The following is a 230,686-nucleotide window of genomic DNA, read 5'->3' as shown; positions in this document are numbered from 1 at the left end:
CCACGCAACTCAACACCTTTAGCATCGTAATCTTTACGCAGACCAGGTAAGACCTCTTTGGCGACATCGGCGTGCACCAATAAGGTTTCCATCGCATTACACACTCCATAACGATGGGTTTTACTGTTAAGCGCAATATCGTGGGCTTTTTTCAGGTCGGCATCTTTATCAATAAAGACATGGCAAATACCATCAAGGTGCTTAATGACGCTGACTCGCGCATCGGCACTAATACGCTCAATCAAGCCGCGACCACCACGAGGCACAATCACGTCAACATATTCAGGCATGGTAATTAGGGCGCCAACGGCAGCGCGATCGGTTGTTTCGACAACCTGCACGGCGTCTTTAGGTAGGCCGGTTTTTTCCAAACCCAACTCAATGCACTTAGCGATCGCTTTATTACTATGAATGGCTTCTTTACCGCCACGTAAAATCGTTGCGTTACCCGCTTTTAAGCACAGGCTAGCTGCATCAACGGTGACATTAGGGCGGCTTTCATAAATGATGCCGATCACACCCAGTGGCACACGCTGCTTACCAACCTGAATGCCCGAAGGGCGGTTTTTCATATCGGTGATTTCACCACATGGATCAGGCAACGCAGCTACTTGGCTCAGACCTTCGATCATGCCGTCGATACGCGCATCGTTTAGCTCTAAACGATCAATCAGCGCAGCATCTAAACCTGCAGCACGACCAGCTTCTAGATCACGCTGGTTTTCAGCAACAATACTTGCTCGTTGGGCATCAAGTTCACTAGCAATCGCAAGTAAAGCACCGTTTTTGTCAGCGGTGCTTGCAGCTAGCATTTGGCGAGAAGCTTTACGAGCTTTTTTGCCAAGGTCGATCATGTAATCGGTAACGTTCATAAGAATGCTTTTAGGGGGCTACTTAAGGTCAATCCGGCATTATAGCCTGCCCTTGACGAACGGCACAGGGGCTAAATGGATAAAGCCCAAAGCGTGCTCTTATTCAGGCCCACGCTGCTATAAACGGGCCTTTAAAAGTGCTCTCGCGCATAAGCCAGCTTGGCTTCACGGCTCATCAATTCTGGTTTGTTTAGGGATTCAATTGCGCTTAGGCGGGGGATAAGCCCAGCATTATTAGCAATTTGTATAGACAGGCCAGGACGTGCATTCAATTCCAACAAGGTGGGGCCTTCATGTTGATCAATGACTAAATCCACCCCCAAATAGCCCAAGCCGCTGATTTCTTGGCAGGCCATAGAGAGCTCTAAGAGCTCATCCCAATGGGGTACAAACAAAGAGTTTAGCTCGATGTCCGTATCGGGATGAAGCTCTATACGATGATCATTTTGCACCGCATGCACCGCTTCACCACTGTGAATATCAAGACCGACACCAATCGCGCCTTGATGCAGATTAGCTTTACCATGTGACGCCGCGCAAGCCAAGCGCATCATCGCCATCACCGGAATCCCCCGGAACACAATCACTCGAATATCCGGCACCCCCTGAAAGCTAAATGCAGCAAGCTCTTTATTAGGTACTAACAAAGTCTCAACCATAGCGACATCGGTGGCCCCCCCTAAAGAAAAGAGCCCCGCCAAGATATTGGAAATGTGCCTTTGCACATAAGCCAAGCCAACCCATTCACCGCTAGGCTTACAAAACTGCAATTGCTGCCCATCATCCGCTAAACGACTTTCGGTAATAACTAAGATACCTTTGCCACCAGAGCCTTTAGCAGGCTTGATGCAAAAGCCTTTATGCTTGCCCAGAATGATTCCAACACGAGGAACATCGTGCTGATTATCAACCACCGCAATCAACTTCGGCGTGCTCACTCCAAATTCTAGAGCCAGCTGCTTAGTGTTTAACTTGTTATCCACTAAAGGGTAGAGTGAACGATCGTTATAACGGCCTATATAATGGTGGTTGCGCCGGTTCATACCCAGCACGCCCATGCCTTTTAACTGATGCCAGCGGTCCCACAAAAAAAAGCCCATTATTTACGCTTCACAAGGGCATAAAAACGATGCAGCTCCAACACTCGATAACCGGTATAACTGCCCAATAATAACACCACTGCCATAAGTACTAACTGCAGGCCAAGAAAGTTAAAGGTTAAGTGCTGCACATAGTGATTGGTCATCAAAAGGTAAGCCAAAACAGCCGTAAATAAAGAGCCCGACACCTGAAGTAGGACCTCTCTACCACCTTCTTCTTCCCACAAAATCGACATGCGTTCGATCGTCCAACTAAGAATAACCATAGGGAAAAAGCTTATTTTTAAACCTTCACTCCAACCAAGTTGGTAACTGATAACCGCAAGCACGGCGATTAAAATAATTACGGCAATAATGACCGTTGATATCCGCGCGACCAAAAGTAAATTTAGCTGGCTTAAATAGCCTCGGATTAATAAGCCTACGCCGACAATTAAAACAAAACCAACTAGGCCAGTGAGTAAGCTTGTTTGTATAAAGGCTATCGCAATTAATACCGGCATAAAGGTACCGGCTGTCTTAATGCCGATAACAATACGTAAAAGGCAAACAAGTAAAACCCCAATAGGGACTAACAAAATACCTTTAAACAAAGCCTGCTCTGAAAGAGGCAACTGGTGAATCGAAAAATCGTGCAAACTCGCAATACTCTGATGGCGTTGAGCCACAATATCTCGAACGGCTAACTTATTCTCAATCACAGAGAAAGAAACTCGCGAATAACGTCCACCTTCAACATCAAGTAAAGGCGCTGAACGATATTCCCACATCAACAAGTGATCTTCGTCTGCTGGTAAACCAGAATAAGGGTCAACAAGAAAGTAGTCGCTGTCACTGACAAAAACTTGTAAATACGGGCTTAGCTGCGAGCGACGCCGACCATCTTCTAGAGTTAAAACCGAAATAATTCGCGTAGCAACCGTCGCATCCATCAACAGGGCTTGTAGCCACTGCTCACGAGGCGCGGTATCACTTAATAAAGCAACCGCTTGCTCCTCGGCGTTAAATTCACGTACAAGCTCTCTAACTAAGGTCCGCTCATCGGCAGAACGCAAGCTTGCTTGGCTTAAAAGCTGCCGAGCAGCTGAACTTTGTGGCCCCGAGTGACTAAGCAGAGGACTGGCAACTAAAGCGGGCTTAGACTGGGCTAATTTAAGTTTGTTGTCGCTGGTAAATTCAGCGCGGTAATACAGTGTTTGAGGGCCTTCTGCGCGACTGATAGACCATTCAGCACGGCGTACGCCTTCACGTAAAACAAAGGCCAAGCCATAACCTGGGCTGGCGGTATATTCACTCAACAACTCTTTGCCACGCTGAGAATCAGGCAGTGCCAAGGACACCAAGGCGGGCTCACCAGAACCTAAAAATTCAAGCTTGGCTTCAACAGACCACACTTGTTGTTTTTCGCCTGGCAACCAAGGCACCTGATAAACATTGTGACGCTGCCAAGTAAGCGCAAGCCCAACAAGCACCAATAACAAAACAAGTAAATAAAGAGCCGTTTTATTGTGCTTCATTCGAGATACTCTGGGCTGCCTCTTGCTTGGACTGCTCCCTCAAGCTGTTCTCTTGCAAGGCCTGAGCCTCAAGAGTGAGATAGGCTGGTTTACGTTTAAGCACATGTTTTTGCGCAACATCAACCACAGCGATGTCGGTTAGAAAGTTGCGCCCTAGCACAACATGAGAGGCTTTATCTTTAGCTGATACCAACATGAACTTAATATTCTCTTGGACATCAGCCAGTTCAACCGGAATAAGCACGACGGGGACTTTTTTCTTTTTGCTAAATCCCAAGTGCTTGTATTTAACTGAGCCAAACTGGGCCAACTCAATACTACTAACTTTCTGATCGAACTCTAAGTCAAAGCGCAACCAAGGCTCGCCATTGCGTTCAAAGGAGGTCAAATTATCAACACATAAGAGGCTAAGCTCTGAGGCCGTATCCAGCTGAGCAGGGAAATAACGCCTAGCACCGCTTAACCACAACCACTCACTGCGCCCCAAAACCAGCTTTGAAAACTCAAGCTCAGTATCTACTTCCACGCTTGCGCTGGGTTCAGTGACGGCACTTTCAGCATCAGCCTGATTGGAGAGCTGCTTGCTGCTATTTAAAGACTCAAGGTTAAGGGCTAACTCGGTAATAAGCTGATTAAGTTCTAGCTGCCCCTGCTTTAGAGCCAATATCTCTGCACTCAACTCAGGTTCAAGCTCAGCGCTCGATTTAAGGGGCTCAGGCTCATGCACCTCTTTGACGCTTGGCCAAGAGCACGCAGCAAGCCCAAGCAAAAAGCCCCAAACGAGAAAAGACCTATAACGATAAGTGCCAGAGATTAGCAACAAAGACATACACCAAATAAACACGCCAATAAGAGAGGGCCCTGTTTTACCGAATCACGAAGCACAGTGCAATGAAACTAGGCCTAGTCGGCACCAAAAAGACAATAAAGCTAGACTCAGTTCCCCATTTGAGAAGCGCCAAAGAGAGAGTAAGGCTCAAGGCTTTTTGGCATCTGCGATTGCAATTGCCACCTTCAAGGCTTATAAAGACTGCTCATTGCCTTAAACAGCCCGCCTCAGTGATAAGAGAATATACAACACACTAGGCTTGTATCATATCGACTCTGCCGAGCCACAGATTTTTTTACATGCAAACCAAACTCGCTTTTTTTCACAGGCCAGCAATCAAGTTTATCCGACGTGCTCAGCTTGTTATCGCCACCCTCATCTACTGTGTACTGCTACTACTGCCCTCGCGGAGCCTACAAGAAACGGTAAGCCTTAATGACGCCCTGCTGCATGGTGTGGGTAACTTTCTCTTATTTTGCTCACTCTGGCTTGCCTTTGACGCCAAACCAAGCCGTTTGTTTTGGCTGGCTTTTACGATTGCCTTTTCAGGGTTTATGGAATTAATGCAAGGCTTAGGAAGCCGCAGCCCCTCGTGGAGTGATCTGGGAGCCAATGCCGCCGGTGCTTTTGTGGCCTTATTGGTCTGCACCGCATTAGATTATTACTTTAGTCACTTATCCAACAAGAAGTGCGCCTAAGCGCTACCTCTTCGATATGCTCAGCCTAGACTTGGAGAATAAAAAGGGCTTAGTTAGTAGCCCCTGCTTCCCCCCTCTGAACAAACCTAGTTCCCACCGGTAGGCCCATTAAAAAACTCAAGCGCCAACAGCCAAAAGCATGAGCTAAACACGCACTTACTTTGAAAAAATACTTAAAGAAAGCGCCTAAAGATCGGCATCATTAATAATCTAGGCAGTAACAACAATGAGCCGAGCAGGGAAACAAACATTGCAAAGCCCGTCAGTAAACCAAAATAAATCGTTGGGATAAAACGACTCAGCGCCATAATGCCAAAGCCAAAAATAATGATCACCGCCGTGTAATACATTGCCCGGCCGATGGAGGCGTGAGAGCGATGCATTGCTGCCACTACATCACCATCGCGACGCAATTCTGCGCGAAAACGGTGAATATAATGAATTGTATGATCGACACCGATACCAACCGTGATAGCCGCCACGGTAATGGTCATCATATCTAACGGAATAGCCAATAAACCCATACCACCAAGCACATAAAAAGCGGCAAAAATATTAGGAATGATCGCAATCGTAGCTACCACCAGAGATTTAAACAAAATAGCCAGCATTAAATAAATAGCTAAAAAGACAACTCCCAAAGTGAGTATTTGTGAGTTAAACAAACTCTGCAACATATTGTTATAAAGCACCAATAAACCGGTCATGCGGCTTTCACTCGCGACAAAAGGAGCCTCCTCTTCGATGTGTGTCTGAATTCGCTGAACCAACTCTGAACGAGAGAGGTCTGGGAAAGTATCAATCACTCGCAGAGTAATTCTTGCTTGCTTGCCATCATCAGATAGATAAGGAGAAATCAATACATCGCGTACATCTTTGCTAAGGGCCTTTTGCATTAAGGCCAATTCAAAGTCATTCAAACTGCCATTAATATCACGCCCTACCTCATACAAGGTGGCTAAGCTTTGCACTTTGCCAATTTCAGGCTGTTGCTCAAGGTACTGATGCAGCCATTCAATCTGCTTTAAGCCTCCTACCGTCATCCAATAACTAACGGCATTATCACTCGCTTCAGAAAACGGGTCATCGTCGGAAAGCTCATCAAAACCCTCATCAGCAAAACCATCGTCAGAAAACTCATCATCAAAATCACCACCAAATTCATCACCGGCAAAACTTAGCTGCTGCTCATCCAAAAACGAACTTTGCTCGGGCTGATTGATAATAATATCCAGACTAATGGTGCCGCCAAGTTGGTTATCTATCACGGTGAGGCCTTTGTATATTTCGGTACTCTCGTGAAAATAATCAACAAAACGATTTTCTACCTGCAGCTGTTTAGCCCCCCATAAGGCAAGCAAAAACAGAGCAATAAACGACAGGGTAATACGGCTCCCAAAACGTTCCACTAAAGCTGCTGCATATTCGGTATAGGGTTTACCCTGTGCAGTACTTGCTTTACGTTCCGATTTTGAAGGCAGAAGCACCAGCGCCGAAGGCAAGATCAAAAACGCCAAGGTTAAAGCAACCGCTAAACCTAAGGTCATCATCCAGCCAAAGTCGATTACCGGCCGAATGCCACTGACCACTAGTGAAGCAAAAGCCACGATTGTAGTAATAGCGGTATAAAAACAAGGTCGAGCCATAAAAATAAGCGTGGTTTTAACTAACGAGCGTGTTGACCACGACGGGTGTTGAGCCTCTAGCTCCCGATAGCGCACCACTAAATGGATAATAATCGACAGCGAGATAATCAATAAAAGAGCAACGAAGTTCGAGCTAATCACTGTTAAACGCCAATCTAACCAACTCACATAACCCAGCATCATCAATACAGCGGTTAAACAACACAGCATTGGAATAAATACAAATTTGGCACTGCGAAAGATAAGCGCTAATACCAACACCATAAACAAAACAACGGCTATGCCAAAGACCAGTAAATCACTCTGAATAAAGCTGATCATGTCGGCAGCGATCATCGCCACACCACCCACAAATATTTGCGCTTGATCTTGATAACTCAAAACGATTTCACGCACCTGCTGCACGCGCTTACGCGATATCAGATCTGCCTCGGTGCGCAACTGTAAATATTGCTGCTCAACCTCCAACAAACGGGCTGTCTGTTCAGACGACCAATCTGGGCTTTCTGAGCGCTGTTGCAGCAGCGCGTCACGCTCTCGAACAAGGGCAATGAGCTCGTGATCAACTTTCAAATTGAGCTGCAAGGCTGTGGTTTTACCGTCTGGGCCTAAGATTAGTTTTTTATAGATCGGGCTATACCAAAATTCGGCACGCGCATCTTTAAAATCAACCTCCACCGTAGCAAGAGTACGAGGGCTAGCAGCAAGCTCCGTTAAACTCTGTTTGGGGCTATATAAAAGAGGCACATTTAAGATGCTATTAATGCTTTCAACACCTTCAACCTGTTTTAAATCATCTTGCAGCTGAGCTAAAGTGGCTAGTGATGCCTTTGAAAAGAGTTCGTTTTTAGGCTTAAAAGTAACAACAAGAAAATCACCACTATCAAAGCTTCGCCTTGTTTCACGAAAGAAATCTAAATCGCTATCTTGCTCTAAAGTAAGGGAATCAGCAGAGGCATCTAATTTAAAGTTAGGCAGACCTGAGGCCAAAAACACAGCTAACACTAACAGCGTTAACAAAACGATTTTTGGGTAGTCCAGAACAGCTCGAAAATAGAGCCGGGAGAGATAAGTACTCAGGTCTTTGGTCATGGTGTCCAATCATTGGCTATATCCAAAACTCAAATACTCCATTTGAGCCTTTAGAAAGTGCGCCATTTTAGGAATTTTCGAGCCAAAGCGCCATGCGATTTCACTTATACACGCTAATAAAATGTAACAGCTTGTAACCACAGCCGCTAAATACGGCCTTACTCCCCCCAGCGAGGCAATAAATCCTGATCCAAACCTAATTGATCCAAGATGCGCGCTACAACAAAGTCGACTAAGGCTTCAATACTCTGGGGGCACTGATAAAAACCGGGGCTAGCCGGCAGCACAACCGCACCTAACTCACTTAAGGTGAGCATATTGCGCAAGTGCACCGTCGAATAAGGCGCCTCTCTTGGTACAACAATCAACTGCCTGCGCTCCTTTAAAGCCACATCGGCAGCTCGCTCAATAAGGTTATTGCTAGCTCCACATGCAATCGCCGATAACGTGCCGCCACTAGCAGGGCAAATCACCATAGCTCGGGGGGCAGACGATCCCGAAGCGACAGGGGCAAACCAATCATCGCGCGCATACAACGTTAACTGGCCAGCCTTAGCAGAGCTATAGACTTCCAGTTGAGCTTGCTGGGCTTCAAGCGTATCCGCAAGGCTCAGGTCTGTTTCTGTATTAATCACCACTTTGGCGGCATCAGAGATAAGCAAGGCGACTTCACAGTCGGCCGCCATCAGGGCTTGCAATAAACGCAAACCATATTGAGCCCCTGAAGCGCCACTCATCGCCAAACAAACTTTTTGCCTACTCATTTCCGCACCCCTTTATATTCTCACTTAGCTGCATAGCCTCTGTAATAGCATCAGCAATACGCCTTGGCACACCAGCAAAGCCACCGTTGCTCATCACCACTATATGTAAAGGCTGGCCCTTAGCCGCCTTAGTTAAACAGGCATCGATGAGAACGTCATGCTCACTAAAAATTACGGCACTACCATCCTCACGTGAGACTTTATCGGCTAAAGACCAAGGCATAGAAGCATCGTCAAACCAAAAACAGTCATCAGCTTCTTGGCTCGCCTCACCTAAAGCCTCGGCATGTACACCCAATTTCATTGTATTTGAGCGCGGTTCAATAACGGCTAAGATAGACTCCCCGCCAACCTTTCGCCGTAAACCTTCCAGAGTGAATTTGATCGCCGTTGGGTGGTGGGCAAAATCATCATAGACCCGACACCCCCCCACCTCAGCAAGCAATTGCATACGCCGCTTCACGTTTTTAAACGAAGATAAAGCTTCACAGGCCAACGCAGGTGCAATGCCAATATGGCGCGCAGCAGCAACGGCGTGCAGGGCATTCTGCAAATTATGCTCACCGCTTAAATGCCAAGTTAAGCTCGCAACGCTTTGCCCTTCGAACAAGATCTCTGCACTGTTACTCACCTTATCCAATAAACGGTATTGCCAAGCCGTCGGCTCACTCAAGTGCTGGGCTGCTGCATTTTCCTCACAGGCTTCTGCCATGCCACTATGCTGACACTGGGTCCAAGCCCCCATTGCTAAAACGTCATTTAGGGCCTTATCTGCTTTTGGCGAAATCAATAAGCCTTGGCCGCTAACCGTGCGCACCAAATGATGGAACTGCTTTTGAATATCCTTTAGTGAATCAAAGATATCTGCGTGATCAAATTCGAGATTATTAAGAATAAGAGTCTGAGGTCGATAGTGCACAAACTTACTGCGCTTATCAAAAAATGCAGTATCGTATTCATCGGCCTCAATAACAAAAAAGTCGCTCTTACCTAAACGCGCTGATAGACCAAAATTCTCAGGTACCCCGCCAATTAAAAAGCCAGGCTCAAACCCCGCGTATTCGAGTATCCACGCCAACATCGATGAAGTTGTGGTTTTACCGTGAGTCCCCGCTACCGCCAATACCCAACGACCCTGTAAAACATGATCGGCAAGCCACTGAGGGCCGCTGGTATAAGGTAAACCACTATTTAAGATGGCTTCCATCAGCTCATTGCCTCGGCTTACGACATTACCAATTACCCAAAGGTCGGGCTTAAGCGCCACTTGCTGCTCTGAAAACCCGTCTATTAGCTCAATACCAGCCTCTTCTAGCTGGGTGCTCATCGGCGGATAAACGCCCAAATCACAACCACTAACTTTATAACCAGCCTCTTTTGCCAAAAGCGCAAGCGAGCCCATAAAGGTACCGCAAATACCAACAATATGAATATGCTGCTTCACTGTTTTCCTACAATTCAGGTTTGATGCTTCAAAGAAGCCAAGAAAGAGGCCTAGCTTAGCATTTTCACCTAAGGGCTTCAGTAGATTAGGGCCGCCCCCTAGCACAGCGAGTTAATAAGTCGCTCAAGCCCAGAAATGAAATAAGAAAGAGAAACAAAACTAATACTAAATGCTCAAAAACCATCTTATTTGTTTTTTTTATAACCAAAAAACTTGCAAAACGAGACATAGATCACATAATTGCATGCTCAAGCAGTCTCGATCTTAGTAGCGGGCCCAACAAGCGGCTCATCTATCTCCGAGGACAAAGGCGCCAGAATAAAATATTAAACGCTCAAAGCTTGAACACGACAAACACATATGCTTACCCACGGAAGATTTAAGTAGGTAGTAAACTCTAGGATGAATTATGACCACAATGGAACTGAGAAAAGGCGAAGTAAACGAGCGTACCTACTTTCGCGCCGACCGTATATTCAGCGTTGCAGATGAGTACTTCTTTTACACCAGAGAAGGCAACACTATTGGCCCCTACCCTGGCCGCTCAAGCGCCTTAAAGGGTATAGAGCTCTACCTAGAGCACCTAGAACAAGGAGGTAGCCCAGCGAGCGCTGGGCAAACAGCAATACACGGTTTATGGGCAACTTCAAACTTCCAGTAAGTTGCATAAACACTCGCAACAAGCTCAGTTAAGTAGCTCGTAAAGAAACAAACAGCGGCCATGGTTGTAGCACGCCTCGCACATCAAGTTAGTGCATTTAAGACTGCACTCAACGGGCCGCGCTCTTCGTTAAGCAAAATAACTCACTGTAACAACTGATGAACACTGCAATTGTTATGGCCTGTGTTACAATTCTCGGCTTTAATTCCCCCGCTCAATTGCCTTGAGCACTGAAGTAACCAACTATTTTCTATAGGAAAAGTTTATGAGCCTGCACCTGGTTCCTACTGGCAAAAAAGCCCCAGAAGAAGTCAATGTTATTATCGAAATCCCTATGGGTGGCGAGCCGATCAAATACGAAATAGATAAAGACAGCGGTGCCTTATTTGTTGACCGTATCCTCGGCACTTCTATGCGCTACCCTTGCAACTATGGTTATGTGCCTAACACCCTTTGTGGTGATGGTGATCCGGTTGACGTATTGGTCTTTATGACCAGCCCTCTGCAAGCTGGCTCAGTCGTTCCTTGTCGCCCAATTGGTATCCTAAAAATGACTGATGACGGTGGTGAAGACGCAAAAATCCTAGCGGTTCCAGTAAGTAAAGTAACCCCCTTCTTTGACGGCATTAAAGAAGCAGCAGACCTACCTCCTATCTCACTTAAACAGATCACACACTTCTTTGAGCACTACAAAGACTTAGAAGAAGGCAAGTGGGTAAAAATTGAAGGCTGGGATGATGCAGCTGCAGCCAAAAAAGAAATCGAAGATTCTATAGCAAACTTCGAAGCAGAATCTTAAGCCACACAACTTAAGTGACTGCAAATTAGAAAACCGGGCTCAGCCCGGTTTTTTTACATATTAAGCTTACTATTCCAAATGAAGATGGCTTATATCAGGTACTTTCTCTTCTTTCTTTTCAGTTTCTTGCCCCAAATCCACACCAACTTCTGCCAAATCTAAAGTACTCACGTCGACCTCTAGCGGCTCAATATGTTCACGCTCAGACTCTTGCAAAAGCTGCTCTCCCACAGGGGCCAATGAAGCCTGCAAGCTGACTTCGCGCTCGACAAACACTGTTTTTTCATCCGCCTCAAGTAAATCGCCTCCAGCTTTGACACTCAAGCTACTGGTGTCAACGAGCACAGGCTCTACAGAGCGTTTTTCACTCTCTTTTAACAGGGCCTCACCGGCAGGAGCTAAATCGAAGCTTTCGACCTCTGGAACTGTCGAAACCGACGAACTGAATGATGACGCAGGTGAAGCTTCAGACATAGGGGCGGAAGTACTAGCGGCACTGGCTTGAGCTACGTGAGCCTTCGAAGCACTCTCGGGCTCTGCTGCTGGCACATTAAACACGGCTTTTGCAGCAGGCTTCACAACTTGCTGCTCTCTCAACTCAACAAGACAACCGGCTCGCTTAATGGCAACGCGATATTTCGTTGCAACATCAAAGCTAATGCCTTTTTTCAGTACAACTTCTTTACCAGAAAAAAGCTGCTCAACTTTCGCATCTGCAATCTTAAATAACTGGGCAATATTTCGCTTAGCTTCAGCAAGCTCTGCACCGCGAGCAAGCTGCCCACTAAACACTAGGTCATAAACGGCATCAGACATTATTTAACTCTCTTGGGCATCTATATTTATAAGCTCACCTTCTAACTGCCTTTCAGTATAGAAGGCCGCTGGCTTAGACTCGAAAAACGAACGCAACTCAAGCATAGAGTGAACAACTTTAACAGGCCTCAGATCGACTACAGCTTGAGGTGTGGGCTCTGCGGTTTCATTAAAGAAGACTAAATTCATAGCCGCTGCTTTGGCCGCCTGACAGCCCGCTAAACTATCTTCAACCACCCAACAAAAACGAGGCGGGACACCAATAGCCTCTGCTGCTTTTAAAAATAACTCAGGTGATGGCTTGCCCTGACTGACTTGCTCTGCAGAAAAGCGCACTGGAACAGGAAAGTACTGTGCCAAACCACAGACCGATAAGGAATTATCTATCTTTTTTAAACCGCCATTAGAAGCCACACAGAAACTGCGATTGCGCTTTTGAAGCTGCTGTAAAACAGACTCAACATCGTTAACAGCCTTTAACTCACGAGCAAACACCTCGCGTGTATTGGCTTTAATCGCTTCATCAAAACCATCGGGTAAAGCGCCTCCAAATTGAGGTACAAGCCATTGATAACAGGCCTCTAGCGTCCACCCCTTAAAACGAGATAAACACTCATCCGCACTCAAACAAAACTGGTAATCGGCCAAGGTATCACTAAACACCTTAGCGGCTAACTGCTCACTATCAACCAAGACGCCATCGCAGTCGAAGATAATCAACATAGGCTAACTCTCATAAAATAGCGCTCAATAAGCTCATCAAAATGCTTTAATAGGGGCTGCTTAAGAGCAATGTCGGTATTTTCTATTAGCTTCTTAAGGGCTTGAGGCTCAAACCCTTCAAAACACTGTTGTGCCAAAGGCTGATAACTTAAGTGCCACGGCTCAGGGGACACCCCTCCCTGATCCTCAGCATAAGGGCGATAGAAACACGGATGCTCACGTAGCAGTGCATCTAAGCACTGGTAGAATTCGCCAAAAAGCCCTCCGGGCTCACACTCTGAGCCCAGCAACTCAAAGCCCTGCCCAGGCTCCAGCGCTGCGGCATCATAGATATCAAAATCCGTACCCCAGTGATGGCGTGAGGCGCCTGGCAAAGCCGACCAGCGTAAAATCGCGTGCAGTAGCTCTTCAGGAGATAAATCCGCAATTGTAAGAGCTTGACCGCTCTCATCAAACACGGGCCTTAAGCCCTGAGCTTTAGCATTCCAAATAAGTAACTGCCTATCAAAGCTGCGATATGCGCTGGCTAAACGTAAGTCAAAGCCGTGTTGAGCTGCTGCCAATTGAACTTTTTCGAGAGCCGGCCACACGTCTGAAGCTAAGTATTGACCGTTACGCAAGACCAAGCCCTGCTGCGACAAGCCCATCAGATGAGTCTGAGTAAGATATAAGCAATTCAAAATAATTGCGCCGTTTGTAGATCTATGTATTATTGTTCAATCGCGGTATTTAACGCGAAGATGGAATAGCAACAATACCACCATGACGCCAATAATAATAAGTACGTGGGAGAAAGGATAATGACGGCTGAGCACAGCGAACTACTCGAGCTTAAAAACCTCGGTATGGCCTCTGTAAACATACTTCGAGCCATAGGCATCAACAGTCTCGATGACCTCAACAAAATGGGAGCAGTAGAAGCCTACTGCAGAATCAAACGACGCGGCATTCATGTAAGCAAGGTCATGCTTTATGCACTGCAAGGCGCCTTAATGAATGTTCACTGGAACGATTTAAGCCCCGAACTCAAAGACCAACTTGTCAAAGAAGCCGAGCAATTAGCTGAGGTAAGCTAAGATCAAGCATTTATGCTCATTGGACACGCTCCAGCAGACACAAAAACGCAGCCTCGCGTTTGACCTTGATGGACTGGCCCTTTTTCTTGTCAGCGAGGCTGACCATTGGCACGCCTACAAGAACAGCTGCCCACACCGAGGTATTCGACTCGACTGGGACAATGAGCAATTCTTAGACTACGACGAAGAGCTTATTCAATGTGCCTCTCACGGTGCACTGTTTCGTATAGATAACGGACTGTGCGTAGCGGGCCCATGTAGCAATGCAAAATTGCAAAAATACCCACTAATAATACAGAAGCAGCAAGTATATGTAGATTTGAGCGACTAAACTGATAAGCTAGAGTACGCACGAGCTAGAAATCACTAGCACTAGCTAAACATATCTGGTAGCGTGCTCCCCCTTTCTGACAGCCGCCTCTTAAAAGGCCTGCAGAAGACGTTGAAAAGCGACGAACAATCGTCATTTCGGCGCTGTTTAATATGGATCATAAACAAGAAGGGCCATCCAATGCCTGACGCAAATAATAGCTTCGCACTTCGCGACTTCACTCCTTACGAGGAAAAAGACGGCGAAGAGTATATGAACCCCGAACAAAAAGTTCATTTCCGAGCCCTATTAATGGCTTGGCGACGTGAACTAATGGAAGAGGTTGATCGCACTGTTACGCATATGAAAGACGAAGCAGCCAACTTTCCTGATCCAGCTGATAGAGCTAGTCAAGAAGAAGAGTTCAGTCTTGAGCTTCGCACTCGTGACCGCGAGCGCAAACTCATTAAAAAGATCGACAAAACCTTAGAGCTGCTCGAAACTGAAGATTACGGTTATTGTGACGCCTGTGGTGTAGAGATAGGCATTCGCCGCCTAGAAGCTCGCCCAACAGCGACCCTATGCGTGGACTGTAAGACTCTGGACGAGATCAAAGAAAAGCAGATCCTCGGTTAAGACCTGCAAGCACTTCAGCCAACAACTGAAGTGCTTCTAGTTACCCTTTCAGCTTATGCCCTGCGCTTATCGCGGCCGCTTCGCTCCATCTCCATCCGGCCCCCTACACTTTGGCTCCCTCGTTTGTGCACTTGCCTCGTGGCTAGATGCTCGAGCCCACCAGGGCCAATGGCTACTGCGCATAGAAGATATTGACCCTCCTCGCGAGCAAGCTGGCGCCGACCTATTAATCATCGACAGCCTCAAGCAACACGGTCTCGATTGGGACGAGAGCCACAGCTACCAAAGCCAACACCAGCACAGATATCAACAGCAGTTACAAAACCTCAAAGAACAAGGCCTAAGTTACCGTTGTAACTGCAACCGCAAGCGCCTTAAAGAGCTAACCGGCTGCTATGACGGACACTGCCGCCTTAGAACACTGCCAGTAAATACCCCCGCTGCCACTCGCCTAAACTGCGATCTCGCCTTTAGCAGGCAAAGCCTTTTTAGCTTTCAAGACCGAGCCCAAGGCTTACAAAAGGAAGACCTAGCCCAGAGTGGTGACTTTATTATTCATCGCAAAGATGGCTTATTTGCCTATCAGCTAGCGGTAAGCTGTGACGATAGCCATCAAGGTATCACCCATGTGGTCCGCGGTAGTGATCTCCTAGAAACCACCTGCAAGCAAGTGGCTCTGATGACACTATTTGGCGCATCAACACCCAACTATTTACACATCCCTGTCATAAGCAGCTCAGCAGGGCAAAAACTCAGCAAGCAAAACCACGCACCTGCACTTAACAACACAGAGGCACTTGAAAATGTAAAGCGAGCTTGCCGAGCGCTTGGCATGGATACCCACTCAGCCCCCAGAGAGCTTAGAGCACTATTAACATGGGCGACCGAGCGCTGGCCCCAGCTTAACCTTGATGACTGCCGCGAGCTTCTACTCTCAGATCTAAGCTGAGTATTACTGCACTTTAAGCTACACTAGAGCACCCTTAACAACTCGCTCTTGCTCATGCGCCAAAGCCCACTACTGCTTATTCTTCTTCTGCTATTTATCTTCTCCCCCAGCCTATTCAGCTGGTTACTTAGCACCACGGGGGGATGGTATCGCCCGTATATCATTTGGCTGGCCATTATTATTATTGCCTACTTTGTGCAGCGCTCACTGGTGAAAAAGCATGAGCTTTAGTTTTTTTGACGTTGCCTTAATCTGTCTTATTTACCTCAGCATCCTATTTTCTATTGCTTGGGCGACAGAACGAAACATTATCCCAAGCAAGGTTGCCTCACACCCAGTGATGTACATCCTCTCACTGGGTATCTTTGCGAGTGCGGTGAGCTATTACGGTGTTATCGAGTTTGCTGATGACTTTGGCTACGGCGCCTTAGCGTATTACATGGGCACAGGCATGCTTTTTCTATTTGCTCCTGTCGCTCTCAAACCCCTGATCGAACTGGCTCGGCGCTTTCAAATCACCTCGATGGCCGACTTGCTAACCTTTCGCTACCACAGCCACGAAGTCGGCGGCTTAGTGACGCTCTGCATGCTCCTATCTGTACTGCCACTTTTAAGCCTGCAGATTCAAGCGGTTGCCGACACCATCGTACTACTGACCAGCAGCAGCCACGATATTGAACGCGGCCTCGACAGCTTTGATACTCGCGATGCCCTAGCCTTGGTTTATTGTATTGTGATCGCTTGTTTTGCATTGGTATTTGGCGCTAACAGAGAACACCATAAAGGCCTAATTACAGCAATGGCTTTTGAATCCGTCGTTAAGTTATTTGGCATGCTTGCCGTTGGTGGTTTTTGCCTCTATGCCGTCTTTGGTGGTGTGAGCGGCCTCGACCAATGGCTGGTGGAAAACCCAGAAAAGCTCGATGAGCTCTACGCACCATTAAAGAACTCAGAAAGCCATACCCTGCTACTGATCTTCCTTTCAACTGCCGTAGCCATGCCTCACATTTTCCACATGGCCGTGGTTGAAAATCCCTTACGCCACTCAACGTACACCGTGACGTGGGCCTTCCCACTCTTTATGCTGTTAATGGCATTACCCATCTTCCCCATCCTCTGGGCCGGGCAGCAATTTGGCAGTAGCATTCCAAGCGAGTACTACTCACTCGCAGTGCCGCTACTAGCCGAAAGCCCTACCTTCACCATCATCAGTTTTGTCGCAGGCTTAAGTGCCGCTACTGGAGCGATTGTCTCGATCTGCCTAGCCATATCTACGATGGTGATGAATCAGTGGATTTTGCCTGCAGCCTCACTCAGCTCCAAAAGTGAACTCTACGGCCAGATCGTTACCATTCGTCGCGGCTTAGTTCTGGCCATTATTGCCCTAGCTTATGTTTTTTATAGCGCACTTGAACACCGCTACAGCTTAAGTGACCTTGCACTCATGGCCTTTATCGCAGCCCTGCAATTATTGCCCGGTATTATCTGCGTTACCCATTGGGCAGGCGCAAACCGCCAAGGTTTATTGACTGGCCTAGGCCTGGGCATGGGCATATGGGCCGCAGGTCTATTGCTGCCTATTTACATCGGTGAACACACGTTTGCTCTCGGCTTTGCTGACTTAAGTATCACTATAGGCATGAGTGCCTGGAGCGATATCGCCCTGTGGTCAACAGCACTGAATGTCGGCAGCTTTGTCATTATTTCGTTGCTCACAAAACAAAGTAATGAAGAGCGCTACTCAGCCGAACTCTGCTCTGAAGATGAGCTCAGCCACCCAGTAAGAATGGTGCTGGATATTCGCGACCCAGAAGAGATGGTTGAACGGCTCAGTGAGCGTATTGGCCAAAACACCGCCCGCATTGAAGTCCACCGAGCTCTAGGCGAATTGGGGCTCAACCCCAATGAAAGACGCCCTTATGCACTGCGCCGCCTTAGAGATGAAATTGAAGCCAACCTCAGCGGCTTATTAGGCATCTCTCTGGCCACCGAAATTATGGATACCCTGATTCCATTGCGCGTACCCGAAGTTGAAGGGGCAACCGATATTAACCTGATCGAAGAACGCCTACACCACTATCGCGACCACTTAAGCGGACTTACTGCAGAGCTAGATAGCTTGCGCCTGTACCACCGACGCACCTTAGAAAAGCTACCCATGGCCGGCCTCAGCGTCGGCAAAGACCGCGAAGTCCTTATGTGGAATCATGCTATGCAAAACCTAAGCGGCATTGCCAGCGAGCAGGTTAGAGGTTCACGCTTAGATGATGTATTAGAACCCTGGGGGCCCCTACTGGCGTCTTTTGCTGACTTAAGTGAAAACCACCAGCACAAACAGCTTATTGAAATTGCCGATAGCGAGCGCTGGCTCAACTTACATAAGGCCAGCATCCCATCATCTCTTGAGCACCAAGTCGATGGACAAGTCATATTGCTCGAAGATGTTACCGAACTACAAATGCTCGAAAACGAACTACTGCACAGTGAACGCCTAGCCTCCGTCGGCCGTCTTGCGGCAGGAGTAGCCCATGAAATCGGCAATCCGGTCACTGGCATCGACAGCCTTGCTCAAATCTTAAAATACGAAACCGATGATCCAGAGATCCTAGAAACCGCTGACCAAATTCTAAGCCAGACCAAGCGAGTCAGCCGCATTGTTCACTCACTAGTCAGCTTTAGCCACGCTGGCCACAATCGAGGCAGTGAACTAGAAGCCGTAAACCTTCGAGACTGCGCCCAAGAAGGCATCAATCTAATTGCCTTACAAAAAGAAAAAGCTCAAATGCAGTTTGTAAACGATGTGCCCGAATACGTTCGAGTTAGCGGTGACAGCCAGCGCCTTATACAAGTGTTTGTTAATCTACTTGGCAATGCACGCGACGCCTGCCCCGAGGGCACCAAGGTCAGTGTTGTTGTTGATCGTATCGATAAGGATGTTCAGTTTGCGGTTATTGATGAAGGTCCAGGTATTCCTGCAGAGATACAGGGTCGTATCTTAGAGCCCTTTTTTACCACCAAAGAGCCTGGAGAAGGCACAGGCCTTGGCCTTGCTATGGTCTACAGCATTATTGAAGACCACGGAGGACAAATGGAAATCATAAGCCCTACAGATAGGGTGTTACAGAAAGGCACAAAGTTTGTGATAAATTTGCCCAGCGCTCTTGCATCTACTGAGACCCTAAGTAACACTAGCACATCTAACTAAAGCCCTTTGGGCCTAATAATAAACTCCCGCTGCAGGTCAATTTGGCTTGCAGATACCGCCTCCGCTAGCGATAAGCTAAATGCGTGAGTTGTTAATGAGGAGATCTAGGTAACACGACTATGAGCAAGATTTTAATTGTTGAAGACGAAGTCATCATTCGTACCGCACTACGCAAACTATTAAGTCGCAATAAATATGAAGTCGTGGAAACCGGCTCAGTCGCAGAAGCGACCAAGCAAAAAATAGATACCTTTGACCTTATTATCAGTGATCTACGCCTGCCTGGCGCTCCCGGTACAGACCTAATTAAACTGGCCGGTGATGTACCCGTCCTTATCATGACCAGCTACGCCAGCCTACGCTCAGCCGTAGACTCTATGCGTATGGGCGCGGTTGATTATGTCGCCAAACCCTTTGATCACGAAGAGATGATTGCTGCGGTTAAACGTGTATTAGGCAAAAGCATCAAGTCAGCTGCAGCAGCAAACCGCAGACCAGCAGAAGAAAAAGACACTCCCATCGAGGGAATGATTGGCAGCAGCGCCATCATGCGCGAGGTCTACGGCAAAATTCACAAAGTCGCTCCAACCTCTGCAACAGTATTAGTCTTGGGTGAAACGGGCACAGGTAAAGAACTCGTTGCCAATGCCATCCACAGTGAAAGCCCACGCAAAGACAAAGCACTAATCAGCGTTAACTGCGCAGCAATCCCTGAAACCCTGATCGAGGCCGAACTCTTTGGCCATGAAAAAGGAGCCTTTACAGGGGCCGCATCAAACCGAGAAGGCTTAGTCGCTGCAGCAGATGGAGGTACACTGTTCTTAGATGAGATTGGCGAACTACCTCTTGAAGCGCAAGCTCGCTTGCTGCGAGTACTACAAGAAGGCGAAGTCAGGCCTATAGGCTCCACCGAAAGCCACAAAGTAGATGTTAGGCTCGTCGCCGCCACCCATCGCGACCTCGCAACCCTAGCTAGAGAAGGCAAGTTCCGCGAAGACTTATATTTCCGCATCAACGTTGTACAGCTGCGCTTACCGCCGCTACGCGAGCGCGGCAAAGACATCTTGTTACTTGCTGAAACTTTTATTAAACGCTTCTGTACCGAAATGCTTAGACCGCCTTTAAGCCTCACGCCTGAAGCTATTCAAGCCATTACCACCTACCCTTGGCCCGGTAACATCCGCGAGCTTGAAAATGCGATGCAACGCTCTGTCATTCTCTGTGACAACGAAAAGGCCATCGATCACACCCAGCTAGCTATTGAGCACGAACTTGTGCGCGTTGATTCAGGCGCTAGTGAAACAAACGCCAATCCAGCGCCAACGGCTGAAGCCCATGAAGACTTAAGCCTTGAAGACTATTTCCAGCGTTTTGTGCTTGAACATCAAGATCACATGAGTGAAACCGAACTTGCGAAAAAGTTAGGTGTTAGCCGCAAGTGCTTATGGGAACGACGCCAGCGCCTAGGCATCCCCCGCCAAAAACCAACACAAGGTAAAAAGGCTTAAGCCCCCCCTCTTAACCTCCTATACAAGCTTAAAGTAGCCAATTATCAAGCTTCTCACCCAAATGAAGTGGTGGGAGGCTCATACTTGCTACCCTAGTGCTCAAGCTTTTTCTCATACTGAGTGAACTTTTCCCAAAGCAAGCCCTCCAATAAGCAGTCCAAACATCAGAACCAGCTGAAAGTCCTTACAATTAGCGACTCTCACTCTAAATCCGAAGCCTACCCTTCGTGTTACCCCTGTGTAGCCCCAGTAACAAACCTCGGCACATATGGTAACGACCCACCATTCCAAAAGGGAATAAGAACAGCCCCCAAACAAGCTAACCAGTTGTTTTAATTGGCTTTTTATATATTGGCACGCCACATGCTCTTATTAGCGACATAATAAAAACAATAAAGAATAAAAACAAAAGACAACATAGCTAATAAGAACAATAAACAATAATAAGAAAAGACAAACTACTTACATAACAACAATAAATAATAAAAAAGACAAATAACTGACATAACAACAATAAATAATAAAAATATAGAAAACTGATTAACAACTAAAAATAACAATAAAGAACAAAAAACGACGTAGAACCGACTTGCGAACCTTTGGAAAGGTCAGGCTTGAAAAAGCAGCTATATCGGACATGGATGTTGAATATCTTTAAATAAGAATAAAAACCGAATTCGACGGGAAAGCCTATGCTTTCCCGTTTTCGTTTCCGACCTCAAACACTGTTAACGACACTCAAATGCCGCCTCCGCTCAAGCTGTGGTAGAATCCGCCAATTCACGAGCCCTACCAACTAGGATGGCCCCTCGTTACACTGCCTATGCTTAGAAAATTAAAAAACTTATTTCGCTCAGACAACGCTGCCACAGAACCCCGTCTAATCGGTGTGGATATTCACGGCATTAAGAAACGAGACCTCAGCTACAATGCTTTGCGAGTGATCGAACAGCTACAAGAGGCCGGCTGGGAAGCATACTTAGTTGGCGGCGGCGTAAGAGACACCTTACTCGGTGGCCACCCAAAAGACTTCGATGTAGCAACCAATGCCACGCCCGAACAAGTGCAACACGTCTTTAAACGCGCCCGCATTATTGGCCGCCGCTTTAAAATTGTACATGTGCGCATGGGCCGAGAAGTCCTTGAAGTCACCACCTTTCGCGGCTCGCACGATGACGCAGCGGGCAAGCGCCATGCCGTACAAAGCGATAAAGGCATATTATTACGCGACAACGTCTATGGGGATTTACGCTCCGACGCTTTTCGTCGAGATTTCAGCATCAACGCTCTGTATTACGACCCAAGCAGCGAAAGCATTATCGATTACTGCAACGGCCTTGAAGACTTGCAGCAGCGAAAGCTGAGCATCATTGGCGATCCAGATGCTCGCTATAAAGAAGATCCAGTGCGCATGTTGCGGGCCATACGCTTTAAGAGCAAACTCGGATTCGAACTCGACGAAGCAACTGAGCAGCCAATTAGAGAACACAGTAATTACCTGCTAGAAATTCCTTCCGCACGCCTATTTGAAGAGGTTCTAAAACTCTTTTTAAGTGGCAAAGCTGAAAGGATTCTTGAAGAGTTACATAACTTCCACCTTCTGGAACACTTATTCCCTGCTGCCTCCAAGGTACTCTGTGGCAACAATGAACAGGCTCAAAAACTCTTGCGCTGCGCAGCAGCGAATACAGATCAACGCCTTGCTCAAAACAAACGTGTCACTCCAGCATTTATCTACGCAGCATTCTTATGGCCTCAACTACAAGAACAAATGGAAGCCATGCGCACCCAACACCGAGGCGGAGAACAAGAGCTGATGAACCGTGCCGCGACCGGTGTCATCTCTGAACAGCTGCAACGAACGGCTATTCCGAAGCGTTTCTTGATACCCATGCGTGAAATTTGGACTTTACAATTACGCCTTCCAAAGCGCGATGAACGCCGCGCAACAAGCTTACTTGAGCACCCGCGCTTTCGCGCCGCTTACGACTTTGTTTTATTGCGTGAGCAAAGCGGCGAAGATCTAGCTCAACTCGGCCAGTGGTGGACGGAATTCCAATTTGGCAATGAAGAACAGCGCCAAGCTCTATTAGAACAAGCCAAAAACAGTGGCACACCTCGAAAACGACGCAAGCCACGCACACGCCGACGCAAAACCAATAAGCCTCAACATGACTAAACTTGCCTACTGTGGGCTAGGTGCGAACTTAAACCAGCCCCTTGAGCAATTGCAGTATGCCATAGAGCAACTCAAACAAAACCCCGATATTCAGTTTCTTCGGCGCTCGTCTTGGTACGGCAGCACCGCCGTAGGCCCAGGCGAACAACCCGACTACGTTAACGGCGTAGCTGAATTACAGACCGAACTCAGTGCAGAAGATCTATTGGCTTGCTTTCACAAGATCGAAGCCGACTGCGGGCGCAAGCGCATTATTCGCTGGGGGGCTCGCACCCTAGACCTAGACCTACTTTGGTTCGAAGGGCGCAACAGCAACCAAGCAGAATTAATGCTGCCGCACCCAAGAATTGCTGAACGAAATTTTGTATTATGGCCTTGGCGCGAGCTAAACCCAGAGCTTGAAATTGAGGGTTTAGGCCGTATAGAAACCTTGGCTTCCCAGCTTTCTGATGGCGGCCTTTGGCAATTAAAGGCAAGTGAGGAAAGCGAGTGAGTGACAGCCCCAACACGGATGAGCTAACAAACCAAAAACGCCCCTATATCGCTATCGAAGGCTGTATTGGTGTTGGCAAAACCTCACTCGCCAAACGCCTAGCTGAAACACTAAACTATGAAACCTTACTGGAACAAGTCGAGGACAACCCATTTTTAGAGCGCTTTTACAATAATGAAAGCAATAGCGCCCTACCTACCCAACTGTTTTTTTTGTTTCAGCGAGTACAGCAGCTCAATGAGCTGCACCGTGGCGAGCTGTTTGAGAGCGCCCATGTTGCCGACTTCCTCATCGATAAGGACCCTCTCTTTGCCGAGATCACCCTAGATAAAGACGAGCACGAACTCTATCAACAAGTGCATAAACAAATGCACATTGAAGCGCCGATACCCGATTTAGTTATCTACCTTCAAGCACCTATAGATGTGTTACAGAGCCGTATTGAAAGCCGTGGTGCTGCCAATGAACAAAAAATTAGCAACGACTACCTCAACGCATTAAATGATGCCTATGCACGCTTTTTCCATTTTTATGATCAAAGCCCTTTGCTAATCATTAATGCAACCGAAATAGACTGGACAAACAACGAGCAGGACTACCAAGACCTAGTCCAATATATGTTGAATATTCGCTCGGGCCGCCACTACTACAACCCAAAGTCGGCCATGTTTTAACTGCGAGACCCCATCATGAGTTACGCCTCTACCGCCTTAAGCAAAGCGACTACCCTGCTAACGCTTAAGAAAATGAAAGAAAACAAACAAAAGTTTGTCACTGTCGCCCTCTATGACGCCCCCATGGCCGCCATGGCTGAGCAAAGCGGTGTCGAAGTGATCCTTGTTGGTGACAGCCTCGGCATGACCGTTCTAGGTTTTGACAGTACGGTGCCCGTTACCATGGAGCACATGATCTACCACGTTGAAGCCGTCAGCCGCGGCACCAACAAGTGTTTGATCATGGGAGACATGCCTTTTATGAGCTATGCAACTATTGATCAAGCGATGCGCAATGCCGCCCGTTTAATGCAAGCAGGGGCTCACTTAGTCAAATTAGAAGGCGGTGAATGGGCAGCAGACACAGTAAAACAGCTTAGTGATCGCGGCATCCCAGTATGTGCACACATAGGTTTAACTCCGCAATCAGTAAATAAGTTTGGTGGTTTCAGAGTACAGGGCCGCGACAAAGACAGCGCACAACAGTTAATTAAAGACGCCCAAGTACTTGAAGCTGCAGGCGCCGATATACTGCTATTAGAATGTGTGCCCGATGAACTGGCCTGTGAAATCAGTGCGCAAATGCGTATTCCTACCATCGGCATTGGTGCCGGACGCGACTGTGATGCTCAGGTACTGGTTATCAATGACATTCTCGGCTTGACCGCTCAGCCACCCAAATTCTCGAAAAACTTCCTGCTCGAAAGTAAAGACATCCCCGATGCGATGGCTAACTATGTGCAAGATGTTAAAAACGGCGCTTTTCCCGCTGACGAACATATTTTTAAATAGAAAAGCGAAAGCAACCAGTTTGGCTCGTTAGCCAAACTGGTTAGCAAAAAATAATTAAAGAGCCTGATTATCTTGAAAATTACGCATCAAATAATTATTTTCGATGTAATCGGCAGATTCAGCACGGGCAAAGAAGTGGCCCTGCAATTGATTAATACCTAAATCACAACAGAGCTCAACCTGCTCAACGGTCTCAGTGCCAACCACGACGGTTTCAAACTCCAAGGCTTGAATCATTTTCACCACACTTTCAAACAAGGCCTTATCTTGCTTACTGCTTGTATCTGAAGGTAAAAAACTGCGTTCGATTTTTATTAGATCGAAAGGGAAATCGCGCAAATTAGCAATGGAAGATAAACCAGCACCAAAGTCACCCAAGGCCACCTTACAACCCAAGCCCCTTAGATGATCGATACAAGCTCTAACATCTTTTTCCACCCCCGCTAAAGCAAGTTCTGATATCTCAAAAATAAAATTATCTGCTGTCGTTTGGTAGCGCTCAAACAACTCAACCAATAAATCGGGCAGGCTTTTATCAGCTAATTGTACTGGGCTTAAATTAATAGACATAAAGGCTTTATGCCCATGCTCTATGGCCCACTTCGCTTGCTGAGCAATGGTTTTTTCAATCAGCCAACGGCCAAGCTGCAAAATCAGTCGAGACTCTTCAGCAATTGGTAAAAATTCTGACGGATCATGATAACCAAGTTCGTCTTGCCACTTCAAAAAAACTTCATAGCCACCTAACTCATGACTTAGAGCCGAATACACAGGCTGATAAGTTAAAACAAACTGCTCGTTATCTATAGCAAAACGCAAATCTTGCTCTACCTGATGGCGCGAGGCGAATTGCTGCTGCATTTCTTCTTCAAAAAAGCAGGCTTGATTTTTCCCTTTTTTCTTAGCCCTATACATAGCAATGTCGGCATTTTTCACCACATCTTCTGAGCTCAAACCGTTATCAGGGTGTAAGGCAATGCCAATACTTGCTCCAGAAGTAAAAGAGCGGCCATTAATTTCAAAAGGCTTTTCTAATACTAAAAGAATACGCTGCGCGACTCTGCTTGCATCATTGGCTGAAGACAGATTAGACAAACTAATAGCAAACTCATCTCCTCCCAAACGAGCAAATAACTCACTTCCACGCAAACAGGAATGGATACGCTTCACTACCCTCTGTAACAATAAATCACCAACATCGTGACCAAAACTATCATTTACATATTTAAAATTATCCAAATCAATCAACAATAAGGCAAGCTTGTGCTCTCCGCGTTTATTATTGGCAATACTTAACTTTAAGGACTCATCGAATAAATGGCGATTTGCAAGCCCCGTTAAAGCATCCCTTTCAGCTAGCTGTTTAAGCTTGGTATAACTCTCTTGCAACTGCTGCTCTAATTCAAAGCGAGTCTGTGCGTGTAAAATTGATCGGCGTAAACGAGAAGCTGAAATTTCGTTTTTAAGGATAAAATCTTGAGCTCCTGCACGAATAGCATCAAGTGCCACTTGTTCATCTTCGCTGTTGCTCATCATGACAATAGCAGAGCGTCGATCGCTATAGGTATCTCGAATAGTTAGTACCAGTTCAATACCGTCTTTGCCCGGCATACGAAAATCAATAAGCACAAGATCAAACTTGCCTTGCTCAAACTTGGCCAAACCCTCATCAACTGTCTCAGCCTCCACTAATTCATAAGACATGGAGCCCAAAGCCAAAGCTCGCTTAACAATTTGTCTATCGACCATGTCGTCATCAACTATCAGTATGCGCATACTATTTTCCTGCCGCTACCGACTCTAACTCAGGCCAATAGACCACCATCGTGGTTCCCCTCTGACCATCAGAATCAATTTCAAGAGATCCATTAAAATACTCAACTGTTTTTTTAACCAATGCCAAGCCCATGCCACTGCCTTCGGTGGTGTCACGTGGTTTTAAAGTTTGAAACATTTCCAAAGCTTTATTTTGTAATTCCGGTGCAATGCCCGGACCATTATCGGCAACTCGCAATACGTAAAACCCCCGCTGACGGCCCACGCTAATATGTAAACGACCGCCACTTCCCTCGTAATGCTTAATTGCGTTGCTCATTAAGTTTCGCAATACCAATTCAAATGGCACTCGGGGTACACAGAGCTCGAATTCTTCGACTTGTAAATCAAAGTCTTCTGGTTTGTCTAATATATCAAAGATGCTGCTGCATAATGTGTGTAACTCTACACATTCAGGCTCTCTCTCAAAGCGCCCCACTTTACTGTACAACAGTAAATCATTAAGTAGAGTCATCATTCGATCTGTTCGATTTTTCAGCAAGTGAATATTATCTAGACTGACCTCACTTAACTGCTCTTTGCCGTCTTCTTCAATCCAACTAACAATTTTCTTTATGGCATTTAAAGGTGACTTTAAGTCATGAGAAGCAATATACGCAAATTGATCTAGGTCGGAATTGCTGCGTTCTAATTCTTTATTGCGCTGCTCTAACTCTAAAGCAAGGCGTTTGCTTTCATCGATGTCTGTAATTTGTGCTACTAATAAAGCAACCGCACCTTGCTCATCTTGTACGGCAGTAGCCGACATGAGTCCCCATACTAAACACTCATCTCGCCTGATATATTGCTCTTCTCTAACGACGGTTGTTAATTCGCCGATCCGCATTTTTGATAAGCAAGAGTCATTCGCCACTCTATGCTTATCAGAAACAAGTTCAGGAAGACGCTGTAACATTAAATCTTCGAGTTCATAACCAAGCCAAGAGCACATTGCTTGATTCACCTCCATTAATTTCCCATCCGCACTCATAATAATAAAAGGCTGCGAGGAAGTATGAATTGCGGTATTAAATAAGCGTTCCTTTTCTGCCAGTTTTCGCTCTGTAGCCTGTTGTTCGCTTAAATCTCGTATCACGCTTGTATAAAACACATCACCATCTGTGCATACTCGTGTTACAGCAATAGAGACGGGAAATGTTTCACCTGTTTGTCGCTTGCCCTCTAGTTTTCGTTCTTTCCCCCATATGTTATGGCGATGATTAGGCTCTATATGTGAGTTTTTAACATAAGCGTCGTGTTTAACAGAGAACGTAAAAGGCATTAATAGATTAACGCTTTTACCAAGTATATCTTTTTCGGTGTAAGCAAAAATTCGCTCCGCAGAACGATTAAAAGACAAAATTTCACCATCAACATTAATCGAGATAATGGCATCATTCACGGAAGACAAAATGGCATGTAATCTTTCAACGGCTTGCTTAGCCTCTTGAGTTCTCACTTCGACCATTTTTTTAAGGTAGAGTTGAGCCTGGCTTATCTCCGCACACATGCCATTTAAGCTATAACCCAACTGAGCAATTTCATCATCACCTCGAGCTTTAACGCGACTATCATAATCTCCACTGGCATAAGCCTTGGCAACATCATTTAATTCATTGACTCTACGAATAAGAAAGTAATGAACAGCGCCAGCCAAGGCCACACACAGAAATAGCAATAAGGCGATCATCGCGGGAAAAATGGCAACGCGCTCCACTTTTAACAAGTCGCCATTAAAGTCCAACTTAAAAGGAAGGCCCCGTACTTCAAATTCTTGGCTTGAACTGATCTCCCCTCCTTCGCTCGCCAGACTATTAAAAACAATACCCGTCGAGCCAGAATACTGCATGCTAGCAGCACTTTCTGAATCAACGCTAACACCCCCGTCAGCATCCTTTTCAGGCACACCATAACCGCTGGCACGTAGCCGAAAACTAATCGGTTCATGCTGTTCAAACCACAGTGTTAATATCGAGCCAAGTTCGCTTAGGGATAACAGCCATGCAGTCTTCGAAATGGCTGAGGCTGCATGAAGCGGCCTTGGGGCTGAGAAGAAGGGCTGAAAAGGCACGCTCAATAACAGATAGGCTTTACCCTGTAGGAAAACCAGTTGTGGACGACCTAAAACAAGGGGCTGCGTTAAACCTTGCTGTAAATCCTTAAGTAAAGGATCAGCCTCCATACTCTCCAATAAACGGCCATTTACATCGGCAGTAAGGATAAAACTTGGCTTCAATAGCTGCCGATCTGTAGCCGCTTTTTTGTTATCGGCATGCAAAATATGTGAACTTGGAGGCTGCGCGCTAGCGTTGTTTTGATAGGTAAAGAAATCTCCTGTTTTATTTTTAGACAACAAGCCCTCTAATACCTGCTCTCGCAGCACTAACTCTCGCTCAAGCTCAGCAATGACCAACTCTGTAGCCATCTCCTTAAGCATCGCCTTATCACGCCCAAGCAAGCTCTGTTGCTCGTAGAACAATAGGCTAATTACCAACATTACCGGCAATACACAAAGCAGCGCCAACGCGATAATCTTAGTATTTAGACTCAAAGAATTCAGCATGCTCAACCGAAATTAATGGATGTAGGTCAATTGACACTACCTCCTTAGAGCATAGAAGAGCCATTAACTGCTCGCCAGAACTGACTTTGCTGCACTCAAGCGGTGGATGACGTACAATTACGCTCCCTTTTTCATAACGGAGTACCCATGCATCAGCTGCCCGAATCCCTACGTGATAATGTCCGTGTATTAGGAGAGCTTCTCGGCCAAACCATTAGTGAACACGAAGGCCCCGAACTCTTTAATGCCGTTGAAGAAATTCGCAACATCTCCAAGCAGCTCGCTGATGCACATGAAGTCGACTATCAACCTCTTGTCGACTCGCTTACTCAACTTAAAGATCAAGACATACTGCCACTGGCACGTGCCTTTACCCAGTTTTTGAATCTGACCAATATAGCCGAGCAACACTACAATTGCCGCGCCAAGATTCAGCCAGAAGATACGCTTCGTGGCATTATCAAAGAACTAGGTGACGACTACAGCAATGACGAGCTCACCAAGGCCATCTCAGAGCTAAAGATCAACCTTGTACTAACCGCTCACCCTACTGAAGTCAGCCGCCGTACATTAATTCGCAAGTTTAACGCTCTGCAGTCCAGTCTTGATGAACTCGATCGCAGCAACCTACCTGAGCCACTTCAACACAAGCACAAAAAGAATCTAGAGCGTTTGGTTGAAGAGATCTGGAACACCGACGAGATCCGCAACGAACGCCCAACAGCCATGGATGAAGCCCGTGGCGGCTTCTCAGTGATTGAGTTTAGCTTGTGGAAAGCCGTACCAGAGTTTATTCGCCACCTTAACCGTATCTGCCAAGATAAGCTGGGTAACTCGCTAGCAATGGATTCCACCCCCTTCACCTTCTGCTCGTGGATGGGAGGCGACCGTGACGGCAACCCCAACGTCACCCATGACGTCACACGTGAAGTTATACTCATAGGCCGCGCCCGCGCTACACGCCTATATTTAGCTGATATTGATGAGTTAGTAGCCAATATCAGCATGAGCGTCGCCAGCGCTGAATTGCGTCATCAGCTCGATGAGCCCAATTCTGTTACCCCTTATCGCGATCTCTTTGAACAACTACGAGACCGACTTGCCCGCAGCCGCAGCTGGCTTAAAGGCACTCTTAATGGCGAAACCCTATCGCGCCCAACAGACTTAATTGAAACGCGTGAAGATATACTCGAGCCGCTCTTACTCGCACACCGTTCTTTGTGTGAGAGTGGCTTCCAGCGTGTTGCCGATGGCCCACTTATCGACACCATTCGCCGTGTTTATGCTTTTGGCATCAACCTAAGCCCCGTTGATGTTCGTCAAGACGGCGACCGTCACGTACAAGCTCTAGATGAGCTTTGCCTGCACCTAGATCTAGGCTCGTATCGCGAGTGGGATGAAGAAAAGCGCATAGAGTTCCTCTTAGAACAACTTCAGAGTAAGCGCCCACTTCTCCCTAAACAGTGGCCAGCCACACCTGAAACCAAAGAAGTTCTAGACACCTGCCGCGTAATTGCCGAGCAACCTGAAGAGTGTTTAAGCCATTACGTTATCTCCATGGCCGAACAAGCATCAGACGTACTCGCAGTCGCCCTATTGCTTAAAGAAAGCGGGGTGAGCTGGGCTATGCCGGTTGTGCCTCTTTTTGAAACCTTGGACGATCTAAACCGTGCCGCCAAAGTGATGAACACCTTGTGGCAGATGCACTGGTACCAAAAATATACCGGCGGCAGCCAATGCGTCATGATTGGTTACAGCGACAGCGCTAAAGATGCAGGTAAGCTCGCAGCAACGTGGGCTCAATACCAAGCGCAAGAGAAACTGGTTGAGCTAGCCGAGCAATATCAAATCGACTTAACCCTCTTCCACGGCCGTGGTGGTACTGTAGGTCGCGGTGGCGGCCCTGTTGAAAAAGCCATGGCCTCTCAACCTCCAGGTTCTGTGCGCGGTCGCATCCGTGTTACTGAGCAAGGTGAGATGATCCGCTATAAATTTGGTATGCCACCGATTGCATTCCATAGCCTTCGCACCTATGTGGTGGCCACCTTACGCGCCAGCCTCAAACCAAGTCCAGCCCCTAAAGCTGAATGGCGTGAGCTTATTGAAGAGATGGCTCAGAGCAGCTTAGCTGCGTACCGAGGCATTGTCCGTGAGCACCCAAGCTTTGTACCTTATTTCCGCAGCCTAACCCCGGAGCAAGAGCTTGGTAAACTCGCTATAGGCTCACGTCCGGCCAAGCGCAAAGCAACAGGTGGCGTAGAAAGCCTGCGTGCGATTCCCTGGGTATTTGCCTGGATGCAAGTACGCTTAAACCTACCTAGCTGGTTGGGCGTGCATCAAGCGCTTGTATATGCAGAAGAAAAAGACCCAAGCCTGTTTAAAGACATGCTTGAAAACTGGTCTTTTTTCTCGAGTTTTATCGACTTACTCGAAATGGTGGTTGGCAAGGCCGACGTTAATATCTGCGCCCACTACGAGCAACAGCTGGTTAAACCCGAGCTGCACGAACTTGGAGAGCAGCTTCGCGCTGACTTAATCGCACTTGGCAACAAGCTCAACGAAATCAAAGAGCAAAAAGAAGTGCTTGATAGCGACCCGATGCTGCAACTCTCTATTAATGCACGCAAACCCTATGTCGACCCACTGAACTACCTTCAAGCCGAGTTACTTAAGCGTGAACGCCTTGCAGGAGAGATGAGTGAAGAGCTAGAGCGCGCCTTAAAAGTCACCATGGCGGGCATCAGTGCCGGCATGCGTAACACTGGCTAAGAGCAGGAATGACGGAGTTACCCGAACAGCGTCCTCCCACCCCCCTGCTCGATGCCATCGCTGAGCCGGCCGATTTGCGCCAACTCAGCGAAACTGAATTGCCAGAACTCGCGCGCCAATTGCGCGAGTTTTTACTTTTTAGTGTCTCTCAAACCGGCGGCCACTTTGGCGCAGGCTTGGGAGTGGTTGAACTAACGGTAGCCCTGCATTATGTGCTCAACACCCCCAAAGACGACCTTATCTGGGACGTAGGCCATCAGGCTTACCCTCATAAAATTCTGAGTGGCCGACGCGAACAGATGTTTAGCATGCGCCAACAAGGCGGTCTTGCACCGTTCCCCAGCCGCGACGAAAGTCCTTTTGACAGTTTTGGCACCGGCCACAGTTCAACTTCTATCTCTGCCGCACTGGGTATGGCTCTCGCCAAACAGGCACAAGCCAAACACAGCAATAAACCAAGCTCCCACAGTGTTGCCATCATCGGTGATGGCGCCATGACCGCCGGCATGGCTTTTGAAGCACTTAATCACGCTGCCCACTGCCAAGCCCCCATGCTTATTGTACTTAACGACAACACCATGTCGATTAGCGCCAATGAAGGTGGCTTTGCTTCTTATTTAGAGCGCGTTATTCACGGCCGACAGCAAAAGCAAGAAGCCGATGCTCCCGCCGTATGCAACGCAAATCTATTTGAAGATTTAGGCTTACGCTACAGCGGCCCGGTTGATGGTCACGACCTAAAAACGCTGGTACAAAAACTGCGGCGCCTACTCGCACAAAAGGGCCCTGCGCTCCTACATGTTCGAACGCAAAAAGGGCGCGGTTTTACACCAGCTATGGACGACCCAATTAGCTACCACGCGCTAACAAAAATCGAAACAAAACAAAAAACGCACACACCCGCACCAATACCGGCCCCCAAATATCAAGATATATTTGGCCGCTGGATATGCAAACAAGCAGAACTAGACCCCAAATTAATTGCCATCACCCCAGCTATGCGTGAAGGTTCAGGCCTAGTTGAATTTAGCCAGCGCTTTGCTGATCGCTACTACGATGTCGCCATTGCTGAGCAACACGCACTTACATTTGCTGCTGGGCTTGCCTGCCAACAGCAAAAGCCCGTTGTCGCCATTTATTCGACTTTTTTGCAGCGCGCTTATGATCAATTAATTCACGACATCGCCTTGCAAAAGTTAGATGTTCTTTTTGCTATTGATAGAGCGGGCCTAGTTGGCGAAGACGGTGCAAGCCATCACGGCAGCTTCGATATCAGCTTTTTAAATTGTGTGCCCAACATCATTATCGCCTGCCCAAGCAGCGCCAGTGAATGTGAACAACTGCTAAGCGCAGCTTATGCGCACCCCGGCCCTGCTGCAGTGCGTTATCCGCGCGGACGCTGCGCCAATGTACAAAGCCAAGCAAGCACCGAGAAGGCCATAGGTAAAGCGCACGAACTAAGACAAGGCCAAAACTGCTGTTTATTAAATTTCGGCAGCTTACTCGGTGAAAGCCAGCTACAAGAGCTTGCCCTAGAAAAAAACTGGGGCCTAGTGGATATGCGCTGGATTAAACCTTTTGATAAAGACTTATTAAAACGGCTCGCCCGATCTTATAAGCACTTTGTTAGCATCGAGGATGGTGCTCAACTAGGTGGCATTGGCTCAAGCGTAAACCAGTGGCTACAACAAGAAAAAATGAATGTCGCCATGTTAAACCTGGGTTATAAAGATCAGTTTGTGGAACACGGAAAACGCAAAGAATTACTCGCCAAACTAGGCTTAAGCCAAACACAAATATGCCAGCAAATTGAAACCTGGTTAGAGCCATAAGACTCTAAGATTCACTCAGTAAACTCAGTGAATAAGCCTTAGATAAAGACCTAAACACAAAGCGAATAGATCTTATTTCATCACACTTAAAGCTCACAGATAAGAGATGGATCAGGCCTTGAGATAATAGGCTTTTTATCGCTTAACTAACTTAAGGCCTTAAATACTATTTAGCTTGCTGAACCAGACTAAACCAATTACCAGAATTATCTTTGCCCATAGCTTCGACCCCATAAAGTTGATCGGTAGGTGGCTGAATAAACTCAACACCTTTACTTGCAAGTAACTCATATGTTTTTTGGCAGTTTTCCGTTTCGAAAACGCCCACTCCGAATGCCCCCTCCGCGACTAAGCTTCGTATTTTTTCAGCGGAATCTTTGGTAAACATCGGCCCTTCTTTTGGCTCCGCCAATACTAATTCAGGTTGCGGGCTGGATTTTGGATGCACCGTTAACCAGCGGAAACCACCCTCTACGGTCATATCATCACCAACCTCAAATCCGAGCTTGTTTTTATAAAAATCAAGCGCTTCGTCTTGGTTAAGTACATATACTGTTACGTGGGCTATGGATGTAATCATCTCTATACTCCTAATTTGTTTGATCGGCTTTATTTTATAGAAACAAGCCAAAACATATTTCTCCAATATTGCTCAACTAGCCGATTCCCCCCCAAAGTGGTAGGCATAACAAGCAGGTATAGATTGTTTTGGAAAACGAAATGCTTCAGAAGACAAAGCCCACAACTTACGGCGATACAAGGTAGGCGCCATGCCGACCTGCTTGAAAAACAGCGAGGAAAAACTACCAAGGCTTATATAGCCTACTCGCTCACAAACCTCTGAGACACTTAGATTCTCTGTAATAAGCATACTCTTAGCTTTTTCAATTCTAAGCCGAATCAAAAACTCGTTTGGCGTTTCGCCATAAACCCGTTTAAACACACGCAAAAAATGATATGGAGACATATTCGAATGCATTGCCACTTCAGACAAGTTAAACGGAATAAGGTAGTTATCAGCTATATAGTCCCTACTGACATTCAGTCTGGAAACTTTACAAGTTGCACTCATAACATACCTCAAAGCCAGACAAACCAAGCGACACAGTGACTAGCACAAGCTGCCTATTAACCATAGATTTTATTAACACTCACTTAACTTGCTCGACATCAACACCGGCCGTATTAGCGACAATAGCCATGCTTCTAACAATCACCTTGGCGTTATCGGGATAATCTTGGGCGTTGATTATTCGATAAGTATTGATCTTATATGGGTCTATATATTTATTTGCTTCAACCCAAGACTTACCAGCTTTCGTATTTTCCCCATTAACCTCAACATGGTTTTCATCAATTATTTTGAAGAGGATAGCTTGGCCACCCTCTTCATCCGGGGACAGAGAAAATACGCTAACTGAAATAAGCAAGCTATAGAGAAGGGTGATTATTCCTTTAATGATTTTCATTCATATTTCCTTTTTCTTCGAATATCAAAAACCCATGTAAACAAAACAGCACGCAACTGACCAAATCAGGATCAGCCTGATTCCAACCAAAGCTTTACTAGCTGTACTCATGCTATTAGGCCACTTATTAAAAGTTCTAACGATCCTTATCAAGAATAGTATTTAGCCCAATAAGTTTGACCTGTTAACAATGATTTACAGCAGTGTTTTCCTCATTTTACGCCCGCCAACAGGAGCTAAGCCATTTTTTTGGTAGAACTCTAATGTACGATCAAATTCAGGCAATGGTGGTGTACATAACTCAATACAAGACCAGTTTTGTTTCTTAGCATGATTTTGGACTTGCTCAATTAGCATTGAACCCAATCCAGAACTCCTGAATTCAGGAGAAACATAAAACTCTTGGATTACACCTATTTTACCGCCAGCATAAAGAGCATAAGTTTCCGTTATAGTTGCAACAGATACTGGAGTATTTTTACAAAGCCCAATAATGGCAAAGTAATGCCCGTCACGAATAAGCTCCCTACAGCGTTGAACTGTAGACTCAAGATCTATATCAAAATATTGAGCCTTCGTCAGATTACAAATTTCGGTTGTAAGATCTACAACCAAAGACCCTATTGTTTCACAATCATCAACTGTTGCTACTCTAAAATTGACTTCCATACGCACTCTTATTATTTCCAATACTCAAGCAAGCGACATAAAACCTTCACATTTAACACTAAAGATCGTAAAAGCAACCCTTACAAACCTTTGAGTATCAACAAAAAAAACATCCACCATGCCATGTATTACTCACTCCTGCGATGAAATTACGCAGCCTAACTGTAAACATTAATGCTATGAACCCACACAAATTATAAGCCCCTACAAACACCCCAAAAGATTAGGCCTCTTCTCTCCGACAATCTCATTCGATGCTGTAAGTATAATTACTTACTTTTTATACTCTATAAAACAATAGAATTACATATACCGTACGCATACAAGTAATTAAGACTCTTTCACAAAACTTGGCCAGCCCGCTCACACATATAATTAAAAACCACTATTAACGCAAATCCGTACTGACAATGTAAGCTTTATTTAGATGATGAGACTTCATTTACCAAAACGTTCCGAGAAGGAGTTAAGCACTACTAGCTATAAGAAAAGTTATTCTTACTTATCTAATAACGCCTGCATCCCTTCACCCATTTGATTTAAAACCAACATGGCTTCTGACATTTTAATATCCACTCTTTGAATATTAGCATGCTCTACCATGAGAATAGGTCCACTCATAGCGGCAGGAGCGAAAGGTAGCATAATGGTGCTGTAGTATTTACCCTCTTCAATTAAGTAAGCGAGCTGATAACGCCCTTTGGCCTCTTGGTATATGCAACACTTCATGGCACTCTCATTATTCGCACCAAGTACACCATAGGAAAGCCGCTTTAAGAGTTTATAAATCTGCAACCGGCCTAGGCTTTGCTTTTCTAAGTTAGAGAAGAACTTATTCAAAAGACCTGCTCGCGCACTTAAGCCCACAACAAATAGACAAGCAATGATTAAAAATATTGCTGCCAGCATACGTTCATAAATAGGAGGCAGAATGTCATAGGGCAAGCTGTCTGCAACAAAGCCTGCGAGACCATGGATCGCCTCAAACATTTCACCCAAAACAAGGGCAAGAAGGAGCACCGGAACAACCACTAAGATCCCAGTAAAACAACAATCACCTATAAAACGAATACTCTTGTTCATTCAGACACCTTTCTTACGGCCTATACCTATACTAAGGCTTATGAGACTCAGGCATTACCGAACGTTCAAGCCATTGAGTTTTTTGTGTAAATACGACAGAAAGCACTAAATTATCTGAGCTTATGTTTATACTTTGATCCCCCCCTAAGGCCAGCAGAGCTTCATAAAGCTCTTTCCGAATCCCGTCTTGCTCTACAATGCCGATATCTTGCTCTACAAGAAGGTATAGCTGTACATAAAAAGCACGCCCAGCATTAAGCATACGTAAACTTTTACTTTTTAGTGGTAGTGACTCAAAGATGGAATTCACACAGAGCTCAACCGCTCGGCTTCGCGGGCTGTTTGGGGTGCGCCCGATGACAGAATGCCATGAGCTACGCAATATTCGAACAGGAATAGCTAAAGTAAGTACAACCAATATTACCACAAGAGCAGGGTCGACATAGGGAATAAGGCTTTGCCACTGCGATTGCTCTAAGCACTTAACCAAAGTAAATGCTAAAGCAATGGCCCCACTTAAAACTGCATCTATGCGCCAGTTAGCGGCATCCACCTCAAGTAATGTCGATTGAGCTTTTTTAGCTGCACGCGAGAATATAAAACTGGCCAATAAACAGCCTACACTTGCAATCAGCGCATAGATAAGCGCCCAGCCAGCCTCCACACTGCGTCCACCATTAAATAGAGCAATACATGCCGAGGTCAAAGCAACACAGCTCAGCACTAAAATGATCGCGCTTTTTGCCAAATTTAAAAAACTTTCGTAATACCAATATCCAAAAGGGTATTTTGAGTCTGCTGGGCGCTGCACTAAACGCGAAACTGTCATAGTCACTAACGCAAGAACGACTCCAATAAGCGAGAATAAAGCGTCGAGTAAAATTGCTTCGGAGCCCGTCAGGAATGCAAACAATAAACCCAGAGCGACAAAAAAACAGCCAAGCCAAACACCTAGTCTTATCGTTTTCTTTTCAAGGTCACTTTGCTTCATTTTATTAACCCCTGTAGCTAGCCATCAACAACAAGCACAAACTCAATTTCAACTAAAAAATCTTTCAAGAATAACTGCTCTACCTGCAACCATGATGAACTTGGGTACTGATCATCACTGTAAAACGCCAACCTAATTGAATTAGCTTTTTTTAGCGCTTCTATATCTCTTGTATAAATCACCTCTTTTACAACACTGGCACTGCTAATCTTATAATCATCAAGCACTCGCTGTAAGCTCTTATATATTGCCCGCATTTGTGATTCAAGCGTCACCCCTTGAGCCGTCATACCTGAGACATAGAGCGTATTTCCGACTCTAACAACTTGGCTATAGCCTAAGTCTTTCTCCCATGAATTATAATGTTGGCGCTCAATCTTAGGTGCGTCTTTTTGCGTACCACCACAAGCAAGAAGGAGCAACACTGAAGTCCACATAAGTAATTTGTTAATATGCCTCATAAATCCTCCTTTTTATAGATCAAACCGGCTCAAAGCTCCCTGCTAGCACTTGCTTCCTTTTACAGCCAGAATATACTTCTTCTACCATCAAGCCCCCTAATACTTTTTAAGTTATTAGATAAAAGTAGACTCACCTCAGCACACGGAGTGCTCTGCCCCATGGCCAACTCTAAACGTATTGCCGCGATTGACTGGATGCGCGGATTTGTCATGATCATTATGGTCTTAGATCATGTCTCTATGGCTTATGATGCCAACCACCTAGTCGTCGACTCTGCCACAAGCTATAGCCCTGGCGACCCATTACCTGCCTTCGCTTTTTTTACCCGCTGGCTCAGCCATGTTTGCGCGCCCACCTTTGTCTTCTTAGCCGGTACAGCTTTAGCTATTTCTGTTGAACGCAAAGTTAGTAAAGGCATTGATCCATGGGGCATCGATAAAGATATCATACTGCGCGGTCTGGTGATTTTATTAATGGACTTAACCATCGTGTCTTTTTTTAGCGGCCGATTCACTATTCAAGTTTTATACGCCATCGGCGCTTCATTTATTTGCATGGCCATGCTACGCCGCCTATCAAGTGCTTGGCTGATTGGTATTGCGCTAGCTTGGATTGCCGGTGGAGAACTATTAACGGCTCAATTCTGGCCCCCTGGCCAAAATATCGAATCGGTAATTACGGCGCTTTTATTCAGTAAATATTCATCGGCTGATTTACGTATTATTTACCCACTATTCCCTTGGCTATCAATTATGATCTTGGGCTGGGTTTTTGGTCGCTATATCGTTCAATATAAAGAAGCAAAAACCAAACTAGATCCACAAAGCTTATTGATTGGCCTTGGTATTCTTGCCTTAATTGCGTTTTCCGTAGTGCGTTACCTTAATGGCTACGGCAATATGTTTTTGTACCGTGATGATACAAGCTGGCAGCATTGGTTGCACGTGAGTAAATATCCACCATCAGCAGCATATATATTGCTTGAGCTCGGCATTATGAGCTTACTCTTAGCGCTGATGATGAAAGTAGAAAAGTTAATAGGCGTACGCGACAAAGGCGTACTCTTGGTCTTTGGGCAAACAGCAATGATCTTTTATTTAGTTCACCGAGTAATTTTAACTGGTACAGCAACGTATGCGGGCATGAGCGGCTTTACCGATCTACAAACCTGTTACCTAATTACCTTTGTTATGCTACTTGCACTCTATCCTTTTTGCTTATGGTATCGAGGTTTTAAAGCCCGAAATCCTCAGTCGCTTATTTTAAAATACCTGTAGAAAAACATATAAAAACACCTGTCAGTGCTTAACGCGGGCTTATTGCAAGCCCGCTGCACACTTTAAAAGTCAAGGGCTGTTATTTAACAATATTCAGGTTATCCACCTTCACATCGTGCATCTTGCCATCACTACCAGCAAACGAGGCTCTTAACTGATAGAAGTGACCTTCTGGTAACTCTGCAGTTGGCGTCAGCCCATCTAAACTAATTGTCATTGAAGAGCTGCCAGCCTCTGTACCAAGCACAGTACTATCGATAAAGGTTCGATCTTTGGCTGGAATCCACTTATATTTAAAGTGGCGCAACCAATAACGTATGCCGCCTTCATCAGAAGCTATCACCTTGTTACCTGAACCCGCATGATAACGCACTTGAATATTAAGCTCGTCACCCACCTTAAAACTGCCATCTTTAAAAGCCTGCTCATTAAGCAGCTCAATACCACCTTCCACAAAAGCCTCAACCACAAGCTCAAGCGAATCACTTAATTGATTATTTGCCGCCGTAATAGCTTTGATCATGGTGCGCCCCGGAGTCAAAGCACTTACTTTGCCGTTGGCGTCCACAGTAGCCACTGCTTCATTCGAGCTAGACCAACTAAGCCCCTTATCGTCGGCATCTAGAGGCTTAAAGGTGCTTTGCACATCGATAGTTGTGCCCACATAAAATCTCTGCTCTGGAACCGTTAAACTCAACTCAGTGAGCGGCTTAGCAAACCAACCAACAACACTTAGCTCTTGTGAGGAAGAAAGTCCATTAGCTTCACTTTTTGCTGTAATAACGGCCTTTTCACCCTCATCCCCAAGTGCGGTAACCAAACCAGATTGGTCTACCTTAAGCACTTTATTGTCACTGGAAGACCACAACAAACGGCTATCCGCCTTCTCTGGTGTCAAACTCGCCTTAATCGGCATGGAAGCGCCTTTACGGATATCCTTGCTAAGCGCTGCAAGTTCAATGCTCTGCGGGTCGAGCTGATTACTATCAAAGAGCTGGTTGGCTTTTTTATTATTAAATTCTACTGTTTCACCGTTACGCCAACGTATCGTGATCTTTTTTATTGCCTGTGCTTCACCCAAACCAAAGTGAACGGTATTTAATAGACTTTGCGAGAATACTGCACCTGCAGAACCCACTCGCTTGCGATACTCTGCATTGGCTGTTTTCACAATCACTTCAGCAGAAATGGGGTCAATATTAGCCTTAGGTGAGTAATCAACTTTTACTAAAGCATAATTACCCTGACCGGGTTCAGCGTTTTCATATAGATACCATTCACCGTATTCACTGCCGCTTAATATGTCTAAGTCACCATCTAAATCAAAATCAAAAGCTTGGCCCATATCCCCATTACCTGGCCCGCCCACATCATTGGCGCCGTGCATAGTGACTGTATGGAATTGGCCCTGACCATTATTAAGCAACATAAAGTCAGATATACGAGAAGCCACACTGCCCCAACGATAAACAAATAAATCTTGATAAGAGTCGTTATTAAAATCGCCTCGGGTCACACCTAAAGAATTACCTCCGCTTGGGATAGACCACTCACGCGAGACATCCACAAATTGCTCGCCATCATTACGCAATAATACATCCGCTATATTTCTATTATCTGGGGTAAATAGCGGTTTGGCTTCACTTAAACCTGAAAGGTTAAAACGATAACTCCAAAAATTATTAGTGTTGCGTACTAGCTCAGCTTTCCAGCGTCCTTCACCAAGGTAACCAAAATATAAACCATCGGCACTGCGATCCTCTGGCCAACCTTGAGCTTGCTCTGCTTTAAAACTGAACTGCCCACCCGAGTCAACAACAGTCGCCGCCTTATCAGCACCTAAAAAGATTGGGTAGTCTTTATCTCTAAATGCCCCTTGAGTTAAAAAATAATAATTATGTAATTTGATTTCACCATGAGCGGTAAAATCAAAAGCATCAACACCTTTATAACCACGCGTTTTAATAGCAAATTCTTTAGCCTGCGGATCAAAATCTATTGAGGGGGCTTCTCCTTTTCCATGCTCAAATTCTTTGCCTCGAGCTAGATACAGATCTTGATCACCATCGTTATCGATATCAATATCGGTAACGGCCATCACACCGCGCAAACCAAGCACTTCTTCAGAAAAACGGTGGCTAATATCGGTAAACGTAAAATCACCATTGCCAAGCCAAACCGATAGGGGGCCGTAAAGCACCAAGTCATCGATGTTGTCATTATTGAGATCCGTCAACAGAGCTCGAGATTGATGCTGATCTTGCATTCCCGCAATGGGCCTATGTATAAAAGTGCCATCGCCCATATTTTCATGGAAATAGTGCTGGGGCTTGGGCACTGTGAGACTGGTTTCATTGATAAGCATTAAATCTAGATCGCCATCCAGATCCATATCTGTCCATTTAGCACCGCGCCCACGCCCACCACGGTCTATGCCAACATCGCCCGTGGTTAAAACAAAGGTGCCGTTATTATTGGTATAAAAATTGGCTTTTGAAGGAAACTGCCCATTACCTCCGCCTTGAGTAACAACCAAGTCAAGATCGCCATCGTTGTCGTAATCACCAGCGGCCGTACCGTGTAAATCGTGCATAAACCAACGAGCTAAGTCTTTATTGTGTTTAGTGACCGTGCCATCACCGTTGTTCCAATAAAGCTTACTGCTCGCATCATTGTGGTTGTTAACAATAAAATCGTAATCGCCGTCCCAATCAATATCCGCAATTGTAGGCCCAGCATATTTTAGAGAGCTAACTTTATCGATGCCCGCTTGAACCGAGATATCCTTATAGCTAGGAATATCCAAGCCAACCACGTCTTCAAAAACAAGGCTTTCGAGCTTTAAATCGGCGGCATTAGATTTAACGGTTAGTGTCACCGGCCCTTCGCCATCAAAGCGCAGCAAAGCATCTAGCTGCTGAGGCCCTGCTTTAGGGATATTGAGTGCATCAAGCACTAACTTACCATCAGCAATAATGCTTAAGCTGGCATAACTTGCAGGGTTGTCGACAAAGATTTGCACCTTCTTTTCTAGACTACCAGCAACGCTGTAATCAAGGCTAATAGGCAATGCCGGAATTAAAACCACATCTTCAAGCACAGTATAGGAAGCGCCCGTATTAGAGCTTTTTACATCATCTAGACTATCTTGCGAACAGCCCGATAGAGTAAGCCCTGCGGCGCACATCACCACAAAGGCCAAATTGCGCTTTATTTGTTTCATACCCTTACCTATTTATATCACTCAAGTTCAGAACAGCCAGAACAACACTCTCACTTGATCTAGCCCACACCACAACAGCCACGAATATGCTAAGGAAAACAAGCACTTAAGCTGGTATTCACGGCGCGTATTAAAGCATAAAACAAGCAGCTATACGGCTTTCAATTGAGTTATTAGGCAAATACAGAAGGGAAAACACAAATACCGCTGCTGTAGAGATTACTCAGCAGCAACACACTCTATGGTTTGTGTATAACTAAAATAAGAAGCACTCTGAGTACGACCGTCGATATAAATTTCATCCGTATACGATTCAAACTTATCGATCTTAACCTTCTTAGGTATCAACCTCACTGACAGGTGCTCAGCATCGGGCTCTTGCAAACCTGATGTTTGTGCAGCAGCCTCTATTGCTTGCTGCTCACACAGAGCCAAGGCTTTTTTAGCCACCTTATTTTTGAGGCTTTTAAGACTAGAGAACGAATTACCCAGTGCATTGACTTCAAATATACCGGGCTCAAGCTCTTGAGCCCTAGCGGGAAACCACTGCACACATGAGGACAAAAAGCCAAGTAAAAGAGTTATGATCACGGCTCTTGGCATCAAGATAAGCACTTAGGGTTTACGCTCGGAAAGCACAAAAATCACAGAATCTGCAGTTTTATCACTTACTATCGATGCGCTGTAGGTTTCACTTGATCGCGCCGCTACAGACATTGGTACAAGCTCCATGGCTAAACGCTCATCCCCTTTAATGCCACCAAAGGCACTGAGCTGAACACGCACACTGGCCTCAGCCCTAAAATCCGAATCATTCTTTACCGTAAAACTATAATCACAAGCGTTTGCAGAACACTCATAAGAAGACTCGCTAATACTCAAATCTTGCTGATTCAGCACAAGAAATCTAACTAAAAAGAACAACAGCAAGATAAACACAAAACCTAAAGAAAACTTAAGACCTAAAGACACAATACACCTTAAATATCACTTCTATAAAAGCATCCACTATAAAAAAAAGCTAAAAGAACGACGACACTAAGCTTAAGAAGCCTGCTGTAATTCTTTAAGTGCTGAGGAAAGCACACGAAACGCTGAGCGAAGCAATAAAACCACCAAACACATAGCCACAAAAATATCAGGCCAGCCCGAGCCGGTTAGCCACACTGCAGCCGCAGCAATAAATACCGACAAATTAGAGGCGATATCATTACGGGAGCATTCCCAAACAGAACTCATATTGACGTCTTCATTTCGATGGCGCCAAAGTAAAGCCAAACATGTAGAGTTTGCTACAAGCCCAAGTAGGCTAAACACTCCCATCAGCTCATAGGTCGGTACGCTAGGCACCCATATTCGATAAATAATTTGCCCAGCAACAAATAGGGCTGCCGCTAAGATTAAAGCCCCTTTAAAAAGGGCAACTTGAGCTTTTAAGCGAGCCCCACGACTAACCGCATACAGACTTAAACCATAAGTTAGGGCATCACCTAGGTTATCTAGGCTGTCGGCAAGCAATGCCGTTGACTTGCTTAATAAGGCCGCAGCAACAACCGCAACAAACATACAAGCATTGATAAGCAAAACGATTTTTAAGGTTCCGCACTGGCGCTTATCGCGCATTGCGTTAGCGGAACAGCCACCATCACAACAACCACTCATAGATTCATACTCATACAGGCTGTCTCCTATACAACCACGTCCAACACAAACCAGCTAGCTTGTTAAATATAAGGCAATTAAAAGCCCTCAGGGAAACCCGGGAAACTAGCTACACCTTCATAAGGCTCACACCATGAGGCTTTAGATTCTGTGTTGCAATGTGCAACCGCTGTAAAGTCAATGGGGCTATCGACACTTGCCAAGACTATAGATAAATAGGGCGTGCCTTCAGGACCATAATTCATTAAGCGTGAACCACATGCAGAGCAAAACGCGCGAAAACCACCAAGCGTGTTTTTATGTTCCGTCAAAAGTGAGCTGGGATCGGCTAAGGTTAAGCTCTCTTTATTCGCCAGCGCCATTGTTGCATATGCCGCACCATGTGCCTTCCGACAATACTGACAGTGACAATTAAAAACCATATTTGGCAATAACTCTACCTTGTAACTAATCTTGCCACATAAGCATGTTCCATCGACCATAGGCTCCCCCCTATATGTATGTAGTTTTACCCTCTTAGCTCTGATAGCACTAGCCTATTCAAGTTCTTCACCACTGAGCTGCCAACATCATGACGTAGCACTAAACGTCGGCACCAAGAAGAGTCAACAGGGTTTCAACAGAAGGTTTTGTCTTATAAGTGTTTTCACTGTCATCGACTTTACTCCAAGCAGCTTTCTCGCAACTAAAAATATTAATCACCACATCGATATTATCACTTTCCAATAAACCTACAGGCACCCAATAATAGGGCCGACCTCTAAACTTATTAGCTACCGACGAGCCACATGTGCTGCAAAAGTGGGAAGTAAAACCACTCTGCTTTTGCCACCTACTGATATTGTCCTGCCCGGACAACCACTTAAAATTTTGCTCTTTAATCACCGAGCCGCAACTAGAGGCCGTACCTGTTTGCTTTCTGCATTGCTCGCAGTGGCATTGATAAATCTTAAGGTCTGATATCGCCAACTGAAACGACACGCAGCCGCATAAACAAGCGCCCTTCATACACTTATTCCATTGAAGATATTGTTTGAATTGTTGATGAGCTTACTCTGAACTAGCTTTTCCGTCAGGGCTTAGTTTGTAGTCATCCAGTAATAGATAGGGGCGCTTACTGAACTCAATCGTATATATCCAACGCCCCCAAAGCCTGACTACATCACCAACTCTGACATCACCTCTTAACTTAGTCGCCAAATTTTCAGGAATATGGAAAGTAGCCACTACCTCATCTTTTGAATGCATTTCAACGCAGAAGTTAATGGCGGGTAAGTCATCAGTAGGGAAACCGGACATACTCATAAAACGCATTAACGTGTAATTAGCACAACGATAAGGCATGGTACTGAGTTCGCCCTCAACCGCAACTTCAGCAGCAGGGGAGACAAGCTGTGCACCACCAACTGCACCATCTCTGCCCACACTCTTTTTGGCTTGTTCAATCAACTCATCAACTGAGAGAGATTCATAAAAAGAGTAATCTTGGGCATGCGCCCCCATAGAAGACAGCGGCGCCGCACACAAGGCCATAGCTGCTATCAATAAAAACCTCATATTGATGTCACCTCCCTAATGGGCTATATAGTTTGCTAGATTCGAGGTAAAGACTATTAAAACATAAATCTAATCATAGGATACAGAACACAAAGGTGATAGCTAAAGTCCCTGCTGCTTAAACCTCTCAAAAAAGCCGGCCCCTAAGGGCCGGCACACAATAGGTCCACCAGCAGGACCAACGGGGCGCTGGCAGACCTTGATACAAGAACGGCCTAGCTTAAGTCTCGCGACCCAATAGCCTAGGCAGGCTCGGTTTGTTTGCTTATTTGCCTCTCAGGTTTTTTGATTGCAACTTTCCGGTTATTGGTTGCGTTAGCAAAAATAGAACCGATGACTGGAGCCAAGTTATTAAGTAGATCGTACTGATCTAGAGAGAACTGCTTATGCGCCCCTTTACCTACAATCAAGACTGCACGCCAGCTCTTGTCGTGATTGACCAAAGGCACAACCATAAACGAGCGTAACATCGTATTTTGTAGAAGCTCACGAAAGAACAAAGAACCCGAACTGCCTTTAGCTTCAGCAACAAGGTTATCGCACTGGTATACATCACCACTGTTTAATGTTGAAGCTACTTGCACTTCTAATTTCGACTCACTCATAACCTCAATACGACGGTGCTGCCATTTCTGCGTTGTTGCTACACCTTGCTGGTGAGTAAGCACCAAATGGCTTCCATCGCTACTTTGAATCATCAACCCCATCCAATCTGCATTTAAATAGTTAGCACTGTCTTTCCAAAACGCAGATAAGGCTTCACCTGGCTGACGAGCCGTATTTAACTTTGTAAGCAAGCCCAAAACCAAGCTCACTCTAGATGACAAAGAATTAAAGGCACGAGTCATTGAACCCAGTTCGTCACGTGCCCCCTCCTCTAACTGATAGCCAAAATCACCATTAGCGACTCGTTCACACGCAGCCGCTGTTCGACCTATACGCCAAACAATCCACTGCATAAAGGCCATGCCAAACAATAAGCTTAGAGCCGTAATAATAATGGCCCACTTAGCTAAGTTTTCATTCTGAACCGCTCGCTCTGCCAATAGAGAGCGATACGCATTAATCATTCCCACAAGCTGGCCACTTAAAGCATCTGCATTATCAACAATATATTGTGCGCCCCACTCTAGGCGAGGCTCAGCCTTGTTAGTACCTAAAGCCTCTGCTAACTTTTGCTTAAAGAGCCGCCAATGCTCTGATGAGCGGGAAACCTCTTGCTTAAGAAGCAACTCTCGTTTATTAGAAAATAGGCCTTGGATGGACTGAAAAATAAATCCCCCCTGATTCGCTTGCTCATTTAAAACGCGCTGTAATTTAAACTCAAAGGCTTGAATATCGTCTTGCATTTCACGGTGAAATACAGCAACGTCACGAAAATAACTTTCGTAATCACGCGGCGCATTAGCAAGATAGTATTCACCGCGTTGTTTGAAGTTCTTACTCGCATCATCTAATTGTGTCAGTTCCGCGAGAATTAAATAATGGCGCCCCTGACTGTCACCAACTTCATTGAGGTAACTCAGTGCAGAAAAAATGACAGCAAATAGAACTAAAAAGAGACTTAAGACAATACCGCGCAAACGGAAGGAGACGGAGCTACTCATAAAGCTTTCCTGCTTAAACAATAACAAACACCGGAAGCCGCGCTTTTTAACTAGCACTTAGAACTACCGATTAAACTCCATACTTCGTCGCTATTATTACGAAATCCTTACAGCCGGTTAACGCACATTATCTAGCTAAATATAAACCCCACAGCTAAGAACCATTTTTACAGGCAAAAAAAAGGCGGCTCTAAAATAGAGCCGCCTTTTAAGCAATCAGATTCTCTGCTTAAGATGCATACACAGGGAACTTCTCACATACGGCCAATACTTTCTCTTTGGTCGCAGCAATAACGTCTTCACTGGTGCCATTTTCTAGACTATCGAGCACATCAACAATCCAATTTGCTAAATCAGTGCTTTCTTTCTCACCAAAGCCACGAGTTGTAATAGCTGGCGTGCCAACACGTAAACCAGAAGTAACAAAGGGTGAGCGCGGGTCATTAGGCACTGAGTTTTTGTTTACGGTAATGTTGGCTTCACCAAGAGCGGCGTCTGCATCCTTACCGGAATACTCTTTACCAATTAGGTCAACCAACATAAGGTGGTTTTCAGTACCGCCACTAACTATGTTAATACCACGCTCAATAAAAACTTTGGCCATAGCTTTAGCGTTGACGACAACTTGCTTTTGGTAAGTCTTGTATTCATCACTCATGGCTTCTTTAAAGCTGACCGCTTTTGCAGCAATCACGTGCATCAATGGGCCACCTTGGCCACCTGGGAATACCGCAGAATTGAGTTTCTTTTCAATCTCTTCATTGGCCTTGGCCAAGATGATACCACCACGAGGGCCACGCAAAGTCTTATGAGTGGTAGATGTAGTCACGTCGGCAATTTGAACAGGTGACGGGTACTCGCCCGCAGCAACCAAACCTGCAACATGAGCCATATCAACCAATAGGTAGGCGCCTACTTCATCAGCGATATCACGGAATTTCTGCCAATCAAGAACTTGAGAGTAAGCAGAGAAACCAGCAACAATCATCTTAGGCTTGTGCTCTAGCGCCAGCTCGCGAATCTCGTTGTAATCAACTAAACCCGTTTCTGGGTTTAAGCCGTATTGAACTGAGTTGTAGATCTTACCTGAGAAGCTTACTTTCGCCCCGTGAGTCAAGTGACCACCGTGCGCCAAGCTCATACCCAAAACGGTATCACCGGGGTTACAAAGCGCCGCGTAAACCGCATTATTGGCCTGAGAACCACTGTGCGGCTGCACATTGGCATAATCAGCACCAAAAAGTTCTTTAGCGCGCTCAATAGCTAATGATTCAGCAGTATCAACATACTCACAACCACCATAATAACGCTTGCCAGGATAACCTTCGGCGTATTTATTGGTCAGTTTGGTGCCTTGGGCAACCATCACTGCTGGGCTGGTGTAGTTTTCAGAGGCAATCAATTCGATATGCTCTTCCTGACGGCGGCTTTCTTTTTGAATACTTTGCCAAATTTCAGGATCAAAGGCTTCGAGAGTTTGGTTAGGATCAAACATGGGCGTCCTCAAGTCTTAGGGGCAGAAAACAGGTGCGGCTAGGTGCCGAAGAGGCGCGCATTGTACACGAAACACGCATTGTTCGCAGCAGTTGAAATAGCAAAAGAGTAAAGCTTGTTTAAGCAAGCTAGGGGCAGGAGAATAGCTCTAAAACTGAGCCAAGTGACAGGGAACAGAAGACAGTTACATAGAGGTAAGGAAGCTTTAAAGCCAGCGTGCGAGTAAGCCCCACACACTGGCAACAGGCAGGTAACTTATTCGTCAGCGCCTAGCTTCCAATCACTCTCAACAACGTCGATAGCAACAGATTCAGACACAGACACCAACAACACATCGCCCACTTCGGTACGCTTAAGGTTCTCAGGATCTTCTGCTACGTATTCCTTCTCAATACCCTCAGCATTGGTCAACTTAAAGGTGCCCGCCTCAATATTAATATCTGATACTTTAAAGGCCTCAATACTTTCATCAACAATCGCAAGACCAGGCTTTTCACCTTCTTCAGAGCGAACAATAGCACCACCTTCAACAGCACCTAGCTTAGGAATATCTTCACCAGCAACCACTTCGAAAGTAATCGTAGTCTCGTATTCAGAAACAACCGTATCACCGATTTCAACCTGATCTAAATTACGAGCGTCTTCGCTGACAACAAAATCTAGCTCAGAACCATCTTCAGCCAACAAAACCACTTCACGAGTTTCAAGATTCAAAGACTTAACCGTGGCATTAACAGTAGAAGCAAAGCTACTGGTGATATAAGGCTTTTCTACGATTTCAGCTTCTACGGGCTCAACAACAGCAACTTCTTCAACAACCGCTGGAGCGGCTTCTTTTTCGCCACAACCGACTAATACGCCAGCAGATACAAGTAGTGCAAGTGAGGTTAAAGCAAACTTTGAGTTCATGGTTCATTCCTTATGAAGTAAGCAAAAGTTTATATTTTTAAAAGCGCGACGATCCAAATAAATAGCCGTTAGCACCGTAATTTAACCCCGCCAGAATAGCGTACTAACAAACTAAAGTTAACGCCCATTATTGCGACAAAGGCCCAATACATAAATTCAGGACCTGCAAAAGCCAAATAACGTATGGATTAAACAACCCTATTATCTAAAGTCAAGAAATCAGTGCTTATAAACTAGCGGCTTTAAGCACCAAGAAACCTAAAACCCCCCCCCTCCAAAGTGAAGGCGTCAAGAGGCTTAAATAAACCCGCGTTAAATACACATAATCAGCAATCTAGCAATGAGGAAAGGCACTTAGGGCAACAAAGGCCACACTGAACAAGAAGATGGCTGAACCTACGTCATACTTGCTAATCATGTACCGATGACAGGGAGCGCGAGATCAAACTAGTCCCTATTGACCTTATACTAACTCAAGTAGTACCTATCGCCGGTCAAATATTCAGCCTAGAACTTGGCGCTGCTATTAGGCTAAATAGCTACCCAATAGACCCCGAAGGCGCGGGTTTAAGGTTAGGTATCACCTAGGTAATGCCTAAATAAACAAAACAATGCGCAATAAAAAAGGCTGCTTGTGTTAACAGCAGCCTTTAACTAAACATAAACGCTGGTTTCAACGCTTAATTAGAGCCCTTTGCCTGTTTGGGTAAAGACCAATTTAAAACAAGATAACCCAGCACACCGGATAATAAAGAACCGATCAAAATCCCCAAACGCTCGTCATAAACCATGTCGACGCCTGTTTCCTGAAAAGCCAAGGAGCCAATAAACAAGCTCATTGTAAAACCGATACCACAGATACAGCTTACCCCCCACAAACCAAACTTAGTCATACCTTGAGGTAATTTAATCCAGCCCAGCATCACAGGAAGCATACAAAATAAAAGAATGCCTATTTGCTTACCGAGGAAAAGCCCCGCTGCAATACCTAAGGGCACGCCGTGCAATACCTGATCAAGCCCCACTTTAGAAAAGTTAATCCCCGCATTACAGAAAGCAAAAATAGGCAAGGTGATAAAAAACACCGTGCTATGTAAATCGTGCTCAAGCGACTTAAGCGGAGAGCGCTTAGGATTTTCTGGATCGCGCATAGGAATAAACAAGGCAATCACAACACCCGCTAAGGTTGCGTGAACACCCGATTTTAATAGAGCCACCCACATCACCAAACCAATAGCGACATAAGGTCCCAACTGAGTGATACCTGATCGATTAACGGTAAATAACATCGCGCTACAAACCGCGGCGATAATTAAGGCCTCGCTACTAATATTAGCGGTATAAAACATCGCAATAATAATGATGGCACCAACATCATCAAAAATGGCCAGCGAGGTTAAAAATACTTTTAAACTTAAAGGTACTCTTGAACCTAAAAGAGACAATACACCCAAGGCAAACGCGATATCAGTCGCCGCAGGAATAGCCCAACCAGCCAGCGCCTCTGGATTATCTTTATTGATAAAAGCATAAATTAAGGCCGGTGCAGCCATGCCACCAATAGCCCCTAAGCCAGGCAAAATGATATTTCGCTTATCGCTGAGCTCACCTTCTAAAAATTCTCGCTTTAACTCCAAACCTACTAACAAGAAGAAAAAGGCCATCAAACCATCATTCACCCAAAGCAATAAGGGCTTAGCGATTTCTAATGCACCAACTTTGACCTCAACGGGCGTGCTCAACAGTAACTTATAATAGGGTGTTAATAATGGTGCATTGGCAAACAACAGCGCGGCAAAAGTAGCTCCGAATAGCAAGAGCGGGCCAGCTAGCTGATGGTGGAAATACCGTTTAATTATGTTCATTTAATCCTCAAAAGTGATCACTTAAGACGTAATTACAAGCTATCAGTATACGTGTAAGTAAAATAAGACAGCAAAGCCTCTGGCAAGTTTATATGAAAGTTGCTTTAGGCTCCGACTTTCGCTACCTTGCGCCCATCTTATCGTTACTGAGGAAAGCCCGTGGCTCAATACGTTTACACAATGAATCGCGTGGGTAAGGTTGTACCGCCCAAACGTGAAATTTTAAAAGACATAAGCCTTTCATTTTTCCCCGGCGCCAAGATTGGTGTTCTCGGTTTAAACGGTGCAGGTAAGTCGACCCTGCTGCGTATTATGGCTGGCCTCGATACCGACATTAGCGGCGAAGCGCGACCAATGCCGGATATTAAAGTTGGGTATCTTCCTCAAGAACCCCAACTCAACAGCGACAAAGACGTTCGTGGCAATATTGAAGAAGGCGTGCAAGAAGCTATCGATGCGCTGAATGGCCTTAATGATGTCTATGCGGCTTACGCCGAACCCGATGCCGACTTTGATGCCCTGGCTAAAAAACAGGCGAGATTCGAAGATACTATTCAGGCTTGGGATGCACACAACCTAGAACACAAACTTGACGTTGCAGCCGACGCCTTACGTTTACCACCTTGGGATGCCAATGTAGACACCTTAAGTGGTGGTGAAAAACGCCGTGTTGCTTTGTGCCGCTTATTATTAAGTCGCCCAGATATGTTGTTACTTGATGAGCCAACCAACCACTTGGATGCTGAATCAGTATTTTGGCTGGAGCGCTTTTTACAAGAATTCACCGGCACCGTGGTCGCTATTACCCATGACCGCTACTTCCTAGATAACGCAGCTGGCTGGATTCTAGAACTCGATCGAGGCCATGGCATTCCTTATGAAGGCAATTACACCAACTGGCTGGAACAAAAAGAAGCTCGTTTAGCACAAGAATCACGCAGCGAAGCCGCACGTGAAAAAGCCGTAAAAGCCGAATTAGAATGGGTGCGCAAAAACCCGAAAGGCCGCCAAGCTAAAAACAAAGCGCGTTTAGCTCGCTTTGAAGAAATGCAAAGCCAAGACTTTCAGACCCGCAACGAGACCAACGAAATCTACATTCCACCCGGTGAGCGCTTAGGCGACAAAGTCATTGAATTCCACAATGTTTGCAAAGGGTTTGGCGATAGACAACTGATCGACAATCTCAACTTCACCGTACCGAAAGGTGCCATTGTGGGTATTGTTGGTGGTAACGGCGCAGGTAAATCGACCTTATTCCGTATGATCAAAGGCACCGAAACGCCTGACAGCGGTGAAGTCGTTATCGGCGATACCGTACAGCTCGCCTTTGTCGAACAAGGTCGCGAAGGCCTTAACGACGACGAAAGTGTTTGGCAAGCCATCAGTGGCGGCGCCGATATGCTCAAAATCGGTAACTACGAAGTCAGCTCACGCGCTTACGCCGGTCGCTTTAACTTTAAAGGCAGTGACCAGCAAAAACGTGTTGGCGACTTATCCGGTGGTGAGCGCGGCCGTCTGCACTTGGCCAATACGCTTAAGCAAGGCGCTAACGTATTATTACTCGATGAGCCATCAAATGACCTCGACGTTGAAACCCTGCGCGCATTAGAAGAAGCTATTTTAGCCTTCCCAGGTTCTGCCTTGGTTATCTCGCACGACCGCTGGTTCCTAGATCGCGTAGCTACTCACATACTCGCCTACGAAGGTGACAGTGAAGTTGTATTCTTTGAGGGTAACTACACCGAGTACCACGAGGACTTTGTTGAGCGTAAAGGCGAAAACGCCCAGCCTCAACGTATGAAATACAAGCCCATTAAGAGCTAAATCTGGCAGGTAGAAGAGACAAAGCGCCTGTGAATCAATCCAGGCGCTCGTTTCAAATATAAGCTCACATATCACAAGAAAAAGCTCCTGAGCTTTAAAGGCCCATGACTAAGCTAAGCTAATAAAATCACTTACTCGATTAGCTTTATTTAGTCATGCGACAGCCAGTAGTAACCCTTTTTCTTCTAAGCCTAATGCTCACTCTGAGCAGCTGCACCTTTAACTCAACACACACACCGGAAAATAAAGGCGCTGAAAATACCCCAAGTCCTACTCCAGCTGCCGCGCAAAGCTCAGTCACAAGAGCTCAAAAGAAAGCGACAAGAAGCCTGCAAGCAACACCAATAAAAACAAGTACACCCAAGAGCTCTATCGCCGCAATATATCTAAATCGAGCCTTACTGGGTTATATTCATAAGAGTGACACCGAGGGCTACCTACTCGTTTCCGAGCAGGGGCTCAAGCTCGCTCACATAGAACAATCAGCAAACAAGCAATACAGTATTCTTTTGTATCATAACAAACCCGATAACAGCGGGCTCGACTTCCACTATCGAGACCAATTTCCTCTACTACAAACGGCACAAGGCACGTGGTTGATCAACTGGCCGCTCGCTATTAATGACCATGCCTGGCAACTAAACACAACCAACACCGTCGCAGAGCAAAAGAAAGCTCACTTTTTAAGGCTCTTAAAGTACTCAAAACATAACCTGCAAGGCTTAAATTAGGGCTTTCAAGCCCCAAGTCAAAATATGCATAAACTGTTATTTGTTCATCGACTAGCAGGCCGCTACACTATAAACGTAGCCCATAAACGAGGCCTAACATGTCCGATGAAAGCGAACGCAGGCGCTATACTCGCGTCGATTTTGATACCGCAGCCACCTTGGTTCAGGCAGATACCGTCTTTCATACCAAAGTCATCGATATCAGCCTAAACGGGGTGCTATTAGAAACCCCTAATAATTATCAATTACGCACCGATATGAGTGCCGATATAAGCATATTTCTAAGTGAAGACACCGAAGTACAAATGAAGGTACAGATGGTTCATAGCGGCAGTGACTGCTTGGGCTTTCGTTGTACCAGCATTGATGTAGAAAGCGCTAGTCATTTACGCCGCTTGATCGAGCTTAATATTGACGATGCCAACGCCGCTGAGCGTGTCATCGATGAGCTGCTAAATAATCACTAAGGAAACCATGTGAACACAGAAAAAGACTTTGACGATATGCGTAGTACACCGCGGTTTCGACTTCGTAGCTACGTTAATTTAGAAGATAGTGAACAGGATCTCGATGCCCATCTGCTCAATATTAGTGAGGGAGGAGCGCTAATAGCCGTACTCGGCGACTTTGAACTTGAGCTAGGTGAGAAGCTGAACGTCAATATCGAGCTCGACTGCGCGGCCAAACTCGAACTCAGTGGCCATATCAGCCATATCAAAGAACACTATGTAGGTCTAACTTGCGAGGGGCGCCGCCACAGTGAACAGCGCCGCCTTAAACAACTACTCGAGCAACTTGAAGAAGCTCGCTAGTTTATCACTACATACCCGACCAAGCAGAACCGGCGGTGATATACCAAACTAAACCGTCGGGGCCTTCGGCAAAGTCCATGCCCATATCAAAACCATAACGCCGAGCGATTTGATAACGAAACCCAGCTCCGTAAGTATTTAACGCTTTACTATCAAATAGCTCTTCATCGCTTGTAGCTGCACGGCCAGAGCCACCAAAGAGCAAACCTCGCCAGCGAGGGGTAAAACCATAACCAAATTCAGCTTCTGTCATGGCAACTTTCATGCCCTGATAACGCATAGCTGGGATTCCACGCAAGCTTACCGAAGGCATTGCAAATGGAGGTAAAAAACCATCAGCATTAGCTTTTTCACCAGCGACTTTTAGGCCCACACGCATACGTTCGGATAAAGGCCAATAATTTAAGCCTTGTAAACTCATCAAGCTATAGTCGATGTCACTGCCAATCGCTTCGTCAAAACGCTTAGCATTAAACTGGTATTGATAACCTGAGGTAGGCGTAAAAATATTATCGCGGGAGTCGTATTCAAGCACAGCACCTAAAGCAGAGGTTGTTACATCAACAGTTAGCCATTTCTTAAGCTGCTCACTCCAAGCCGGTGGTAAATAATCTTCTATTGTACCTAACGTTACAGGTGATATTTCTGAATTGATGTATTGCTGAGTCGGCCCTAAGAACCAGTTTGATTTACCCAAACGGAACTTTAAATTCTGCATCACCACCGTTGCCTTGGTATTAATCTCAACAGGCTTTTGAAGCTGAATAGAGCCAGAGCCATAAAAGTCGAGGTTCACATCACCATAACCTCCACCACCGGTATAACGAATATCGCCGTGCTTAAAAAAGCCCATGTGGCCGCCACCCACAAACCAACTGTCATTACCTGTTTTCACACCAGCAACAGCACTGACACTTGGCGGCATCAAATACTTACCAGCATTACTTGTAGCACTTTGCATAGCTTTTAAACGTGCTTCTTTATCTTCTTCATTCTCATGAAAAAACAGCCCCATCATGCCCAAACCTCCATCAACAGAAGGGTCAGTAATAATGATAGGTACAGGTAAAAAGCCATAAGCATTTTCAGATAAAAACTGCGACATATCCAACTGCCCATCAATAGGGTCAAAAAAATCAGCCGCTTGAGTCGAAAGAGCAGCAGCTAAAAAAAGAGCTGATGTACAGAGACTACGCAAAGAGAATATGTTCATAAAAAGCTTCAATAGTGAAGAATATAAGGAAGGAAGTATGGGTATTTTACGTTATGTTCGAACAGAAAGGCAGGATAAGAGAAGACATAATAAACCCTTAAACTGTTAACTTTTCTTATATAAGAAAAGTTAACAGTACTCATTCGCCATTTTCTCTCCCGAATCAATTCAGCTAAACTGCCCCCCTCATCAGTATCGATAAGGATTATCGTGCACAAAGTCATTAGCCACCTACTTGTCACTTTTTTAATCATCGCCCTATCCAGCACCAGCCATAGTGAGACTAACCCCAAAGAAACAAGGTCAGGTACAGAGTCAAGCAATGAAGTGGCGATTCATGTTTATTACGAACAAGAGAGTGATTCTTGGAGGCTGCAGTATGAATTACCCTCTATGGTCCCCCAAATTGCTTTTAGTCGACCAAGCAAAGTAGACAGGCAAAACATCTTTCAAATTAATAAAACAAAATTCAACTGGCATACTGAAAACGGACAGCTACTTATAAAAAGCAAAGATGGAAGCTTGTTTGATTCCCTAGAATTGAGTTTTAACTCAAACTACCAAGTCCCCCAAGGCGACTATAACCTCAATGTACAGTTTAGCGACGGCAGCCTCTTGCTTTACAGCAACCACCTAAGTTTAGCCGCCAGCAGCCACGATAAAACTGAAAAAAAGCGCCCACTAAACCGCTACTATTTTAACGCCCCCAAACAACACATTGCTTTTATGGGACAGTATCAGAAGGGCTCCGCCCAATGGCTTGAGAGCGATAATGGAAGCTATATTTATTTTGGTAATATCAAACCCATTGAAGATAAAAACCTAGTCGCCTTTATCGACCCCAACCTACCGCCATGGGTACTTAAGCAAACAGAAGCCACACTGCCCCAACTTTTTAGCTTCTATCAAGAAAAAACCAAACAAAAGCTCAACTTCAAGCCAGTTATATTTTTTAACTACGCAGACCAAGAACAAAGCTTCTCAAATTACTCTGGCGGCGTACTATCAGGGCTTATGCAACTCACTCTCAACGGTCGAAACTGGCAACAAAAGACCCCACAGCTCGAACAACAGCTTTTTCAGTTCCTAACTCATGAAACGGCTCACTTCTGGAATGGCCAGATGTTCTATAACGTAAATCAAAAGCAAGCCTGGCTGGCAGAAGGGGCGGCGGATGCCTTTGCATTTTTTAGCATGTACGAGTTAGGTTTACTCAATGACAACGAATTACAAGCTAAGTTTGAGCTAGCTATTAACGAATGCGTGCTCAACAAAGGAAACGAAGCACTCAATCAGTCTATGCAAATTGGTCGCTATCGCAACTATTACACTTGTGGTGCAAGCATTGCCTTGGCTAGCCATGCGGCACTTCAAAAACACAATCCACATCGTTCGTTGTTTGATCTATGGGCGATTCTATTTAAGGAAAATATAAAAGATAAAAGCTATAACCAAGATGAATATTTTTCCGTGCTTAAGAAGCTAAGCGGTCAAACAAACACTGCCGACCTTATCAGTCAATTTGTAAACGAAGCTGAAACGAACAACCTTAACGCTGTCGTCAACTGGTTTGAAAACACAAATATCAAACTTCAAATAAGCGACAACAGTCTCGAACAGCCCAAATTCCGCCAACAATACTGGGGCAAACAAGCCATCATTGAGCTGATGAATATGCACTGCCTAGGACACAGCCTATATCAACAGCAAGACCATGTAAAAACAGCAGCAATGAGGCACTGTCATGTTTTCACAGAGGATATGAGTATTTATTATCTAAACAATAAACACTTAGTTAATGAGGGGATTGACGCTTATCGCATATTGCAATCCAGCTGTCAGACAAAACAAGCACTGCTATTAAAAGATCAGAATCAGACTCCTCTAATGGAGCTACCATGCACCCGCCCCATCGCCGAACTGCCCCCCTACCTTAAGCTCAAATTGACACAACCGCTTGTTCCGACCACAGCTCTGAGCGAATAAGAAAAAGGGGCTGACAAAGCCCCTCTATGATATTTTTCAAGCCTATTCAATCGCTTCCAAGGCTTCGGTTAAGGTTTTTACCGCTTTTACCTTCAACCCTTTAATGGCTTCTCTCGGTGCATTGGCGGCCGGAACAACAGCCTGTTTAAAACCATGCTTTGCGGCTTCTTTTAAACGCTCAAGACCACTAGGCACAGGACGAATCTCACCGGCTAAACCAATCTCACCAAAAACCACTAAATCACGCGGCAATGGGCGCTCTCTAAAACTTGAAACCAATGCAAGAATTAAAGCCAAGTCAGCACTGGTCTCAATAATCTTTACACCACCAACCGCATTTACAAAAACGTCTTGATCGCCAATCATCAAACCACCGTGTTTATGTAAAACAGCCAGCAGCATATTTAAACGATTCTGTTCAAGACCGACAGCAACACGCCGAGGATTACCAAAACTTGAAGCATCCACTAAAGATTGAATCTCAACTAAGAGCGGACGAGTTCCCTCCCAAACCACCATAACCACAGAGCCCGAGCTGACATCATCACTGCGCTGCAAAAATATAGCGGATGGATTACTCACCTCTTTAAGGCCAAGCTCACTCATCGCAAACACACCGAGTTCATTCACCGCACCAAAACGATTTTTATGCCCCCTCAAGGTTCTAAAACGGCTGTCGTGAGTGCCTTCAATCATGATTGAGCAATCAATAATATGCTCAAGTACCTTCGGCCCTGCTAAAGAACCGTCTTTAGTGACATGTCCAACTAAAATCAGCACTGCTCCACTTTGCTTGGCATAACGAGTTAATTGCGCAGCACTCTCTCGTACTTGAGTCACCGAACCCGGCGCAGAACTGACATCATCCAAGTGCACAACTTGAATCGAATCCACCACTAGTAACTTGGGTTTCGTTTGCTCGGCCTGAAATAGGATCTCTTCAACATTGGTTGCCGACAATAAATCCAATTTATCCATCGGCAACTTTAAACGCTGCGCCCTTAAAGCCACTTGCTGAGGGCTTTCTTCACCTGTTACATAAAGCGCGCTGTGGTTTTCAGCTAAAGCGCACAAGGTTTGCAAAAGCAGTGTCGACTTTCCGGCACCAGGGTGCCCCCCCAATAAGACCACCGAACCCGGCACAAAACCGCCACCAAGCACTCGATCAAACTCTTCCATTCCCGAACTAAAACGAGGTAGCGCTTCAAGTTTGATCTCGCTTAATTTGGATAAATTACTCTGCTGGCCACCGGCATAGCCCTGAAAAGAGCTTGTTTTTTTCTTGGCAGGCCCCAACCGCACTTCAACAACGGTATTCCAAGCTTGGCATTCTGAACACTGCCCTTGCCACTTACTGTAATCGGCACCGCAGTCGTTACAGACAAAGGCCGTTTTTGCTTTTGCCACTTTACGCGTCCTTAAGCTTGCTGCGAATATCCATCCACACTTTGCCCATCGTATTTAAGCCACGGCCATCGCGACCAACCCCCCAGTAATAATCATAGAGAGAGGTCTCTAGTAAAAGCTCGTCACCGGTCGCCAATAAGGCCTCTTTAACCTCATCGTACATTTGCACCTTGGTATAAAGAGCGCGGGTCATCAAGACAGCGCGCAGCTTTTTATAGTCGCGAATTTTAAAACGATACCAAGGTGCTGCAAGCTCTGCTGCAGCCAAAGCACTATGAGTGTTTTCTACTTTATGAGCCAATGAAGCAGAGCGAAGAATCTTGCTACTGAAATAGTGCTCACAGGTGAGCCAGTTTTTATCTTCGAGCACAATAGGATGGGCCGAACAACTTGAGAGAGGGCTTTCAGGGTCAAAACGGCTGAACTTAAACGCTTCTTCTTTACTTAAATCGGGTTGAAACACAAAAACTCACTTCTTAGAGGTGGGCCAACTAGAAATTGCAGTAAGCCTGACAATCAAAAAAGCCAGTTTATAACGGATAAGGCCAACACACTAACTCTATCCTACAGCTTGCTTAATAGCTCAAAGTTTGCACAATGTTAATAACCAAAACCAATAGAAATAAAAACCCACTAATTCCCTCAGGTTATTACATTTAACGATTGAACACGCCAGAAGCGTAACAAAACGATCTAGGCCAAGCGTTACCCAGGGTTACATTTGTATGTATTATGCGCAGCACGACTTCAACGAGAAGCCAAAAGATTACTATCGGTAACAAAACAACATTGCTACCGAAGACAAATTTAAAATTACATATGACTTACTTTGGGAATATTGATATGACATTTATTAAATCAGCTCTACTTCTTAGCGCCCTATTTAGCAGCAGCGTTTTTGCCGCCGTTCGTGTTGAAGGCACCATTGTTGCTATCGACAAAGAAGCTCAGACCTACAGCATCAAAGAAAAATCTACTGGCGAGCTACACAACTTTAAACTAGCCAATAACACTAAAGTGAGTGTGAATCGCAAACGCCACTCCGACTTAAGCAAAGTAGAGGTGGGCGACAAAGCTGTATTCAAACAACGCGCCAAAAAGCAAAAGACATCTACACGCGTATCTGCACTAGTGCAATCTGTCGACAAGACCAATAAAACCATCACCTTTGTAAACAATGACAGCGGCACAGTGCAAACGATGCGTTACTCACTGGGCCGCTCTGAAGACAAACTACAAGCAGGCAAGAAGTTTGTCTTTGAGCTGAGCGGTAAAAACGTAAAAACCCTCAGCAGCCTTTAAGCTCGCCGCGTGCGAAGCTAAAGCTCCGCACGCGGGCACACTACATATCGCTAGCCACTTGAGCCTTGCGAATCAGCTGTACAAACTCGGAGCGATAACCAAAGTTATCGTCTCCGCGATTTGCTTTAGCCAAAGCTAGAGCATCATCTAGAGCCCAGTCATTTACGTAACGCCCATCTTTTAGCAACTGAGCAAACCCTGCCACAGCCGTGGCGAACTCAAATTCCTGCTTAAGCTCTGCGCTAAGCTGCTCCTGAGCCTTGTTTATACCCTGCTCTATCAACTGAGATTTACTATCACTTGGCAGTTTGTAACGAACTTTAACAAATGCCCATTCGGCACTGTGATCTGTGGCCCTTTTAGCTTTATTGGCATAACGTAAAGGCTCGTGGCTCTGGCTCGCAGAAGCCGCCGGAGTGAGCTCATAAATCGCCGTCACTTTATGGCCTGCACCGATATCACCGGCATCGACCTTATCGTTATTAAAGTCTTCATTACTCAAGGCGCGAGTTTCATAACCAATAAGTCGATACTCACTGACTAGGGCCGGATTAAACTCGAGCTGGATTTTGACATCCTTAGCGATGGGAAAGAGGCTCGCGTGAGCTTCTTCAACCAAGACTTTTTTCGCCTCTCCCAAGGTATCAATATAAGCCGCCACGCCGTTGCCGTTTTGCGCCAGTTCCTGCATTAGCTGATCGTTATAGTTGCCGCGACCAAAACCAAGCACACTTAAGAAAACCCCCTTGTCGCGCTTGCGTTCAACAAAGTTTTTGAGTGTTTCTCTATCGCGAATGCCCACATTAAAGTCGCCATCGGTGGCCAAGATAATTCTATTCACCGCCTCTTTGTCGAAGTTGGCTTCAGCCAACTGATAGGCCAGCTCTATGCCCTGACCACCAGCAGTTGAACCACCCGCTTCTAGGCGATTTAGAGCACTGAGTATCTTTTGTTTATCGGCTACCTTAGTTGGCTCAAGCACCGTACCTGCGGCGCCGGCATAAACTACAATGGACACCGTATCGTCTTTCCTAAGCTTGCTGAGCAATAGATTCATGCTCTGCTTCACCAGCGGTAACTTATCCGCACTGCCCATGGAACCACTGACATCAAGTAAAAACACCAGGTTGCTCTTAGGTTGAGCTTCCAGCTCGTAACCTTTGATACCGATATGCAGTAGCTTTTTACCTTCATTCCAGGGACTGTCACTCAGCCAAGTCGAGACATTAAATGGCTCACTGCTATCAGTTGGTGCGGGGTAGTTGTAATCGAAGTAATTTAGCATTTCCTCTATACGCACACTGTCAGCCGGAGGCAGGCGGCCTTCATTTAAGGCGCGGCGCACATAACTATAAGAAGCGGTATCGACATCGACACTGAAGGTGGAAACGGGCTCTTTGCTAACGAGCTTAATGCCACTTAGCTCCGTGTGCTCAAATTGGTCGCGATGTTCTTGTTGAGACTGCGCTGGCATATCCGCCGAGGGAGCATAAAAAGCGGAGGCTTCCATTTTACGCTTAGCGGCAGTAGCCTGCGCCATCATAGGTTTGGCAGCGGGGGCAGCCCGCTCCATTTCTGGCGCTTCATCAAAACTGGCACGTATGCCTGTCACAATAAGCTCTTCTTCAAGGGCTTTATCGGCGGGTCTTGTTTTGGCCGAGCTTGTTAAGTCAGCAACAACAAAATCATCAGGGCTGGAACTTAAAGGCCGTTGGCTAACATCGAAGTCGACAAGCAACACCAAAAACAATAGGGAAAAAACGGTAGCAGCTCCGGCACCAAGACCGGGGATTAAATAACGATTCATGGATCTGTCCTCAGTTGAGCTATTTGCCCTACTAAGACGCAGCCACTTGCAAATTCCTTGGAAAAAAGTTGAATCTTTTTTCTCTGCCGCTTCAAACTCGGCCAGAGCAGCATCAATGGCCTGCCTCTTCGCCTCGGCTCGCGGCTCTTCAAAGCCTTCGCCTTCCTGCCTGGCTTTAAGAAACAGCTCTTTTAGTTGTTTATCGTTCATTGTTCGCCTCCAGCATTTGTAGCTGTTTACGAATTTCGTGCAAGCGCCAGCTCACCGTACTCTCTTTCACCCCGAGTATTTCAGCCGCTTCTTTGTGGCTGCAGCCCTCACCGTGAACCAAAATCAGGGTTTCTTTCATGCCTTTACCCATCTTATCGACCAGCGCCAATACTCGTTCGAGCTCCACTTGAGCCTCGCCCTTAGCCTTATCTGCAACAGCTGAGCTTTCATCGATAGCCTCAAGCTTGTGCCGCCCCTGCTTGCGCCGCCAATCGAGACTGAGGTTGTAAACCAGCTTGTAGAGCCAAGAGCTAAAAGCCGATTCAAAACGGAACTGCTTAATCACCTTCGCCAGCTTAATACAGGCCTGCTGAGTCAGATCCTCAGCATCTTCAACCTTGCCGAGTAGTTTCAGCGCAAAGCGGTAAATCAGGTCATAAATCACATGCAACAGGCGAGCAAAAGCGACACGATCCCCGCGCTGACTATCTCGTATTAATTGTTCGTCTATTTGTCGCATTTTTATTTGCTGCTTTATGCCCTCAAGCATTGTGCCATAGGGGCTTGCTGAAAAGGCATTCGGAAAACGCCGTAAATACCTCCATGTAGGCTGCGCCACCGCTTCCATGCGGTGGAGCTTCCCTCATACCTTTTTCACCAAACCCTCGATAGGCCCCTCACTATCTAAGCTCTTATTTTTAAACAGCTTACTTATAACCGAATAAATTCATCCACTAAAAGCCCTGCATACTTGAAAGCGGCTTTCAGCGCTCTCAAATTACGGTACTGCGCTAGGCAAGGAGTAGCTAAAAGGGGTTGAGGGAAGCGCTGCCGCATGGATGGGTCTACAGCATTTCCCGAGCGCCCCTTAGCTGCTCCCTGCCGAAGCAATGACACATAACTAAGACGTATTAGCCAGCAGATTCCTTGGAAAATAGTTCTTAGCAGGCAAAGCAAACTGATAGAATAGCGCCCATGCCAAGTTCCCTGATTCCTGAAAAGCCTCTACTTATTTACCCGTCTCTAGCCAGCACACTTGGCTTAGAGCAGGCCTGCATGCTCGCTGGCCTAAATGACCGCGTAATGAGCGAACAAGCCCAGATCAGCGGTGGTTTTCGTTGGTACCAATTAAACCTTAAGCAACTGCAGCAGATATTTCCTTTTTGGCAAAATCGAGATTTACAAAGACTGATTACTGACTTACGCGAAAAAGGCGTCATCGTTGTTAACTCACCGCCTTTAGAAAGCTGCCAACGGCTGCAATTTGCATTTAATGAGCAACAAGTAAATACAAACCAAACAACAAGCAGTGCGCAAAATCCTCTTAGCACCCACAGTATTCCTGTGGTCAATACCCAGCCCAGAGAACAAGGCTATACACAAGAGCAACAGCCACACTATGCCCAAGCGCAACGCCCCCAAGCTCAGGAAACTCCAGCGTCGGGGCAAATAAGCAATCAAGCCAATACACCACGCGGCGAACCTCACTCTCACTTTTTAAGTAAAAACATCATTGCGCCAAACTGGCGACCCGATGAGACCACACTCAGCCAACTCGCCCAGCATAATATCCAGCGTGACTTTGCCCTTCAGCAAGTGCCCGAGTTTGTAACCTACTGGCGTGAGCGCGGTGAGCGACACCACAGCTGGGGCAGTAAATTTATGCAGCAATGTATTCGCAAATGGCGCGATCACGAAAGCCTGCGCTTTCGCCAAGAGCAACAAAACCCTATCAGCCATGACTGGAAACCCAGCTTGGATGCCATGGAAATATTGGTCGAAAAAGCAGCTATCAAGCGCGCTTTTGTGGAAGATGCTATCCCCGAGTTTATTTTATATTGGCGTGAACGCGGTGAAAGTCACACCACTTGGAATACCAAGTTTGTGCAGCATGTTCGTATTCAATGGGCCAAATACACCTCGGCAATTGAACACAATACCGACCCTCGACCTATGCCTGCAAACTGGCAGCCATCCAGCGATGTGTTTGATGTATTGCGCTTAGCCAATATCGATTTAAACTTCGCTAAGAGTTTAATTGCAGAATTTGTAATATATTGGCGTGATCGAGGCCAGCTATGCGGCTCGTGGAATACCAAGTATTTACAGCATATAAAACGCATGTGGGCACAACGTCACGACTCAGCGACAGCAGATACTAACGCCAACAGCCGCTCAACAAGAGAGATTCGACTTGAAGAAGAACTTACAGACCGAAGCTGGGCAAACTAAAGCCTCGGGCCAAGCGCAAGCATCAGCTCAGCAATCGGTACAACACGCCTTGATCGATGCTTTAAATCAGGTTTTTGCTCTATTTAAACGCAACTATCACAACCAGTTCTTTAAGGCTTACGCTCAAGAAAGTGATGTTATTGCAGTAAAACGCTTATGGCTAGAAAACCTAAAAAGCTACGATGCTCAAACCATACTTGAAGCGTCCATGGCTGTGGTAAAAACCTCGGAGTTCTTACCCACCTTAAAAACCATGCTCAACCACTGCGAGAGAGTTAGCAAGCGAGCCCTGCCGGATGTTCGCACGGCCTATGCCGAAGCCTGTAATGCCTCTTCACCTAAAATCGAGCAAAACTGGAGCCACCCTGCAGTCTATTTAACGGGGCGTGATATTGGCTGGCATTTCTTGCAGAGCAACACTGAAAATGTCGCTTTTCCCGTATTTAAAGAGCGCTACTTAAGCATGGTTGAACGCGCTCGAGCTGGTGAACAGTTTGCTTTGCCGGAAGTACAAGTTGCAGGGCACATTGAACAACAGCCGGCCAGCCAAGAAACCACTCAAAAATACATGGATTCATTGCAGTCGTTGTTTGATGAGCAGAAATAAACAATAGATGGGAAAAAATGCTGCGCCAAGTCGGCGCAGCGGAATACACAAGTAGAACCGCTATATGTACGCTAAACCAGCACCCTCGCCTGTTACGCGTACAACTTTCATCTTGTGTGGAATTTCTTTTATGGTCGCGTCAACTTTATCTCCGACATTCAAATGATCTCGGAATTGATCACCACGTACAAATAAACCACTTTCACTCACATCCTGAGTCTCGGCTACGAGTTCGCCGATTGCTTCGTGTTCGAGCCTAATTGCTCCCACAGTGGGCTTCCTGCCGAAACGTCTAAAACCAGACATGACAACCCCTTCGATTTACACTGCTTTGCCAGAACAACAAAACCTCTGTGCTTCGATAAGCAAGGTTTTTCTAGACAGCCTTTTTTTCGTTTGCCAGATAGTAGCGCGGCGCTAACAATGAAGTAAGCGCCGATACCAAGCAAACAACAGAAATGTGAACTAGGACTTACTAACGCTCTAGAACTTCAGCTGAACTGACGTTCTGAAAACCACGAGGCAGTTTATTGCCCCGACGACCACGCTCACCAAGATAGTGCTCCAGATCTTTGAATTTCATACTCAAGTGACGTTTGCCACTATAAACCTGCAGAATCTGATCTGAGCTTATGACCTCAAGCGCAATAACAAGTTCCTCGCGTGAGGCCGCTCGTGCACTAGGAATACCAATAATTTTATTACCTTTACCACGACCGAGTTGAGGTAACTCAGAAACAGGGAAAAGCAACATTCGCCCTTCGTTGGTAATCGCCACCAACCAAGCATCTTCAACCTTTTCAAAGCAGCGAGGAGGTAAAACTCGCGCACCTTTAGGCAGCGTTAAACAAGCCTTACCCGCTTTATTTTTGCTATGCATATCAGCCAATGTAGTGATAAAGCCATAACCAGCATCCGAAGCCAATAAGACTCGCTGCTTTTCTTCACCGATTAACAGCCCTTCAAAGCTTGCACCACTTGCCGGGTTCAAGCGCCCCGTTACAGGTTCACCCTGCCCTCTTGCCGAAGGTAAGGTATGAGCCGGCAAGCTATAACTGCGGCCAAAACTATCTAATAAAATTGCGTTTTGGTTGCTCTTACCTTTGGCGGCAAAACGGAATTCATCACCGCTTTTATAATTCAGTGTTGTTGCATCGATGTCGTGGCCCTTGGCCGAGCGAATCCAACCGCGCTCAGATAGAACAACCGTAATCGGGTCCGAGCTCAGCAAATCAGTTTCACTGAATGCCTGGGACTCTTCACGCTCAACGATAGGCGAACGACGCTCATCACCATACTCCTTGCCAACTTCCACTAACTCTTTGCGAATCAGCGTTTTCATACGGCGCTCAGAACCCAGCGTTTGCTCAAGCTTATCTTTTTCTTGGTTTAACTCATCTTGCTCTGAGCGAATCTTCATTTCTTCAAGACGCGCTAATTGACGCAAGCGCGTATCGAGAATGTAGTTGGCTTGATCTTCGGTCAGATCAAAGCGCTTCATTAGCTCTTCTTTGGGTTTATCTTCTGTGCGGATGATGTGAATAACTTCATCCAAGTTAAGGAAGGCGATTAACAAGCCATCCAACATATGTAGACGTCTATCCACCCAATCCAAGCGATGCTGCAAACGTCGGCGCACGGTCTGCATGCGGAAGCTCAACCACTCGCCAAGTATCTTATCGATGGATTTCACCGCTGGACGCCCATCAATACCAATCAGGTTCATATTGACACGGTAGTTGTGCTCAAGGTCAGTGGTGGCAAACAAGTGAGCCATCAGCGCATCGACATCTATGCGATTGCTCTTAGGCACTATCACCAAGCGGGTCGGGTTTTCATGATCACTTTCATCGCGTAAATCCGTCACCATAGGCAGCTTTTTAGCCTGCATTTGCGCACTGATTTGCTCAAGAATTTTGGCGCCGCTGACCTGATGCGGCAAAGCCGTAATCACGATATCGCCATCTTCTTTCGTCCATAGCGCTCGCATCTTTAAGGAGCCACGACCGGTTTCATATAGCTTTTGAATGTCGGCTTTAGGCGTAATGATCTCGGCATCGGTCGGCATATCTGGGCCGAGGATAAATTCACACAGCTCAGGCACGGTCGCCTTAGGGTTTTCCAATAAGTGCACGGTAGCGGCGATCACTTCACGTAAATTGTGAGGCGGTATATCGGTTGCCATACCAACAGCAATGCCCGTTACACCATTTAACAAGACACTTGGCGCTCGCGCAGGTAGGACCTTGGGTTCATCTAAAGTGCCATCAAAGTTTGGCGACCACTCAACGGTGCCCTGACCCAACTCACTGAGATACACCTCAGTAAATTTACTCAAGCGGGCTTCGGTATAACGCATGGCCGCAAAAGATTTAGGGTCATCCTGAGACCCCCAGTTGCCCTGCCCATCAACTAAGGGGTAGCGATAACTAAAAGGCTGCGCCATCAAGACCATCGCTTCATAAGAAGCACTATCACCATGAGGGTGATATTTACCGATAACATCACCTACGGTACGGGCGGATTTTTTGTACTTTGCAGAAGCCTTTAAACCGAGTTCGCTCATCGCATAAATAATGCGGCGCTGCACGGGTTTTAAACCATCACCGACATGCGGCAGTGCGCGATCGAGGATCACGTACATGGAATAATCAAGGTAGGCTTTTTCGGTATAGGCTTTGAGCTCTATTTGCTCGTCGGCAAAAATCGTATCGCTGGACATCGCAGGTAATCGAATCTATGTGTTATTAGTCGCCAAGCGTTATAACAGATGCCATTGCTGGCATCAATCAGCAGCCGTTTATAAGCATGTGTGACAAGCGAGACCGTAAACAGAAAAGTAAAGGCGGGCTCTGTTACACTTGCGCCATAAATAAGCACAATAGAACTGGCTTAAATGTGAAGCACCGCGCTTCGTAGGCCGGCCTCACCCGCAGAGTGCCTTTCTCAAGACGCCGTGAACCCAATCCCTGGGGGCTGCGCAGCGACCTCGGTGTCGCTGAGCCTTGTTCAAAGCACCCTGAAGGCAAGGCCTAACTAGTCAGCAATATTTAGTGCCCTAACAATAAACGGACTTAAGGCTAAACCTGTGAGCAGCACTTCAGCACCTTCCATCTCCGCCCCTTCGTATAAAACCCTAGCTGGCCCTAAACGTCACTGGCTTAAAGGCAACCTAGGCCAGTTCGATAGCAAGTGTGTACACGACTTCTTTTATGGTGTGGCTCGCGAGTTTAACGGCTTTGCTCGTATTCGCTTCATGCATAAAAACATGGTCATTGTGCAAGATGCCGATACCGTTAAACACATTATGAAAAACCGTCCAGAGCGTTTTCGCCGCGCCAAAGTGATGGAAACCATGTTTAGTGAAATGGGCATTCACGGCGTCTTTAGTGCAGAAGCAAAAGAGTGGCGCAGTCAGCGCTTACTTATGAACCCAGCCTTTAAACCCAGTAAGATCAAAGCGTTCTACCCTAAGATTGAAGAAATCACACAGCGATTAATTGGCAGCTTAAATAAGCAAACACAAAACATCGATATCCAAGATATATTGATGGCCTACACCGTCGATGTCACCTCATCACTGGCCTTTGGTATAGACGTGAATACGCTTGCCAGTGACGAACACTACCTACAAGATCAACTCAACGTCATCTTCCCTATGCTCAGCTATCGACTGCGAGCACCTCTACCTTATTGGCGTTGGTTTAAATTAGAGCGAGACAAGAAACTCGACGCCGCTCTCAGTGAGGTTAGGCACGCAGTCAATGGTTTTATTGAGCAGGCCCGAATGAAACTAGAGAGCGAGCAAAGGCAAGATTTTGAGCAAGCCGAGAACCTGCTCGAAGCAATGATCTTGGCCGAAAACGAAGACGGCGAGCACTTCACTGATGAGCAGCTATTTGCCAATGTTGTTACGCTTTTACTTGCCGGTGAAGACACCACCGCCAACACACTTGCCTGGGCGATAGACTTCTTAGTTGAACGACCCGAGCTACAAGAACAGCTTTATCAAGAAGTGCAAACACACACCAATGGTAATGGCCCTATCAGCCTTGAACAGCTGGAAAGTTTTCCTCTGATTTCAGCGGTGCTTCACGAAACCATGCGTTTAAAACCGGTAGCACCACATCTTTATATCGAACCAATTAAAGACGAACAGATCAAAGGCCATCACTGTCCTGCGGGCACAACCCTTGTATGCCTTTTAAGTGGCGAAGCTTATAACGAGCAACTCTTCCCCGATTGCGAAGCATTTAAACCGGAGCGCTGGTTAAACATGGAAAACAGCCGCGCTACAGCCAGCCAATTAATGCCCTTTGGTTTTGGTGCACGCTTGTGTCCTGGGCGCCAGCTGTCTTTAGTGGAGATGCGCTTGGCACTTATCGAGCTGATTCGCCACTATCGCTTTGAACGCAACGCCGACAGTCATGCAGCTCAAGACAGTATTAAATTTACCTTACAACCTGAAGGGCTTAGAGTAGACCTATATCCGCGTTAATCACTGAGTCAAACCCATCACCTGCGGGTTTTGCGAGTACCTTAGTTTATGTCTATAAGTACGCCTATAATCTACCAGCCCTTTCAGCCAACGCTAAGTAAAGCTGGGCTTACGAAGTATGGATTAGACTATCAGCACACGAAACCGTGTGCTGTTTTACGCCCTTATATTCATAGCTACCTACAAATAAGCACCACTAAAGCCACCCCCTACCCTATTGCGGCTGATGCAACACAAGCGTTATTTTTCTCAAAAAATGGCGTGTTTTTTGGTGGTACACAATACGCTGCCAGCGAACTTTTATTGCCAGAAGCTGGCGCCTATCTCGGCGTGCATTTTTATCCAGGAGCACTGCGCCATTTTTTTAAAGTTAATCTACAAGAAGTCAGTGGTACTTACGTCGACGTGAACTTCTTAGGCTGCGCCAAACTAGCCCAATTGCACCATGAGCTGTTCTCACACAACAGCATCATTAAACGTTTTCACAGCCTTGAGCAAAACCTGTTAGCCCAATTCCAACCGCTTAAAACAGATGTTATCGACTTCTGCCTGCAACAAGTTTTTCGTTTTAGTAGTGAATTAAGAGTGCAGCAACTCGCTCAACAAGCCGGCCTCAGCAGCCGACATCTAAATCGCAAACTGACACAAGCTACTGGCTTAACAAGTAAGCGCCTATTACAAACAATAAAAACCCAAATCGCAGCCAAGCACTTCTTCCAACAAACCAGTAGTACTGCCGAGCTTGCAAACCAGCATGGTTTCTACGATCAGGCTCACTACATCAACGCCTTTAAGAGCAGCTTTGGTCTTAGCCCACACAACTTACGACACTCGCTGATGTCCGATTTTTCCAATCCTTAAACATATCAACAACGGCACACTCGTCTTTTCATCAGCAAGCGATAAACAAGCTGCCAACGAGAGACACAGAGACGAGAAAAACCTATGCACTTCAGCAAAGACGATATACACGCGATGAGCCAAAGCGACTTTTTTGGCCCTGGCAACGCCCAACTTCCCAGTGACAACATGTTAATGATCGACAAGATCACAGATATAAACCAAGAGGGCGGGCTATATCAGCGCGGCGAGCTCAAAGCGAGCTTTAAGATCCACAGCTCACAGTGGTTCTTTGCCTGTCACTTTAAAGGCGACCCTGTTATGCCAGGCTGCTTAGGCCTGGACGCACTCTGGCAATTACTGGGTGTGTATCTAGGCTGGCAAGGGCTTGCGGGTCGGGGGCGAGCGCTGGGGGTAGGACAAGTGAAATTTACAGGGCAAATCTACCCAGATTCAGAACAAATTGACTACCACATACATATCAAACGTGTATTTAGAAAGCCGATGCCAATGGGTATAGCAGATGGTTTTGTCTTTAAAGCAGGGGAAAAGATCTATGAAGCCAAGGATCTTCGAGTAGGTTTAATCAAAGCGGGACAATAGCAAGCAAAAAAGGCTCGAGTAGAGCCTTACGGGATAAAATGCGACTCGTGCGACTCTTGCTAGCCCTTGTGATCTTTACATATCGAGCACAAGGGACGCGTATCGGCACCCGCTACGGTTAAAGATCACCTCAGCTGGGCGAATGCATTAACATTCCCGTAAGGCTCTACTGGAGCCTTCTGCGTATAAATATAGCAGGTAGATTAAGACGCCGCCTCCCTATCTATCTCTTCTAATAGATCAAGTGGTTCTAGCTCTACCCCTTCCATATTCTCGTCCCAGTTCACACCAACAAATACAACATCACTGTGCATACCCGGCAGCCACTCATCTAATAGCTCTTCAAGTGCGATGGGCACTGGCTTATAAACAGACCACTCTTCTTTACAGTGCGCCTGAGCATATTCAGGTTGAGACCAAAGCGGCATAACGTCAATTTCTTCGTTTTCTACGGAAGGACAAAGCGCAAACCCCTCTTCTCCCTCTAAGGCCCATACACAACCAAGATCTATTGCTTCTGCAATAAACTGGTCGTAGTTCTGGTCAAAATCGTCACTTAATGGACTTGTCATTCTCTTCTCCTAGACCTAAAGGCCCTTAACCAAAACTGTGATCAGCAACAAAAGGGTTGGTTTGACGCTCTGCGCCAAAATTAGATTCAGGACCGTGCCCCGGTACAAAGGCAATATCATCCCCCAAAACAAAAAGCTTGTTACGAATGGAGTTTAACAAGGTCGTTAAATCACCTTGCGGGAAGTCAGTGCGGCCAATGGAACCTGCAAACAATACATCTCCCACAAAAGCGCGCTGAGCATCAGCCGAATAAAACACCACATGCCCTGGAGTATGCCCAGGGCAATGAATCACTGAAAGCTCACACTCTCCGATAGATATCGCCTCGCCATCTTTTAGCCAGCGCGTTGGAACCAGAGGCGGCTGGGCTTCAAAGCCCATCATCGATGCTTGACCATCCAATGCGTCCATCCAAAATTTATCTTCGATAGCCGGTCCAATAATCGGTAAATCTAGCTCTGCCGCTATTTGAGCGGCTCCACCAACATGATCCATATGCCCGTGAGTAAGAAGCACCTGTTTAAGCTCGACACCTAAGTCTTTGATTTTATTGAGCAAGCGAGAAACATCTCCACCAGGATCAATCACTGCAGCTTGACGAGTATTCTCACACCAAGCGATAGAACAGTTCTGTTGATAGTGCGTTACTGAAACCGTGCAATATTTCAAAGCCACTTAGACAACCTCGCATCAGCAAAAAACAGGCATTTTACCGTGTGGCGACTAAAATAGTTAGGAAACCTTTAGCAGATAGGCGGGCAAGGCCATTTTCACTCTCAGCGAAGACTACAGGGATTGTTTACAAGAAATCAGCAATGTGGCGATGGGCCAAGCTGGCGACAAGCTTGCGCGCTTATTAGATGCTTTTGTTGAACTGAGCATTCCGCATATAGAAATCATGGCACCATCAGATATTTTAATGGCACTGCACGCTATTGATACCAACCGCAGTGTCAGTGGTGTCTGCCAAGGCTTTATTGGTGGTGGTATAGCAGGTGAAGCCATGCTTTTGTTTAACGACACCAGTTTTGCAGACCTTGCCAGTATCATGCGTTACGAAGGTGAGCTAGATGAAAACAGCGAGTGTGAATTACTCATGGACACCACCAATGTGCTTTTTGGCGCATGCCTAAATGGCATCGCCGAGCAGATTGATATGGACTTTAGCTTTGGGCCCCCTATGGTGCTTGGCCAACACCAAAACATCAAAGATCTCTTTCAACTCGATAAAGCTAGGTGGAAGCATGCCCTCGTTACTGAAATCAGTTATTCAATTGAAGGCTACAATATAAATTGTGACCTACTAATAGTGATGACAGAAAACAGTCTCGAACTACTATTTAAGAAGCTAGACTACTTATTAAACTAACAGCCAAGCTACACAGCTATTGATGGCTAATAAACCGAGGCTCCTGGGCAACGCTTATAAATGGATAACAAACCGGCTCTGCTAGATGACTTTCACTGGTTGATGGATGTATTACAGTTCATCGACGTCGGCCTAGTCATCATAGACAGAAACTACAATATCCAGCTGTGTAATGCGTTTATGCAAAATCACAGCGCACGCGATTCTTCCGAGTTACTTGCCACCAACATCTTTGAAAGCTTCCCCGAGCTACCCGAAACTTGGTTTCGTCGCAAAGCCGAATCAGTTTTTAGCTTGCACAACAGTGCATTTACTACTTGGGAGCAACGTCAGTATTTGTTTAAATTCCCAAGTTATCGGCCCATCACCAGCATCGCCGAACACATGTACCAAAACAGTACGATGATCCCCCTTAAGAATATTCGTGGAGAGATCGACCACCTGTGCATCATTATTTACGACGTAACGGAAGCTGCGGTCAACCGCCAACAAAGCGACAGTTTAAACGCTGAACTGGAGCGCCTAAGCCGCACCGACGGGCTCACTGGGCTATTGAACCGTAAAGCATGGGAATTCGAGCTAGAACAAGAACTGCAGCGCTGTACTCGTTATGAAAACGCCAGTTCTATGCTGATGTTTGATATCGACCACTTTAAAAAAATTAACGACAATTACGGCCACCCAGCTGGCGACGAAGTTATTCGTCAGACTGCCAAGCTCACTCAGCAATGTGTACGCAGTGTCGATATTACTGGGCGTTATGGCGGTGAAGAATTTGCCATCATATTACCCGACACCAATGCTGACGCCGCTTTAATGCTGGCTGAACGTATCCGCAAGTGCATAGCCGACAGCACCGCCTTCTATGAGGGAACAAGTATTAATTATACGGTTAGCATTGGTATTAGCGAGTTTAGTGATCAGTTTAAAAACACAACCCAGTGGATAGACAACACCGATAAAGGCCTTTACCAAGCTAAAGAAAACGGCCGCAATAACTGCGTAATTCAAGCCACCTAAGCGAAACAGATCTAAAACAAGACCCCCTCCTTTTGCTTCGTTATACTGAAGCTCTGATCGCTATTATTTCTTCAAAGATAAATACAAGGAATGTCGCATGCCGCTGTCTCAGCTGCTTAACTCCGCGTCCTACTACACCGATTTACAACAAGCTGTCGAGCTCAAGCTCAGTAAAGAACAACAATTAGAGCTCAAACAAGCTTTAGAAAAAAGTGAGGCCAAACAGCTGGCCAAGCTCTTTGATGTTAGCCTTTACGCTCGCCGCGAGCTTGAACGCCGGCCCGAATTGCTCTTAGCGTTACTCAATCATATGCAACTTGGTGTAAAACTAGAGCGATACAGCTACAAAGAACTGATGCAAGTACAATTAATACACCTTGCTAGCATCTTTAAAAGCTCAGAGGATGACAGCATTCGCCTATGGCGCCACCTCGCCCAATTACGCATTATCTGGCGTGACAGCAATGGCCTAAGCTCACTGTTTGAAACGACCAAAGAGCTGAGCTTTCTTGCCGAACTCTGCATTCAGCACTGTGTCGACAGACATTACCACGAGCTTAGCCAGAGCTATGGTGTTCCACGCTGTGCAGAGGGAAAAAAGCAAGATTTCTACGTACTCGGCATGGGCAAATTAGGGGCTTGGGAACTCAACCTCAGCTCAGACATCGACCTTATTTTTGCCTATCCAGAAAAAGGGGAAACCGATGGCGATAAAAGCGTAGAAAACCAACAGTTTTTTACCCTTCTAGGTAAACGAGTCATTCAAAGCCTCGATGCGCAGACCACCGAAGGCCGCGCTTTTCGAGTGGACATGCGCTTGCGCCCTTGGGGTCAGAGCGGCGCGCTGGTCTCAAGTTTTGGAGCCTTAGAAACCTACTACCAAAGTCAGGGGCGCGAGTGGGAACGCTACGCCATGATCAAGGCTCGCATCGTCGCTCACTCAGGTGAGGGGGCTCGTAGTGATGAGATGATGAGTCTCTTACGCAGCTTTAGCTACCGCAAATATGTTGATTTCAGTGTCATCGATGCCTTGCGCCAACTTAAAGAAATGATCCGCCAAGAAGTGCGCCGTCGCAAACTCGATGATGACGTTAAACTCGGTGCTGGCGGAATTCGAGAAGTCGAGTTTATTGCTCAAGTATTCCAGCTTATTCGCGGTGGCCGAGAAACGGAGCTACAAGACAATCGCCTACGAAAAATCTTACCGCTGCTCGAAAAAGGTAATTATCTACCTGAGGGTAAAGCACAGCAATTATTAGAAGCGTATATTTTTTTGCGCAACTGCGAACATGCAATCCAAGCTTGGAATGACGAGCAGAGCCAAAAACTACCCCAAACACCAGAGGCCCAAAACGCATTACTGAGTTATCTCAACATAAATAGTTGGTCAGAGTTTGAAGAGCAGCTCGAACAATACCGCAGCTTAGTACGCCGTGAATTTGCCGAACTGATTGACGACAACCCCAGTGCAGAAAAAGAACAAAATATAAGTGAAGACGCCTCTGCTCTTTGGCAAGCAGCCAGCCAAGGGCTCTGCCATATCGACGGCGGTTTAAATTGCGAAGCCCTACACGAGTTCAGCCAAAGTACAGCTGTACTTCACTTAAATACCGATAGCCGTAGCCGTCTAGACAGCTTTATGCCCGTACTCTTAAGCGAGCTTGAGGCTTTTGAAAACGGCTCCGATATGCTCTTAAGGCTACTGCCTCTGGTACGAGCAGTGGTTAGGCGAAGTGCCTATCTTGTACTCTTAATGGAAAACCCAATAGCACTCAAACAGTTGTTGCAACTGGCTCAGGCGAGCACACAAATCTGCGAACAATTGGCCAAGCACCCAGCTTTGCTTGATGAGCTACTCGATATCGCCAGCCTCTATCACCTGCCAGCTAAAGAAGAACTGGCCGATGAATTACGCCGTGTCATGCTGCGCATAGAAGAGGATGACCTAGAGGCTCAGATGGAAGCCTTGCGCTACTTTAAACTGAGCCACTCTTTGCGTATTGCAGCCTGCGAAGTAACAGGTGTATTGCCATTGATGAAAGTGAGTGATTACTTAACATGGTTAGCAGAAGCCTTAGTTGAATACTGTTTAGGCCTAGCTTGGCATGCCATGACCGAACGGCACGGCTTTCCCGATGGTGAAAAAAATTGCGGCCCCTCGTTCTTAATTAGTGGCTATGGCAAGTTTGGCGGTATAGAGATGAACCACGGCTCCGATCTTGATCTGGTCTTTATTCACGATGCCAATATCCACGGTGAGACCAGCGGTCCACGTGTTATCGACAACGCTACTTTTTATATGCGCCTTGGGCAAAAACTGATTCACCTAATCGATACTCGTACACACAGCGGCCGCCTCTATGAAGTTGATATGAGACTGCGCCCATCTGGTGAGAGCGGCCCGCTAGTCACAACACTCAAAGCCTTTGAACGCTACCAAGAAAAAGAAGCCTGGACTTGGGAGCACCAAAGCTTGGTGCGTGCTCGGGCAATTTGTGGCAATGAACAGTTAAGAGAAAAGTTCAACGCCACCCGCAAGAAGATCCTGACCCAGCCGCGAGAGCTAGTCAAACTCGCCAAAGATATTGTTGATATGCGCCTTAAAATGCGCGGCCACTTAGGCACAAAGGACAGCGAAAGCGATCTTTTTCACATCAAACAGGATGCCGGCGGTATCGTCGATATTGAATTTATGGTTCAATATCTGGTTCTTGCTTGGTCGCATGCTAACCCGTCGCTCGCGACCTACACGGACAACATCCGAATTCTGGAAGCTCTCGCTCTCACTGACAAACTGTCGACCCAAGAGGTTGAACAGCTTAGTACAGCGTACAAAGCGCTGCGTGTCGTGATGCACCGACTGACTATTGAGCAGAAGTCCAATAAGATCAGTGTTAACGAACTTGTTGCAGAGCGAAATTCCGTTGTAGCAATCTGGCAGCGCCTATTTGGTACTGCTTAATTAAGGTTAAATGTCCGAGCCTAAGTTCGGACTACGTTGTAAATGGAGTCCCCTATGTCTTTTGCCGATCGCGACGGCGTTATTTGGTTTGATGGTGAGTTGGTTGATTGGCGCGATGCCAAAGTCCACGTACTTACCCACACTTTGCACTACGGCATGGGCGTTTTTGAAGGCGTCCGCGCCTATGAAGCAGGCGAACACGGCACCAGCATTTTCAAATTGCAGGAGCATACCGACCGCCTCTTCCGTTCCGCTCATATCATGGATATGGACATGCCTTACAGCAAGGAAGAGCTGAACGAAGCACATAAATTAGTGATTCGTGAAAACAATCTGCACGAAGCCTATCTACGCCCTATGGCCTTTTATGGTTCAGAAGGCATGGGTTTGCGCGCCGACAACTTAAAAACACACGTTATTGTTGCCGCCTGGAACTGGCCTAGCTATATGAGCCCTGAAGCTCGTGATGTTGGTATCAAGGTCCGCACCTCTAGCTATACCCGCCACCACGTGAATATCAGCATGTGTAAGGCAAAAGCAAATGGTCACTACATCAACTCCATGCTAGCTCTGAAAGAAGCCTTGCAATGCGGTTGTGAAGAAGCACTTTTGCTTGATAACGAAGGTTATGTTGCAGAAGGCAGTGGCGAGAATATCTTCTTGGTACGCAACGGCAAGCTCTACACCCCAGAGCTTACCTCATGCCTAGACGGTATTACCCGCGCCACTATTTTCCAGCTGGCCGCTGACTGTGGTTACGAAATTGAAGAGAAGCGTATTACCCGCGATGAGGTTTACGTTGCCGACGAAGCCTTCTTTACCGGCACTGCCGCTGAAGTGCTGCCAATTCGCGAGCTTGACGGCCGCAAAATTGGCGAAGGTAAACGTGGCCCGATTACCACCAAGCTTCAAGACTTGTACTTTAAATCAGTGCGCGGCGAACTAGCCGAGCACACCGACTGGTTGAGCCCGGTTAAAGCCTAAAGGCGATTTAGCAGCAAAATTTCCAGTTCAAAGGGCATTCATCTAGAATGCCCTTTTTTGTATGCCCTTACACAGCGGACTATCTATGAGCCCTCAGGAACAAAGCTCCGGCAAACTTTACGCTCGCCTGTTCTCTTATACCTCTAACTACAAGCGCTTTTTTCTAATCAGCTTTATTGGCTTTTTAATCTTTGCGATTAGTCAGGGCGCTTTAATTAAGTGTATCGAGCTGTTTTTAAATGAGCTCTCAGGAAAACCAACTGCATGGATTGAAAAGTGGGGTGACTATTTCCCTCCAGGCCTACTTGAAAGCATCTTTCTTTTACCCGTTATTGTGCTCGTATTAAGCCTATTCCGAGGCGTAGGCGCCTATCTTGGCTCCTACTTTATTAGCCGTGTAGGCCTTCATGTCGTCAACGATTTACGCAAGCAAGTTTTCGACAAACTTCTAAAATTGCCACAAAACTATTACGACAAAAACAGCAGTAGCAAACAAATCTCATTAGTTATCTACAACATCGAACAGGTCAGTAACTCGGTAACCAAAGCAGTAAAAACACTATTTGAAGAAGGTCTATTCTTACTGATCTTGCTGTACATGCTGTTTAGCCAAAACTGGCAGTTAACCTTAGTCTTTTTTGTCGCCGCCCCCGTCTTGATGGGTTTGGTATTTATTGCCGCTCGCTACTTTCGTAAAAGCAGCCGAAAAATCCAAGCCAGCGTTAGCAAAGTAACCCATGTAACCAGCGAAGCCATTCAAGGTATTCAAGTAGTTAAAAGCTATAACGCCGAAGACTTCGAAGCCAAGCGCTTTAAAGGTGCTGCCGATGAAAACCTGATATTCAAAACCAAATATGCTCGTGTCAGTGCCCTGCAAACGCCGATTATGCACTTTGTTATCGCTATTGCTCTGGCTTCCCTGTTTTATTTAGTATTAATTTTTTGGCCCGCCGGTGAGGCCGCCGCCGCTGTCACCTACCTGACGGCAGCAGGCGTCCTTGGTCGCCCGATTAAAGCCTTAAGCGGTATCGTATCCATGGTACAAACAGGTCTTGCCGCTGCTGAAACCATCTTTGATGTACTCGACGAAGAAGCCGAAAAAAACGATGGTACAAAAACACTACAAAAAGCGAATGGCGATATTCGCTTTCAGCAACTCAACTTTGCTTATAACGACGATCAACCCGTATTAGAGGAGCTGAATTTAGATATAAAAGCCGGCCAAACCGTTGCATTAGTAGGCCACAGCGGCAGCGGAAAAAGCACCATAGCATCACTGCTTATGCGCCTCTATCGTTGTAACAACAACAGTATTTTGATCGACGGTCACGACATTAATGATATCCAACTGGCAGAAGTGCGCCGAAACATTAGCTTTGTAAGCCAAAACCCAGTGATCTTCGAAGCCAGCGTGGAAGAAAATGTTTATTACGGTTCAGAAGAACGAGCCCCCAATAAACTGATTACAGCCTTAAAAAATGCCAACGCCTTTGATTTTGTTCAAGAGCTAGAAGAAGGTGTACACACTGATGTGGGTGAAAGTGGCGGTAAGCTCAGTGGCGGCCAGCGTCAACGCCTAGCTATTGCTCGCGCACTTTATAAAGACGCACCTATTTTAATACTGGATGAGGCGACCTCAGCATTAGATAATCACAGTGAAAAGCTGATCCAAGAAGCCTTAGACACCTTGAAACAAGGCCGTACCACACTCATTATTGCCCATAGGCTCAGCACCGTACGTGACGCCGATCAGATCATCGTGCTCGATCACGGTCATATTATTGAGCAAGGCTCTCACGATAGCTTGCTCGAGAAAAACGGCAGTTACGCAGCACTTTATAACAGCCAAAGTAAACAAAGCTAAGCCGCAGGTATGCGGCTGCTAACAATAATAAAAGGCCCCTGCTTTCAGAGATTGAACAAGGGCCTCTAGCCGCTATGCTTAAATAAGCTTTTACACTAGCCGCGACAAACCTGAGCGATACAACGCATGCGCTTTTTTTATTCCATACTTTTTTTTGTGCTACTTCCCTTAGCTTTTTGGCGTCTCTGGCAGCGCGGTAAAAAAGCGCCCGCTTATAGAGAGCGCTGGGCCGAACGTTTAGGCATAAGCTCAACAAAAGGGCGAGACCAAAGGCCCTTACTTTGGTTTCACACCGTCAGCGTTGGCGAATTTATTGCAGCCAAAAGTTTGATCCAACACTATGTCGATCAGGGCTCCCATCAACTATTGATCACCTGTATGACCCCCACCGGCTCAGAGCAAATACAAAAAAACTTTGGTAAAAACGTACTGCATTGCTACCTGCCTTATGACCTACAGCCTTGCATTAACGCCTTCTTAACACGCTATCAACCACAAGTCTTTGTATGCATAGAAACAGAACTGTGGCCCAACCTTATTCACGCCTGCCATAAAAGACACATTCCGAGTATCGTAGCCAATGCCCGTCTTTCACAAAAAAGCGCTCGAGGTTATGGTTTGGTTAAACGCATGAGCCGCTCTATGCTCAGCAAGATTACCTTGGCGGCCATTCAGAATACTGCCGATGCTGGCCGCTTTGTTAAATTAGGCCTAAAACCTGAGCGAGCCAAAATCATCGGCAACATTAAATACGATCTAAATATCCCCGAGCAGATTCAAAAAGCGGCGCAGGCCTTAAAGAAAGAGTTATGCCCTGAAGCGGAACCGGTATTTATTGCAGCCAGCACGCATTCAGGTGAAGACGAACCCGTACTTGACGCATTTTCAGCGTTAAAAAAACAATATCCAAGCTTGCGTTTAATTCTTGTGCCACGGCACCCCGAGCGCTTTAACGACGTTTACAAACTCTGCCAAGCAAGCGGATTTAATTGCTTGCGCCGCAGTGACAATAAAGAGCTAAAGAATTGCGATATCTTGCTGGGTGACACCATGGGTGAGCTGCTGCTGATGCTCGGTGCATCTGACTATGCGTTTATTGGGGGCTCATTAGTCGAAAATGGCGGCCACAATTACATTGAAGCTGCTGCATGGTCTTTACCAATTTTTGCAGGACCAAGTACCTTTAATTTCCAGCAAGTTGCCGATGAGCTGATTGAAAGTGGCGGGCTGCAGCTGGTTAAAAACAGCGTAGAATTAAGCGAGAAAGCTGAGCCATTGTTACTCGATAAAAGTGAAGCAAAAAAACGCGGTAGTGCAGCAAAAGCTGTAGCAGAAAAAAATCGCGGCGCTCAAGCCAGGCTGATTTCGCTTATTGACGAAAGGCTTTAAAACCAAAGAAAGACAAGGCAGCTCTGCAAAGAGCCGCCTTAAGATCGACCTTCCACTATTAAGTTAGCGGTTAATATCAAAAGGAAGATCGAAGGTATAAGTCTCACTGTTAAACTTGACGAGATATTCATTTACATCAGCAAGTTCTTCGTCGATACCCGGCGCAGTAAAAACTAAATTACCATTTGAGTCATATCCCACTCTAGAGGTCGCTAAATCATCAGCATCCGCGTAACGCCACATGCTACACCAACTAATTTCCGAATCTTCAGTATTTTGTTCTAGGTCACAATCCCCTGTACCGGGCTCCCACTCAGGCTCCTCAACGCTTGTCATCATATCGAGAGGGCTAGCTGAATAGCTTGCTAACGCTCCTCCCTGCTCATCGAGAATATAGCCCTTCACCATTGAGCGCCACATGACATCAATAAAACCAAATTCGGGATGATAGAGCTGTAAATCGACATACGCAGGAGTACTAGAAACAGGAAGGTCGTCACCGCCTTCACCTTCACTGCTGATATCTTCATCCCAAGTGCTAATATCCGTTCTCGATCTTAGACTTTGACTAGGATCCGTAGGTAAAAGCTCATCAACTGCAATTACGCCAAAAGGGGACAGGCTTCGATAATAAAACTGCTCACCAAAATTTAAATAGGATTTATATACACACCAGCCAGAACAGCGCTTTTCAAAAAACAGATCTTCTTGATTTAACTGCAGCTCGGAAACAAACGTTGACTCCAAATACTCATAATAACTACCGGTACTAAACCACCAACTCCCTCTTTGAGTTACTAGCTCAACACTACCCCAGGTGATATTAAGACGACCATCCAGCCTATCCCCTTCTTCTAATTGAAGCCCTTGAGCAAGAATACAGTTAGAAAACTCCAGCTCAACTTCACTACTGTCGACAGGAAGGTAAATTACGTCCGAGTCGGCAATTAAATCTAGCCTATCGTCTCTGGCTTCGAGTTCCGGTGCTTGCACTACATCCATAGAGCCTCCACCAGGGCAAGCTAGGGATTCATTACTTTCAACCAAGGACGAGATTAAAACTGGATGGGTCGTGGCAAGAATCATCTCTTTAAGTAATTCCACATCGCGATAAGCCAACATGGCAGCACTAGTTAGTAACTCGAGATTATCTTCTGTAAGTACAGCTCGCTTAGTGTTTCCCTCGTAGGGTTTAACAAGCAAACCTAAATCTGGAGAAGAGCTCACTTGCGGTGAAGGACTAGCCTCAACCAGTGCGGTTTCAGCTGTTTTTTCCTCACTCGAGCCGCCACAAGCCGTAAGAGCAATGAAAGTCCAGCTCAGCAAAACATTACGTAAATTCATGCAAGGACAATCCCTATCTTATTGTTATTACAATGTTTTTTAATATTTTCAACCAAGGTCGCAGTGTAAAATATGAGTAAAAACAATACAAACAAGCAGATCAATTAACGAACTCAGAAAACACTGATCGACCTGACAAAGCGTTTAAAAGGAATGAAATAAAACGGCGCTAAGCCGAGTATCAAGCAGCAATTGCTTCATAACATGGATACAGCAGGCTAAGCCTTTTTAGCCGCTGCACGTTTGCGGCGCACTTCTTTAGGGTCGGCAATTAAGGGACGATAGATTTCAATTCTGTCGCCTTCTTGCAATACGTATTCACGAGCAGCGGCTAAGCCTTTAGAGCCTAAAGCCTGGCCAAAGAGACCAAATTTCGCACTTTCCAAATCTATCTCTGGAAATTCCTCACAGACTTTCGACTTTAAAGCGGCGTCGTAAGCCGTGGTACCCGGCTCAACCATAACCGCGATGATCAATTGTTTTTCAGGTGTGGCGTAAGCCACTTCTACAGCGATCGGTTCTATATCTGTCATCTCGTACTCACTTAATTTAAATAGACCTGCTTAGCGCGGCGGCACAAAGCATCTACTTGTTCAGAAGCGCTAGCTTGCATTAACTTAGGCAAAGCTAAAGCAGCTAGGCCTTTTTTAACATCAAAATCTAAACGGAAGATCACTTTGCAGGCGTTTTCACCCAGCGCTTGAAACAACCACTCCCCCTCAAAACGCTGAAAAGGCCCTTCGAGCAGGCTTATGGTCATTGAGTGAGGCGCGTTTAAGATATTGCGGGTAGCAAAACTTTGCTTCACCCCCATGCGGCTTAAATGCAGCCTAGCTTCAAGCCAGTTCTCACCTTGGCCAAGTAACTCTGCGGCAACACAGCCAGGCATAAACTGCGGATAAGCTTCAAAATCGTTGACGAGATCAAACATCTGCTTACAACTAAAATTAACTAGCGCGCTGCGCTCTATCGTTGACAAAAAGAGGACCTTCAGAAAAAAGACGCCATTTTAACACTTCACGACACGAACGACAGGGGGACAAGTGCTCGGCAAGACCGTATAATCCGCGCCATGGCAAAAAAAGGTAAAAGCAAAACTCCCAGTAATAATATCGCGCAGAACAAAAAAGCGCGCTTTGATTACTTTTTGGTGGAGAAATTCGAAGCGGGCTTAGAGCTGCAAGGCTGGGAAGTTAAGAGCTGCCGTGCCGGCAAAGCTCAGCTAACCGATAGCTATGTGTTTTTCAAAAACGGCGAAGCCTTTTTACTGAATACACAAATCCAGCCGCTGCCAACCGCATCTACGCACTTTGTATGTGAGCCGACGCGCTATCGCAAACTGCTGATGCACCGCAAACAAATAGACAAACTTGCCTCTCACGCTGATCAAAAAGGCTATACCGTGGTTTGCACCGCGCTGTATTGGAAAGGCCATATGATCAAAGCCGAGATATGCATCGCCAAAGGTAAGCAGCAACACGATAAGCGCAATGTGGAAAAAGAGCGCGACTCTAATCGCGAGATGCAGCGCGCCATGCAGCGAGCGCGCTAAAGGCATCATGCTCTAAAGTAATCGTCACTTAAAACTGCAAGAACTCACTGTTACACTGCTGTAAACCCATTCAGCACGGAGAGCAGTATGAGTAGCATTAAGCATATCGACGCCCAGGAAATTCTTGACTCCCGCGGCAACCCCACAGTTCGAGTATATATTCAACTCAGTGATGGCAGTGAGAGCTTCGCCTCCGTCCCTTCCGGTGCTAGTACCGGCGCCAATGAAGCTGTAGAGCTCAGAGATGGAGGCATACGCTATGGCGGTCTCGGCGTACAAACTGCGGTTAACAATGTCAAAGGGGAGATAGCCTCAGCACTTATTGGCAACAGTGTATTCGATCAAGCCCTTCTCGATCGGAAGCTTATCGAACTAGACGGCACCGATAATAAAGCCCGACTTGGTGCCAACGCGATCCTTGGCTGCTCTATGGCTATAGCTCGTGCCGCAGCTCAGTCTTGCAATTTGCCCCTTTATCATTACTTAGGCGGCAGCGCAGCTGTGCGCTTACCTGTGCCTTGTATGAATATTGTCAATGGCGGGGAACATGCGGATAACAGCGTTGATTTTCAAGAATTTATGGCCATCCCTATTGGCGCCCCCACTTTTGCAGAAGGTTTACGTTATGTTGCTGAAACCTTTCATCAACTAAAAGCCCTACTTAAAGCTGACGGTTTAGCCACAAGTGTCGGGGACGAAGGCGGCTTTGCTCCAAATTTCAGCAGCAACGAAGCCGCCATTGAGATGATTATTCAAGCCATAGAGGCCGCAGGCTACAAGCCCGGCGAGGATATTGCCATCGGCCTAGATAGCGCAGCTAATTCTTTTTGCACCAACTTAGAAAGTAATTACGATTTACGCTGGTCTGGCCGTGGCCCAATGAGCAGTGAAGAACTTATTGCCTTAAGTGAAGAATGGGTAAATAAATACCCCATCATTCTTTGGGAAGACCCATTAGCAGAAAAAGACTGGAGTGGCTTTAAAAGCTTTACTGAGCGCTTAGGTGACAAAATTGAAGTTGTTGGTGATGATATTTTTGTGACAAATACCAAATACATTCAACGCGGTATTAATGAGGGCAGTGCGAACTCATCACTGATTAAACTTAACCAAATAGGCACCGTCAGTGAAGCCGCCAGCGCGGTTCGCTTGTGTAGAAATGCAGGTTGGCGAGCATTCCACTCCCACCGCTCAGGCGAAACCGAAGATAGTTTCTTAGCTGACTTTGCTGTAGCCATGGACAGTGGCCACTTAAAAACTGGCTCCGCCAGTCGAGGTGAGCGCTTGGTGAAATACAATCGTTTATTAGAAATCGAACGCAAACTTGGTGATGCTGCAGAATATTATTGGCAATAGATTTACAATTAAACGCTAGTTACGAATAAAGACATCTTTGCAGTTTTTCTAGGCTGCAAAGATTTTCTCAACTCAAAGCGCTACAATCCCTGCCCGTGGCACGCTCTATGTATAAAAAACATATAAGCTGGCACCTCAAATAAGAAGCTGTCACTCAGCCATAACTTTACCACGGGGAACTCATGTCTTATCTTATTCGTATTGCGCTTATTCTCGGCGCAAGCTTGCTATTTTCAAGTTCCAGCCTTGCCGAAACCAGCCAGAGCTTTAGCCAGTGTCTGGATGTTGAAGGCCAAGGCATAGACTACTGCGCTGACCAAGCTGTTGCGCCGATAAGTAACTGGATAGCCGGCAAAGTCTTTTACGAAATCCCTGTTACCGAGACGATAAAAATCCGCTGGATTGTTATTTGGTTAATTGCCGGTGCACTGTTTTTCACCTTTTATTTACGTTTTGTTAGTTTCTGGGGCTTTAAACACGCCATTGATCTTGTTCGTGGTAAATACGCCGACCCTCATAGCCCTGGTGAAGTCAGCCATTTCCAAGCTTTAACCACCGCGCTTTCCGGTACCGTTGGCCTAGGTAATATTGCCGGTGTCGCTGTCGCCATTTCTTTAGGCGGCCCCGGTGCAACCTTCTGGATGATACTCGCGGGCTTATTGGGCATGAGTTCAAAGTTTGCGGAGTGTACCTTGGGTGTTAAATACCGTATGTACCACAGCGATGGCTCTATTAGCGGCGGCCCCAAATATTATTTAACTACAGGCCTTGCCGAGCGCAACTTACCCAACTTAGGTAAAGTATTAGCCTTCTTTTTTGCCATTTGTTGTATAGGCGGCTCAATAGGGGCTGGCAATATGTTTCAATCGAACCAAGCCTTTGCCATGACCTTACAAGCCACAGGTGGTGAAACTAGTCCATTGGCAGGAAAAGGCTGGCTCTTTGGGCTGGTGATCGCAATCTTGGTGGGTTTTGTCATTATTGGTGGCATTCGCTCTATCGCCAAAGTTACTGCCAAACTCGTACCTTTAATGGCCAGTATCTACGTCATCACGGCCGTTGTGATTCTCTTAAGTAATTTCACTCATATCCCCGATGCATTTGCTTTGATCATTAAGGGCGCCTTTTCACCAGAAGGCGTTGTGGGTGGTTTTATTGGCGCGATGATTCAAGGCTTTCAGCGCGCAGGTTTTTCAAACGAAGCCGGTTTTGGTTCCGCGGCGATAGCTCACAGCGCTGTTAAAACCAAAGAACCGGCTACCGAAGGTTTTGTCGCCCTGCTTGAACCATTTATCGATACCGTCGTGATTTGCACCATGACGGCTTTGGTCATCATTATTACCGGCAGCCTTAATAACGCAAACGAGCTCAGCGGTGTTGCATTAACGGCTTCGGCTTTCTCCTCTGTCTTCCCTTGGTTCGAAGTCATTTTAGCAATTGCCGTGGTGCTCTTTGCCATCTCGACCATGCTGAGCTGGTCTTATTACGGCTCGATTAGCTGGGGTTTCCTATTTGGCCGTAGCGCTATCGCTACCTATAGCTTTAAGGTGCTGTTCTGTTTGTTCATCATCCTTGGGGCCATGGCCAGTCTTGGTAATGTCATCACCTTCTCTGACTCTATGGTGTTTTTAATGAGCCTCTTCAATATCGCAGGCCTCTATCTCTTAGCACCAGTTGTACGTAAAGAGGTGCAAGAATACAAACAGCGTATGGGGCAAAAGAACAGCGACTAAAACCCGCCAAGCCCCCCCCTACTGCAAGCGAATAAATTCCCCTATTTCATGGCAAATGGCTTCTATACTCATAGAAGCCACAGCGAAGCGATGGTTATTGACTTCACTTTATCCATGAGACACTGCCATGTACGGCTCTCTATCAGGCCCACTGCCCTCTTTAGTGATCACCGAGGTGTAAGTGAGCAGCGAGCTAGAAAAGCAACTCGCGCAGGCACTTAAAAGGTGCCAACAACTCGAAACCCAGTTGGAGCAGAATACGCTCGAATTGGGTAAGGCTAAGCTCGCCCAAGAGAAACTAGCCGACTCCTTAGAGGCTCAAGTACAAGCGCGCACTCAAGAGCTTGAAGAGACCCGTGACGAAGCCTTGGCCAGCGCCAAAACCAAAAGCCTGTTCCTAGCGAACATGAGCCACGAGATACGCACGCCAATGAACGGGGTGCTTGGCATGCTTCGAGCTCTACAAAACTGTCAGGACGAAACAAAAAGTAAGAAGTTAATTAATACCGCCATGGAAAGCGGCGAGTTACTTGTTTCTATCATCAACAATATTCTTGAGTTTTCTAAGCTCGATAGTATTGAACTAGAACTAGAGAACGCCGAGTTCAACCTCTATACATCACTGGAAGATGTCGTACACAGCTTTGCCTCCAATGCGCACGTCAAAGGCCTCGATATTATCTCCGCCTTGGACCCCAACCTGCCCATGCGAGTGAAAGGTGATGTCACACGCATTAAGCAAGTGGTAGGCAACCTAATCAATAACGCCATCAAATTTACTGAGCAAGGCGAAGTCACTATTGGTGCTCAACTCAATGATGACAAAAGCATCCGTATTTTTGTAAACGACACCGGCATTGGTCTAAATGAGCAGCAGCAACAACGTATTTTTAAAGCTTTTGGCCAAGCTGATAGTTCAACCACACGCCAATATGGCGGCACCGGCCTAGGTTTAAGCATCAGCGCTAAACTTGTACGCCAGTTCGGCTCACGCATAGAGATAAAATCCCAACCTAAGCAAGGCTCCACGTTTTATTTTGACCTCCCCATAGAGTTCATTGATAAAACCAGTTTTTGCTCACTGTATGGCAAATACCTACACAAGAGCATCATCGTTTTTGTCAGCCTCAGTGTCGGGCGCCGAGCCTTCTACCAACGCTGCTTTACCATGCTTGGCTGCCAAGACTTTATGGTACTGAATTCACTGGCAGAGCTTAAGCTACGGCCCGGACTTGTTGCACATCACCATCTAATATTACTCGATCATGATGATATGACGGCATTGGATAAATGCCTCGCTGAACTTAATAACATCAAGCTCACTAATATCAATGTCGTCAATATAAGCCGCTACCAAGACAATGAACAAAGTGACAAGCGCCAACTGAAACACCTCTGCAAGCCCGTTTGCCATAACGAGCTTTACCAGTGTTTAACCGGCAAGCAAATTGAATTCAAAGAGCAAGAAAAACTTCACTACAGTTTTATTGGAAAGCGCTTACTTGTGATTGACGATAATTACGTCAACCTGCAAGTCGCAAAAGAGCTGTTTGAAAGTGTTGGTTTTCAGGTAGAAATAGGTATTAGCGGCCTAGATGCATTAGAGATGGTTCAACACCTAGACGTTGATGTTGTGATGATGGACATTCAAATGCCACATATGGACGGTTTAAGCGCAGCCAAAGCCATTCGAGCTTTAGGCAGCGAATACCAACAATTGCCCATCGTCGCTATGACCGCCCACGTCATGCAAGAAGACCGCAAAAAAAGTTTTGACGCCGGCATGAACGCCCACCTCACCAAACCCATAGAGCCAGATAAAGCCATGAGTGAACTCGCCCAACTATTAAAGGTAGAAGCCATAGAACACAGTGAGCACGACCACAGTCACAATGAAAGCACAAGCCTACCGGAACTCGACGGTTTTAATTTAGAAGATGCCGTTAAGCGTTTACGAGGAAATTGGGACAGGCTTAAAAAACTGCTGATATCGTTCATTAACAACAACACCGATGCTGATGAGCGCATGCAAACCTTTCTTGAACAAGCGCAGTGGGAAGACGCCGAACGCTTAGCTCATCAACTTAAAGGCTCTGGAGCCAATTTAGGTGCCGACACACTCAGCCTATGTGCTGGCCATATAGAGCAAGATCTTAAGGATAAAAACCCAGAGGCGGCCAAACAACGACTCGACACATTCAGAGAAGAAATTCTAAAACTTAAACAAGCACAAACTATACTGCTTTATGACAGCATGAATGAAACTCAAGCGCCCTCGTGTCCACTAAACGACAATAGCGGCCCCATGATTAGGTTGCTTGAAGATATAGAGAAACACCTACAGTTTGATCTAGCCAAGGCCATGAGTGGTATAGAAACCTTAGTTGGACAATGTAAAAACACACCGTATCAGGGTTTTACAGAAGAGCTAAGCCGCGCTTTTGATAACTTCGACAATGACAAAGTCCTGCAATTAATTAAGGAAAAACGAGCTCAACTTCAGTGAGTGAACGATTATGAGCAAATTAAAAATAACCGTCATCGACGACAGCGCCGAAGATATACACCTTCTGCTCAGCATTCTTAAGGACGACTACCAAATTAACGCCGCTAAAAGTGCAAAACAGGCGTTTGAATTGTTTAAACAGCAAAAGCCCGATGTCGTTCTGCTGGATGTCAACATGCCCGACATGGATGGCTACGAGGCCTGCAAGATTATTAAGGAAGACCCCGAGCTTAACAGCATTGATGTGATCTTTTTATCGGCCAATGACAGCACCGATGAAATCATTCGCGGCTTAGAACTCGGCGCCCTCGACTACATAGTCAAGCCCTACGACAGTGAGCTTTTATTACAAAAAGTACGCAGCGCAACCTCACGCGTAAAAAGCACCCATCAACTTAAAGAACAAGCCGACCAAGCCAACCAAATTGTCTACACCATGCTCAGCGAGAGTGCGGGCCTGAGCACCACCATCAACTATTTTAGAAACTGTTTTTCTGCCAACGACCTAAATGACCTAATGAAAGCCACGCTCAGCGCTTTTAACGACATTAACCTCAATGCCGCTCTGTATTTTCATATAGGCAACCAGCGCCTAGCCTTCACCAGCAATGGCGACCCAACGATGTTGGAGCAAGAACTACTAGAGCGTTTTAGTGCTTATGAGCAGCCCTTCTTTGAGCAGGGCGAGCGCATGTTTGTTGTGCAAGAACACCTTGTACTACTTATTAAAAATATGCCTACAGACAATGAAAAACGCGGCTCACTCAAGGATCATTTAATGACTTTGTTAGAAGGCTGTCGAGCTAAATTGGAGCTTTTTAAAAAACTTAATGAAAGTTCCAGTAAAAAGCTCACACAAATTTATAAGGCCATAGACGAAGCCCAAAGCGTATTGGCCAATCTACAAAGTAAACAAGAAGAACATAAGAAAGTCAGCCTCAGCATCTTAGATGAGATGGTTGCAGAAGTAGAAAAAAGCTTTTTTAGCATGGGGCTTACCGATACCCAAGAACACACCTTATTAACTATCTTATCCGAAACCGGCACCCGCTCACTTGAACACATGGAAAGTGGCCTCAAGCTTGATGAACACATTAAACAGTGTGTGCTCAACCTATCAAAAGCAGCCGCCGACGCCTTGCGCTAAATCCTAAAGATCAGAATAAAGATCTCTTAATTATCATTTTATAAAAACCGAGAAGAAAGAAAACGTGGTCGACAGAAACATGCCTGCCGACCTTCGAACCAAACTAACCTTATATATTTATGGTATAGCCATCTCGAACATTTCAATCACACCTAATTGACGTATATCTCCCTTCAAGAAAGCCCTTGTTTGCGTAACTCGCTCAAGTTCAACAGAGCGACTATCTGGTACTTCGTAGAGTAAAGCTGTGTCACCTGTAGAGACGGAAACAGTATAGAACCCTTTTACACCATCGATTTCAGCAAACAGGAGTATGCGTGTGTCATCGATAAAGTGCGCTTCCGAACTAGAACCTGCGTCAATGAGCTTTCTAGTATCCCCCCCCTCCAAGCTCGCCACATAATAGTTATAACGATAATCCAAAGAGTCATAGGTAGTGTATAAGGCTGTAGATTCATCAGGAGAAAGTGAGTAGTCTTTTAGCTCTTCTGTACCACCTATGGAATGACTTAGTTTTATAGAGCCCTCTCCATTTATCTGGGATATAAACAACTCATACACACCTTCGCTACTGCTTCTTGCCATATATATAGCACGATCAGAGTTAGATAGAAGGGTAAATGCGGAACCAGAAGCTTGAGTAAACATTGGCCCCTGAGCGCCTTTATTTATTTTGATTCCTGCACCACTCGAAAATAGTGTTGTTACTTTCACTGGGGCTGCATCAGAATCTAAAACAGAAGAATATAACTGCGAAGTATTTTCCGAGTCTATCTGCATGTATACCACAAACTCTCCATTGTCAGTGATGGCCGTAGAAGTAAAATAATCGCTTTGAACAATTTCTGCTTGTACTTCACTATCAGCTACAAGTTCACCATTTATTTTTGTATTTTCACTACCATCAGGCTTTACTTTATAGAGTTCTAAATAATCATTATCTTGCACGGCCGCATAAACAATCCAGCTAGCATCTGAAGTAATCAATGGTTTAAAAGAGAAAGTAGAACCTCTCAAGCCCCCCATAGAAACCTGAACGGAATTTGAGCTATCAATCGGTGACGCATATAATTGATACCCTCCGTCTCCCGCTTCATTAGATAAGTATATTACATGGCTGGAACCCGCATTAATGGCCATTGCACCGACATTGGAACTCTGTACACCTCCACTAGTTCTGTCAAGGTTAAAACCTACCGGGTTGCCACCATCAGAATCAACACTGAAAATACCGCCATTTTTCCCCACGACAACTAGCTTTTCTCCATTTCGAGAAGGTTTAACTCTCATAGGAAGCTCAGGAAAATCTGCACTTATTACTTCAGAACTACAATCACTTAGTTTTACACGCGTAAGAATATCGGCAGCATCTCTTAACCAAGTAGTGTAATAGACGTACTCAGCATTTCCCCCCATAAAGAAGTTTGCTTTTAGATCTACAAGTGATCCACCTTCATCCACCTCAGTTCGACATGCGTTTTCTGGTGAGTGGGTAAGAACAGCCACCTCCTGATAAGCTGATCCTCCCGTATAGAACGCAGAGTTTAAACCGTCCTCACTCAATAAAAATGAGCCCGTTACATCTTCTGAAATATAATCGCCAAAATTATCGCTTACCTTCTCTAAGGTATCAGTAGCAATGGTGTACTCGTATAATTTATTACTATACCTTCCGTCAAAAGCATCAGAACTAAAAAACACTTTTTCATTACTTACACCTATTATTCTGTTAGTTGTGAAGGTCGATTCTGGATTATGAGGCCCTATCAAAGCCCTACCAGTTCCATCCAAATTTACTACATACACCCTCTGATCATGACTGATACTATCTTTAACATTAAATGCAGCAACATTGCCATGCTGACTTAAATAAAATAAAGGAAGGTAACTAGGGTCAGCACTAATTCTTTCGTTATCCGGCAAAACACCAGAAGCCTTTATAGTGCCGGCCCCATCTGTATTTGATGCAAAAATTCCGTATGAATGAGTTTCATCATAGCCTAAATATACTAATAGGCTTTCATCAAAGTTTAAGGTTTGATCTTTAATTATAGTAAGATCCACAGAGCCATTAAGTAAGACCCTTTCCCTTTCATCAATATTTGTAGCATAGAGAGATATAAACCCATTTTCATTTACAGCATAAAAAACGTTATTGCCCTCTGCAAGAATTGGCGCCTGATGTGTTACCGAAAAATTTGGATTAAGCTGGAAGCGATCTCCACCCGTAATAGAAACACTATATAAGTCTTCTCGATCAACGTCTTCCGCATTTGCCTTAAAAATCACATGAGCACTATTTGGGCTGATATCTGCTGTAAATTGCTCCCCACTTGAAACAGAACCCCCATCAACAATATCGCCGCTAATTTTCACATTACCGATACCGGTCGGTTGAATGGAATAGAGCTCCGCTTTATCCCCATCCCTTATCATATATACAACTCGAGAAGAATCCGGTGATACTTTAAAGACAAAAGTATGCTCCAACTCGTACCACCTAGAAACAGGCTCTGTTGAAAGGCTGGAATGCAATACGACACTTTCAGTACCATCAACATTGGCCGAACGTAGTTCAATACGCTGCTCATTCTCAATATATACGGCATAAATAACCCGTTGACCGTTGGGTAAAAATACCGGCCGAGTTTTATTTGGCTTCGGCCAGCTAAGCTCGCCATCTTTTAAGATTGTTTGACGAGCGTTATTAGGGCTTAACTGAGTAATGCTATATGCATCTAGGTCAAGCACATACAATATGCCCCCCCTATGTACGACACTTCCCTCCGGCGTATTAACTAATTCTGGTGACGACTGAGTTAAAAATAACAGTTTGCTATGATCATCAGAAAGCCAATATTCAACAACGCTATGCTCTTCGCTTATTCTTCTATGTTCTGTGGCAGTAGTTAGATAGAGCTCTCTATCTTCGCTTAGAGAAAAAACGCCCCTTAAACTATGAGCGTATTTCGGTTTAGTATTGGATATAAACGATTCTGGATAAAATTCCAGTTCATCTGACCCTGGATCCCAAAGCATGTATTGTCTAGCACTCTTTGCGCTATATATACCGCGCAAAGACAGTATGCCATCCGAATGAAGCTCCCCTGGAAAAAATCCATTAAACGCCTCACGAGAGACCAAAGGCTCATGCAAAGCAACTACAGGATCAGGTGAGCCGGAGCTAGAACTGGATGAGCTACTACTAGAGCCCGATGAACTTGAGCTAGAACTGGATGAGCTACTACTAGAACCCGATGAACTTGAGCTAGAACTGGATGAGCTACTACTAGAACCCGATGAACTTGAGCTAGAACTGGATGAGCTACTACTAGAACCCGATGAACTTGAGCTAGAACTGGATGAGCTACTACTAGAACCCGATGAACTTGAGCTAGAACTGGATGAGCTACTACTAGAACCCGATGAACTTGAGCTAGAACTGGATGAGCTACTACTAGAACCCGACGAACTGGAGCTTCCCCCCTCACCTTTAGCGCTACCTCCACCACAGGAGCCTACACACAAGCTAAACACTAAAAGTAAAACAAACTTCAGATGAATCACAGGTAACTTCATTTAAATAATATCCTATAAAACCTACGTAACAACAAAGTGGTCAATCCCAAAAAAAACAGACTAAAGGTGTGCAACAATACGGTCAAGAAATTTACTAGGAAGATCTCACGGATATAGCTATAACCGTACTCAGATAGCCCACCTCAGAGCTATTAAATAGCAGTTAGACTCAACGAAAAAAAAGTTCACTTTCCTAGCAGACCTCTACGTTTTTTATAGCTAGTATTCTAGATTGACCAGAGTCACTACCCTCCTTATTGGCTCGCCCTCAACCAACGATCTGCACTAGTAATTGTTTCACCGTCCAAGCACTAGTGAAGATGCTTAAAGTTGGCTAGCATCAAACTTTTAATAGTTAACGTGCTTAAAAGTAGACAGCAAGTACGGCCTCACCTTAGATTAAGTTTATGAAATTACTTTTTGAATCCTTTGTCAGCAGCTTGCGTGACTTAGCGCCAATTATTGCTGTCATTGTTTTTTTTCAGCTTGTTGTGCTGCAACAAATGCTGCCTGATGTCGCTTCCGTGCTCGGCGGCATTCTAATGGTTGCGATTGGCTTAAGCCTGTTTATTCGTGGCTTGGAGATGGGCTTATTCCCCATCGGTGAAAGCATGGCTTATGCCTTTGCGAAAAAAGGTAGCGCATTTTGGCTGTTAGCATTTGCCTTTTGCTTAGGCTTTGGCACCACGGTTGCCGAACCTGCGCTTATCGCTGTTGCGAAAGAGGCCTCTGAAGTTGCTGCCGCCGGAGGCGCTATTGCAACAAGCGCTGAAGCCAAGCGCGCTTATGCCCAAGGCCTGCGCTACACCGTCGCTTTTAGTGTGGGCCTAGCCATCGTTATTGGTGTTTGGCGTATTATTAAAGGCTGGCCAATTCAGTACTTTATTATTGGTGGTTATGTACTCGTTATTTGTCTCACTTTTTTTGCTCCGGCAGAAATTATCGGTATTGCTTATGACAGCGGCGGGGTTACCACCTCAACAATAACGGTACCACTTGTTACTGCGCTGGGTGTTGGTTTGGCTTCATCAATTAAAGGGCGCAACCCCATGGTTGATGGCTTTGGCCTAATCGCCTTCGCCTCATTAACACCAATGATGTTTGTCATGATTTACGGCATGGTATTACACTCATGATGGGATGGCTTACTCATTTATGTTCGACTCTGCTGACCACAGTGATCGATGTCTTACCTATCGCGGCGATCATTTTTGGTTTTCAACTTTTTGTTATTCGCAGACCCTTGCCCGCACCAGAGCGTATTCTTACAGGCTTTGCATTAGTAATAGTCGGTTTAAGCTTTTTTCTGCTCGGTTTAGAACAAGCCTTGTTTCCTGTTGGACGCTCGATGGCAACCCAACTGATAGAGCTGGGAGAACGTAGCGGTGGATTTTTATGGGTCTATTTATTTGCCTTTGCCATTGGTGCCAGCACCACTATTGCAGAACCTTCTTTAATTGCCGTAGCGATTAAAGCCAACCAAGTCAGTGGTGGTGCTATTGGTGTTTGGGGCCTGCGCCTTGCTGTGGCGTTAGGTGTTGCCATAGGTATTAGCCTAGGAGCTTGGCGTATTGTCTCAGGCTACCCCATACATTGGTTTATTATTGCCGGTTACATTGTGGTAGTGATACAAACCACGCTCGCTCCCAAGCTGATTATTCCACTTGCTTATGACAGTGGCGGTGTGACTACATCAACCGTAACAGTTCCCTTAGTAGCGGCTCTCGGCCTCGGTCTTGCGGAAAACATTGAAGGCCGCAGCGCTCTGATTGATGGCTTTGGTCTAATTGCCTTCGCCTCGTTATTTCCAATGATCACCGTTATGGCTTACGCACAAATTGCCCAATGGCGCGGCCAACATAAATCTGATTCAACACAAGAGGACCAAGACGATGCGCTTTAAACTAATCATTGCTTTTGTTGAAGATGACCGCACCGATGCGGTCCTCGAAGCAGCACGTGATGCAGGTGCAACCGGATCCACTATTATCAACAACGCACGTGGAGAAGGTTTAAACAAGAAACGTACCTTCTTTGGTTTAAGCCTTGAAACCCAGCGTGACGTGTTGCTGTTCTTAGTAGAGGAACACTTAAGCAGACACATACTTGAAACCATCGAACAAGCAGGCGGTTTTGAGGCAAATTCAAGCGCCGGCATTGCGATTCAAATTGACGTAGAAGATGCCGTTGGGGTTAGTCATCAGATAGAGGAACTCTCAAGCAAAATTGAGGACGAGCTATGAAAAAACACATCATTACCTGCCGTGACGTCATGAACCAACGCTTTGAATTGGTTGATGGTTTGATGACTGTCGCCGACGCACTGGCGATTATGAAGGCCAATAACTATAAAAAAGTCATCATTAAAAAGCGCAACAGTCACGATGAATTCGGTCAGGTTCAGCTCAGTGATATAGCCAAAGAAGTCATTGCCGTAGACCGCAACCCAGACCGCGTGAATCTTTACGAGATTATGGCCAAACCCGTTATTAGCGTACGCCCCGAGATGGATATTAAATACTGCGCACGTTTATTTAATCGCTTTGGTTTGAGCTCAGCTCCGGTCATAGAGAATGAAGAAGTCATTGGTGTGTGCAGTTATAACGACATTGTACTTAGCTGGTTAGATTACCTTGAATCAGCCGATGACTAAGTAGCCCAAGCTTTACTCTAGTGCGCACTCTCAGACTAAAGCCTGAGCTAACAAAGTCTAAGCTGCGCACTCCACCCTCCTATTTTCCATCTTGCTAAGTTATAAGTGGTGAGTAAAATGTTGGTCTTTCTAAGACTGGCAACTTCATGCCAGCTCAGCAGCACTGGACCTTAGCTATGGCTTCAATTAAAGACGTTGCACGACTTGCAGAAGTATCAACTGCGACGGTATCTCGTTATATCAATGACCCAGAGCTTGTCAAAAAAGGCACACGAGAGAAAGTCCAAGCAGCCATTAAAGCAACAGGCTATTCATTAAACACCCTTGCCCGGAATTTTCGCCGAGGCAAATCTGGCATTATCTTTGTTGTTTTACCTTCTATTGGCGACCCATTTTTTTCAGGGGTGATGTCTGGGTTAATGAAAGCAGCCAAGCAGCACAAGTACAGTATTGTCATCCGCGAAGCAAAGCTAGATTCTCTTAGCGCTGAGCAATATAACGATATGATTATCTCTAAACAGGCCGATGGTATTATCCTACTTGCCAGTGTCTATCCCTTTAGTGATAACTTTGCTAAAGAACAAGCCTGCGACCAACCCATTGTCTTAGGGTGTGAAAGTGTTAGCTCTGAACTCAATAGCTTTCCTAATGTTCGTATTGACAACTACGCTGCCGCTAAAGACGCAACCGAACACTTAATAACACTAGGACACAAAAGAGTTGCATTTATCTATGGTGATAAATCATCAACGCTGACTCAGGATAGAGAGCGCGGTTTTAGAGACGCAATGCAAGAAGCTGGCCTTCAGGTGCCCAATTACTATCTGGAAGAAGGTGGGCTAAGCATAGGCGGTGCACGCTTAGCGACAACTCGATTATTAGCCCAAGTTGAAAAACCCACTGCTATTTTTTGTGCAAATGATGAAATGGCCATTGGCTGTATGCATGAAGTCAAAACAGCAAAACTGCGTATCCCTGAAGATATTTCTATCATCGGCTTTGATGATATCCGCTATGCCGAAGTGCAAGATCCGCCCCTAACCACCATTGCTCAACCGACTGAATTGATAGGTAAACGAGTGCTTTTGCGCTTAATTGATGCCATTGAAGGTAAAGATACGGCGGCTAAAACTGAGATTATTCCCCACCAGCTAATTATGCGGAAGTCGACAGCCAAAGCGACTTCTTAAACTATCCGCTTCTTAAAAAACGGATTAGTAAAAAAATTAAAAAAAGGGGGAAGTCCCCTCACTTTGGGCAGTACTCTATTCCCAGAAAACTCATAGCTTAGGCACCCAAAAACATATGTAATGGGTGCCGCTAAGCACCTTTCCCTTAAGGGATTTATTTTAATAAATATTGATTTATTAAATTTTCAAACCACTCTTGTTTACCGCTAAGAGCTTTAGGCTCACCGTATTCAATAGCCAAGTCGCGAAGCTGATTTAGGTTTAATTTACCGGCGCTAAAATCAGCGCCCGCTCCTTGAGCATAGGTGTGATAACGCTCTTGCTTACGCTGTAAATATGAACTGTCATGTAAAATAGAGTGAGCAACCTCTAAGCCTTTTGCAAAGGCATCCATACCGCCTATATGACCAAGGAGAATATCTTCCATATCTACAGATTCACGGCGAACTTTAGCATCAAAATTCAGGCCACCACTACTAAAACCGCCACTTTCAAGCACAACCATCATACCGTGTACTGCATCGTACATATCAACCGGAAACTGATCGGTATCCCAACCGTTTTGTGCATCACCGCGGTTAGCATCGATGCTACCGAGCATTCCAGCATTCGCACACATTTGCAGCTCGTGTGCAAAGGTATGGCCTGCCAAGGTAGCGTGATTAGCCTCAATATTTAATTTAAAATCCTTATCTAAGCCGTGCTCTCGCAAAAAGCCAATCACCGTTTGCGCATCAAAATCATATTGATGTTTTGTCGGTTCCATTGGTTTAGGCTCAATTAAAAAAGTACCTTTAAAGCCTTGCTGGCGAGCATAGTCTCGTGCCGTTTGTAAAAAACGAGCCATGTTCTCAGTTTCTTGTTTTGTATTGCTGTTCAACAAAGAAATATAACCTTCACGCCCACCCCAAAATACATAGTTCTCACCGCCGAGTTCAATGGTGGCATCTATAGCTGCTTTCACTTGTGCCGCTGCGTGAGTCAGGACTTGGAAGTTCGGATTCGTTGAAGCACCGTTCATATAACGCGGATGGCTAAATACGTTTGCTGTACCCCATAACAGCTTTAAACCGCTTTCTTGTTGACGAATTTTAGCTTCAGAAACTAAGCGCTGTAAGTTAGCTTCAGATTCCAGCACATTGGCACCTTCTGGCGCTAAATCTCTATCGTGAAAACAATAATAAGGCACCCCCAATTTGGAGAATAATTCAAAGGCTGCGTCTACTTTTTGTAACGCTGCAGACATAGGGTCGGCAGCCACATCCCAAGCAAAGTGTTGGGTATCACCACCAAAGGGGTCCGTACCCTTGCCACAGAAAGTATGCCAATAACACACAGCAAAACGTAAATGCTCTGCCATGGTCTTTGAGCCAATAACTTTATTAGCGTCGTAGTATTTAAACGCTAAGGGGTTATCCGACTCTGGACCTTCATATTGAATTGCGCTTATTTCTGGGAAATATTCTTTGCCACCGATAAAAATTTTAGACATTGCCTGTTCCTTTATAAAACACGTAGTAACTATTTTTATTTCTGATTTTTTGAGGCTTTAATCGCATCGTCATAAAGCATCTAACTATGAACATTCACGCACTAAATAGCGGTGCCATATGCGCCACTAAAGCTTGGTAAGACTGATATACCTCTGCATAGGCTTTAACTGCATCAGGCTTAGGCTCACAAGCTTTGCTGGGGTTTTCACTTATATGTTCATCGGCCAAAGTCTGTAGCTTTATTGGCCGGCCTTGAGCGTGCTCAAAACACCAAAGCGCTTGTAACACGGCACCCAAAGCTGCGTTTTCTTCTTCGTTGAGAACCGTAACCGGCAGAGCAAAAACATCAGCCACAATTTGTCGCCACAGCGTATTTTTACTACCTCCACCTGTCAGCCTTACTTCATTAAAATGCATGCCCATACGCTCAAAGGCTTGCAAGCCACTTTTTAAAGCAAAGGCGGCCGCTTCCATTGCCGAGCGAATCATGTGTGCTTGAGAAGTGTTGTTGTGATTCAAACCATAAATAAGTGCTTTTGCATGAGGCAGATTGGGGCTGCGCTCACCACCGTAATAAGGCAGAGTTAGAACGCCATCGGCACCTATCGCTACCGTCGCTGCAAGCTGCTCCAAATCGCCGCTTGTGCAATCAAACAGCTGTTTCATTTGTTCAGTTGCCACTGTGCAATTCATGGTGCAGAGCAAAGGCAGCCAAGCCCCATCAGATGAACAAAAAGCAGCGAGCTCATCGGTTTCATCGATAACAGGCTTAGATGAATACGCAAATAAAGTGCCCGAGGTGCCCATGCTTGCGCTCAAACGCCCCTCACAAACATTTCCCGTTCCTATTGCAGCCATCATATTGTCGCCACCACCTGCTGAAACAATAAGTTGCTTGTTTAAACCAAGTTGCTCTGCAAGCTCAGGGCGGATAGAGCCACAACTTTGTTCAGCCTTGATAAGCTCAGGCAGCAGAGGCCGTAGATCACGCTCACTATCAAGTGCATCAAGCATGGCTCGGCTCCAGCTTCGCTGGCGCACATCCAACAACCCAGTACCCGAAGCATCGCCATGCTCCATGCACGCTTTGCCAGTTAGATAATAATTAAGGTAATCATGGGGCAACAAAATTAAATCGAGTGCCGCGTATTTTTTAGGCTCAGCTTCTTTTAACCAACGAATTTTAGAAGCCGTAAAACCGACACTCAGCACATTGCCGCTTAGCTCTCGACAGCGCGAACGACCACCGGCATCGCTAATGATGCTTTCAGCTTGCGTGCTGGTAGAGGTATCACACCACAACTTCGCAGGCACCAGCACCTGTCCGCCTTTATCTAAAGCGACAAAGCCATGTTGTTGCCCCGATACCCCCAAAGCAACAATGCTTTGTTTAATATCAGCGGGGCACTCGGCCAAGCAGGTATGAAACGCATCTAGCCACCACTGTGGGTCTTGCTCGGCAGAGCCGTCATCACGGGTTATTAAATCGTAAGCACTGGACGCACTAAACACACTCGCCTTAGAGTCTGCATCGTAAACCAGTACTTTTAGGCTCTGCGTGCCTAAATCAACACCCATGATTGTTTTCATCTGACCTCCAAGCTATTCCACAATCTACACGCTGGCCTTATAGTAGCCATGTGAGGAACTGTAACCCATAATGTAATCGTTTACAAATGGATGGTCATCACTTAATGTAGTGGCAGAAGCCTCAATTAAAATAACAACACGAGACCCAAGCATGGCCCAGAATCAAGGCACAAATACCGCCGAACAAAACTTGCCCTTTATCGCATTTGTCACACTAGTAGCGACCTTAGGCGGTTTTCTTTTTGGTTTTGATAGCGGCGTGATCAACGGCACGGTTGATGGACTAAGAACAAGCTTCAACTCCGACTCTGTGGGTACCGGGCTCAATGTCGCCTCCATGCTACTAGGCTGCGCCATCGGTGCTTTTTTTGCTGGGCGCCTAGCCGACACCTATGGCCGCAAAACCATGCTGTTAGTTGCTTCTGTACTTTTTCTTATAAGTGCTTGGGGGTCGGGCATATCCACCCAATCGGCTGAATTTGTTTTCTATCGAATCTTAGGCGGCTTAGCTGTAGGGGCGGCCAGTGTTATTGCCCCAGCCTATATCAGTGAAATTGCGCCTACCCACATTCGCGGCCGGCTCACCTCAGTGCAGCAAATTGCGATTATCTCCGGTCTATTTTTTGCGTTTCTAAGCAACTTTTTCCTTGCTGAGCTCTCAGGTGGCTCGGTATCTGAATTATGGCTGGGTTATGAATCTTGGCGCTGGATGTTCTGGGTAGAGCTTATTCCTGCCTTGCTCTTCCTAATTGCGCTTATCTTTATTCCAGAAAGCCCTCGCTACGAAGTGATACGCGGCCGTTCAGAGCGCGCTCAAGCGACCCTAAGCAAACTCTTTAATGCTCAACAAGCAGCAACCATGGTAGAAGACATTCAAGCCAGTATCGATACCAGCCACCGTCCACGCTTTAGCGATTTAATCGATAAGCAAAGTAAAAAGATTAAAGCCATTGTTTGGGTGGGCATCGGCCTTGCCACCTTCCAACAACTTGTAGGCATTAACGTGGTGTTTTATTACGGCGCCGTTCTTTGGCAAGCGGTCGGCTTTAATGAAAGCGACGCCCTGCTTATTAATGTTATCTCCGGCGCAATCAGTATTGCAGCCTGCTTCATTACCTTTGCACGTATCGATCACTGGGGCCGAAAGCCTTTCTTAATTGTCGGCTCTATTGGCATGGCTTTAACCTTGGCGCTTGTTGCTCTGGCTTTTTCCCAAGGCGAGCTATTAAGCAACGGCCAATTAAAGCTCAGTGAAACCAGCGGCCTGATCGCCTTAGTCTCCGCCAATCTCTACGTGTTTTTCTTTAACATCTCTTGGGGGCCTGTTATGTGGATCGCCCTTGGCGAAATGTTCCCCAATCAAATTCGCGGCACCGGTTTAGCCATAGCAGGCTTGGCACAGTGGAGCTCCAACTTCTTGATCACCGTCAGCTTCCCAATTCTGTTGACCGGTATAGGCCTGTCAGCCGCTTACGCTATCTACGCTTTTTGCGCCCTTGTATCCATCGCTTTTGTAATCAAATTTGTTCACGAAACCAAGGGCATTGACCTTGAAGAAATGGAAGCACTAAGCCAAAGCCCGACTTAAAACGACATCTAAATTCGATTTCTAAGGCGTCAACTTCGTATGGGAGAGGTTGGCGCCTTTTTTTATATACAAACATCCTCCTTTGTTTACTTCCAGAGCTCGCCCCTCCCTTTTTAGAAACACAGCAATCCGCCTATGTTTGCCTATGCTTAATAGTGCCTTCCCCTAACCATTGCTGACGATAAACAGGGACTTAATATGCAAAGCGCCAAAGCACATCCACGAGAACAGCAGCGCCTAACCAAACTTGCCTATTACGAAGTACTGGATACTGAAGCCGAACGTGCCTTTGACGAACTAACAGAACTCGCCGCCGCCATTTGCGAAACCCCTATTTCACTTATCAGCCTTGTCGACGACCACCGCCAATGGTTCAAATCACGGGTAGGTTTGGATGCTCTAGAAACCCCTAAAAGCATCGCCTTTTGCTCGCACGCTATCTTAGAAGATCACATCTTTGAAGTGAGTAATGCCACCGAAGACGAACGCTTTGCCGACAACCCCCTTGTCACAGGTGCCCCCGATATTCGCTTTTACGCAGGCGCTCCACTTGTATCCCCCGATGGCTGCCCGATTGGCACCCTCTGCGTGATAGATAGAGAACCCAAACAACTGAGCGACAATCAACGACTCTCGCTAGAGATCCTTTCAAAACAAGTGATTAGCCAACTAGAACTCCGTAAACACGCCTTAGATGCCGAACGCAATTATCGACAACAGCAAAGCATGCTGACCTCCATCGCCCACGACCTACGCACCCCCTTTAACGGCATACTGGGCTTATCGCAGCAGCTCTCCGAACGAGCCGAGAAAATGGAACAAGGGCGCATCGTGCGTAACGCCCACTTGATACTCGACTCCTCCTTGCGCGTTTATCAACTGCTCGACGAAATGCTGCAATGGTCAACCCAACGCATAGGCGCCAATAAAATAGAACTCAAAGCGCAAAGCCTCTTACCACTGCTAAGCTCCAGCTTCGACCTACTGGCTGAATCACTCGCACTAAAAGACATCAAGTACAAATGCGAAGTAAGTGCCAACACACAAGTGCTTGGCGACACCACCTTATGCAAAGCCATCATTCGCAACCTGCTCAACAACGCCATCAAGTTCACACCTAAAGAAGGCATCATTCGTATTAGCAGCCGCACTACCGACAACGAAGTAGAAATACTTGTCTTCAACGAGGGCACAGCTATGCCCGAACCCATAGCCAGCCAACTGATGCAAAACCAACACAACGGCCACACCAGCACCGAAGGCACTGAAGGCGAAAGCGGCACCGGCCTAGGCCTAAACCTATGCCAAGAATTCACCCAAGCCCAAGGCGGCCGCATGTGGCTTGAACAAAACGACCAGCAAGGCATTTGCTTTGGCTTCAGTCTAGCGAAAGCCAACTAGCCACAAACCCAGCAACACCATCTGTAATAACAGCCCCCGAATACAAAGCTAGCACCAGCGAGCGCCAAAACACCAAAACCTGCAACACTCATAGCCTATAAGCAACTAAGCGAGTATACTGTCGAGCTGGCCTGCGGATTCGGCAACTCACTTGTGAATCGAAAACGCACCCATATATACAAAATATGGGTAAAGCCACCGGGGGCGATTAGGATTCGACGCCGGTTACAAAACCTGATGTGCATGTCGTGAGGGTAGCGAATCACGTAAATCCAAAGCTGCATTTTTACAGTTGCCAATGATGACAACTACGGTGCTCAACTAGCTGCGTAAGTAGCTTTTTGTAGTACTTTTAGCGGTTCGCCGCTATCGGTCCTTAGCAAGGTGCCAGTACCGCGCTACTGACTGTCAACTAGAACTGGATCGCAGTGAAGCCTGCCTGGGGTGGATCAGCTAAAACTTAACAGGCCAGCGTTTAACACCCCGCCCGCTGGGTCGTTATTCGTTAAATCAATAAGCGGATCTAAACATGTAGAGCTGAAGGCCGAGTGCTGACGGACGGGGGTTCAAATCCCCCCGCCTCCACCAAAGACAAACCGCCAACCTTTTGATATATATACACATTTTGGGGTTGGCGGTGTTTTTACACGCAAAATGACCACAAAGAGTCCAGTGGTTCAGGTAAGATAAATAAATTAGAAGGCTAGGACAGGTAGTGTTAGCCACAAAGCCAGTCTGATCAGTAAAAGGTTGTTTTATGGTAGAAACTTCCAAACAAACGCTCCTCTTCAATCTAATACGGGAAGCTGCGACACTCCCAGAAGCAAGAGAGTTTCTAGCTCAAAATGGGCTACCTCGATCAGCTTCCACATGGAATACCTTTTTTCAAGAAAGGGTCGTACCAGCCCTAGAGGGCGGAAACCTTAAACTAAGCGACCTGCACCAATTTCTTAGAGAAACTGAAGAACACGGGCGCCAGCACGTCTTTTTATATAAGTGCTCTCCAACAACAGCAAATGATCTTGTAACTACCAAGCACCTAACCGAAGCGCTCAAGACAATAGGAAAGGAAGGGCTATTAGAATCCCCGGCCATCTTGGAGCTGCCCGAATCACCGGAGCTGGTAGACGCCCGCATTGACTCCAGAGAAAGCAAAGACTTCTTGGTACTTAAAATTGCTGAGACACGCATCACAAGGAAAGAAGCTGAGACTTCATCGGAAAACGGGAGGGTGACAAAGATCTATGACGAGGTCAAAACTCGCGCTACCAATATCGTCCGACTTAGCCAAAATGGCTTACTTGAATTACGTATTGCGTCACATTCGACCAATGACGCTTATAAAGCCGCACATGACCACACTCTTTCAATAATCTCAGATATAATTAACTTTGACAGCTTCAACGAAGTTTCATTAAGCGCAATAAAAAACCGAATAACTTTGGCTGACGAGGGAGAGCTTGACGATATACTTATAGAGTCCAAAAGTTCAATTCGAAACGGGCAAGGAAATTGCCTAACGGCAGCGACAGGGAACCCAACAGCAACATTAAAGTCAGATAAGAACATAAAGGGTGCTATTGACTCGTTTAGCACAGATGACAGCTATTGCGAGCATAGTAATTTTTGGTTTATCGAGAGGGACGGCGAAAGCACCCCTAACTCCCCGATTAACGTGGTTATTAGTGGGCACCCCAATGAATTTCGCTTGGGGAGAAAAGTTACGATGGAAAACTATGAATATACTCTCGCAACAATTTGGAAACTTAATACAAAAGTATCCAAATGAAGAACATACAATTGAGCGTATTTTCAACCTTTTTTCTGAAGAAAAGAGGGAGTACCCTCTATTCGGCTTATATGAATTAACAACTCCATCGTCAACTTATGCGTTAACCCATATTTTAAACACCTTGGTGAGCATCGGGTTTCTTCAGAAGCATTATCGCGTAATATCTAAAGCCGATAACGGAGGAATCAAGGACTATCCTTACTTAACCGAAATCCCTGAAGACATCTATGACTGGAGAAGCGAGCAAGACATACACGTAACTCCAGACATAATCAAAGTCATTTATAAAACAGCTGCAGGTTAAGATGTCAGCAACTGAGGCTTACAAAAAATTTTTAGAGCTATACAAACACGTTTCAGACTCTGAAAAATTTGCCTTCACCAAGACTTACCTAAGTCAAATACCGTCGCAAAGTGAAAGAGAAGAGCTATCTCAACTCATCGATCTTGCCCTTGCAGGGCTGCCCGCTCCCCCCAAAAAAATAGTAGTTCTAATTCATGGAATTAGAACTCAAGGGAAGTGGTTTAACCTCCTTGAAAACGAGATTAATAAAACGGGAGATTTTGAAGTAAGGCATTGCAAATACGGATTTTTCGACGGAATTAGATTCTGGATACCAATCCCATGGCTTTTCAGAAACTCACCAGTTCGTAAGGTCCAGCGAGCAATAAACACCATTATTGGTACTCATCCAGGTGCCGAATTATGCGCAGTCGCACATAGCAACGGGACTTACATACTCAGTAAAATTATTAAACATAATCCGCAATTCAATTTCAAAAAAATTATACTTTGCGGATCAATTGTAGACGAAAACCATGACTGGCCAGCATTAAAAAGCCAAGATAAAAACCTTTTCATAAACGATTGCGGAACAAAGGACATATGGCCCGTTCTGGCTAAATCTTCAACATTTGGCTACGGAGCATCAGGTCGTTTTGGGTTTAATCATCCAGAAATCACAGACCGCCATCATAATTTTGGCCACGACGGTTTTTTCAGTAAAGAGTTTATTTCTCAATATTGGCTTCCGTTTCTTACCGAAGGAAAGATTGAGCCTAGCCAATGGGACATTCAAAGGCCGGATGAAAAGTGGCACATTCAGGCTATAGGACTCTTCCCTGGTTTTTTACTCTGCCTCGTACTAACTACCACTTTAGTAATATCGTATTTTACAGGGCTGTTACAACCAATTTTCAATTGGATTCAATGATACAGCTTCATACAAATGGTCGGGAGACAAGTGCGCATATCTCATTGTCATATTGATCGTAGAGTGCCCAAGAATTTTTTGCAACGTCAATATATTTCCTCCGTTCATAATAAAATGACTAGCAAAAGTGTGCCGCAATACATGTGCCGCCTGCCCTTTCGGCAATTGAATCTTTGACCTAACAAGAGCACGCCTAAACGCACTAATGGATGAGCCAAATACATCGAATTCCTCCAAGTGCTCAACCAATTCATCATTCAATTCTTTTGATATCGGAACGACCCGAACCTTGCCACTCTTAGTTTGAGAAAAAGTAAGCTTATATTGCGATAATTTACGAAGAGTAATTGCTTCTGCCTCACCCCACCTAGCCCCAGTTGCCAAGCAGATCTTTGTCAGCAGCAGTACATGTGGGTTTTCAGAAAAGCTGGATATCGTCCCTAGCAGATGTTGAATTTCGTCACTCGACAACCATGATAATTCACGCTCATCCAATTTGAGCATTTTCATTTCACCCAAGGGGTTTGAGTAACTAACCTCTCCGGACGCCTTTAACCCGTTATACATGCTGTTTAGATAGCAAAGCTCATTATTAAGGGTTTTACCGGAAATACCCGCTTCCGTCCTGACGAATCGATAGTTGAGAAACATCTTTGGCGTAAGCTTTTCTGCTCGAGGATCACCCAACCCCTCGCAAGTGTGAATCATCTTGTTTTTTCGACGAAGCCCATCTTTCAGCTGATAACCAAGAAGCTTGTACCAAATCTCAATTAATTCAGAGAGCAATCTACGATCAGCTTTACTCTCATTCCATTCTTTGTCAGAGCTAGCTTTTGCTAACAGGTACTTTTCAAATCGAATGGCTTCAGACTTAGTATCAAATTTCTTTCTAACCCGTCGCCCCACTACGCCATTCGGGCGAATATCAACAAGCCATTTATCGCCATCCTTGCGAATTGCCAATTTCAATACTCCCCAGACAACCAAACATCCATATTCGCTTTAATCTCAGTAACAGACATTAGAAGTCCATATCACGCCAAGAATACGTCGGTTCATATCTAGCACCATCCATCCTCCATTTAGAAAAATTAAGGTGTACATACATTTTCCACTTTGCAGTCCCTAGGTCAGGCTCGGCAAGCTGTTCACCAGCAATTTCTGAGCTGCTGATAAGCTTTTCAAGGTCTGAACTAAACACATGCTTCATATGGCTGGATTTCACCAAGTCCTCGCGCCCGATCCTCTCAATAAATTCTGCAAACTTGGCCAATCCGAGAGCGCCCTTATCATCACTACAAAAATTCATATTTCCACTAACAAGAACACACTGCTTGGTCTGACTCGCTGTATACGCCTTAGCTTCAATTAAGCAATAAAGATCATTTGGCTCATCAATACACTGTAAAAATATTAACTGCGTAAGGAACTCAGGCTTCACCATTAGCTCAGATACAACTGGCTCGGGATTATTCGCGGAATCAAAAACACGATATATAAGTTGATCTGCTTGCAATGGAGATACGTGCGACGGTGACATAGTCTGCCCCGTCAATAACCAATAAGCGTATTGCGGCCAACGTCTAGCGATCTGCTCTACGACCTCAAACCGTGGTGAACTCCCCCTCTTAACAATAGCTTTGAGCGTATTGACAGAAAGACCAACAAGCTCGGCAAAGTCGGCCTGCGATAGCCCCACAGCGGCTCTTATTCTCTCAATTTTTTCATGAATGGGTATTGACATATCAATCCTAGACAGTGTAGCTTTGCACCTCAACAGGATGCAATTGCACCCACAGAGAATACTGATGCAGTAAATATGGCAGATGCCACACAACAAGTCAAAACCTGAAGAAACCAGAAGGAGAATGGGAAGTGGATTCAAAACCCTTAGAAGTATCCAAGACTTTAACTAACGCCGTCGGTGCTGCAATCACAAAAGAGATGTTCAGCGATATAACTGGACTACGCGTCGATGTAGTTCGCGGAATGATGTATTCGGGGCAGCTTCCAACATTGAAGGTTGGTAAGCGTCGTTTGATCAATTACGCATTATTCAACAAAGAGTGCTTAGAAGAAGAATTTGAATTTTAGAAGGTAAGCCATACCAGTTGGCGCTGGTATGGCTTGGAGGGGTATTGGCGTACCCCTGATTTGTCCCCGCTTCGCTAAAAGAGGAACCCGCGTATGGTAGCTTATGCCACCAAGGCTGGCCAATTCGTTGATTTTGACGGCCGCCTTCATTTAAACACTACATTAGAGCAGTTTGGCACTAATGAGTGCTCCCCGTTTCGCAAACGTATTATTGAACGTTGCGGGATGCTGGCTAATGCCGTTCGCGCAGAATATCTTCACCTTGCCAAGTCTAAATCGCATGCTTCAGCCAATCTTCGTTTACTGGAGCTAGAAGCCTACCTTACAGTAAGCGATCTTTGGTTGTTAACCAGCCTTTCAGAGCTAATAGCATTTGCAGACGATAAAGCTGAATTCTGCCAATCCATTTCAAAAAAATATGACATAGAAATAGAGTGTTACGACGAGCTTTGTAGCATTGCAGATTCATATCAAATTGATCCACCCTTCGTTGAAAAGGGAGCGACATATAAGTCATGTATAAACCGACTTTGTTGCTCAAGATGGTGGAGAAGAAAGCTAAAGAACCTGCAAAACGAACGCATAGAAATACTAGCCAGGGACTTAAGGCAGGTAAATGCAAAATCATCACCTTATTGCTCCCCAATCACGTTAGCAACGAGAACATCACAAAGACAAGCAAGTAGAAGCTACCTAGAAAATACTATTGTAGTTAATGAGAAAAATGACGAATTCACACTGGCTCAACTCTCCGACAAGTCTGTCTCCAATCCTGCGATAAGACGGTTTGAATTATTGGCTCGCTGTAAAGGTTTTGAGCTTATTGCAAAAGCATACAAACATAATGCAGCCTTCATTACTCTAACCACCCCTTCACGATTTCACAAAATGACAAAAATCATTCGTAACGGACGAATGATTAAAGTTATTCCAAACAAGAAATATGAAAATCTAAGCCCAAGAGACGCGCAAAAATACCTATCTAATGTTTGGGCAAGAATACAAGCTAAATTGTCCCGCCTATCTATTAAACCTTATGGCTTCCGAATTGCAGAGCCACACCATGACGGAACTCCCCACTGGCATTTCATGCTATTCGCCACAAAAGAAAACTTAGAACAAGTTGAAGAAATATTTCGTCATTATGCCCTACAAGATTCACCAGATGAAAATGGAGCAAAAAAACGGCGATTAAAAGTGGAAGAAATTAAAAGCGGTACCAATCCAACCACAGGGAAAGAGTACTCAGCTACAGGCTATCTAATTAAATACGTCTGTAAAAACATTGACGGGCACGGCGTAAACAACTGCAACGAATCAGACTCTAAAGATTGGTCTGGCCGAAACGCCACAGATATAGCCATGAGTATTGAGGCATGGGCAAGAACCCATCGAATTAGACAATTCCAACAGATTGGAGGTGCCAGCGTGACCGTTTGGAGAGAATTACGACGCCTGTCAGAACAAGAGGGAGAATTAGAAAAGCTACGTATTGCTGCTCGATCTAACGATTGGGCCGCTTTTACTGAAGCTATGGGCGGGCCGATAGTCTCAAGAACAGACCAGTCTATTAGGCCTGCATACGGAGCTAGCGAAAACCTAGACAAAGAAACGGGCGAGCTTAAGAAGAAACTATTTACTAAATATGGTGACACTGCGTCTGAACGTGTAATCGGCCTTCTAGTCGGAGGAATGACAGTAATTAGTCGAATTCACTACTGGGAAGTTAAAGACACTCCAAACCTTAAATCGGCACAACAGAAAATAATGAGTGGGATCGTTGAGGTAATTGATGAAATCAAGTTTCAAAACTCCCCTTTTATAAATTCAATAGATCAAAGCGATCCGCGAAAGCGGGTCGCCTTGGATTCATATCAATAACTCTACGCAGATATAGAAACACTGAATTAAATTTCAACCCAAAGAAATAACACATCTTCCAAACTCAACGAAAGAGATAAACAAAATGGTAAAAATCAGCATTATTGACGGTCACCACCAAGCAAAATCACGAAACACCAAAAACGGTGTGCGGTATTTTCAAGACGCATATGTGCATCTAGGTGGCGCATTCCCTCATCAAATTGAAATCCCACTTAAGGCGCCCACTGATGCAAACCCAGTAGGAGAATATGAACTCTCACTGAACAACTTCCAGGTTGGTCGATTTAAAAACTTAGAGCTCAACCCTTTTGAAGTTGGGCTTATTCCACTATCCAAAACACTATCAAAAGCCAGCTAATGGCTTCTGTTATTGCTTGCGAAGGAATCATCACAGAATTGAGTGATGGCTCCACATCGTGTTCGACGGGGTGGATTACGCAACTAGCCCCCATCCCGTTTGACCTTAGCCAAATCGACCCAACGGTTGCCACGGCTATGTTCGGAGCAGGCTTCGGCCTGTTTATAACCCCTTGGGCTACAGCTTGGGGGCTATCTCAATTAATGAAACTTTTAAGGTAAAACTATGGATGCAGCAACAGTATCAACAATCACTAGCGCAGTCGACTACACAGTAATTATCACCGGCATCGGTACAGTAGCGGCTGCAATAGTTGCAGTTTTAGTCTCGGTGAAAGGTGCCAAGATGCTACTTGCAATGATTCGCGGCGGTTAGAACCGATTAACTATAGCGGGGATTACTCCCCGCTAATTAATGGAGAAATGATGTTAGACCTTTACTACTGGACTTTTTTCTTGTTTGGATTTTGCACATCAGCGATGTGCTTTCGATTGTTTTAATTGGGAGAGGGGCAACATGAGAAAAATAATTTCCATATTAATTTTTGTTTCTTATTCATCATACTGTCTGTCCGAATGCGAATATGTATCTCCAACAATTGAAAATCCGAACTCGGAACTACCAGATCTAGAAGAGTTTTTGACGAGCTATGCTGATGGGCTATATGAGTTCGAAGGCAGACCACCAATAAATGGCGGGGCTATCCTTCAATACTGGCACGCAGAAAAAGTTACTTTTCCAGAACTGGCCAGATACAGATCAGAATCTAGCGGATCAACTGTTGGTTATTCACTAAATGGGTGTCTTGCTATTAACGAATCAGGCCCTGGTGTTCATTGCATGTATCTAGAGTCATTCACAAAAACCTGTCCGATTGGCTACGAATTACAAGGAGCCTCGGGAGACTGTGAACTAGTGGACTTACAGGCCTGTATGAATGCGACACCTGAATTTTGCGAAGACGGCTTCCCTCCAAACCTCAATGGCTACTACGGATGTGATCGACCAGACCTAATGCTCTGCTCTGATGGTACATATGCTCGACAGGATATTGGCATATGCCCGACATCTTGTACTGACTATCTATCATGTTTTGAAGAGGCAGTACTTTCTTCAAATTGTGAAGCGGATCAATTGTCCAATTTTGAATATATAAATCCAGGAAACTGGACCCTACAGTGCAATTCAATTTCACCCGAATCACCAGACCACCCAGACCTTGGAGGAAATGGTGATGGAAACCCATTTAATGACCCCTCCACTCCAGATGAAGGCAGCGGGTCAACACTGGATACTGCACATATAGACCCATACAGCTTGGCCGGCATGATTAGAGATGAGCTTACTCCAGAATTTAGTAACGTTGAGCGAGCAATCCGAGATGACATAGACCAAAGCAAGATAAATACAGGAGCTATAGAAAGTGCGATTAATGAAGTACAGGAATCTTTAGATAACAATCGGCAGTTCGATGAAAACAATGCATCGACCATTATCGGAACCATTAATCAGGTCGGAGCAAAGATTGATAGCATTAATGAGGCCCTCAATTCAGGCCCTTGCGACCCGAACCTTACTAACTACATCGAGTGTATTTCTCCACCACCCAAAGATCTCCCTCCTAATATTTCAGCAGGAGTTGGAAGTTATGAGGAAGCTATGACCAACTTTAGATCTCGAATAACCTCATCAAATGTTGTTCAGGCATTCTCTGATATGACAACAATAATTTCGTTGGATAATGCTATTTGCCCAGGTTTCAGCATTAATCTAGAAAGCACAATTATTAACAAAAACATATCAACAACAATTCACTGCGACTTAATGGAATCAGTTAAACCTATTCTTAGCGCAGTTATGTTGATTATTTATACATGGATTGCATTCCGTATTTTTGCGAGCTCCTAGTCATGAGTGAAATTAATAGTAACTGCAGCTGGTATGACATCTCTTGCTCATTGGAGTGGATAAGCATCGAATTGCAGGGCCTAGCACTAGACACTTGGGATTCAATTCTTTCGGGTTGTGCAGGACTTTTTGAATCTATTCCGGTACCGGACTTCATGACCAACCTAGGCACACATACCTTACCATCCGGAGTTAGCTGGGCGGCGAGCGCTTTTCAACTAGATATCGGTCTAGGCATTATCGTCAGCGCCTATGTCGCACGATTTATATTACGAAGGATACCTATAATAGGATAACCAATGACTATATCTGCTTATACTGGGCTGCCTGGGCACGGAAAAACCTATGGCGTAGTCGAACATGTCATAGCCCCAGCCTTAGAAGCTTCTCGAGTTGTGTTCACCAATATCCCGATGATTGATGAAGAGTGCCAATCAAGATTTGGCATGACCGTAAAACAATTCCGAATTGAAGACATTGTTGAAAACCCAAACTGGTGGGAAGATGTATTTATCGCCGGATCGGTAATTATCATCGACGAACTATGGAGGCTTTGGCCGTCCGGATTAAACGCAAAAAACGTAAGACAGGAGGATAAGTCATTTTTAGCTGAGCACCGACATATGGTTGGTGAAAATGGATATTCAACAGAAATTGTTTTGGTCACGCAAGATCTTGGACAGATTGCAAACTTCGCAAGAAGCTTAGTTGAAACCACATACCGAACAATAAAACAGTCAAAGTTAGGGTTTAGCTCTAGATATAGAGTAGATGTATATTATGGCCCAGTTACCGGAGCGTCACCTCCTGTATCAAAACGTGAAAGGGAGATACACGGGTCCTTCAAAAAGGAAATATTTCAGCTATACCAAAGTCATACAAAGAGTAAATCAGGAGAAGCAGGCAATGAATCAAGAATAGATAATCGATTCTCAGTACTTGGTCGGCTATCTATAAAAATTGGATTTGCACTTGCCATCCTCAGTTTGACCGCCTTGTATTATGGCGTACAGCACTTAATTGGGCATTATTCATCGCCCCCCACAAAATATGCTGTTACACCTTCGCTACCAATTCAACCTCAAGTCACTCCGCCATCAGATCAGTCCCAGATATCGACTAAACCCCAAGTTAGGGAGAAAAGAAAAAAGGAAAATCGCTTTCTATCAGATGCCGACTCTGTGTTTATTACAGGGCGATTTAGCACTAGATACCCAAACGGAAAAACAAAGATCGAGTACATATTTGAAATTAACTTCACGAATTCAATAGTTCACCTAAACCAAGAAGAATTGACATTCTTGGGGTATGAATTTGAAATCGTTAACGACTGCATGGTTAAGCTTGGCGGCCAAGACTATCAGGGCTACGCACTATGCCGAACTCACGAAGAACCGAAGGGCTTTATTGAAGGGTTAGTAAGCGCTGATCCTGCATGACATAAGAAGCGACAACACAGAGCATCGAGCGTAGCGAGAGCTTGGGTTGACGCTTCTTATGCAAGAACCAAACTAAACATCCCACTTTACAACCCCAAATTTCCCACAGGAAATTCCCAAAAGGAAATACGATGAAGCTACAAATAGATGAAATAACTAAAATGGATTTTGAAATTGGAGCAAGAACGCTTAAAAAGTCCTCACGCAAAATGGAAGTATCGCTATTAGACGCCGCATATCTATCTAGCTCACTTATATCTTTGATAACGCAAAGCGTCACTCTAGACGAATCCGATACGGCTGTACTTGACGCAACTATCGGAGTACTAATGCGAATCCCCAACCAGCACGAATAAGCCCTCCTCCAGCATACTCAGCCCTACAAGTGTCAAGGGGTTGGTGCGGCCCGCAGCGGCGCGAAAGCGCGTATTTAGCGAGGACTCGGCCCCTTTACAGCACTCCCCCTTCAAGCCTAGAAATAGGGTTTCAGCTCGCTGGAACCCTTGCCCAGCGGCGAGCGACATCTTTTCTTCAGTTTTTTACTCAACTACCAGTGGAAATTAAGAGCTACTTAAAAAATTGTTTTCACTTGAAATCAAATTATCCACACCCATAGTACTGTATATAACAACAGTTACCAATGATGGTACTGAGAAAAGCAAGTAAAATCTCATCAGGATGAACTTATGGATATCACAGCTCTACCAAATTTCGGCGTTCTTAACGCTATTTTCACTACCAATAACATGTCAGTTCTTGCTATAGGACTACTCTATCTAGTTCTTTCAATGTATAGGCACTTCCAACTTAAGAAGAATAGAAAAGTAGACTTTACAAAAGAGAAGATGGAATTTATATCAACCTTCTTTTCCACCAAGGATAATATGGGTAATGAGTCCTTTAAGGAAACGGCGTACAGCTATTTATACGATTGCGATTTGGCATCATACGAAATTGACTATTTTGACCGTTATCCAAATTCCATTCATATGTATAGAGATTATATTACAAGCCGTCGCTACATCTACTTCCCCCCAAATGCTGACCATCCAGAGCTGAAGACAAATATGCCCCCCCTAGAGAAACAAATTAATTCACGAAAACGTCTAACCTTTTTCTTTATTGCAATGATGGCATTGCCATTGACCATTTATACCTCCCCTCTTGATTTTGATGCAGCCAAAAACATTCGATTTTTATTTGCATCCTCAGCCATCATCACCGTATCTATTATTGGCATATTTATCACCTTTATAGACACGCTTCAGCTTGACGCAGCCAAGAGACTAGAAAATGCGATATCAGTATTTAAGAAAAACGGAGAAGGGAAAGAAACAGAACCGGAGTTTGTCACAAACATGGTACAAACCAGCGAGCAAAATTGACCATAACCTGTCCATAAATACTGTACATATACTGACAAACTCAGTTTCACTGACAAGATAATTCCGCATGAAATCAAACAACTAGATAAATCAGGACAAAACCATACCCCACTATATCGGGTTCAAATCCCCCCGCCTCCACCAAACCAATAAAAAACCCCAGTCCGAAAGGCCTGGGGTTTTTTATTGGCTGCTGAAAGCAGTGGTTTCGAATTGCATACGCCGGGGTTCACAAAACGGCAGGAAAGCCGTTTTAGACGACCTCATAGGTCGCCCCGAAGGGGTGAGCGCCATGGATGGCGCGAATCAAATCCCCCCCTAATTCCCAGGGTAAGTTATTGGCTGCTGAAAGTAGTGGAATTGAATTGCATACGCGGGGTTCATAAAAATGCAGGAAAGCATTTTTACACAGCCAAAGGCTGCTCGAAGAGTGAGGCACATGGATGTGCCGAATGAAATCCCCCCAATTCCTGGGGTAAGTTATTGGCTGCTGAAAGCAGTGGAATTGAATTGCATACGCGGGGTTCATAAAAATGCAGGAAGGCATTTTTACACAGCCAAAGGCTGCTCGAAGAATGAGGAACATGGATAGCGCGAATCAAATCCCCCCAGCCTACTTTTATCTTAAGTACAGTTTATTCGATACTTAACGCTTCACAGTCAAGAATAAGCCTTCCTGAAATACGCATGTTTTCGTTTAAACTATGAACGGTCAGCTCTGCACGCTTTGGCGGAACTTGGGTGCTGGACGCTTCAGACATTAGACGAGAATGCTTATCTAATAGAACAACAGAATAACCGGTAACATTAAAGGTATCCTCCTGCCTCACATAGGCATGGGTTTTTAACCATAGCTCATATTGATCCGTCTGCTGTAATAAATGGCGCCCACCCACCCTTGTTGCGGGTGCACTTAGACTATAGCTTTCCGTATAACGGTCGACCTCACCATCACTAAGGAAATCACTAGACTGTATACGACAGCGAACATCTGTTGCTGCACTAGATAAAGGTGACAGAAAAAAAATAACAACGGTTGCTCCGATACTAACAAGCGTCTTTTTTATAGATTGATTTAACATATCGCCTTTCCACTTCGACGAAGCATTCAACATAACTTTCAGCTGAAAGCTTTTTTTCGACAACAGACTGAGTGAGAAACTTACTTAGAATAATTAAAACTGCTAGACCGGTAATAGCTATGTGTTGAAAACGAGGAAACCACGCCACACGCCCAAGCTTACTCGAACGACAAAGCGCCAAAAAATGAAAGCAAGGCATAATTAACAGCAGCAGCAAATACAGTAATGAACTTTCAAAAGACACTTCAGGTTTTGACGCTTCAATAGCGACAAACACATCAGCAACGGAGCAAAATACCCAGTAACTTGCTCCAATGCTCAACACATCAAAAATCGTGAGGATTAAATGTGCCTCTGCTTTAGATCTAAGCATATTTAATAGAAGATACCTTCCCCAACAGGTAAACCATTTCTGGATTGATAATCCATAAGCGCTTCAACACGCCGAATTTCTCGTTTAAATTCACCGATTGTACGCTCATATAAAGTATTCATTTCTTCTTCAATAGCTTTTACTAATTTATCGGTGATACCAAATCGCTGATCCAAACTCTCAAGCGCCACCCCGACTGCAACACCAACAAATATTGCGGCAATTAGTGGGCCCGCAGCAACCGTTGTTACGGCCCCTACAGCCAAAGCAGCCAAGCTCGCAGCTCCCGAACTAATAAGTACCTTTGTAATATCAGTAGCTAAAGTGCCAAATAAACGCCCCATAGTAAAATCATCCTTTAAGCATACATCAGCGATGCTTAAAGGAACGGTAATAATTAACGTAACGAGCGAACCCTTAACTATCGATCGGCTAACGGCCTTTGTGCCTATTGCCATTTTAATAATTTGGGGGTTATTGCTTAAATAGCGAGTGCCTCTAAGGAGGTTACGGTTTCCTGGAGTCCCTTTTAAAATAACGTAGGATTTCCCCCGTACGTTCTTCATGACTATTTCTCCCGTAATACCTAGCTCTTTCATAATCTCGAGCACCACTCGAGAGTCCTGAATTGGCACATAGTACGCACCTAAGCTTTTAGCATCACTAAAATCAAAATCATCTAGATTTTTACCTAGCTTGTAAGAAACTTCCTTGGCAAGAGCCTCGAGAGAGAATATATATGCGTCTTTCTGATTGGCTTCGAGTGCTGGCTTTAGGTTTGATGACATTATTTTCAACCTGATCCCTAGATTTTTTCCCGATGTTAACACCTTTATCGATATGAAGGCACCAACCACATAAAGGGGGCAGAGTACTTTTTCAAAAGTAAGCTACACGGCAGCATTTGGCTACATCTCCTGTAAAATCGACCATTGCCCCTAACCAAAGCTAACCATAAGTTTTGCCCCCCCGCATCCACACTGGTGCATGATCAGCTCTTATCAACAAGGCAGCCTTAGGAAAAAACACCTCCCACAAAACATGCTCTTAAGAGCACACCTTGGTAAGATTCCCCCTTAATCGCGCCGCACCTCATTAAAGGACCTGACCATGCACTACCGCAAACTTGGCCAAACCGACCTCAACATCAGCCTTATTGGCTTAGGGACCATGACGTGGGGCTGGCAAAATACGCAAGACGAAGGTTTTGAGCAGATGGATTATGCCCTTGAGCGTGGCATTAACTTTTTTGATACCGCCGAGATGTATGCAATCCCGCCCACAGCGGAGCGCTTTGGTTCTACTGAAACCATTATTGGCAATTGGTTTGCCGCCCGCAAAAACCGCGAGAAGGTCATCCTCGCCTCTAAAATTACTGGGCCGAGTTTTGAGTGGTTACGCAATGGGGACAACCAGATTAATGCTAAAAATATCAAACTCGCCCTAGAGGGCAGCCTCAAGCGTTTGCAAACGGATTATATCGACCTCTACCAATTACATTGGCCCAATCGCGGCTCATACGCCTTTGGTAAAACCTGGGATTTTAATCCTGAGTTTGATGCCGAGGCCGTGCGCGCAAACTTTATTGAAGTACTCAACACACTGCAGCAACTTATGGACGAAGGCAAAATTCGCCACTTTGGTTTATCCAACGAAACGGCTTGGGGTATGAGTCAATGGTTAAATATTGCTGAGCGAGAACAACTACCGCGCGCAGCTTCAATTCAAAATGAATACTCCTTATTATGCCGCCACTTTGAGCCCGACTTAGCCGAGTTCAGCCTCGCCGAAAATTGTGGTTTGCTAGCGTGGTCACCACTAGCCCGTGGTATTTTGAGCGGTAAGTACCTGAATGGCCAAAAGCCTGCAGGCGCAAGGCTCACCCTAGAAACACGGCCCGAGCACCGGGTAGGCGCCATTGTCGATGCCGCCACTCAAGCCTATATCGACATCGCACAACGCCACGGTTTAGATCCTTGCCAAATGGCGCTAGCGTTTGTAAACCAACAGCGTTTTGTCAGCTCAAATCTGATTGGCGCAACCACGATGAAGCAGCTGAAAAGTAATATTGATTCCATCGATATTTCACTGGATCAGCAAGTATTGGAAGACATCCAAGCTGTACGACGCCAATACCCTGCACCGTATTAATCCTTCATTACCCCTCTATTACCCATTGATAAGCTGCTACCACCCTTCGATTAAAAACCGCTGGACGCATAACTTTGGAAACGCAATGAATTTTGTTTTATTGATTTTTAATATTCAAAGCAATACCAATATTGGCCAGCTTATACGCACCGCCAATGCCTTTGGCGTATTAGAGATTTGTGTGATCGGACGCAAAAAGTTCTCGACCTTCGGCAATCAACGCACCACCAGTACCACGAAATTTCGGCACTTTTTTGATATCAAAGACGCCATCACCCACTATCGCCAGAAAGACTTTGAAGTTGTCGCTGTAGAAATCACCACCGATGCAGAATCAATCAACGCAAAAACCTTCGATAAAAACGCACTGTTTATTCTCGGCAACGAAGGCGCCGGTATTCAGCCCAGCATTCTTGAACAATGTGACAGCTGCGTCTTTATTCCACAATTTGGTGCAGGTGCATCGATTAACGTGAATGTCGCCAGCGGTATTATTTTTAATGCCTTTACTCAGCAGCGGCAGGATTACAATACGATTGAGGGGTTTAAGTTTAGGAAGGGTGCTACTGAATAGAGAGCTAACTAAAGCCCCCCCTTCAGTTTTAAGACTGAAGGGGGGGCTGAAGCTGTAGGACCTCGGCCTGTACGGTAGGTGAGTACAAAGCCAAGGGGGCCTTTGAGCACCATCGTTCCAGTGTCACTGCGGCCAAGCCAGCCAACATACATTGCATTCCATTATCTGCGTCTCAATGAAACCGTCAGGACTCCATATAAAAATTCTTTAACTCGAGGCGCTCAATAGAATTTCCGAAACGGATATGGCTTTAAACTATTAAAAACAGACAACACCGATCGAGTTCTTCGATTTGTAGCTCGTTGTCTCTCAACTGTTCGCCATCTAGCTGTCCGTTTTTAATATCAGGCTGCCCGAAGGGTGTCCGTCGTTTCCTATCGAAACCCAAAGCCGGACAGTTTTTAAAAAAAACATGCCTTACATTTCGTGTGACTAGTAGTCGTGGTAGCGTGTTTATTAATTATTCAAATAACTGACAGCACTGCGTTAGCAAGTAAAACGGATTTTGCTGCTCCTTAGGATTAGCGAAGATCATTCCGAAGGAGATGGTACACAAAGCACTCGCTGTTTGATTTTTAAGTACGTCTAAAAAAGCAGGTGCAAATGAAAAAACACAGCTTCCTCTATGCCTTTCTGAGTCGAAATAGTCTTTTGTCGTTATCCGTCACTCTGGCGCTAAGCGCCTGTGGCGGATCCGAAGGTGACACCAGCCCGGAATCCCCCTCTGCTTCGCCTGAGCCCACAACTCAACCGACTGTGACACCAAGCCCTGAGCCCACAACAACTCCACCAACGGCGTCACCAAGTCCTGAGCCCAGTGTTACAGCGACTCCCACACCAACAGCTAGCCCAGAGCTTGATAGTGTCGCGCCGGTCATTACCTTGGTCGGTGATGCAGCTATTCAGCATGAATTTGGCTTGGCCTTTGTTGACCCCGGCGCGACCGCGGTTGACGACGTCGACGGTTCTGTACCGGTTACGAGCGATGCCGATTCCGTCGTGATCGTCGATAACATTGGTAACTACACGATTACCTATCGCGCTGAAGACAGCGCTGGCAATGAAAGTACTTTGACGCGCAGTGTTGAAGTCATTGATCCAGGTCCGGCGGCTAGCCAGGACTGGGATGGCTTGGAAGTTCCTGCTGAGAGTGGCAACACTGAATTCAGCTGGCAGTTGATCGACGAGCTTTCAGACAGCTTCAATTATGAAACCCCATGGGGCTCAAGCAAAGGCGAGGCATTTAATGAGCGCTGGGAAGACGGTTATATAAATACATGGCCCGGCTTCGGAAATACGACTTGGACGCCAGACAATTCTCGTGTATTCGATGGTAGCCTGCAGTTGAAAGCAACCTCCAAAGACGCCGCTCAAAACACTAACTATTTCAGCGCAATTCATGCGCGCCAGTCTATTAGTTATCCTGCTTTCATCGAAACACGCGTCAAAGTCATGAATTCTGTCATGGCCAATGCGGTCTGGATGCTCAGCGATAACAGTGCCGAGGAAATCGATATTGTCGAGGCGTACGGCTCCAGTTGGTCGGAAAGCTCGGTCTCAAGTCGCGAGTGGTACGCGAAGCGTATGCACTTGTCGCACCACACCTTCGATCGTGATGCCACGCCGATAACAGATTATCAACCAAAAGATGCTGGTAGCTGGCACGTACATACCGACAACATTTATTGGAGAGATGGTTTTCATCGTGTTGGCGTTTACTGGCGAGACCCTTTCCACCTGGAGTATTACGTTGATGGTGTATTGGTACGCACGGTCACTGGGCCTGAGATGATTGATCCAAATGAGCACTTGGATGGCAATGGGCTTAGTCGGCCAGAAACAATATTATTCTCCGGCGCAGCTCAGGGCTGGCAGGTAAACGGAGGAGTTTGGCCAACGGTAAATGAGCTATCTATAGAAGCCGATAATATTTTCGAGATTGATTGGATTCGCAGTTATCAGCGTGTAGATCTTGCTCCCTGACTATAGATAAATGCGAGAATCGAGATCCGCCATTTTTGTTAACGGCGGATCTTTTGCTTTACAGCGCATATCGTTTCGCTTACTTGTCGCTCGAACACTGTTCAGAGAATACACGCAGAACGCTTGGCTAGTTAGATATTACGCGCACCTTAGGTGAGCTTGGTTTAGTTGGTTTGGGAGAGCTATGGCTTCGTAACTTCGATCAGTAAGCGTCCGAAAAATTGCCTTTGATTAGCACTAAAGGCAATAGTCTGGTGCTGGGCTGTTTACTTGGTGAGGAAGTCGCAATACCGAAGTCTATCTACAGTGGCATGGCGCCCCCTGGTACTTTGAAGGCAGGCTTTAAGCTCAGTTACCCCTCAGTGCTTTATATCCGTACAGTTCTCCACAGTTGCTATACTAAAATTCACTATAACGATATTGCAATAGAGCTATGATCGCATAGCTCGTTGTCGTGTCTAAAGCTCACGGTGTTTAAGCTGCATTGATCTAATCCGTCCTAAAGATAAAAACATACGTTTCCTCCAAGGTAAAAAAATGAAAAAAGTGCTTTTCCTCATACTCGCGTCCTTGTCCATATCGTGTACTCAAACAGAGAACGCGCATATTCCTGTCGATACAGATGAAACGCTTGAAATACTTTACGATTTTGAAGACGGTGTTATTGCCCCAGAGATGGCTTTTCCCGCCTCAAAAGGAGCGTTAGTAGAGACCGGTTCAACCGCTTTAAATGTTAAGTTTAACTCTGAAAACAATGCATGGTCAGCGTTTGTATTGAAGCCAGAGACACCATACGACTGGAGCGCATACGATGATTTCAATATCGCTTTCGATATCAGCAACCAAGGTGAGCACTCAGTTCACATATATTTAGACGTAGGTGACGCAAAAGGTGCAAATTATACGCGTGCAGTAAATGTGCCCGTGGGTCCGAGTCGAACCTATTACGCGAAGATTGCGGGGCACGATCTAGCTACGCCTGATGGCCGTGGTGATATAGAGCTGAATTTTTTATCGGGCCTGCGTAACAATCCAGTTACCTGGGAGTCTGATGATGAGCAATTTATTTCGTTTTGGGGAAAGAAAAATATTAATACAAGTGCGATCAAGCATATACGGTTCAGCGTGCAATCCGCTTTATTTAACAAAGAGATTACTATCGACAATATTCGACTGCGAAAGAACCCACCTAAAAATCCTGACTATCTAACAGATATTGTCGATAAGTTTGGTCAAAACGCCAAGTTAGACTATCCCGGTAAAATCCACTCGGAAAAGGAACTGATTAAACGGCGCGAAAAGGAAGCGGAAACGTTAACCGGCGAGTTAATGCACGATCGAAGTCGTTTTGGCGGTTGGAAAAATGGCCCCAAAAGTAAAGCCACTGGTTATTTTCGTGCGGAAAAAGTTAAAGGCAAGTGGATGCTAATCGACCCAGAGGGCTATGCATATTTCGCAACGGGCCTCGATATCATACGTTTAGGCGATGCAGCAACAATGACAGGTTATGACTACGAATCGGTCCAAGACCGAACCGGTCGCCACGTCGAACTAGCTCTTCGTGCAGACATGTTTGAGTGGTTGCCAAAAAAAGGTGAGCCGCTCGCAAAGCACTTTGGTTACATGCCAAATACACACTCAGGTGCACTCAAGAAAGGCGAGTCGTTTAATTTTCAAAGGGCAAATTTGGAAAGAAAATACGGAAAAAACTATGAGCAGAAATGGCTCGATGTAACCGTTGATCGAATGATCAGCTGGGGATTCACGTCGTTAGGTAATTGGACGTCTCCTAAATTGTATCAAAACAATAAAATACCCTATTTTGCTAACGGATGGATTCGAGGTAAGTACAAAACAGTATCGAGTGGGCAGGATTTTTGGGGGGCATTACCGGACGTATTTGACCCTGCATTTGCCGAAGCTACTGAAAAAACGGCTATGAAAGTCGCTAGGGAAGTGCAAGATAGCCCATGGTGTGTTGGTGTATTTATCGATAATGAAAAGAGTTTCGGTCGACCAAATTCCAAATCAACACTGTACGGCATTGTGATAAACACTCTAAGAAGGGACGGTGCAGAAGTACCTACAAAGGCTCATTTCACAAAAATGATGAAAGCTCGCTATGCATCAATAGCCGAGCTAAATGAAGCTTGGAAGAAGAATATATCGAGCTGGTCTGAGTTCGATAAAGGTATTGATTCTTCGCTCACAACCGAGGCTCAGGAAAAAGATTATGGTGATATGCTCGGTGCGTATGGGGAACAATATTTCAGCATTGTAAATACGATGATGAAAAAGTATATGCCCAACCACCTCTATTTGGGTGCACGTTTCCCAGACTGGGGCATGCCTATTGAAGTTGTAAAAGCTTCTGCGAAACATGTTGATGTGATTAGCTTTAATGTTTACAAAGAAGGCCTGATTAAGAAAAAATGGGATTTTATGGAAGAAATTGATATGCCCGCAATTATTGGCGAATTCCATATGGGAGCGACTGATAGGGGTATGTATCACCCAGGCTTAATTGTGGCGGCTGACCAGAAAGACCGAGCTAAAATGCTTAAAGACTATATGTACTCTGTTATTGATAACCCCTATTTTGTGGGTGCGCACTACTTTCAATATGCAGATGGACCACTTACCGGCCGAGCTTATGATGGTGAAAACTATAATATTGGCTTTATTTCGGTGACTGATGAGCCGTATGCTGAGATGGTTGAAGCATCAAAAGAGCTGAATGCTGCACTCTATACCCGTCGATTCTCAGATTAGTGATGTGCCATTTTTAATGGTTTATATACGTGGCGGATTTATCCGCCACAATGTGTGCTCATTGCGGAGGGGCGTGTTCACGATGGAAGGTGTCAAATCAAGGTATGATTTTTAAGAGCGCTTGATACTCTGACGGATGTGTCGCAGGCACAGTAGTACCAGCCGGTGAGCTACTACAAACAATCTATATAGCGATCCAAATCTATATCATACTCACAGCCAATGTAAACCTCGAAATACATCCATCTTCCAGATTTAAGACTCAAGTAAACTCACCTGCAGTACTGGAAAGATCTTCATTAAAAACAACACCCGATAAGCCTGAAGAGACGACCGCATTCTTAAATGCGCTCACTACAATATAAGTTCATACAAGCATCAAAGTCCTTTTTGAATAAAGGCTAAGCCTGCTCCAACTTTACCCACAGCATCTGTGGATAAAATCCTGAATAAGTGCGTACAGCCCTTGGAGCATCGCCCACAGACCATGTATAGCAAGGGCTTTAGCTAATTGGCGCGTATTTGATCACTATTCACTTTATTCATACGGCTTGTTTAAAAAATGCCTGAATATGCTCATTTCAACTGGCTTCTTGTTGGTCTCGCGGCGCAAACTCAAAAGCATCGGAATAACAATTAGCCTCTTGTAGACCAAGGTGTTTAAGCTTATCAATGGTGCCATAGACCATTTGTGGCGAACCACATAAGTACAGTTTTGTGGCTTCAAGTTGCTCAAAGTCATCGTCAATCACTTTGTAGATATAGCCCGAGCGCCCCAACCAAGCGACTTCATCCGTTTCTAAAATTGGGGTAAATCTCAGCTTATCGTGCTGAGACCGCCAAGCTTGGAAAAGCTCAAGCAGATAAAAGTCGCCAATATTTTTATTCGACCAGTAGATGCTGATATCGGCATCTGGCTTTTGCTTTAAGATTTCTTCTGCGATGCATTTAATTTTAGAAATACCAGAACCTGCCGCAATTAATACATGAGTCGCATCTAAACCTGTTTGCAAATAGGCTTGGCCCATCGGCAAGTTCACGGTAACTTCGGCATTAACCTGACTTAATTCAAGAAGCCGTGTAATGATCTTTTCTGAAAATTCACTGCTGTTTTGAATAAATAATTCTAAGCGTTGAGGCTGCTCAGGATTAAATGCGTTAGTAATCGAATAAAATAACGAGTGTGTTTTTCCATCACCGTTTACATCTAACTCAAGTGCTAAATATTGGCCCGCATGATAGTGCAGCGCCAAAGACGATTGCAGTTCGACCTTAACCGTAGCCGTGTTTAAAGGCATGACATCAACGACCCGACAGGTATGTGTCACACGCGTATACCTTGGCGCAGCAGTAAGTTCATCCATATCGAAGCCCACGTTAATAATTCAACACTTAAGAGCTAAACAGCTTAGAGCCCTTCTAAAGTGAATAAAAATGGTATATTTTCACCCATCCATTAATTTTACTCATACACATAATGATTGAACGCATCCATCTTAAGATTGTTCACGCTGTTGAACAGCACGGTTCCCTAACCGCTGCAGCCAAAAAGCTGTGTGTAACCCAATCTGCGCTGAGCCACAGCATACGAAAACTCGAAGACCAGCTGGGCACCGAGATCTGGATACGTGAGGGACGCAGCCTACGACCCACGCAGGCAGGCCGCTATCTACTTAATATCGCTAGCCGTGTGCTGCCCATGCTCGATAATGCCGATAGCAAGCTCAAACAAATCGCTCAGGGTGAGCGTGGCACCTTGCGTATTGGTATGGAGTGCCACCCTTGTTATCAGTGGTTATTAAGGGTTGTTTCACCGTTTTTAGATATGTGGCCAGACGTCGATGTCGATGTAAAACAAAAGTTTCAATTTGGCGGTGTACGCGCTTTACTGGATTACGAAATCGATTTATTGGTAACACCAGATCCGTTCTATAAGAGCGGCCTATGCTTTAAACCGGTGTTTGATTACGAGCAGGTGTTAGTGGTGCCCAAGCAGCACCACTTAGCAACTTGTGAATACGCACAAGCTGAAGATTTACGTGAGCAAGTTTTGCTTACCTACCCAGTCGCTACCGACAGGCTCGATATTTACACTCAATTTCTTAACCCAGCGGCAGTGGTGCCCAAACACCACAAAACCAGTGAGACCACCGAAATCATGCTGCAAATGGTGGCTTGTGGGCGCGGTGTGGCGGCTCTACCTCGCTGGCTAGCTGAAGAATACTGCACTAAGTTACCACTGGCTGTGGTGCGCTTGGGTGAAAGCGGCATAGACAAGCAGATTTTTTTAGGCACCCGTGAAAGTGACGCCAACATTGAATATCTTGAAGCCTTTATAGAACTCGCCCGCACTCAAAAACAAGCAGCGGAAGCAAGCAAGAGCTAGGACCTACCACATGCCGCCGATTTAAGGGCATGTAGAAAAAACAAGGCAAACCAACAAGCCCCCAATAGACTCACACATGGCTAACTCACCTACCCATTACACTCAACCATAAAGCTAAATACTAAACGACTAACCAATACCACCTAAGCAAAAGCCCCGCCCAGCCTTGCCTGCACACAAGCATGAGCAAAACTCACAGTTCCATTAAATAAAATCAATTTTATTCATCAAGTGCTATGCGTATAACGTGCAGCCTGCTTTTGCTGATCACAAGATGAGATCTAAAAAAGCCATGGGGACACAGGAAAAATCAGAGTTGGATACTAGATACGATGAGCAACGATTTCGCATACACAATCAAACGCATTAGTTTTGATGAAAACTATTGCCCCTCAGACAGTACACGCATCACTACCAATTTCGCTAATTTAGCTCGGGGCGAGAGTCGCCAAGCGAATTTGCGTAACGCCCTACGCATGGTGAACAGCCGCTTTAATGCGCTCGCCCATTGGGATAACCCTAAGGGTGATCGTTACTCCGTTGAGTTGGAAATTATTTCCGTTGATATTGATATCGAAGGGAATGGACAGCACTTCCCATCGATTGAAATTCTTAAGACTCATATTCTCGACCACCAAAGCAACAAAAGGTTTGAAGGCATAGTAGGCAATAATTTTTCTTCTTATGTTCGTGATTATGACTTTAGCGTGCTATTGCCTAATCACAATAAAGATCAAACCCAGTTTAGTATTCCAGAGGATTTTGGTGACTTGCACGGCAAGCTTTTCCAAGACTTTATAAGATCGAGCACGTACAAAGAAAACTTTAATAAAGCACCAGTCATATGCCTAAGTGTTTCGGATAACAAGATCTATCGCCGCACTGAAAATCAACACCCAGTATTAGGTATTGAATACCTACCAAATGAGTCGTCTTTGACAGAGCAGTATTTTAAAAAGATGGGGTTTGAAGTTAGGTACTTTATGCCAGAAAACAGTGTTGCGCCTTTGGCATTTTACTTCTTTGGTGATTTGCTATGCGATTACAGCAACCTAGAACTCATCAGCACTATTAGCACGATGGAGACCTTCCAAAAGATCTATCGCCCTGAAATTTATAACGCCAACGCGACAGCAGGAAAGTTTTACCAACCTAACTTAAAGCATTCAGATCACTCATTAACTCAAATCGTTTATGACAGAGAAGAGCGCAGCCAGTTGGCGATTAAACAGGGTAGATTTGCAGAAGAAAAGCTATTAAAGCCATACCAGAATATTCTTGATCAATGGTCCGCAAGCTATCAACTATAGAATTTTATTGAAGTGTTATTATGAAAACATTATTGCCTACATCAACGGCCGGTAGCTTACCTAAACCCTCTTGGCTTGCAGAACCCGAAGCGCTTTGGTCGCCTTGGAAATTACAAGATGACGAATTAGTAAGCGGCAAACAAGATGCTTTGCGTATTGCACTGCAAGAACAATCCCAGTCGGGCATTGATATTGTGAGTGATGGCGAACAAACGCGCCAACACTTTGTAACCACGTTTATCGAGCACCTAGAGGGCGTTGATTTTAATAGGCGTAAAACCGTAAAAATACGTGATCGATACGATGCCAGCGTACCGACGGTGATAGGCCCAGTAAGTCGCCCAAGGTCTGTATTTACTGAAGATGCTAAGTTCTTGCGCCAACAAACTGATCAACCGATCAAGTGGGCTTTACCCGGCCCAATGACAATGATTGATACGCTTTACGATGAGTATTATCAAAGCCGTGAAAAACTGGCTTGGGAATTCGCTCTTATACTGAATCAAGAAGCAAAAGAATTAGAGGCCGCAGGTGTTGATATCATCCAGTTTGATGAACCTGCTTTTAATGTGTTTTTTGATGATGTGAATGATTGGGGTATTGCCTGCTTAGAAAAAGCCATAGAAGGTTTAAAATGCGAAACTGCTGTGCATATTTGTTACGGTTACGGTATTAAAGCCAACACTGACTGGAAGCTCAGCTTAGGCTCTGCATGGCGGCAATATGAACAAATATTCCCTAAACTACAGCAATCCAATATCGACATCATTTCGCTTGAGTGTCATAACTCACATGTGCCAATTGACTTACTTGAGCTGATTCGAGGCAAAAAAGTAATGGTTGGCGCCATTGATGTGGCCAGTAATACGATCGAGACGCCGGAAGAAGTCGCAGCCACCTTACGTAAAGCACTTAACTATGTAGATGCTGATAAACTCTACCCCTGTACTAACTGTGGTATGGCACCACTGCCACGAGGGGTTGCCAAAGCCAAACTTGATGCCCTAAACGCAGGTGCAGCCATTGTGAGAGAAGAACTTTCAGTCTAACGCCTGGGTCGATCTAGAAGCGATGCTTAAAAAGCAAAACCAGTGCCTTGGTTATAAACCTATAACCAAGGCAGTAAATGATCATAGTAAGTAGTAGTGAATGAGCAGCATTGAATTTTTAACACAACATGGACCTAGCTTTTTAGCACTGGTCGCTACCGGTGCATTTGCCGGTATCTTAGCTGGCCTCTTAGGTGTAGGCGGTGGCATTGTTATTGTGCCGGTATTATTTTTTTTGTTTCAAAGCTTTGGGGTATCAGCAGACACCGCCATGGTCGTAGCAACAGCTACCTCGCTGGCAACCATCGTGCCGACTTCTATTAGCTCTATTCGAGCACACAACCAAAAAGGTAATGTCGATTTTGCGTTATTAAAACGCTGGGCCGCATTTATTTTTATTGGCGTATTAGCAGGTAGCTGGCTGGTAACTCGGGTTAACGGCACTTGGTTTACAATCTTGTTTGGTCTAATAGCGACCTTATCAGCGTTGAATATGTTATTCAGAACCGGTAAGTCGTCAATATTTCAACAACTGCCAGGTCAGTTAGGCCAAAGTGCAATGGGCTCATGCATTGGTTTTTTTAGCTCAATGATCGGTATCGGTGGGGGTACCCTTTCTGTACCTATGCTTACCTTATGCAACTATCCTGCTCATAAAGCCGTTGGTACTGCGGCCGCCATTGGCTTACTTATTTCATTGCCCGGAGCACTAACCATGTTGCTACTCGGCAATACTCCTGTCGATGCACCAGCAGGTACTTTGGGTTTAGTTAACCTGCTCGCTTTTTTATGTATTGTGCCTTTAACCGTGGTGTTCGCACCAGTAGGTGCTTCACTAGCGGCAAAGCTGGATGCGGCAAAACTTAAAAAAGTGTTTGCGGTGATTTTACTTGTGACGGGTTTACGAATGCTACTGCAAATCGCTTTGTAGATTTGTTTAAAGAAACAGCCGACCAATAACGAGGGCGAGCGATAAGGTCCTACCCGCCCTCTCTTGGTAATTTAGCCTTAGCAATCTTTGCTCTAGTATTAACCCCATTGGTTAAGAAGAACAGCGACAGTGAGGCCTAGCTACGGAATCGTTAGCGCTTAGAATCTTCTTCTAAAAAAGCCAAGGTGTTTTGAGCTATTTTTCGAGTGTCGTAATGCTCTTCGGCTAATTCTCGCCCTCGCTGGCCCATGGCTTGGCGAAGCCCTTCATCATTCAGCAAGGTCAGAATCGAATCTCTCCACTGTTCTAAACTATCAGCCAAAAAGCCAGATTGCCCTTGCTCAACCACGTCACAATTTGCACCAACAGGAGAGCCAATACAAGCTATGCCTGCGGCCATATACTGCAGTAATTTAAAAGCGCACTTTGCCTCTGAATACTCATCATGAGCGAGTGGCATTAGGCCCATATCAGCGCGAGCAATCTCGGCCTTCTCACCATTTAAGCTCCAGACAACTTTTTCTATTGGCACATCATCCCAATCAGGGAACTCTGAAGAGATCACAACCAACTTAAATCTAGGCTCTTGCTCAGCAACCTTAACCAAAGCAGGGCGTATGGCGTCTAGATAACGTATGTTGGCCGGCATTCCAACCCATACAGCACGAAACGAATTCGCATCTAATGCTCGTGCTTGATAATTTTGTACATCGATACCTGTTGGCGCTTGCTGCGGTTTACCCTTTGCTTCAATGACTTTTTTAGCTAAAAACTCATTGCCAACAATAACTGTACGGCATTGCTGAGCCATATATTCAAAGTTTCTTTTGCGAACCCAGCTAGGTCGGCGAACATGGCCCACATACTTAGGCTGCTGCATATAAATGGCGTCATCGATGTCAAAATAAAAGTGACGATTCAAAGAGAAAAGAAATGCAGCCTCTAACCTAGGCATCCGTACTTTATGAAGTAAAACAAAAGGCGCTTGCTCTATAAGTTTTTTATAAGCTAAAAACCGTAAACCATAATTTTTCTTAACGAGAGGAATTACCGTACACGGCAGCCCCTTTTCTGTTAAAAGTTCAACAAGAGGCTGTATACGATAACGAAACGCCGCGCCATTAGGGCGGTGTGAAATAATTACAATAGGCTGAGGCTGTTTACTAGCTAGGTTAGTCAACTCAAAGTTCCAAGCGTCGATACAAATATCTAAAACGCCCATTGTAGCAAAGACGGACCATAAGCATGATTAATCTCTACACGCTTCAGTTCAACAGCATCATTCTTAAAGTCATGCCCAAGACCTTAACCTCAAACATTAATTTAACGAACTAAAAGGTCCATATATTCCTACTTACCTCCTCTTTAGCCTGTAGATAAAAGCGGGCTTATTACGATCTAAAAAAGCCTCTTTTTCAAAGTGTGTATGCGTTCACAATACCTTGCTCCATTCAGCACAGGCGCGATTTAAGGCGCCATCAGCGTCTTTTAATGCACATATTTCGTTTTTTTACACGTATTCTGCTTATTTTTAGACGTTTGAACTCCTGCAATGCACCAATTTAGGCGAAGCATTCATAACTGCTCACTAGATTAACAGCGTTTTATCGAACTGCGACTTCGTTATGAAAACGAGGGGCAGAGCCAATATTTAGCAAGGAGTTGTTAATGAAAAAATCACTATTAGCCGCTACGCTGACGAGCTTAATTGCCTCAGCTGGGGCCAGTGCAGCGACAGTCAACATGTCTTCAAATGGCGACTGGGGCGCAGCCTTTCAGGGCACCACTATTATTGAAAATGACGAGTCTACAAACGTAAGCGGTTGGACCGTAGAGTTTGAAGCCGACTTTGACATCGACCAAATCTGGAATGCCAAAATTATTTCTCATGTAGGCTCTACCTATGTACTGGGTGATATGGGTTACAACAGCGATATCCGCAGTGGCCAGCAAGTGAACTTCGGTTTTATTGCATCTCCGGGTGGCTCAACGATTCCTACCAACTTTATATTTAATGGCAAAGACGGCAGTCAACCATCTCCGTCACCTTCACCCATGCCAACGATAATACCTACTATGGAGCCATCACCAGAGCCTTCAATGATGCCGTCTATGGAACCATCACCAGAACCTTCAATGATGCCGTCTATGGAACCATCACCAGAACCTTCAATGATGCCGTCAATGGAGCCATCACCAGAACCTTCAATGATGCCGTCTATGGAACCATCACCAGAACCTTCAATGATGCCGTCTATGGAGCCATCACCAGAACCTTCAATGATGCCTTCAATGGAGCCATCACCAACGCCTTCAGTCTCTCCAGTTACCGGCACGTACCGCGTAGACGCAACAGGTAATATCACCAAGAACGGTGACATTATGCCTATGCAATGTGGCAACTGGTTTGGTTTAGAAGGTCGTCATGAGCCGTCTAACGACAGCGTCAACCCAAGCGGCGCACCGATGGAGCTTTATGTAGGTAACACCTTCTGGACTAATGGCAGCGCCGGTTCTGGCCGTGACATGCAGCAAACTTTTGACGAGATTACCGAGCAAGGTATTAACGTTATCCGTGTACCAATTGCTCCTCAAACTCTAGATCCTACCGATCCACAAGGTAAAGGTGTGGTTCTTAAAAACCACCCATCTGTTCGCGGCGAAAATGCGCGTAAGTCTTTGGAAGAATTTATCCAACTTGCTGATGCCAATGACGTGGGCGTGATCCTTGATATTCACTCATGCTCAAACTACCTCGGCTGGCGTGCAGGTCGTTTAGATGCAGTGCCTCCTTATGTTGATGCTGATCGTGAAGATTACGACTACACCCGTGAAACTTACTCTTGTGGCACCGACGTAGGCCCAGGCGTTACCGTACACGAATACAACGAAGAACTATGGCTTGACGATCTGCGTGAACTTGCTGGCATGCAAGAGCTACTTGGCGTAGACAACATCGTTGGTATTGATATCTTTAACGAGCCTTATGACTACACATGGTCTGAATGGAAAACGCTTTCTGAGAACGCTTACCAAGCGATCAATGAAGTTAACACGGACGTTCTTGTCTTTGTTGAAGGTGTATCAGGTGGCACACGCGCCACTGGCGACGAGCCTCACGGTGACGAGTCATCAGTACCAAACTGGGGTGAAAACCTTGTTGGTCAAGGCGTAGATCCATTAAACATTCCTAAAGAGCGCCTAGTACTTTCTCCACACGCTTACGGCCCTTCAGTTTATGTTAAGAGTGCCTTTATGGATCAAAACGATCCAGAATGTGCGAGCTTAGAAGGCGACGAAGCCGGTGATGCGAAGTGTGACATTGTGATCGAGCCAGAAGTACTTTACGCAGGCTGGGACGAGCACTTTGGTTACCTACGTGAGCAAGGTTTCGCCATGGTTGTCGGTGAGTTTGGTGGACACCTAGATTGGCCAAATGGTTCTAGCGTTCGCGACATCAACCGTTGGGGCCACGTGACTCCAGGTGTTGATGAGCAATGGCAGAATGTCTTTGTTGACTACATGGCCGAAAAAGAAATCCAAGGTTGTTACTGGGGTATTAACCCTGAGTCAGGTGACACCGGTGGTTTGTACAAGCATGCTTACGATCCAATCTCGAACACTGCAGGTTGGGGCGAGTGGCAAGGCTTTGATGAAACCAAGTGGAACTTGTTGAAGCGCCTTTGGAATCAATAAGCCGTAAGGTCGAAGCTTAGGCCAGATTATCTTGTTGTAAGATGGCCTAACAGAAAACCTTAAAAGGGAGCGCAAGCTCCCTTTTTTTATTACCAACAAGTAGCTATTAACTTACCTAAAGCCTCATATTTACGGCAAATTCTGTGCTCTATAAGCAGAAGGGGAGCAGCCACACACACGAGCAAACTCTTTATTAAAAGTAGACTTGGTAACAAAACCCGAATCGAACATAAGTTCAGTGATGTTTTTTTCAGGTTCGGCAAGCAACAAACGCTTAACCTCTTCAACTCGATAGGTATTCAAATAACTAGAAAAATTCATAGCACACCGCCTATTCACCACCTCGGAAAGCACACGCGGGTTAAGTTCTAGCAGCTTAGCAACATCTCCTAGTTTTAAGCGGCCATCTTTATAGGGCTTATTGGAGTTAAGGAGTCGCTCTAGTTTTTTGAAATACTGCTTACAGTCCTCATCCGTTAGTTTAGAGCTTGCATACTTTTGCCTGCGAGCCTCACCTAGAACATACACCCACTCAAATAAGCTCGAGCGCCGCAAAAAACACAACAAAACAAAAGCGCTAAAAAGTAGAAATAGCGTCGAACCGAACGCAAGCCAGACAGACTCCGCCAAGGGTTTATTCGTAAGCATGAGTTCGATAAGGATAGCGATATCAACCACGACCGAAATCAGCATCATGCCTGATACCAACCACAACCATAGATACACTTCTTTTTTATACTCGCGCTTATCCTCAGCCTCATTGTTTAAGTTTTCATCACTCGTAAGGCGTTGTACTGAAGATAGGTTCAGCATAATAAAAAGCGTATAGCTGCTCATACTTATCAGGATAAAAGCATCAATCAAAAAATAAGCTTTAGTAAGATCGGCAAACAAAAGAAAAGTGAGTACTAACAAAGGTAGAAGGTGTATGAACTGGTGCGCCCGAAATTGAAAATGAGGCCTTGTAGAAACAAGATAATAAAAATACAAACTAGGCCCAAGTAACATAGCTAGAATAGGACGAAGCAAAACTAGCTGTTGGGGAGCACCTAATAAATTGCAAGCCAGTAAGGTATTTTGAATAGCCCATAAAAAACAATTAAGAGCCAATAAGCTCGGGGCGAGCCTGGCAGAAATACGACCAGTGGCACCACTCGGGGCACTTATAGAAATAAGATGTAGACCTAACAGAAACCACAGCGTGGCAACAACAAAGGATGTGTGAATAGTAACTGACTGCATGTTTCGTTTAACAATAAGGTAAGAATAATGGTGGGCGGGCTTTACCCAAAGGGTCTCAAGGAGCAGAACTGTACAAAATAGAGGCGTTAATTTCGACCTAAAACGCGTTTTAGGTCTCTAAGCGGCACAGATTAGGTAAAAAATAGCTTTCGTCTAACTATAAAACCTTATTCGCATGAAATTCTTACGCCTTAGCTACACCTTTCTTATCTATGTATTTTTCTGCTTGAATACTCAGGCTCACGCCCAACGTATCGCTATTAACAACATACAACTTATAGATTCGAATAATAATGGGGCTCTCGGCCCGCAAAACATACTGCTTGAAAATGGCTATATCAAAGCCATCTCCAAACAAGCCTTTAAAGCCGAGAAGGTAATTAACGGTGAAGGTAAGTACCTTATTCCAGGTTTGATCGACAGCCATGTGCATCTAGAGGGCATTCCCGGAATGAAAGACGAGCACATCAATAAGCATCCCGCTATTGCAGAGCAAGCCAAAGCACAAATTCCACGTAGCTATCTGTATTTTGGTTTTACTACGGTGCTCGATCTATTAGCAAACAAAAAGAGCATTGATGAATGGAATAAGCAAGCACTTCGCCCCGATGCTTACTTTTGTTTAGCCGCGCCTATTGCCAATGGCTATCCGCTTTCATGGCTACCCAGGCACGAGCGCTTTAACAGCGATATGGCACCTTATATCGTCTACGATGAAAAACAAAAAGACACTATCCCTAAACATATAAATGCAAAAGACAATAGCCCCAGTGCCGTTGTAAAAAAAATCAAACAAGCCGGTGCACAGTGTGTAAAAACCTTCTACGAAGAGGGCTTTGGTGGCCAAAGTAATTTGCCTAACCCCAGCAAAGCAATGATGCAGGAGCTCATCAGCAGTGCACATCAATACGCTATGCCAGTCTTCGTTCACGGTAACAGCCAAGCATCACAGATCTTTGCTGTTAATGCCGGTGCCGATGTGATCGCTCACGGTATGTGGCGCTGGGGCAATAAAAGTACATTAAAACCCAGCCCCAAGATCCTTAAATTAATAGACCAAATAGCTGAACAGCAAATTGGCTACCAAGCAACCATACAAGTTATTTACGGTGAACAAGAACTGTTTAACGATGCCTATTTCGATATGCCATCGCTAGCACATGCCATGCCTAAGGAGTTAAGCCGTTGGTACCAATCTTCCGAAGGTCGGTGGATGCGCAGCGTAATGGCCAAAAACATGGGGCTTAAACTGAGTGATGTGCGCTACCAAGATCTCAAAGAGGAGTACAGCGCCCCAATTAAAAGAGCCAGCGTAGTAGTACAGCAGCTAGCCCAGCATGATGCGCGCTTATTATTTGGCAGCGATACGCCCAGTGGCCCCTTTTATACCCAATTCCCTGGCCTAAATGGCTATTTAGAGATTCAGCGCCTAGCTGAGGCAGGCGTGCCACTACCAGCTATTTTACATGCCTTAACACTGGCCAATGCCAAAGCACTCGGTTTAGAAGAACAACTCGGTAGCATTGACGTCGGAAAACGAGCCAATTTATTAGTACTCAATGACAATCCTCTTACTAGTGCCCAAGCCTACAACAGTATAGAGACTGTCATTTTGCATGGCGAAGTGCATCAACGGCATACGTTGTCAGCTAAAAATATAAACCTGTAATACCCCCCGCTGTCTTCAAATCTCACGTCCTGCATTGCAAAAAAATCAGCACTATCAATTGCCAAAACTGTGAGCGCCCAATGCATGACGTGCTTATGTAAAAAGGAAGGGAGAGCATTCTTAACAAGCGCAGACCGTTGAAATAGCCCACTAAAAATATACGTAAATAATGTATCATCATTAGATGTTGACGGTTCAGTGACTCAGGAACTCACATGCAACTATTAGAAATACGAGATCACTTATTACATAACACAGCCCCTCTCGGAACCTGCCTCATTTGTTTATTAATAGCGCTGCCATCCATTGCTGGCAATACAGAAAGGATATATCGATGAAGACTAGCTTAGGTAAGATGGCTGGCGTTTTTTTAAGCTTCAGTGTGTTATTAGGCCAGAGCGCTTTGGCAAGTGACGTGGCAGATACCATTTATACCAACGGTAAAATTTATACCGTTAATCAACAACAGGTTTGGGCTGAAGCCGTTGCGATACGCGATGCTAAATTTATTGAAGTTGGCTCCAACAAAGAGGTTAATAAATTTAAAGGTCCCAATACCAAACTTATCGACCTTCGTGGAAAGTTTGTCATGCCGGGCATCATTGATGAACATATTCACCCAGATATGGGGGCGGATAATTATTTAAATATATTTATTAGCGCATCGGATGATTGGCAAAGTATTACGAAGACCATCCGCGAGTTTCGCAAAAACAACCCCGATAAAAAGTGGCTCTATGGCGGCACCCTCAACTGGCTTGCTGATAATAACGGTTTAATTGCAGGCACAACGCTTCCCTCAAATAAAAGCAGCTTAGATGCCATCGTTGCCGATCGCCCAGTTGCTCTTTGGGATCAAGGAGCGCACGCCATGCTTCTAAATAGCATGGCATTAAAAGAGCTAGGCATCACTAAGGACATCACGCCACCAGCTGGCGGGATCTTTGTAAAAGATGACAAAGGAGAGTTAACAGGAGTCTTTCGAGAAACCGCAGCAACCCTCGTTACCAACGCCCTCGACCAATACCCTGACGACATATGGGCCAGCAAAGGCATGCAAGCATTTCTTAATGAAATGTCTTCTTATGGGGTCACCGGTATCAATGACGCTTATGGCGTAAAAAGAAATCTCGACGCCTATACGGCCCTCGAAAAACAGAGCAGTTTGAAGCACTGGGTACATATCAGCTTAGCCACACCACTCGAATTTAATGACCCCAAACAAAAAACAGCCCAAGACGCATTAATTCGCAATGCAGCACACTACCGCACGGAACGTATTCGCCCCAATGCCGTGAAGTATATTCTGGATGGTTCTGCTGCCGGTCAAACTGCCGCTATGCTAGATCCTTTCCACGGTACCGACTTTAGGGGTGATTTACGCTACAGCTTTAACGATGTAAAAAAAGACATGGCTGTTTATGTTGAACAAGGTTTTGCCACAAAGGTACACGGCATTGGAGACCGAGCCATTCGCGGTGCCCTCGACATATACGCAAATTTACCCAAAGCAACTTTAGGCACGTCTCACTCCATCGCTCACGGCACCTTTATTGCGCCTGAAGACATCAAACGCTTCCATAAATTGGGGGTCGTTTACGAAGCCTCTCCGGCACTTTGGTTCCCCAATGATGGTGAGGATATTATCCGTAAAGATATTGGTGATAGAACCGACCGCTCGTGGCCCATTAAAGCCTTAGTAGAAAACGGAGCCAAAGTCTCTTATGGGTCCGACTGGACCGTATCATTAACTCCCAGCCCATGGCCCGGCTTAGAATCCATGATTACCCGCGAGGCGCCGGGAGGCTCCGACAGAAAACTAGGAGCTCAGTTTGCCGTAGATTTAGCAACAGGCATTAAAATCTTAACCCTTAACGGTGCACAAGCGATCGGCCTAGGCCAGAAAACGGGCTCGATAGAGACAGGTAAGCAAGCCGATATGATCATTCTCGGACACAATCTTTTTGAGATAGATGTTCATAAAATTCATCAAACCCAAGTCGAAAAAACCATTTATGCAGGCCAAGAGGTCTACGCAAAATAAACACCGCTATGTAAGCGCCTACATAGGCGCTTAAGAACCTTTTAAAGGGACGGCTTTGGGTGCTTGCTTAAGCGATTATCCAAACTAGCTCCCACTCACCCGCATCCCGCTTTCAAAGCTGAACATAAAGTCTTAAACTGGACAGCTATCATCTTCGTTAAGCCGCAGGGAAGGACTCTCCATGGGCCAACTGTTAAAACTCTTTAAATTACTTAATGCTGACGTCAGTCCGACACAGATTGCAGCCGGCATTGCTATGGGCATGGTGCTGGGTTTTACCCCACTATTCAGTCTGCATAATATCCTCACCCTGTTTTTGATTTGCCTATTGCGTATCAATATATCGGCAGTCTTAGTCAGCATGGTTGTTTGCTCCGGCCTTGCTTACCTGCTTGACTCCGTTTTTCTCAATATTGGCGAAGGCCTACTTCACAACGAGTCATTAAACGGCACTTGGACAGCGATGTACCAAAGTGAAATTTGGCGTTTAGCGCATTTTAATCACACCTTAGTACTCGGCTCAGTCGTATTTTCAATCTTAGCGTTTTTGCCTTGTTTACTTATTTCTCGATTCATCATCGTTAAGTACCGTGAACGTATTCTTGCTTGGGTGATGAAAACCCACCTAGTAAAAGCCATCAAAGCATCTAAGTGGTTCAACCTAGCGCAAGACGCGGTTGACCTAACTAACGCAGTGAAATAAGAGGGAGAAGTAAAATGAAAGCATTGCGTTGGCAAGGACTATTAGCCTTTATCGCCATTGTTGGAGGCCTAGCGCTGGCCTTTTACTTGTTTGCAGGCACCTTAATCAAGTGGGGGATGGAAGCTGGCGGTGAAGAAATTTTTAACGCTAAAGTAAATGTAAATAAAGTTGAGCTACAGTATTCACCTGCAGGCATCACCGTGCACGGCGTAAGTGTTGGTGATGAAAACGCGGCGATGCGCAACTTATTTGAATTTGAACAGGCAACCATGCAGCTTCGCTTATTGCGCTTATTAATGGGCCAAGTAATTATTGAGGACATGAGTCTAACGGGTCTGGCCTTTGATACGGAACGCAGTAAATCAGGGCTTCTTAAGAAAAAACCACTTAGCCCTGAAGAAGTCAAAGCCCAAGCCGAAGAAGAGACTCTCAAAGAAGAAATTAGCAAAGGCTTAAAAGATGCTGCCGCCGCAGCCCCAGACGCAAAAACACTGCTAGCTAGAGAGCCGCTTAAAACCGATGCTGCTTATAAAACACTAGCCACTTCCATTGATGAAAAAAAGAAAAGCTGGGAAAACTTAGAAAAACGCTTGCCTAACAGCAACAAACTGAAAAGCTATGAACAAGACATCAAAAAACTAACATCTGGCGAGCTTAAATCCGTAGCCGACTTTAATGCGCGCAAACGCAAATTTGATGACATCAAAAAAGCCATGCGAGCCGACAAAAAGGCGATCGATGAAGCAAAGACCTTGATCAAGCGCAGTCAAAAAGAACTTAAAGGTGAACTCAGTAACTTAAAGAACGCACCTAAAGCGGATTACGAACACCTCAAAAACAAATACGGTTTAAATGCTGGAGGCGTAGCCAACCTAAGCGGTTTACTTTTTGGCTCTGAGGTCGGTGAATACAGCAATACCTTCTTATATTGGTACAATAAGGCTCAGCCTTATATCGCACGTATTAACGAAATCAAAAGTGAAGCTGAAGCCGAAGAACCAATACGCCTTGAAGGCCGCTTTATTCGCTTCCCTGAACAAGAGCCTCTACCTGACTTCCTAATCAAGCGCGGTAAATTAAGCATGCTTGATGATATGGGTGAAATACTTATTCTAGCCAACAACCTAACTCACCAGCAGGAAATCACCGGCAAGCCATCAACACTGACCCTAAGCAGTAAGCAGTGGGGCCAAATGAGCGGCTTAAATGCGGACGCCATACTCGACTATCGCCAAACTCCCGCCGTCAACACTGCCAACTTTAGCGTTGCCAGTTTAGGCCTAAGCAAGCAGAAGCTAAGTGAATCAAACAAGCTGGCTGTTACGATGGATAAAGCAAACGGTCGTTTAAGTGGCAGCGCAAAACTGATTGATGGCAAGCTTGATGGCGACGCCAAAGCCCTGTTTAGTAAAGCTAAGTTCTCCAGCGACGGTAAAACCCAGTTTGCCAAGGAAGTGGGCGCTGCGCTCGAAAAAATCCACAGCTTTGATTTAGATATTGGCTTTACCGGCGCGGTGGATGAGCTCGACTTACGTATTGGCTCCAACCTAGATAGCCAGCTACAAAAAGCCTTTAACCAACGCTTTAAAGAGAAACAAACTGAGTGGCGTGCCAAGCTCGACACAGCCCTAAACGAACGTCTAAATGCTTATTTAAAAGACCTTGATCCCAATCTTGGCCTACCAGCTGACACCAACCTACTCAGTAAAAATGGCACCAAGCTAGATGATCTATTAAAGACTCAACTGCAAGATTACGCCAAACAGCAACAAGACAAAGCCGAAGCTCAAGCTAAAAAAGAGCTAGAGAAGCAAAAAGCCAAGGCTGAAGCTGAACGTAAAAAGCAAGAAGAAAAACTTAAGAAACAAGCGGAAGAAAAGTTAAAGAACTTATTTAACTAAAGAGCCTACTTAACCAAGGGCTCTCTTTACTAAAAAGGCTGCATCAGCAATGTTGATGCAGCCTTTTTAATACCAATAATTAATCCGCAGCTACGGCCTTTGCATGAGGTCTTCTCGGATCAGCATAGCCAAAGAACACATCTTCTTGATACATCACACTCTGTAAACTACCAAGGCTTTTGGATTGCTCTACTTTGTAGCCCATAGACAGTAATTTATCGCGTGTGTCTGGATTTAAAGATTTCTCAACATAGACGACATCCGGCATCCACTGATGATGAACTCTCGGCCTTATAGTGGCTTCAGCCAAATTAACATCATAAGCCAATATATAGGTCAGCTGCTGAAAAACACTAGAGATAATTTTACTGCCACCTGGTGTGCCTGTAGCTAAAAACGGCTTGCCTTGCTTAAGTACAATGGTTGGAGTCATAGAGCTTAGAGGGTGTTTACCCGCATGAATAGCATTCGCTTCGCCACCGATCAAACCATAGCTATTCGGTGAGCCTGGCTTAATAGAAAAGTCATCCATCGTGTTATTCATAAGTATTCCCGTGCCAGGAATCGTAATACCACTACCAAAGGAATGATTCAAAGTATACGTATTGCTAACCACATTACCTTGTTTATCCATTACCGAGATATGAGTGGTGTCAGGGCTTTCATAACTTGGCACTTTACCCGCTTTAATCGCTGATGAAGGAGTCACCACATCGGCTTTAATATTCTTAACTAGCTGCTTGGCATAAGCTGGGTCCGTTAAACCTTTAACGGGTACATGAACAAAATCGGTATCACCTAAATACTTACTTCTATCGGCATAAGCACGTTTAAAAATTTCTATTTGATAATGCAAAAGTAAAGCGCTGCCTACCTCAATCGTTTTAAGTGGCAAAGCATCAAGCATATTAAACATTTGAACTAAGTGTATTCCGCCTGAACTTGGCGGTGGCATGGTAACAATTTGATAATCGCGAAACTGACCGTAAATAGGCGTCAGCTCTTCAACATGATAATTAGCTAGATCTTCAGCCGTGATAAGACCGCCGCCTTTTTTCATCGCTTTAACAATTTTTTCCGCTATTTCACCGTGATAAAATACTTCTGCACCGCCCTTTCTTAAAGCAGAAAGGCTATTGGCTAAATCAGTTTGCTTTAAACGTTCACCTGGCTTATAAGTGACGCAGTCTTTTTTAAAATACACACGGCACGACTCTGCATCATCTTTTAGTGCTGGGCTGACATTAATATTTCGTACAATGTCATCATTGATCACGATACCTTCACGGGCCAACTTTTCTGCAGGGGCAATCACTTGTGACCATGTCATCGTGCCATACTTAGTCAATGCATGGTGCATACCAGCCACCGTACCTGGCACACCTGCTGCAGCTAAAGTATGAAGTGACTTTTCAGAAATTGGCTCACCTTGCTTATCAAGAAACATAGTTTCATAGGCGGCCTCAGGTGCCAGCTCTCGATAATTCAGAGCAATATTTTTATTCTCTTGAGCTAGGTGGATCATCATCATGCCGCCACCACCTAGATTTCCAGCCCTAGGCAAGGTAACCGCAAGAGCAAAAGCGGTAGCAACTGCCGCATCAATGGCATTCCCCCCCTCTCGTAATATTTGTGCTCCTACCTCACTAGCGATATCATTTTGGCTAACCACCATGCCTGAACGACTTATAATCGGGTGCACCAAGTCGTAATAGCTCACAAGACTATCCGGCTCCTTGTCACTTGCAGAACTAACAAGTGGGCCATAAAAACCCAAACAGCAGGATACAAGTAACGACGCCGTATACTGTATTTTCTTTTTCACAAACAACATAAGAGTGCCCTTAGCTTATGGCTTGAGTTAGATTGACAGGCTAAGCTAGAAGGCCAAAAGCACATATTTAGATAATATGCTTAGGCCTAGCTCGATTGAGCATATAAAGATACGCCTTAATTTATACAATAATAAGGCGCAGACAAGTAACACCACAAGCAATTACGCGATTAAAAACTAAAGCCTATATAATGATGAGCCTCGTTTAAAAAACGATCTCAAGCAAGTTAAGACCGTTCACTCGACTAGAAGTAAATACGTGACAAAAACCGCGCCCAACACTAAGGATAAAATCTTTATTATCAGCCTGCCGCGAAGCGGCACCACCAGCGCCTGCCTATATTTATTAGACTGCGGCCTAAAAGTAGCGCATACCGCTTACAACCACGCAGCAATAGAAGCCGCCGATGTTATTGCCGATACCCCAGTTTTTGTAGACTATGCCGAACTAGCTTTGCGCTACCCTAATGCTAGGTTTGTGTATTTAGAACGCCCCTTAGATGAATGGACAGCATCCATAAAGCGCTTGCTTGGCAGTATGCGTAAACAGTGGCATAAGCCTGATGGTATCCTTAACCCAGTTTTGAAACGCTGCTTTCAAAACTGCTTCCCTAAATTTGAAAGTAATATGCCGCACAGCCACACCTACCTTCAACAATGCTACTTAGAGCACAGGGAAAAACTCGAGGTATTCGTTAATGCAAACCGGAAAGAAATTTTATTCTTACCGATTAAAGATGAAGATGCTGGCTCTCGCTTAGCCCAGTTTTGCGATACCACTCATATAAACAACGACCACGCACTGCCCCACGTTAACAAAGGACGACGAATCAGCTACTGGCAAGCGGTAGAACACAACAATAAAATAGAAGTTGATTTTAAACCTTAAAGAAACTCAAGTAAGCATGCGACCTAAAACGGGCACTCACATTGAATTGATAATAGTTTATGTGTAACCGGGTGAACAAACTCTAACTGACTAGCATGCAGTAGTAACCGATCTGCGCCCTGATGACTTGTTGCACTACTATAAAGATCACAACCCAGGATGGGATAGCCTAAAGCCAAACTGTGAATGCGCAGCTGATGAGTACGGCCTGTATGCGGGATGAATTCCACACGAGTACGACGAGGCTCGTCTTCTCGCATCAATACTCTGTATTCTGTCTTTGCCACTTTCCCGCTAATGTCACATATTTTTAGCCTAGGAAAAAGAGTTGGATCTTTCGCAATCGGAGCCTCAATAAAACCATGATTTTTTTCAGTCCAACCCTCTAATATAGCTATATAACGCTTGCTTATACGCCGCTCTTGAAACTGCTTAGTTAAAAGCCCATTCACCTCTTTATTTAAAGCCACAAGCATCAGCCCCGATGTCGAAAAGTCCAAACGGTGAAGCAAGGTTGCCTTAGGAAAACTTTGAACCAAACGCCAGTGAACAGAATCTTTGTTTAATGGATTTTTACCCGACAAACTCAATAAACCGCTTGGTTTATTAATGAGCAATAGATGCTCATCTTGATAAACAACCGTTATCTCTTCTGCGCAGAGAGGCGCAATAAAATCATCAACGATATCTGTTTTACTAAACACCTAAAGCAGCCTTTTGACTTGAACTAACAGCACTACACAGACTTTATACATACATAAACTGAGTTCGTAGCCTCTACTGTTTGAAAGGGGTTATAAAATGACACCACGTGCGAATTCACCTCGGAAAACACCGTCAACAACAACGCTTCAAAATCCGCATCGGGAAGATTCTGAGACCACATAGCAAACACCCCGCCAGGCTTAAGCTGCTCGGCCATTAAACTTAAGTTGTCACTTGTATAAAAACTGGCATTAGCTTCGTTTAAATACTCCGTTGGTGAGTGGTCTATATCAAGTAAAATAGCGTCGATAGGCTCAGCACGGACAGAAGGCTCGGCTAGAACTGCCGGATCAAAACCACTTTTTGGCTCTACAGCCAAATCAAAAAAACTACCGTGCACATAACGGTTTCGGCTGTCAGCATTAAGAATTTTACCAAGTGGTACTAATTCATCTTGATGCCAGCCAATCACTGTATCGAGCGCATCCACAACAAGCAGTTCTTTAATACGCTCATCTTTAAGTGCTGCAACAGCGGTATAACCAAGCCCTAAGCCACCCACAACAACCTTAAGATCACAGCCCTTAACTGCCGCTAAGCCAAGCGTAGATAAAGCCTCTTCAGCCTCAACAAACATACTCGACATAAGAAATTCTTCACCAAGTTTTACCTCATAGATGTCTCTATCACCAAAAACAGGCATCTTGCGTTTGCGCAGAGAGATCTCACCTAAAGGTGAGGCTTGGCTATCAATTTCTTCAAATAGAGGCATGTTAGAGCTGCTTGCAGAGGGGGTAAGTGAAGGCATCATAACATGCTCAGCTTAAGGGCGGCTGCAGCTACTTTGGGAGGGCCGTATGCATCCTGTTGATATCAGCCCAGCAACTTGTAATACCCAGCCAATAAGACAACCCAAGCACAAGCCATACTAGCGAGCTAAAAAACCAAAAGCTCAAACCTAAGCTGGCAACATATTCTGACTTATTAATAAAAGGCACAAAAAAGCCATATAGCCCCCTCAATGTGCACACACTTGCTATAGCCACTAGTGCAAATTTTAAAAACGGTAAGCGAGCAATAAAGCCAGCGCCAGAAAGAGCGTATAAAGACCAGGCAATAAAGATAAAAACCAGCACTGAACCTAAAAATGTCGGATACCAAGACCCCGATGCTGCCATAGCAGCTAATTGCTCACCGGCACCAGAGGCAAGATACCAAGTAGGGCCACCAATAATAATCGCGATATGCAGCAATGCCGCCAACAAACTTAATACTGCTGCCAAACTAAAACCGACTTTCCCTTTCACAGGCCCTCCCCTTTAATTACGAACAATGAAACTAGTAGTTGGCTGTCACAATCGCTAAAGACTCGACAAAAACTAACTCACAGGCTCCGCCTCCGGTATCATTTCGAGTTAATGAACTTTTCCAGTACCAAGAACCATCATTCGAAACAACATTGACCAAGTAGCCAGACATTTCTATAAGATCGCCTTTTCTAACACGGCTAATTGCATCCCTAACTAGAGTGTCGGCAGGGATAAGGTGCATATTCGCACTCTGAGTTTCAATGTCTTTTCTTGGGATTGGAAATGAATCTACTCGCCAGCGATAGAATCGCCCTGATTGCGAAATATCTATTTGCTCAAGAATCGATTCATCAGACATAGTGCCCCACCCTAAAGCAAGATCTGTAGGCGACAGATCAGCTTCGCGGCCAAGGTAATAGTTTTCTTTTGACAGTACTTTTGCTTTAAGCTCAAAACGCGCCAAAGGGCTAAGGTTATAAGTTTCAAATTCAAAGGTTACAGGCGAATCTATAACCCTCTGCAGCGGCGGTTCAGCAGCACTTACGCCGGGTCCAAGAGTCACGTGCCTTGAATGGTCGTACAAGTAAAAAGCAAGCGCAAACAAAACAACAACAAGAAATTTTTTCATAACTAATTGGGTTTAATAAAAAAGGCCTAATGAAAATATAAGAGCGTAAATTTCAAGCACATAACAAGCCTTAACGGTCAGCTCAAATAACACACAACTTCCTGCCAACTACACATACGCTCATACCCCTTTTGATGTTTATTGTGCATAGCATCAAATAATAAACCCTGGCCCTCAAAGACGTCTAAATGCCGAGAGCTATCATCAATAAGATAATCGCAATTGAGCATACCTTTAAACCCACAAAAGATATAATTCATATCACTAACAAATGGAAAGTTCTGCTTTAACCACTGATATTTAGCAGTAAAAGAATTGGGGTGCTCCATCGCGGCACTCACAAAAAACACTTCATAATTAGAGCTCAGTGTCTTAATTGCCTCGACTGCGCCATCAATAACTGGTAAATCTTTAAAAAAATCTGGATGATCAGGAAACGCCTTTACTTCAACCAGATGCGCCTTGGGCACCACGTCATATATCTTCTTGCCATATAAGTCTGCGCGCTCCAACTTTACTGAAAAGGTGCGCTCATACCACTGCAACTGACGCGACAGCATATCTGCTACTGTTTCATCCATATCTATTGCAATACTTTTTTTAATACGCTTTTTCATACTCTTGCCTAATTCCCTATAAACATATCTACAAGCAGCCCAACCTTAGCATTATTAAGAAGAAATCGCTTGTGCTTATATAGGTACTTATACCTAGTAGTTGTAAGGAACCTACGCTCGAAGCACTGTATCGGGGTCTATACTTTAGAGATAAAGATCGATAACAGTTCAAAATAAATGACGGTGCTCATCATATGAAATTCGGCCTTATCTGGCTTTTGGTTTACAGCGTGGTATTTATAGCCGCTAAGGCTTATGCAGAGCCACCAACGCTACGCTTTGGCATGCCGGTTGAATACCACTCCATGCTGGCTACTTGGATAGAAGGGAATGCCGTATCAGCATTTGAAAAAGGCTCTGTTAGGTTGATAGACCGTACCATGGCAGAGCAGCTTATCGTTATACGAGCATTAAAAGTTGCGGGCTTTAAGCATAAAAGCGAATTGATCTCCATCCCCAGCATTCAACGTGCAGCGGCAATGGCAAAGCAAGGAAGAATTGACTTACTTGGCACCAGCTATTGGAGTACTGACCCTAATATTGACGACATTTTTATACGCACTGATACTTACATCAAACAGGGGGAAGCACTGGTCGGATTTTTTACGGCCAGTAACAATAAATATGCTTTGGCATCAAAGAGCAAAGATGAACTAAGTAAACTGAGCTATGTCGTTGTTAAAGATTGGCATATTGATATTAAAACCTTAAAAAAATATAAACATCTAGATATTCATCAGGCGGAGGAATTTCGTTATTTGATGCGCGCACTTGAAGCCCACCATGCGGATGTCGCTTTATTAGAATTTCAACGTAAAGGTGGCTTAGGACGATTTCACTGGGATATGAAAAACAAAGACAAACCCGAGTGGGTATTTCCAATCGCTAATTTTAAAACCTATTTAGATGGCGAACGCTTGTTTTTAATTTCTAAAAAAAGCCCATGGGCCGATGAACTGCTAGAGGCGATGAATGAGGGCCTCGCACTTATGCGAGAAAGCGGTGAACTTCGACAGCTATTGGTCAGAGCTGGCTATTACCCTGAAGAGGTAGACAATTGGAAGGAAGTGGATCTTAGCCACTAAAAACGAGGGAGCTTACAGGCCCCCTTCTTAGTCCCAGAACTTAAAACACAGCTAAGGTTTATTACTATCCGACCTTGTATAAAGATACACATCACCCTCGTAGCTATGGAATTCGCTCGCAACAAACAAATCACCACGAATATCGAACTGTGCAAACGCATGCTCGTCGCTAAAAAATAACTCTCTTTCTCCCGCTTGTTTTTGTTTATAAATCTGATAAGCGTAGGCTTCACTTAAATCGATATAATAAAGTATACCATCTCTATATAACCAAGATCGAAACATTGCCTTATCAGCGATCGCGAGTTTTTCAGCTCTTAAATTTGTCGCGCTAACAGTGCCCATATCTGAAACATCAATAGACCAAAGACCGGGTTCAGCGTAACGCGAAAATAAAATACGCTCACCATCACGCTGCAATAGGCCACCGGCACGCTGCAGTACCAATTCAGCTTTAGCCTGATCACGCTGATAAACCCACATTTGCCAACTAGGTGCACTGGGTACAGAATAATATATCCGCTCACCACGCGGCCCCCAAACCGGGCTAAAAGCATCTTGCTCCACTGGTGTACTTAAGCGATACCAATTTTGGTTCTCAAACTCATAAACATATAGAGAGCTACCGCCTTCTTGTAATACCTGTAACACAAGGGCCTTATCATCAGGTGACCAAGTGATATTAGAAATATAGGCATTGGGTATTTTCTTTAATAAAGCCGAACCTGCGATGCGCAAGCCAAACTCACTTTTATCTAAGTCGCTAAGCCATAGTTCCGTGCGCTCACCCAACTGACGGGCAAATGCTAAACGTTTACCGCCGTTAGAAATCGTAACAGCGTGTTCATTTTGACTGGAAGAAAAGCTCGGATGACTGATCAGTTTCTTATTAGCAAGTGTACGTAAACGAATATTACTGTCGATTTCGATTTCGGAAATCAACATGCTTTGACTGCGATAATCGTAATCAACATGGGCCACGTCGTGACCACCAAGCCCTAACCAACTCAGCTCTTCAGAATCAATATTAAACAGCCACGTTTCGGCACGGCCACTTAAATCTGAGACCAAGATAATCTCGTTATGAGTCATCCAATCTAAACCAAGTACTTTGGCAAAGCTTCGCTCAAACATGCGCTCTTTACCTGTTACAAGATCTATTAATCCTAGTTGATCTTGCCCTGTTGCCGAGCTACGAGTAAACGCTACTAAGCGGGTATCTGGGGAAACACGTGGATTGGCATCGCCATGTAAATCATCGGCTGGAAAGCTGAGCTGAATAGAGTCTCCCGTCTCTATATTTAGCATATACAGGGCGGGCACGGCTGTACCCTCAGCTAGCTGCGGAATAAGCAGGTGTTTACCGCTAGGCAACCAATCCATCGAGGTTCTTAAGGTTCCGAGTAGGGCCGGCGAACACAGGGCTAGCTCACGGCTTGGGCCGCCACTACTGCTAACAAGGCGCACACTACAGCGAGCACCTTCAAAACTAAAATAAGCGATTTGCTCATCATCAGGAGACCAAACAGGGTTTGAATACAAGCCAGGCTTATCATTTACAACTCGTTCTTCACCGCTGCTTAAATCTTTTACCACAATCCGTACATTACTTAAGTTCTTATCAGCACGAATAAAAGCCGCCTTATCATTTTTATGTGAGAGTGCCGGAAAGGCCTCACCCTGCTCCTCCGCGGCAACAATAGATGCTTGATAGACGGGCCGAGCTAAAGAATTGGGCGGCTCCTTAAACGGCGAAAGCACCAACACAAGTATCAGCAGTACGACCAACAGCAGGAAAAAGCCAGCAAACGATGCGAGTAAGGCTGGGCTCATTAGCCGCTTGCCGGCACTTCTTTTCAGCGAGGCAGCCCCGCTGCTAATAGCCCGCTCCGGTTCAGTTTGTGTTTCTTGTTCGCTTGGCTTTTGCTCAAAATGCACTGGCGCCAATAAGCGATAACCTTTTTTCGGAATAGTTTCTATGTACTTCGGTACTAAGTCATCAGCCACCAAGACTTTACGCAACTTGGCGATGGTGCTGTTAAGTGTGTCATCGGTTGCTGACGTTTCAGGCCACACGGCGCTAATTAGCTCATCTCGCGCAATCACCTCAGCTGGATGACTAGCCATATAAAGCAACAAATCCATGGCCTTTAAACGCAGAGACTCTTGCTGCTGCCCCTTCGTCAAAGACAGTGCTTCAGGGTCTATATGCCACAAACCCACGCTTAATTTTTGTACTTTTTTCTCACTCACACACATCTCTTTAGCCAAACGCACTCGGCTTATTAGCTTTTTTCTTATCTTGTTTTACGCGTTTTTTCATAGCCTTTAGAGGCCATCATGAACGTATTTGGCTTCATCTGCTTCACTTTTTGGCGCTTTGCCAAAGCCCCAGCTTCTACAAGCCCATTAAAACCACCAAGCTAAGCCATTGATTTAATTAAGGAAAGATTTATTTCAGATAAATACTGGCTTTATTTCATCAACTTTTTTAGCGCCTCACTTATAAATCTTAAGCGTCAGCAACGACATGAGCCTAACAAGCCAAGCCGCTTCTTAAGCAAGTGAGCCTAGAACAGATTTTATACATATACAGACACAGGAAGAAACCATGATTAAGTCCAAAATAATTAAAGCCCTTACCTTTAGCAGCGCCCTTTTATTTAGCTCTTTTACTATGGCAGAGCTAAGTGACGCGCCTATTGATAAGCGCGACAACCAAGCCATCGCCCGCCAGGTTATTAATGCTCCAGCCAACAAAGTGTGGAAAGAAATCGGCCGTGTTGATGGCATCGAAAACTTTGTACCTGAAGTGTTTGCAAGCACCTCGGTTGAAGGCGAAGGCGAAGGCGCTATCCGAACCTGCGTGCATCATGATGGCCGCAAACTGGTCGAGCAAGTTGTGGCATTTGATGAAGTATCAATGACCCTCACTTACACCCTGGTCGATGGCAGTGAGCTACCTATGATCAATATGTACAACACCGTGCAAGTTCATCCTATAAACGAAACTCAGTCACTGCTTGTTTGGGAAGCCAAATACGACGTCACTGAAGAAGCTGAGAACCCAGAGCTTGTTCACCAATATATGCAAGGTGGCTTATCGGTTGTATCAGCCGGTGCCAAGCGTTACATCGAAGCTGCCATGTAACAAAACTAAGCAGTAAAAGCATCGTTAACATCCCCGCTTAGCTTTATAGGGGCTAGTTCAGACGACAACACTAGAGCGACACACCTGCCAGTCAGAGCACTAGTAACTGAATTTAGTCCTTATAAAGCCTTTTTTCTTACAGGCTCGGCAATAAAAACACGCAACGGCTGCCTTTAAGTTATCCAAACACGCAAAGCAGGTTCATTTCAATAGGAGGAGGGCAAATGCGCTCTTTATTTAAAGCACTCGCACTTACTTTTCTAAGCTCAATATCCAGCACTTTTGTTACAGCGGAGACAAACACGGGCCACTTAGATGTGCCAATGTTTGCCGATGGTAAACTCAGTAGCTTAGCAGAGCTCTCTCAAGGCCAAGCAAGTTTACTGTTTTTTTGGTCGGTCAACTGCAGTTTTTGTAAAAAAGAAATGCCTGCCTTAAACAGCCTCTACGATAGCTACCATCAAGACCTAAGGTTTTTGGCTATTAACCAAGACCAAGATTACAAGTCACTAACACAAATAAAAAACTATATTGAAGAATACCATCTACAAGCCAAAGTGATTAATGACCCTAAGCTGTATCTAAGTAGTTACTTTAAAGTACCCGGAACACCCACAGTTATTCTCTTAAATAAAGAAGGCTATATAGTTAAAAAAACCCATTCTCAACTCAATAAATTAGCAGTAGAGATAGAGCAAGTGATTAAAGATAAACAAGACTGAACTTACGTACAGAATTAACAAACCAAGGAATTGTACATAGCACCTCAAACAAGAGCTTTAGCTTGAGAGCGTAAATCACACGAAAAATGATGAGAGCTTAGAATAAAACCTTTATTTAAATAGACTTTATGAGCGGCATTCCTTGCATAACCACTATCAAGGTGTACGGCATCACAATGTTGATTTTGGGCAAGTTCAATAATCCAATCAAGTAAAGCAGGTGCAAAGCCTTGGCCACGATGACCACTGATAGTGGCTAAATCATCAATATAGATAATTTTTCCCCAAGCCAAGTTTTCGATAAAACGAAAACCCAATACACTAGGATAAGATGCCTCCGTACTATGTGTCTCTTCCTCTAATTCTTCAATCGCAACAACACAATAGCCCTGCTGGTACTGACGCTGCACTTGCTTAACAAAAGCCTCTTTTTCTAACTTGGGCCTTAACTCTTTAAACGCAGGAAAACAACGCCTTAGGCCCTGTTCATCTTTAATTTCAACAACGGTAAAGCTCACATTCACTCCCTTGTTTAACAACATTTAGCTCCTCAATACGGACATTGGCGTGACTTTAATGACCTTGCGGGTCGATAGCCAACCAGCCAAAGCGATTAGCACGGCACCAAGCACGGGTAAAAACGGCCACAACCAATAAAAAGGCACATAGTCCATATTAAATATACGTAATTGCAAAAAGTACAGCGCAAGCTCACTACCTACAGCCGCAAGAATACCCGCACTCAGACCTAAAGCACCAAATTCAATCAGTAGAGTTCGCCTAACCAAAGCTTTATCGGCTCCAAGGGTTCTCAAGATAGCACTTTCTTTAAAGCGCATATCCAAAGTAGCTTGAATAGAAGCAACTAAAACCAAGAAGCCAGAAGCGAATATCAAGACAAGAATAAATTCCACCGCCGCACTGATTTTTTCAATAATACTTTGCAGCTGATTAATAGTCTGATCAAGCTCAATCAGACTCAAGGTAGGAAAACTTCGCGCCAACTTGTTAAGCTTGTCTTTATCCTCGCTAGCCAAATAAAAACTAGTCAGCCAATTGGCTCCATAAGAGTCCGCTAAGGGCTGGTTAAATAAGATATAAAAATTAGGATTCATTGAATCCCACTTGACTGTTCGTATATTACTTAACTTGGCTTTAAGCTCCTGCCCAGCAACACTAAAGATAATGATATCGCCGATGCTAAGGTTAAGACCTTTGGCATAACTTTCTTCGACAGATGCCAGTAGAAGCGGCTCTTCATTAGAGGAGAGCTGACCAAGCTCTAATTCGCCACCCCACCACTGCCCCTGAACAATGACATTGTCTTCACCCAGAACCAAAGCCGAACTTAAATTAACTTCACGCTCATAGTCAATACGCCCTGTTGCGTACTGTTCAACCAATGCCTTTAAAGGGACACCATTAACGGTCGTAATACGCCCGCGTGTCATAGGGTAAAAAGGGCTGTGATCAATATCGGCCTGTTTTAAATGAGACTTAACGGCATCGGCCTCATAGCTTTGAATATTAAAAGCAAAATGATTGGCTGCATCTTCCGGCAATTGATTTTGCCACTGTGACACAAGCTCGGTTCTAACACTAAAAATCAAGGCTACCAACATTAACAGAGTAGAGAAAATAACAATTTGCATGGCATTACTCTGCCTGTGCCGCTGCAAATTATTTAAGCCTAAACGCCAACCAGCGCCAACTAAGGGCACTAAGTGATGTACTAATTTAATGCTCAACCACGAAAGTGCATAAACTCCAATTAAAGTCGCCAAGGCTGCAGAAAACAAAATAAAGGTTAAGCTTAGGCTCGAACTGTATAAAAACAATAACAACAGCACAGCAACAACGCCAACAGCATTACTTTTCCAAGATGAAAAACTCTGACTATAACTGCGCTTGAGTGCGACCGCAGGCGTCACTTGCTTGAGCTGCAGTAAAGGCGGAACGGCAAAGGCCAAAAGAGAGATAAAACCCGTCATCACACCCGTAAAATAAGCCGAAAAGCTTGCTGCAGCCGGCTCGGCTACAAACAAGCCCTGTACAGCAAGTAAGATCAAATAATGCCCAAACCAGCCCAATAAACTTCCCAGTAACACCGAGATAAGAGCAATAAGAAATAGGGCAAAAAAGAAAATCTGCATGACTTCGTTTGGCTTGCAGCCCATGGTCTTAAGCAAGGCAACGGTACGCACATGCTGTAAAGCATAACGCCGAGCAGCAAGAGCAATCGCAGCACCACCTAAAATCACCCCAAGGCTACCGGCGAGTAATAAGAAATTTTCAGCTCGCTCTAAAGCCCCAACCACACTTTGATTAGCATCTTTTGCACTGCTCCAATAATGATGCTGACCTAACAGTGGTTCGAGCCACTGCTTGTAATTAGTAAGCTGCTCACTCTCACCAGTAAGCATAAGTTTATAACTTATACGACTACCTAACTGTATCGCATTGGTTTTATCCACATCATCAATGTGAATCATCACTCTAGGAGCAAAACCAAAAAAACTTTGGCCTTGATCTGGCTCGCGATTAATAATCTTAGCCAGCTTAAATTCGGCATCACCTAGAGCAACTGTATCGCCTATATTAAGTTGTAAATAATCAAACAGTCTTGGGGCAATCCATAACTCACCAACAGCAGGCCCATAACGAACATCGTCGCCGGAACTAAAGAGCTTGTCACCAACCTCTATCGAACCCAATAAAGGATAACTGGATGACACCGCTTTTACCTGCCCTAGTGCCATGTGCTCAGCACTAAAAACCATGGCCGAAAAAGATACGGTTTCAGCTATTTTTAAGCCCTGCTCACGCGCCTGTTCAGACCACGTCGCTTCAATGGCCTGAGTACCGCCAACCGATGCATCAGCAGCCATAAATTGTGCCGCTTCATCATAAATTGAATTATGGATACGAGAGCTAAATAAACTAATACTGGTAACCGTTGCTACCCCTAACAATAAGGACAAAGCAAGCACACTTAAGTTACCACTGCGTAAATCTCGTTTAAGCAGCTTGGTCGCAAGGCCGAATAAATGAGGAAACGGAGACTTATTCAAGGAGCGCCCCCGCATGCAAACGCAACTGACGCGAACAGCGCTCAGCAAGCTCATTTGAATGTGTCACCATCACCAAGGTCGTTCCATTCTCTTGATTTAGCTCAAACAACAAATCTGTAATATGCTCGCCAGTTTCCGCATCTAAATTGCCCGTTGGTTCATCAGCAAAAATAATCGGTGCCTCACAGGCAAAGGCCCTAGCGAGAGCCACGCGCTGCTGCTCGCCACCGGAAAGCTGCTGTGGATAGTGACTGGCACGCTGCTCTAAACCAACACGCTTTAAGTAATTTAGGGCTTTTTCACGCGCGGCGGGGTCGGCCTTTACCTCTAAGGGCAACATAATGTTTTCAAGGGCACTTAAGCTATCTAATAATTGAAAGTTCTGAAAAACAAAAGAGACACACTCTCGACGCCTTTGAGCACGCTGCTCTTCATCGAGCTGAGTTATTTCAATCTGTTGAAGCTCTATCTCACCAGAACTAGGGGTATCAAGCCCTGCAAGCATGCCTAGCAGAGTTGTTTTACCTGAACCTGAGGCACCAACAATCGCCACACTTTCGCCCGCATCGATATGCAGGTTAATATCTTTGAGTATATGCAGTTCACCATTATAAACTGGCACTGTTTGACACACTTTATGAGCGCTAATCATGTATAGAAGCCCGACCCCGTGGAAAATTAGAAATAGCTTACCATTAGTAAAAGTAAGTGCACGGCTTTGCACCTTAGTTTTACTGCTATTGAGCGCCTTTAGTTCACTTGCTGCCAATACAGTTCCCACAAAAGACCAAAGCAGCAGGCAAATCTTAGTGCTAGGTGATAGCTTAAGTGCTGCTTACCAACTAGATAAAGACCAAGGCTGGGTGACTTTGCTTGAAAACAAGCTAAAAAGTGAAGGCTATCTAGTTGATATCAATAACGCATCGGTCAGTGGCCTGACAATAGCAGGCGGTGAACAAATTCTATTTGCGCATATAGAATCAGCACAGAAACCTGAACTCATTATTATTGAATTAGGTGCTAACGATGGCTTACAGGGCCGCCCTATCCCTTATATTCAGCAATCACTGACAAGGCTCGTTAAACAGGCAAAAAACTCAGGTGCAGATGTGTTATTGCTTGGTATACAACTACCGCCAAACCGAGGTAAACGCTACACAGAACCCTTTTTTGGCTTGTATGAAAAAATAGCCACAAGTGAAAAAGCCATGTTAATGCCCTTTCTCTTAGAGGGCGTAGCAGGCAACAGTGAACTTATGAAAAAAGACGGTCTTCATCCCAACGCCGAAGGCCAAAAACACGTACTTAACAACATATATCCGCTGATAAGTAAGTGGCTTAAACAGCAAGATAAGCAAAGATCGAAATAACTAAGGGGCCCAGACTATGCTCTGGGCTGCAATACAACATGAAAAAAAGTGAGTTAGTTCAACTAAGTGCTTGGCTATTTATCATCAACGCCAGCCTTTCACTTGCGCTTTTATACAAATCTCACTCATTCTATTTTTCAGGAGAAGAGCGTTTATTTGGCCTAGCGCTGTTATATAACGGACTCTGCTTAGTAGCAGGCATTAGCTTGCTACAAAAATACTCTTTCTCTACCCACCTTGCCTTAGCAGCCAGTTTGCTGGCTTTACTCTCTTTTCCTTTAGGCAGCGCTATTGCTGGCCTTTATCTGTATGCACGCTTTATTGCAAAAGAATAAAAGCCAATGACGCTAACCATCAACAAGCTAATAGCGAAAGTCTGCCCACTTCGCTCTTAACCACAACCCCGGGTAGGAACTGAGGCCAGAGGTATATTCGACCACCTCTCCATTTTTTATCATCACAATAAAAGGGGTCACCCCTACTTTCCAGCTCTGCGAAATAGCTTGAGAGTCGTCATTGACCACAACAAAGCTGTAATCTCTTTTAGCTTGATAGCGCTTTAGATCTTCATCCGATCCTGACGCCATGGCAATACTGACAACATTGACATCTTTCGCAAGCCTCTCTATCGCCGGCGAAGTCACTTTACAATAGCCACACCAAGTCGCCCAAAAATACAAAACCGTTATAGACTCTTGGCTCATAGCATTCACATCTAAACTGGCGCCATCAATACTCTGATAGCGCAATTCAGGTAGTGCTTCTTTAGGAAGGTCTCGCGCACGCCAGAAATCTAACAACTGGAAGACAATAATAAATAGCGCCAGATACAGTGCCGCACTTTTTAGCCAAGAAAATACCCTTGATAATTGGCTACTGTGCTTATCTTGTGGATTAGACATAAGACCTTATTAAAACTGAGAAAAAAGAATTCTAAATTAGTCGCAAGCGACGTTAATTTATTACAAGCAAGCGCATTGATAAAGCTATGCTTCTGATTCACTCGTAGTGACGCCTCATCTATGGCTGACTATTCACTAACAGAGTGTTTATAATCAACTAAAGCCACATTAAGCTAAACAAGCACTACATATACTCAGCCTCAATAACAATCAAGGATTGAAGAATGAACACATTAAAATTTGCCTTAGCTCTGATGCTCTCATGCCTGTTTTCAGCGACTAGCTTTGCCGATGATGACAAATACGCAGAGAGCCTAGCTAAATTTAAAGCCAACCCCGCTGTCGGCAGTAAGTTAAACTCGGCATATGCATACGCACTATTCCCCACCATAGGAAAAGGAGGCTTTGGTATTGGTGGTGCTCACGGCAAGGGCAAGGTGTATAAATCAGGAGCGGTCACTGGCACAAGCAAAATGAGCCAGTTAACTATTGGCTTACAACTAGGTGGACAAGCCTATAGCCAGATCATTTTGTTTCAAAATAAAAAGGCCTACGATCAATTCACATCTGGCAAGTTTGAATTTGGAGCACAGGCCACGGCTGTCGCCATTACCGCTTCAGCCAATGCCTCTGCCGGCACGACGGGCAATGCAGCAGGCGCTAGCTCTAAAGCCGATGCAGGAGTACAAAACGCGGAATGGGTAAACGGTATGTTGGTGTTCACCTACGCTAAAGGCGGCTTAATGTACGAAGCGTCCATAGGCGGGCAAAAATTCAGTTATAAAAAAGGGCAGTAATCACTCGCCCAAATAAAAAGGATTAAACTGCCCCTTATAAGCTTGGGATGAATAAGCGCTGTATTAGCTATTCACCCCAGCTTTAGATGATTAACTGAGCTGGTTATCACCACCATTCTCAGCTTGATAAATAGTCACTGGCCAACCAGGAAACTGATTACTGGCACTGCCATCAGTCGCATCAATTAAGAAACGATACGCCTGCATCGTATAACTGAGCTTCTCTGTATCAAAGGTGATAAAGCCAAAACCACTGCCCTTCTCATGAGCTTTGATATAACGATTACCCGACTTACCTACTTCAGGATTACCAACCGCATATACATAAATGAGGTTGCCAAAAGTATCTTTGTACTCCCCAGTTTGAGCTAAGCCATGCTCCGGGCGATTTTGATAAGGGAAGTTCATTTGGTCGGGCAGCCACCAGCGTGGCCAACCTGCAGAAATTGCCGGTGTACAAAAAGCCCAGTTACTATCTCGCTGTTGATTGACACCGTATTGCGACAGTGTGCCCAAATGGGTATCACCACAAATATGTAAGGCTTTAGATGCACGCATAATATCGATAGCACGGTTACGAGCAGAAGCAGGCCAGCCGCTACTATCAAAATCATATTTTAGGAAACGATCCGGACGCGGTTGATGAGTAGAAATACCAGCAAATACGGTCTGACTGAGTACCGCTTTAAGTTTATGCCCTCGCCAATCTTGCCCCCATTGCTCTAAAAAATCTTCTTGCCGCTGTCCCAATAAACTTAGACCGTCACGGTCGAGCTTAGGATTAAAGGAAGTCGGATCTTCATCTTGCCCGGTTTCCCCAACAATAGCTCCCACCGTCTCTGGTGCACTCTTCCACTGCCTATCCGCTAAAATGGCAAAACTCACATTGCCATAAACCATGTCGCAGTAATAAGCGCCAATACCGTTAGTCGGTGTTGGATCATAAGCATCTGGATGATGATTTAAGGTGGTGCGGTGCACCATATTAACTATGCGTGGAGATTGAATATAACCAGCTAATACCGAAGCAGTTGGGTCGTTTTCAATGTTTTTCATTGACTGCCCACCTTGACCCCACAAATTCCCCTGAAGTACATCGTGATCATCAGGAAGACAAACCGTAGGCTGATTACGCATAGCCTCACGGAAGGCCCAACCAAACTGATAAAATTTTCTCAAATAATTCAGCATGGCTCTCTCATCCGGCGAGCGCACAATACCGTAACCACCGTGGCTTTCGTAAATTTGATCGCCAGAAAAGAACACTAAATCAGGTTGTAGCTTAACAACATTGTTAGCCACAGGCTCATAAGGGAAGCCGTAATCATTCTGACAGGTGAGCGCAGCCATTTTCACTTGAGCGCCTTGTGGGTTTGCCTTGATAGAACCAAGCCAGGTATCTGGCGTTTCGCTACCGTCACTATGCTGCTCGTTATAAACCACCCGAAAAGGCCAAGTTTGTGACTCATCCCATTGCGGTACCCTAAAAGTGGCAAGCCAACCATCAGTATTAATTTTTTCTTTAGCGACTGTCTGCCACTTACCCAACTTTTTAATTTGCAGCTCTAATTCTTGGCTATCTTGTTCACCAATAGGCCCAACATAGGCGCTCAGCTTCAAAACAAAACCTTCGTCATTGCGGTTGTCACTTAAGGAATACATTGTCCATAAAATAGGACCAAAACGCCTATCATCGTTAACAACAAAGGCCTGACCTTGCATCTGCCACTGATTAAAACGATAACGACAACCTGGGCCATCTTTTTTATCTTCACTGCTACCAGTCTCAGCCAAGGAAAAATTACTGGTCAAAGCCACATTACCACGCAGCTGATCCGCTGGCAGTAAGTGATCCAACTCGGCTATAACGGTACCGGTATCAACCAATGTTGCACTTAAATGTAAAGCGACAGCCCCTGACTGGGGCTTAGCATTTAATAACAATTGAATTTCTTTATCTGCAGATGCTGTTGATAAAGCAATACTTTTATCCCCTAATACCAGAAGATCTTCTTTAATGCCAAGATCAAAACCCTTATGAACAAAGCAATTACTACGATATTCGTTCAAGTCGCTGCTAATACCTAAGCGTATGCCTGCGCCGCCATCAACTGGATTTTTCTCGACACGCTGTATACGAACCGACATGAAAAATGGCTGGCTAAGGTCCCTTAATTCATGAGTTAAGGAGTGCACACTGCGATTACCACCACGCCCGACACTTTCTATGCCACCAGACTTTACCGCCCAGTCCTCCATCGGATTCGCCCAATAGGACCCACCGAGCCATACGCGATCGTAAGTACGTGACCAAGGGTCACTGCTTAGTTCAGTCGCTGTTTTCTCATTGTTTGCTTCTTGCTTCGTACCACTTTGCGCACAGCTAACCAAGCTACCGGCGACGACACCACCAGTGACAAACTTAAACGCTGAACGTCTAGAGATTTTCTTATCCATACAAACTCCTTAAACAAAATTTGAACCATGAGCTCGGTGTAAAAACCATATAGTCTTTTACATACTCAAACACCTAGCTTGTACCCTTTTAACCTAGATATGTGTTATTAAGCATGCCTTTCATAGACCAACAAACAGCCATATAGACCACATCATAGGGTGCATATTAATCCCTGAACAATAAAATATATACCCTATTAACAACCACTATTATTGCAGTTTTTATCTAAAACAATCTAATTCACTACAGCCAAATTAAACATAAAAAAACCAATTAATCATAATAAAAAATCGGACAGTCATGCGGACACTCAGACAAAAGCAAGATCAAGCAAGAGAAGAAAAGGACAAAAATAAAACAAGGAAGGAAAGGGGAGAGGGAGGACACCTACTTTCTTATACAACAAGCAATAGCATAAAATGCCCTTCAAACATTCACACAAACCAAAACTTCTAGAAGTTAAGCATATAAATAAACAACACCGAATTAGCGATCTCTCAAAAACTACAACTTAAAATCAATGGGAGGTAAATCACCAGAAATCTGGTCCTTTTCTTTTGCGCTGTTTTCCATAGAAGATGCGACTTCATCCATGCTATCAAGCGCTAATTCATCACCTGCCCTAGCCCGAATAGACTCCTCTAAGGACTCCGCTCTTACTTTATTCTTAGGGGGAAGCCTGCGCTTTTTAGGTTTCTTTTCTTCCTCCTGGCTTTCTGGGCTAAACATTACAACAAGCTTCTTACAGGCTTGTATATGTTGACTTTTTGCACCGCTAAATTCTAGAGCCTGAAGCATAAGCTTATACGCTTCGGCTAAAAATCGATATTTTGGATATTGTTTATGTAGGCCATTGATCAACCTGATTGTTGCTGGGAAATCACCACTCTCTAAGGTTTTTTCGGCAATGGCATGACGAACAACCGCGGTATCAGGCAAATACTTTGGAGAAAGTAAAACGCAACGACGATATTCACTGTAGAGCAGCGCATCCTGCTTTTGACTGTGCAATAAAGAAAAATACACATTTGATAACTTCACCAAGCTGCCAATATCTTTTGTTGCACATACATAGTTAAAAAACTCACTATGCAAAGAGCGGTCTGTTGGCTGCTGTTGAATCAAGCGAATAAACTCATCGAGAACAAATTTCTGATCACCTTCTTTCAGCATCACATCCATCTTGGCTCGAACGCGATCGTAGTCACTGCGAATAACGACATCTCCATCCATACGTGCGGCAAAACCCAACTGCTCTTGATACTGAAAAATCATATAACCCATAATGTGGAAAATGACGATGGTGTAATAATTAGCAATTGAAGCTTGCAGGATTGATCCCAATACCGGCACATACTCACCAGCTAAAGTGCCGACAAACTCCATTGATGCAAACATCAGCATAATAAAACCCAAGAGCAAACCATAAGAAAGGCCAATGGCTTTAATCAACTGAATGGCTTTAACTGGGTCTAAAGCAGCGATAATGGTGTCATGCATAGCAAAGTTAATAATCATTGCCGGAGAAGCCGCTACTATCAATACCGCAATAAACATTCCCGCACCGGGGCCAAGATAAGCATAGGCAAGAGAAACAACAGCACCTAGAACAATACTTAAAAAGAACAACTGCAGTAGTAATACTAAACCACCACTATAAGCCTCTGTAATACTGGGTGCCTTACTCCCTCCTTCAGCAGTGCTTTTTAAACAAGAAAAGCAGTATTTCATAAAGACGCCAAATAGCATCAATATCCAGATAAAACCAAGGGGCGCATAGGCCAACAAACTTGTTAATACCGCACAGCCGATAATTAAAATAATGGCGTCTGTACTGGCAGGGTAATGCAAACTTTCTTTAAGTCGACGCCAAAAAGGCAGGGCTGTGTGGCTCGCACCTAGTGATTGCACTTTGCGAGAACAAGTAAAGCACGTCGCTCCTTCACCAAGGCCTTTTTTATCATCAACACAGGCATCGCAGCTATGCAGTTCACAACGACTACAATAATGTGTTGCGGCTACGCTAGGGTGATATTTACAGTAATTCATAATAACTCTCTGAAAAGACTCTAGGACTCTGCTAGCAAATTATCAGCATATGATAAGTAAACTTGCCGCTTCTTTTCATTATTCACCTCTGCAAACGCTTTGGCTAAATGGCGAGCCAATAAGGGCAACTGATTAGCCACAGAGCGATCACTCTGGCTCTTCTGTTTGTTAAGTGCATCATTAAACAGGGATTCAGCATAGTTAATTTTATCCATAGCTGCTTCACCATCCACAAACTGCATACCTAATTGAGCAAGTTCTTGAATACTTAAATGTTTACGTAACACCGGATATGCATCAAGCAAGCGACATATTTTATTTAGGTACTTAGCCTCTATACTTCTGGACTTCAATATTGCCAAGGCTGTTTTAGCTGCCTGCTTGGGATTCTCTTTAATGAGTAAATTGAAATACATATAGTCCAGCTCAATATCTGAACCATAGCTTTGCATATGTTCGGGCAACAATTTGAGTGCACGTACAAATTGATAGTTCTCTAAAGCTGCATATATTTCCGCTAATGAAAGCTGCTCCGCCGAGATGCTTTGGTCTTCTTCTACGTAGTCCATATCAATGGCCGCAGGCTTCAGGTATTGGCTAATAGTGATTAATACTCCCCCCAAAACAAAACCACCAACATGGGCCATAAATGCGGTTGAGCTATTGTCCTCCATAAAATATTGCACAAGCTCATTAGCAATATATACAGGTAAAATAAATAAAGCCGGAGCACGAAAATAACCAACAAAAGCAAAAAACCAATAAAAGAACTCAATCTTCCTAAGTTTAAAAACCGCTAAATACATTGCCATAACACCAGACACAGCACCGGAGGCACCAACCAAGGGAACATAACTATCTAGACTGAAAGCAAAGTGCAATAAACCACCAGCTGTACCACTGGCCAAATAAAATAATAAAAACTTCAAATGACCGATGGCAGCTTCAACAGCAAAACCGCAGATTATCAAAAAAAATAAATTGCCCATCAGATGCATAATGCCACCATGCAAAAACTGATAAGTAACTAAACTTGTTACAGACAGCACACTGTCGAACAGATCGGCAGGAATCAAGCCAAACTTAAGGTTACTGGTTGTGCGAATTATCTGATGGGCCTGCTGACGAGTCTTTAACCAATTGTCTGTCAATAATAGCGACTCTTCACGCAGGGCTAACTCATTAAAGTCCATCTCATCGGCACCGCTATAAGCGTGTGAATACGACGTATCGTAATTTAGATCCTGAGGAATCTGGCCAAGTTCCCAAGCCCCTTGTCTAGTAGCATTTAACAGTTGAGGCTTAATGTAATTGGTATCGGCATAGGTTTCTTGCAAAAACACCTGAAAGCCTTTATCTGCAAGCAGCAAATAGCTTAAGTGAAAAAGATCCCCTTTTTCATAAACTTTTTGTACTTGCTCAAGCTTGACTAAGCGTTGGGTCGAAGGTTTAAACGAACTAGCTGCCTGAGGGGCTGGCTCACCTTCAACTGGCGGCTCTTCAACCTTAATAATGGCTTGGGTGCTGTAATGAATAAATGCAGGCCAGTCCGCAGCCAAATAAACATCGGGCGCATAGCTTTCAAAGGCTTTTTCGAACTTGCTATCATCCCCCGACTGGTAGGCAAAAAACACCACCACATTGAGAATAACCAGACAAAACAAAACGATTGGCGCACGCGATAAATCGAAGCGTTTTTCTGTAGGAATAATGATCATCTCACTTCCTTGTAACTGTTAACTGGAACTATCAACTATATAGCCTTATGCACTACCAGCCTTATACACAGGACAAACTAAAACTTCTGAATCAATTAACTAGAGCCTTGTTCACAGCCATTGCGGAACGCCCAATGCACATAAAACAAACAGTTAGTCTCGATAAATCGTTTCGATAAGATGATAACCAAATTGGGTCTTAATTGGACCGTGTACAGTCAAAATAGGCTTATTAAATACAACGCTGTCAAAGGCCTTAACCATTTGCCCAGGCGAGAACTCACCTAGGTTGCCATCTTCTCTTTTTGATGGACACTGAGAGTGTTTCCTAGCCAATGTGCCAAAATCGGCGCCTTGAGCAAGTTGCTGCTTTAGTTTTTCGGCTTCGCTTTTCGTTTTTACTAGGATATGACGGGCACTCGCTCGCTTCATAAGACACTCTCTACGTATTTCTTTGTGCTTATCATCTCATATTTACTCTCGCTCTGCGCCACAGCAACTACACTTAAGCTTACCTTTCTTCCCACTAAGTTCAGCACAGGAAAGCCCATGACTCTGGCGCTCAATAGCATCAACAAGAAGGTTATGCTCGGCTACATAGCCGTATTAGTTTTACTTACCTGCTCTGCATTACTACTATTCCAACGAGCAGTGAGTATTACCGAACAAAATCAGGCCTTTCTTGAGAGACAACTCCCCAAGCTAAATGCCAGTGCTGCCCTTGAGTCTCAGCTCTCTAAACTACAGCTTGCAGCTTATGCGCTCTATGGTACAACGATAGACAGCAATGCTTTTCGTGAAACTCAGCAACAACTACAGCAAGCGGTCAAAGCGGAGCTAAAACAGATAACTAAGCTAGGTACAGACAGCCACGCTATAAGTCTAGGTCTAGAAACGCTCAATCAAGATTTAAACGCTCTAAATACAACTATGTCAGCCAGTAGTATTGACTGGGATCTTGCACGCAATCAGTTGGCGCAACTGTCACAAACAAGCACTCAAATTGAAAGCGAGCTGGGCAGGCTTAACAGCAACATTACTAACGAGGCAACACAAGGCGGCCAGCAAATATCGAATAAAATTGACGGTATGCGCAGCCTTATTCTACTGACTCTATTCCTGTGTATTGCTATCACCATAGTGGCCTACATTGCCAGTCAACGCAGCATCGCTTACCCAGTCAAAAAGCTCGCGGAGCAAATATCTAAGATTACCCACAGCCGAGACCTGCGCTTAAGTATCGATAGTGAAAGCAGTGATGAAATAGGTGTGACAGCCAACAGTGTAAATCAGTTGTTAAATGCATTTTTACAAGAGAATCGTAAGCTGCAAAGCTCAATTCACATTCTTGGCGAAAAGGCTCAAGGCGTTGAGAATAGCAGCACCCAAACCGATCAGCAGGCCGCCGAACTCTCTTCATGTGTCGATAGCCTCTTAAACAATATTGATACTGTTGAACAAGGTATCGATAACTGCGCCCTGCGTGCTAAAGACGCCTCCAACATGGCTCAAACCGGCGCCAACCAAGTAGCCAAAGGCGCACAAGAACTTGGTAGTACAACCCAACACCTAAGCAGCCTGGCAAAAGAGATTGAACACGCCGCTAGCCTTTTAACAGAACTCAAAGGCGCCGGAGATAGCGTCAGCACCGTGGTCAAATCCATTGATGAAATAGCCGGGCAGACCAATTTACTCGCATTAAACGCAGCCATTGAGGCCGCACGCGCAGGTGAATCAGGTCGTGGCTTTGCCGTCGTGGCAGATGAAGTACGCACTCTGGCCTCACGCACACAGGAATCAACCCTAGAAATCAGCACTATTCTCGATACCATCGTCAACTCCATTGCCGACACCGTTGGCACCATGGAAAAAAATCGCGAACAAGCAAATACAACCGTAGAGCTGGCTGCAGGCACTGTTGACTCACTACAAGAAATCCAACAAACAATTGAAGCGCTCAGCGAAGAGAATAGTGCATTGGCAAACTATGCCAACATTACCGCCAAACAAACCATTGACATGCGCAGTGATGTCGATGCGATTAGTGCAAGCCGTGAATCACTAATTAGCAACAGCCACTCTTCAAAAGCCATATCCAGCTCACTCAGTGAACTCGCCTATGAGCTTAAAGACACGGTTGATCAATTTAAGGTTTAACATCGGGTGAAACCAAAAGAATTAAAAAACGACTAAACATTAAACTTATTTTAGCTTTACAGAGAGGGGCTTAAGTTAATATGCTCAAGCTTAACCACCACTTATGTAGGTTATGAAAGAGCTCAACAAACAGCAAATTATCTGGCAAGTTATCGCCAGCATCCCCAAGGGTAAAGTCTGCTCTTATGGCCAAGTTGCAAGCCTTGCCGGCCTTGCAAATCACGCCCGCTATGTTGGCAGTACCTTAAAGAAACTCCCCTCAGGCACTCAACTACCTTGGCACAGAGTAGTAAACGCCAAAGGTGAATTATCCTTTCCCCCAAATAGCCCAGCCTACCAAGAACAAAAAAAGCGGCTGGAAACTGAAGGTATATGCTTCATTAAAGAGAAAATAGCACTAGCAACTTATGCTTGGAAACCCTGAGCCAAAGCTTATACAAACTGCAATTGCCCTGCCTAACAACACCTAGCCATATATCAATGCCTGCACAGGCCTTGTTTTCACTGTAAAGGGCACCACTAAGCTTTAGTAAGATTCTTAAGCTCAAGCAAGACTAAGCGCTAATATCACAATGAACTGCAGGTATTAAGCAAGTTCGATAATACCAAGGAGCAAGTAAATGCCAGATATAACTGAAACCGATATGGACGCGGAACAAGCCTACCAGCCAGAACGAATCTGGACTTGGAAAAAAGCCAACGGTGGTGAATTTGCCAATATAAATCGCCCCATAGCAGGGCCGACTCACGATCAAGAACTCCCCAGAGGCAAACACCCCTTCCAGCTTTATTCTATGGCCACCCCCAATGGGGTAAAGGTCACCATTATGTTTGAAGAACTACTTGCGCTGGGCATGACGGAGGCCGAATACGATGCTTGGCTTATTCGCATTACTGAAGGCGAACAATTTAGCAGTGGTTTTGTCGATATGAATCCAAATTCTAAAATCCCAGCTTTAATTGATTACAGCTCTGATCGCCCTGTGCGGGTATTTGAATCAGGTTCTATCTTGCTCTATCTGGCCGACAAGTTTTCAGCGTTTATCCCTGAAACAGGCTCCGAACGAGCAGAGGTTCTTAATTGGCTATTTTGGCAAATGGGCAGTGCACCTTATCTTGGTGGCGGTTTTGGTCATTTTTACGCTTACGCACCAGAGAAAATGGAATACCCCATTGAACGCTTTACCATGGAGGTTAAACGTCAGCTTGATGTGTTAAACCGCGAGCTTGAACATAAGCCCTACATTGCTGGAGACACATATAGCATTGCCGATATCGCTATCTACGCTTGGTATGGAAGCCTGATATTAGATAATCAATATGATGCTGCTGAGTTTTTAGCTGTTCATGAATATAAGCACGTATTACGCTGGGCAAAGCAAATCAGTCTGCGGCCAGCAGTGATTCGCGGACGTAAAGTGAATCGTTATTGGGGCGAGGAATCAGAGCAGGTGATAGAGCGGCACAGCACTCACGATATTGACTAAAGGTCTCTATAAAGAAAAAACCCGCAGGAAAACTGCGGGCTTTTTAAATACGAAAAAGTAAGTACTAGGCTTAAAAGGTAATAAAATAGCCTGCCGTAGCGGTTAAGAATTCATTTTCTTCGCCAGCAGGAACCACTTCGTTATTCCAAGTTTCAACACCTACTTTAAAACTTGAATAGTCGTTCAATAAATAACTGACCCCCAAACGTGCACTGCTAAAACTACCAGCATCGTTATCACCGTTACTGCTCCACTGCTCGTAACCTGCCCAAGGCTGCCATTTCTCGCCAAGCTGATATGCGGCCTGTAAATAATAACCAGTACCTTCCGCTTCTTTACCACGCGCTTTATTTGCCCCTAACAAACTGCCATCTTGGAAGGTCAATTGATCTGCGCCACCAAGATCAAGATTAATCAAAGCAGCTTCAAAGGTGACTTTAGCTTTAGCAACAAATAAATCGACACTGCTAAGCGCATAGTCAACTTCATGGCCGCTAGTTACATCCTTGGCCACACTGCCTTGTTGGTCGTAGCTTACTCCCAAACCAATGGTGTCTTTTTTACCTAGGTAATTTGCCGCATTAAAATAGCCATTTTCAGCATCACCAAAGTTTACTTGGCCACGTAAGGTGTAGCGCTTATCACCTGAAGCACTTTGCGCACCTTCGTAGGTACCCGCGTAATAGCTAAAGTGCATCTTCTCACTGTAATCTGCAGCACCAAAGAACGTGGCACCCGTATCTCGAACATCAACATCACCGCGTAAGCCTGCGTCAGTTTCTGGCTGAGTCTTACGGGAAAAACCCGCAAGAGCTCGGGTTCCCCAAGTTAAGCTCTTATAAGTTAACGAGGGGCGGTCAATAGCAAGCAAGGCTCCTGAAGAGGTCACGTTTTGGCGCAAGGCTGGCGACATGTGCTGCCCAATAACTACCTGCGCTTCTTGTTTAGGTTTAAATTGAACAAAGGCATCAATCAGAGCAACGCCAGAACCTGATTTATCTTGCTGACCGACCATATCGGTTTGTAAAAAGAAGGTAATCCAATCATCAACCGTGCTTGAGAAACGAATACGGGCACGGCGAACTTGATATTCAGTTTCATCCTTTTCAGCTAAAGAGCTATCATCGGAGTGGCTGGCCAGTACATGCAAGCGGCCACCTAATTTCATATCAATATTGTCAGGTAGCTTGAGCGTACCAGGTTCGGCTATAGCCGCTGATGAAGCAATAGATAAGGCTAAGGCCGCAGGCAGTGCCGCCATTTTAAACATTGTTCGCATGGATTTTCCCCGTTTTCTTTTAGCCGCCATTGTCCAGTAGCCAAGTACCATTACATTTGATACTAGTCAGTAGAGAAGAGATTTATAAACAATTTCAAAGTATTCATCTTATTCAAAGCAACGGCACTCTAAGCTATGATGCTGCTGCACATATAATAAGGATATAAACCATGCAATGCGTACTATGCAAAGAACAGTTCAAGCGAACAGAGGTCGAACACCGCCACAGCAGCCCGTTTAAAACAGAGATAGAATGCCCTCGCTGTAAAAAGTGGCTTAAGAAAAGCCCCAAAACTGCAGCCTGTCAAACATATGGTGTACTTGTTTGGCTGCTTTGGCTTGCCGCTGGCCTAAATGTTATACAGCTCAGCCAAACTCAATTCTTGCTATCGCTGTTTGTTGCTATCACTCTTTTTTGCTTCAGCGTGCCGCTGGCCAAATGGCAAGCCAAAACAGAGGGCCCACACAATTAAAAAGACACCCCTTAAGTGGCATATACGCCCAGCCCAAGTCAGTGATGTTGAACAGGTAAGCATATGCATGCAAGAAGCCTACGAGCCTTATAAAGCTCGACTACAAGGAGCATTCTTACCACCACTTACAGCAGACTATCAAAGTGAGATTCGAAACTACCCTGCTTGGGTGCTAGAACAGCAGCTAGAACAGCCACCGAAAAAACAAGAGGGAAAACAAACAGACCTGCTTGGCGCCTTATTTATGGATTTCCACAAGCAGGCCTTTATTGCCAATATCGCGCTGAGGCCCAGCAGCCAAGGTTTGGGTATGGGCTCAGCACTGATTAAGTTTGCCGAGCAAGAAACACGTAAACGCGGCTTTAACGAACTGTATTTAGCCACTCACCACCTACTTAATGAAAACCTAAGCTTGTATCAATATCTTGGTTGGCAAGAAATTGAACGCAACAAGCAAAAAGTGGTGATGAAAAAAGTACTGCCGCTATCTAATTAAAGGCACCAAGTCAGCACTTAAACAACAAGCTTGCGCCCCTAAAGACACAAGCTTGTGCACGCCCTAGCTGATAAAAATCAAAACCTTAAAAAACATCCCAATGCTCAACAATTCGATTGATATTATTATCTACCCGCCACAAGTCGGCCACCAATAAACTACCGTTCGGCTGACGACGGAAAGTCCAAACAATATCGCCTTCGGCTAAAGCTAAGAAAACATCGATACCACCGGTTCTACCGTCTGCTATCCAGCCCCTTAGTTCTGCAGAGCCGTTACCTATACCACGGTTGTGTTGAATATAATCAAGTGAAATTGAAGCATCAAATAGTTCTAAATCGTGATTATTGAAGGTGTTTTCATAAAATTCGACCACAAAGATTTTATTTTGCTCTTCGATCTCGATATCACTATTAGCTAAGTTTGATCCGTAGTCATATAAATCACTAAACATCGAGTTGCGACTTTCAGTTTCACCACTTGAGTTCTGGCTTACGCTCCAGCGCTCCACCACAAGACCATTATCTAAACGGTACAAGTCTACATAAGCGTTACCTGTTTTTTCATCACTAGGCGCTGTGCTGTAATGCCAATGCACGGCGACATAATCACCATCGGCAACAATATGTTTAATCGTGGCCGTTTTATCTGGGTTATCTAAAAGCAATAACTCATAAGCATCGCGCTGTGCCTGCAAGCCATTTGCCACAGGACTTCTATCAATAACATTGACGGCAAAAATATCATCAAGTAACTCCGTGAAATGACCATTGATCACATGCTCATATACTTGCTCAACAATCTGCTTATTATTGTTTTCACACTCTAGGGCACTGCAATTTAAATCCGGTTGCACAGCAACTGGAGCGCCCGATGCACTAGGTGAAGATGAAACCAAAGGCGATGGCGATGGCGATGGCGATGGCGATGGTAAAACAGAAGCTTGCGGAGATGGAGAGGCTACAACTGTAGCAACCGGGGAAGGCGAAATACTGCCTGTTGGTACTGAAGGTTTATCCGAGCCACCGCAGGCACTTAATATAAAGACTGCCCCCACTAAGCCAACTCCATTGAATAACGACAACAAGCCCTTAATACGACCGCGATTTAACAGTGTTTGATTCATCTCTATCCTTCCTCACAATAAGTATTTGAATTGCGCACGGCGTGCGTGGCACGTATAGTTCCGTTCAGCATTCTGTGAGCCAATGAAGGGCTTATGATGTTTCCATTTTTTTATTATCCCCTTTATTTTCAATAGGTTAGAAGTGTCTCTAGAGTGTCATTTTAAATCGGAGTTTGTTTTTGATGGCATTAAAGTAACGCCTCAAACCAATAGCCTTACGCGCAATGGCCGAGAGAAACGCCTTGAACCCAAGCTCATCGAGCTTTTATGCCTGTTTGCCCAGCACCCCAAACAGGTGCTCACTCGAGATCAGCTAAACCAAGCAATTTGGCATGAACAAGTTGTGGGCGATGACGCACTTAATCGTGCAATTTTTGCTTTGCGCGGTGCTTTGGGTGACGACGCAAAAAAGCCCCGCTATATCGAAACCATTCCTAAGCGCGGTTATCGTTTTTTAAGCGTGGTTAAGGTTGAGCACAGCAGAAAGCAACAGCGCCCCTTGCTTGTACTGATCATCGCTCTTTTCTTGACCCTTGCTGGTGGCTTGACTTTATTTTTTACCACATCAGAACCACGCACCTTAGAAATTGACAGCATTAAACCTGTGACCTATCACGAGGGGGCTGAACGTTTTATGACAATTGACGCCTCAGGTCAGCAAATGCTCTATGTACGCTTTGCTCCAGAAGGTAATCGCATCTACCTAAAACAACTCAATAACCAAGATGAGCAAGCTGTCAGTGAGTTCAGCGACAGCTACTTTTCTCTACAGTGGATAGACAACAGCAGTTGGTTCTACGTTAAATACGACGGTACTCAATGGCAGGTGTTTAAGCAACGTACGGGGCAAGCTCCAGAGCTTATCTATAGCAGCGACCGCTTTATCACTGGAATCGCCTATACCCCTCAAGACAGTGATAACTTGCTGCTAACAGAAAGTATTAACCCCGAGAACACCCACCTATATAAACTGGATATACAAAGTGGGGAGCTAGAAGACCTACACCAGAATAGCAAGCTGCCCAATAGAATTGGTTTTATGCACTATAGCCGCGACGGTAAAGCTTTGTATTTTGTTGCTCAAACGAAAGAGGGTGTAGATATTTACGAGCTGCAATTAAAGTCCTCGACAAACCCAAATCAAGAGTTAGGTACACTCACAATACTGAGTTCCGAATTCGATCGCATAGACAGTTTTAACTTATCTACTCGCAATTCAGAACTTATCGTCAGCGGACAAAAACATAAGGCTCAGGGGCTCTGGTTATTAAACATAGACCAACGCGATTCGAGCTTATTATTGCGCAGCTCCGATGCTCCCGCTATTTACCATGTGGCCGCCAGTCCACAGCGACAAGCTATTTATTATGAAAACACGCGCTACGACTTCGATTTATTACATTATTCCACTCAGAATAAAGAGTTAAAAGCCTTAGATAAACTTAACAACTTAGCAAGAGATGGCTTAATCAAACGCCACCCTCTTAATCAAGATTTGTATTTTGTCTCCAACCGCAGTGAATCCGTCGAGTTATGGCGCTACGATGCCAGCACTCAAAACCTTAGCCCGCTGAGTCAGCTTGGCGCAATCAATATCAGCAGTTATGTATTTTCAAATAACGGTAACTATATTGCCATTGGCTACCAACAGGCCGACAAGCATCAACTTGCTGTATTAGAAACCAAATCAGGCAAGATAGTACACAGAAAAACAACCGACATTCCGATGTTTCCACTGCGCTGGAGCCAAGATCAGCAGCACATTTATATCAGTGAACATCAAAGCAAGGTGGTTTTATATCGCTTTAATATCGAGCTTAACGAACAACAGATCATCAAAGAGAGCGCTGGTTTGTTTACTCAAGAAAGTGACGATGGCAAGAGCCTATATTTTATTGATTACTCTGAGCAAGCCCTTGTGCAGCGCAAAGATAACAAAGACCAAGTTATTAGCCGTAAAATACGCAATCTCAAATGGTTGAGACCAGGCCAAGCCGCCGTATTTGATAAAGAGCTTCGAGTCTATTATCCCTATAAAGGCCGGCTTTATAGCGATAACTACCAACTAAGCACAGAACCTGAACAACAAAACGATCAACAAGGCCTGGTCATACATCAGTACGCCCCTGAGAACTCATGGGTTAGCTGGATAGACCCTAGCAACGCTGATATTTATCTTAATGTTCAGCGCATGCCCCAGGGTTCTATTCAGGAAATCAGGCTAAAGTCTCACTAACACATCTTTCCCCCCTATAAAGATAAAACCCTACTTTTTGTGTGTTTGAACTAATACTGACTACGAACTAGCGTTAGTACAAATACACGGAGAGTTCTATGTCTTTAAGCGCCCAGCAAGTCCAATTGATTCAAGATAGTTTCGCAAAAGTTGAAGCCATTTCCGAAACAGCAGCAGAACTCTTCTACGCCCAACTTTTTGAATACGACCCTAAATTAAAAATGCTGTTTAAAGGCAATATGAAAGACCAGGGCAAGAAGCTGATGAGCACACTTAAAGTCGCCATAGCCAGATTAAACGACCTGAACTCCCTCATCCCTGTTTTAGAAAAATTGGCTGCAAAACATGTCGACTACGGTGTGAGGGCCTGTCAACACTAATTAAATACTCTCTGTTGCATCCCAGATTCAGCTATCAAGGCGTTTCGAATGTAGTTTGGTTGCTCCAAATGAATGAGAAACAACGCTGAGAGCGGGATCTGGGGGGCAACCCGAAGGGCTGGGCCTGAATTTTCACGCTACTGCGTTACTTTTCGCTCATTTAGCTCGCTAAACTACGCTCAAAGTGCCTTACCGCCTGAAAATGCAGGCTCCAGCAGAGCGCATTTAATTAGTGTTGACAGGCCCTAGGCCCCAGCGATTACACAACCGTTGGCAACGCCCTCTTAAAAACACTTAAAAAAAAGGCCTGGGCTCAGACTTTAGCGACGAGACTCGCCAAGCTTGGATAGCTATGTACAGAACCGTAGCCAGCGTTATGAAAGGCCACGCCTATAAGGGCATGTTTAGAGCTAACTATCCACATATAGCTTATCGATAAGCGCTAACAGCCTTATATCAAAGCAACATAAGCAGCCTGAAGCAGCCCTACTAGCTCTAACTATACTGATTTAGAACTCGTTTTTTAGAATAAGTGCTCAGCGAGCATAAGGGTCAGTCTATGAACTATCGTCTAGCCTTAAGCCTAGCCTCCGGCCTCTTGCTCAGCAGCAGTATTAGCATGAACAGTCGAGCCCAGAGCAATGGTCCCGAACCCTTAGAATCCGAATTCGACCAACTCTTAAATATGAGTTTGGAAGACCTAATCAACTTTAAAGTTAGCATTGCATCCAGTCGTGAACGCGACGAAAGAAGCGTTTTTGGCTCAGTTCATAAAATGGATGCCAGCGAATGGGACGCCAGCAGCGGCCGCCTTATTTTTGATGCCTTAGATGTCTTACCCGGTGTCGATACCCAGCACTCTTTAGGTGGTACACGTATGGTCAGTATCAGAGGCTATAGTCACACCACCCAATCAGCTCGTGGCAAGGCTGTATTATTTGATGGTGTACCTGTCAACGGTTTTGCTTTTGGTTCAGCCCTTTATTCAAAAAGCACCTTACCGGCCAATATTGTCAGTTCTTTGGAATTAGTCAAAGGCCCCTCCTCTGCATTTTATGGCCCCGATGCCTTTCACGGCGCCATTCAACTTAACCCTTGGGGCGGTGCCGATTTAAAACAAAGTGTGTTTTCTCTTTCTGCGGGCACCCGTCAAGATTACGAAGCCAATGCACGCTCTAGCTATGGCATCCATGCCAATGTAAGTGGCTCTACCAATATCAATGTCATCAAACAATTTGACGCCGCTTTAGAAGCACCCAATCTAGGGCAAGAATTTAAGAACTATATTCAGGCTTATACCATCAACCAAAATATATACAGTGATATCGGCCAATTCAGCCTCTTATACCACGATGCCGAAACCGACGATTTTCATCAAATGTTCCAAGGCAAGGGAGATTTTGCTCGTATAGATTCAGCCGAGACCTTATTACTTTATTACAAACACGATATTAAATTAGCAGATCAATGGCGCTTATTACCCTACGTTTGGGCCCATGATTCCGACTTCGCTTTATATGAAGATTTTAACGCATTAGAGCCCGACCCTGGCCAATACGAAACATGGCATGACAGACAATACGGAGCCAAAGCGCACTTAGACTGGATGTTTAGCGACAGGCAGGAATATACGTTTGGTACAGAATTAATTCACTCTAAAGATGTAAAATCGCAATCATATCGTGGCGCTCAGCCACCCACCGAAAATGAGCACAGCGATCATCAGAAAAATATTTACGCGGTATTTATAGATTATCGAGCCACCCTTATTCCCGACACGCTCTTACTAAACCTAGGCTTACGTTACGATTATTTTAGTAATTCTAAGGTAGGTGAAAACTCACCTAAGTTGGGTTTAATTTGGCTATTAAACGATGAAAACTCACTGAAATTTATTTACTCCGAAGGTTATCGAGCTCCAGCATCGGGTGAATACTATGGTGCGGGTGCTTGGCTAGGCAATGAGGAGCTAAATGGCGAGCGTCTAAAAAGCCTTGAAGTCATCCATCAATATATTTCAAATAACTTCAAGTGGACAAACAGCGCCTATAGCAACGACTGGCAAGATGGCATCATCACCCTGCCAACAGAGCTCGCTTTAGAAGCCGGTAAAAGTGGTGAGTATTTAAATCAGGGTGAAAATAATGCGATAGGTTTTGAGACTGACGCCAACTATCTATATGAGCCATTGAGCACTTTATTTTATATTAACGGTAGCTACAACTACGCCAAAAATGAAACCTTAAACACGCTCTACGATATGTACCCACGCTTTAAAGCCTCTCTCGGTGGCCGCTACGAAAAAGAGCAATGGAAACTCGACGTGCGCCACATTGCTAAATTCAACCGTAAAGAGGGCCGTCTGCCGGGCGCTGAAAAACTTAAAGACTGGCATGAACTTAATGTTAGCCTAGGTTACGCCATCAATAACATCACTATTACAGCTGCAGTGTTTAACCTGCTCGATCATGAAAACATAGAACCATCCATCTGGTTTGTTGATGGCGGTATTTATGCTAATGGCCGAGAATTTCGCTTAAGCACCAGCTATACAATTCAATAATAGTAATACCAATAAAGGGAACGCAAACTTACAAGAGCCTTCCCTTTATACTCTGCTTTATAAACACTGTTTTATAAACGTCCTTCTATAAAAACACTCCTAGCTTTTACTACAGATTCAAGACATCTAAGTAAAAAAACAAAACCATAATAAATGTGACCTAGTTCGCTTTTGCCGCTTTGTGATAATTCTGTGATAAGTATGTGATCTTGTGCGGATCTTTTTTATTTAACTTAGTTAGCGCTGTATTAAACCTCATTCAAAACCCTGTTCTAACAACAAGGAAAGCGCTATGACAAAACAACTATCACCAGCCAAAAAATCCAGTTTAAAACTAAAGTCTTGCCTGCTTGGTCTAGCTCTCAGCGCCACTGGCGCAAGTGTTAACGCAGAAATCACGGACATCACTATTAGTAACCTAAGCCATGGTTTGCACTTTACGCCTATTCTTGTTGCCGCCCATAACGACGACACCCAACTTTATCAGCTTGGCCAAACTGCCAGTGACGCTCTCGCAACCATGGCTGAAGGTGGCAACATTACCCCTCTTGCAGAGTACGTAACCGGCATGAGCGGTATAACAGTAGAAAATCCCGCTGGCGGCTTATTGGCACCTGCAGGCATGGTAAGCACCGATATCAACAGTGATGGCTACAGCCACTTGAGTTTAACGGCAATGATTTTGCCAAGTAACGATGGTTTTGTTGGTTTAGATAGCTGGCCAATTCCTACAGAAGCAGGCACTTATACCTTGTACTTAAATGCCTACGATGCCGGCAGTGAAGCAAATGATGAAATTATTAACGGTGGCGGTGCATTAGGTGCCCCTGGCATTCCAATGGCTCCTAATGGCGACGGCGGCACTGGCGCAATGGGTGTAACCGACGTGGAAACAAATGAAACCGTACATGTTCACCGTGGCACTCTAGGCGATAGCGATCCTGCAGGCGGTTATAGCGATCTTGATTCTAGTATACATCGCTGGTTGAACCCAGTAGCTAAAGTTGTGATCACCGTAGAATAAGGAGCCAGATATGAACTTAACAAGACTTTCAATACGAGCTAGCGCGCTGCTTATTGTCGCCGCTACCTTAACGGCCTGCGGTGGTGATTCGGATTCAGACCCCAAAGACATGGTCAGCCCCAGCCCTGATACAAGCATGAGCCCTGAGCCCGAAATGAGCCCAGAGCCAAGTATGAGCCCGGAGCCTAGCCCCTCACCCAGTGCGATGCCTACGTATAACTACACGGTGACCTTAACGAATGTCACCGCAAATCAACCCATTGCTCCAGCAGCGCTTATATTGCACAACGACAGTTATTACGCATGGGATTTAGGCGCGCCAGCGTCTGTTGCCCTAGAAAACCTTGCGGAATCGGGTTCACCAGCCATGCTCGTAGAGGCGGCTGAAAGCGCATATGACGCCAAGGCCAGCGAAGGTGTTTTAATGCCAGGTGTAAGTACTAGCGTAGAACTTGAGACTAACTACAGTGGTGATTTATATCTCACTGCAGCGGCAATGCCAGTCAATACTAACGACGCATTTGCAGGCCTCAATGCCATGGCAATAGGGCATCTTGACGTGGGTATGCAATACTCAACACTTTTACGTGTTTATGATGCCGGTACCGAGTCCAATAGCGAAACCGCAGCGACCATTCCAGGGCCTGCAGGCGGCGGAGAAGGCTTTAATGCCGAGCGTGATGATGTTGATGTAGTTAGCATCCATACCGGTGTCGTGACCAGTGCTGATGGTCTTGCTGACTCAACCCTTAACGAAAGCCACCGCTTTCAACAAGGTGTATTGTATTTGATGGTGGAAAGAACGCAGTAACATTACTGCAAACAATAAGAGAGACAAGGAGGCCTTCGGGCCTCCAACTATTATGGATGCCAAAAAGCATATTCTGATTATTGAAGATCAGCCTGACATTAACGAGCTGATTGCCCTCAACCTCGAAAGCCTAAATTTTGAGGTCACCAGCTGCCTAAGCGGTAGTGAAGGCTGGGCCCTCACCCAGCAACACACCTTTGATGCTATTGTGCTTGATATTATGCTGCCCGACATGAACGGATTAGATATCTGCCAGCAGCTCAGGCAACAAAATAATCACACCCCTATATTAATGCTGACGGCCAGAAAATCCGAAGCCGATCGAGTTGTCGGGTTAGAAGTAGGCGCCGATGATTACCTAACCAAGCCCTTTAGCGTTCGTGAATTACAAGCACGTATTAAAGCTTTATTACGCCGTGTTTCATTTTCGCAACAAGACTCAAATACACATTCTCAAGCTGAGAACGACACTAAAGATGACGACAGCAACGACAAACTAGCCTTTGATGACTTAGTACTTGATATTCAAAAGCGTCATGTTGAACTACAAAACAAAGCCATTTCATTAACAGCTAAAGAGTTTGATCTGCTTTTATATATGGCAAACTACCCCGGCAAGGTATTTACTCGCGAGCAATTACTCAATGCCGTATGGGGCTACCAACACAACGGTTTTGAACACACAGTCAACTCGCACATCAACCGTTTACGTGCGAAATTAGAAATCGATTCATCCAAACCCAAATATGTTCTAACTGTTTGGGGCGTAGGTTATAAATTCTATGATCAATAGCTTAAGTACACGCATCACCCTCAGCTTGCTTGCCTTGCTTCTTGTTTTTGGTAGCTTAAGCGCTGCCCTGTTTGTTTATAACTCAAAGCAAAGTGAACGGCAAAGCACTCAAGAGATCCATCGAGACCTTGCTCAGCATGTCGTTGATCACTACTTATTATTTAAAGACGGTAAGCCAGATAGAAAAGCAGCTAAAAGCACCTTTCGTGATTTAATGATATTAGGCCCCAACTTTGAATTTTACTTATTAGATAAAACAGGAAGTATCGTTTCTTTTGACGCTGCTCCTGAGCAAGTCAAGCTAGATAAGATAAAGCTTGAACCGATACAAGCTTTTCTTGCTGCAGAGAAAGGCAGCATTGTTCTGGGGCCAGACCCCAAAAATATAAATAAAGAAAAAGTTTTTTCTGTAGCTCCTATTTATCAAATGGGCGAAGTTTATGGTTATTTATATATCATCATAGGCAGCCAGGCTAAAGAGGCTCTGCAGAATGCCCACTGGTATAAAAACATATTGCAATCTGGTTTAGGCCTATTGCTACTTGTCGTCGTATTTTCGGCATTTGCCATCACTATGCTTATCGCTTGTATTACTCGCCCACTCAACAAGCTAATCAAACAAGCTCAAAATGTAAAAATGCTTGGTTTTGATAAAAGCTTAACGTCTGACAACAATGAACTTCTGACAGAGTTGAGTAAATGGCAAGCCGAAAGTGATAATGACATTCAAATTCTTGGCCACGCATTTTATGATGCCTTATTACGCCTTCAGCAACAGTACGATAAGGTTGTTTCTATCGATGAATTACGTAAAGAGTTATTGTCTCACGTAAGCCACGATTTACGTACACCACTGGCTTCTTTACTTGGTTACCTAGAAACTTGGGAATTACAACAAGATTCAATGACGGCAGAACAAAGCAAACAGTTTATTGCTACAGCCCGAAATAGCGCCAAGAAAATATCTCGTCTTATTGAACAATTGTTTGAGCTTGCCTACTTAGATGGCAGCAACGTCAATGTAAGAAAAGAAAGCGTTGCTATCGCCGAACTTGTCCAAGATGTCTTACAGAAATTTCAACTAAGCTCCGCAGAAAAGAATATCAGCTTAAGTGTTGACCCAAGAGACAGTGGCATCGTTGTAAGAGCTGATATCGAAAAATTAGAGCGCGTATTTACCAACTTAATTGAAAATGCGCTAAGGCATACGCCCGATGGTGGCCACATCAAAGTCAACATTAAAGAAGGTTCGGGCCTTGTGTCTATCAATGTCAGTGATAATGGCATCGGTATTCCTGAGCAAGATTTACAACACATCTTTGAACCCCACTTTAAAGCAGGCAATAGCGTAAGAGAAAACACCGCCCACGGTGGCTTAGGATTGGCCATTACAAGAAAGCTATTAGAGCTTCACGAATCGGCTATTGAAGTGCAAAGTCAATTAAATACAGGCACAACTTTCTCTTTTGCTTTGCCGCAAGCTTAAAGCTAAATAAATATCTTATTGCGTTGAAGTACTGATTTCAAAAGTACTTCATCTTGCTCGGCAGACGCCCCCGAAGCCCCCATAGCTCCTATTAGCGCCCCCTTATATCGTAACAGCAGACCACCCGAGTTAGGATTAAAACGGCCATTAGCTGCGGCTGTTAAAGATGCGCTAAAGGCCTCACTCAATACCCCCTGTTTTAATAAGTGGTCAAACTGAGAGCTATTCATGCCCATAGCTAACGCAGCATTCGCCTTACCCTCTGCAATACTATGCCGCAATGTAGAGGCCCCATCTTCTGTCACTGAGGCCTTAACATAACCACCCGAATCTAAAATTACGACGGCCATTGCAGGTAAAGCTAAATGCCTCGCGTGCTCAATAGATTGATCCAAAAGTAAACGAGCCTGTTTCAAATTAATACCTCTCAACACATCAACACTCGTAATATCTTCACGCATAGCATCTCCACAACAAGCCATATCACTCATTAAAAGTACTATTATTCTTTCGTCACAAATATCTAACAATACTTGCATTGGCTAACTCACTATTACATATTAGTTAACTATCGAAACCTAAGAAAAGCGACGGTTAATTATGGATAAACTCTATTGCATGAGAACCTATTGCAGCGTAGTTAAAATGGGCAGCTTTTCATCAGCAGCTCGCAGCCTAGGCTGTTCAAAAGTAATGGTTAGCCGCAATATAAGTGCCCTTGAACATGACTTAGGGCTGAGATTATTACAACGTACCACTCGCAAAATGAGCACCACCGCCGATGGCCAAGCCTATTACGAACGCTGTCTAAGCTTACTTGAGGAATTTGACTCTTTAGAGGACTCCATCAAAGATAGAACTAAAGAAGCCAGCGGCAAGCTACGCCTCGCAGTTCCTTCCGAGGCTTTCACTGGACGACATCTACTACCATTTATTAGTGACTTTGCTCGTCAGCATCAGCAACTTGAGCTCGATGTCGTATTAGCTGATCGCTATGTTGATATTGTCGATGAAGGTTTTGATGCAGCCATCCGTATTGGTGCACTTGAAGACTCCAGTTTAATCGCTAAAAAGCTAGCAAATATGGAGCTTATACTGTGTGCAAACCCTTACTACCTTGATCAAGTCAGCCCACCCAAACACCCCGAAGATCTACTAAAACATGATCTGGTTATAGACAGTAATTATCGTGGAGGGCAGAGCTGTAGTTTTTCACGTGGCACAGAAAAGCTACATATTAAGTTACATGGCCGAATTCGTATTAACAGCTCGCAAGCCAGCAGCAGTCTGATCAAACAGGGCTTAGGCATAGGCTTTTGCCCATCGTTTATGATTAGGCATGAACTCGAAAGCGGTGAACTAATACGCCTCCTGCCTGAGTGGCAATTAATGAGGGGAGGCATCTACCTGGTCTATAGCCATCGTAAGCACCTCAGTGCAAAAGTATCCATCCTGCAGACAGCCATGCAAACATATTTCGATCAACGCCTGCTTTAACCGACAACACCAGCTAAATAGCTCGCAGAGCTTCCAGCCTAAGCAAGAAAAATCTCAACCCCACAATACTATCGATACGGCCCTAACATTACAAAAACACCAATTAATTCAATTTGGTTAACAATAATTTTCATTAAATAGCAATTGTTAACACTATCAACTAGGACGATTATTAACACCTGAGAGAGTGTTAACACACCCTAGGAGGCTCGATGTTAGTAAATGGCAAGTGGACAAAAAAATGGGACCCATATCAAGCAAGCGATCAACAAGGTACCTTTATTCGTCAGGTATCAAACTTTCGAAACTGGGTCACAAAAGACGGTACAGCCGGCCCCACTGGCAAGGCTGGCTTTCATATTGAAGCTGGACGCTACCATCTTTATGTAGCGCTAATTTGCCCGTGGGCAAGCCGCTGCTTAATGGCCCGCAGCCTATTAGGCTTAAAAGACCTTATCAGCCTAAGTGTTGTAGAGCCCACACTAACAGAGCAAGGCTGGCGCTTTGGCGACTTTCCCGGTGCTACAGAGGATCACATACATAATTACAACTTTCTACACGAGCTCTATAGCCACAGCCTTAATACAGTAAACGGGCGAGCTACAGTACCGGTATTATGGGATAAGAAAAATCAATGTATCGTCAATAATGAAAGCGCCGACATCCTTATTATGATGAATGAAGTTTTTTTGGATTTTGCAAATGGAAAACACTCAAAGGATAGAAATTCAAAACAGGGGTCAAGACACGACGAGCAAGAAAAAAACAGCTGTCCAGATACAATAAATTTACGCCCCAAAGCATTAATCAAACAAATAAACGATCTTAATTTATTTTTATATGAAAACATCAACAATGAGGTATACAAAGCAGGTTTTGCACAAACTCAAATAGCTTATGAAAAGTCCTTATTTAATTTATTTGGAAGCTTAGACAAGTTAGAGAAAAGGCTAAGCACTAGCCAATACTTACTAGGCTCACATTTCACAGAAAGTGATATTCGCTTATTTGTAACTCTTATCCGTTTCGATTTGGCATATTATGGTTTGTTTAAATGCAATCTAAAACGAATAGAAGATTACCCGCATCTCTATCGCTACATTCAAAACATCTATGACATTAAAGACGTAGCTGAAACTGTCAATGTAGCCCATATCAAACAGGGTTATTACTCTATTTCAGATCTAAATCCAAATTCTATTGTGCCTTCTGGGCCAGATAGTGATTTTTATAAAAAGATAAATCAAAATAACATAGAACAATGCAATCAAGGCGGTAAGTTATGATAGCTTCAAGCTTTATTTCTCATGGGCCTCCTGACCGCCTACTTTATAACTCACCAGCAAAACAGTTCTTAGAAAAGTTTCCCAACCTATTAACTAAAAAGGCTAAAGCAATTGTTGTTATTTCTGCACACTGGCAAAGCCGAGAGCTCTGCATAAGCCAAACTGGAAAACTAGATAGCCAACATGACTTCTGGGGGTTTCCTAAGGATTTATACAACTTTTCTTATCAGTCAGAACAACCTGCATGGTTAAGTGACGCAATAAACAAAAGCCTAAACACACACTCACTTAAAGCCAAACCCGTTTCGTATAAGCTCGATCACGGAATATGGTCGGTACTGAAATTAGCCTACCCCAACCAACAAATTCCTTTAGCCGCACTTAGCCTGCCCCAAGTCAACGACTTAAAAAAACTATATGAATTAGGCCAAGCCCTATCCGATCTGCGCCAGCAAGGTGTATTGATTTTAGCTTCAGGCAGCGCCACCCATAATTTACGGGCCTTAAGCCTAAGTGGCCAAACACCTCTGTGGGCTAAACATTTTGTTACATGGTTACAGCGCTGTGTGGCCGAATGGGATATAGACCAACTTTGTCAGCCTTATAAATACTGCGAACACGCCCAGCTTGCTCATCCAAGCTTAGAGCACTATGCTCCATTGCTTATTGCCATGGGTGCCGCGAAAAAATCCTCAACAAGGCTTATCCATGAAAGTTGGGAATACGGCTCGCTAAATAATTCATCATGGTTGTTTGAGTAATTTCTATAACCAAAAGACAGTAGCGATCTACCTAATGCTACGTCAACGCATAGTTGATTTTGTAAAACCTGAAACTTCATTTAATAAAATTCTTTAGAAGGCACTGCTCTTCTATAAGCTACCTCGCTATAAATAACTTCCAAATCAAAGAAGGTGTGTTTTGAGTGGCAAGGGTGGTCTATGCCCCTGAACATAAAAAATCAACTTCTGAGATGAATACTGTCATAAAGCTTTAACCCATCTGATTTACCGTTCTTTGTTCTCGCTTTAAGTTAACCGCCCTTAGGACACCTTTACGATGATGAACAAAAGCTATCAGCTACGCCGCATGCTATCCGTTGGTGTAGTCGCCACTTCATTTATACTAACCGCGTGTGGCGGTGATGATACGAAAAAAGGCCTTAAGTCACTAACTACAGAGACCAACATCAGTACAGGTAGCGCATGTACCTTCGGTGGTGTTCAAGTCGATAGTGGTATGGATAAGAACCGCAACGGTACATTAGACCCAGACGAAATAAACACAACGGACTACAGCTGCGAGGATGGCTTTTGGCTGCAATTACTGCACTTTGCCGATGTTGACGGTAATGAAGCAACAGCCCTAGATAGCGTTGATGAATTCTCAGCCTTAGTAGATGGCTTTAGCAATAATCAACGCTACGCAGAAAATACTTTAGTTGTTTCTTCTGGTGATAACGTCATCCCTGGGCCACGCTGGTTTGCAGCCGAAAATAGCGCAGTGCGCGCGATTACTGGTAGTAACGAGCCCGGACACGTTGACCACCTTTGGATGAATTCATTCGGTGTAGTAGCTTCAGCTGTGGGCAATCATGAACTTGATCAGGGTCCTGGTGAACTGGCCGATGCTATCTCAAGTGAGTCACGTGACGGTGTAGAATTCCCCGGAGCACAATTCCCTTATCTTGCCGCAAATATCGACTTTAGCGATGACGGAGACTTCACCTCTCTTATCGGCATGGACGGTGAGGAGGTTCAAACAATGACTGGCCAAGTTGCTGGTAGCGCCGTTGCTCGAGTTGGCGATGAGCTTGTTGGTCTAGTTGGCGCCTCGACACCCGAGCTAGCCAACATAACGTCCACCGGCGCCCTTAGCATTTCAGGCAGCACAGTTATTACAGAACTTGCTGCCGCACTACAGCCAACAATTGATGAGCTTACTGCAAACGGTGTAAATAAGATTATTGTTCTTGCTCACATGCAGCAAATTAGCATAGAAAAAGAACTTGCTGCCGCACTCAATGGTGTCGATATTATTGTTGCTGGCGGCTCAAATACCCGCATGGGCGATTCAACAGACACTCTATTCCCTGGTGATTCCGTTTTTGCCGAAGCCTACCCTTTTCAAACCAAAGATGCTGACGGCAAACCAACATTAATCGTTAATGTCGATGGTGATTATAAATACCTTGGCCGCCTAGTTGTTGCCTTTGACGAGGCTGGCTATATCATTCCTGAAAGCCTTGACGAAAGCATTAGTGGCGCCTGGGCCAGCACCTCAGAAAATGTGGCCCTTGCAGGGGGCACCGCTAATGAGCAAGTTGTTCAAACTCGTGACGCCGTACAGACCGTCATTGAGACTCAGTTTGAAAATATAGTTGGACACAGTGATGTCTTTCTTGAAGGCCGACGCAGCCAAGTTCGCACACAAGAAACAAATCTTGGTAACCTCACCGCCGATTCCATGCTCGCTTATGCAGAAAGCTGTAATGAATTAAACAATGTTTTAGCCTTAAAAAATGGCGGCGGCATTCGTGCTGAAATTGGCAATGCTGTAACAACAGGTATAACAACCGAATTCTTCCCTCCATTTAATGATGGCTTAAGCGTTGACGCAGGAGATGTGAGTGAGGGGCACTTCCGTGGCACACTTCGTTTTGATAACGGCCTTGTTGTTTTAGATGTAACAGGTAGTGAATTAAAAACATTGCTTGAACATGGGGTAGCAGAAAGTGAGACTGGTGCAACACCGGGTCGCTTCCCTCAAGTTGCAGGTATCTCCTTCGGCTTTGACCCTGCGTTGGATGCTGGATCACGTATCACCGACCTTTGGGTTGATACCGATACCGACAACATTCCTGATACCGCACTTTATAGCGCTGGTACTGCTCAAGCCGCTGCCTCGGAAGTATTTCAAATCGTGACATTAAACTTCTTGGCTAACGGTGGTGACGATTATCCATTTGCACAGTTAAGCGCACCTGAGCGACGTCAACTCTACAACTCCGTTGGTTTTGGCGACCCTGATGTGGATGAAAACGAGATGCCAGACTTCCCTGTTTTGACCGCATGCGATGCAGGCTTGCAGTCTAGCTTCAGTTATAGCGGTGGTGAGCAGGATGCACTTGCAGAGTACTTTTTAGCGAATTATCCTGATTCATCAAACCCTTTTAATATTGCCGAAACTATTCCTGCAGAAGACCGTAGAATTCAAAACTTAAGTGTTATCAATAACTTTATTGCCCCTTAAAGCCTTAAAACCCCGCTGCGTTAGAGACGTAGCGGGGTTTTCATAAAAATCACCGTTAATAAAAACTACGTTATTAACGTCCATGCCTTTCTACGCAATAGAAGCCTCCCCTAAATAAAATAGACCTCGAATAAGATCTAAGTACGCGCTAATTTTCTTTTTTCATATATCCCCAAAAAAAGATCTTGCTCATCAAAAAACCAGCAAGCACACCCGCACCAGTAAATTAATTCAGTAAACTAGCGAAGAGCCACTTCATGCATTACCTCAGCATTTAGGCTGCCTCTAAAGCATGACAGAAACTAATCAAACAATGAAAATATACCATTATTATTCATAGAGTATTTTCTCTACATTAATGCCATCTTTGACCTATTTGAATTAATTCAAACTAAAAGGAACAACAGCATGGCAACTCTTCATTGTCTAGGCCTACCACGTATAGGCCCTAAACGAGAACTTAAATTTGCACTAGAGCGCTATTGGCGCGCCGAGGATTCAGCAGCCAAGCTAGAGCAACAAGCCTTTGAAATCCGCCAATACAACTGGCAACTACAAAAATCATTTGACTTTGTAAGTGTTGGTGATTTTTCACTTTACGACCAAGTGCTTGATATGAGTCAACTACTTGGCAACCTACCTAAACGAGCCATAAAAGAAAACAGTAGCGATCTTGATAATTATTTTCGTGCAGCTCGAGGACGCTCAGCGTCTGACAGCGCCTGCAACTGCAGCCATGCAGCAGAAATGACTAAGTGGTTTGACACAAATTACCACTACATCGTGCCTGAGTTTTCAAACGAGACCGACTTTAAACTCAACAGCAAAAAATTAATTAAACAAATAAGTGAAGCTCAAGCTCTTGGAAACAGTGTAAAGGCCGTTATCATTGGCCCCTTAAGTTATTTGTGGCTAGGTAAAAGCAAAGATGCGAGCAACAAACTCGATTTATTAGAGCGCTTATTACCACTGTATCGTGCGTTACTTGATGATATTGCCAACAGTGGTGTTGAGTGGGTGCAGATAGATGAGCCAGCACTCGTTTGTAATTTAGATGAGCAATGGCAACAAGCCTATGAACGAGCTTATCACTATCTTCAACATAAAAAGCTCAAATTATTGCTGAGCACCTATTTTGGAGAACTAAAAGAAAACTTAAAGTTAGCTTGCCAACTGCCTGTGGCCGGTTTGCATATCGATGCTGTCAGAGCACGCTCGGAATTAAACAAAATAATAGATTGGCTACCCAACTATAAAGTCTTATCACTTGGCGTGATCGATGGGCGAAACATCTGGAAAAGCGATTTAAGTAGCCTTATTGAATTACTAAAACCCTTACATTCAAAACTGGGTGACAGACTGTGGTTGAGTCACTCATGCTCACTTCTACACGTACCTGTTGACCTTGAAAGTGAATCCCCTTCAAAACTTGATATCTATCATTGGCTCGCTTTTGCCAAACAAAAAATTGAAGAGTTAAGTATCTTAGGCCGGGCCCTTAATGAAGGAATAAGCTCTGTAGAAGACGAATTACAACACAATCGTGCTTGTATCGAGCAGCGTCAAAGCTCCTCTCAGGTCCATAAAGATGAGGTTAAAAAGGCCGTAGCGGCCATAAACCCAAGCCTCGGTGAACGCCAACATAGCTTTGAACGTCGATCTAAACTTCAACAAGAAAAATTGAAGCTGCCGGCTTATCCAACAACGAGCATTGGCTCTTTCCCACAAACAACCACTATCCGCGCGGCACGCCGTGCATTTAAAAACGGTGAGCTAAAACAAGCCGAATACGAAGAAGCGATGAAGCAAGAGATTCGCGACTGTATTAGCAAGCAGGAAAAGCTAGGGCTCGATGTTCTTGTACACGGTGAAGCCGAACGCAATGACATGGTTGAATACTTTGGTGAGCAACTTCAGGGGTTTGCTTTTACTCAACTTGCATGGGTACAAAGCTATGGTTCTCGCTGTGTGAAACCACCCATTTTATTTGGTGATGTACAACGTAAAAAAGCCATAAGCATTGATTGGACTTGCTATGCCCAAGCACAAACCTTGCGACCAATGAAAGGCATGCTAACAGGCCCAGTAACGATTCTTAACTGGTCTTTTGTGCGCGATGATCAACCAAGAAAAGACAGCTGCTTGCAAATCGCTTTGGCCATTCGTGAAGAGGTTTTAGACCTTGAAAAAGCAGGCGTGAATATCATTCAAATTGATGAAGCCGCTTTGCGTGAAGGCCTACCTCTACGCCAAGAGCAATGGCAGGAGTACTTAGCCTGGGCTGTAGAAAGTTATCGCATTTGTGCTAACGGCGTAAAAGATGAAACGCAAATTCATACCCATATGTGTTATAGCGAATTTAATGACATCCTGCCCTCTATTGCCCATATGGATGCGGATGTCATTACCATTGAGTGTTCACGCTCGGATATGGAGCTACTCGATGCTTTTGAGCAATTTGCTTACCCTAACGCTATCGGGCCAGGTGTTTACGACATTCATTCCCCCAACATCCCAAGCGTAGATGCCGTTGTTAAGTTGATCCGCAAGGCGGAAAACTATATTCAACCTGAACGACTGTGGTTAAACCCAGATTGCGGCCTTAAAACAAGACAGTGGGATGAGGTTTTGCCCGCACTGGAAAATATGGTTAAAGCCAGTAAACAACTGCGCAAAGAGGCATCAAACAAAGGCAGTAGAACCGCCGAGCTTAAGCTTTTTTAAATCAGTAAGACCGAGGGCGCTAGTTTATACCCGCTCTCGATCTGCACGCGAAGCGCTGCCCGACAGTATTATTCAGGGCAGCAACTTATCCCCCCCCCAAACACAGACTACCCAGGCAGCCTCCTACCTACCTGTCCGTCCAGCTTATGACAAATGTCACCTGAATAGCTGACAAAGCTCCATTACTAAAAAGTCGAATTACAACGACACTGAGTTCATGCCACGACAACAAGCCCTCTAGCGCTAGAAAAGCGTAAAAAGGCTTACTAGGCATATCATATTAAAGAACACGGACGCATTCGGAGCCCACCATGAACAAGCTAGTAAAAATAGTAATTAACACCAGTACTGCCGCTCTATTTAGCCTAAGCAGCTTAAGTTTTGCTTCAACGACAACAGACATTGATGAAGCTTTTATGCGAGCAGATACAGCCGGAATCATTCAACTAGCCAAACAAGCCGATGACTATGACCAAGCTTTTGCAGCTTATCGCCTTAGCACGATTTATAACTACAGCGGCAACGCTGAACAGCGCAACAAGAGTATTCTTACTGCACAAAGCGAACTGGAGCAGCTATTAGAAAAAGAGCCAAAGAACGCAGAAGCGCTTGCCTTATTAGCCAATATTTACGGTTTGCAAAGCCATATGTTTCCTGAGAAAGCTGCTTTTCTGGGGCCTCAGGCAGGCCAAGCAATGCATAAAGCATTGAGTATTGATGCAACAAATCCGCGTGTACAATTGATTGCAGGTATAGGAGAGTATTACACTCCCACGGAATACGGTGGATCCAAAGAGAAAGCCATAGCGCGCTTTAATACCGCTATTGAACTATTTGAAAGCAACGATAGCAGCTGGGGGCATGCGGATGCTCAAGTTTGGATAGGCTTAGCTCTATTAGAAACAGGGCATAAAAATAAGGCTTTAGAGCATTGGCAGCAAGCTTTGCGTATTGCACCCGACTATGCTTGGCCAGCCTTTTTATTAGAACAAAACCAATAAGTAGAGCAACAAAAGGAGCCATGGCTTGAGTGTCACAAGCAAGAGAAATGCGATACCAAGCCACCTACATATATGAAAGACTTTTTTTCTAGTTTTATTGAACAGCCTTTTGACGGCTTAAAAAGCTGGCTTTTTTTCTCGCCAATGCTCTATTCAGCCTTCTACTTTCTGGCTTTCTTTTTCGAAGACTTTAGCGGCGAAAAAACTGCCTTAATACTCGCAGCCTATGCGCTTTACCTATTTTTATATACGGCTATCTACCTCGATCATAAGCGTGCCCTCATCTATATAGCGGGAATCATACTTTTATGTATTGGCATCAGCAGCATACTTTTTTCTAGTTACGCTCTTTTATGGTCTTCATCTTATTTTTGCGGCTATTTATATAAACGCAAGGCGGCCATTGCTCTGTTAGCCGTTAACATTGTCAGTGCTGTTGTTGCATCACAAATACTAAGCCATGGTAATGTCTTATTTTTCTTACTCAGCTCCATTCTACCGCTAGTATCTACTTGGTTTTTTGGTTCGGTTGGTCAGTATTTCAAATTAGACAACATCATTAAAAAGCAAAAAGACCAACAAATTGAGTCTCTTGCCCAAATTGCAGAGCGCGAAAGAATAGCCCGCGATATGCACGACCTACTAGGCCATAGCCTAACCTGTATTGCCTTAAAATCTGAACTGGCAGCTAAGCTACTCAACACAGATAATATTGAAAAAGCTAAAACAGAGATAGAGGAAGTTTCTGAGCTCAGTCGCACAGCTTTACAAGAAGTCCGTGAAGCCATAGGGAATTATAAAAAACGAAGTTTTAATGAGCAGATTAAAAGCCTTGTTGCCAAACTGCATAGCGCTGACATACAAGTAAGTACAGATCTTGCCAACCTTAAACTTAATGCTGAAACTGAAACAGCCCTAACGCTTGTTGCCACTGAGGCCGTAACAAATATATTACGCCATAGCCGAGCCGATAAGGTGCATATTTCATTAATAGATAAGTACAATAAGCTTGTATTTACTATCAGTGATAACGGCCAAATTAAAAAGCTTGTAGAAGGCAACGGCATTCAAGGTATGCGTGAGCGCATCGAAAAACTAGGTGGTAAGATCCAATTCCAAATAAAAAACGGCATGACTACGGAGATCAGCCTAGATGAAAGTATTGCTTGTTGAAGACCAAGCTATGGTACGTGGCGCCTTAAGTGCTCTTCTCAATATGGAGCTTAATATTGAGGTTGCCTACCAATGTGCAAATGGTCAGGAAGCTGTCGACTTACTAAGCAAACACAAGGATATTGAGCTTGTACTTAGCGACATAGAAATGCCAGAGATGACGGGTATAGAGCTAGTGGAGTGGATTGCCAAGCATCAGCCCCAACTAAAGACCGTTATTATCACTACTTTCGGTCGCGCCGGTTATATCAAACGAGCCATCGATGCTGGCGTCGATGGTTTCTTATTAAAAGAAGCACCAACACAAGAGCTTGTTGATGCCTTGCATGAGGTAAAAAATGGCAGGCGCATTATCAACAGTGAGCTAGCTTTATTAGCCATCGGAGATAAAGACCCACTTAACGATAAAGAGCGTCAGGCTTTACGCCTTGCAGCTGAAGGATTTAAAACCAAAGAGATAGCAGGCAAGCTTTTCTTATCGGAAGGCACCGTGCGCAACTATTTATCAGAAGCGATATCAAAGCTGCATGCCACCAATCGCATAGACGCAGCTCGCCTGGCCCAGCAACAGGGATGGCTTTAAAGACATAACTGCCCATAGTTTATATTGGGATAGTGTTTTATTTTCAGTAGGCTGTAGCTACTTAAGCGCTCTCTTCAAGCCCGCCTTCAAACTTCTCTTCAAATGAGTGCCGTTCTACCGGAGCCACTCGTTCAACACTTAATAAATCTGGAGTGGCCAGATTTAAACCTTCAAAAATAGAAGCCTCGTACACAGCTTCATTCACTTTATAGGTACTAGCAATTAAGTGGCGACGAATCGTGCCTGTAAGCCGGGTATTGGGAAGTCGCTCCAAATAAAACCAAAGTGTAAACTCCAAGGCGTAATCACCTGCATTAGTCATAGACCAGCTAAAATCACGCGAACGGTTGATCTTAATATCGGCATCTTTAGAGGCCCCTTCTTCAGCTCGCTTAAACATACGATCAACTCGATTCATAAACGAGCGATGCTGAACAACTCGCTCTTTTGAGCTTGCGGCATCAAAACTGGGGTAACCGATCTTATAGCTTAACTTCTGCCTTATACCATCAGAACCAGCAACACGGCTAATATTATCCAATTTACTATTAGTGAAGCGGCTATTACGAATAAGTGTTCTATGGTTATTTCTTACATCAAATAAGACAACATAGATCAGACTAACACGGCTAATGATATATTCATCAGGATACGCATCCACTAAAACGACATCACCGTCTTCAAGCATTTTTGTATTAAGAATAATCAAACCACTGATAATATCAGGCGCCCAGATTGAACTGGTAAATGCAAGAAATGCGACAAAAATACCAAAGATCCCTGTTGTTTCTAGCATGCTGTCGGCATGCCATATTTTAATTAGTACATAAACTGTCGTAATTAAAGTAATACACAGAATCACTAAATCAATAAGGCGAGAACTATAGGTGTCTAAATAAACCGCCTTCCCATCTATCTCCTTCTCCTTACCAAAGCGTTTTTTTGAGAAGAAACAAAATAGGCTATAGATAAACAATGCGGCATAAACCACCATCAAACTGAGACCAACATTGATAAAGTAGTTTTGATAGGCGGGGTTTATCTTCAACATAAAGATATCAAAACCATGCAGGCCTAGAACTAGAATATTAAGATAGCGCAACAAATGAACGCGGGCACGTAAATCACCGCCATTTTCAAGTAAGCGCAATATAAACGGGGCAAAGATCAGTAGAATGATATTTAATGCAAAGACAGCAACATGAGCTATCCACTCGGTATGACTTAAATTTGGCAAGGCCTGCAACAATAACGCATCCATGTCTCTTACTACTCCTACTAAGCACCTACAAATAAGATAGCAAGAGCATAACATAGAGACTTGCAATACAAGCAACACTAGCTAACAATCCATCAATGGCTAAGTTTAAATAACTCTTAGCCGCAAGTATTCAACCAACCAGCTCACCGCCTATGCTTCAGTTTATTCTCAGCTCTTATCATATGCACCGCGTCTTAAACCTTCGCAGCCTTGCTATCGCCGTTCAAGTTGCGCTTTTAGCATTAGCCCTAGGTCTGGATGACTACCCTATCGAGAAAGCCCAGGTGCTGATCGTACTAACATTAGAGTTGGTCTTTCATATTTTCAGCCTGACTTACTACAAAAAACGCTTGCATGCTAAGAACTGGGAATTGAGTTTGCAACTTTTGGCCGACCTTGGCTTTCTCAGCTTACTGCTTTTATTTACCGGCGGAGCCACCAATGCCTTTGTTTCTTTGCTTTTATTACCCGTCGCAATCGCAGCCGTCAGTGTTAACGCTCGCTGGCTTGCGCTCATTAGCATAGCTGCTGTAAGCAGTTACAGTTTATTGTTATTTGCCCTACCCTCCCCTCATATGCATCACGGTAGTATGCAAGAGCACTACATTGGCATGTGGTTAAATTTTTTATTTTCGTGCGCAGTTATTTCATTGCTGGTTGGCAAGCTCGCCCACGAAGTCAATAAACGCAATAACTCTATTGCCCGATTTCGTGAAGAACAGCTGAAGCAGGAGCAGGTACTTAGCCTTGGTTTAGCCTCGGCCCAAGTGACGCACCAGCTCGCAACACCACTTGCTAGCATTCAACTACTTATAGATGAACTTGAAGAAGAGTACCCCAACGAAGTATTACTCTCTCAAATACAAGAACAAATGCAGCGCTGTTCAAACAACCTTGAGCACTTTCGCCAACTGGCTGTAGACTCAAAAGAACAAAGCATAAAACACATCAGCGTGAAGGAATTACTTTGTGAGCTAGAAGAACATCTACAACTTAATTTCTCAGATGCCAATATTTCACTCACCCTTGCAGGTGATAGCAGCCCGCTTATAGCGAGTGAAAGCGGTCTCGTTAGCGCAATTATTAACTTGCTACAAAACGCACTTAGGGCAAGCTTGAGAAATAATAATTCAAAGGTCGATATAAGCTTAATATCAAAGAAAGAAAGCTCAGATAAAAATGCAAATCCTATAAAACACCTTATAATTCAAGTTCAAGACTACGGCACAGGCTTTACAGATGAACGTTTAAGCGAACTAGGTGAGGCACCTGTTGAGAGTAAAGACGGCCTAGGCCTTGCCGTTTTTTTAAGCCATACAACTATTGAGCGATTAGGCGGCAAACTCATTCTTAAGAACAACAAAGACCACCATGGCCTAGCTGAAATTCATATCCCATTTATATAACTATATTATTTACTCAAACCTAGAATGAAAGCAAAGTTGTTAATAATAGAAGACGACGAATGTTATGCGACGGCCTTACAACGACGCATGATCAAACATGGCTTTAATTGTATTTGGGCCAAGCATGCCAGCGACGCTCTTTTATTAGCCCGCCAACACCTACCAAGCTTTGTATTATTAGATATGAAGCTTGAACACGAGAGTGGCATGCAACTTATTCGTCCGCTAAGGAATGTACTTCCTCAAAGTCGAATTGTATTACTAACGGGCTTTGCAAGTATCGCTACCGCTGTTGATGCCATTAAACTAGGAGCTGATGATTACCTAAGTAAACCTGCTGATACAAACACCTTATTACGTGCACTTGGCAAAGTTGAGCAGAGTAAAAGCGAAGAAGATGACGTAAGCAGCCTTTCAGCAAGACAAGCTGAGTGGGAACATATACAGCAGGCCTTAAAATTCAATAAAGGCAATATATCAGCTACGGCTCGGCAGCTTAATATGCACCGCCGCACTCTACAGAGAAAACTCAATAAAAAACCAGGAAACTAAAACAGACGAATAAGAACATTAAAAAGAGCAGGAACACCCTGCCCTAATTTACTTTATAGACGCTAAAAGCTTATGTATGAGTACATTTAAAAATAAGTTTAGAAACGATAATCTAACTCAGCCCAAGCACTTATACCTTCACCAGGCAGCCTCTCAGCAAGCGCCAAATCACCAACGTGTACACGATTATATCCACCCAAATGATCTTGATACTGTTTATTCAGAAGATTATCCACACCTAAACGCACTTCCATTGAATTCAATATAGAGATGCTCAAAGCAGCATTTAACAATGCATAACCAGCTGTTGCCTGCTCACCATTAATATCACTCACCTTATTCTGAGCAGCAACCAAACGGCTACCTAGCATGGCATCCACTTTTTGGTTTTGGTAATGCAAATTAATACTGGCATTAGCAGGGGCAATACGATAGAGATTGTCATTAACGTCATCTCGCTCACCTCGAACATAGGCAGCAATACCGTCGACATACCATTGCGACGAAATAAGATAACTGTAATTTAAATCTAATCCGTAAAGAGTGGCATCAACATTGGCAAACTTTAAAGGTAAAGCGCCAGACATCATTTGAGCCGCCATATTAACCTGCATGTCTACACTGGCAACACCTTGAATGTAGTCCTCTACTTTATGCATATAAACATGAGGACTCACGCGTAAGGCCTCACCTACATACGCAAAACCAAGGTCTATTTGCTTCGCTTTTTCAGACTTTAAATTAATATCACCCACATACGTTTTACCATCAGCCAAACCACCAGTTGCCTGCATAGGTAGCCATAAATAGCGCTGCTGATAAGAAGCCGCTCGCTCTTTATAAGCTAAACCCGCATATAAGGACCACTGCTGATTAAGTTCATGAGTCAAATTAAGACTTACATCTTGGCCCATGTCACTAACGTCGCGATCGGCATTATTAAAACGATCTTGTAACGCAGTAATAATCGGGTTCATACCGTACATATGATGGCTGACTTTACCGGCACTGGCCTTACTTTGCTTTATACGCCCCCCCAATTCTATTTCTGTCTGCTCACTTAAATTATGCGTGTACTGCGCAAAAGCACCTAAGCGCTGATCAGCAACAGCGTTGAAGTTTTTCACTTCAAACATAGGGTTATCAGGGCTAGTCACTGTTGCATTATGATTAGCTCGAACACCATCTAAACCAAACAACCAAGCGCCACTACCAAGTTGAATTGAAAAATTCTCACTACTTGAATCAGCGTAAGTAGAGCGCGTCATCATTGGATTCATAGTTAAGCGCTGACTGTAATTATCCATTTCATGTTGGGCACTCATACCTGCTAACAACCAGCTTAATTGCCAAGCTCCGAATTGATGTTCAGCATCAATTTTTCCACGCTTGCCTTCTATATAGGCAATATCCATAGGCAAGGCTGGTGTACCTGCATTTCTGGTATTCAGCTTTTGAAAACTTGCGCCTAGATCATGCTCTTGATGTGTATAGCGGAAATCGGCACCAGCTTGCCATTTTTCATATCCTGTAGGACTAACTTCAGTGCCATTAGCGCTTTCATAGTTGTCGCCGCTTAGTGCATTGCCATAAATTATCAGGGCACTTTTTTCTGAACCGACATTGGCAAGCCCCGAAACCTGCTTGGCATTGTTATTACTGCGCAGCCCTGCCGATAACAAGCCAGAACCTGCCAGCTCGTCAGATTCACTAAGCTGCGCTTCCTTTGCAATAACTTGAATAACACCACCTAAACTATCTACCGCAGAAGAAACAGGCTCAATACCTCTATGCATAGTGAGCTTTTCAATATGAACCGGCGCCGCATAACTCAAAGGGGTATCCATAGCATTAGGGCCAGCACCAACAACAGCCTGGCCGTCTAACTTCACAGAAACTCTATCCCCATAATGGCCTCGGTATTGCGCAATACCCGTAGTTGGGCCATTGCGATTCACATTAGCGCCGGGCACAAGATCTAACCACTGAGCCACATCAGGCTTTGTATAAGATCCTTCACTTACCTGAACATCAGAATTATTGTGTTGAGGAGCAAAAACTGTCACAGTTTCAACAGCAACTAGATGCTGGTCAGAGAAACTCCACGAAGAGGCCGTGCAAGTAAGTACTAAACAAACTTGCCTTAAGGAAAAGCAGCGCATAAAACAGTCCAAAGTAATTAAGCGCGCCATTTTTGAACGGAACTAAAAATAGAAACAGAAAAAGCATTCAAACTGCGACATTTTGTCGCAGGGCCATGTAACAAACACCACGTTTAAGGCCATCAAACAGCTAATCCATTATTTTTTAAGTAATGGGCCAAATATCTCTTTTCGTAAAGACTCCAAGTCTTTAGCTGTTTTATCAACATCTCGATGTTGCATAAAATCGACCAGAATCGCAGGAGTCTTATTTGCAAAACGAATATCCGTATCACGATCCAAATACTGAATTCCACCGGGAGAGCTTGCAATAGCTTGAAATGTTTCTTGAGCCAAAACATCACTTCCTCTATCTGCAGTAATCAGGGCTGCTGGACGAGAGATAGGCGCATTAAAGCTAGCTTGGAACTCTGGGCTTGCTAAAAACATCAGCATCTTTTCAAGCTCTGGTCTCATCCTAGTATAAGCGGGCACCATAAAAACATTAACCGGTGCCACTGTATAACGCGGCATAGCTTCTGTAATTTCAGGAAAATATGCCATACGAATATCATCACGAATTTCTCGTGGCATGTCGATTTGCGGTACACCATCGGCCAAAGTCATAGCCGAGAGGCCATGTAAGACTCGGGGAAAAGCCTGCCAAACCGTGTAAGAAGAATAATTTGCATTAAAGCACTCATTATCCAATAGCTGACGCCAATACCTTAAGGCTAATTTCACTCTGTCATCAGTATATGCAATACGACCGGCCAATAAATCCCGATAAAACGACAGACCATTTAAGCGCAAGTTAATATAGTCGAACCAAGCATGTGAAGCCCAAGCAGTTTTACTACCAAAGGCAAACAAGTCTATACCGTTCTCACGAAATTTTTTACAAGCGTGTAGCGTTTCCGCCCATGTTGTAGGTACAGCAAGACCTAAACGTTTAAAGCTATGCTCCCGGTAATATAGCGCCCATAAGAAATAGGTAACAGGAATCGCCCAAGCTTTGTTATCAATTTTTATGGAATCCACAACAGCCTTGGGAAAGGCTTGATCAAGCTTGTTTTTACTCCAAAAAGCACTGATATCTTGCAACTGCCCCATATCTTGAAAGTGCTTTATACGCTGCCCGGCATACCAATAAATAATGTCAGGCCCTTCCCCCTTGGCTAACCACTCTTCCACCATTAAAGGGTAACGCTGAACATCTCTTAAAACTATCAGCTCATAAGCAATATTGGGGTAGCGGCGTTCAAACTCACCAAGCACCTGCTTGATAAAGACCCGATGTTTGCCATCACCAACTTGAATCGCGACCTTTACTGATTTTTCTACAGGCTCATCATTAGCGTATGCAGCATTGCTGAGCGCTAGAATGAGAGTAAACACCTGAGCAGCCAGTGTAATAGCTGTACACATAGCACTAAGCAAAAGAGAGTAACGGGAATTCAACTTGGCATTATCCTTATCCTTGTTAGATTCCTTACAGCAGAGGCAAACAAACCTCTATAGGATAGGCGAAGTATAGTGCCTTTCTGGCTAACCCAGAACAAGTCAGCGCAATAAGAAAAATGCCTTAAGTATCAACGTTCACTTAAGGCATTGAGTACAGCTTAAGCGATGTGAGCTAGTGTCTGCTTAGCGCAGTCAGTAATTGCCGCCCAGTCTTCTGCTTGTACGTGCTTTTTCTCAGCCAGCCAAGATCCGCCAACACACATAACATTGCTCAGAGCCAAATAATCACGAACATTATTCATGCTAATGCCACCTGTTGGACAGAAGCTGATGTCAGGGAAAGGGCCACCAAAGGATTTCAACATTGGGATACCACCTGCAGCTTCAGCAGGGAAGAACTTAAAGCAGTCTAAACCATTTTCCATACCCAAAATCAGCTCTGAAGGTGTCGCAACACCAGGCAAGAATGCAATTTCAAGGTCTTTGCTCGCCGCTAATAAATTCTGAGTTAAGCCCGGAGAAATAGCAAAATCCAACTCTAATTTAGCCGCTCTAGCTAACTGCTCAGGGGTGCTAATAGTCCCAACACCGATGGCAATACCTTCTACTTCATTTTTGATGGTTTCAATTGCTTGCCATGCACAGTCAGATCGAAGTGTGATTTCTAATGCTTTAATACCACCAGCTTGTAAAGCGCGAGCCAAAGGTACGGCCTGCTCAATTGTTTCAATCACCATGACGGGCATCACACCCAAACCTTGATAATCCGCTTTTGTCATCATAATAAACACCTATATGTCATTTGAACGGCCACAGCCATCCAAGTAATAAAACTTAATAAACGCTCGTATTTTATTGCTATATGGCAATGTATGTTCTTGTTCTATCGCTAAAATTGTTAACGATATACAATTAACAAATTACCACGCTCAGCGAAGCGTCATAACTATTTAATAATTTGGTAAGGCCGCATGCGAGAAAAAAAGATCACACCAATACGCGAACAAATCGCTGATCAGCTCCGATCTGACATCATAAGTGGCGACCTGCAACCAAATACCAAGTTGAATGAGCAGAGTCTAGCTGACCGTTTTGGTGTTAGCCGCGGCCCTGTTCGCGATGTACTTATACAACTAACCAAAGAAGGTTTATTGGTTAGCAAGAGTAATTGCGGCGTTAGCGTTAACAGTAAGCTTGACCCTGAACTGCAAAAGCTCATGGTCGATATTCGTCGAACCATCGAAACATACGCAATTAAAAAACTCACGAGTGAGCTTAGCGATAACGATTTTACCAAGCTCGAAACAATACTTACTGAACTCGAACAAGCTTTTGCCAACGAAGATTTCCAACAAGTTACTCAAGTCGACATCGACTTCCATCACTTCTTGGTAAAACGCGCCGGTGGCGAAGAGCTTAGCAACCTCTGGTCACCCATTGTTATGCGTATGCGCATGGACTACAAACGCGTAAGCTCTTCACATGCCTGTGTGAGTGAACACCGAGCTATTTTGAACGCACTTAAAGAACAAGATAGCCGCGCTGCCGTCAACGCACTAAAAGCCAATATTAAATAGCCAAAAAAAAGCCGGTTATTGCTAACCGGCTTTGCTCGCTTAACGCGACTTATTTTACTTCTTTCAGGTAAACGGTTTTCTTCTCGAGATACTGCTCAAGACCAAACTTACCGTCTTCACCACCGAAGCCACTTTGCTTCCAACCGTTATGGAAACCTTGGTGCTGCTCACCCATACCACGGTTAACGTAAACTTCACCCACTTCTAGATCTTCAATAAAGCGATTGATGTCGTAGAAGTTTTTGCTGAATACGTAAGCGCTAAGGCCGTAGATGCTGTCGTTACAGAATTCGATCGCCTGATCGATATCTTTTACTTTAACGATTGGCAATACAGGGCCGAAGGTCTCTTCGTGAACGGCAATGTTGTCTTGCTTAACATCAACAAGAACCGTTGGCTCATACCAACAACCACCTTCCATACCGTCAACAGCAGCTGTTTTAGCACCTGTTGCAACCGTTGCGCCTTGCTTAATGCTTTCCTGAACGATGTGATCGATGTTCTCGATTTCACGCTGGTTACATTTAGGGCCCATTTGTGTGTCGCGATCCATTGGATCACCCACTTTAAGTGCTTTAACCGCTGGCAAAAACTTAGCCATGAAGTCGTCGTAGATACCTTCTTGAACGTACAAACGCTCAACACAAGTACAAACCTGACCACAGTTAGCAAAACGGCCCCAAAGAGCAGCCTCAACAGCCTGATCAAGGTCGGCGTCATTCATCACAACCATAGGCGCTTTACCACCTAGCTCCAACATAACAGGCGTCATGTATTCAGCACTGGTTTTGTAGATCATCTTACCGGCAACGGTAGAACCGGTCATGGTGATGAACTTAGTGATTGGACTTTCACACAAAGCCTGACCAACAACAGAACCGGAACCATTGATAACATTAAGAACACCAGCGGGGATACCGGCTTCGTTAGCAATACGACCCAGCTCGGTGGTCGCCAGTGGCGTTTCTTGAGTTGGCTTCAAGATGATGGAGTTACCCGTTACAAGCGCAGGACCAATCTTGCGACCAGCCAATGCTAGAGGGAAGTTCCAAGCAGTAATACCCACAACTACGCCGCGAGGTACTTTGTGGATGTAGATTTTTTCGTCTTCGTTATCAGAAGGCAGAATGTCACCTTCGATAGTCAGAGCCCAGTCGGCAGCGTAATCAATAAAAGTAGCCGTTACGTCTACTTCCATTTCAGCAACACTGATCAACTTACCTTGCTCAGCAACCAACATTGGCGCCAGGATGTCTTTATTTTCACGAATTTTGTTCGCAAAGTTACGCAAGATGCCCTGACGCTGACGCGCAGTCATTTTTGCCCACTTCTTCTGCGCAGCATTGGCCACTTCCAATACGTGCTGTGCATCTTCAGCACAACCTTTTGGAATCTGACCAATTTCTTCACCCGTTGCAGGGCTTTTAATTGAAATAATGCCATCAACTTTAGAGCTGACGTACTCACCACCAATAAAGTTTACATTGTTTTGAAAGTTCATAATTAGCGTCCCATCCAGCCGCCATCTACTAAGAGAGTGGCGCCATTTACATAGTTAGCAGCTTCAGAGGCCAAGAACACAGCTGGACCTTTGAAATCTTCAGGTTGACCCCAACGCCCCTGAGGAATACGACCAAGAATTGCATTGGCACGCTCAGCGTCGTTGCGTAGGGCTTCGGTATTGTCTGTTGAAATATAACCAGGAGCGATGGCATTTACGTTAACGCCTTTGCTTGCCCACTCGTTCGACAAAGCCATGACCAACTGACCAATAGCACCTTTACTTGCTGCATAACCTGGCACGGTAATACCGCCCTGGAAAGTAAGCAGCGATGCAGTGAAGATAATCTTACCTTCGCCACGCTCAACCATGTCTTTACCAATTTCACGGCTCAGTACAAATTGAGAATTCAGGTTGACGTCGATTACTTTATCCCACAAGTCATCACCGTGCTCTGCAGCAGGTGCGCGCAAGATAGTACCGGCGTTATTGACCAAGATGTCGATTTTAGGAAAGTCAGCTTTAACTGCGGCAACAAAGCCATACAAAGCATCACGATCACCAAAATCACACTGGTAAGCTTTAAAGTTGCGGCCAAGTGCCTTCACTTCATTTTCAACAGCAGAGCCTTCAAGCTCTAAACTTGCACTAACACCGATAATATCGGCGCCAGCTTCAGCAAGACCAAGTGCCATGGCCTTGCCTATGCCGCGCTTACATCCTGTAACTAACGCGACTTTCCCCTCTAAACTAAACTTCTCTAACATCTCTCTTTAAGCTCTCTCTCTAAGGAAGCAATTACGCTTCGTCGGTGCACTTAACCAGTGCTTTCATACCTTCTGGGTTTCCATCCATGCCTTCAAAAGCACCTTGGATGTCGCCTAGCTCAGTTACTGAAGAGATAAACGGCGCAAGGTCGATTTTCTTCTCAGCAACCAACTCGATAGCCCAGTCGTAATCAGCCGCTTCGTATACACGAGCACCTAACAACTCAAGCTCTTTCCAGAAGAATTTAAACAAATCAATTTCAGGCTTAGTGCTGTGGATCGCAACCATCACAATACGACCACGAACAGCGGCGATTTCAGTCATTGCATCGATAGCCGGCTTAACACCAGATACTTCAAAGACAACGTCTGCGCCAGCAGTGCCAGTCCACTCATCAACAACAGCAGCTAAATCTTCATCGATAGGGTTAACGGTTTTAACGCCCATTTTCTCAGCGAAAGCGCGACGGTTTTCGTTTGGCTCAGAAACCAATACTTCTGCACCCACACTCTTAGCAACAGCAGCCACCAATTGACCAATTGGACCGCCACCAAGAACGACGGCTTTTTCACCCGCTTTAAGACGTGAACGGCTAACGTCGTGAGTAGCTACAGATAAAGGCTCGATCAAAGCGCCTTCTTGCAAGCTTACGCCAGCAGGGATCTTGTGCAGAGTGCGTGACTTAACAGTCCAGTAGTTTTGGAAAGCACCCGCTGAATCAATACCCATAAACTTAAGGTTGTGGCAGATGTGAGTGTTACCGGCATTACACGCAGGGCAATCACCACACCAATCCAAAGGACGAACAACCACGTTTTCACCAATAGCGAAGCCTTCAACGCCTTCGCCAATAGCAACAACAGTACCTGACATCTCATGACCTGTGGTTTTAGGTGGTGCAACACGTGCATCCATCACACCGTGGTAGATGTGCATATCAGTACCACAAATGCCCACATAGCCAACTTTCAAACAAACTTCACCAGCTTTAGGCTCAACTTTAGTGCCTTCTACTACCTGAAACGATTTATTACCAATATATTCTGCCGCTAACATGGCTGTCTCCTATAAGAAATTTCTTAAAATTAGTTTGATTTAATCAAATGAGGCTTAATCAAATCTTCATCAAAGATCACACCGGTACCCGCCGTATTTGGCGCAACTGCACGCCCGTCCACGATACGTAAAGGCTGGGTGGTGTAATGCTCAATTGGGAAGCTGTGAACCTCAAGGTAGCCAGCATGAGGAATCGCCGACAGATAGCTTACATGTAACTCTTGCATACCGTGAGTACAAACTGGCAGGTTGTGCGCATACGCAAGCTCAGCCACCTTCATTAAACCGGTAATACCACCAATATTTGACGCATCCGGCTGCAAGAAACCTAACTTGCTGTAGTTCACTGCATGAGTGAACTCATGAATAGTGTGTAAATTCTCGCCCATAGCGAGAGGGATATTCGTTGCCTGAGCAATCTCAGCATAACCTTCAAAGTCATCTGGGATAGTTGGCTCTTCAAACCAAGTAATATCGTACTGCTCAATTTCGCGAGAAAAACGAATCGCAGTCTCACGAGTCATGCTGTAATTAGCATCAACCATAAAGACACGATCAGGGCCGATCAGCTCACGTACAGCCTTCACACGTGCAACATCTTCTTTATAGTTAGGTTTACCTACTTTGATCTTGACTGCTTCAAAGCCTTTATCCAAATAACCCTGGATATTCTGCAATAACTTATCTTCAGTGAAGTTTAAGTCGATACCACCGGCATAACACTTAGTAGTATTGCCGTGGGCGCCAATCACCTTCCACATAGGAAGCCCCATGCGCTTACAACGAATATCCCAAAGCGCAATATCAATCGTCGACATCGCAAAGCTAACCAAACCACCACGACCGATATAGTGAAGCTTCCACTGCATGGCTTCCCAGATCTCGTGAATGTCTGACGCATCACGACCAATCAACCAATCGCGGTATTCATCAAAGATCAGAGAGTAAATAGCTCGACCACCGGTACCGCCGGTATAGGTATAACCCACACCTTCAGTACCATCGACGCAGATAACACGAGTTAGAATAAGCTCGAAGTCAGTATGGGTGCCATGCTTAGCATCAGCTAGAGCTTCGGCAAGAGGGATGCGATAGTACTCGACTTTCACATCGGCGATACGGTGACCGGCCACACTGGCCAGGTCGCGTTCAGCGTTCACATCAAGGGACATAGGATTCACTTCTTTATATATAGAGTTGCCTGTGCAGCATTGTAGATTGTATACAATGCATGTCAAACCGCTATCAAGCACTGTTTTTTGATCAAGCCCAAGAAAGAGTCACCAAGCCCCACCACAAAAACAGCCCAACAAGAAAAACAAGCCATCAAACACCCTAACAAAGCGTATTTACAAAGCCTACAAAAGCCGCCAAGGCCCGCCGCTAAAGGCCCCAAGACTAATATGTAAACACAACAAGCAGCCCTCGTTCTAGCGACAATCGACTATTGACAACACACCCTATTTGCAAGACCATGACTGAGCCAATCTCTACCAAACCGCCCGTCGGATCGCAGATTGGTACATAAAATTACAGGGCACGCCAGCCAAATAGAGCTAGACGTGCACATAAAAATAAAACCAAGTGGAGAGCTTAACGATGTCTATCACCTCTCATCGCTATAAGTTGACTGCCCTCTCGGCAGCGATTATGGCGGTTAACGGCGTAGCCTATGCACAAGAAGGCGATGCTGGACTAGAAGAAGAACTGATTGTCACCGGTATTAAAGGCGCGATGATGCGCTCAATCGACGATAAACGTGAAGCAAAGAACATTGTTGACACGATTAACGCCGAAGACATGGGTAAAACAACGGACCAAAACATCGCCGACTCACTAGGCCGTGTAACGGGTGTAACCGTAGTTAGCCGTAACGGTGAAGGCTCACAGATCACCGTTCGTGGTGCATCAGCAACCCAAAACCAAATCACCTTAAACGGTCAGACCTTAACCTCTACCGACTTCAACCAAAGCGTAGATTTAAGCTCTTACTCTTCAGATATTCTTTCAAAACTAGAAGTTGTAAAAACACCTAGTGCCGATCACGACGAAGGCTCATTGGGCGCAAGTGTTAACCTAGTTACGACCCGCCCACTAGATATCGCTGAAGATGTACTTACCGCCACCATTCAAGGTAACTACAGTGACTTTAGTGAAGAACTGGACCATAAACTTCAGTTCTCTGTGTCTAAGAAATTCTTAGATGACACCTTAGGTGTAACAGCAACCATCGTTGATGAAACCAACACCTACCGTAAAGACCAGCTTCGCATTTCCGATTGGCGCGCTACCGCAGACACCATTGACATAGCTCGAGATGAAAATGGCAATGCAGTGTCACAATTTTTAGCCTTGGAACCGCAAGACACGAACTACGAACTGAGTAAAAACACAAGTGACCGCCAAAGCTTTAATGCTGGCATCCAATGGGCTCCAAGCGATAAGACGGAGTTAATGTTCAACACTACTTATGCTGAACAAACACAGACTAACGACCTATACGGCGTTAGAAGCCGCACCCCAGATGCCAACCCAAATGCCGTTCAAGGCATGTATTTTGCTGGCTCAAACCAAGCAGGCTATGGTGATCGTCCCGCCCCAATGGCATTTAACGACCCCCAAGCGGATTGGTACGAAGTTGATACAGGCAACCGCACCCTAGTTAGCAAATTAGCGCGTGGCGGTAAAGGTGACTTGACCCGCTCAACAGGCGGAACCAAAAACGAAAACTTCAGTGCCACTCTAGATTTAAGCCAAGAACTGACCGACCGCTTCCGCTTGGACGCTAAAGTAGGCTACTCATCAAGTAAGTCTGAAAGCCTACCCAGCCTATACACCAATATGCAGAACTTCCTTCAAGTCGGCGACTTACTGCTGTCAGAAGTTGGCCCTGATATTGAACAAACAGGTTACGTAAAAGACGGCGATAAGTACGTCATCGTAGCTGGCCAAGGCATGATTGATTATGGAGAGCAGGACTCCGGCCAATACGAAGATGAGACCGGCGCTCTTCGCCCAGACTGGTGGGACAACACTATCACCACGGGCTTTAACCCTGCCGATACAAACTCCTTCCACCTCGGCTCGATTGTGGAAACCCAACGCACTGTTGAAGATACACTAGGTCAAGCTCAGGTTGATTTCGATTTTGATCTAGACTTCGCTGGTATGACTACTACCGAGTTTGGTGTCAAATACACCACTCGTGAAAAGAGTGTAGATGATCAACGCTTCACCTACTCAAGCTCTAGTGCAGCCGACCCGATCGTTGATGAAGATGGAAACGTTATTGGCATGCCTGGCGGCCCTCTAAGCGGCATTCGTGGTAATCTAATTGCTGATGAAAACGGCCTTCCGTATGACAACTTTATGGAAACACTCGGTTACGACCGCTCCAATGTCACTAACGGTTGGACCCCTATTGATGTATGGAAAGCTTGGGACCTAGTTGTATCCGACCCAGACAGCCAGCGCACCCCAAACAACCTAGAAACACGCTCAAGTCAAATTGATACAGGTGCGCTTTACTTAAAGCAGAACTTTGCCTTCTTTGATGACCGCCTAACAGGTGATATCGGTGTTCGTTATGTACGTACCGAGATCGAGAGTACCGGCTACGCGGGCATGACTATTTATGACTTCCCGGACAATTCAAACGAAAGTGAATTCGATCTAATGCAACTGCGCCAGTTGCGTGACACCAGCTTACCCGCTTGCCCTCAGCCAAATTGGAATGATGACGACGCGCAAGATACCGTTAATCTTCGTCAGGGCTTTGAAAACAAGTTCAATCGTGTTGACGGTATAGGCTGGGATACTAGTGTAGGCACTAGCTACGATGAAGGCACTGATACATGGACTATCGACCCTAGTCAGTGGACCCGTATTCCTGATGCAGGCCCATGTCATGACCCCCAGTATGCTGAATACGCACGCCTACGACTTGATGGTATAGATGACGCAGACCAAACCTTACCCACTATTAACTGGGCGACCATGTGGCGTTATGCCGATGTAGATTACAGCCGCGATAATGGCTGGGATTATACCGACGCACCCAACCCAACCAATATTACCTGGAACGGCACTGGCACACAGTTTGGTGATTTCACTGTTGCCAATCGACAAGACTTCACATCGGCCTACAGCCAAGAGCTTACAGACACCCATAGCTATAGTAATATACTTCCAAGCTTAAACCTGAATTTTGCAATTACCGATGACCTAATTGTCCGCGGTGCTATATCTCAAACCATGACTCGCCCAGAGATTGAAGACACCCGCGCAGGCTACCTAATTAACTCTCAAGCCTACTGGGCAACAGGCAATGCACAGGACGGCACTGTCGCCAATGTCTACAACACCCAACTTGAACCTCTTGAGTCAAACAATCTTGATTTAGGTGTTGAATGGTACTTTAACGATAGCTCCATGATCAGTGCAGCGCTATTCCATAAAGACATGTCCAACTTTACGGATACAGCAACAACAATCACCAAAATCAACGATCCTCGCAAGTTTGAGGATGGCCTCACTGGTGGTGAATTACCCCTAGCGGTAAATCTAGAAGACACCGAAAACGAAGACTATGGCCTTGATAACTGTATGGCTCTACGTGCAGTAACTGACTTTGCCTTTGGTTTTGGAGACGATACTCTATCGCACCTTCAAGATGATGCACGTAACAGTTGTGCCGATGCTCGCTATAGTCAAGTAATTAATGGCAAATCAGCTAAAATTACTGGCTTAGAGCTTGGTTATAGTCAAGCCTACGACTTCTTGCCAGGTTATTTCTTGAGCGGTTTAGGCGTAAATGCTAACTACACCTATCAGGACAGCGAATACGAACCTGATGTAGTTAACGGTATTGAGTCTCCAGGCCTACCGGTAGCTGAAACACCAGAACACACCTACAACCTCACAGCTTTCTGGGAGCAAGACGGACACCAAGTTCGCTTAAGTTATCGTGGCGCAACAGATTCACTTGTAGATAGGGACTGGAATGAACAAAATCTGCGGGGCCGAACTTGGAAGGGTGGCAGCCTTTGGAATGAAGGCCGCGATACTTTAGATTTAAGCGCAACCTATAATGTTAATGAGTATATGGATGTTACCTTCCAAGCTATTAACCTTACCGACGCAGCCTATCGCCAATACTTCACAAGCAGAACTGTACCTGTTGGTGCACCTGTACTTGATGCGGACGGCCAACCAACAGGCAGCTACCAAGAGTTCAACGAAGGCAATCCTCTTGAGGATAGCAGTGTATCGAAAGATCGTACCGTATATGAGTACAAAGTTGGTACCACCTTCCGCCTTGGTGTTCGCGTAAACTTCTAACAATAATTGGTCTGGACGCAAAAGCGTCCAGACATCTAGTAAGAGTGGTGTTTAAAATGAAAACATTCCGAAAATCCAAATATGCGTTAAGCGTTGCCACCTTGGCTACGTTAGCCGCCTGCGGTGGCGATGATGACAACAAACCTCAAGAACCTAATGTCGCTCCACAAATGGTAGCCGGCGAAAGTGCCAACCTAGTATTTGAAACATTAACTGAAGATGTCAGCTATGCATCCTACAAACTACTAGAAAATGTCTTCGATGCTAACGGCGACTTTCTTAAAGTTCAAAATATAACTTCGACAGGTAATACTGACATAGGCTTTAGCATCAACGAGTCACGTGTACATGTAGATATGACAGAGTTAGCTCCTATCCTTGATACTGGGGATATGATTACTGTTACCTACAACTTCGACATTAGTGATGGCACTGAAGTTCTCAACCGAACCTTCGAAATAACAGTTGAAGGTCGTGACTTCGCACCAGAGTTTGAAGATTTAGCGGTTGTATTTGCAGATTTAAGTCAAGCTCAAGAGCTAGACTTACTTACAGGTGTAACCGATGCAGATAACGAGGAACTTAGCACTAGTGACGTAGTCACCGATATGCCAGCAGATCGCTATACTGTTGAAGGTAATGTCATGACTATTGACACTACAGCATGGGCTGGTGAACTAGAAGAAGGTGAGACTGCAAATTATACGATTGATTACGTGGTGTCTGATCATAATCACGACCTTCCTCGCACAGGAACTATAATCATATTGAACGGTACAACCGAGCCTCTCCCTCCTACAGTTAAAAGCAATTACACCGCCAGCTTTGATACTGACGGAGACGTAACCACAGTTGATTTGGCAAGCCCAATATATGTTATCGAAGAAAACGGTGATCCTCTAACCATAGAATTTGATACCATAACTCCTGTAGGTGACGCTCCAGCAATCAAATTCACACGCTCTGCTGAAAATATTTTGCTTGTTGACCCAGTTGATTTCGCCCTTCATATGGATACTATCGATGCGACTGGCGTTTACCGTTATACCTATGACATTACCGATGGCGACAACCCAGATACTGGCGGTCACACCACCAATACTTGGTTTGAACTAACCGTGACTAGAAAGGCTAATAGTAATCTCATTGAGAACTATAGCTTTGAAGATGATGGATTCCCATTCTGGAGCACTGACGGCGGCTGGCAGCAGGAAGATGCAACAATGCCAACACATGGCACCGACACATTCATGAGCGGTGTAGCTCACATGGACAATGGTACTGTCGCTTTATGGCAAGACTTCTCCGTTAAAAGCAGCGCGAACTACTTTGTTCAATTTTCTGACTATAGCGCTGGCTGGCAAGCAATGGCAGCCGACCTTACTTGGGGAGCCGAGTCTTTCTACCGCTACTTTAAGCTACACCCTCCATTTGTTGGTGGCGCAGAGACCCCATTCCCTAGCTACAAGCTGCAGGCAATGTCTTTTACAGTTGGTGCAGACGAGTCTAATGACCGCACTCTTTCTTTCTACATAAACCAGTGGAAAGAGCTTGATGAGGTTTATGCGGGTCGCTTCTCAATCGACGGAAGCAATAATGCCGTTTATATGGCTGGCGCCACAAACTTTGACTTTGAAGACGGTATAGGAAACTGGGTTGCAAGCAGTGAAGAAGGCACGGCTCTAACAACCGCTGGCGACGAAGTTCTTGGTGGCAATCAAAGCCTTACTCTTACAGGCTGGAATGCTTTAACACTTACGCTACCTGCAGGCACTATTGAAAATGGAAAAACATACTTACTTTCATTTGATGTACGTGTTCTGACTAGTGATGGTGACGGCTCCAACAACCCTATGGCAGCCTATATTGCAGATGCCGCAGATGACCAAGTAACCGTTTTTGCTGATAAAGCTGACTTTGAGTTACTTGCACAGCCGCGTATGCGCAATTTCTTCCCTGAAGACGCAAACGTCACACCAGGAAAGACTATCGCCACGACCAAGTATGAACAAATTATCGATGTAGATCGGTTCACCACTGTTACTGACTGGGCAAGTCGTACGGTGAACCTAACTATCTCGCCAAATCTTTGGACTCCAGATAAAAAGATTTCAATCGATAACGTAATGCTTGTTGAAGTTCAACTAGACTAACCTCCAGCTTTACTGCGGAGCTCGCTCCGCACTCTCCACATTAGCCCCTTTGGCAACAACCAAAGGGGCTTTTTTGTGCCCAATCAATCTAGGCGCCATCCTGCTACTTTAGTGTGCCAAGCTACATTGTTAACAATCTGCACTTAAGCTATATTGAGGCACGAAATTTTCAGCTATAAAAGAAGCCCTCATGCCTAATCTCGTTATTTTTGGCGAAACTATGGTAGAGCTCAGTAAAGCTACAGATGAGCTCTATAAAAAAGGTTTTGCAGGTGACGTTCACAGCGTCGCTCTCTATCTAAAACGCGCCGCGCTTGCGGAAGATGTCAAAGCTTACTTAATGTGTGCCTGTGGCCAAGACCTCAGCGGCGATCAACTAATTGATACCTTGCACGAGCAAAATATTCAAAGTGACTTAACCTTGCGTCACCCCGATCGCACTATTGGCTTATACATGGTCAATACTGACGCTAATGGCGAGCGTAGTTTTGATTACTGGCGCTCTACTTCAGCAGCAAAAGAAACACTGGAGTTACTTGAGCAACAAGGTAATAACAAACTTTTAGACCTCAAACCAGACGTCTTCTTTTTCTCCGGCATTACTCTGGCAATCCTGAGCGATGAAAGCCGCTCTAAGCTTTGGCCTTTACTTGAGCAACTGCGTGAGCAAGGTTGTGACATTCTGTTTGATCCGAACTATCGCGCCCGCTTGTGGAATAACGACCTAGATAAAGCTCGCGGTGAATTCGAAAAAGCCTTCAAGCTAAGCACCACCCTATTACCTAGCCTTGAAGACGTAGAAATGCTTTACGGCATTACTAAGTTTGAAGCCAGTGCCAAGAAGCTACTGGAACTGAACCCAACTGCAACACTGCTTATTAAAGATGGCCCCAACGGCATGCTGTATCGTGATGAGAGTGAGCAATTCCACCTTACCGTAACACCGGTAGAAAAAGTGGTCGATACCACCGCAGCCGGAGACAGCTTTAACGGCAGCTTCTTGGCCGCACGCGCAATGGGTAAAGATGTACGAGAGTCACTTACATTTGCGGCGGCGATTGCAGCCGAAGTCATTCAGCATCGCGGTGCAGTTATTCCACTTGAGCCCTATACTCAAGCCCGTGACGCAGCACTTTAATTTGTCAAAAGAGATTTAAAGAATGGAAAAGAAACTCAGTAAAGCCAGCTTGCGCGCCATTGAGCGCGGCTACGATGAAAAAGGCCCAGAGTGGGTAATCGAGTTTAAAGTTGAAGAACTTGGCGGTGACTTTGCCTACGAAGAGGGTGTAATTCGCCGCGACCCAACAGCGGTTATAAAAGTAGATGATGTTTATCACTGCTGGTATACCAAAGGCGAAGGCGAAACGGCAGGTTTCACCGGCAACCCAGAAGACAAAGTATTTCCCTGGGACCTAACTGAAGTTTGGCATGCCACCTCTAAAGATGCTTATGAGTGGAAAGAAGAAGGGCCAGCAATCAAGCCTGGCGAAGCAGGTCGCTTTGACGACAGAGCCTGTTTCACTCCAGAAATACTTGCTCACGAAGGAAAGTATTACTTGGTTTATCAAACCGTAAAAGCGCCTTATCTAAACCGCACGATTGAAGAAATTGCAATCGCTTGGGCGGATAGCCCTTACGGCCCCTGGAACAAGAGTGATGCTCCTATCTTGAGCCCTTCTACCGGCGGCAAATGGAAAGGCGACGAAGATAATCGTTTTATTGTTGAAGAGCGTGGAGATTTTGATAGCCACAAAGTACACGACCCATGCTTGATGCACTATCAAGGTAAGTTTTACCTGTATTACAAAGGTGAAACCATGGGAGAAAGCATGAACTTTGGTGGTCGCGAAATCAAACACGGTGTTGCTATCGCCGACAATATTCTCGGACCTTATACCAAGTCTGAGTACAATCCGATTTCTAACTCAGGCCATGAAGTTGTTGTATGGGAGTGGAATGGCGGTATGGCCTCTTTATTAACAACTGACGGACCAGAGAAAAACACCTGCCAATGGTCCGAAGACGGTCTAAACTTTGACATCATGAGTCACATTAAAAGGACTCCAGAAGCTATTGGCTTGTATCGAGAACAAGGCTACGAAAGCGCCAAAGACCCAGTTCATGGTATTTCTTGGGGCCTATGCCACAAGTACGATGCAAATTTTAACTGGAACTATATTTGCCGCTTTAAAACAAAGCGCCAGATCCTAGAGCCAGGAACCTTTCAAAACCAAGGTTCCTAACTACGAGCCATAGGCAATAAATTTAAAACACGTAGTTGTAAGACCCAGGAACTCAACATAAAAGGCTGATGCCATGAAAAACTACAAACTCAAGGCTTTGTCCGCTGGCGTACTGCTTTGCAGTAGCCTGCTACTAGGCGCTTGCCAAGAAACCAAAACCGATGATGCGGCAGTTAAGCAACACGAAGTATTAGAAACCCTCTATAGCTTCGATGCTGACACTATCCCATCAGACGTGAAGTTTATTTACGGTAAAGGGGAATTAATAGAAGACCCTAGCGGTAAAAGCCATGAGCTTCGCGTCAAGCTAGACAGCAAAAAGAATGCTTACGCTAATGTCCACATTCAACCAGAAAAGCCTTGGGATTGGAGCCAATACAATGACTTCAGCCTAGCTATTGATGTTGGTAACCTTGGCGACGTCAGTGCTCAGATCTACGTTGATATCACCGATATTGACGGTGCTAACTACACTCGTACCATTGCCGTTCCTGTAGGCCCTGCCGAAACTTATTACGGTAAAATGCGTGGCCATGACTTAGGCACGCCAGATGGTGATGTGAATGTTGAGCTGAACTTTGAATCAGGCCTTCGTTCTAACCCCCCAACATGGAATGGTTATGACGATAATATCTTTGTCTCTCTTTGGGGGAAAAAGAACTTAAATACCTCAGGTATTGTTCGTATTGCACTGAGCGTACAGAGCGCTTTACGTGATAAAGAGTTCACCATTGATAATGTTCGCCTGATCAAAAACCCAAAACAAGACCCTAAATTCTTAGTTGGCATTGTTGATCAATACGGCCAAAACGCTAAAAATGAATTCCCAGGTAAAATCCACAGCGACGAAGAAATGCTCGCCCAACGCGATTCAGAGCTTAAAGCGCTTAAAGCCGGTAAACCCAAAGATCGCGGTAAATTTAACGGCTGGACTGCAGGCCCTAAACTCAAAGCCACTGGTTATTTCCGCACCGAAAAAGTCGATGGCAAGTGGTACTTAGTTGACCCTGAAGGCTACCTCTACTTCGGTACTGGTATCGATATTATTCGCTTGTCGAACTCAACCACCATGACCGGTTATGATTTTGACCCTGATAAAATTAGACAGCGTAGCGCAGATGATTTAACCCCTGAAGATTCGGAAGGCCTCAACCGCGCTCCAGATGCCGCCATCCCTACTCGCCGCGTTGTTAGTGACATGCGGGCCGATATGTTTGAGTGGCTTCCAGATTACGATGAGCCTTTAGGTAAGCACTTCGGTTACCGCCGCGAAGCCCATAGTGGCCCAATGAAGCATGGCGAAGTTTATAGTTTCTACAGTGCCAACCTTGAACGTAAATATGGTGCTAACGGTGCCGACTACATGGAGGAATGGCGTAAGGTTACCGTTGATCGTATGTTGAACTGGGGCTTCGCTGCCTTAGGTAACTGGACTGACCCTAGCTATTACGACAATGATCGTATTCCTTTCTTCGCCAACGGCTGGATCATCGGTGACTTTAAGACCGTAAGCTCCGGAAATGACTTCTGGGCTCCCATGCCAGATGTATTTGACCCCGTCTTTGAAGAGCGCGCTTACGCGACTGTTCGCCAAGTTGCTGCGGAAGTTAAAGGTACGCCTTGGTGTGTAGGGGTATTCATTGATAATGAAAAGAGCTTTGGCCGTTCAGAAACTCATGAAACTCGCCTAGGTATTGTTATTCACACTCTTGGACGTGACGGTAACGATGTACCGACCAAGGCCGAATTTACTCGTTTAATGAAAGAAAAATACGGCAGCATCGACAAGCTAAACAAAGCCTGGGGCAAAAACCTAGGCAGCTGGGATGACTTTAATAAAGGCGTAGACTCAAGCTTTGTTAACAAAGACGCTCAAGTTGAGGATTACCAAGTTCTATTACACGCTTATGCAACTAAGTACTTCGCTACTGTGAACAAAGCGATGAAAGAGCTAATGCCAAACCACCTCTACCTTGGCTCGCGCTTCCCTGACTGGGGCATGCCTATGCCTGTTGTCAAAGCTGCGGCAGAAAATGTCGACGTAGTTAGCTACAACAGCTACAAGGAAGGTTTACCTGAGAAAAAATGGAAGTTCCTTGCTGACCTAGATATGCCTAGCATTATTGGTGAATTCCACTTTGGTACACTTGAATCAGGTCTTTATCACCCAGGCCTTATTCACGCAGCCAATAACGAAGATCGCGCCCGTGCTTACACCGAGTACATGCACAGTGTAATCGACAACCCTTATATGGTTGGTGCTCACTGGTTCCAGTATATTGATTCGCCCATTACTGGCCGTGCTTACGATGGTGAAAACTACAATGTAGGTTTTGTCAGCGTTGCCGATGTACCTTATGCACCAATGGTAGAAGCTGCTAAAAAGCTACATAACAATATGTATGAGCGTCGCTACAACGATAAAAAGTAAGCGTAAAAATTAACAAAGCGTAAATACCTAAAAGCCAATCAAGCCCTAGGGCCTCTGATTGGCTTTTTTTATAATTACTTGTCGAGCTAAAAAAACACAAACAAGAAACCACAACAAATAAAAACTTAGCATAGTTACTCTGCTAACTAGCTATCAAATCGTATTCAATACAGCAGCATTAATAATGCTCGACTATATTAGTAGCTAATAAGAAAAATTGGTTGTTTAGCCACCCCCAAATGCTGATACAAAGCCCTAGTAGAATTTTTCAACTTAAGTAAATCAAAGATCAGGAACACCGATGAAACATCGAAGTTTTCTTAGTATAAGTGCCGCATGCCTTGGCGTTGCGCCGCTGGAGTAGGTTTAAGCGCCTGTAAAGAAACGAAGCTACCTGCCCCGAGTGATAAAATCACACTAGATCAAAACGTAGAACGCCCATGGCTAGGAGCTGATTTTTGGGCCAACCGCCTGCAAGATTGGCAGCTCAACAACGGCCGAATTGAATGCCCGCGAGGCGAGATGAGTTTTGAAGGGCGTACGTACCACAGCCATCCTTACTCGCGAGCTTAACAAAAGTGGTAATACAGCACGTATACGTGTCAAACTAGGTCTGATCACACCAAAGCAAAACAGGGTAGCGGGTTTTATACTAGAAGTAGTTGCAGAATTTTATGCCGGTGCGGCTATTACGGTATGTGCCTGTGTCATGTAACAACCGGCGATCATCAAAGAAAGCATTGTAGTTAAGGAGCCCAACAGGGAGCTTAAGGCTACTTAGCCCCTCCCTCCCCCAACTAAAAAGACTGGGCTACGTTGGCAGCACTATTAACCTCCCAAAAAATCTCACGCCCGAATAAATAAAGCGCCTCGCCAACAGCATCCGACGGACGTCCGATCGGACAAACCGAGCACCACCAAGCCCCTCATATTGAATGACAAACCAAGCCTGTACTCACTTTCCACGCAAAATAAGCGTATTTATACAAGAATAAAAACCGCTAAAAGTATTAAATCTCAAATCAGAGAGCTAATACTGCTTGGCGCGCTTTTTGCCATTTTAGTATTAGAAAAAAATAAAGCGGCCACCAAGGCCAATTCAAACAACCCAACAAGGGTTGAGATTAAATCAGGACAAACACATGAAACGCCGTAGTTTTTTAGCTGTTAGTGCCGCAGGAATAGGCACTGCCGCAACAGGCATCAGCCTCAGTGGCTGTAAAGAAAATCAAGCACAAGGCCCTAAAAACAAAATAGACCTCGATCAAGCCGTGCACCGCCCTTGGCTCGGTAATGACTTCTGGGCCAACCGCCTGCAAGATTGGCAGCTTAATAATGGCCGTATTGAATGTCTGCGCGGCGAAGAAGGCATAGAGGGGCGCACAGCAGCCTTGCTAACTCGAGAGCTACAAGCCGGTAATAGCCAAGGTCGTATTCGAACTAAATTGGGCCTCATTACACCCGGTAAGCAAGGGGTTGCGGGCTTTTTACTTGGCGTCGGCGAAGGCAAGCTCGATTACGCAGGCGCAGCTTTAGCCCAGCGTTTTTCCGGTGTTAATGGCGGCATAGCCGTACTGGTCAATGAGCAAGGAAAGCTCAGCATCGATAGCTTTAACGAAATCAATAAACCACTGCATTACGCTCGTGTAGACCGAGGCCCTCAAGCCAGTAAAGGCATTGGCTCGATCGCAGCAGGGGAATATTGGTTAGATTGCTTTTTGGAAGCGAGTGTCTCTGACCAACATAAAATAATCGTGACCCTGTCAAACGCTCAAACAGGCGAAGAGTTAGATAGACTCGAACAAGATAAAATTCCTTCGGCAAAGCTGCAAGGTGGCCTGATGCTACTTAGCTCCACTCCAGCCAAAAAAGCTGGGGCCCGCTGGTGGTTTAGTGATATTGCAACTGAGGGCGACAAAATCCGCGTTCATCCAGAACGCGGACTCGGCCCCGTCATGGGCTGCATGTACAGCCTCAATCAAAGTGTACTGAAATTGAGCGTGCAGTTTATGCCAATTGCTGTCGAGCCTACAGGGACAGCTCGCCTCGATTATAAAATGGAAGGCAGCAGTGAGTGGCTACAAGGCCCAGAAGAAGAAATAGGCAATGGCTATAGCGCGCTCTTTCGACTGAACAGCTGGAACACTCAAAAGGCTGCAGCCTACCGTATTGTTTATCAAGGTCGTGTCGTTTTTGATGGCACTATTGTCAAAGACCCTGGTGCAGATAAAGAACTTAATATCGCCCTCTTCTCTTGCATTACTCCAAGTTCAAATAGCTTAGATAAAAGCCATTTGACCAAGATCATCCCTGAAGAAACCACATACGGTCGCTATACACCTGAAAATATTTGTAACCCCCATAGAAGCACAACCGCTTATTGTGCAAGCCATAAACCCGACCTCTATGTTTTTTGTGGCGACCAATATTACGAAACCTACCCCACCCGCTATGGCCGTGATACTGACGACGCCAAACTTGACACCCTATATCGCTGGTACATGTGGTATTGGACCTTCCGCGAGGCAGTGCGCAATACCCCAAGCGTCATGCTTGCTGATGACCATGACGTCTTACAGGGTAATCTCTGGGGCAACTCGGGCCGCAACTCCGACATGCCCAAAGAAGAAGATGGGGGTTACAAATGGAATAAAGACTTAGTGCGCATGGTTTATCGCATGCAACACGGACACAATCCTGATGCCTACGACCCAGAGCCCATTAAATATAATATTCCAGTTACTTATGGTGCCTTTATTTACGGCGGAGTAAGTTTTGCACTAGTGGAAGATCGAAAATTCAAAACGCCCCCCGACTACGAAGGCGATCCCAAAAGCAAAACAGGTATTTTATTAGGTCAGCGACAGGAGGACTTCCTCAAAGCGTGGAAGGATATGCATAAAGGCCTCCCTAAAATACTCATTACAGCTTCAGTCTGGGGCTCAGCGCAAACAGGCCCCGATGGTAAAGGCTTGTTAGACTACGACGCCAACGGCTATCCAGCTGATGGTCGCACCCGAGCGGTTAAACTGGTAAAAGACACCGGAGCTATGGTACTCACTGGCGACCAACATCTAGGCATGGTGTGCCGCCAAGGCGTAAACAGCTTTGACGACGGACCTCTGTTTTTTGCAGGCCCAGCTGTACAAAGCATTTGGCAACGCTGGTTTGAAGGCGGTGGTAAGCTTGCAAATCAACGCAATGGTGACCCTAACACCGGTGACTTCACCGATACTTTTGGCAATAAAATGCGTATTCTTGCCGTCGCCAACCCCCCAATATCTCACGCAGATTATCAAGACGACAACACCATCGAATGGGGTAAGTTTCTTAATGATAGAAAGTTAAAGTCTGAGGGTTATGGTATCGCGCGTATTAACGCCAATAGAGAAGACTATATATTAGAGTGCTGGCCTCACGACGCTGATCCAAGTAAAGATCAACAATTTTCAGGTTGGCCCTACCAAGGTAAGTTCGATAAGGTCTAAGTAGCCATCACTAAGGGCTCAGTTATAAATAGCAGTAACTGAGCCCCTACATGATAAAATTACCACAAGCACAAAAACCAATAAGATAAGCTTCAAAGTAAATACTTACCCAAATAATCACTGAGCCCTGCCTCTAACTACAAATATTGCTTGGCCCACAACAATATTTTTCTTATAGGTACTTTTACACAAAAATGAAATCGTTTACATTTCTTGCTTAACACCTAAAAGATAGAGGGCTTTTTACAAAGCGGCCTAATATAAAACATGCCTCCTACTAATCACTGGATAACAAAAATGAAAACAAGCCACCATAACGGCATCATAACTATTATGTTTGGAGCCTTGTTTCTATGTGGATGTAGCTCCTCACATCCCCCCGGAAAAATGCAGCAGCAAGCCAAGCAGCACGACACCATAAGTACTTTGTTTGACTTCAACGACGGCGTCATCCCCCCTGAATTCGTCTTTAATAACGCAGACGCAACGTTGGTGGACGATAACAAGGGTGGCAAAGCCTTGCATATCAAATTCCACAGCCAAGCCAACCTTCACACAGCCTTCGCCATTACTAAAGATCCAGGCTGGGATTGGAGCACTTTGGGCGATGTCAGCTTTGCTCTTGATATCGCCAATGACGGTGAACGCAGCAGCTCATTGTGGATCAACACCAATGACGGCGATGGCGCAAGCTATACCCGGGCGATCTCTGTACCTCCAGGCCCCGCGCAAACCTATTACGGTAAAATGAATGGCCATGATCTAGCTTCGCCCTCTGAGAACATTAACATCGAACTTAATTTTGAAAGTGGCCTGCGCTCGAACCCTGCAACGTGGCAAGGCTATGAAGACAACATGTTTGTATCGATGTGGGGTAAAAAAAACCTCAATGTCAGCAATATAAAGCGCATCGCCTTTAGCGTGGACTATGCCCTGTACGACCGCGAAATCACTATCGACAATATCCACCTCATTCAAAGCCCCAAAGCAGACCCTCTCTTTCTTAGCCAAATCGTCGATAAATACGGCCAAAATGCTAAAAAAGAATTTAACGGAAAAATTCACAGCGACACAGAACTCGCCGAACAACGTCAAACCGAGCGCCAGAGCCTCAATCAAGGAAAACCAGAGCATAGAGGTAAATTTAACGGCTGGACTGAAGGCCCAAAACTCAAAGCCACGGGTTATTTCCGCACCGAAAAAGTGAAAGGTAAATGGTATTTAGTAGACCCAGAGGGTTATTTATACTTTGGCACGGGGATCGATATTATTCGACTGTCTAATTCAACCACCATGACTGGCTATGACTTTGACCCCAGCCTTGTTAAACAACGTGCAGCCGACGACCTCACTCCAGAAGACTCGGAAGGTTTAAATCGAGTACCTGATAAAGCGATTAACAGTCGCCACCTTGTAAGTGAACTTAGAGCAAATATGTTTGAGTGGCTGCCAAGCTACGCTGACGCCCTCGGTAAACACTTTGGCTATCGCCGTGAAGCACATAGCGGCCCTATGGCCCGCGGTGAAACCTTTAGCTTTTATAGCGCCAACCTTGAACGAAAGTACGGCCAAAACGGTACTGATTACTTACAAGCATGGCGTGATACCACTGTCGACCGAATGCTGAACTGGGGCTTTGCAGCACTAGGTAACTGGACAGACCCCAGCTTCTACGACAATGATCGTATTCCTTTTTTCGCCAATGGCTGGATTATTGGCAACTATAAAACCGTCAGTTCAGGAAACGATTTTTGGGCAGCCCTACCTGATGTCTTTGACCCCGAATTTGAAAAACGAGCTTATGCCACCGTTCAGCAAGTAGCCAATGAAGTAAAGGGCAGCCCTTGGTGTGTTGGTGTGTTTTTCGATAATGAGAAAAGTTTTGGGCGATCGGAAACCCTTGAAAGCCAGCTCGGCATTGTTCTACATACACTAAAACGAGACGGCCAAGAGGTTCCAACAAAAGCTGAGTTTACTCGCTTGATGAAAGAGAAATACGGCAATATAAACCAACTCAACGAAGCTTGGGGCAAACATATTCAAAGCTGGGCAGAATTTGAACGCGGTATTGATTCAACTTTAACTAAAGAAGGCTCTCAACGTGCGACTCAAATTGCCGACTATGAAGCCCTTCTCTACGCCTACGGCGCCAAATACTTTGGCACAGTCAATAAGGCTATGAAAGAGCTTATGCCTAACCACCTCTACCTTGGCTCTCGTTTTGCCGACTGGGGCATGCCTTGGCCCATTGTTGAAGCTGCTGCAGATATTGTTGATGTGGTGAGCTACAACAACTACAAAGATGGCATGCCAGCCAAGCGCTGGGCCTTTTTAGAAAAATTAGACAGACCCAGCATCATTGGTGAATTCCACTTTGGCTCACTTGAATCCGGTATGTTCCACCCTGGTGTTACTCTTGCAGCCAGCAACGCCGATCGTGCCCGCGCGTATAGCGAATATATGCACAGTGTGATCGACAACCCCTACATGGTTGGCGCACATTGGTTTCAGTACATTGATTCGCCTATTACCGGCCGCGCTTACGATGGTGAAAACTACAATGTAGGGTTTGTCAGCGTCACTGATACACCTTATAAAGACATGGTTGATGCAGCAAAAGCAGTGCATACAAATATGTATAAACGCCGCTATCACGGAGAGAAGAAGCTGGACACACAGTAGGAAAGTAACTTAAAGCGGGAAGAGCTAAGCCACTCTTCCCGCTTTAACGATTAAGCTTTAGCTTTACAAAAGTGATCAATAAACTGTTGATGAGTTGGCATCTGCCGACTAATTTCTTTAACCGCATGTTGATACTGAGAAATATGATGATCGAGCGTTCTCTGATCCAAAGCGTCGGCGACTGGGTTATAGCTCTGGGGAATCATGCCTTGCCCGAACATAACCGCCACCCAACTATCCAAACCAAAAGGGTCAAGATCATAGTCCGAATACACACCCGACTCTCTCATTAAACTCATTCTATGGGTTAATATCTCAGGTAATTCTAGGTTCTTAAGGTCTCGCCAAAACGGGCTATCGTCTCGCTCAGAAAGCACATAGTGAAGCAGAATAAAATCACGAGTTCTTTCATAGCTCAGCGCCATCGCACGATTATATTCTTTCACACTCACATCAGAAGGCTTGCCATCGACAGGCAATAAGGTAATCAGCCGCGTTAAGCCCTCTTGTACAAGGTGAATAGCGGTTGACTCAAGTGGCTCAATAAAGCCAGATGATAAGCCAATAGCCACACAATTTTTATACCACGCTTTTTTTCTACGCCCAACGGTGAAACGAAAGCTTCTTGGCTCCGCCAAAAGCTCGCCATCAATACCCGCAAGCAAGATGTCAGTGGCTCGCTCATGATCCATATATTTACTTGAGAAAACATGGCCATTGCCCATTCTGTGCTGCAAGGGTATCTGCCAAGTCCAACCTGCTTCTTTAGCGGTCGACACAGTAAAAGGCATAGGTTCAGCCGTTAGTGCTGACGGTACCGCTACTGCACTATCCATAGGTAGCCAGTGACTCCAGTCTTCAAAACCCGCATGCAAGGTATCTTCAATCAGCAAGCCTTTAAAGCCTGTACAATCTAGATAAAGATCAGCCTCAACTGTCGCCCCTGATTCAAGCCTTATGGCTTTAATATCGCCACTGTCATTATCAAGCTTAACCTCAACCACTTTGCCTTCAATACGCTGCACCGCTCGCTTTTCTGCATACCGCCTTAAAAATCGGGCATATAAACTTGCATCAAAGTGATAGGCATAATTAATACGAGAAGCCAAAGAAGTTGGGTCTTGATTGGGACGCATAAAACGGCCTTGATGCGCGGCAGTTTCATTAAGAGAAAAAGCTTTGAGGCTTAAATCAGGCTGCTCTTGTTTCGCTCTTAGCCAGTAATGATGAAAGGATAGGTCCTCTAAAGGAATGCCATAAGAGCCAAAGGGGTGCATGTAGCTCTGCCCGAGAGCGCCCCAATCAATAAATTCAATCCCCATTTTAAAGGTTGCTTGAACCTCTTTCATAAAGGTTGCTTCATCAATACCGAGCATGGCATTAAACTTAGCAATATGAGGAATAGTAGCCTCACCAACCCCTATAGTTCCGATATCCTCAGACTCGACTAAAGACACCTTAATATAGTCAGGTAAGGCCTTAGAGAGCAGAGCCGCCGACATCCAGCCAGAAGTTCCACCACCAACAATGACTATATGCTTAATTCGAGAATGATCCATATGTTAAGCCCCGCTCAAAAGTACAAACCATATTCGCTTTATGCCTTTCGCGCAAACCCGTTAAAACAGATGCTTTTTAAAAGAACTTAATGCATACAAAGAACAAAAACTTACCACTTCCAAAGTAAGCACAAGATATCTAAGACTCACTTATTCACTCAATAAGAGCAGGCTAAATACCATTAATTTGACAAAAAAGTCCCTATAATCGAGACAAAATAATGGCTTTAAACCCAAAGCTAGCGTCTCAACAGTTAATAAAAAAAAGGCTAAAAAGCATTATTATGCTACTTTTGGTTAATTCAGGCGGTATTTTTGACTTAAATCAGATTCTATTATGACCAGCGTTTACATACGAATACTCTGTCGCATCAGTGCCATGGAATGAGTCACAAACGACAGTAATACTATAGAGATAAAAGCATGAAAATCAGTGAACTACCCGATCCGTTCAAAGAAGCCCGTGACAGCGAAGGTGTTGGCCACCAAAACGATCAAGATGATCCTGTACTCATGGCTTTGCGCCTTAAAGATGTCCGTAAAGGCGCTCACAACTGGAAGGGCTTACAAAGTGGCGCAAAACCTGGCCGTATTGTTATTCCATCTGAAGTCGCCATTCGCGATACCCGCCAAATTCCATTTGAAGTTGACCCGCCAGAACATAAAAGCTATCGCGATTTAGTTGAGCCTTGGTTTAAGCGCCCAACAGAAGAAGCCTATCAAGCCAAACTGCGTACCATTATCGAAGGCTGTATCGACGACGCACTCGCTGTAGATAAACTTGAAGTAGTCGGTGATTTTAGCCTAAAACTTCAAAGTCGTGCCTTAACAGTTCTACTAAATATTCCTTACGAAGAATCCAAGGTTTGGATTGACTGGGGCACCCACGTCTTCCGAAGTGAAGACTCGGACCTAGATGGCGACAAAGCAAATATCCTTTATGACTATATCGATGCACAAATCGATAAAGCCATCGCCAAGCCAGGCGAAGACCTCTATAGCGTCTTACTTGCTGCAGAAGTCAACGGCAAGAAAATGACAAAAGAAGAGGTAAAGGGTGTGATGATCCTCACTTTTGCAGGCGGTCGCGACACGGTGATTAATACCTTAACCAATAGCATCGCTTATTTTGCCGATCACCCCGAATCTCTTGAGCGCTTGCGCAAAGAGCCAGAAATTCGCAACAGCGCAATTGAAGAACTAATTCGCTACTTTTCTCCTCTTACACAAATGGGGCGAGTGGCTACAGAAGACCAAGTTGTGTGTGAACACGCTGTTAAAGCTGATACTCGTGTTGGCTTATGCTGGGCCTCTGCCAACCGGGACGAACGAACCTTCCCAGATGCAAACGAAGTGGTACTTGATCGTAAAGTAAACCCACATGTAGCTTTTGGTTTCGGCACGCACAACTGCTTAGGCTCAACCCATGCGCGAGCGATCATGGCCATCCTTATTGAAACGCTATGTGAAAAAGTTGAAAGCATCGATATTCAAGACTACAAAGAAAATATTGAAGATCTTGATCAATTTAAGCGCAAAGTTGGCTTTGACAGCATCGACGTTAAATTTAACGCGCGCTAACACAAAAGCAACAAGATAAATTAGACTCTCAGGGCGCCTAGTTCAGCGCCCCATACCTTATAACTCTGCATTACATAGAGAGACATAAACAATGGCTAAGATTACTTTTATTACCAGCAATGATGAGCAAGTCACCTTAGAGGCCGACTCAGGCTCAGTGATGGAACTGGCTGTTGCCAACGGCGTTGAGGGCATTGATGGCGACTGCGGTGGCGTTTGCTCATGCGCAACCTGTCACGTTCACGTTCTACCTGAGCACACAGAGAAAACAGGTGAAGCCAGTGAAATCGAGCAAGACATGCTTGAGCTTGATGACGATGCCGACGAATACAGTCGCTTATGCTGCCAACTAGAAGTCACTGACGCACTCGATGGTGCCGTGTTTCGAGTTGCCAAATAGCTCATTGCTAAATAAAAATGCGGTCGCTTAAGCGGCCGTTTTTTTACCTGTCCTCTTAGTTAAAACTTAGCGCCATTACAGTAATAAAGAGCCCTAAGACACACGCCAAAGAGCTGAACTAAGCCCATTAGACAGCTAATAAATAGTTAAGTGAACCCTAACACTATGTCGAATACTACAACTGATACTACCCAAAAAGTCTGCGCCGTTATTGGCGCCAGCCATGCCGGCGTCAACTTTGCCTTTGCGATGCGCAAAGAGGGCTGGCAAGGTCAGATTATTCTTATTGATAGCGACCCAACCACCCCCTATCATCGACCGCCGCTTTCAAAAGCTTATTTAACCAGCGACGACGCGATTGATAAAAATCTGTTAAAAAATATCGACACCTACGAGAAGTCGAATATTGAACTTCGCCTAGGCCAAACCGTCAGTAAAATTGATAGAGAAAAACAGATTTTACTTTTAGCTGACGGCAGCGAGCAGCCCTATGACAAATTGGTCTACGCCACTGGCGCCCGCCCATTTATTCCACCTATTCCAGGTTTAGAAAACGCCGCCAAGTGCTACCCCTTACGAACTGCAGAAGACGTCAATAATATCCGCAAAGCTTTTAATCAAAGCGAACAAAAACGCGTTGTTGTTATTGGTGGTGGCTATATCGGTTTAGAAACGGCGGCGTCACTTAAAAAACTCGGTGGTGATGTAAGTGTTCTTGAACGCGAAGAGCGTATTTTACAGCGCGTAACTGCGCCTCATATGAGCGCGTTCTTCCAAGACCTTCACGCTAACAATGGCGTCAATGTATTTACCAGTAAAAACGTAAGCGCAATTGAACAAGGTGACACATGCAATCAAGTGCTGTGTGACGATGGCACACGCCTAGATGCCGATTTAATAATTGTGGGTGTTGGTATTCGAGTAAACGCCGAGCTTGCTCAAGAAGCAGGTCTTGAGGTTGAAGTTGGCCTAAAAGTAAATCAATGCGCACAAACCAATGACAGTAATATATATGCGATTGGCGATTGTACTGTCCACCACAACCCTCACTACGATCGCATGATTCGTTTGGAGTCGGTACAAAATGCCGTAGACCAAGCCAAAGTCGCAGCTGCCGCCATATGTGGTAAAGACGTTACTTACAACACCATTCCTTGGTTCTGGTCTGATCAATACGATATCAAATTGCAAATGGTTGGTTTAAGCCAAGGTTATAGCGACATTATCGTTCGTGAAGAAGAAGGTGAAGGCACACGTTTTTCAGTTTGGTACTTTAAAGATGAAGAACTATTGTCTGTTGACGCCGTTAACTTTGCCAAAGCTTATGTTGTAGGCACTAAGTTTATTAAAGGTGGCGATAAAGTCGATAAGGCTAAAATCGCTGACCCCAGCGTTGAGTTTAAGCCTGCGAACCTAATTAAGATCTAAAACCAATTCAGATCTAAAATTAGAGCTGACATCAATAAGCGAGCGCATTAAACAAAAAAAGCCCTCACAATGTGAGGGCCTAAGCAGGGACTTCAATTTATTTAAAGTTATTTAAATACTCTGCGGCCAGCAATAATAAAACCAGCACCTAGCATTAATAACAGCTGCCAAGGATCAAAAGCACCACCACCTTTTTCCTCTTCTGCTTCATCCGAAGTTTCTGGTGCAGGCTCTACCGAAGTTTCTGGCGCAGGTTCTGCCGAAGTTTCTGGCGTAGGCTCTGGCGCAGGCTCTGCCGAAGTTTCTGGCGCAGGCTCTACCGAAGTTTCTGGCGAAGGCTCTGCCGATGCTTCCGGCGAAGGCTCTGCCGATGCTTCCGGCGAAGGCGCAGGCTCAGGCTCAAACGACTCAACTAATTCAAAACGGATATAGTCAGCATTCCATTGCCATGCATTGGCACCATAGCTTTGCACTCGAAGCGAAACAGTTCCGGCCGTATCAAATTCAATACCGTCCGCGATATCAAAATCAACAAACGCTGCCCAACCACCTGTGCTTGGCAATACTGTTTCAGCAATTGTGTTTCCTCCAGAGATCAAACGCACAGCTATTTCTCTATCAACAGGCACACCTGAAGCATAATTCAGCACCGCGCGATAGCGGCCGCGTGTTTCAACATCAATACTGTAATCACCCCAATCACCGGTGGTATTAAAGTTAATAATGCCATCTTCAACTTGGAAGCCTTGATCATCATCACCACCTATAGCCGGATCATCACGACCTGTTGCGATGAAACTTTCTAACTCAAGCACGATGTCATCTACTTCAGGTAAAGGATCACTGCTAGGTTCTACCGATGGCTCACCAGAAGGCTCTACCACTGGTTCGTCAGAAGGCTCTACTGTTGGCTGATCTGATGGCTCGCTTGAAGGCAATGGACTTGGTACTGGACCAGACACATTGTCTGTCAGCTTACGTAGCATTAGTTTATCGGCATTCCACTGCCAAGCTGCCGGAGCACCTACCGACAAAATGCGCAAGGTGTAGGTTCCAGGGCTTGCAACAACGAGGGCATTACTCACAGTAATGTCTTGCAAACTATCCCAACCACCTGTCGCAGGCACGGTTGCACTACCAATACTTGC

Annotated in this window: 191 protein-coding genes and 1 other RNA gene (2 of these 192 running past the window's edge); 111 read left to right on the top strand and 81 right to left on the bottom strand. The window is 45.0% G+C overall.

Translation table 11 applies throughout. The features are described 5' to 3' along the window. From AB1S55_RS07095 to AB1S55_RS07080, 4 genes are all read right to left on the bottom strand, one after another. Window positions 1-872, bottom strand: the 5' portion of a protein-coding gene (locus AB1S55_RS07095; RefSeq protein ID WP_370981107.1) for a glutamate-5-semialdehyde dehydrogenase. Its footprint begins 385 nt before the window's first position; only the first 872 of its 1,257 coding nucleotides appear in the window; its start codon is at window positions 870-872; its stop codon lies off the left edge, out of view. A 131-nt stretch (window positions 873-1,003) separates the two neighbouring features. Beyond that, entirely contained in the window at window positions 1,004-1,972 is a 969-nt protein-coding gene (locus tag AB1S55_RS07090) for an alpha-L-glutamate ligase-like protein (RefSeq protein ID WP_370981106.1), read from the bottom strand. After that, window positions 1,972-3,489, bottom strand: coding sequence for an inactive transglutaminase family protein (locus tag AB1S55_RS07085; protein WP_370981105.1), 1,518 nt, complete (start codon window positions 3,487-3,489; stop codon window positions 1,972-1,974). The genes AB1S55_RS07090 and AB1S55_RS07085 overlap by 1 nt, the downstream gene beginning before the upstream one ends. Beyond that, window positions 3,476-4,318: a RimK/LysX family protein gene (locus tag AB1S55_RS07080; protein WP_370981104.1), complete on the bottom strand. Its 843-nt coding sequence runs from the start codon at window positions 4,316-4,318 to the stop codon at window positions 3,476-3,478. The genes AB1S55_RS07085 and AB1S55_RS07080 overlap by 14 nt, the downstream gene beginning before the upstream one ends. A 299-nt stretch (window positions 4,319-4,617) precedes the next feature. Here AB1S55_RS07080 and AB1S55_RS07075 point away from each other — a divergent pair, with 299 nt between their 5' ends. Further along, complete coding sequence (locus AB1S55_RS07075) at window positions 4,618-5,016, top strand: VanZ family protein (RefSeq protein ID WP_370981103.1); 399 nt, start codon at window positions 4,618-4,620, stop codon at window positions 5,014-5,016. Window positions 5,017-5,189: 173 nt separating this feature from the next. On the opposite strand, the gene AB1S55_RS07070 is transcribed toward AB1S55_RS07075, so the two are convergent. The 3 genes from AB1S55_RS07070 to mpl form a co-directional block, all read right to left on the bottom strand. Then, the gene (locus AB1S55_RS07070) at window positions 5,190-7,754 is read right to left on the bottom strand and encodes an RND family transporter (protein ID WP_370981102.1); all 2,565 of its coding nucleotides are present in this window, start codon (window positions 7,752-7,754) and stop codon (window positions 5,190-5,192) included. Window positions 7,755-7,912: 158 nt separating this feature from the next. Beyond that, a complete protein-coding gene (locus tag AB1S55_RS07065; protein ID WP_370981101.1) occupies window positions 7,913-8,518 on the bottom strand; it encodes a flavin prenyltransferase UbiX in 606 nt (201 codons plus the stop codon). Then, window positions 8,511-9,962, bottom strand: a complete 1,452-nt coding sequence (gene mpl, locus AB1S55_RS07060) for a UDP-N-acetylmuramate:L-alanyl-gamma-D-glutamyl-meso-diaminopimelate ligase (protein WP_370981100.1) — start codon at window positions 9,960-9,962, stop codon at window positions 8,511-8,513. Before mpl ends, AB1S55_RS07065 begins: the two co-directional genes overlap by 8 nt. 409 nt (window positions 9,963-10,371) lie before the next feature. On the opposite strand from mpl, the gene AB1S55_RS07055 reads away from it, so the two are divergent. Both AB1S55_RS07055 and ppa read left to right on the top strand, forming a co-directional pair. Next, window positions 10,372-10,623, top strand: coding sequence for a DUF6316 family protein (locus tag AB1S55_RS07055; RefSeq protein ID WP_370981099.1), 252 nt, complete (start codon window positions 10,372-10,374; stop codon window positions 10,621-10,623). Between the two features lie 265 nt (window positions 10,624-10,888). Next, window positions 10,889-11,422, top strand: a complete 534-nt coding sequence (gene ppa / locus AB1S55_RS07050) for an inorganic diphosphatase (RefSeq protein ID WP_370981098.1) — start codon at window positions 10,889-10,891, stop codon at window positions 11,420-11,422. A 69-nt stretch (window positions 11,423-11,491) separates the two neighbouring features. Here the strand turns inward: ppa and AB1S55_RS07045 are convergent, their stop codons facing one another. From AB1S55_RS07045 to AB1S55_RS07035, 3 genes are read right to left on the bottom strand one after another with little or no spacing between them, the layout of a single operon-like run. Further along, window positions 11,492-12,238, bottom strand: coding sequence for a hypothetical protein (locus AB1S55_RS07045; protein WP_370981097.1), 747 nt, complete (start codon window positions 12,236-12,238; stop codon window positions 11,492-11,494). Between the two features lie 3 nt (window positions 12,239-12,241). After that, a complete protein-coding gene (locus tag AB1S55_RS07040) occupies window positions 12,242-12,961 on the bottom strand; it encodes an HAD family hydrolase (RefSeq protein WP_370981096.1) in 720 nt (239 codons plus the stop codon). After that, complete coding sequence (locus AB1S55_RS07035) at window positions 12,955-13,641, bottom strand: M15 family metallopeptidase (protein WP_370981095.1); 687 nt, start codon at window positions 13,639-13,641, stop codon at window positions 12,955-12,957. Before AB1S55_RS07035 ends, AB1S55_RS07040 begins: the two co-directional genes overlap by 7 nt. Before the next feature lie 120 nt (window positions 13,642-13,761). Between AB1S55_RS07035 and AB1S55_RS07030 the strand changes: the two genes are divergently transcribed. The 10 genes from AB1S55_RS07030 to panB all read left to right on the top strand — a co-directional run bounded on the left by AB1S55_RS07030 (window position 13,762) and on the right by panB (window position 24,822). Further along, window positions 13,762-14,037: a TfoX/Sxy family protein gene (locus AB1S55_RS07030; RefSeq protein ID WP_370981094.1), complete on the top strand. Its 276-nt coding sequence runs from the start codon at window positions 13,762-13,764 to the stop codon at window positions 14,035-14,037. Window positions 14,038-14,056: 19 nt separating this feature from the next. Next, entirely contained in the window at window positions 14,057-14,368 is a 312-nt protein-coding gene (locus tag AB1S55_RS07025; RefSeq protein WP_370981093.1) for a Rieske (2Fe-2S) protein, read from the top strand. A 180-nt stretch (window positions 14,369-14,548) separates the two neighbouring features. Further along, window positions 14,549-14,983 (top strand): RNA polymerase-binding protein DksA, encoded by a 435-nt coding sequence (gene dksA, locus AB1S55_RS07020; protein ID WP_370981092.1) that lies wholly within the window; start codon window positions 14,549-14,551, stop codon window positions 14,981-14,983. A gap of 55 nt (window positions 14,984-15,038) precedes the next feature. Beyond that, the gene (gluQRS, locus tag AB1S55_RS07015) at window positions 15,039-15,932 is read left to right on the top strand and encodes a tRNA glutamyl-Q(34) synthetase GluQRS (protein WP_370981091.1); all 894 of its coding nucleotides are present in this window, start codon (window positions 15,039-15,041) and stop codon (window positions 15,930-15,932) included. A 220-nt stretch (window positions 15,933-16,152) separates the two neighbouring features. Further along, complete coding sequence (locus tag AB1S55_RS07010; RefSeq protein WP_370981090.1) at window positions 16,153-19,137, top strand: ATP-binding protein; 2,985 nt, start codon at window positions 16,153-16,155, stop codon at window positions 19,135-19,137. 119 nt (window positions 19,138-19,256) lie between these two features. Next, a complete protein-coding gene (locus AB1S55_RS07005) occupies window positions 19,257-20,645 on the top strand; it encodes a sigma-54-dependent transcriptional regulator (protein ID WP_370981089.1) in 1,389 nt (462 codons plus the stop codon). Window positions 20,646-21,468: 823 nt separating this feature from the next. Next, complete coding sequence (pcnB, locus tag AB1S55_RS07000) at window positions 21,469-22,824, top strand: polynucleotide adenylyltransferase PcnB (protein WP_370981088.1); 1,356 nt, start codon at window positions 21,469-21,471, stop codon at window positions 22,822-22,824. Further along, window positions 22,817-23,317: a 2-amino-4-hydroxy-6-hydroxymethyldihydropteridine diphosphokinase gene (gene folK, locus AB1S55_RS06995; protein ID WP_370981087.1), complete on the top strand. Its 501-nt coding sequence runs from the start codon at window positions 22,817-22,819 to the stop codon at window positions 23,315-23,317. Before pcnB ends, folK begins: the two co-directional genes overlap by 8 nt. Then, a complete protein-coding gene (locus AB1S55_RS06990) occupies window positions 23,314-23,991 on the top strand; it encodes a deoxynucleoside kinase (RefSeq protein WP_370981086.1) in 678 nt (225 codons plus the stop codon). Before folK ends, AB1S55_RS06990 begins: the two co-directional genes overlap by 4 nt. Before the next feature lie 15 nt (window positions 23,992-24,006). Further along, the gene (gene panB, locus AB1S55_RS06985) at window positions 24,007-24,822 is read left to right on the top strand and encodes a 3-methyl-2-oxobutanoate hydroxymethyltransferase (protein ID WP_370981085.1); all 816 of its coding nucleotides are present in this window, start codon (window positions 24,007-24,009) and stop codon (window positions 24,820-24,822) included. A 54-nt stretch (window positions 24,823-24,876) separates the two neighbouring features. Here panB and AB1S55_RS06980 read toward each other — a convergent pair whose 3' ends face one another. Further along, window positions 24,877-26,598, bottom strand: coding sequence for a putative bifunctional diguanylate cyclase/phosphodiesterase (locus tag AB1S55_RS06980; RefSeq protein ID WP_370981084.1), 1,722 nt, complete (start codon window positions 26,596-26,598; stop codon window positions 24,877-24,879). A 1-nt stretch (window position 26,599) separates the two neighbouring features. Further along, a complete protein-coding gene (locus tag AB1S55_RS06975) occupies window positions 26,600-29,188 on the bottom strand; it encodes a PAS domain S-box protein (RefSeq protein ID WP_370981083.1) in 2,589 nt (862 codons plus the stop codon). Between the two features lie 159 nt (window positions 29,189-29,347). On the opposite strand from AB1S55_RS06975, the gene ppc reads away from it, so the two are divergent. After that, entirely contained in the window at window positions 29,348-31,969 is a 2,622-nt protein-coding gene (ppc, locus tag AB1S55_RS06970) for a phosphoenolpyruvate carboxylase (protein WP_370981082.1), read from the top strand. An 8-nt stretch (window positions 31,970-31,977) separates the two neighbouring features. Beyond that, window positions 31,978-33,801 carry a 1-deoxy-D-xylulose-5-phosphate synthase gene (locus AB1S55_RS06965; protein WP_370981081.1) on the top strand — a complete coding sequence of 608 codons (1,824 nt, stop codon included), beginning with the start codon at window positions 31,978-31,980 and terminating at the stop codon, window positions 33,799-33,801. A gap of 166 nt (window positions 33,802-33,967) precedes the next feature. Here AB1S55_RS06965 and AB1S55_RS06960 read toward each other — a convergent pair whose 3' ends face one another. The 7 genes from AB1S55_RS06960 to AB1S55_RS06930 form a co-directional block, all read right to left on the bottom strand. After that, window positions 33,968-34,381, bottom strand: coding sequence for a VOC family protein (locus AB1S55_RS06960; protein ID WP_370981080.1), 414 nt, complete (start codon window positions 34,379-34,381; stop codon window positions 33,968-33,970). A 72-nt stretch (window positions 34,382-34,453) separates the two neighbouring features. Continuing rightward, window positions 34,454-34,873, bottom strand: a complete 420-nt coding sequence (locus AB1S55_RS06955) for a helix-turn-helix domain-containing protein (RefSeq protein WP_370981079.1) — start codon at window positions 34,871-34,873, stop codon at window positions 34,454-34,456. Window positions 34,874-34,952: 79 nt separating this feature from the next. Continuing rightward, window positions 34,953-35,270: a hypothetical protein gene (locus AB1S55_RS06950; RefSeq protein WP_370981078.1), complete on the bottom strand. Its 318-nt coding sequence runs from the start codon at window positions 35,268-35,270 to the stop codon at window positions 34,953-34,955. A 195-nt stretch (window positions 35,271-35,465) separates the two neighbouring features. Continuing rightward, window positions 35,466-35,939, bottom strand: a complete 474-nt coding sequence (locus AB1S55_RS06945; protein WP_370981077.1) for a GNAT family N-acetyltransferase — start codon at window positions 35,937-35,939, stop codon at window positions 35,466-35,468. Window positions 35,940-36,437: 498 nt separating this feature from the next. After that, window positions 36,438-37,022 carry a hypothetical protein gene (locus tag AB1S55_RS06940; RefSeq protein WP_370981076.1) on the bottom strand — a complete coding sequence of 195 codons (585 nt, stop codon included), beginning with the start codon at window positions 37,020-37,022 and terminating at the stop codon, window positions 36,438-36,440. A 31-nt stretch (window positions 37,023-37,053) separates the two neighbouring features. After that, the gene (locus AB1S55_RS06935) at window positions 37,054-38,013 is read right to left on the bottom strand and encodes a cation diffusion facilitator family transporter (protein ID WP_370981075.1); all 960 of its coding nucleotides are present in this window, start codon (window positions 38,011-38,013) and stop codon (window positions 37,054-37,056) included. 17 nt (window positions 38,014-38,030) lie between these two features. Continuing rightward, window positions 38,031-38,474 (bottom strand): RidA family protein, encoded by a 444-nt coding sequence (locus tag AB1S55_RS06930; RefSeq protein ID WP_370981074.1) that lies wholly within the window; start codon window positions 38,472-38,474, stop codon window positions 38,031-38,033. 159 nt (window positions 38,475-38,633) lie between these two features. On the opposite strand from AB1S55_RS06930, the gene AB1S55_RS06925 reads away from it, so the two are divergent. After that, on the top strand, window positions 38,634-39,752 hold the full coding sequence (locus AB1S55_RS06925; RefSeq protein WP_370981073.1) for a DUF1624 domain-containing protein: 1,119 nt from the start codon (window positions 38,634-38,636) through the stop codon (window positions 39,750-39,752). A 79-nt stretch (window positions 39,753-39,831) separates the two neighbouring features. On the opposite strand, the gene AB1S55_RS06920 is transcribed toward AB1S55_RS06925, so the two are convergent. The 11 genes from AB1S55_RS06920 to nhaA form a co-directional block, all read right to left on the bottom strand. Then, complete coding sequence (locus AB1S55_RS06920) at window positions 39,832-42,975, bottom strand: FG-GAP-like repeat-containing protein (protein ID WP_370981072.1); 3,144 nt, start codon at window positions 42,973-42,975, stop codon at window positions 39,832-39,834. Between the two features lie 219 nt (window positions 42,976-43,194). Then, window positions 43,195-43,566: a hypothetical protein gene (locus tag AB1S55_RS06915; RefSeq protein ID WP_370981070.1), complete on the bottom strand. Its 372-nt coding sequence runs from the start codon at window positions 43,564-43,566 to the stop codon at window positions 43,195-43,197. A gap of 24 nt (window positions 43,567-43,590) precedes the next feature. Further along, entirely contained in the window at window positions 43,591-43,947 is a 357-nt protein-coding gene (locus tag AB1S55_RS06910; RefSeq protein WP_370981069.1) for a hypothetical protein, read from the bottom strand. Window positions 43,948-44,019: 72 nt separating this feature from the next. Further along, entirely contained in the window at window positions 44,020-44,637 is a 618-nt protein-coding gene (locus AB1S55_RS06905; protein WP_370981068.1) for a cation transporter, read from the bottom strand. 77 nt (window positions 44,638-44,714) lie between these two features. Continuing rightward, window positions 44,715-45,119, bottom strand: coding sequence for a GFA family protein (locus AB1S55_RS06900; RefSeq protein WP_370981067.1), 405 nt, complete (start codon window positions 45,117-45,119; stop codon window positions 44,715-44,717). A gap of 100 nt (window positions 45,120-45,219) precedes the next feature. Next, on the bottom strand, window positions 45,220-45,645 hold the full coding sequence (locus tag AB1S55_RS06895) for a GFA family protein (protein WP_370981066.1): 426 nt from the start codon (window positions 45,643-45,645) through the stop codon (window positions 45,220-45,222). Window positions 45,646-45,687: 42 nt separating this feature from the next. Further along, on the bottom strand, window positions 45,688-46,194 hold the full coding sequence (locus AB1S55_RS06890; protein WP_370981065.1) for a hypothetical protein: 507 nt from the start codon (window positions 46,192-46,194) through the stop codon (window positions 45,688-45,690). A gap of 242 nt (window positions 46,195-46,436) precedes the next feature. Further along, window positions 46,437-47,801 carry a HAMP domain-containing protein gene (locus tag AB1S55_RS06885; protein ID WP_370981064.1) on the bottom strand — a complete coding sequence of 455 codons (1,365 nt, stop codon included), beginning with the start codon at window positions 47,799-47,801 and terminating at the stop codon, window positions 46,437-46,439. Between the two features lie 229 nt (window positions 47,802-48,030). Further along, window positions 48,031-49,296: a serine hydroxymethyltransferase gene (gene glyA, locus AB1S55_RS06880; protein WP_370981063.1), complete on the bottom strand. Its 1,266-nt coding sequence runs from the start codon at window positions 49,294-49,296 to the stop codon at window positions 48,031-48,033. A gap of 254 nt (window positions 49,297-49,550) precedes the next feature. Continuing rightward, complete coding sequence (locus AB1S55_RS06875; RefSeq protein ID WP_370981062.1) at window positions 49,551-50,204, bottom strand: hypothetical protein; 654 nt, start codon at window positions 50,202-50,204, stop codon at window positions 49,551-49,553. 680 nt (window positions 50,205-50,884) lie between these two features. Further along, window positions 50,885-52,069 (bottom strand): Na+/H+ antiporter NhaA, encoded by a 1,185-nt coding sequence (nhaA, locus tag AB1S55_RS06870; RefSeq protein ID WP_370981061.1) that lies wholly within the window; start codon window positions 52,067-52,069, stop codon window positions 50,885-50,887. 159 nt (window positions 52,070-52,228) lie between these two features. On the opposite strand from nhaA, the gene ettA reads away from it, so the two are divergent. The 4 genes from ettA (at window position 52,229) to AB1S55_RS06850 (ending at window position 55,436) form a co-directional block, all read left to right on the top strand. After that, window positions 52,229-53,893, top strand: a complete 1,665-nt coding sequence (gene ettA, locus AB1S55_RS06865; RefSeq protein WP_370981060.1) for an energy-dependent translational throttle protein EttA — start codon at window positions 52,229-52,231, stop codon at window positions 53,891-53,893. 194 nt (window positions 53,894-54,087) lie between these two features. Continuing rightward, window positions 54,088-54,624, top strand: coding sequence for a hypothetical protein (locus AB1S55_RS06860; RefSeq protein ID WP_370981059.1), 537 nt, complete (start codon window positions 54,088-54,090; stop codon window positions 54,622-54,624). 98 nt (window positions 54,625-54,722) lie between these two features. Then, complete coding sequence (locus AB1S55_RS06855) at window positions 54,723-55,091, top strand: PilZ domain-containing protein (protein WP_370981058.1); 369 nt, start codon at window positions 54,723-54,725, stop codon at window positions 55,089-55,091. 9 nt (window positions 55,092-55,100) lie between these two features. Then, a complete protein-coding gene (locus tag AB1S55_RS06850; RefSeq protein ID WP_370981057.1) occupies window positions 55,101-55,436 on the top strand; it encodes a PilZ domain-containing protein in 336 nt (111 codons plus the stop codon). A gap of 7 nt (window positions 55,437-55,443) precedes the next feature. Here the strand turns inward: AB1S55_RS06850 and AB1S55_RS06845 are convergent, their stop codons facing one another. Then, entirely contained in the window at window positions 55,444-56,649 is a 1,206-nt protein-coding gene (locus tag AB1S55_RS06845) for a BamA/TamA family outer membrane protein (RefSeq protein WP_370981056.1), read from the bottom strand. 210 nt (window positions 56,650-56,859) lie between these two features. Between AB1S55_RS06845 and AB1S55_RS06840 the strand changes: the two genes are divergently transcribed. Continuing rightward, a complete protein-coding gene (locus tag AB1S55_RS06840; RefSeq protein WP_370981055.1) occupies window positions 56,860-58,635 on the top strand; it encodes a hypothetical protein in 1,776 nt (591 codons plus the stop codon). A 42-nt stretch (window positions 58,636-58,677) separates the two neighbouring features. Here the strand turns inward: AB1S55_RS06840 and radA are convergent, their stop codons facing one another. Both radA and AB1S55_RS06830 read right to left on the bottom strand, forming a co-directional pair. Continuing rightward, window positions 58,678-60,042 carry a DNA repair protein RadA gene (gene radA, locus AB1S55_RS06835; protein ID WP_370981054.1) on the bottom strand — a complete coding sequence of 455 codons (1,365 nt, stop codon included), beginning with the start codon at window positions 60,040-60,042 and terminating at the stop codon, window positions 58,678-58,680. 1 nt (window position 60,043) lies between these two features. Beyond that, window positions 60,044-60,505: an NADAR family protein gene (locus tag AB1S55_RS06830; RefSeq protein WP_370981053.1), complete on the bottom strand. Its 462-nt coding sequence runs from the start codon at window positions 60,503-60,505 to the stop codon at window positions 60,044-60,046. A gap of 380 nt (window positions 60,506-60,885) precedes the next feature. Here AB1S55_RS06830 and AB1S55_RS06825 point away from each other — a divergent pair, with 380 nt between their 5' ends. Then, complete coding sequence (locus AB1S55_RS06825; RefSeq protein WP_370981052.1) at window positions 60,886-61,344, top strand: hypothetical protein; 459 nt, start codon at window positions 60,886-60,888, stop codon at window positions 61,342-61,344. 40 nt (window positions 61,345-61,384) lie between these two features. Here the strand turns inward: AB1S55_RS06825 and AB1S55_RS06820 are convergent, their stop codons facing one another. Together AB1S55_RS06820 and AB1S55_RS06815 are read right to left on the bottom strand one after the other, a co-directional pair. Next, window positions 61,385-63,361, bottom strand: coding sequence for a von Willebrand factor type A domain-containing protein (locus AB1S55_RS06820; protein WP_370981051.1), 1,977 nt, complete (start codon window positions 63,359-63,361; stop codon window positions 61,385-61,387). Next, window positions 63,351-63,989 carry an RNA polymerase sigma factor gene (locus AB1S55_RS06815; protein WP_370981050.1) on the bottom strand — a complete coding sequence of 213 codons (639 nt, stop codon included), beginning with the start codon at window positions 63,987-63,989 and terminating at the stop codon, window positions 63,351-63,353. Before AB1S55_RS06815 ends, AB1S55_RS06820 begins: the two co-directional genes overlap by 11 nt. Window positions 63,990-64,336: 347 nt before the next feature. Here AB1S55_RS06815 and AB1S55_RS06810 point away from each other — a divergent pair, with 347 nt between their 5' ends. Continuing rightward, entirely contained in the window at window positions 64,337-65,593 is a 1,257-nt protein-coding gene (locus AB1S55_RS06810; protein WP_370981049.1) for a DnaT-like ssDNA-binding domain-containing protein, read from the top strand. Then, the gene (locus AB1S55_RS06805; RefSeq protein WP_370981048.1) at window positions 65,556-66,200 is read left to right on the top strand and encodes a replication protein P; all 645 of its coding nucleotides are present in this window, start codon (window positions 65,556-65,558) and stop codon (window positions 66,198-66,200) included. Before AB1S55_RS06810 ends, AB1S55_RS06805 begins: the two co-directional genes overlap by 38 nt. A gap of 60 nt (window positions 66,201-66,260) precedes the next feature. Here AB1S55_RS06805 and AB1S55_RS06800 read toward each other — a convergent pair whose 3' ends face one another. Beyond that, complete coding sequence (locus AB1S55_RS06800) at window positions 66,261-66,506, bottom strand: PilZ domain-containing protein (RefSeq protein ID WP_370981047.1); 246 nt, start codon at window positions 66,504-66,506, stop codon at window positions 66,261-66,263. Window positions 66,507-66,675: 169 nt separating this feature from the next. Beyond that, a complete protein-coding gene (gene parC / locus AB1S55_RS06795) occupies window positions 66,676-68,922 on the bottom strand; it encodes a DNA topoisomerase IV subunit A (protein WP_370981046.1) in 2,247 nt (748 codons plus the stop codon). Window positions 68,923-69,288: 366 nt separating this feature from the next. On the opposite strand from parC, the gene AB1S55_RS06790 reads away from it, so the two are divergent. The 3 genes from AB1S55_RS06790 to fabA all read left to right on the top strand — a co-directional run bounded on the left by AB1S55_RS06790 (window position 69,289) and on the right by fabA (window position 72,141). Further along, window positions 69,289-70,698 (top strand): cytochrome P450, encoded by a 1,410-nt coding sequence (locus AB1S55_RS06790; protein ID WP_370981045.1) that lies wholly within the window; start codon window positions 69,289-69,291, stop codon window positions 70,696-70,698. Between the two features lie 48 nt (window positions 70,699-70,746). Continuing rightward, complete coding sequence (locus AB1S55_RS06785; RefSeq protein WP_370981044.1) at window positions 70,747-71,559, top strand: helix-turn-helix domain-containing protein; 813 nt, start codon at window positions 70,747-70,749, stop codon at window positions 71,557-71,559. 84 nt (window positions 71,560-71,643) lie between these two features. Beyond that, window positions 71,644-72,141 carry a bifunctional 3-hydroxydecanoyl-ACP dehydratase/trans-2-decenoyl-ACP isomerase gene (fabA, locus tag AB1S55_RS06780; RefSeq protein ID WP_370981043.1) on the top strand — a complete coding sequence of 166 codons (498 nt, stop codon included), beginning with the start codon at window positions 71,644-71,646 and terminating at the stop codon, window positions 72,139-72,141. Between the two features lie 203 nt (window positions 72,142-72,344). Here the strand turns inward: fabA and AB1S55_RS06775 are convergent, their stop codons facing one another. Further along, window positions 72,345-72,713 (bottom strand): DUF2750 domain-containing protein, encoded by a 369-nt coding sequence (locus AB1S55_RS06775; protein WP_370981042.1) that lies wholly within the window; start codon window positions 72,711-72,713, stop codon window positions 72,345-72,347. A gap of 25 nt (window positions 72,714-72,738) precedes the next feature. Beyond that, on the bottom strand, window positions 72,739-73,389 hold the full coding sequence (locus AB1S55_RS06770; protein WP_370981041.1) for an MBL fold metallo-hydrolase: 651 nt from the start codon (window positions 73,387-73,389) through the stop codon (window positions 72,739-72,741). 148 nt (window positions 73,390-73,537) lie between these two features. On the opposite strand from AB1S55_RS06770, the gene AB1S55_RS06765 reads away from it, so the two are divergent. The 6 genes from AB1S55_RS06765 to waaA all read left to right on the top strand — a co-directional run bounded on the left by AB1S55_RS06765 (window position 73,538) and on the right by waaA (window position 82,302). After that, the gene (locus tag AB1S55_RS06765) at window positions 73,538-74,083 is read left to right on the top strand and encodes a histidine kinase (RefSeq protein ID WP_370981040.1); all 546 of its coding nucleotides are present in this window, start codon (window positions 73,538-73,540) and stop codon (window positions 74,081-74,083) included. Between the two features lie 60 nt (window positions 74,084-74,143). Then, window positions 74,144-75,103, top strand: coding sequence for a diguanylate cyclase (locus tag AB1S55_RS06760; RefSeq protein WP_370981039.1), 960 nt, complete (start codon window positions 74,144-74,146; stop codon window positions 75,101-75,103). 97 nt (window positions 75,104-75,200) lie between these two features. Further along, window positions 75,201-78,065, top strand: coding sequence for a bifunctional [glutamate--ammonia ligase]-adenylyl-L-tyrosine phosphorylase/[glutamate--ammonia-ligase] adenylyltransferase (glnE, locus tag AB1S55_RS06755; RefSeq protein WP_370981038.1), 2,865 nt, complete (start codon window positions 75,201-75,203; stop codon window positions 78,063-78,065). Between the two features lie 54 nt (window positions 78,066-78,119). Further along, complete coding sequence (locus tag AB1S55_RS06750; protein ID WP_370981037.1) at window positions 78,120-79,049, top strand: branched-chain amino acid transaminase; 930 nt, start codon at window positions 78,120-78,122, stop codon at window positions 79,047-79,049. An 85-nt stretch (window positions 79,050-79,134) separates the two neighbouring features. Further along, window positions 79,135-80,913, top strand: a complete 1,779-nt coding sequence (msbA, locus tag AB1S55_RS06745) for a lipid A export permease/ATP-binding protein MsbA (protein ID WP_370981036.1) — start codon at window positions 79,135-79,137, stop codon at window positions 80,911-80,913. A gap of 126 nt (window positions 80,914-81,039) precedes the next feature. Further along, a complete protein-coding gene (gene waaA / locus AB1S55_RS06740; protein ID WP_370981035.1) occupies window positions 81,040-82,302 on the top strand; it encodes a lipid IV(A) 3-deoxy-D-manno-octulosonic acid transferase in 1,263 nt (420 codons plus the stop codon). 63 nt (window positions 82,303-82,365) lie between these two features. Here the strand turns inward: waaA and AB1S55_RS06735 are convergent, their stop codons facing one another. The 3 genes from AB1S55_RS06735 to AB1S55_RS06725 form a co-directional block, all read right to left on the bottom strand. Then, the gene (locus AB1S55_RS06735; RefSeq protein ID WP_370981034.1) at window positions 82,366-83,646 is read right to left on the bottom strand and encodes a hypothetical protein; all 1,281 of its coding nucleotides are present in this window, start codon (window positions 83,644-83,646) and stop codon (window positions 82,366-82,368) included. A gap of 218 nt (window positions 83,647-83,864) precedes the next feature. Beyond that, window positions 83,865-84,179, bottom strand: coding sequence for an RnfH family protein (locus AB1S55_RS06730; protein WP_370981033.1), 315 nt, complete (start codon window positions 84,177-84,179; stop codon window positions 83,865-83,867). An 11-nt stretch (window positions 84,180-84,190) separates the two neighbouring features. Continuing rightward, window positions 84,191-84,625, bottom strand: coding sequence for a type II toxin-antitoxin system RatA family toxin (locus AB1S55_RS06725; RefSeq protein WP_370981032.1), 435 nt, complete (start codon window positions 84,623-84,625; stop codon window positions 84,191-84,193). Window positions 84,626-84,718: 93 nt separating this feature from the next. On the opposite strand from AB1S55_RS06725, the gene smpB reads away from it, so the two are divergent. From smpB to AB1S55_RS06700, 5 genes are all read left to right on the top strand, one after another. Continuing rightward, window positions 84,719-85,198 (top strand): SsrA-binding protein SmpB, encoded by a 480-nt coding sequence (smpB, locus tag AB1S55_RS06720; protein ID WP_370981031.1) that lies wholly within the window; start codon window positions 84,719-84,721, stop codon window positions 85,196-85,198. 87 nt (window positions 85,199-85,285) lie between these two features. After that, window positions 85,286-86,554, top strand: a complete 1,269-nt coding sequence (gene eno, locus AB1S55_RS06715) for a phosphopyruvate hydratase (protein ID WP_370981030.1) — start codon at window positions 85,286-85,288, stop codon at window positions 86,552-86,554. 182 nt (window positions 86,555-86,736) lie between these two features. Further along, window positions 86,737-88,287, top strand: a complete 1,551-nt coding sequence (locus AB1S55_RS06710) for an alanine/glycine:cation symporter family protein (RefSeq protein WP_370981029.1) — start codon at window positions 86,737-86,739, stop codon at window positions 88,285-88,287. Window positions 88,288-88,468: 181 nt separating this feature from the next. Then, entirely contained in the window at window positions 88,469-90,793 is a 2,325-nt protein-coding gene (locus AB1S55_RS06705; RefSeq protein WP_370981028.1) for an ATP-binding protein, read from the top strand. Between the two features lie 10 nt (window positions 90,794-90,803). Continuing rightward, a complete protein-coding gene (locus AB1S55_RS06700) occupies window positions 90,804-91,940 on the top strand; it encodes a PleD family two-component system response regulator (protein WP_370981027.1) in 1,137 nt (378 codons plus the stop codon). A 117-nt stretch (window positions 91,941-92,057) separates the two neighbouring features. On the opposite strand, the gene AB1S55_RS06695 is transcribed toward AB1S55_RS06700, so the two are convergent. Next, window positions 92,058-95,519, bottom strand: coding sequence for a TolB family protein (locus tag AB1S55_RS06695; protein WP_370981026.1), 3,462 nt, complete (start codon window positions 95,517-95,519; stop codon window positions 92,058-92,060). A gap of 407 nt (window positions 95,520-95,926) precedes the next feature. On the opposite strand from AB1S55_RS06695, the gene AB1S55_RS06690 reads away from it, so the two are divergent. The 5 genes from AB1S55_RS06690 to AB1S55_RS06670 all read left to right on the top strand — a co-directional run bounded on the left by AB1S55_RS06690 (window position 95,927) and on the right by AB1S55_RS06670 (window position 99,362). Then, entirely contained in the window at window positions 95,927-96,655 is a 729-nt protein-coding gene (locus tag AB1S55_RS06690; RefSeq protein ID WP_370981025.1) for a DUF1538 family protein, read from the top strand. Next, a complete protein-coding gene (locus AB1S55_RS06685; RefSeq protein ID WP_370981024.1) occupies window positions 96,652-97,422 on the top strand; it encodes a DUF1538 domain-containing protein in 771 nt (256 codons plus the stop codon). The genes AB1S55_RS06690 and AB1S55_RS06685 overlap by 4 nt, the downstream gene beginning before the upstream one ends. Then, entirely contained in the window at window positions 97,412-97,762 is a 351-nt protein-coding gene (locus AB1S55_RS06680) for a P-II family nitrogen regulator (protein ID WP_370981023.1), read from the top strand. Before AB1S55_RS06685 ends, AB1S55_RS06680 begins: the two co-directional genes overlap by 11 nt. After that, window positions 97,759-98,172 carry a CBS domain-containing protein gene (locus AB1S55_RS06675; protein WP_370981022.1) on the top strand — a complete coding sequence of 138 codons (414 nt, stop codon included), beginning with the start codon at window positions 97,759-97,761 and terminating at the stop codon, window positions 98,170-98,172. The genes AB1S55_RS06680 and AB1S55_RS06675 overlap by 4 nt, the downstream gene beginning before the upstream one ends. Window positions 98,173-98,318: 146 nt before the next feature. Further along, window positions 98,319-99,362 (top strand): LacI family DNA-binding transcriptional regulator, encoded by a 1,044-nt coding sequence (locus AB1S55_RS06670; RefSeq protein WP_370981021.1) that lies wholly within the window; start codon window positions 98,319-98,321, stop codon window positions 99,360-99,362. Window positions 99,363-99,516: 154 nt separating this feature from the next. Here the strand turns inward: AB1S55_RS06670 and xylA are convergent, their stop codons facing one another. Together xylA and xylB are read right to left on the bottom strand one after the other, a co-directional pair. Next, on the bottom strand, window positions 99,517-100,854 hold the full coding sequence (gene xylA / locus AB1S55_RS06665; RefSeq protein WP_370981020.1) for a xylose isomerase: 1,338 nt from the start codon (window positions 100,852-100,854) through the stop codon (window positions 99,517-99,519). A gap of 94 nt (window positions 100,855-100,948) precedes the next feature. Beyond that, window positions 100,949-102,445, bottom strand: coding sequence for a xylulokinase (xylB, locus tag AB1S55_RS06660; RefSeq protein ID WP_370981019.1), 1,497 nt, complete (start codon window positions 102,443-102,445; stop codon window positions 100,949-100,951). Between the two features lie 151 nt (window positions 102,446-102,596). Between xylB and AB1S55_RS06655 the strand changes: the two genes are divergently transcribed. From AB1S55_RS06655 to AB1S55_RS06630, 6 genes are all read left to right on the top strand, one after another. Next, window positions 102,597-104,033, top strand: coding sequence for a sugar porter family MFS transporter (locus tag AB1S55_RS06655; RefSeq protein ID WP_370981018.1), 1,437 nt, complete (start codon window positions 102,597-102,599; stop codon window positions 104,031-104,033). 198 nt (window positions 104,034-104,231) lie between these two features. Continuing rightward, window positions 104,232-105,434, top strand: coding sequence for an ATP-binding protein (locus AB1S55_RS06650; RefSeq protein WP_370981017.1), 1,203 nt, complete (start codon window positions 104,232-104,234; stop codon window positions 105,432-105,434). A gap of 200 nt (window positions 105,435-105,634) precedes the next feature. Next, window positions 105,635-106,022, top strand: a transfer-messenger RNA (tmRNA) gene (gene ssrA, locus AB1S55_RS06645). A gap of 169 nt (window positions 106,023-106,191) precedes the next feature. Further along, window positions 106,192-107,223 (top strand): hypothetical protein, encoded by a 1,032-nt coding sequence (locus tag AB1S55_RS06640; RefSeq protein WP_370981016.1) that lies wholly within the window; start codon window positions 106,192-106,194, stop codon window positions 107,221-107,223. Then, entirely contained in the window at window positions 107,171-107,530 is a 360-nt protein-coding gene (locus AB1S55_RS06635) for a hypothetical protein (protein WP_370981015.1), read from the top strand. Before AB1S55_RS06640 ends, AB1S55_RS06635 begins: the two co-directional genes overlap by 53 nt. A 1-nt stretch (window position 107,531) precedes the next feature. Next, window positions 107,532-108,440, top strand: coding sequence for a hypothetical protein (locus AB1S55_RS06630; RefSeq protein WP_370981014.1), 909 nt, complete (start codon window positions 107,532-107,534; stop codon window positions 108,438-108,440). Here AB1S55_RS06630 and AB1S55_RS06625 read toward each other — a convergent pair. Further along, a complete protein-coding gene (locus tag AB1S55_RS06625) occupies window positions 108,411-109,403 on the bottom strand; it encodes a tyrosine-type recombinase/integrase (RefSeq protein WP_370981013.1) in 993 nt (330 codons plus the stop codon). The two genes, AB1S55_RS06630 and AB1S55_RS06625, sit on opposite strands and share 30 nt — an antisense overlap. 58 nt (window positions 109,404-109,461) lie before the next feature. Further along, window positions 109,462-110,184 carry a helix-turn-helix transcriptional regulator gene (locus AB1S55_RS06620; RefSeq protein WP_370981012.1) on the bottom strand — a complete coding sequence of 241 codons (723 nt, stop codon included), beginning with the start codon at window positions 110,182-110,184 and terminating at the stop codon, window positions 109,462-109,464. Window positions 110,185-110,315: 131 nt separating this feature from the next. On the opposite strand from AB1S55_RS06620, the gene AB1S55_RS06615 reads away from it, so the two are divergent. From AB1S55_RS06615 to AB1S55_RS06580, 8 genes are all read left to right on the top strand, one after another. Further along, on the top strand, window positions 110,316-110,534 hold the full coding sequence (locus AB1S55_RS06615; protein ID WP_370981011.1) for a hypothetical protein: 219 nt from the start codon (window positions 110,316-110,318) through the stop codon (window positions 110,532-110,534). Window positions 110,535-110,627: 93 nt separating this feature from the next. Then, entirely contained in the window at window positions 110,628-112,415 is a 1,788-nt protein-coding gene (locus AB1S55_RS06610; protein WP_370981010.1) for a replication endonuclease, read from the top strand. Between the two features lie 85 nt (window positions 112,416-112,500). Then, a complete protein-coding gene (locus AB1S55_RS06605) occupies window positions 112,501-112,776 on the top strand; it encodes a single-stranded DNA-binding protein (protein WP_370981009.1) in 276 nt (91 codons plus the stop codon). Window positions 112,777-113,001: 225 nt separating this feature from the next. Further along, window positions 113,002-113,151, top strand: a complete 150-nt coding sequence (locus AB1S55_RS06600) for a hypothetical protein (protein ID WP_370981008.1) — start codon at window positions 113,002-113,004, stop codon at window positions 113,149-113,151. Between the two features lie 141 nt (window positions 113,152-113,292). Continuing rightward, window positions 113,293-114,684 (top strand): hypothetical protein, encoded by a 1,392-nt coding sequence (locus tag AB1S55_RS06595; RefSeq protein ID WP_370981007.1) that lies wholly within the window; start codon window positions 113,293-113,295, stop codon window positions 114,682-114,684. A 299-nt stretch (window positions 114,685-114,983) separates the two neighbouring features. Further along, a complete protein-coding gene (locus tag AB1S55_RS06590; RefSeq protein WP_370981006.1) occupies window positions 114,984-116,123 on the top strand; it encodes a zonular occludens toxin domain-containing protein in 1,140 nt (379 codons plus the stop codon). A 131-nt stretch (window positions 116,124-116,254) separates the two neighbouring features. Then, on the top strand, window positions 116,255-116,479 hold the full coding sequence (locus AB1S55_RS06585) for a hypothetical protein (RefSeq protein ID WP_370981005.1): 225 nt from the start codon (window positions 116,255-116,257) through the stop codon (window positions 116,477-116,479). 330 nt (window positions 116,480-116,809) lie between these two features. After that, window positions 116,810-117,508 (top strand): hypothetical protein, encoded by a 699-nt coding sequence (locus AB1S55_RS06580; RefSeq protein ID WP_370981004.1) that lies wholly within the window; start codon window positions 116,810-116,812, stop codon window positions 117,506-117,508. Window positions 117,509-118,143: 635 nt separating this feature from the next. Here AB1S55_RS06580 and AB1S55_RS06575 read toward each other — a convergent pair. Genes AB1S55_RS06575 through AB1S55_RS06565 form a run of 3 tightly spaced genes read right to left on the bottom strand, consistent with a single transcriptional unit; the run spans window position 118,144 to window position 119,751 of the window. Further along, window positions 118,144-118,590, bottom strand: coding sequence for a hypothetical protein (locus AB1S55_RS06575; RefSeq protein WP_370981003.1), 447 nt, complete (start codon window positions 118,588-118,590; stop codon window positions 118,144-118,146). Then, window positions 118,556-118,963 carry a hypothetical protein gene (locus tag AB1S55_RS06570; RefSeq protein WP_370981002.1) on the bottom strand — a complete coding sequence of 136 codons (408 nt, stop codon included), beginning with the start codon at window positions 118,961-118,963 and terminating at the stop codon, window positions 118,556-118,558. The genes AB1S55_RS06575 and AB1S55_RS06570 overlap by 35 nt, the downstream gene beginning before the upstream one ends. 2 nt (window positions 118,964-118,965) lie before the next feature. Then, entirely contained in the window at window positions 118,966-119,751 is a 786-nt protein-coding gene (locus tag AB1S55_RS06565; RefSeq protein ID WP_370981001.1) for a hypothetical protein, read from the bottom strand. A 322-nt stretch (window positions 119,752-120,073) separates the two neighbouring features. Between AB1S55_RS06565 and AB1S55_RS06560 the strand changes: the two genes are divergently transcribed. The 4 genes from AB1S55_RS06560 to AB1S55_RS06545 all read left to right on the top strand — a co-directional run bounded on the left by AB1S55_RS06560 (window position 120,074) and on the right by AB1S55_RS06545 (window position 126,443). Further along, window positions 120,074-121,114, top strand: coding sequence for an aldo/keto reductase (locus tag AB1S55_RS06560; protein ID WP_370981000.1), 1,041 nt, complete (start codon window positions 120,074-120,076; stop codon window positions 121,112-121,114). Window positions 121,115-121,199: 85 nt separating this feature from the next. Further along, entirely contained in the window at window positions 121,200-121,688 is a 489-nt protein-coding gene (locus AB1S55_RS06555; protein ID WP_370980999.1) for a TrmH family RNA methyltransferase, read from the top strand. A gap of 603 nt (window positions 121,689-122,291) precedes the next feature. After that, a complete protein-coding gene (locus AB1S55_RS06550) occupies window positions 122,292-123,671 on the top strand; it encodes an immunoglobulin-like domain-containing protein (RefSeq protein ID WP_370980998.1) in 1,380 nt (459 codons plus the stop codon). Window positions 123,672-124,208: 537 nt separating this feature from the next. Further along, window positions 124,209-126,443: a beta-galactosidase gene (locus AB1S55_RS06545; protein WP_370980997.1), complete on the top strand. Its 2,235-nt coding sequence runs from the start codon at window positions 124,209-124,211 to the stop codon at window positions 126,441-126,443. A 581-nt stretch (window positions 126,444-127,024) separates the two neighbouring features. Here the strand turns inward: AB1S55_RS06545 and AB1S55_RS06540 are convergent. Further along, on the bottom strand, window positions 127,025-127,807 hold the full coding sequence (locus tag AB1S55_RS06540) for a hypothetical protein (RefSeq protein WP_370980996.1): 783 nt from the start codon (window positions 127,805-127,807) through the stop codon (window positions 127,025-127,027). A gap of 113 nt (window positions 127,808-127,920) precedes the next feature. On the opposite strand from AB1S55_RS06540, the gene AB1S55_RS06535 reads away from it, so the two are divergent. The 4 genes from AB1S55_RS06535 (at window position 127,921) to AB1S55_RS06520 (ending at window position 132,119) form a co-directional block, all read left to right on the top strand. Continuing rightward, the gene (locus AB1S55_RS06535; protein ID WP_370980995.1) at window positions 127,921-128,829 is read left to right on the top strand and encodes a LysR family transcriptional regulator; all 909 of its coding nucleotides are present in this window, start codon (window positions 127,921-127,923) and stop codon (window positions 128,827-128,829) included. A gap of 332 nt (window positions 128,830-129,161) precedes the next feature. Next, window positions 129,162-130,139, top strand: a complete 978-nt coding sequence (locus tag AB1S55_RS06530; RefSeq protein WP_370980994.1) for a DUF1852 domain-containing protein — start codon at window positions 129,162-129,164, stop codon at window positions 130,137-130,139. A 20-nt stretch (window positions 130,140-130,159) separates the two neighbouring features. Beyond that, window positions 130,160-131,188 (top strand): methionine synthase, encoded by a 1,029-nt coding sequence (locus tag AB1S55_RS06525; protein WP_370980993.1) that lies wholly within the window; start codon window positions 130,160-130,162, stop codon window positions 131,186-131,188. A 100-nt stretch (window positions 131,189-131,288) separates the two neighbouring features. Next, window positions 131,289-132,119: a sulfite exporter TauE/SafE family protein gene (locus AB1S55_RS06520; protein ID WP_370980992.1), complete on the top strand. Its 831-nt coding sequence runs from the start codon at window positions 131,289-131,291 to the stop codon at window positions 132,117-132,119. Window positions 132,120-132,270: 151 nt separating this feature from the next. On the opposite strand, the gene AB1S55_RS06515 is transcribed toward AB1S55_RS06520, so the two are convergent. Further along, a complete protein-coding gene (locus tag AB1S55_RS06515; protein WP_370980991.1) occupies window positions 132,271-133,341 on the bottom strand; it encodes a glycosyltransferase family 4 protein in 1,071 nt (356 codons plus the stop codon). 446 nt (window positions 133,342-133,787) lie between these two features. Between AB1S55_RS06515 and AB1S55_RS06510 the strand changes: the two genes are divergently transcribed. Next, complete coding sequence (locus tag AB1S55_RS06510) at window positions 133,788-135,815, top strand: cellulase family glycosylhydrolase (RefSeq protein ID WP_370980990.1); 2,028 nt, start codon at window positions 133,788-133,790, stop codon at window positions 135,813-135,815. Between the two features lie 129 nt (window positions 135,816-135,944). Here the strand turns inward: AB1S55_RS06510 and AB1S55_RS06505 are convergent, their stop codons facing one another. Further along, window positions 135,945-136,628 carry a helix-turn-helix domain-containing protein gene (locus tag AB1S55_RS06505; RefSeq protein WP_370980989.1) on the bottom strand — a complete coding sequence of 228 codons (684 nt, stop codon included), beginning with the start codon at window positions 136,626-136,628 and terminating at the stop codon, window positions 135,945-135,947. Window positions 136,629-137,232: 604 nt separating this feature from the next. Here AB1S55_RS06505 and AB1S55_RS06500 point away from each other — a divergent pair. The 4 genes from AB1S55_RS06500 to AB1S55_RS06485 all read left to right on the top strand — a co-directional run bounded on the left by AB1S55_RS06500 (window position 137,233) and on the right by AB1S55_RS06485 (window position 143,374). Continuing rightward, window positions 137,233-138,726: an amidohydrolase family protein gene (locus AB1S55_RS06500; RefSeq protein WP_370980988.1), complete on the top strand. Its 1,494-nt coding sequence runs from the start codon at window positions 137,233-137,235 to the stop codon at window positions 138,724-138,726. A gap of 334 nt (window positions 138,727-139,060) precedes the next feature. Then, entirely contained in the window at window positions 139,061-140,770 is a 1,710-nt protein-coding gene (locus tag AB1S55_RS06495) for an amidohydrolase (RefSeq protein WP_370980987.1), read from the top strand. A 181-nt stretch (window positions 140,771-140,951) separates the two neighbouring features. Next, window positions 140,952-141,473 (top strand): TIGR03546 family protein, encoded by a 522-nt coding sequence (locus tag AB1S55_RS06490; RefSeq protein ID WP_370980986.1) that lies wholly within the window; start codon window positions 140,952-140,954, stop codon window positions 141,471-141,473. A gap of 14 nt (window positions 141,474-141,487) precedes the next feature. Further along, window positions 141,488-143,374 (top strand): TIGR03545 family protein, encoded by a 1,887-nt coding sequence (locus AB1S55_RS06485; protein ID WP_370980985.1) that lies wholly within the window; start codon window positions 141,488-141,490, stop codon window positions 143,372-143,374. A 79-nt stretch (window positions 143,375-143,453) separates the two neighbouring features. Here the strand turns inward: AB1S55_RS06485 and ggt are convergent, their stop codons facing one another. Continuing rightward, the gene (ggt, locus tag AB1S55_RS06480; RefSeq protein ID WP_370980984.1) at window positions 143,454-145,208 is read right to left on the bottom strand and encodes a gamma-glutamyltransferase; all 1,755 of its coding nucleotides are present in this window, start codon (window positions 145,206-145,208) and stop codon (window positions 143,454-143,456) included. Window positions 145,209-145,467: 259 nt separating this feature from the next. On the opposite strand from ggt, the gene AB1S55_RS06475 reads away from it, so the two are divergent. Further along, a complete protein-coding gene (locus AB1S55_RS06475; RefSeq protein ID WP_370980983.1) occupies window positions 145,468-146,097 on the top strand; it encodes a sulfotransferase in 630 nt (209 codons plus the stop codon). Between the two features lie 23 nt (window positions 146,098-146,120). On the opposite strand, the gene AB1S55_RS06470 is transcribed toward AB1S55_RS06475, so the two are convergent. The 5 genes from AB1S55_RS06470 to AB1S55_RS06450 form a co-directional block, all read right to left on the bottom strand. Further along, window positions 146,121-146,801 carry an RluA family pseudouridine synthase gene (locus AB1S55_RS06470; protein WP_370980982.1) on the bottom strand — a complete coding sequence of 227 codons (681 nt, stop codon included), beginning with the start codon at window positions 146,799-146,801 and terminating at the stop codon, window positions 146,121-146,123. Between the two features lie 32 nt (window positions 146,802-146,833). Next, a complete protein-coding gene (locus tag AB1S55_RS06465) occupies window positions 146,834-147,574 on the bottom strand; it encodes a spermidine synthase (protein WP_370980981.1) in 741 nt (246 codons plus the stop codon). Between the two features lie 67 nt (window positions 147,575-147,641). Continuing rightward, a complete protein-coding gene (locus tag AB1S55_RS06460) occupies window positions 147,642-148,109 on the bottom strand; it encodes a hypothetical protein (RefSeq protein ID WP_370980980.1) in 468 nt (155 codons plus the stop codon). 31 nt (window positions 148,110-148,140) lie between these two features. Next, window positions 148,141-148,740 (bottom strand): hypothetical protein, encoded by a 600-nt coding sequence (locus AB1S55_RS06455; RefSeq protein ID WP_370980979.1) that lies wholly within the window; start codon window positions 148,738-148,740, stop codon window positions 148,141-148,143. Window positions 148,741-148,817: 77 nt separating this feature from the next. Beyond that, complete coding sequence (locus AB1S55_RS06450; protein WP_370980978.1) at window positions 148,818-149,357, bottom strand: 5'-3'-deoxyribonucleotidase; 540 nt, start codon at window positions 149,355-149,357, stop codon at window positions 148,818-148,820. Window positions 149,358-149,551: 194 nt separating this feature from the next. On the opposite strand from AB1S55_RS06450, the gene AB1S55_RS06445 reads away from it, so the two are divergent. Continuing rightward, a complete protein-coding gene (locus AB1S55_RS06445; protein WP_370980977.1) occupies window positions 149,552-150,442 on the top strand; it encodes a hypothetical protein in 891 nt (296 codons plus the stop codon). A gap of 51 nt (window positions 150,443-150,493) precedes the next feature. Here AB1S55_RS06445 and AB1S55_RS06440 read toward each other — a convergent pair whose 3' ends face one another. Next, entirely contained in the window at window positions 150,494-152,695 is a 2,202-nt protein-coding gene (locus AB1S55_RS06440) for a winged helix-turn-helix domain-containing protein (RefSeq protein WP_370980976.1), read from the bottom strand. A 358-nt stretch (window positions 152,696-153,053) separates the two neighbouring features. Here AB1S55_RS06440 and AB1S55_RS06435 point away from each other — a divergent pair, with 358 nt between their 5' ends. Continuing rightward, entirely contained in the window at window positions 153,054-153,593 is a 540-nt protein-coding gene (locus tag AB1S55_RS06435) for an SRPBCC family protein (RefSeq protein WP_370980975.1), read from the top strand. 224 nt (window positions 153,594-153,817) lie between these two features. Continuing rightward, on the top strand, window positions 153,818-154,315 hold the full coding sequence (locus AB1S55_RS06430) for a TlpA family protein disulfide reductase (RefSeq protein WP_370980974.1): 498 nt from the start codon (window positions 153,818-153,820) through the stop codon (window positions 154,313-154,315). A gap of 44 nt (window positions 154,316-154,359) precedes the next feature. Here the strand turns inward: AB1S55_RS06430 and AB1S55_RS06425 are convergent, their stop codons facing one another. The 3 genes from AB1S55_RS06425 to AB1S55_RS06415 are packed head-to-tail and all read right to left on the bottom strand — an operon-like array spanning window position 154,360 to window position 158,038. Continuing rightward, the gene (locus AB1S55_RS06425) at window positions 154,360-154,857 is read right to left on the bottom strand and encodes a GNAT family N-acetyltransferase (protein ID WP_370980973.1); all 498 of its coding nucleotides are present in this window, start codon (window positions 154,855-154,857) and stop codon (window positions 154,360-154,362) included. Further along, window positions 154,858-157,386: an ABC transporter permease gene (locus AB1S55_RS06420; protein WP_370980972.1), complete on the bottom strand. Its 2,529-nt coding sequence runs from the start codon at window positions 157,384-157,386 to the stop codon at window positions 154,858-154,860. It lies immediately after the preceding gene. Further along, entirely contained in the window at window positions 157,379-158,038 is a 660-nt protein-coding gene (locus AB1S55_RS06415; protein ID WP_370980971.1) for an ABC transporter ATP-binding protein, read from the bottom strand. The genes AB1S55_RS06420 and AB1S55_RS06415 overlap by 8 nt, the downstream gene beginning before the upstream one ends. Here AB1S55_RS06415 and AB1S55_RS06410 point away from each other — a divergent pair. Next, window positions 158,037-158,756, top strand: coding sequence for an arylesterase (locus AB1S55_RS06410; protein WP_370980970.1), 720 nt, complete (start codon window positions 158,037-158,039; stop codon window positions 158,754-158,756). The two genes, AB1S55_RS06415 and AB1S55_RS06410, sit on opposite strands and share 2 nt — an antisense overlap. Window positions 158,757-158,794: 38 nt before the next feature. Beyond that, complete coding sequence (locus tag AB1S55_RS06405) at window positions 158,795-159,091, top strand: hypothetical protein (protein WP_370980969.1); 297 nt, start codon at window positions 158,795-158,797, stop codon at window positions 159,089-159,091. Between the two features lie 27 nt (window positions 159,092-159,118). On the opposite strand, the gene AB1S55_RS06400 is transcribed toward AB1S55_RS06405, so the two are convergent. Then, window positions 159,119-159,658, bottom strand: coding sequence for a protein disulfide oxidoreductase (locus AB1S55_RS06400; protein ID WP_370980968.1), 540 nt, complete (start codon window positions 159,656-159,658; stop codon window positions 159,119-159,121). A 224-nt stretch (window positions 159,659-159,882) separates the two neighbouring features. On the opposite strand from AB1S55_RS06400, the gene AB1S55_RS06395 reads away from it, so the two are divergent. Beyond that, window positions 159,883-160,455 (top strand): YSC84-related protein, encoded by a 573-nt coding sequence (locus AB1S55_RS06395; RefSeq protein ID WP_370980967.1) that lies wholly within the window; start codon window positions 159,883-159,885, stop codon window positions 160,453-160,455. A 90-nt stretch (window positions 160,456-160,545) separates the two neighbouring features. On the opposite strand, the gene AB1S55_RS06390 is transcribed toward AB1S55_RS06395, so the two are convergent. From AB1S55_RS06390 to AB1S55_RS06375, 4 genes are all read right to left on the bottom strand, one after another. After that, a complete protein-coding gene (locus AB1S55_RS06390; protein ID WP_370980966.1) occupies window positions 160,546-162,912 on the bottom strand; it encodes an alkaline phosphatase D family protein in 2,367 nt (788 codons plus the stop codon). Between the two features lie 505 nt (window positions 162,913-163,417). Next, window positions 163,418-164,962: a hypothetical protein gene (locus tag AB1S55_RS06385; RefSeq protein ID WP_370980965.1), complete on the bottom strand. Its 1,545-nt coding sequence runs from the start codon at window positions 164,960-164,962 to the stop codon at window positions 163,418-163,420. A gap of 20 nt (window positions 164,963-164,982) precedes the next feature. Further along, the gene (locus tag AB1S55_RS06380) at window positions 164,983-166,680 is read right to left on the bottom strand and encodes a rhomboid family intramembrane serine protease (RefSeq protein WP_370980964.1); all 1,698 of its coding nucleotides are present in this window, start codon (window positions 166,678-166,680) and stop codon (window positions 164,983-164,985) included. A gap of 153 nt (window positions 166,681-166,833) precedes the next feature. Beyond that, a complete protein-coding gene (locus tag AB1S55_RS06375; protein WP_370980963.1) occupies window positions 166,834-167,112 on the bottom strand; it encodes a peptidylprolyl isomerase in 279 nt (92 codons plus the stop codon). Between the two features lie 117 nt (window positions 167,113-167,229). Between AB1S55_RS06375 and AB1S55_RS06370 the strand changes: the two genes are divergently transcribed. The 3 genes from AB1S55_RS06370 (at window position 167,230) to yghU (ending at window position 170,324) form a co-directional block, all read left to right on the top strand. After that, window positions 167,230-168,837 carry a methyl-accepting chemotaxis protein gene (locus tag AB1S55_RS06370; protein ID WP_370980962.1) on the top strand — a complete coding sequence of 536 codons (1,608 nt, stop codon included), beginning with the start codon at window positions 167,230-167,232 and terminating at the stop codon, window positions 168,835-168,837. 112 nt (window positions 168,838-168,949) lie between these two features. Beyond that, on the top strand, window positions 168,950-169,261 hold the full coding sequence (locus tag AB1S55_RS06365; protein WP_370980961.1) for an MGMT family protein: 312 nt from the start codon (window positions 168,950-168,952) through the stop codon (window positions 169,259-169,261). 196 nt (window positions 169,262-169,457) lie between these two features. Next, window positions 169,458-170,324, top strand: coding sequence for a glutathione-dependent disulfide-bond oxidoreductase (gene yghU, locus AB1S55_RS06360; protein ID WP_370980960.1), 867 nt, complete (start codon window positions 169,458-169,460; stop codon window positions 170,322-170,324). Window positions 170,325-170,394: 70 nt separating this feature from the next. Here the strand turns inward: yghU and AB1S55_RS06355 are convergent, their stop codons facing one another. Next, window positions 170,395-171,603: a porin gene (locus tag AB1S55_RS06355; protein WP_370980959.1), complete on the bottom strand. Its 1,209-nt coding sequence runs from the start codon at window positions 171,601-171,603 to the stop codon at window positions 170,395-170,397. Window positions 171,604-172,143: 540 nt separating this feature from the next. Between AB1S55_RS06355 and AB1S55_RS06350 the strand changes: the two genes are divergently transcribed. Next, window positions 172,144-172,572: a GNAT family N-acetyltransferase gene (locus AB1S55_RS06350; protein WP_370980958.1), complete on the top strand. Its 429-nt coding sequence runs from the start codon at window positions 172,144-172,146 to the stop codon at window positions 172,570-172,572. 85 nt (window positions 172,573-172,657) lie between these two features. On the opposite strand, the gene AB1S55_RS06345 is transcribed toward AB1S55_RS06350, so the two are convergent. Then, window positions 172,658-173,698 carry an ester cyclase gene (locus tag AB1S55_RS06345; protein ID WP_370980957.1) on the bottom strand — a complete coding sequence of 347 codons (1,041 nt, stop codon included), beginning with the start codon at window positions 173,696-173,698 and terminating at the stop codon, window positions 172,658-172,660. Between the two features lie 142 nt (window positions 173,699-173,840). Here AB1S55_RS06345 and AB1S55_RS06340 point away from each other — a divergent pair, with 142 nt between their 5' ends. The 7 genes from AB1S55_RS06340 to AB1S55_RS06310 all read left to right on the top strand — a co-directional run bounded on the left by AB1S55_RS06340 (window position 173,841) and on the right by AB1S55_RS06310 (window position 182,991). Then, window positions 173,841-175,934, top strand: a complete 2,094-nt coding sequence (locus tag AB1S55_RS06340) for a winged helix-turn-helix domain-containing protein (RefSeq protein ID WP_370980956.1) — start codon at window positions 173,841-173,843, stop codon at window positions 175,932-175,934. Window positions 175,935-176,032: 98 nt separating this feature from the next. Next, the gene (locus AB1S55_RS06335) at window positions 176,033-176,314 is read left to right on the top strand and encodes a globin domain-containing protein (RefSeq protein ID WP_370980955.1); all 282 of its coding nucleotides are present in this window, start codon (window positions 176,033-176,035) and stop codon (window positions 176,312-176,314) included. Window positions 176,315-176,873: 559 nt separating this feature from the next. Continuing rightward, complete coding sequence (locus AB1S55_RS06330) at window positions 176,874-178,877, top strand: TonB-dependent receptor plug domain-containing protein (RefSeq protein WP_370980954.1); 2,004 nt, start codon at window positions 176,874-176,876, stop codon at window positions 178,875-178,877. A 292-nt stretch (window positions 178,878-179,169) separates the two neighbouring features. After that, complete coding sequence (locus AB1S55_RS06325; protein WP_370980953.1) at window positions 179,170-179,901, top strand: spondin domain-containing protein; 732 nt, start codon at window positions 179,170-179,172, stop codon at window positions 179,899-179,901. Window positions 179,902-179,911: 10 nt separating this feature from the next. Then, window positions 179,912-180,712 (top strand): spondin domain-containing protein, encoded by an 801-nt coding sequence (locus AB1S55_RS06320; protein WP_370980952.1) that lies wholly within the window; start codon window positions 179,912-179,914, stop codon window positions 180,710-180,712. 52 nt (window positions 180,713-180,764) lie between these two features. Then, entirely contained in the window at window positions 180,765-181,505 is a 741-nt protein-coding gene (locus AB1S55_RS06315; protein WP_370980951.1) for a response regulator transcription factor, read from the top strand. After that, a complete protein-coding gene (locus AB1S55_RS06310) occupies window positions 181,495-182,991 on the top strand; it encodes an ATP-binding protein (RefSeq protein ID WP_370980950.1) in 1,497 nt (498 codons plus the stop codon). The genes AB1S55_RS06315 and AB1S55_RS06310 overlap by 11 nt, the downstream gene beginning before the upstream one ends. Window positions 182,992-182,993: 2 nt before the next feature. Here the strand turns inward: AB1S55_RS06310 and AB1S55_RS06305 are convergent, their stop codons facing one another. Further along, a complete protein-coding gene (locus AB1S55_RS06305) occupies window positions 182,994-183,530 on the bottom strand; it encodes a heme-binding protein (RefSeq protein WP_370980949.1) in 537 nt (178 codons plus the stop codon). Window positions 183,531-183,609: 79 nt separating this feature from the next. Here AB1S55_RS06305 and AB1S55_RS06300 point away from each other — a divergent pair, with 79 nt between their 5' ends. The 8 genes from AB1S55_RS06300 (at window position 183,610) to AB1S55_RS06265 (ending at window position 194,507) form a co-directional block, all read left to right on the top strand. Further along, window positions 183,610-184,488 carry a LysR family transcriptional regulator gene (locus AB1S55_RS06300; RefSeq protein ID WP_370980948.1) on the top strand — a complete coding sequence of 293 codons (879 nt, stop codon included), beginning with the start codon at window positions 183,610-183,612 and terminating at the stop codon, window positions 184,486-184,488. Between the two features lie 212 nt (window positions 184,489-184,700). Continuing rightward, window positions 184,701-185,774, top strand: a complete 1,074-nt coding sequence (locus AB1S55_RS06295) for a glutathione S-transferase family protein (RefSeq protein ID WP_370980947.1) — start codon at window positions 184,701-184,703, stop codon at window positions 185,772-185,774. Beyond that, on the top strand, window positions 185,771-186,535 hold the full coding sequence (locus tag AB1S55_RS06290) for a class III extradiol ring-cleavage dioxygenase (RefSeq protein WP_370980946.1): 765 nt from the start codon (window positions 185,771-185,773) through the stop codon (window positions 186,533-186,535). Before AB1S55_RS06295 ends, AB1S55_RS06290 begins: the two co-directional genes overlap by 4 nt. A 298-nt stretch (window positions 186,536-186,833) precedes the next feature. Next, complete coding sequence (locus tag AB1S55_RS06285; protein WP_370980945.1) at window positions 186,834-189,026, top strand: bifunctional UDP-sugar hydrolase/5'-nucleotidase; 2,193 nt, start codon at window positions 186,834-186,836, stop codon at window positions 189,024-189,026. Between the two features lie 408 nt (window positions 189,027-189,434). Further along, window positions 189,435-191,750 (top strand): 5-methyltetrahydropteroyltriglutamate--homocysteine S-methyltransferase, encoded by a 2,316-nt coding sequence (gene metE / locus AB1S55_RS06280; protein WP_370980944.1) that lies wholly within the window; start codon window positions 189,435-189,437, stop codon window positions 191,748-191,750. A 311-nt stretch (window positions 191,751-192,061) separates the two neighbouring features. Then, window positions 192,062-192,751: a tetratricopeptide repeat protein gene (locus AB1S55_RS06275; RefSeq protein ID WP_370980943.1), complete on the top strand. Its 690-nt coding sequence runs from the start codon at window positions 192,062-192,064 to the stop codon at window positions 192,749-192,751. Between the two features lie 72 nt (window positions 192,752-192,823). Then, entirely contained in the window at window positions 192,824-193,924 is a 1,101-nt protein-coding gene (locus AB1S55_RS06270) for a sensor histidine kinase (RefSeq protein ID WP_370980942.1), read from the top strand. After that, a complete protein-coding gene (locus AB1S55_RS06265; RefSeq protein ID WP_370980941.1) occupies window positions 193,905-194,507 on the top strand; it encodes a DNA-binding response regulator in 603 nt (200 codons plus the stop codon). Before AB1S55_RS06270 ends, AB1S55_RS06265 begins: the two co-directional genes overlap by 20 nt. 61 nt (window positions 194,508-194,568) lie before the next feature. Here AB1S55_RS06265 and AB1S55_RS06260 read toward each other — a convergent pair whose 3' ends face one another. Next, window positions 194,569-195,768: a hypothetical protein gene (locus AB1S55_RS06260; RefSeq protein WP_370980940.1), complete on the bottom strand. Its 1,200-nt coding sequence runs from the start codon at window positions 195,766-195,768 to the stop codon at window positions 194,569-194,571. A gap of 152 nt (window positions 195,769-195,920) precedes the next feature. Between AB1S55_RS06260 and AB1S55_RS06255 the strand changes: the two genes are divergently transcribed. Together AB1S55_RS06255 and AB1S55_RS06250 are read left to right on the top strand one after the other, a co-directional pair. After that, a complete protein-coding gene (locus AB1S55_RS06255) occupies window positions 195,921-197,174 on the top strand; it encodes a sensor histidine kinase (RefSeq protein WP_370980939.1) in 1,254 nt (417 codons plus the stop codon). A 24-nt stretch (window positions 197,175-197,198) separates the two neighbouring features. Beyond that, on the top strand, window positions 197,199-197,726 hold the full coding sequence (locus AB1S55_RS06250; RefSeq protein WP_370980938.1) for a response regulator transcription factor: 528 nt from the start codon (window positions 197,199-197,201) through the stop codon (window positions 197,724-197,726). A 98-nt stretch (window positions 197,727-197,824) separates the two neighbouring features. Here the strand turns inward: AB1S55_RS06250 and AB1S55_RS06245 are convergent, their stop codons facing one another. The 3 genes from AB1S55_RS06245 to AB1S55_RS06235 all read right to left on the bottom strand — a co-directional run bounded on the left by AB1S55_RS06245 (window position 197,825) and on the right by AB1S55_RS06235 (window position 202,113). Beyond that, window positions 197,825-199,888 (bottom strand): TonB-dependent receptor, encoded by a 2,064-nt coding sequence (locus AB1S55_RS06245; RefSeq protein ID WP_370980937.1) that lies wholly within the window; start codon window positions 199,886-199,888, stop codon window positions 197,825-197,827. Between the two features lie 138 nt (window positions 199,889-200,026). Further along, window positions 200,027-201,328 carry an ABC transporter substrate-binding protein gene (locus AB1S55_RS06240; protein WP_370980936.1) on the bottom strand — a complete coding sequence of 434 codons (1,302 nt, stop codon included), beginning with the start codon at window positions 201,326-201,328 and terminating at the stop codon, window positions 200,027-200,029. Between the two features lie 161 nt (window positions 201,329-201,489). Beyond that, window positions 201,490-202,113, bottom strand: a complete 624-nt coding sequence (locus AB1S55_RS06235; RefSeq protein WP_370980935.1) for a bifunctional 4-hydroxy-2-oxoglutarate aldolase/2-dehydro-3-deoxy-phosphogluconate aldolase — start codon at window positions 202,111-202,113, stop codon at window positions 201,490-201,492. A 189-nt stretch (window positions 202,114-202,302) separates the two neighbouring features. Between AB1S55_RS06235 and AB1S55_RS06230 the strand changes: the two genes are divergently transcribed. Continuing rightward, on the top strand, window positions 202,303-202,908 hold the full coding sequence (locus AB1S55_RS06230) for a GntR family transcriptional regulator (RefSeq protein WP_370980934.1): 606 nt from the start codon (window positions 202,303-202,305) through the stop codon (window positions 202,906-202,908). Between the two features lie 49 nt (window positions 202,909-202,957). Here the strand turns inward: AB1S55_RS06230 and aldA are convergent, their stop codons facing one another. From aldA to AB1S55_RS06210, 4 genes are read right to left on the bottom strand one after another with little or no spacing between them, the layout of a single operon-like run. Further along, window positions 202,958-204,409 (bottom strand): aldehyde dehydrogenase, encoded by a 1,452-nt coding sequence (gene aldA / locus AB1S55_RS06225; protein ID WP_370980933.1) that lies wholly within the window; start codon window positions 204,407-204,409, stop codon window positions 202,958-202,960. 2 nt (window positions 204,410-204,411) lie between these two features. After that, window positions 204,412-205,176 carry a 2,5-didehydro-3-deoxy-L-galactonate 5-reductase gene (locus AB1S55_RS06220; protein ID WP_370980932.1) on the bottom strand — a complete coding sequence of 255 codons (765 nt, stop codon included), beginning with the start codon at window positions 205,174-205,176 and terminating at the stop codon, window positions 204,412-204,414. A 31-nt stretch (window positions 205,177-205,207) separates the two neighbouring features. Next, entirely contained in the window at window positions 205,208-206,233 is a 1,026-nt protein-coding gene (locus AB1S55_RS06215) for a zinc-binding dehydrogenase (protein WP_370980931.1), read from the bottom strand. A gap of 29 nt (window positions 206,234-206,262) precedes the next feature. Further along, window positions 206,263-207,405: a mandelate racemase/muconate lactonizing enzyme family protein gene (locus AB1S55_RS06210; protein WP_370980930.1), complete on the bottom strand. Its 1,143-nt coding sequence runs from the start codon at window positions 207,403-207,405 to the stop codon at window positions 206,263-206,265. Window positions 207,406-207,832: 427 nt separating this feature from the next. On the opposite strand from AB1S55_RS06210, the gene AB1S55_RS06205 reads away from it, so the two are divergent. The 9 genes from AB1S55_RS06205 to AB1S55_RS06165 all read left to right on the top strand — a co-directional run bounded on the left by AB1S55_RS06205 (window position 207,833) and on the right by AB1S55_RS06165 (window position 224,570). Next, entirely contained in the window at window positions 207,833-211,573 is a 3,741-nt protein-coding gene (locus AB1S55_RS06205; RefSeq protein ID WP_370980929.1) for a TonB-dependent receptor domain-containing protein, read from the top strand. 56 nt (window positions 211,574-211,629) lie between these two features. After that, window positions 211,630-213,726 (top strand): hypothetical protein, encoded by a 2,097-nt coding sequence (locus AB1S55_RS06200; RefSeq protein WP_370980928.1) that lies wholly within the window; start codon window positions 211,630-211,632, stop codon window positions 213,724-213,726. A gap of 190 nt (window positions 213,727-213,916) precedes the next feature. After that, window positions 213,917-214,864 carry a sugar kinase gene (locus tag AB1S55_RS06195; protein ID WP_370980927.1) on the top strand — a complete coding sequence of 316 codons (948 nt, stop codon included), beginning with the start codon at window positions 213,917-213,919 and terminating at the stop codon, window positions 214,862-214,864. 22 nt (window positions 214,865-214,886) lie between these two features. Further along, window positions 214,887-215,969, top strand: a complete 1,083-nt coding sequence (locus tag AB1S55_RS06190; protein WP_370980926.1) for a glycoside hydrolase family 117 protein — start codon at window positions 214,887-214,889, stop codon at window positions 215,967-215,969. A 73-nt stretch (window positions 215,970-216,042) separates the two neighbouring features. Further along, window positions 216,043-218,400, top strand: a complete 2,358-nt coding sequence (locus AB1S55_RS06185) for a beta-galactosidase (protein WP_370980925.1) — start codon at window positions 216,043-216,045, stop codon at window positions 218,398-218,400. A gap of 336 nt (window positions 218,401-218,736) precedes the next feature. Then, on the top strand, window positions 218,737-218,973 hold the full coding sequence (locus AB1S55_RS06180) for a hypothetical protein (protein WP_370980924.1): 237 nt from the start codon (window positions 218,737-218,739) through the stop codon (window positions 218,971-218,973). A gap of 358 nt (window positions 218,974-219,331) precedes the next feature. Next, window positions 219,332-219,556, top strand: a complete 225-nt coding sequence (locus tag AB1S55_RS06175) for a hypothetical protein (protein ID WP_370980923.1) — start codon at window positions 219,332-219,334, stop codon at window positions 219,554-219,556. Further along, entirely contained in the window at window positions 219,543-221,888 is a 2,346-nt protein-coding gene (locus tag AB1S55_RS06170) for an alkaline phosphatase D family protein (RefSeq protein ID WP_370980922.1), read from the top strand. The genes AB1S55_RS06175 and AB1S55_RS06170 overlap by 14 nt, the downstream gene beginning before the upstream one ends. A gap of 297 nt (window positions 221,889-222,185) precedes the next feature. Continuing rightward, on the top strand, window positions 222,186-224,570 hold the full coding sequence (locus tag AB1S55_RS06165) for a beta-galactosidase (protein ID WP_370980921.1): 2,385 nt from the start codon (window positions 222,186-222,188) through the stop codon (window positions 224,568-224,570). 50 nt (window positions 224,571-224,620) lie between these two features. Here the strand turns inward: AB1S55_RS06165 and AB1S55_RS06160 are convergent, their stop codons facing one another. Beyond that, window positions 224,621-226,129 (bottom strand): tryptophan halogenase family protein, encoded by a 1,509-nt coding sequence (locus AB1S55_RS06160; RefSeq protein ID WP_370980920.1) that lies wholly within the window; start codon window positions 226,127-226,129, stop codon window positions 224,621-224,623. A gap of 423 nt (window positions 226,130-226,552) precedes the next feature. On the opposite strand from AB1S55_RS06160, the gene AB1S55_RS06155 reads away from it, so the two are divergent. The 3 genes from AB1S55_RS06155 (at window position 226,553) to AB1S55_RS06145 (ending at window position 229,538) form a co-directional block, all read left to right on the top strand. Continuing rightward, window positions 226,553-227,710 (top strand): cytochrome P450, encoded by a 1,158-nt coding sequence (locus AB1S55_RS06155; protein ID WP_370980919.1) that lies wholly within the window; start codon window positions 226,553-226,555, stop codon window positions 227,708-227,710. 91 nt (window positions 227,711-227,801) lie between these two features. Further along, window positions 227,802-228,110, top strand: a complete 309-nt coding sequence (locus AB1S55_RS06150) for a 2Fe-2S iron-sulfur cluster-binding protein (RefSeq protein ID WP_370980918.1) — start codon at window positions 227,802-227,804, stop codon at window positions 228,108-228,110. A 165-nt stretch (window positions 228,111-228,275) separates the two neighbouring features. Further along, complete coding sequence (locus AB1S55_RS06145) at window positions 228,276-229,538, top strand: NAD(P)/FAD-dependent oxidoreductase (RefSeq protein WP_370980917.1); 1,263 nt, start codon at window positions 228,276-228,278, stop codon at window positions 229,536-229,538. Between the two features lie 107 nt (window positions 229,539-229,645). Here the strand turns inward: AB1S55_RS06145 and AB1S55_RS06140 are convergent, their stop codons facing one another. After that, window positions 229,646-230,686 carry the 3' end of an Ig-like domain-containing protein gene (locus AB1S55_RS06140; protein ID WP_370980916.1) on the bottom strand. It continues 3,273 nt past the right edge of the window, so only the last 1,041 of its 4,314 coding nucleotides appear in the window; its start codon lies beyond the right edge, outside the window; its stop codon occupies window positions 229,646-229,648.

It is taken from the genome of Agaribacterium sp. ZY112, assembly GCF_041346925.1.
GTDB lineage: Bacteria > Pseudomonadota > Gammaproteobacteria > Pseudomonadales > Cellvibrionaceae > Agaribacterium.
Note: the sequence above shows the minus strand (reverse complement) of the source record. Positions and strands in the feature narration are given on the sequence as shown.

What these genes read in the sequence shown, in the direction of transcription:
- AB1S55_RS07090 (WP_370981106.1), bottom strand. Translation starts at nt 1,972, where the DNA reads ATGGGCTTTTTTTTGTGGGACCGCTGGCATCAGTTAAAAGGCATGGGC.
- AB1S55_RS07085 (WP_370981105.1), bottom strand. Translation starts at nt 3,489, where the DNA reads ATGAAGCACAATAAAACGGCTCTTTATTTACTTGTTTTGTTATTGGTG.
- AB1S55_RS07080 (WP_370981104.1), bottom strand. Translation starts at nt 4,318, where the DNA reads ATGTCTTTGTTGCTAATCTCTGGCACTTATCGTTATAGGTCTTTTCTC.
- AB1S55_RS07075 (WP_370981103.1), top strand. Translation starts at nt 4,618, where the DNA reads ATGCAAACCAAACTCGCTTTTTTTCACAGGCCAGCAATCAAGTTTATC.
- AB1S55_RS07070 (WP_370981102.1), bottom strand. Translation starts at nt 7,754, where the DNA reads ATGACCAAAGACCTGAGTACTTATCTCTCCCGGCTCTATTTTCGAGCT.
- AB1S55_RS07065 (WP_370981101.1), bottom strand. Translation starts at nt 8,518, where the DNA reads ATGAGTAGGCAAAAAGTTTGTTTGGCGATGAGTGGCGCTTCAGGGGCT.
- AB1S55_RS07055 (WP_370981099.1), top strand. Translation starts at nt 10,372, where the DNA reads ATGACCACAATGGAACTGAGAAAAGGCGAAGTAAACGAGCGTACCTAC.
- ppa (WP_370981098.1), top strand. Translation starts at nt 10,889, where the DNA reads ATGAGCCTGCACCTGGTTCCTACTGGCAAAAAAGCCCCAGAAGAAGTC.
- AB1S55_RS07045 (WP_370981097.1), bottom strand. Translation starts at nt 12,238, where the DNA reads ATGTCTGATGCCGTTTATGACCTAGTGTTTAGTGGGCAGCTTGCTCGC.
- AB1S55_RS07040 (WP_370981096.1), bottom strand. Translation starts at nt 12,961, where the DNA reads ATGTTGATTATCTTCGACTGCGATGGCGTCTTGGTTGATAGTGAGCAG.
- AB1S55_RS07030 (WP_370981094.1), top strand. Translation starts at nt 13,762, where the DNA reads ATGACGGCTGAGCACAGCGAACTACTCGAGCTTAAAAACCTCGGTATG.
- dksA (WP_370981092.1), top strand. Translation starts at nt 14,549, where the DNA reads ATGCCTGACGCAAATAATAGCTTCGCACTTCGCGACTTCACTCCTTAC.
- gluQRS (WP_370981091.1), top strand. Translation starts at nt 15,039, where the DNA reads ATGCCCTGCGCTTATCGCGGCCGCTTCGCTCCATCTCCATCCGGCCCC.
- AB1S55_RS07010 (WP_370981090.1), top strand. Translation starts at nt 16,153, where the DNA reads ATGAGCTTTAGTTTTTTTGACGTTGCCTTAATCTGTCTTATTTACCTC.
- AB1S55_RS07005 (WP_370981089.1), top strand. Translation starts at nt 19,257, where the DNA reads ATGAGCAAGATTTTAATTGTTGAAGACGAAGTCATCATTCGTACCGCA.
- pcnB (WP_370981088.1), top strand. Translation starts at nt 21,469, where the DNA reads ATGCTTAGAAAATTAAAAAACTTATTTCGCTCAGACAACGCTGCCACA.
- folK (WP_370981087.1), top strand. Translation starts at nt 22,817, where the DNA reads ATGACTAAACTTGCCTACTGTGGGCTAGGTGCGAACTTAAACCAGCCC.
- panB (WP_370981085.1), top strand. Translation starts at nt 24,007, where the DNA reads ATGAGTTACGCCTCTACCGCCTTAAGCAAAGCGACTACCCTGCTAACG.
- AB1S55_RS06980 (WP_370981084.1), bottom strand. Translation starts at nt 26,598, where the DNA reads ATGCGCATACTGATAGTTGATGACGACATGGTCGATAGACAAATTGTT.
- ppc (WP_370981082.1), top strand. Translation starts at nt 29,348, where the DNA reads ATGCATCAGCTGCCCGAATCCCTACGTGATAATGTCCGTGTATTAGGA.
- AB1S55_RS06965 (WP_370981081.1), top strand. Translation starts at nt 31,978, where the DNA reads ATGACGGAGTTACCCGAACAGCGTCCTCCCACCCCCCTGCTCGATGCC.
- AB1S55_RS06960 (WP_370981080.1), bottom strand. Translation starts at nt 34,381, where the DNA reads ATGATTACATCCATAGCCCACGTAACAGTATATGTACTTAACCAAGAC.
- AB1S55_RS06955 (WP_370981079.1), bottom strand. Translation starts at nt 34,873, where the DNA reads ATGAGTGCAACTTGTAAAGTTTCCAGACTGAATGTCAGTAGGGACTAT.
- AB1S55_RS06950 (WP_370981078.1), bottom strand. Translation starts at nt 35,270, where the DNA reads ATGAAAATCATTAAAGGAATAATCACCCTTCTCTATAGCTTGCTTATT.
- AB1S55_RS06945 (WP_370981077.1), bottom strand. Translation starts at nt 35,939, where the DNA reads ATGGAAGTCAATTTTAGAGTAGCAACAGTTGATGATTGTGAAACAATA.
- AB1S55_RS06940 (WP_370981076.1), bottom strand. Translation starts at nt 37,022, where the DNA reads ATGAACAAGAGTATTCGTTTTATAGGTGATTGTTGTTTTACTGGGATC.
- AB1S55_RS06935 (WP_370981075.1), bottom strand. Translation starts at nt 38,013, where the DNA reads ATGAAGCAAAGTGACCTTGAAAAGAAAACGATAAGACTAGGTGTTTGG.
- AB1S55_RS06930 (WP_370981074.1), bottom strand. Translation starts at nt 38,474, where the DNA reads ATGAGGCATATTAACAAATTACTTATGTGGACTTCAGTGTTGCTCCTT.
- AB1S55_RS06925 (WP_370981073.1), top strand. Translation starts at nt 38,634, where the DNA reads ATGGCCAACTCTAAACGTATTGCCGCGATTGACTGGATGCGCGGATTT.
- AB1S55_RS06920 (WP_370981072.1), bottom strand. Translation starts at nt 42,975, where the DNA reads ATGAAACAAATAAAGCGCAATTTGGCCTTTGTGGTGATGTGCGCCGCA.
- AB1S55_RS06905 (WP_370981068.1), bottom strand. Translation starts at nt 44,637, where the DNA reads ATGAGTGGTTGTTGTGATGGTGGCTGTTCCGCTAACGCAATGCGCGAT.
- AB1S55_RS06900 (WP_370981067.1), bottom strand. Translation starts at nt 45,119, where the DNA reads ATGGTCGATGGAACATGCTTATGTGGCAAGATTAGTTACAAGGTAGAG.
- AB1S55_RS06895 (WP_370981066.1), bottom strand. Translation starts at nt 45,645, where the DNA reads ATGAAGGGCGCTTGTTTATGCGGCTGCGTGTCGTTTCAGTTGGCGATA.
- AB1S55_RS06890 (WP_370981065.1), bottom strand. Translation starts at nt 46,194, where the DNA reads ATGAGGTTTTTATTGATAGCAGCTATGGCCTTGTGTGCGGCGCCGCTG.
- AB1S55_RS06885 (WP_370981064.1), bottom strand. Translation starts at nt 47,801, where the DNA reads ATGAGTAGCTCCGTCTCCTTCCGTTTGCGCGGTATTGTCTTAAGTCTC.
- glyA (WP_370981063.1), bottom strand. Translation starts at nt 49,296, where the DNA reads ATGTTTGATCCTAACCAAACTCTCGAAGCCTTTGATCCTGAAATTTGG.
- AB1S55_RS06875 (WP_370981062.1), bottom strand. Translation starts at nt 50,204, where the DNA reads ATGAACTCAAAGTTTGCTTTAACCTCACTTGCACTACTTGTATCTGCT.
- nhaA (WP_370981061.1), bottom strand. Translation starts at nt 52,069, where the DNA reads ATGAACATAATTAAACGGTATTTCCACCATCAGCTAGCTGGCCCGCTC.
- AB1S55_RS06860 (WP_370981059.1), top strand. Translation starts at nt 54,088, where the DNA reads ATGCTCACTCTGAGCAGCTGCACCTTTAACTCAACACACACACCGGAA.
- AB1S55_RS06855 (WP_370981058.1), top strand. Translation starts at nt 54,723, where the DNA reads ATGTCCGATGAAAGCGAACGCAGGCGCTATACTCGCGTCGATTTTGAT.
- AB1S55_RS06845 (WP_370981056.1), bottom strand. Translation starts at nt 56,649, where the DNA reads ATGAACATATTCTCTTTGCGTAGTCTCTGTACATCAGCTCTTTTTTTA.
- AB1S55_RS06825 (WP_370981052.1), top strand. Translation starts at nt 60,886, where the DNA reads ATGACATTTATTAAATCAGCTCTACTTCTTAGCGCCCTATTTAGCAGC.
- AB1S55_RS06820 (WP_370981051.1), bottom strand. Translation starts at nt 63,361, where the DNA reads ATGAACGATAAACAACTAAAAGAGCTGTTTCTTAAAGCCAGGCAGGAA.
- AB1S55_RS06815 (WP_370981050.1), bottom strand. Translation starts at nt 63,989, where the DNA reads ATGGAAGCGGTGGCGCAGCCTACATGGAGGTATTTACGGCGTTTTCCG.
- AB1S55_RS06810 (WP_370981049.1), top strand. Translation starts at nt 64,337, where the DNA reads ATGCCAAGTTCCCTGATTCCTGAAAAGCCTCTACTTATTTACCCGTCT.
- AB1S55_RS06800 (WP_370981047.1), bottom strand. Translation starts at nt 66,506, where the DNA reads ATGTCTGGTTTTAGACGTTTCGGCAGGAAGCCCACTGTGGGAGCAATT.
- parC (WP_370981046.1), bottom strand. Translation starts at nt 68,922, where the DNA reads ATGTCCAGCGATACGATTTTTGCCGACGAGCAAATAGAGCTCAAAGCC.
- AB1S55_RS06785 (WP_370981044.1), top strand. Translation starts at nt 70,747, where the DNA reads ATGTCTATAAGTACGCCTATAATCTACCAGCCCTTTCAGCCAACGCTA.
- fabA (WP_370981043.1), top strand. Translation starts at nt 71,644, where the DNA reads ATGCACTTCAGCAAAGACGATATACACGCGATGAGCCAAAGCGACTTT.
- AB1S55_RS06775 (WP_370981042.1), bottom strand. Translation starts at nt 72,713, where the DNA reads ATGACAAGTCCATTAAGTGACGATTTTGACCAGAACTACGACCAGTTT.
- AB1S55_RS06765 (WP_370981040.1), top strand. Translation starts at nt 73,538, where the DNA reads ATGGGCCAAGCTGGCGACAAGCTTGCGCGCTTATTAGATGCTTTTGTT.
- AB1S55_RS06760 (WP_370981039.1), top strand. Translation starts at nt 74,144, where the DNA reads ATGGATAACAAACCGGCTCTGCTAGATGACTTTCACTGGTTGATGGAT.
- glnE (WP_370981038.1), top strand. Translation starts at nt 75,201, where the DNA reads ATGCCGCTGTCTCAGCTGCTTAACTCCGCGTCCTACTACACCGATTTA.
- AB1S55_RS06750 (WP_370981037.1), top strand. Translation starts at nt 78,120, where the DNA reads ATGTCTTTTGCCGATCGCGACGGCGTTATTTGGTTTGATGGTGAGTTG.
- msbA (WP_370981036.1), top strand. Translation starts at nt 79,135, where the DNA reads ATGAGCCCTCAGGAACAAAGCTCCGGCAAACTTTACGCTCGCCTGTTC.
- waaA (WP_370981035.1), top strand. Translation starts at nt 81,040, where the DNA reads ATGCGCTTTTTTTATTCCATACTTTTTTTTGTGCTACTTCCCTTAGCT.
- AB1S55_RS06735 (WP_370981034.1), bottom strand. Translation starts at nt 83,646, where the DNA reads ATGAATTTACGTAATGTTTTGCTGAGCTGGACTTTCATTGCTCTTACG.
- AB1S55_RS06730 (WP_370981033.1), bottom strand. Translation starts at nt 84,179, where the DNA reads ATGACAGATATAGAACCGATCGCTGTAGAAGTGGCTTACGCCACACCT.
- smpB (WP_370981031.1), top strand. Translation starts at nt 84,719, where the DNA reads ATGGCAAAAAAAGGTAAAAGCAAAACTCCCAGTAATAATATCGCGCAG.
- eno (WP_370981030.1), top strand. Translation starts at nt 85,286, where the DNA reads ATGAGTAGCATTAAGCATATCGACGCCCAGGAAATTCTTGACTCCCGC.
- AB1S55_RS06710 (WP_370981029.1), top strand. Translation starts at nt 86,737, where the DNA reads ATGTCTTATCTTATTCGTATTGCGCTTATTCTCGGCGCAAGCTTGCTA.
- AB1S55_RS06700 (WP_370981027.1), top strand. Translation starts at nt 90,804, where the DNA reads ATGAGCAAATTAAAAATAACCGTCATCGACGACAGCGCCGAAGATATA.
- AB1S55_RS06695 (WP_370981026.1), bottom strand. Translation starts at nt 95,519, where the DNA reads ATGAAGTTACCTGTGATTCATCTGAAGTTTGTTTTACTTTTAGTGTTT.
- AB1S55_RS06690 (WP_370981025.1), top strand. Translation starts at nt 95,927, where the DNA reads ATGAAATTACTTTTTGAATCCTTTGTCAGCAGCTTGCGTGACTTAGCG.
- AB1S55_RS06685 (WP_370981024.1), top strand. Translation starts at nt 96,652, where the DNA reads ATGATGGGATGGCTTACTCATTTATGTTCGACTCTGCTGACCACAGTG.
- AB1S55_RS06680 (WP_370981023.1), top strand. Translation starts at nt 97,412, where the DNA reads ATGCGCTTTAAACTAATCATTGCTTTTGTTGAAGATGACCGCACCGAT.
- AB1S55_RS06675 (WP_370981022.1), top strand. Translation starts at nt 97,759, where the DNA reads ATGAAAAAACACATCATTACCTGCCGTGACGTCATGAACCAACGCTTT.
- AB1S55_RS06670 (WP_370981021.1), top strand. Translation starts at nt 98,319, where the DNA reads ATGCCAGCTCAGCAGCACTGGACCTTAGCTATGGCTTCAATTAAAGAC.
- xylA (WP_370981020.1), bottom strand. Translation starts at nt 100,854, where the DNA reads ATGTCTAAAATTTTTATCGGTGGCAAAGAATATTTCCCAGAAATAAGC.
- xylB (WP_370981019.1), bottom strand. Translation starts at nt 102,445, where the DNA reads ATGAAAACAATCATGGGTGTTGATTTAGGCACGCAGAGCCTAAAAGTA.
- AB1S55_RS06655 (WP_370981018.1), top strand. Translation starts at nt 102,597, where the DNA reads ATGGCCCAGAATCAAGGCACAAATACCGCCGAACAAAACTTGCCCTTT.
- AB1S55_RS06650 (WP_370981017.1), top strand. Translation starts at nt 104,232, where the DNA reads ATGCAAAGCGCCAAAGCACATCCACGAGAACAGCAGCGCCTAACCAAA.
- AB1S55_RS06640 (WP_370981016.1), top strand. Translation starts at nt 106,192, where the DNA reads ATGGTAGAAACTTCCAAACAAACGCTCCTCTTCAATCTAATACGGGAA.
- AB1S55_RS06635 (WP_370981015.1), top strand. Translation starts at nt 107,171, where the DNA reads ATGAATATACTCTCGCAACAATTTGGAAACTTAATACAAAAGTATCCA.
- AB1S55_RS06630 (WP_370981014.1), top strand. Translation starts at nt 107,532, where the DNA reads ATGTCAGCAACTGAGGCTTACAAAAAATTTTTAGAGCTATACAAACAC.
- AB1S55_RS06620 (WP_370981012.1), bottom strand. Translation starts at nt 110,184, where the DNA reads ATGTCAATACCCATTCATGAAAAAATTGAGAGAATAAGAGCCGCTGTG.
- AB1S55_RS06610 (WP_370981010.1), top strand. Translation starts at nt 110,628, where the DNA reads ATGGTAGCTTATGCCACCAAGGCTGGCCAATTCGTTGATTTTGACGGC.
- AB1S55_RS06605 (WP_370981009.1), top strand. Translation starts at nt 112,501, where the DNA reads ATGGTAAAAATCAGCATTATTGACGGTCACCACCAAGCAAAATCACGA.
- AB1S55_RS06600 (WP_370981008.1), top strand. Translation starts at nt 113,002, where the DNA reads ATGGATGCAGCAACAGTATCAACAATCACTAGCGCAGTCGACTACACA.
- AB1S55_RS06595 (WP_370981007.1), top strand. Translation starts at nt 113,293, where the DNA reads ATGAGAAAAATAATTTCCATATTAATTTTTGTTTCTTATTCATCATAC.
- AB1S55_RS06590 (WP_370981006.1), top strand. Translation starts at nt 114,984, where the DNA reads ATGACTATATCTGCTTATACTGGGCTGCCTGGGCACGGAAAAACCTAT.
- AB1S55_RS06585 (WP_370981005.1), top strand. Translation starts at nt 116,255, where the DNA reads ATGAAGCTACAAATAGATGAAATAACTAAAATGGATTTTGAAATTGGA.
- AB1S55_RS06580 (WP_370981004.1), top strand. Translation starts at nt 116,810, where the DNA reads ATGGATATCACAGCTCTACCAAATTTCGGCGTTCTTAACGCTATTTTC.
- AB1S55_RS06575 (WP_370981003.1), bottom strand. Translation starts at nt 118,590, where the DNA reads ATGTTAAATCAATCTATAAAAAAGACGCTTGTTAGTATCGGAGCAACC.
- AB1S55_RS06570 (WP_370981002.1), bottom strand. Translation starts at nt 118,963, where the DNA reads ATGCTTAGATCTAAAGCAGAGGCACATTTAATCCTCACGATTTTTGAT.
- AB1S55_RS06565 (WP_370981001.1), bottom strand. Translation starts at nt 119,751, where the DNA reads ATGTCATCAAACCTAAAGCCAGCACTCGAAGCCAATCAGAAAGACGCA.
- AB1S55_RS06560 (WP_370981000.1), top strand. Translation starts at nt 120,074, where the DNA reads ATGCACTACCGCAAACTTGGCCAAACCGACCTCAACATCAGCCTTATT.
- AB1S55_RS06555 (WP_370980999.1), top strand. Translation starts at nt 121,200, where the DNA reads ATGAATTTTGTTTTATTGATTTTTAATATTCAAAGCAATACCAATATT.
- AB1S55_RS06550 (WP_370980998.1), top strand. Translation starts at nt 122,292, where the DNA reads ATGAAAAAACACAGCTTCCTCTATGCCTTTCTGAGTCGAAATAGTCTT.
- AB1S55_RS06545 (WP_370980997.1), top strand. Translation starts at nt 124,209, where the DNA reads ATGAAAAAAGTGCTTTTCCTCATACTCGCGTCCTTGTCCATATCGTGT.
- AB1S55_RS06540 (WP_370980996.1), bottom strand. Translation starts at nt 127,807, where the DNA reads ATGGATGAACTTACTGCTGCGCCAAGGTATACGCGTGTGACACATACC.
- AB1S55_RS06535 (WP_370980995.1), top strand. Translation starts at nt 127,921, where the DNA reads ATGATTGAACGCATCCATCTTAAGATTGTTCACGCTGTTGAACAGCAC.
- AB1S55_RS06530 (WP_370980994.1), top strand. Translation starts at nt 129,162, where the DNA reads ATGAGCAACGATTTCGCATACACAATCAAACGCATTAGTTTTGATGAA.
- AB1S55_RS06525 (WP_370980993.1), top strand. Translation starts at nt 130,160, where the DNA reads ATGAAAACATTATTGCCTACATCAACGGCCGGTAGCTTACCTAAACCC.
- AB1S55_RS06520 (WP_370980992.1), top strand. Translation starts at nt 131,289, where the DNA reads ATGAGCAGCATTGAATTTTTAACACAACATGGACCTAGCTTTTTAGCA.
- AB1S55_RS06515 (WP_370980991.1), bottom strand. Translation starts at nt 133,341, where the DNA reads ATGGGCGTTTTAGATATTTGTATCGACGCTTGGAACTTTGAGTTGACT.
- AB1S55_RS06510 (WP_370980990.1), top strand. Translation starts at nt 133,788, where the DNA reads ATGAAAAAATCACTATTAGCCGCTACGCTGACGAGCTTAATTGCCTCA.
- AB1S55_RS06505 (WP_370980989.1), bottom strand. Translation starts at nt 136,628, where the DNA reads ATGCTGAACCTATCTTCAGTACAACGCCTTACGAGTGATGAAAACTTA.
- AB1S55_RS06500 (WP_370980988.1), top strand. Translation starts at nt 137,233, where the DNA reads ATGAAATTCTTACGCCTTAGCTACACCTTTCTTATCTATGTATTTTTC.
- AB1S55_RS06495 (WP_370980987.1), top strand. Translation starts at nt 139,061, where the DNA reads ATGAAGACTAGCTTAGGTAAGATGGCTGGCGTTTTTTTAAGCTTCAGT.
- AB1S55_RS06490 (WP_370980986.1), top strand. Translation starts at nt 140,952, where the DNA reads ATGGGCCAACTGTTAAAACTCTTTAAATTACTTAATGCTGACGTCAGT.
- AB1S55_RS06485 (WP_370980985.1), top strand. Translation starts at nt 141,488, where the DNA reads ATGAAAGCATTGCGTTGGCAAGGACTATTAGCCTTTATCGCCATTGTT.
- ggt (WP_370980984.1), bottom strand. Translation starts at nt 145,208, where the DNA reads ATGTTGTTTGTGAAAAAGAAAATACAGTATACGGCGTCGTTACTTGTA.
- AB1S55_RS06465 (WP_370980981.1), bottom strand. Translation starts at nt 147,574, where the DNA reads ATGCCTCTATTTGAAGAAATTGATAGCCAAGCCTCACCTTTAGGTGAG.
- AB1S55_RS06455 (WP_370980979.1), bottom strand. Translation starts at nt 148,740, where the DNA reads ATGAAAAAATTTCTTGTTGTTGTTTTGTTTGCGCTTGCTTTTTACTTG.
- AB1S55_RS06450 (WP_370980978.1), bottom strand. Translation starts at nt 149,357, where the DNA reads ATGAAAAAGCGTATTAAAAAAAGTATTGCAATAGATATGGATGAAACA.
- AB1S55_RS06445 (WP_370980977.1), top strand. Translation starts at nt 149,552, where the DNA reads ATGAAATTCGGCCTTATCTGGCTTTTGGTTTACAGCGTGGTATTTATA.
- AB1S55_RS06435 (WP_370980975.1), top strand. Translation starts at nt 153,054, where the DNA reads ATGATTAAGTCCAAAATAATTAAAGCCCTTACCTTTAGCAGCGCCCTT.
- AB1S55_RS06430 (WP_370980974.1), top strand. Translation starts at nt 153,818, where the DNA reads ATGCGCTCTTTATTTAAAGCACTCGCACTTACTTTTCTAAGCTCAATA.
- AB1S55_RS06425 (WP_370980973.1), bottom strand. Translation starts at nt 154,857, where the DNA reads ATGTTGTTAAACAAGGGAGTGAATGTGAGCTTTACCGTTGTTGAAATT.
- AB1S55_RS06410 (WP_370980970.1), top strand. Translation starts at nt 158,037, where the DNA reads ATGTATAGAAGCCCGACCCCGTGGAAAATTAGAAATAGCTTACCATTA.
- AB1S55_RS06415 (WP_370980971.1), bottom strand. Translation starts at nt 158,038, where the DNA reads ATGATTAGCGCTCATAAAGTGTGTCAAACAGTGCCAGTTTATAATGGT.
- AB1S55_RS06405 (WP_370980969.1), top strand. Translation starts at nt 158,795, where the DNA reads ATGAAAAAAAGTGAGTTAGTTCAACTAAGTGCTTGGCTATTTATCATC.
- AB1S55_RS06400 (WP_370980968.1), bottom strand. Translation starts at nt 159,658, where the DNA reads ATGTCTAATCCACAAGATAAGCACAGTAGCCAATTATCAAGGGTATTT.
- AB1S55_RS06395 (WP_370980967.1), top strand. Translation starts at nt 159,883, where the DNA reads ATGAACACATTAAAATTTGCCTTAGCTCTGATGCTCTCATGCCTGTTT.
- AB1S55_RS06390 (WP_370980966.1), bottom strand. Translation starts at nt 162,912, where the DNA reads ATGGATAAGAAAATCTCTAGACGTTCAGCGTTTAAGTTTGTCACTGGT.
- AB1S55_RS06385 (WP_370980965.1), bottom strand. Translation starts at nt 164,962, where the DNA reads ATGAATTACTGTAAATATCACCCTAGCGTAGCCGCAACACATTATTGT.
- AB1S55_RS06380 (WP_370980964.1), bottom strand. Translation starts at nt 166,680, where the DNA reads ATGATCATTATTCCTACAGAAAAACGCTTCGATTTATCGCGTGCGCCA.
- AB1S55_RS06375 (WP_370980963.1), bottom strand. Translation starts at nt 167,112, where the DNA reads ATGAAGCGAGCGAGTGCCCGTCATATCCTAGTAAAAACGAAAAGCGAA.
- AB1S55_RS06370 (WP_370980962.1), top strand. Translation starts at nt 167,230, where the DNA reads ATGACTCTGGCGCTCAATAGCATCAACAAGAAGGTTATGCTCGGCTAC.
- AB1S55_RS06365 (WP_370980961.1), top strand. Translation starts at nt 168,950, where the DNA reads ATGAAAGAGCTCAACAAACAGCAAATTATCTGGCAAGTTATCGCCAGC.
- yghU (WP_370980960.1), top strand. Translation starts at nt 169,458, where the DNA reads ATGCCAGATATAACTGAAACCGATATGGACGCGGAACAAGCCTACCAG.
- AB1S55_RS06355 (WP_370980959.1), bottom strand. Translation starts at nt 171,603, where the DNA reads ATGCGAACAATGTTTAAAATGGCGGCACTGCCTGCGGCCTTAGCCTTA.
- AB1S55_RS06350 (WP_370980958.1), top strand. Translation starts at nt 172,144, where the DNA reads ATGCAAGAAGCCTACGAGCCTTATAAAGCTCGACTACAAGGAGCATTC.
- AB1S55_RS06345 (WP_370980957.1), bottom strand. Translation starts at nt 173,698, where the DNA reads ATGAATCAAACACTGTTAAATCGCGGTCGTATTAAGGGCTTGTTGTCG.
- AB1S55_RS06335 (WP_370980955.1), top strand. Translation starts at nt 176,033, where the DNA reads ATGTCTTTAAGCGCCCAGCAAGTCCAATTGATTCAAGATAGTTTCGCA.
- AB1S55_RS06330 (WP_370980954.1), top strand. Translation starts at nt 176,874, where the DNA reads ATGAACTATCGTCTAGCCTTAAGCCTAGCCTCCGGCCTCTTGCTCAGC.
- AB1S55_RS06325 (WP_370980953.1), top strand. Translation starts at nt 179,170, where the DNA reads ATGACAAAACAACTATCACCAGCCAAAAAATCCAGTTTAAAACTAAAG.
- AB1S55_RS06320 (WP_370980952.1), top strand. Translation starts at nt 179,912, where the DNA reads ATGAACTTAACAAGACTTTCAATACGAGCTAGCGCGCTGCTTATTGTC.
- AB1S55_RS06315 (WP_370980951.1), top strand. Translation starts at nt 180,765, where the DNA reads ATGGATGCCAAAAAGCATATTCTGATTATTGAAGATCAGCCTGACATT.
- AB1S55_RS06310 (WP_370980950.1), top strand. Translation starts at nt 181,495, where the DNA reads ATGATCAATAGCTTAAGTACACGCATCACCCTCAGCTTGCTTGCCTTG.
- AB1S55_RS06305 (WP_370980949.1), bottom strand. Translation starts at nt 183,530, where the DNA reads ATGCAAGTATTGTTAGATATTTGTGACGAAAGAATAATAGTACTTTTA.
- AB1S55_RS06300 (WP_370980948.1), top strand. Translation starts at nt 183,610, where the DNA reads ATGAGAACCTATTGCAGCGTAGTTAAAATGGGCAGCTTTTCATCAGCA.
- AB1S55_RS06295 (WP_370980947.1), top strand. Translation starts at nt 184,701, where the DNA reads ATGTTAGTAAATGGCAAGTGGACAAAAAAATGGGACCCATATCAAGCA.
- AB1S55_RS06290 (WP_370980946.1), top strand. Translation starts at nt 185,771, where the DNA reads ATGATAGCTTCAAGCTTTATTTCTCATGGGCCTCCTGACCGCCTACTT.
- AB1S55_RS06285 (WP_370980945.1), top strand. Translation starts at nt 186,834, where the DNA reads ATGATGAACAAAAGCTATCAGCTACGCCGCATGCTATCCGTTGGTGTA.
- metE (WP_370980944.1), top strand. Translation starts at nt 189,435, where the DNA reads ATGGCAACTCTTCATTGTCTAGGCCTACCACGTATAGGCCCTAAACGA.
- AB1S55_RS06275 (WP_370980943.1), top strand. Translation starts at nt 192,062, where the DNA reads ATGAACAAGCTAGTAAAAATAGTAATTAACACCAGTACTGCCGCTCTA.
- AB1S55_RS06270 (WP_370980942.1), top strand. Translation starts at nt 192,824, where the DNA reads ATGAAAGACTTTTTTTCTAGTTTTATTGAACAGCCTTTTGACGGCTTA.
- AB1S55_RS06265 (WP_370980941.1), top strand. Translation starts at nt 193,905, where the DNA reads ATGAAAGTATTGCTTGTTGAAGACCAAGCTATGGTACGTGGCGCCTTA.
- AB1S55_RS06260 (WP_370980940.1), bottom strand. Translation starts at nt 195,768, where the DNA reads ATGGATGCGTTATTGTTGCAGGCCTTGCCAAATTTAAGTCATACCGAG.
- AB1S55_RS06255 (WP_370980939.1), top strand. Translation starts at nt 195,921, where the DNA reads ATGCTTCAGTTTATTCTCAGCTCTTATCATATGCACCGCGTCTTAAAC.
- AB1S55_RS06250 (WP_370980938.1), top strand. Translation starts at nt 197,199, where the DNA reads ATGAAAGCAAAGTTGTTAATAATAGAAGACGACGAATGTTATGCGACG.
- AB1S55_RS06245 (WP_370980937.1), bottom strand. Translation starts at nt 199,888, where the DNA reads ATGCGCTGCTTTTCCTTAAGGCAAGTTTGTTTAGTACTTACTTGCACG.
- AB1S55_RS06235 (WP_370980935.1), bottom strand. Translation starts at nt 202,113, where the DNA reads ATGATGACAAAAGCGGATTATCAAGGTTTGGGTGTGATGCCCGTCATG.
- AB1S55_RS06230 (WP_370980934.1), top strand. Translation starts at nt 202,303, where the DNA reads ATGCGAGAAAAAAAGATCACACCAATACGCGAACAAATCGCTGATCAG.
- aldA (WP_370980933.1), bottom strand. Translation starts at nt 204,409, where the DNA reads ATGAACTTTCAAAACAATGTAAACTTTATTGGTGGTGAGTACGTCAGC.
- AB1S55_RS06220 (WP_370980932.1), bottom strand. Translation starts at nt 205,176, where the DNA reads ATGTTAGAGAAGTTTAGTTTAGAGGGGAAAGTCGCGTTAGTTACAGGA.
- AB1S55_RS06215 (WP_370980931.1), bottom strand. Translation starts at nt 206,233, where the DNA reads ATGTTAGCGGCAGAATATATTGGTAATAAATCGTTTCAGGTAGTAGAA.
- AB1S55_RS06210 (WP_370980930.1), bottom strand. Translation starts at nt 207,405, where the DNA reads ATGTCCCTTGATGTGAACGCTGAACGCGACCTGGCCAGTGTGGCCGGT.
- AB1S55_RS06205 (WP_370980929.1), top strand. Translation starts at nt 207,833, where the DNA reads ATGTCTATCACCTCTCATCGCTATAAGTTGACTGCCCTCTCGGCAGCG.
- AB1S55_RS06200 (WP_370980928.1), top strand. Translation starts at nt 211,630, where the DNA reads ATGAAAACATTCCGAAAATCCAAATATGCGTTAAGCGTTGCCACCTTG.
- AB1S55_RS06195 (WP_370980927.1), top strand. Translation starts at nt 213,917, where the DNA reads ATGCCTAATCTCGTTATTTTTGGCGAAACTATGGTAGAGCTCAGTAAA.
- AB1S55_RS06190 (WP_370980926.1), top strand. Translation starts at nt 214,887, where the DNA reads ATGGAAAAGAAACTCAGTAAAGCCAGCTTGCGCGCCATTGAGCGCGGC.
- AB1S55_RS06185 (WP_370980925.1), top strand. Translation starts at nt 216,043, where the DNA reads ATGAAAAACTACAAACTCAAGGCTTTGTCCGCTGGCGTACTGCTTTGC.
- AB1S55_RS06180 (WP_370980924.1), top strand. Translation starts at nt 218,737, where the DNA reads ATGCCTTGGCGTTGCGCCGCTGGAGTAGGTTTAAGCGCCTGTAAAGAA.
- AB1S55_RS06170 (WP_370980922.1), top strand. Translation starts at nt 219,543, where the DNA reads ATGAAACGCCGTAGTTTTTTAGCTGTTAGTGCCGCAGGAATAGGCACT.
- AB1S55_RS06165 (WP_370980921.1), top strand. Translation starts at nt 222,186, where the DNA reads ATGAAAACAAGCCACCATAACGGCATCATAACTATTATGTTTGGAGCC.
- AB1S55_RS06160 (WP_370980920.1), bottom strand. Translation starts at nt 226,129, where the DNA reads ATGGATCATTCTCGAATTAAGCATATAGTCATTGTTGGTGGTGGAACT.
- AB1S55_RS06155 (WP_370980919.1), top strand. Translation starts at nt 226,553, where the DNA reads ATGAAAATCAGTGAACTACCCGATCCGTTCAAAGAAGCCCGTGACAGC.
- AB1S55_RS06150 (WP_370980918.1), top strand. Translation starts at nt 227,802, where the DNA reads ATGGCTAAGATTACTTTTATTACCAGCAATGATGAGCAAGTCACCTTA.
- AB1S55_RS06145 (WP_370980917.1), top strand. Translation starts at nt 228,276, where the DNA reads ATGTCGAATACTACAACTGATACTACCCAAAAAGTCTGCGCCGTTATT.